We start from the raw sequence: 230,686 nt of genomic DNA, 5'->3' as shown, positions 1-230,686 counted from the left end.
TATCGGTATGCGTTTCAGTCCACTGGGCCTGAGAAAACATAAATATTGATTGTTCTACTTTATCTGCAATGTAACGGACAAGCTCTCTACCATTATCTGGACCAATAAAAGCAAGAATCGAGTCTGCAATAAATGGAGCAATTGTCCCTGGTGTAAGTAGGTGCTGCTTGTTATTAGCTCGAACCTTCGAGAACTCAATTAATGCGACAATAAATGATATCGCGAGCATAGCTTGATAACCGTTACCTGCGGCTGCGCGTTTACCTTCTTTATCCACTATTGCCCATGTGAAACTTCCGCTCGATTCTTTAGAATCTTTTTGAACCGTATAACCGTTAAAAGCGACTTGGTTAAACAAAGACTGCATCTTGCTTAATAAAATTTTCTCAACACCATGTTGTGAGGAGTTTATAGCTTCATCGTATAATTCGATTATCTTTTCTGTCGCTATGATCAAGTCACGAACTTTATGAGCCTTAGGTTGAGTTGATGACAAGCTGATTACACGGCGGTCAATCTCTTTAATATCGATCTCTTTTTTACGGATGCTCTGCTCCAACTGCGGAATCTGACCATTTAGTTGGCTACATTTATATTTTGCAGAATCTTTTGCTCGTTCGATAATCTTAATGTCATCAATATCGGATTCAATTATGGTATGACTTAGGTCTTTTATGCTGTGTTCAAGCTCCTGCATCTGATCTTCATGACTATCAATATCCGCTAATAACTTTTCCATACTAGCTTTAGGGAGTAACTGATTACTCATTTTTTCTTGCAACTTGACCGCTAACCCCCAACGACGCTTGAGGTCGGGGTCAACAGCATGCCTGCCAAGCTCTTCTAAAAGTAATGCTGCCGAGCTGTCTTTACCGATGTGAGCGCCACAGATGCATTCGTTACTCTTTATAATCTCACTTAATAATTGCTTATCTACGGTATAACGTAGTGACTTATTAAGTTCTTCAGTATTGATGGCTGAAAGATCGACTGCAGCAAGCTGTTTGCTAAATGTAGTCAGCGCCCAAGTCGGCGTTTTTGTGTTTTTTTCTGACAATAACTGCTTCCGCTGTCGTTCATAGCCATTAAGTAACTCTGATTTTTCTTGACGAAGCTTTAGTTTGTCTTCAATTGTTGTTTTATCAAAACGAGTGAGTTTACGTATTTGATTTTCATATTCTTTTTCCGCAAGCTCCAATTCGGCTTGTTTTTGTGCTAATAGTGATTTCTCGCGTTCTAAACTTGCAACTAAGTTATCTTTGTTTAATAAAAAAGTTTCAATTTCACTATTTGTATCATACTGCTTGAGATCTTTTTGATAAATTGTTTTTACACTATATAGGTGCCTAAGTGTGTTTTTAGCAACAGTCAATCCCAAAACTTTTTCTATAGCATCTTTAATGTGAGAGAAATCATTTTGACTACTTAACGTGCCCGTCCCTTCTCCTTGATAGAAAAAGTATTGAGACATCTCTTTTGGTAAAAAAGTATTGATTAATGTATTTGGGTTTTCTTCAGCCTTTTCAGCATAACAACCATCTTCAATCTCATAAACATGCAAGTTACTGCTAGCGCTATTTTTTTCCTGAATTCGTCGAACCTCAAGCAAGCGGTTTTCATGCTCTAGTTGAATGGATACACTGAAAATATGCGTATTTTGTGCTTCAGCATGCTTATTAAGAAGATTTTTAGGATCTAGTAAATTTTCAGTGGTTTCCTCGTAGAGACACCAGCGAAGAGCATTAAGCAACGCTGTCTTACCTCCATTGTTTTCTCCATGAATTAGCGTAACTCCGCGCTCAGGATCCACAGCAAATTCGATAGTCTGCTTACCATAAAATTGGCGAAAGTTATTTATCTCAACTTTTATTAATTTCATTTACGATATCTTCCGCATTAATTTCAATAATATCTTTTATCTTCTGAAGATGACGACCTTGCACCAAATCGCCATAATACAGCTCTTTCTCAAATTGCATGATCTGTAAAGCCGCTTTGTGAATAGCTGACTTTTTGGAGTAATTCTCATGAGCAAGCTGTGTATCCTTATCAACTTCTTTTAGTAAGGCTTTAAATGCACTAAGATCCATTAATAAATTCCTAATTCAATGATTCTTTTGTCAATTTCTTCGGGGTTTATGGCTGTCAACCTGAAGTCATTTATTCTTTCTAACTCAGCACGACGTAAATTCTGACTGAATTGATTTACTATGCCTGGTAAAGGAAGAACAACAAAATCCACAATTAAGGCTTCATTTTTATCTGCTGCTTTTCGAAGAACGCGGCCTCTTCTCTGTATATATTGTCTTGGGTTACGAGTACTTGCCAAGATAAATGCACTTCTGCACACCGGCACATCGATCCCTTCATCCAATACCTTCATGGCAACTAAAGAATCTATATGCTGTTCTTTGAAACTGTCCATAATCCTGCGTCGTTCTGACGAATTTTCTTGCGAAGTAAACTTGGCAACCTTACAACCGTGCTCATGCAGACAGTTGGTGACCTTCGTTATATATGGAATTTTATCTCCTGGAGCCGAACCTTCTCCTACATAGAATAACGAGTGTGTTAATGACAATGCAGGATGGCTCTGCAAATAGGAGAGCAATGCCGGCAACTTTCCTGAACTCGTGGCCAGTATTCTTGCTCTCGCACCACACAGATTGGTCAATATTGACTGTTCATCACTTGTTAACTTTGTTGACTTTGCTCTTAGCATAAGCTTCTGAATCTTTGCTGAATAATCTTCGTAGGCTTCTTGCTCTTGCTCATCAAGATAGACCGGAACAAGGTCATAACGGTAAGGAGATAGTATTCCGTCTTTAATGGCATCACTTAGTGAATATTCACTTACAATACCTTTGAAATATGAAATTAAATTCTGTCTGATTGTATCAGGAAAAGGTGTTCCTTCGACCTCATCATCTTCTGTTCGGAAAGGTGTTGCAGATAACCCAATTCGATAACGAGCAGAAGGTAAAGACTCGAAATAGCCTTGGCCACCAAGGTGGTGGCACTCATCACCAATTAACAGCATATCTTCAAATGATACTTTGGCAATCTTTGACTGAAATAATTCCGATGCCATAGTCTTATTGACTGCAATAACACAGATAAAATCCAAAGTTCCTGTTCGAAAACGCAACAGTTTTGTATCCAATGCAGCAGCCCAATTATCAGAGCTATCGTAACATTGAACTGGGATGACGTTGAAAGGGGCTAACTCTTTTACCCATTGATTGGCTAATTCGATATAAGGGACACTGATAATCACAAAAGTAGCGTTTCCATTCTTATGACGCTCTTCGTATAACTCAACCATCGCAGAAATTGATGTGAATGTCTTACCTGAACCGGTGGCTAATTTAAACAAACCATTGTAATCAGCCTTTCGCCAGCTATCTATCGCTTCGATTTGGTGTGGAAATAACTCAAACGATCTACCTTTCACCTTCAGAGGTTTACGAGGCGTTTTTGTTTCAATATTTAATTTTGTTAGCTCTTGTTCCGATTTTGGGAAGCTGTACGAAAAAAACGGTTTGATTATCTTTGGTGGAAGGAGTTCTGGGAATAATTCATTCCTTAACACTTCAGGATCAACACTGTTCTGTATTTTTTGGTAAGCTTCTGAATCAATAGTAAAAACTTTAGAACGCTTCTTGTTATTGTTCCAAAGGTTATTGAAATTATCGATTTCTACTTGGCCATAATCATCAAAAGATTGAAGCCAACTGAAAAATAAAGAAACCTCCTCAGAGTTGTACTTGGATAATCCCGCAATAGTTTCATTCGCTGAGCCACTGAAGACAATGGTTTCGCTATTCTGATAAAAGATCCCTATCTTTTTATGGAACATGCCTTTATGAGTAAAAGCAAACTTAATCTCAAGCAGCCCTTTTGCCACCAAATAGGTTAACAGCTTCAGGTTTCTTTCTTTACTATCAAGCAACAAATCTGCAAATTGAAGTGATTGAGCCTTAATAGGGTTGGATATCCCCATCATCACCGCCTCATACTCATCATCAGATAATGGATTTCCAATGATAAGTCGCATTTTTCCTCCAGAATAAACAAATTTATCAAGCCCTTGCGCTGCTGAAACTAAAACATCAGACGAAAAGTAACCCACTGCTCTGTCATAGCGACGTGAGTGAGCAAGCAATGGAATATGTACACATTCCAGTATACTTTCTTCATCAGAGTCATACTTAGCTTTGAGTCCAAGGGCTGAAAACTGCATGATTACTCCCAATCAAGCCATTGTGTAAGGTTGCGCCATGCATTAGTCAGTAGTAATGAACTTCGTTCATCAATCTGCTGTTTTTCCCATTTATCTGCAAACGTAATATCACCAAATTTTTTCTCCAGCATCAAGACTGAAGCATGGCGTTTCGCCTGCTCAGAAAGATGGCAATCTGCTGTTAAGATATCTTCAATATCATTAATCGACTCATTTGCTAAAGCCTGAAGTAAATGTTGCTTGAGATTATACCAAGACGGTGGGGGGGAGTCGGAAACACCGTCTCGTGCATCAATTAATACGTTACCGATCTTGTTGTAAACTTCTGGGTTAGCGATTTCCTCATCACTCCATCCTTCTGTAAAACGAGGCTTGCTAGAATTACCCTTTGTAAAACCACCCTCGAAAACCTTCTTAATGGCGTTTTTTCCAGAAATTAATTCCCACATCGTGGTAGTTAGGTAGTTAGTGCTCGGTTTATTTGAAATCAGGTGATCAACACCTTTAAGCTCTACACCATGTAAACCTGCTAAGAGCAACATCTTGATACTCTTAGGATTTGTTAGAGTCTGTAGTTTCGAACAAATATCAAGCCATTGTTCATCTACAGTCTCTTTGGGAGAACCTTTTGAAAAAATTTTGTCTGTAAGTTCTGCTCTGAAAAATTTGTTAATGGCATCAGAGTTAAATCGATCCGATGTCAGAGAACCATCCTTCAGCTGATACCCATTAGTATCAGTGCTTATTCCACGTTCATATAATTTTTTGTAAACTGTATCGATTCCATCAGCTCCGCCACTCATTGCTCGCCACAGAACGCTAAATGCTGTAACAGATTTGAGCACTTTTGCAAAATCTGAATATTCCGTACCCGTTACTTCATATTTCTCATCAATCAGTATAAACTGAACTAATAGGCTTTGAACGATATCATGCTTCATATCTACAAGGTAGCGAAGGCACAGATTAGAAATTTCCTGAGAGTTGGACTCCACTAAGCCCTTAACATCTGGCAATGCTATTTGCCAGTGGTCGAACAAAAAGTTCGCAGTGGTTGCTAGTTGAGATAAGTATTCATTTTTAAGGTCATATCTGCAGTTTTCATAACTCTTGAGCATAGCATTACGCTGGTCTCTTAAACTAGTGACTTTTACTTTACCCTCATAAGCACGAACAAATGCTAGAATTAATGCTTTAGTTTTTAGATTTTTTTCTTTACTTTCAATTATGTCTTCAAAGCGTCCCGTGATCGAGTTAAGAATCTCCATTGATACTTCAAGCTCTTCTTCGGGAGTTCCGTTCCTGCGTTGATAGCCGATGAATTCAACTACTTTTGGTACAAATGTTTCAATGGCGGTAAGGGGTTCCCCAGTAGTATTCAAAGCTTCAAACATATCGAATGCATAAGATTCATTGTTTACTTCGACGTATGTAAGGCAAACTCGGTGAAGCAAAAACTTCGCAAACACGACAATGTAAATTACTTCCGCAACTTTAGAGTGCGATTCAGAAGCTTGCGCTAAATCTTGGTCGATAGGAAAATCCAGACATACTTCTAATGTTTCACGATCAATTAAATCGCTAATATTGATTCTTTCTTCAATTTCACCGTCGGGGGATTTAAATTGAAAACCTTTTTGTACGCAGTCAAGCTGCTTCCTAATTTCCTTAACGTTGTTTACTACACGTTTCGAAGAAGCACTCATAAATGATAAATCTAAAGGCTTAAATACAGAATTATCGCGTTGTTCAACAATATGACGTTGATAGAAATATAACAATTCAGCTACAGGACTAGCATATTGTGCCTTCTTCTCACTTCTTCCCCAGCAATCGACTTGTGAACGAATAATTTTAGGCAGGTATTTGTATGCTTCATGGTCTGCTGTTGTCTCTATAACCGTATTTGATGTATCAATCTCCAATTGCGATACTACCTGACGTAGTTCTTCAAGAACCTCTTTGGTATCTTCGCATTGTTCTGAATGAATTGCTTTCTTTAAACTCGGCATAAGAATTCTCAATCTTTCATTGAGACAGAGAATTATCAACATCAAAGTAGAAAGACGCTGTTGACCATCAATGATAAGTTTGATTTCTGTAGGCTTATCTTTTTTTATTAATGGATGTATCGTCAGCGCAGAACTATCATCAACACTCAATATGGAACCGAGGAAAATAATCGCGTCTTGCGAGTCAAGAAGATTTCTAAACACATTTTCACAATCAGAAAATAAATCTCTAATATGACTTTCTTCCCATGAGTACGGTCTCTGATAAGCTGGCATATAAAAGCCTGTAGTTTTACGCGTGCAGATGACATCAAAAACTGATTGAGGCTCTGCTTTAAAAATTTCCAGAGACTTTTGCATCGATACTTTTCCTAGATGACTGATATGTCGATTAAATGTTCAGTTTATAGCATTAAACATATGTGATTTCCATGATCTTGAGCTGCTATTTCAGAACAGATTCTGCAGTTTAGGTTAACGATGGTTATTGATAACAGCATCCTTACTAATGTTTACCGGTAATCATAGGGTAAGCTTAAAGAGATTAACCCCTCAGACTTAGCTAACTCAGATAGTCAATCCCTTAAAATCAGTAGGGGAAAGTGGAGGGTCAGTGTAAGCAACATATCTGAATTTCGTGAAGAAGGTGTTAAGCCTTCCTTGCATCTCTGCGTGTCTACTGCTGACGTTGATCTCACTCTTTCTAAATATCTAGCGAGCAGATAATTTTGCTTGGTCGCATACTCTGGGTGAGAGTGAATAGGATGTTAAGGATCCTTTATCACAAATGCTAGCGAATAGGCGCAGGAGCTGTATTTTCTAATGTAATTCTTAAGTTACTTCGCTATTTATCTGAAATGGCTGTTTTTTTAGACATAAATGTCAGTCAGTGTTCAGTCTTAAGTCCATACGCTGGTCGAGATACAACGAGTTCATACCATGCGAGTAATGGATACAGCTTTTCAAATAAGACATTGGAAGAGTGTTTGGTGGCTCATTGGTCAGAGTGCGTTATTTTATAGGTTTTCAGCTTTAACATACTGTTTTTTATATGTTTGTTGTTATGTTGCATCTTAACGGTAAGAACTGAAAGATACAATGACCTTCTAGATACAATGACCTTCTGCTACAATGCAGTTTTCGTTTGGATAAAATCTCCAATTCAGCAGCAGGGTAATTACATTGAGTATCGAATCTACGACACTGAAATTCTCCGGGCATCAAACTTTTCCTATCCGTTACGGATGGATTTATAAAATTATTCAAGAAATCGTGAAAGGTGAATCCCTCTCAAGCAAGTCGAATATAGAGAAACAGATGCAGTCAATGGGAATGGGGAAAAACATGGTGCTTTCCGTTCGGCATTGGATTCGTGCGTTAAACTTAGTGACATGTGTTGATAATAAAGAACAAATTTATAAACTAACACCGCTCGCAGAACAACTATTTACTCATAAAAATGGCCGTGCAGCTTATGACGAATATCTCGATAAAATAGGGACAACTTGGTTACTACATTGGTTATTACAATCCATCGATACAAGTCGCGCAGAATTAAATGCATCTCGTTTTTTATTTAATTATTTTAATGGAATACGGGTACGGAAAGATTTTTTATTAACTGAAATAAAAGATGCCCTAATTAACCACGAAAAAGAGCTAACGGAAGAAACGTTAAGCAAAGATATCGATTGTTTATTGCAAATGTATGCGCATAAATCATTACAGTCAAAAAAGATAAATGAGGACAGCTTTGCTTCACCTTTTACAGAACTTGGCTTGCTGAAACAAGAAGATGCTAAAGGATATTTCGCAGAATTATCTCGACGTCCCTCATTACCTGTTGAGATATTTACCTATGCACTCGTTGACTACATGCAGAGAAAGCATAGGGAAAGTAAGGTCAATACTTTGTCTTTTGATGCATTATTAAATGATGTGGGCTCCCCTGGTAGGGTATTCCGTTTATCCTCCTCTGGGCTCAGTGACAAACTGGATCAAGTCGAAACACTCACCGAAGGTAAAATTGCATGGACAGATACTCAAGGTTTAAGACAAGTGCAACACTGTTTCGAAAACCTCGATCATATCGAAGCTAGTCAGTACCTTAAAAACTACTACCAACCAGAGGGAAAATAAGAGTGACTCTCAGTAAACAATACTCTATCGCTACCCGCCATCAACGTTCTACTCGTATCGATAGTGATTTGAGCACCGACTTCTTTCCAAGTTTAGTTTACCATGGAACCGCACAAGCCTCCTTAGAAACGCTTTTTCGGCAGTACGGACAGACCGGCCAAAGCGCCTACACGCTTACTGGTGCCTATGGCTCGGGTAAGTCGACAGTTGCACTGCTAATTGCAGGCTTACTACATTCCGACCCTAGTATCCGTAGTTCAGCACTTCTTGCTATTAATGATGAATCTAAAACATTATTAGAAGAAAGTGCTACTTATCAAGAGGGATGGCTGCAAATACGCTCTGTTGGTGGAGTCAGAGGTCCAGTTGAATCCTTTTGGGGGGCGACACTTAGAGCTCTCGAAGAGCATCCAAAAACATGCAAAGTTAAAGCGCTGGACAAGTATAGAAAAACGACTGTAGTGACTGACAACGAGCTTCTTCGCACATGGAACGCGCTGTTTGAAGATATTGCTTCATATGTTGATGGCGTACTCATCATCGCAGATGAGATGGGAAAAAGTTTAGAGTACATTAATCGAAGCGGCGGTGATTTACACTTATTCCAGGATATTGCAGAAGAGCTATCTCGAATTAATCTACCGGTAATTTTCCTGGGTTTATTGCACCAGGCATTTAGTGAATACGCTAAAGAACGCGGCACAAGACTCCAGGATGAATGGGCCAAAATACAAGGACGCTATAGCGACATTCTTTATAACGTATCAACCGATGAAACGGTTGCCTTGATTAGTAACTCAATAAAAACATCATTGCCACAAAATAAAGGCGATAAGTTAGTTGCACGTGTACTTAGCGCTCTTGAAGATAAGCAACAGCGTAAAGCACTTTTACTTACTCGTTTGGAGCAATGTATTCCGCTTCATCCATTAACAGCTTTGCTATTAGGACCTATTGCCAAGAGACGGTTCAGTCAAAACGAACGCAGTACGTTTAGTTTCTTAAATTCTCACGAGCAGTTTAGTTTTCAACTTTTCTTACAACAAACAAGCAATCAAAATGCTCGATATGATCTTGGTCACCTTTGGGATTATCTAGAAGCTAATATGGAGCACGCTATTCTGGGTTCTCCTGATGGTCATGGTTGGGCGACCGCAACTGATGCGATCAGAAAAGCTCTAAAACAAGACTTTTCACCACAATGTATCCAGCTACTAAAAGCTATCGCTTTGATTACACTATTTGGGAAGCCTGCCAATCTTACCGCAACGGAGAAGGTGCTGTTTACTACAACTGAGATAACAGAACAAAAACAGCTCAATTTGTGTTTGCAACAACTAAAAGAAGCTTCGTGTATTGTATTTAGAAAATACTTATCTTCTTGGGTGATTTTTGAAGGTTCTGATCTCGATATTGCTGGTTTGGTTGAAGAAAAAATTGATCAACTTCATAACAGCAATGAAGCAATTGAACGTATTAGCTTTAACTCCCAAGTTATTGCTAAAGGCCATTACCATGAATTTGGTACCTTACGTTGGGCCGCTCAAACGGTAGCAATGCAACTAAACTATGTCGATATTAATACACTAATCACCTCGCGAAATGGTGAATTCGCGAATTTTTTACTGTTACTAAAAGAAGAGCCGGAAGATCTACTGAAGGAACTGACAAGAAAAAATAAATCGCTGATGCTTGCTTATGCCCCCAATGCTAATGAAATCATTGGGCTGGCAAATGAGAAGTATGCCTTGGATCTTATCCAAAGTGACAAAATATCTGGATCCGCTCTTACACACGACAAAGTCGCTCGTGAAGAACACCGGGCTCGTACATTTAACGCCCAATCAGCCTTAGAAGCCGCTTTAACTTATGCGTTCGATAACGCTATATGGATTCACAATGGCGAAGCTTATGGCAATGAGACCATTAGTGAAATCGCCACTTTTGCTGCTGACAATATTTTTTATCAAACACCTAAAATTCTTAATGAACTCGTTAATCGTAATAAGCTATCTGGTACTGCAGTTTCAGCCTTGAAGAAGCTTTTAGAAGCCATGCTTGATGCAGAGGACCGTGAAGATTTAGGTATTGAAGGGTTTCCTCCTGAAAAATCAATGTATATCAGTTGTTTGAAGAATACGAGTATTCACTTGGCTGAAGGTACAGAAGGGCAGCATTGGTTCAGAGATTATTTGGATACAAAACTTAATGCTGTATTCGCTGCTGCAGAACAACGACTCAAAGATAGCAAGGGCAATGAGGTCGATCTGTCTGAAATTGCTGAATTGTGGGCTAGCGCTCCCTTTGGTTTAACTAAAGGTGTAATTCCGATTTTCCTACTCGCCTTTTTGAAATCGATGGGCGAACAAATAGCATATTATGAAAAAGATATGTCTGGCGAGTTTGCATTTATTGCAGTGCCTGATAGCGATTATGTCCATAAGTTGATTAAGAATCCGAGCGATCTTGCTGCGAAATATATCGTATTGGCAGTTGAAGAAAAAGAGTGGCTGCAAAATCTTGCAGTTTTTGCTGCGACGGAAACCAACCGAAATATTTCGAATAATGTTTTATCTGTCGCAACACCGTTGGTGACGACCATACATAATCTGCCTCAGTGGGTAAAAAATGCACATCATATAGTGACAGGTAATGAGGAACGCAATAAAACTTATTTGCGGGTCCGAGATCTTTTTCTACAAGCTAATGATCCGCATACCCTTCTTATCAAAGATTTGCGGAGAGAATTGATAGCTTTTGGCGCGAATGATTTTTCGAGTCAAATCGATCTTTTGGAAGATTGTTTTAAGACCCTCAGGCACAAACATGAGCAAATGTTGGTTGCAATAAAGGCGAAGGTGAAAACCATTTTTCCTGAAAATGGTGAAGAGTTAGCCCAAATGTGTCTGTACGTTGAGCAAAACTCAGGCGATTTACGTTTAAAAGCTTTCGCTAGAGAACTTGCTAAAAGTGATACTGGATTACTACAGTGGCTAGAGAGCATGATTCAAATAGTCATCGGACGTGGAAAACAGAACTGGAATGAAGGCATTCTGCAAACAGCTTCAAATAAAATCAGTGACTACGCACAAGATTTTTTGAGTGTGGTGAAGTCGCAGCATAGCGCCGGAACAGTTTCTAACTCTGGTAAGACAAAGCTGGTCTCTCTAGTTTTAGAAGGTGATGATGGCAAACTGACTTCATTTAAACGAGAAATCAGAGCCGTAGAACTGGATGAATTGCAAAGCACAATGAGCACTATTGAAAACCATCTCGCTGACTTAGATGATTTTCATAAAATCAATGTGTTACAGCAGTTGTTAAGAAAGTCGCTTGAAGCGAAAAATTAAATAATACAGGTAATGCTCATGAATGATGAACGCAAGGTGAAACATGTCCTTGGCTTGTCAGGAGGTAAGGACAGTGCTGCTCTTTCAGTGTACATGGCTAGGAACTATCCTGAACTTGATATCGAGTATTTCTTCACTGATACGGGCAAGGAATTGCCTGAGGTCTATGAGTACCTAGAACAACTTGAAATTGTGCTAGGTAAACCGATTTTGCACATCAATGATAAAAAGGGCTTCGATTATTGGCTTGAGCAGCACAATAACTTTCTTCCTGCTGGGCAACAGCGGTGGTGCACTATTCGTATGAAACTTGAACCATTTGAGAAATGGATTCGACCTTTCCTCAATGATGGCTACGAGGTTATTTCTTATGTTGGTATTCGTGCAGATGAACCTTGGCGTGACGGTTATCGCCCTAATGAGAATCAAAAATATCTCACGGTGAAAATGCCGTTTGCTGAAGATGGCATAAAAAAACAAGGGGTTCTCGACATACTCGAGAGTGCTGGGTTGGGTTTACCTAAATACTACGAATGGCGTTCCCGTTCTGGCTGTACATTCTGTTTTTTCCAGCGAAAAATCGAATGGGTACGTCTACGCGAAGAACATCCTGAAGCCTTTGAAGAAGCGAAATCCTATGAAAAAAGAGCTGAAACAAGTGCTAATGGAGAAACTTTTTTCTGGATGGGGCCTAATGAACCATTAGAGACGCTGGAAGATCCAGAGCGCGTCAAGCAAATTAAAGAAAATCACGAGAAGGTCAAAGCTCGTTTCGAAAAGAAAAAACAACGTGAGAGAAATCGTCGATTAGGCATGCATGCGATGGTGGATGAAAGCATGCTTATTGACACGTTAGATATGGATGCTATGTATGATCTAGAAGAGGGAGGCGGCGCTTGTATTACATGTTATAAGTAGATTCGCAAATTGCCGCAGGCTAAACAGACACCTCTGAGTCATTTTAAATGGTTTAAAGAGAGGTGTCTATGAGCTTAAGTGTCACCTTAAAGCGGTCAACGAAAACTGGCAACGGTTTTAGAGTATGCCAGAATAATCGTTCTGATTCATTTGACCTCAAACCACCATTATATTCATAAGGCTTGACCTGCTATCTTTTGATTAATACACCACGATGCTAGTAATGTCTTCATCAGTAACGTGAGAGCTTACCCACGTAGAAGTCTATCATCAGTGTCCTCCATGAGGCTATAGCGTGGGTTTCTGCCCTAGAGCTCTGCCGCAAACATGTTTTTCAGGCTCGCCCTTCTTCACCTGACGCAAAAAGTTGGGTGGCATTGAAGTGGTTGAAGTGAAGCCGCTTAAGTCACTTAAAGAGGACAACGTACGTATCAAGAGCTGCTTGCCGAAGCCATGTTATATAAGGTGGTTGTTCTGACGTCAGACTAGAAGCGGGAAGTCGTCGGCGTCATGTTTGAGGCAATGGTCTCTCTGGCTGGCAAAGTTATCTCTGTTTACCGGCATTTTGGGGCGTGTAGTTCATTGCGTTAATTACAAGCGGGTTTACTGCCTTCTCTCACCCCCTCCTCACCACCCGCTTCCCCCGCATCAACCCCTTCCTTTCCATCATCACCCCATCCTGATAATACCGGCTCGGCCATATCACTGACGGATGCACACCCAGCGCATCGGCAATCAAATATTCTCCTTTCGGCCACGGTCGTAGCAGGGCATTAGCGAGTGTTGGCGAACTCAAGCCCGCACTGCGTGATAGCGCAGCGAGCGAGGTGCCTTTCTTGTGCAGGCCCGCGATGATGTCGGCTTTATGCCAGTCTTTAGTCATGATTCCTTCCTGACGGTTTCTGTAATGTGATGAGCTAATAGTGAAATACTACGTTATTCGTAGCTATATTTGCACTCTTAAAACTACGTATTACGTAGTTTTGCGATCGTCACCATGCAATCCTGTAAAACGATGCAATAAGTCATTCGTGGAATAGCGATGTGCTAACTACGTTTCTCGTAGTATCGGAAGCGGTAAAAAGCTACGACTATCGTAGCTATGAACGACTCCGCAAATTACCAACAGATCTTTTGTGAACGCCTGAAATCAGCGCGTCTGGCAAAGAAACTCTCGCAGAAACAGCTCGGCATCCTGGCCGGGATAGACGAATTCGTCGCCAGCACGCGAATCAATAGATATGAGAAGGGCGTTCATCAGGCGAGCATAGAAGTGGTACATCAGCTTGCGCAGGCGCTGGATGTACCACTGGCGTATTTCTATAGCGAAGAGGATGAGCTTGCCGCCTTGTTACTGCGTTGGCAGCAGCTCACCAAAGAGAGCAAAGCGGCAGTGGCGGCGCTGGTTAACGAGCAATAACCTTAAGCCTCGCCACCGCCTAAACCCGCCTCCCCACCAGCTCAATCATATTAAAAAACGCCCCCGCGCCGGCATCCATAATCGGCACCATCATTTCCTGCGCCATCGGGCATTCCATAAACTCATCCCAGGCTTTGGTGCAGCAATCCATCTCACGCGCCTCGCTCAGCGCCATGCCGGGTGCTTTCTCCCACAACGCCTTCCACCAGGCACGGGAGAAAAAGTACCACTCCGGCGTCCAGAAGGGCTTCACCACCTCCGGCAGGTTGCCCTCGGAGTAATCGCCAGTGAACCCTGGCACGGCCACGGCGATGTGCCCGCCGGGTTTCAGGTAGGGCAGCAGCTCAGGCAGCATGGTGTCGTTGCTGCCAAAGTACTGATACGCATCCACGCTGATGATGGCGTCGAAGTAATCGTGCGCGAACGGGATATCCTTCGTGGCATCGAGGCGCAGGGGGAAGATGCGGTCATCCAGCCCCAGTGCGGCAAAGCGCTGCGCGTTCTCGGTGGGGGAGATCCACAAATCCGCGGCGAAGACAGTCACATCGAACTTCTGAGTGAGCAGAATGGAGGAGATTCCCTTCCCGCAGCCGAGGTCCAGCACGCGCATGCCGGGCCGCAGGGGCAGTGAACTCGCCAGCTCCTCGGTAATGCGCATCGCGTTCGGGCCCATCATGGTCTCGCGCAGAAATGCGCGGTCATAGGCGTCGGTAAACGGTGTAGTGGTTGTCATGGTCATCACTGCTCCTTAGCGATTATCCAGCTGGGCGCGAACGTTGTTCAGCCCGGTGGTGTTGATGCGGTACGGCTGACCCTTCACGGACTTGATCAGCTTTTTGGTTTTGAGTTTTTTGAAGACGGCGAGCGTACAGTCGCTGAGCAGCAGCCCCTCGCGGGTAAAACACGCAACGGTGGTGACGCGGCCAGAGGCGTCGCGGGTGTGGACGATGCGTCCACCTTTGGCGAGTACGTGTAAGGTACGTTGTTCCTGACGGGATAAATTCATACTGAAACCTGTAAATCATCATGTGCAAAACGTGCAAACACCCGGCGGTGCCCGCATTCCATTTCAGCGCAGTGATAATCAGCCCGGCCTGAACAGGTCGGCTAACTGATTATCAGATGATTACATTCTCCAGCATCGAAGCCTCGGTATGAGTAGACAGATATTAACGCGGTGAATGTTAACACGTGAGGTTTGTGGGGGAATAATTTGGCTTAAGGCGTGTGATCGGGATCGGGAAAACGAACGTATTTTGTGATTGATTAGCCGATTTGCGGCCACCTTCCCAACTAAATCAGGTGGGGGCAGGAAGGGGTTTATTCACAAGATGAGGGCGTTATACTGCGTAAGTCCTCGTTTTGGAAAGGAATGGAGCATGAGCTATTACAATTCGAACGCCATCTATGACAGTCTCGTCGGTAACCGAAACTACTGCTGGACGGTGGGTAACGCCTGGATTCTGGTGTATGGCGATCAGGATGCGACGCCCAAAGTGATTGTCTTTGCCCACGATCATTCCTGGCAGCACGATAACCGCGTGCCTGCCGTTATTGCGGCGTTATCCCGGCGCACCGGACTGCCGAACTTACATATCGAATTCGACGTTAACGCGCCGGAAATTACTCAGGTTACCCATCATGTTGACGATCGCACGACGCAGGTGCTGAATTCTGAGCAATTAAAAGCATTATTCGCCGGGTGTGGGGTGCCGGTAAATAACCAGTCGTTTTCGAAGGCGATCAATGACAGAGAGAGCAGCGTTTACCATAAGTGGCAACGCGCAATGCTTGGCAATATCACGGTCAGCGACATTGACCTGATTCCTGTTCAGAACCAGCAAATGCAATGCATTATGGAACTGAAGCGGTCATATATTGATATTCAAAGCTGGAGACCTTTTGATAAAGATAAAGCCAATTTCAGGCTTCTGCATAATCTTTGCACTATGGCACGGCTGGGTTTTGTGATTGCCTATAACGTCCGGCATAAAGAGCCTAAATTTTTCGACGATCCTTCTCGCATTAAGCTTTTTTACTACGATGCGAATTTCAACATTTCGCAGGAGAAGATTGTGCCGCTCAGCGATTTCCTGTCGCTGAATTACTGAGAGAAAAACGGGCGCAGAACGCCCGTCTCAGTTACTCCACTTTGCTTTCCATCAACCCATTAATCTTCTCATACACCGCCTGCGCGCTGGTCGCCTCCGTAAACTCCACATTCACCGCCTGTTCTTTGAGCATATCGAAGAACTTACACTGCACCTCGACAATCGCCTGATCGCCAACGCGCATATTCTCCGCCTTGGTCTCCACCAGCAGGTAAACGTTGGTCGCGTCCTCGCGCTCAATCAGGTAAACGAAGTCAGGCGTGGTGGTGCCGCCGGTGTATTTCGGGACCTGAATCGCCCGCTTCGGCAGTTTGCCAAACACGGTGACCTTCGCCGGGTAGTTGTGCTTGAGCAGCGCCAGTTCCGGGTCGGCGCTGTCGTAGCGCAGCGGCGGCAGCTCATAGAGATAACGTGGGTCGTCGATAGCGCTATGATCGGTGGACTTGCCGAGGATCTCCGCCGTCACGTCCTCTTTAAACGCCTGGCGTGCGCTGTCGAAAACCGACGTAGAGGCCTGGAACGCCAGCGGTTCGTACACGTAATGCTGAGCAAAGCGTTCGTCGAAGCGCTGCTTAAACTCGCGCACCAGGTTGTCCAGCGTCGGCTGGCTCAGGTAGCGGGCATCGCCCTGGAAGGTATCGCGCAGCGTGGTGAGCAGCAGCGGATGAAGCATCTTCACCGGCAGGCTGGTGTGCAGCACCAGTTGCTTGAGAAACTGGCCGTACGGCAGGCCCGGCAGGAACTGGCGCGCGTCGTAGTCGCCTTCACGCTCTGCCACCACCATCTTATTGCCGTCGCCCATGCGCAGCGTCTGCTGCGTCTGGTTCGGCATCTGCCGGGTGTACAGGTCGGTGTTGCCCATCACCGCCTCAGCAATATCTGCGAGCGAGTCCGGGATGCGCTCGAACTGCAACATATAGCGGCGGGAGAAGTGCAGCCAGACGTCCTTTAGTTGCTCCCAGTTCTCTTTGCGCAGCTTCACGCGCAGTTTAGAGGCCGGTTTATTCTCCTGAATGCGGTCTGCGCGCACGCGCGCCTGATCCAGCTCGGAATAATAGTGCAGCAGCCAGGCAAAGCCGCTTTGGGTGACGCCATCAAGGGTTACTGCATCGTGGAAATCATTATTTCGTTTGATGAGACCTTTCTCATCCAGCTCGTTCAGCAAGGTCTCTTCGTTATACGCCGGGTTCACCTTCTGGCGTTCGGTGACGATTAGCTTGATCATCGCCTCATCGAGTTTGTGCTCGTTAAGCTGAATCTTACTGTCGCGGTTAATCTCATCGACCAGGGTGCGGGCAAAGGCTTTTTCGTCATAGCCGATCAGGAATGCCAGTCGGGAAGGCCACTCTTCCTGCTGCACGCGATGGCCGTTTTCATCCACCGGCAGGCGCAGGCCGCGGCCTACTTCCTGGATTTTGCTCGCCTCACTGCCGGAGGTGCGCAGTTTGGCGATCACAAAGACGTTCGGGTTATCCCAGCCTTCGCGCAGCGTCCATTTGGAGAACAGGAAACGGCGGGTCTCCCAGTTACCGTGCGAATCTTTAAAGCTGAGCAGCTTCTCTTTATTTTTGAGAATGTCGTCAACTTCTGCCTGAATGGCTTCGTCGCCGCTGCCCCGGTCCTCACCAAAATACCCGGCGTGCACGTTCTGCTCATCCGAATTAAGGCTCGCGAGAGTCGCGCGCAGGAAGGACAAATATTCCACTTCACGCGGCAACGTCTTGGGCTCGTATTCGCTGATAAGCGCCGTCAGCTTGTTACGCAGTAGCCGCTCGAAGGTCAGCTTTAACCAGCCTTCGCCGTCACGGTAGCTCTTAATACTGTCGATAAAGAACAGGCTGAGGGATTTAATGCGCGGCGCGTTGTTGTCGCGTTCGTTACCGCGCAGGAAGTTGGCCTGCTCGGTGGCGAAATGTTTGTCGATGGCATCCTGAATAATCAGCGCCTGGTAGCTGGCGTTAAAGGTGCCAGGCACCAGCGCCATGCCGGTTTCCAGCTCCAGATCGTTGGAGAGCATTTTGCTGCCGGCATATTCAATATTGCCTTCAAATCCGGCGTCCACGTCGGCCAGATTATCCCCCACGCCCACCTCGAAATAGCGGCTGCCCTGTTTGAGGGTCAGCTTTTTGGCGCTGAGGCTGTCGACGATGTAGCGGTTCTGCGCCTGCGCTTCGCTGAGGTTCGGGTAATAAATATCGATGCCTTTCACCAGCCCGCCGTTGAAGCTGTCCACCGCGTTAAGGTCGAACTGCGGCTGGCGGCGGTAATAGTCTTTACGCACCACTTTATTTTTGCCTTTCCCTTCTTCGATTTCCGGGAAGGTGGCGCCAAAACGCACGATCATCTGCGGCTTAATCGACTCGACGGCTTTGTAGAATTTGTTATCACGGGCGAAGCGGTGTGGCTCATCCATAATCACCACCGGGCGGGTCATTTGCAGGCCTTCGATGGGCGAGGTCAGCCCGCCAATTAAGGTCTGATCATAATCGCTGCGGGTCATGCTGGCGGAGTTCAGCATCTGGGCGTTAATCAGCAGCACCTGAATGGTGTGGCTGTTGCTGCGGCTGGCATCAGTGAAATTGAGCAACTGCACCGGGAAGTTTTTGCGGCCCGATTTGGCTTTGAAATCCCCGGCGTTAATAGTGGAAAGCTCAATGCGCGTGTTTTCATAAAACTGCGAAAAGTGCTGACGGGCATAGTCGCTGGTAATAAAGTTGCGCGCCCCTTCCTTGATGGCCGGCGTCGGCACAACGAGCACGAATTTAAACAGGCCATAGCGGCGATGCAGTTCATACATCAGGCGGGTATAAACGTAGGTTTTCCCGGTGCCGGTTTCCATTTTCACGTCGATATGGGTGCTATCTTCATAGCGGCCGTTGATCAGCGGATTGGCGAAATTATCGTGGTCCGCTACCGAGCCATCAATACCGGAAAAGTGGTTGAGTATCGCCTCAAGCGCCTGTTCCTGGTGCGGAAGTTCTTCTAATAAAATTTTCATCTCGCCCGCCTCAGTAACGCTTCACCAGGTTCACTTTCTGGTCGAGCTGTTTTAAGCCCAGTTCCAGTTCGCGCAGGGATTCGAGGTCAAACGAATAGCCGTAAACCACCACCGTCTGCACCGCCAGTTGATGGGTGCCAATCTGGTTCAGCAGCGCGCGGGTTTGCGCCGCGCGCCATTTCTCTTCGATTAAATAGAGGCGCGTGCCGTCCACATACGTGGCGGTGTAGTCCGCGAACGCTAGCTTTTGCGCATCGACGTCCAGCTTGTAGCCGTCGGCGACCAGCCAGGTGGTGAGGATCGTCTCTTCCCCGGCGGTGTTGCCGGAAAGCCCCAGCGCGCTTGCTGAAAACGGCGTAATCATATTGTCGAAGCCGGACTCACTAAAGGCCGTCAACTGGCCGCTGGTGGTCATGAAATTGCCGGTGGCGATATCGAAGCTGTCCAGATCATCCAGCGTCTGCTGCACCGGGGTGACGAAACGATAATGTTTAAAGCCAAGATCCGTCTCGGTATCCGGTATTTCTGCACGGATTTTGCGGGCCGCGCGTTTAATACGTTCACGGCTCATCTGGTCAATGGAGGTGAAGCCCAGCGCGCGGGCGGCATTATCTTCGCGGATAGGCTCCGCCAGTTGCACGGTAATAAAGCTGTGCGTGCTGCCGGTCTCGGCATTCAGCTCCAGCACCGCATGTGCCGTGGTGCCGGAACCGGCGAAGAAGTCCAGCACCACGCCGTTCTCAATGCCCTGAATCGAGTTGAGCATCCGTTTTACCAGGCTCACCGGTTTCGGGTTATCGAAGTGAATATCCAGTGCGGAGAGCAGGGTGTCGTCGCTGCCGCCAAAATAGAACAGTGACGGCACGTTCTCGTACATATTCTCTTTGAGAATGTACTTACGGTTCGGCTGCGTGGTGTCATCTTTGCCAAACAGAATCAGCCCTTTTTCCTGCAGCTCTTTCATGGTGGCGGACGGGTTACGCCAGCCGCGTTCCGGCAACGGGCAGGGCTTGCCGGTTACCGGGTGGATCAGCGGAATGAAATAATCATCCGGCGCTTTTTTCTTATTCGGCCACGCCATCGAAACCGGACGGAAAATATCGCCGTTATCGTCAATCTGGTTATAGGCCTTTTCGCCGCCGCTGAAGTTTTGCTGGGCGATCCACTCTTTATATTCTTTGCGCACCGCGTCGGTGATGCCGTTGTGTTTTTTAATTAAAGAGTCGACTTTCTCCAGCATGCGGGCGGCATTCTCTTTCGGCCGCTTCAGGCTGTTGACCGCTTTAAAGGCTTCACTGTTTTTACAGTACGCCAGAATCACTTCGTGCTGCTGAGAAATGCCGGTGGCATCGCCTTTGGGATTGCGTTTATCCCAGACGATTTCGCCCAAATCATTGGCCTCGCCAAAAATCTCATTGCACAGCAGCTTGAGGTTGGCGTGCTCGTTCTCGTCAATGTGAATAAAGATGACGCCGGACTCACGCAGCACCCGTTTTGCCAGCCACAGGCGCGGGTACATAAAGGTCAGCCAGGCGGCGTGGGTCGCTTTACCCTGAATGGATTTCAGCCGGGTCAGCTCCTGATCGTTCAAGCCGAACATCGCCTGCAGCGCCTGGTCGCTGTACTCAAAGGTGTCCGGGTAGACAAAGCCGTCGGAGCCGGTGTTGTACGGCGGGTCGATATAGATGATGTCGACGGCGTTGTGGTAGTTGTTCTGCAGGTGGCGCAACACCTCAAGGTTGTCGCCGGTGAGGAACAGGTTCTGGCTGGCGCTGTTTTCTGGCTGCGCGTTGTGTTCGCTGTCCGGCACAATCACGGTAGCGGATTTCTCACCGGCCTGTTTTTTTGCGTAATCTTTGCCAATGAAATCAAGCTGGTAACCGCTGCTTAACTCCTCAATGTTGCGTTCTCTGAGCGCGTACTGAAACTTCGCCAGGTCAAAGGTGCCTTTGGCTAGCAGGTTGCCATTCTCATCGTATTCGTCCGGGGTGAAAAACTCAGGCAGCTTCGCGTGCAGTTCATTCAGAAAGGCGCTGTTGGGCGTAATGGATTCATTCTGTTTCAGTAAATCTTTAAGCATTCACGGTGACTCCGAAGCGACGTTCCATTGAGGGTCAAAAAGGCAGGGGCGATGATACAAAAAAAAGGCCGGGCCGCCTACCTTGCGGGGCAGGGTAAGAAGGGGGAATCCCTTATCGAGGGGCATTAAAAGGAGCCCATGATGTGGGCTCCAGGCGAAACGGGGTGAAGAGGGGAGTCAGATCAGTTGTGGCTGGATCTCATCGATAAACTGGTTCCACTTAACCGCCCAGGCCGCCAGTTTTTTCGCCTTCTCGGTCTCGTTCATGGCGCTGAAACGATAGGAGTTTTCAATCAGTTGCTTGATATCGCGCAGGTCGATCATCGCACCGTGATACACCTCCCACAGATCCCAGGTCAGCCCGGCGGTTTCAAAGATCTGCGGATCGTCAGAGCAAATCGTGCACTGCACGTCCTGCTGCATAAATTGCGCGATGGGATGGATGCGTAAATCTTTGGTGTAGCGCAGCATCTGGTTGCTGATTGGGCAGATTTCCAGGCAGATTTTCTCGTCGCGGATCTTTTTCATCAGCGTGGGAAAGTTGTACAGGTTAATGCCATGACCGATGCGTTTAGTACCCAGTGCCCAGGCCGAATGGACGTTGTCGTTATCCGCCCAGTTGCTTTCACCATCGTGGAAATAGAAATCCACGCCGCTGTTGGCTTCGATAATGGCTTTCGCGTAATCGTCGGTTTTGTGGTTGGTATCCTCCTCACTGACCAGATCAAAGCCGATCACAAACTCACTGCCATCCTCGTTTCTTAACGCCGCTTGCCAGGCTGGGATATTTTTCAGGATCTCAACGGCTTCTTTGATATCTGCGTCGTGACTAATACCTGTACGCCGACTGGGGGCAACAATGGCTTTGACGGTTAAATCCGGGCAGCCTTCGTTTCTGGCAATAAGCCAGGCTTCTTTTAACAGCGTCAGTGCCTCCGGCGGCGTGGCGTTGTACGGTATTTTAGGTGGCGCAACCCTGGCAATCTCGCCATCGTTGTTGTCCACTAATTCGGGAACCCCTGCCCGAATTTCAATATAATCATTGCCCGCGTGGTACTGATGCTTAAAGGCGGCAACGTAGTATTTCTTGTAGACAGCGCGAACTTTAAGGATCGACGATACGGCTATAAAGTAATCGTTAAAGCCATCCCAGATATACTCAATATCATCAACGCGGCGGTCAATGAAGGTGAGCATCCGTTTTGATTCAACAAAAGGCGTGGAGTCGAATTCAGCAATGTCGTGGTAATTGTAGAATTTTTTGTGCGCCGGTTTTTGAGTTAAATAAAAGAGCTTACCGTTGGGCCAGTCGGGGCGAATACCGGCATCCGGGTCCCAAAAAACATACACATTCGGGTCGATGGCGAGCATATCGGTAAACGCCTCGGTGTTCCAGGCGGCTCCGGTATGAATATGCAAATTTCCGCCTTGCGGCATCTTTTTGAAAATATCAAACAGGTGATTATGCTCAATATCCTGCTTAGCCAAATGAAACATTAAAGAAGGTGAATAGGCATCGTAAATGTATTTACGCTCGCCGATTAATTCCTGGCGTTTTGCCTGCATGTAGTCATTTAATTTCTTCTCTTTGGGCGTTAATACAGCCTGATCCCGGCTGAACCATGTCTTACGATCCTGCGTTTTTATCTCCGCAATAGCGGCCTGATATTCAGCCCATGACGTCGCGCATTTCATTTCAGAACCCCCCGTCGTTTTGATTGTTCATGTCGCCGACAAGGATGCCATTCGCGTAAAAGCCGTCAGGATTATCAAGTGACAGGTTATAAACGATGTCGTTGTATGGCGTAACATAGACAAACCTGGCGCCTGTCCACTCGCTGACGGTCAGGTGGGTGCAATAGAGGCGATCGCCTGGCAGCAGTGATTGCGCGCGTTTGTAGCCCATTCCACTCTCTTTGCGGACGATCACCGGGTGTTCGCCCGTCGCTTTAAGGGTCATGCCATTCTCTGTTTCGATACAGATGAGATTCTCTTCCACGCCCCGCCAGATGTTTTCCACCGTGGCGGCTTTACTCTCTTTGCCGCTGAGCACCTTGTCGCCAATGCGTATGTCAGCGATGCGTTTTGTCTGACCATCAGCCATCGTCACCCGCGTATCTGCCGCTAAACAGCCCCACATAATTTTCAGCGGCAGCATCGGTTCCTGAATGCGTTCTCCGCTTCTGATGCGTTCCATCGCCTTACTGGAGAGGGTAAATTTGAGCGTCTGCGGCTTCCCGGCGGGGAGCTGGTAATCGACCTCAAAACTGAGCGTGAAGTTATAGCTCTGGGGCACTAATTGCCCGGTCTGTTTTAACAGCGTTTCCCAGTTGGTTTGCAGCTCAAATTGCAGCGTCCCTTTATCAATAATGTCACTGACAAATTTCTGTGCCGTAATGGGGGCGACACCGCCGCTGCTGATCTTTTCGAGATGGGCCATGCGGTTACGCACGGCAGTAATTTGCACACTGCGGCCTAACTGAATAACGCCCTTCGCGGGAATAGCAAGATACGGATAGTAATCACGGCTGTTGTAGTTGCAAACGTAGTCACTGTCACCGGATTGCTCTGGCGCCCGGCGAAGAGAGATAACGATGTTATTCATGTCGTGGTGATAGGTGGCAGGCAGCTTCCCGGTAATAGCATCACCAAAGACGACGGTAATCTGTTCTTTTTTCGGATAGATATGGGTGTAGAGGGGGGAAAGCTCAACGTTATTCGCAGCGAACAGCACCTCTGAAATATCAAGCTTTTTCAGCATCAGCAAATGGGTCGTACGGCCCAGGAAATCGAGAATTTTGCATTCAACGATGACCGCGACGTTATCCATTTCAACACTGCCTAAGGTGTCGGCAAGCGAAATATTATTGCGGGAGGTAAATACCGAGGCGTGAGTGGCGGCATTTAATTCAACGTCTGCATAGTGTTTCTGCGTATGCTGGTCGAGGAAGTGTGCGATAAATCGCATCTCGCATTGTTCTATATTAAATGAAGCATAAACATCGAGTTGCAGCGTATCAGCGCCTCTCTGCCAGGAAAATATGTCAATGTCGACGTAGTCATAGAAGTGAAAAGGGGCGGGCGTTTCAATTTCATTAAGCGTTAATTCCGTTTTATCCATTGAAAACAGATTATTAACAGCGTCAGTGCAGGGGCCTTCTTTGGGTTTGACTCTCAATGTATTATTAAGACAGTTTTGCAAAGTATGAATATTTATGTCCATTTCTTCCATCATGTTTTTTAATGACGACATGGCAACCACCTTGTTTTTGCGTGTGTAATATCCGCTGAATTAAATCAGCAAAAAACGTTATTATTCTGACGGGGAATAAATGAATGGTTACGGTAACAAACTAAAGGAATAATATGATGACATACATCACATTAATATTTATTTATATGGTGAATGAAATTGGTTTAATTATTCATATGCCTGAGTTCTATAACTCTCGTGAATAAATCAAACCATCGGTTGCATGACATTCACCACGGTAGCCCGGCTTAGCTCAAATCGTGCAGATCCTTTTCGAGCGGCGGCGTGAGCGACATATCAAGGAAGGTCACTTCCAGACCCTGGCGCTCCGGCGTGCAGCACATGACGCCCACCTGTACCGCCCCTTCAGGGAACGGGCAGAGGCGAAGCAGCGGCCACTGTTTGCCATCGGCGGAATATTGCAGACGTAAGGCATCCCCTTTGCGCGTCAGCCGCAGCCAGAACTCGCGGGCATTACCCTGAAAGAGGCCCGTCGCCCAGTCTGAATGAGAGAGAGTGAGCACGCTGCCGATAGCCGGCGCGCCATCATTAAATTCAATCCCCGCTTTCAGCCAGTGCTGGTCGTCCTTCACCAGCATAATGCCTGCCTGGTCGTACAGGGTGCTAAAATCTGCGCACACCTTGACCTGAAAAGTAAAATCGTCGGCGATCTCCGTGGCGTAGATATGGCCGGAAAAACGTTCGAAGCCGTACCAGGTTTTACGCCAGAAATCGGTGCGCGCGTCCGTCACCACCGAGAGTGCACCGTTTTCAGAATGCCAGTGGGCGGGTTCGTTGATCCATTTAAAAGCAGGCTGCATTGATCTTCTCCTTATCCGTTACGCTGAACGTGTTGGATAGAGTGTAGCGCACGCCCCTCCCTTGACCCCCGACAAAGTAACCTCTGCCGATCCCTCGCATAATCACCGCCGCTTATCTTTCCACGGGTGTGACCACATGGCTTACCAACTAAACCTTAACTGGCCTGAATTTTTAGAGAAATACTGGCAGAAAAAGCCGGTTGTATTGAAAAACGCGTTCGCGAACTTTGTCGATCCTATTACGCCAGATGAACTGGCGGGACTGGCGATGGAGCCGGAAGTCGACAGCCGCCTCGTCAGCCGTTTCAATGGCGAATGGCAGGCCAGTAACGGCCCGTTCGAGCATTTTGACGGGCTGGGCGAAACCGGCTGGTCACTGCTGGCGCAGGCGGTTAATCACTGGCATGTCCCCTCTGCTGAGCTGGTGAAACCGTTCCGTGCGATCCCGGAATGGCGCTTTGATGACCTGATGATCTCTTTCTCCGTGCCGGGCGGCGGGGTGGGGCCACATATTGACTGGTATGATGTATTCATCATTCAGGGGATGGGCAGCCGCCGCTGGCGCGTGGGCGATAAACTGCCGCTGAAGGAGTTCTGCCCGCATCCGGCGCTGCTGCACGTTGAGCCGTTTACGCCGATCATTGATGAGGATCTTGAACCGGGCGACATTCTCTATATCCCACCAGGATTCCCACACGACGGCATCACTCATGAAACCGCCTTTAATTACTCCATCGGCTTCCGTGGGCCCAACGGTCGTGACCTGATCAGCAGCTTTGCCGACTATGTGGTCGATAACGATCTCGGCGGCGATCACTACACCGACCCGGACCTCGTCAGCCGCGAAAACCCGGGCCGGATAGAAGATTACGAGCTGGAACGCGTGCGCGGCATGATGATCGAAATGATCAATCAGCCGGAAGCGTTCAAACAGTGGTTTGGCCGCTTTATTACCACACCACGCCACGAGCTGGACATTGCCCCGGCAGAGCCGCCGTATGAGCCGCAGGAAGTGCGGGACGCGCTAATGGACGGCGAGGTGCTGACCCGTCTCGGTGGCCTGCGCGTGCTGCAGGTCGGCGACGGCTTCTTCGTCAACAGCGATCGTTTTGAGACCGTCGCACCACAGGCCGCCGAAGCACTGTGCCGTCATCTGCTCATTGGCAAAGACGAATTGGGCGAGGCGTTAAACAACCCGACCTTCATCGCCGAGCTGACCGGGCTGGTGAACCAGGGCTACTGGTATTTCGACGAGTAAGAACAGGTGCCCGATCGATCTCTTCGGCCCTAAGAGGCGGAGACATCCCCACAAAAATGCCAGCACGGACGATCCCCTCTCCCTCACGGATAGGGGGAGCCAGGGATATCAGGTTTTACAGCGATAACACCGCGCCATGAGAACACAACAGTTAAAGCGATGATTGGGTCCGGCTGAAAATCGACGAAGCGTATCCGTAAGGCCGGGGCGACGCGCAGGGATGCGCGGCGAGGGCGACTTTACACGGATGTTTCCTTCGCCCGTCCCCGATAAGCCTGAAGGAATACGCTGAGTGGACCGCGCCAGCGGCGATTTTCCTGGCCGGGAGCCCGGGTCGCCAGGGTGGTGGCGGTGAACCACCCTGGCACGTTCACGGGTTCTGTCGCTATAGAAAAGCAAGGAACATAAGGTGAACGGAATGACCCCCAGAGCCGCATGCTTCCCCTCACCCTAGCCCTCTCCCCAGTGGGGCGAGGGGACCGCTCGTGCACGCATTTTTTTGTGAAGATACCTCGACACCGAGAGGTCAGGGTGAGAGGCACTACCGGTAAACCGGCAGCAGATTAAAACTCGACAGCACGTGAATCAGCGCATTGCCTGCCCCGAAACACAGAATCAAAATGATCATCGCCTTACCACCCCACACCCGATAGTGCGGGCTGCCAAAGCGCTGACGTGACGCACTCGCCAGCAGCGCGGGCACAATCGCCGCCCACACGGTGGCGGCCAGACCCGCAAAACCAATCGCATAGATAAAGCCATTCGGCCACACAAGCCCGCCGATCATCGGTGGCAGGAAGGTCACCAGCGCGGTCTTAAAGCGACCTTTCGGACTGTCGTCAAACTTGAACAGATCCGCCAGATAGTCAAACAGCCCCAGCGTCACGCCAAGGAACGAACTGGCGACCGCAAAGTTCGAGAACACCGTCAGCAGCAGATCCAGACCACGGCTGTTCAGCACGCCGCTGAGCGCCTGCACCAGCACGTCAATATTGCCGCCTTTCTCAGCGATATCGATAAACGCCGGGCGTGGGATATTGCCCATCGTTCCGACCAGCCAGAAGATGTAAAGGATCAGCGCCATCAGGGTGCCGAGCAGCAGACAGCGGCGAATGGTCAGCGGATCTTTGCCGTAATATTTCATCAGGCTTGGCACGTTACCGTGATAACCAAAAGAGGCCAGGCAGAAGGGCAGCGTCATGATGATATAAGGGAAGTAGCTGGGGTTCACTTCGGAGGTGTTAAACAGCACCGCAGGCTGCACGTGCCAGATCAAGCCGCCAAAGCTCATAAAGAAGGTGAGGATTTTGGCACCGAGCACAATCGTGGTCATCCGGCTGACCGCCCGAGTGCTCAACCAGACAATAAACGCGACCACTAACGCAAATAACCCCCCGCCTATGCGTGCCGGGAAGTTAATATTCATTTGCGAGAAGGTATGATGAATAACGGAACCGCTGGCGGAAATATATGCGTAAGTCAAAATATAAAGAACGAAGGCCACCGTCAGGCCATTAATGATATTCCAGCGGTTGCCAAGTAAATCTTTGGTAGTGGTATCGAAACTGGCACCAATATGATAATTCAGGTTAGCTTCCAGAATCATTAACCCTGAATGCAGCATACAAAACCAGGTGAAAACTAAGGCGAGCAGTGACCAAAAAAACCAGGAGCCAGACATTACAACCGGTAATGAAAACATGCCTGCGCCAATAATAGTACCACCAATAATCATCGCGCCGCCGACGAGCGATGGGGCTTTATTTGTTACTGATAGGGTAGCCATAATGCGTTTTCCTCGCGTGGCTTACACTTCATTCTTCAAACTGCCTCTTTGTTGGCTACGCGACGAAATCCCAGTCACATAGTTCACTATGCTCCTGGCATGTCATCGCTTGCCGCCTCGATGCAACTCGAATAATTTTGTGTTTCAGCACATCATAATTAACGCTGCGGTTAAAATGCAGCGTTAATAGATTCACATTTCATGATGATCAATATTGGAAAGACGCGCCCATTGCAGGCGCGTCAGAAGGGACGTTATTCCACCGGTTTCAGACGAGCCACAAAGTGGCGCAGCACCGGCGGTTCATAGGTAAAGGTCAGCCCTTTAATGGACGAGGCACGCTTCTTCACGGCAATCAGCGAGTCAGCGATATAGTCCATATGGTCGTTGGTGTAGACGCGGCGCGGAATGGTCAGGCGCAGCAGCTCCATCGGTGACGGTTTTTGCAGCCCGGTGGTCGGGTCACGACCCAGCAGCAGAGAGCCAATCTCCACGCTACGAATCCCCGCTTCCAGATAGAGTTCGTTGTTAAGAGCGTGCGCCGGGAACTGCTCGGCCGGAATGTGTGGCAGCAGCAGTTTCGCATCGACAAATACCGCGTGCCCCCCGGTCGGGTACTGAATCGGAATGCCGCCTTCACGCAGACGCTCGCCAAGATACTCCACCTGCGCAATACGGTAGGTGAGGTAATCTTCATTCGTGCCTTCTTCCAGACCAATAGCCATCGCTTCCATATCGCGCCCCGCCAGGCCGCCATAGGTCACGAAGCCTTCCATTGGCACGCAGCGGATGCGCACTTCGTTAAACAAGTCTTCATCGTCGCGGAAGCAGCACAGCCCGCCAATGTTCACCAGCGGATCTTTCTTCGCCGACATGGTGAGCATGTCGCCGTAGGTGTACATCTCGCGGATGATCTCTTTGATGGAGCGATCCGCGCAGCCCTCTTCACGCTGCTTGATAAACCAGGCGTTTTCACAGAAACGGGCAGAATCGATAACCACTGGAATCTTATGACTTTTCGCGATCTGGTAAACCTCACGCATGTTCGCCAGCGAAATCGGCTGGCCGCCTGAACTGTTGCAGGTCACGGTGGTGACGATGGCCGCCACGTTCTCAGCGCCATGCTCGGCAATGGTCGCTTTTAGCTGGTCGATATCAAAGTTGCCTTTCCAGTCGTACCACGAGGTGGTGTCGAACGCTTTTGGCGTCACCACGTTGATGGCCTTCGCCCCGTTCAGTTCGACGTGGGCGGCGGTGGTATCGAAGTGGAAGTTAGAGATAAATACCGGCTTTTTCGATTTGCAGCGGGCAATCAGCGACGGGAAAAGGATCTGTTCAGCGCCGCGCCCCTGGTGGGTAGGAATAGTGAACGGGTACCCGATAATCTCCTTCACTTTTGCGCATAAATTCTGGTAGTTACGTGAACCTGCGTAGGCTTCATCGCCCATCATCAGCCCCGCCCACTGGCGGTCGCTCATCGCCCCGGTGCCGGAGTCGGTCAGCAGGTCGATATAAACATCTTCGCTGTTGAGCAGGAACGGGTTATATCCGGCCTCGGCCAGCGCTTTGACACGATCGTCCCAGGTGGTCATGCGGATATTCTCAACCATCTTAATGCGGAAAGGTTCAGGGATACGTTTCATCTTTATTTCTCCAATAGCATGCCGTGCGACGTCACGATATTTCCGGCGGTATAAAGCGCGCAAAAAATATCGCTCAACGTCGTGTTGAGTTTGATTTTTTTAATGAATAACGGGCAGCGGAGAATTAACGAGGAAAGTCGTCAGTGATGCGAGGGTCGAGATTATACCAGGCGTTGAGACCGCCCTGAGCAATGAGGCGGTAAATCAATCTGTATTTCATTACATCGTCCTCAGACGTTACGGGTGTAATAAAAATAGTGTGAATTGAAATAATATCCGCGATTAACCTCACAAATAGTTTACTCACGACGATGTGGGGCATGAAAGTTTGAAGACGAACACGCTTTATGGGAAAAAGGCTTAAGCTTTCCGGCGGGCGAGGACGTAAACCACCAGCGCCGCGCCGTAGGCCATCACAATGGCAAGGGTCATTTTCCACATGGCTTCACCGCCGAGGCCTGACAGTGGGGCGGCTATACCACCAAACACAAACATCAGCATGCCAAGCAGAGCGGATGCGGTGCCTGAGCAACGCGCTTCTACACTGTTCATTGCCGCCGAGCCTGACAGTGTGCACACGCCGCTGCTGAAGGCGACGGTGAAGAACAGCCCCACCAGCGCGAGCCAGTCAGCCCCCGCCAGGGCAAAACCCAGGGTTGTGAGCGCCGTCAACAGCGCCAGGATCAGACCGCGCTTAAGTAGCGTCTCCTGAGCAACCCGATGGGCAAGGGAGGAGAAGATCAGCGCAGAGATAATCAGTCCAGTGCCGTTAATGCCGAACAGCAGGCTGAACTGCATCGGACTCATGCCGTATTCGTTCTGCAACACGTACGACGATGCGCCGATGTAAGCGAACAGTCCCGCCAGCATAAACGCCTGCACGAAACAGAATCCCAGGAATGCCCGATTTTTCAGTACCGCACGGGTCGTGATGAGCAGACTCTGCGGCGTGCTTTGCGGCTGACGCGTCTCTTTAATCAGCGTCAGGCTGAGCAGGAATAAGATGCCTCCCGCCAGCGCCATCGTCCAGAACAGCGCGCGCCAGTGGAAGGTCTGAGCGATGTAGCCGCCGAGTACGGGAGAGACAACCGGGGCGATGCCGTTGACCGTCATTAACAGGGCAAAAAAACGCGTGAGCTGGGTGCCGGAGTATTTATCCCTGGCGATAGAACGCGACAGCACCGAGCCGCCCGCCCCGGCAAAGCCCTGCATAAAGCGCCATAAAATCAGCAGATAGATATCGTTGGTGGTGGCGCAGAGCACCGAAGAGACGATAAACAGCACCAGTGACAGCAGCAGTGGCCGCTTACGGCCGAATTTGTCGCTGAGGGGGCCGAAGAACAACTGCCCGAGACCGAGGCCGATTAACGATGCGGTCAGGGAGAGCTGGGTCAGCGAGGTGGTGGTGCTCATCTGTCGGGTCATGTCAGGCAGCGCCGGCAGGTAAAGATCGGTACAGAGGGGGCCCGTTGCTGTGAGGAGCCCGAGTACCAGTACGTAAGAAATGGGTAATCTTTGCATGATGTTTCTCGTTGTTATGAGTGACGAATTTAGCGTTGGTGCAGGCTGCTTCCCCCCACCCTCAAGGGCTGAGTGATCCCCAGTAATATTATGTTTTACAGCGATAACACTGCGCCATGAGAACACAGCAGTCACCGCGATGACTGGGTCCGGCTGAAAATCGACGAAGCGTATCCGCAAGGCCGGGGCGACGCGCAGGGATGCGCGGCGAGGGCGATTTTACACGGACGTTACCTTCGCCCGTCCCCGATAAGCCTGAAGGAGAAGCTGCGTGGACCGCGTCAGCGGCGATTTTCCCGGCCGGGAGCCCGGGTCGCCAGGGTGGTGGCGGTGAACCACCCTGGCACGTTCACGGGTTCTTGCGTTATAGAAAAGCAAGGAACATAAGGTGAACGGAATGGCCATCAGAGCTGCATTTTCCCCCTCACCCTAACCCTCTCCCTCAAGGGAGAGGGGACCGCTCGTGCACGCATTTTTTGTGGGGATCCCTCAGCCCTCAAGGGAGGGGCATTATCCCACGCCACCGCCCAGCGACTGCCACAGGGTCACGCGGTTTTCCAGGTCCGTCTGTTGCAACGCAATCAGCCCCTCCTGTGCGGACCACAGCGAGCGCTGCGCGGTCAGCACCGACAGATAATCCCCGGTGCCGGCCTGGTACTGGCGCTGAGCGATATCCAGCGTTTTCTGCTCGGCAGCAACGTACTCGCGCTGGGCGTCCAGTTGCTCATCCAGCGTCTGGCGGCGGGCCAGCGCATCGGCTACGTCCTTAAAGGCGCTCTGAATGGTCTTCTCGTAGGTCGCAATCAGCCCCTTTTTCTGCTCCTCGGCATAACGCAACTGCGCCAGATTACTGCCCCCGGTAAACAGCGGCAGGGAAATAGACGGTGCAAATGACCAGACCTTCATGCCGTGGTCAAACAGCGAGGAGAGCGCGCTGCTGCCGACGCCTGCACTGGTGGTCAGCGAAATCGACGGGAAGAAGTTGGCCCGTGCTGCGCCAATATTGGCGTTCGCGCTCAGCAGATTGTGTTCCGCTTCCTGGATATCCGGGCGGCGTAGCAGCACCGAGGAGGAGACCCCGGCAGGCGTCAGCCTGATGCTGTTGCTACCGAGGCTCTCCAGCGTACCGGGCAGCAGGTTTTGCGCCACGGTGTCGCCTGCCAGCAGATTCAGTGCGTTGATATCCTGCGCTACCTGAGTCTGGTAACTGGCGACGCTGGCGCGGGCCTGCTGATACACCGCCATCGCTTCGCTGACGTCCGTTGCCGCCGCCACGCCAATCTCTTGACGGCGCTGCACAATCTTCAGCGAGTTTTGCGCGCTGGTCTGGGTTTGCCGGGCCAGCGCCAGATTGCTGTTATCTGCGGCGAGGGTCAGCCACGCGGTGGTGATCTCCCCGACCAGCGTCAGCCGGGTGTTCTGCGCGGTAAATTCACTGGCAAGCCAGGTTTCCCGCTCGGCGCGGGTCAGGCTCTGGTTACGACCAAACAGATCCAGCTCGAAGCTTGATACGGCCCCGCTGGCCTCGGCGCTTGAGGTAATGCCACCGGCGACCGTCCGGCTGCGGGTGCTGCCGAGCTCGGCATTCAGCGTCGGGAACAGTGCGGCGCGCTGCTCACCGTAAAGCGCACGGGCAGAATCGATATCCGCAATCGCCTTTTGCACATCGCGGTTCTGTTTGAGCGACAGACTCACTACCTGCTGCAGGCGGCTGTCGTTGACCACCTGCTTCCAGTCGGTTGCCACCGCCTGCGCCTGGCTGCTGCTGCCGGGCAGGGTGGCAGGAACCGGCGATGCGGGACGTTGATACGTCGGGTCGAGAGACACACAGCCCGCACTCAGGAGAGCAAGCACTAACACACTAATACGAAACATAATTACCCCTGGCGTTGGCGTTTACCGGCGAAGAGACGTTTCACCAGCACGAAGAAAAGTGGCACAAAGAAGATGGCGAGCAGCGTCGCGGACAGCGTCCCGCCGATGATGCCGGTACCGATGGCGACGCGGCTGTTGGCCCCCGCCCCGGTCGCAATTGCCAGCGGCAGTACCCCGGCGATAAACGCCAGCGAGGTCATCATGATCGGGCGCAGGCGGGTGCGGGCGGCACGCAGGGCAGCGCGGCCCAGCGAGTGGCCCTCTTGCACGGCGGCCTCGGCAAATTCAACGATCAGGATGGCGTTTTTCGACGACAGCCCGATGGTAGTCAACAGTGCCACCTGGAAGTAGACGTCGTTATTAAGGTCTCGCATCCAGGCCGCCAGCGCGGCACCGAGCAGGCCCAGCGGGATAACCAGAATCACCGACAGCGGCACCGACCAGCTCTCATAGAGCGCCGCCAGGCAGAGGAACACCACCATAATCGACAGGGCATACAGACTCATGGCCTGACCGCTGGCGAGTTTTTCCTGCAGTGACAGACCGCTCCACGCCCATGTGCTGCCGGCGGGTAGGCTATCGGCGAGGCTTTCCATTTTGCTCATTGCGGCGCCGGAGCTGAAGCCGCTGGCGTTTTCTCCCTGAATTTCATAGGCGGCGGAACCGTTGTAACGCACCAGGCTTTCCGGGCCATACTCCCAATGGGTCGTCGCAAAGGCGGAGAACGGCGTCATGCTGTCGTCGCTGCCGCGCACGTACCATTTTTTCAGATCCGACGGGGCCGCGCGGAATTCGCTGTCGCCCTGGATGTAGACCTTTTTCACACGACCTCTGTCGATAAAGTCGTTGACGTAGGTGCCGCCCCAGGCGCTGGAGAGGGTATTGCTGACCTCGCTTAGCGACAGGCCGAGCGCCACGGCTTTATTGCTGTCGATATCCACCTGCAACTGTGGCATTTGCGGCAGGTCGTTGGCACGCACGGCCTGCAACGCATCGCTTTTGCTGGCCTCACCAATCAGCTGATTACGCAGCTTAAGCAGGGCATCGCGATCGGTGCCGCCGCTTGCCAACAGCTCGAAGGTAAAGCCATTACTCTGCCCCAGCCCGTCCACCGACGGTGGCGTCATGGCAAAAATGCTGGCGTCGCGAATGCTACCGAGCTGCTGGCTTGCCCGAAGCGCAATCGCCTGCGCGGTGTTTTCATCCCCCTTACGCTCGGACCAGTTTTTCAGGGAGACGAAGGCCATTCCGGCGTTCTGCCCGCTGCCGCTGAAGCTAAAACCGGTGACGGTGAAAATCGCGTCGGTATTGGCTTTTTCTTCATTGAGGAACCAGTCGGTCACTTTGCTGGCAACCGCTTCGGTACGTGGTGCGGTCGCCCCGGCGGGCAGGGTGAACTGCACCATGATCGAACCCTGGTCTTCGGTCGGCAGGAAACTGCCGGGCAGTCGCCACATGACAAAGGCCATCGCCGCACAGAGCACCCCCCAGGTCGCCATCATCGTAAAGGCGCGACGCAATACGTGCAGAACCCGGTGTTCGTATTGTTTTTCCGTACGGTTGTAAAAGCGGTTGAACGCGCCGAAGAAGCCTTTCTTATGCGGCGTGCTGTGCCGCATCACCGTGCCACAAAGCGCAGGGGTCAGCGTCAGGGCGACCACGACGGAGAGCGTCATGGCGGAGATGATGGTGACCGAGAACTGACGGTAAATCACCCCGGTCGAACCGCCGAAGAAAGCCATTGGCAGGAACACGGCGGAGAGCACCAGCGCAATCGCCACCAGTGCGCCGGAGATTTCTCCCATTGATTTCTCGGTGGCTTCGCGGGCGGGGAGCCCTTCGTCGCGCATAATACGCTCGACGTTTTCCACCACCACGATGGCGTCATCCACCAGCAGGCCGATGGCCAGCACCATTGCAAACAGCGTCAGCGTGTTGATGGAGTAGCCAAACAGCGCCAGCACGCCAAAGGTTCCGAGCAACACCACCGGAACCGCCATCGCCGGAATCAGGGTCGCACGCACGTTTTGCAGGAACAGATACATCACGCAGACCACCAGCACGATGGCCTCAATCAGCGTTTGCACTACATCTTCAATGGAAATCTTGATGAAGTCGGTGCTGTCCTTCGGGTAAGCGATGTCATAACCCTGCGGCATGCTGTGGCGGAACTCGGCGATTTTGTCTTTCACCAGGGTGGCGGTATCCAGCGCGTTCGCACCGGGGGCCAGCATCACCGCCAGACCGGCAGCCGGGTGGCCGTTCAGCTTCGCCATCGCCGAATAGTCTTCACTGCCCATTTCTACACGGGCGACGTCACCCACACGTACCACGGCACCGTTGGTTTCGCTTTTAATGATGATATTGCGGAACTGCTCGACGGTTTGCAGGCGCGACTGAGCGCGCACCGTGGCGGTTAACTGCTGGCTGTTGGACGCGGGCAGCGCACCGATTTTACCGGCAGAGACCTGTACATTCTGCGCTTCAATCGCCGACTGCACGTCCGAGGGCATCAACGAGAACGAGGCCAGCTTGTCCGGGTCCATCCAGATGCGCATCGCGTATTCGGCACCGAACACCTGCAGGCTTCCCACGCCGCTCACGCGGGCGAGCGGGTCCTGCACGTTACTGACCAGCCAGTCGGCGATGTCAGAGCTGCTGGCGCGATCGGTGGTGTCATACAGCGCCATGATCAACAGGAAGCTGCTCTGGGATTTCACCACCGTCACGCCGGACTGCGTCACTTCGGAGGGCAGGCGGGATTCTGCCTGCTGCACTTTGTTCTGCACCTGAACCTGGGCGGTGTCCGGGTCGGTGCCCTGGGCGAAGGTCACGGTGATGCTCACCTGGCCGTCGGAGCTGCTGGTGGAGGTGAAGTAGAGCAGGTTATCAAGACCGGTAAGCTGTTGCTCAATCACCTGGGTCACGCTGTTTTCCAGGGTTTGGGCCGACGCACCGGTGTAGGTGGCGCTGATTTTGACCGACGGCGGCGCCACATCCGGGTACTGGGCGATGGGCAGCGTGCGGATAGCCAGCACGCCTGCCATCATAATCAGAATGGCGATCACCCAGGCAAAGACTGGGCGACGCACGAAGAAGCTGGAGAACATCAGGCGTTGCCTCCCGCTTTCTGCATTTCCACGGCCTTAACCTGTGTGCCCGGCGCGACTTTGTCGGTGCCTTCCACAATCAGCTTGTCACCGCTTTGCAGGCCTTTGAGCACCAGCCATTTATCCCCGTAGGTGTCGCTGGTTTCCACGCTGCGCTGCTCAACTTTGTTCTCTTTGGTGACCACGAGTGCTGTGGCGTTGCCTTTGTTGTCGCGGGTGATGCCCTGCTGCGGCGCGAGAATGGCATCATCCATCACGCCTTCATTGACGCGGGCGCGGACAAACATGCCCGGAAGCAGTTGCTGATGCGGGTTAGGGAAGACGGCGCGTAGGGTGACGGAACCGGTCGCTTCATCCACGGCGACTTCGGTGAGAGCCAGTTTGCCGGTTTCGCTGTAGGTGCTGCCATCTTCCAGCGTTAAGGTGACGCTCAGGGTACTGTCGTTACTGGCGAGTGCCTGTTTACGCAGACGCAGCAGGTCGGCGCTGGTGCGGGTCAGGTCGACATACATGGTGTCGAGGCCGCGCACGGTCGCCAGCGCGGTGGTTTGTTCGGCAGTGACCAGTGCGCCGGGAGTGACGGATGAAATGCCAATGCGTCCGGCGATCGGCGAGGTCACGGTGGTCCAGTTGAGGTTGATGCGGGCGCTTTCGCGCGCGGCCTGTTTGGCGCTGACACTGGCGCGGTCCTGTGCACAGGTGGATTTCGCATCGTCAGCATCCTGTTGCGACACGCCGTTGTCCTTCACCAGAAGCGCGTAACGGCGCGCTTTCTGACAATCGGATTCCACCAGCGATTGTGCCTGCTTCAGTGAGGCGTCGGCTTCATCGAAGGTGGCACGGTAGCTGGCAGGATCAATCTGGTAGAGCGCCTGTCCGGCTTTTACCGTGTCGCCTTCGGTAAACAGGCGCTTTTGGATGATGCCGCCGACCTGAGGGCGAACTTCAGCCGTGAGGGACGCGGCGGTGCGCCCGGTCAGGGTACTGACGATGGAAAGCGGTTGGCTCTGGAGCGTGACGACGCCGACTTCCGCAGCCGTAGGTTGTTGTGCAGGTGGTGTGGCATTGTCGCAGCCGGTTAGCGCGAATAAGGCCACAACGGTGGTTGTTATTAACTTCATTATATTTTTCCCGGCGTGTAAAAGGCCTGCCCGTTGATAAATCAAAGGCGGATGACGTTTTATTTTGGCAATAGCATGCCGCCACTTCCGCATGAGCGGAAATGATGACGGGCGGTGTTAAGCACCGCCTGTAATTTATTTAATTAAGGTTATTTTTCAGCAAACAGCATTTGCATTATGTCCTGATACATCTGGTGTAGTTGTGTCGGATCGCATTTTTGCGGCGTCAGACTGCGAAACATGGTGCCTTCCATCAGGGTTGCCATGATCTCCACGCCGCAACGTACGCGGTCATCATCAAGGTGTGGGTGCGTTTTTTTCAGATGGGCGCAGGCGGTTTCATACATTCGGGTGTCTGCTTCTTCCATCATCGCCGCGACACGGGGATTACGCGTCGCTTCGGCGGCCACTTCCAGCATCAGTGCATCGTCGTCCTGGCTCAGCGTTTGCCGCCATGCCAGCACCTGTGCCAGGTGCTGCGTCTGGGTTTTACCTTCCATCTCAGCGATGCGAGAGTCGATGATGCGGCGGATCATCTCTTCGATGATGGCGTCTTTGCTGGTGAAGTAGCGATAGATTTGCCCGACGCTGAGCTGCGCTTCAAGCGCGATTTGCGACATGCTGGCCGCATGGAAGCCGCTGGCGCGAAAGCAGTGCCGGGCGGCAGTGATGATTTCGTCCTGACGGATCTGGTGGCGTTCTTGCTGTGTGGCTTTGGGTTGCATGTCGGCTCCGGGCGAATAAGTTTTGAGAGTGATCATTCTCATTGACCGTAAGAATATATGAATTTTGCCGGAAGGGGGAATCTTTTTCTGAGGAGATAATATGGATTTACAAAAGTCCATATTGTGGAGAAATAATGAAGAGGGTTACGCGGGAATAAAGGAAATATATTTCTGGTCGTGTGAGGGACATTATTGGGGGCGGTATTAATATCCACACTTTTATTATTTATTTTCTGGAGTGGCAAATCAAAGAGAGATTCCCACAAAATAATACGAGCACGGACAGTCCCCTCTCCTCTTTGGGGAGAGGGCAAGGGTGAGGGGAAACATGCGGCTCTGTTGGTCATTCCGTTCACCTTATGTTCCTTGCTTTTCTATAACGCCAGAACCTGTGAACGTGCCAGGGTGGTTCACCGCCACCACCCTGGCGACCCGGGCTCCCGGCCAGGAAAATCGCCGCTGGCGCGGTCCACTACGCATATTCCTTCAGGCTTATCGGGGACGTGCGCAGGTAACGTCCGTGTAAAGTCGCCCTCGCCGCGCATCCCTGCGCGTCGCCCCGGCCTTACGGATACGCTTCGTCGATTTTCAGCCGGACCCAGTCATCGCGATGACGGTTTTATTCTTACTTAAGCAAAGTTATTGCTGCGAATCGTGAGGGAGCAAGGTACTGATAAACTGCACTAAACGATTCCCTCGCCCCTCGGGAGAGGGTTAGGGTGAGGGGGAAATGTAGCTTAAAGGGGCATTCCGTTCACTTTGTTCCCATTGCGCGATGTTACCGCTGTAAAACCTAACATGATTGGATCGCGCCCGCCAACGTGGCGAGGGGAACGATCGCGTTGTTTTTGGAGGTGAGAATAGTTCTCAATATTATTGCCGCGCTTTCGCGCCAATGGTAAGGTGTAACGCGCGTTACAGTGCGTTCCTGCCGGGACGCAGAACAGGATCGTCACGGTTGCCCGCTATGCAAAAAAAACACTTTTCCGTAGAAGACTTTATTGTGTTTGGCGAACGCTACGGCATCGATTATCGCTTCCCTTCGCTGCCCCTGACCCGTGATGTCAGCAAAGAAAAACACATTGTCATTCAGGGCGAGGTGGAGGAGATCGCGCTCTCTTCTGGCCTTAATCTGACCTGCTCAGACATTCGCGTACTGCAACCTTATGAAACCACATCACTGCACAGCTGCCCGCTCTATATGCTGGTGGTGCTCGAAGGTAGCGTGATGCTGCGCGTGGGCGGGCAGGAGTTTGTGGTGCGTTCCGGTATGGCGTTTACCTCCCGGCTTGGCGAGCAACAGGTGATGAACGCCAGCCATCTCGCTGACCACCATTTGCGTACGTTCTCCCTGGGCGTAGATCCGCAAAATTGCTGGCAGTCCCCGCTTCTGACGGCGCTGTTGCAACAGTGGGAAAACGGCGGCGCACCCACGTTTTTGTGGCAGGTGCCAGGCTTTTTGCTGTCAGGTTTACAGCATACTCAGCAGTCTGGCGTGCCTGGGCTGTCACGGCAGTTGATGATCGAGGGCGTGATGCTGCAACTGCTGGGCCACGGCCTTGCGCACCGTCTGGAAAACCACGTCGCCCGCCATACTTCTCCCGTCAGCGAACATCGTCGGCTGGAGACGGTGCGTCGTATGCTGGAACAGCAGCCCGAAAAAGAGTACACCCTCACCGAACTTGCCCAACTGGCGGCGATGAGCAGTAGCAGTCTGCGGGTGAAGTTCCGCCAGGCCTACGGCCATTCGGTGTTTGATTACCTGCGCGATTGCCGGCTTGAGCAGGCGCGGCGCTACCTCGCGCAGGGTTACAGCGTGCAGCAGGCGGCCTGGATGTCGGGTTATCAGCACGCGACCAACTTCTCCACGGCATTTCGCCGCCGTTACGGCATGGCCCCCAGCGATGTCCGGCAGGCCAGTTAACCCGGCACTTTATCGGGTATTTCGCCGCTTTTACCCGCCTTGTAGACCAAAGTTCCCCTGTTGTGATGCACTTTGGCATCACGCATACGCGTCCTGGCATTGCGCATAGCTATTGCCGCGTTCAAAAGGGTAATAATTCTTATTTACAATAATAACGGCTTCTGGAGATTTACATGTTCGCAAAAACGCGGCTGGCGCTGATGATAGGTTGTGTGACCGGGGGAATGAGCCTGATGGCTTACGCTGAGGAGACCTCAACCGCTTCGCCAAAAAACGACACGCTGGTAGTGACCTCGCAAATGCAGAGTGGCGCAACCAAGCTGGAAACGCCGGATATCGAAACGCCGCAGTCTGTTTCCATCGTGACGCGCCAGCAGTTTGAAGAGCAGGGCGCGACCAGCGTCCGCCAGGCCGTGACCTACACGCCGGGTGTTTATGCTAACCAGATTGGCGCATCTAACCGCTTTGATTACATTGTGATGCGTGGTTTCTCCGATGGCAGCCTGGATAACATCTATCTTGACGGCCTGAAAATGATGGGCGACACCAACTCCCACAGTTCGCTGGTGGTTGACCCCTGGTTCCTCGACAGCGTGGAAGTGGTGCGTGGCCCGGCCTCGGTGCTGTACGGTCGCTCATCTCCCGGCGGCATTGTGGCGCTGAACTCGCGCAAACCGTCTTTTGACCCAGGCGGTCAGGTCAAACTGTTTGCTGGCAACAATAACCAGCGCGGCGCCGCGTTTGATGTAACCGGCCCGGTTGATGATGATGATCGCGTTGCGGTGCGCCTGAGCGGGATGACCCGCTATGCGGACTCCCAGTTTGACCATCTTAAAGAAGAACGTTATGCGATCATGCCGAGCCTCACCTGGCGCATTACCGACAGGACGCGCCTCGATGTGATGGCCTATCTGCATCGTGATCCAGAGGGCGGCAGCCACTCCGGCCTGCCATATGAAGGCACCGTGGTCCCGCACGCGGGTAAAAAAATCTCTAACACCTTCTTTGAAGGCGAAGACGATTACGACAACTACGATCGCCGTGAAAACATGGTGGGCTACAACTTTGAGCACGCCTTTGAAAGCGGCTGGTCGGTGCGTCAGAAGCTGCGCTATCTGCAGACCAAAGTTAACCTGAATCAGGTGTATGCGGCGGGCTGGTTGAACGACACTGAGCTGAACCGCGGCTACTCCGGTTCCGATGAGAAGATGAATGCGCTGACCCTGGACAACCAGGTCGACGGCAACATCGAAACCGGGATTGTGAACCACCGTGTGCTGCTGGGCGTGGATTACCAACGTCGCAGCAACAACACCACCGGTTACTACGGCGGCTTCCCGGCGATTGATGCCTTCCATCCTGTCTACGGCGCTGACCCGGACTACATCACCATGTACAGCCGCGAGAAGCACAAGCTGGAGCAGACCGGTATCTATGTGCAGGATCAGATGTCACTCGACAACTGGCGCTTAACCCTCGGCGGTCGCCATGACCAGGTGAAAGTCACCAACGTCAACAAGCTGAACGACACCAGCGACACGCTGGACAAAGGCCACTTCAGCAGCCGTGCGGCACTGCTGTACCTGTTCGACAACGGGATTGCCCCGTATGTGAGCTACTCCACCGCCTTCACGCCGACCAGTTTTACCGATGAGTACGGCAAAATCCTCCAGCCGATGAAGGGCAAGCAGTGGGAAGCCGGACTGAAGTATGAGCCGGAAGGCATGCAGGCGATGTACAGCGCGTCCGTGTTCCGCATCAATCAGGAAAATATTGCCACCAAAGAAGAGCCGACCGACCCGTACCGCTCGATTGGTGAAATTGAGTCTGAGGGTGTGGAACTGGAAGCCGTGGGTCAATTGACGGAGAACGTCCGTCTGCAGGCGGCTTATACCTATACCGATATTCGCTACAAAAAGAGCAGCCCGGAAGAGCAGGGCAAGCGTGCCGTCTATGCACCGCGTAATCAGGCCAGCGCCTGGCTGAGCTACGATGTGAAGAGCGGTCCGCTGAACGGTCTGACCGTGGGTTCCGGCGTGCGCTATGTGAACGGCATTACTTCCGATCGTCAGAACACCCATACGCTGCCGTCTTATACGCTGATGGATATGGTGGTGGGCTACGACCTGAGCAATGTGGGTCTGAAAGGGCTGAGCGCGCAGGTTAACGTGAATAACGTGACCGATAAGAGCTATGTAGCAGCCTGTAACTCGTTGTCTTATTGCTACTTTGGCGCTGAGCGCAGCATTGTAGGTAGTGTGTCTTACTCATTCTGATGAAGATGCCCGGCGGTGTGCCGGGCATGTTTTCTCCCTCACACCTCACCCCTCCTCCATGGCAATATGCACCGCTTCCCCAACCTTTTGAATCGACTCACGGTTCTTATCGCTCAGCGGCATCGCGCAGTTAATGCGCAGGCAGTTGCGGTACTTACCGGACGCGGAAAACAGCGAGCCGGGGGCAATTTGCAGCTTCAGGCGGCATAGCTGGCGCGACACACAAAGCATATCCACCGTCTCCGGCAGTTCTATCCATAACATAAAGCCCCCCTGTGGGCGCGTAACGCAGATCTCACAAGGAAAATACTGGCGCACCCAACAGGTGTAAGTTTCCAGATGCTGCTGATAAATCTGGCGCATGCGCCTGACATGGCGGTGATAATGACCATCGCGGATAAAGGCCGCCATGGCCAGCTGCGTGGAGGGAACGTTGGTGCCGATGGCGGCATATTTCATATGCAGTACGCGGTCACGATAGCGCCCTGGAATGATCCAGCCAACCCGCAGACCCGGTGCGACTGATTTGGTAAATGAGCTGCACAGCAGCACCCGGCCATCAATGTCGAAAGATTTAATGGTGCGCGGACGAGGGTATTCCGTCGCCAGTTCGCCATAGATATCGTCTTCAAAAATCACAATATCGTGACGCTGGGCGAGGGCCAGCACCGCCTTCTTGCGCGCTTCCGGCATGATAAAACCCAGCGGGTTATTACAGTTGGGGACCAGGATCACCCCCTTGATTGGCCACTGTTCCAGCGCCATTTCCAGCGCTTCAACGCTGATCCCGGTTTCCGGATCGGTTGGGATCTCAATGGCTTTAATATCGAACCCGCGTAGCAACTGCATGGTGCCGTAAAATGACGGCGATTCGACGGCGACAATATCGCCCGGTTTACAGACCGCCAGTAGCGCCAGGGCCAGCGCGCCATGGCAACCATTGGTAATCACGATGTCGTCGGGTTCGACTGACGATCCGCTGTCGAGCATCAGACGGGAAATTTGGGTTCGCAGCTCGCGTTGCCCGGCCAGCGGGTCGTAGCTCAGCACATCGTGAACATGATGTTGCGCCAGGCGGCTCATCTCGCGCCAGAGGGGTTTTAAAGTCGGTTGGGTGACATCCGGCGACCCGCCGCCAAAGTTCACGATCTCACGATCGCTACGGGCATCCAGCAGCGTCAGCACTTCGTCCCACTGGGTCACTTCTACCGGGCGCTGCACCGGGCGCGACATGGCGGGCACGGGCGGCTGCGCTTTGCGTGGGGCAACAAAATAGCCGGAACGCGGTTGGGGGCGAATAAGCTGAAGGTTTTCCAGTACCTGATAGGCCTGTTGCACGGTGCTGATGCTCACGCCATGCTCCTGGCTGAGATTGCGCACCGAGGGAAGCTTCTCACCGTGGCGATACAACCCTTGTTCAATACGCTCGGCCAAAAGCGTCGCCAGATTCTCATAACGCGTCATGCTGTATCCCCAATACCCACCATACAGATTTCAAAACCAGTACAGAATCGCCCTGATCTTGCCTTTCAGATAACGTTTTAGCGGATCTGTATGTTAAAGAAAAGTGATTTCTGAATCTGTATTGTTTTAGCGAATTCCGGCGAAAATAAGGCTCTGCGAGAGTGAGGAGAGACGCGATGGAATTCCATGAAAACCAGTCAAAACGACCGTTTTTGCTGTTTACCCATACCTGGAACTGGCTGGTAAAAAAATGGCAACGGCGACATACCCGAAAAGTGCTGCACAGGTTAAGTGATGAACAATTGAAAGACTTAGGTTTGAAGCGCAGCGACCTTGGTTATTGATCCCCCCAAAGGGCGGAGATAACATCTTGTTAATTTCCGCCTTTTCTGGCGTAGACTATGCTTAATGCCATCACCATTACGGGGGACACAACATGCATTTTATGGGCGGTAAGGACGACGAGAAAAAAGAGAGCGAAGGCGGCAATGTGACGCAACTGATGCAGCAGAAGCTGCTGGATTCGCGCTCGATCATTATTTCCGGTGAAATCAACCAGACGCTGACCGAAAAAGTGGTCACCCAACTGCTGCTGTTGCAGGGCATTAGCGATGCGCCGATTAAGATCTACATCAACAGCCAGGGGGGGCATGTTGAAGCGGCGGATACCATCCACGACATCATCAAATTCATCAAGCCGGAAGTGCACGTGATTGGCACTGGCTGGGTTGCCAGCGCCGGCATTACCATTTTCCTCGCGGCGAAAAAAGAGCACCGTTATGCGCTGCCGAACACCCGCTTTATGATTCATCAGCCGCTGGGCGGCGTGCGTGGTCAGGCAAGCGACATTGAAATCGAAGCCAAAGAGATCATTCGCATGTTGGATCGTGTGAACCGTCTTATCGCTGATGCTACCGGTCAGACGGAGGAAAAAGTGAAGCACGATACGGACCGCAACTACTGGATGAACCCGCAGGAAGCCATTGATTACGGGATTGTTTCCCGCGTGGTGAAGAGTTATGAAGAGCTGAATCTCGACTGATTTATCTCATCAATGCCCCTGTCGGCATGGCGGGGGCAAAAATCAATCTTTTTTCCTCTGCCTGATAGCAAAAATTCACTTCTCCGAACGCCTGAATTTCTTCACACTGTCCGCGATTCTGATTACGGAGAAACGGCATGAATAACAGTTATAAAGCCGCATTTGTGATGATGGCGACGCTCAGTGCGCCTGTCCTGGCGGACAACAACGGCACCTCATTCAACCATAAAGACTGGGAAGTGGTGTGCGACAACACCTTGACCTGCCGCGCGGCGGGTTACAGCAAGGAAGAGGAAGTGGCCGATGGCTCCGTGGGCTCCGTGCTGCTGACGCGCAAAGCGGGTGCTGATACGCCCGTGACGGTGGACGTGGTGCTGGCGGAAATGGATGCTGACGAAACCGTTGCGCAGCCTGCGTTAACCTTGTGGATTGATGGAAAAACGTTGGGTGGCGTGGAGGCTCAGGACAGTGACACCTGGCGTCTCTCGGATGCGCAAGCCACCGCGCTGATTAATGCGGCAAAACTCAGCGGCAAGGTGGAATTTAAAGGCGGAGCGCAACCCTTTATTCTCTCCGGTGACGGCGCCACCGCGGTGATGCTGAAAATGGACGATGTGCAGGGGCGTGTTGGCACCCCCGGCGCATTAATCAAAAAAGGCGACAAGCCTGAAAGCAGTGTGACCGCCCCGGTAGCGGCACCGGTTATCCAGGCGGTGAAAGTGAGTGCGACACCGGAACGGACGCTGACTGAAGCGGAAGTGGCGTCCCTGACACCTAAGCTCCTCGCCACGCTGAGCAACGACAGCGGGTGCGATCGTCTGCAAACCCCGAATGAATATGCAGATGAGGGCGATAGCGACATCACTCTGACACCGTTAAATGATACCCAGGTCCTTATTTCGACGCTGTGCTGGCGTGCGGCATATAACGAAGGTTATGGCTTCTGGGTTACTGACAGCAAAATGCAGGGCGCGCCGGTACTGATAACCGACTCCGCCTCCGACTACAGTGATGGCATGATTTCTCAGGGCCAGCGTGGCCGCGGTATTGGCGATTGCTGGTCCTCATCTGAGTGGGTGTGGGAGGGCAAAACCTTTGTCCAGAGCAGCCAGTCCACGACCGGCATGTGTCGCGCCATCCGCGCAGGCGGCACCTGGGACCTTCCTTCATTGGTGACGCAGGTAAAAGAACCGAAATAGGTTTTGCATTGCCCGCGGGCCACTCTGCTTACTTTTTTCCGTTTCTGGTAAGTGGAGTGGCCATTTTGCCTTATCGACGTCTACCTCTTCTCCTGCCTCACTTCACATGCACGCCAAAGCCCGTCTCCCCTGGGGCAATGTCGGGGCGCAGAGTCAGCGCCGGGATCGTGTAATCACCTGCGTTTTGCTGGCGGAAGGGCACCGGCTCCGTCTGCCACAGGCTGTCCAGGCGCCCGGCAAGCTCCTCGCAGTAAGCGGCAAATTTTTGCTCGTTCATTTTGCTGGTGTGGTAAATCACCATCGGCGGAAGCACGGTAAAGCCGGGGTAAAACAACATGCCGTGCTGGATGGGAAACAGGACGTCATCGATAGGACCATTGATGCCGCGCGGGCTGTAGTGCGACGCCCAGCCACCGGTTGTGACTAACAGCATCGCCCGTTTCCCTGCGAGGGTTCCTTCGCCGTAACGATCGCCCCAGTGGGTCTCGCTATGTTCACCGACACCGTAGGCAAATCCGTAGGCGTAAACCCGGTCAAACCAGCCTTTCATGATGGCGGGCATGGAGAACCACCAGAGCGGGAACTGGAAAATAACGGCATCTGCCCAGCGGAGTTTTTCCTGCTCCTGCGCGATATCCTCCCGCTGAAGCCCCTGTTCAAACGCATGTTTTGAATCCAGTGAAGGGTGGTAAAACTCGCCAACGGGGGGGACCAGGCTGTCGTCGGCATCCAGTTGTGACTTCCATTTCATGGCATACAGAGAGGATACCTGGACCTGATGGCCCGCCTGTTGCAAATGCCCGACGGCAAAGTGGTTAAGCGCCCCGTTCAGGGAGTGCGCTTCAGGGTATGCAGCAACAATTAAAATATTCATCGTCTTACTCGTGTCAGGAAAGTCACTCCACGGTAGGGAATTCTTCGGTATAGTAGAAATGAATTGCATGTATCATAGGTATAGTCATGGTTAATTTCAGGCAGATTGATTTAAACCTGCTGGCAACCCTGGATGTGCTGCTAAGCGAGCTTAATGTGACGCGTGCAGCGCAGCGGCTCAATCTGTCGCAACCTTCAGTCAGCGTGCAGCTTGCTCGCCTGCGCGAGGTGTTTGGCGATCCGCTGCTGCTACCGGGTCCGCGTGGCATGCTCCCTACCGCGCGGGCGATCGAACTGCGCGAACCGCTGCGCCAGGCGCTGGAGGCACTTGAAAGCGCGGTGTCGACGAGCAGCACGTTTGAGCCAATGCTTGCCGACAATACATGGCGTATCGCGGCGACCGATTACACCGAAACCGCCGTGGTGCTGCCGATTCTGAACCGCCTGCGCTCGGCAGCACCGGGAACAAGGCTGGCTATACTCGAACTCAATCCTTCCCGGATTTTACGCCAGGCGGAGCAGGGGGATGTCGACCTGATCTTCCATCTTCGTGAAGGATCGCCCCCCTCTTTACATCAACGGCTGTTATTCACCGAACGCTATGTGCTGGCGGGCAGGCTGAATCATCCGGCCTTAACCCGCCCCCTGACGCTGGCACAATTTTGCAAGCTGGAGCATGTTATTGTCTCCCCGGAGGGTGGGGGTTTTCACGCGATCAGCGATGAGGTTCTGGCAAAGCGGGGGCTGAGGCGAAAGGTGGTGCTCTCCGTGCCGCACTTTCTGTTTATGCTGGATGCGCTGGCAAACAGCGACCTGGTGGCCGTATTGCCGGAACGGCTCGTGAAAAATATCGCCACATTACAGGTCATTGCCCCGCCGATTGCCCTGCCGGGCTTTGATATGCTGATGCTCTGGCATGAGCGTCAGCACCGTGACCCCGCACATCAGTGGTTGCGAGAGCAACTGGTGGAAGGGGTATCTTGACTTAGATTCATGCAACAGGCATCTGCATGCCGAACGGATAGATATCTCGTAGAGGGTCGCTGTTCCTTTTACAAACAGTGGGGATAAAATCGCCAGTAATGGTCGTAATGATGGACAACGGAGGCAGTATGGATGATGCACTGGCGCTCGCTTCGGCGCAGCTTTCTCACCAGGCTTTTCACGGAGAGTGGGAGGCGGTATTCACCCTCCTCGAACAGTTTCCGACACTGATTAACCATGCGTCACCGGGCAAAGGGTATACCGTGCTGCATCAGGCAGCCTGGCACGGTGCAGATCTGCACATCCTGGGCCGTTTACTGCAGTGTGGCGCAGATACACAACGCAAGACCAAAGATACTCTTCAGACGGCGTGTGACATCGCGCGAAAGCAGCATAAACAGCGCCCGGAGCTGGAATTTGCTCTCTTTCCAGGAGGCCGCACGCTCGGCCAACTGATGCGCAAAATTTTCGCCCAGCGACTGCCAGACACGCTGGCTTACCCTGACCTGCTGTTAATGGATAATCTGCTGACGCTCTGTTGCGATGAAGAGTGCGTTAGCCCTGATGCGCCTGCGGCAGAACGGTTTAGCGCGGCCTTTTTAGCGCTGACGGGCACGCCGCTTTCAACGCCCTATACACCTCATGTTTCTATCCCGCCGCACTGGTGGGTGAATACCGATTACTGGCGCGAAACCTTTTTGCCTGCGCTACTGGCGCTTGAGAAACAAAAATCGTCTATTGCGCTTGAAGACAGTTGGGCCACCATCGGCGATCTGCTGGTGCCGGAAAAAGAGAGTTGGGGGCTACGCGGTGACCCCTGGCTGTGGAGAGAGCTGCGTAAATCCACGTCGCGCATTCCATTACCCGATACCCAAACAGAGCTGACAGCCCTGCTGCATAATCTGGTGCTGGCACATACCAATACCACCCGACTGGACGGTGATGCCATCTATATTGCCCGCTTCAGTCGTGGCGGCATGAGCAGCGGCCATCTCTCGCTGCGTTTCTGGGAGCAGGAGGGCATTCCGACGATCGTCGAACGGGCTGGGTGGCAAAGGGAGATGTGGGGGAGGGGGGGACCGTAACAAATTTAAGCTTTCCTGAATCTACCTTCCTGTTTTAGACAATCAAAACGCCATTTTCGGGTGTACATAACACGGATTGTATATTCTTTTTTGTATATACAATCAGGGAGGGTACACTATGCCAATGGAGTTTGAATGGCACTCGGACAAGGCTGATCGTAAGGAGAGAAATCGATATGAGCATGATTAAACATAAACGTGGCGACACGCTTGTTCTGAGTGCTGAGCATCAGGCTGAACTGAAGACGCTATCGAATAAAGCAGATGATGTCATTGATTATATTGATATTCCTCCGACAGACGATGCGCAGTGGGCTGAAGCAGCACGCGGCAAATTTTATCGCCCGCTAAAAACTCAGGCCTCCGTCAGAATTGATGCTGATGTTATGGAATGGCTGAAGCGGCCCGGTAAAGGCTATCAGACCCGCCTGAATGCTATTCTGCGTGACGCCATGCTGCGCGACCTGAACAAGAAATAAAAATAACCAATACACTATTGCGTTAGCCCTGCCACTTGCAGGATCTTCTCATTACCCGTTACGCGAGATCGAAAAATGGCAACTGAACTGGTGGGAATAAGCTGGGACGCGACTGTCATCCCGAATGTCAAAAACGTGGGCACACGCGTAGCGCTTTTCACGTTCAAAACGCATATGGCAGGCTTTGTATGGGACGCCGCCCAACTTGAGAACAACCCTTATACCTATGTTGAAGTTAAAACCTTGCTCGACGGTGTGACGGTAGGGGGACACAAAGTCAGCGATACTGAGCAGGTACTCAATCTGGCTGACAGCAGCAAAAAGCTCATTGAACTGGTGAATACGGGACGATTTGATCTTGATAAAAAAACGTTCACACTTTTGCACAGCATTATTGCTCGCAATGAAGCATTAGAGTGGGGCGTCTTTCGAGGCGAGGGCGACGAAGTGCACTACAACGCACGCGTCCATCTCGGTGAGCTCGGCACGCATTTTCCTCCTGCGACAGAAGCCGGCGCGCCAGAGTTGAATCGTATTTTCGTCGAAGGAGTGAGCAAGATTAAAACGCTTCCCCCCTTTGAAGGTTCGCTCATCATGTTTCTGTTTGGGGCTTATTTTCAGTTTTTCTTCGATGGTAATAAGCGTACCAGCCGCCTGATGATGAATGGCTGGCTAATGAAACATGGGTATAACCCGATTAGCATTCCAGCCGCACGTGCGCTGGAGTTCAACAGCAAAATGGTGAAGTTTTATCACAGCCAGGATGCCACCGACATGCTCGATTTTCTGGTGTCGTGCTATCAAGAATAGTGTCTGCACGGCCCGGCACGCCTTTATCAGGTAGCAAACGTTCAGCAAGGCCACGTTTATGTGGCCTTTCGCATTCCATGCTGTTTCTCCCCCAGGTTTCTTGATAGTTACCCTGGTAACTATTATCCTCCTCAGCGTTAAATGAGGAGCCTCCCGTGACTGAAGATGAACGCTTTGCCCGCCGACCGTTAGGCATGCGTATGGCGATGATTGTGCGCCAGTGGCGTGCGACTATCGATCACGCGCTGGCAGATACCGGGCTGACGCAGTCCGGTTGGACGGTGCTGATGCAGCTTCGTCAGTTAGGGAACAATGTCTCGGTCAGCGAACTGGCGGAAGTGCAGGGCATCGAACTGCCGCCGCTGATGCGCACCCTCTCGCACCTTGAGACTCAGGGGTTGATTGCCCGTACGATATCGCCGTACGACAAGCGCATCCGCCTGCTCACTCTGACGACTGCGGGTACGCTCATGCTGGAAAAGATTACCTGCGTGATTGAGGCCTGCCAGCAACGGGCAGCACAAAACATTCCGGCTGAGAATCTTGAGATCCTCAGCGCCACCCTGAATCAAATCGCCTGCAATTTACGCGTAATGCGTAATGAAGATAACAAGACTCAATAAATCATGATGACGCCAGAACAAAAATTTGCCCGCTGGGTAAGGGTCAGTATTGCCTCTTTCCTGCTGATGTTTATCTATTTTATCGTTGCTGATATCTGGATCCCGCTGACGCCGGACTCTACGGTAATGCGCGTGGTGACGCCGGTTTCCTCGCGCGTGGCGGGCTATGTCGCCCAGGTACACGTGCAAAATAACAGCCTGGTGAAAAAGGGCGACCTGCTGTTCGAGCTGGATGCGACGCCGTTTATTAATCAGGTCGAAGCCGCAAAAATTGCGCTGGCGCAGGCCAGGCTGACCAACCAGCAACTGGATGCACAGATTGCGGCGGCCCAGGCGAACCTGAAAACAGCGCAGCTTACCGCGCAGAACGACAAAGTGACCTATGACCGTTACCAGCGTTTAGGCACCATGCAGAACGTCTCTCAGTCCGATCTCGATAAAGTGCGTACCACCTGGCAGAGCAGCGTGCAGTCGGTTAACAACCTGAATGCCAGCATCCACGCGCTGGCTATTGAGCGTGGCGAGCGGGACGATAGTCGCAATGTGACGCTACAGAAATACCAGAACAGCCTCGAACAGGCACAGCTGAACCTCGGCTGGACGAAGGTCCGTGCAGAGATGGATGGCAAGGTCAGCAACCTGCAACTCAGCCCCGGCTTTTATGCTGCCGCAGGCAGTGCCGCACTGGCGCTGGTGCATGACGATGCCGATATCGTGGCCGATTTCCGCGAGAAGAGTTTGCGTCATACCCATCCGGGGACCGATGCGGCGGTGGTGTTTGATGCCCTGCCGGGGCAGGTATTCCGCGCCCATGTGACCAGCAGCGATGCTGGCGTACTGGCAGGCCAACAGGCGGTAAACGGCTCGTTGTCTGAACCGGAAACCTCCAACCGCTGGGTGCGTGATGCCCAGCGCATGCGTATTCACGTCGCGCTTAATGACCCGCTGCCCGACAACCTGCCAACCGGCGCGCGTGCGACCGTGCAGCTTTATAACAGCGAAGGCGTTTTTGCCCGCTTCTTCTCCGGGCTGCAAATCCATCTGGTGAGCTGGTTGCACTATGTCTATTAATACCCTGGCGCGGGTTTTCACGCCGCACGGCAACATCGTCTACACGGCGAATGATTTTCGCCAGACCCTGCGTATCGTGTTCGCCGGGATGATTGCGCTGAGCATTTCAAGTTTCTACAACACCAGCTATGGCGTGTTCTACGTCGTCTATCCGGTCATGCTGCTTTCGCTGGTGCCGGTGTTTAACCGCCACGTAGCGAAGCAGTTCATCTTTAGCGCGGTGATCAACTGCGTAGAGATGGTGCTGATCATTGGCTTCCTGGCGAAGTGGCCAGTGATAATGACGCTGGTGGTGTTCGGTCTCTACGTGATGCGCTTTCGCTTTATGAGCAAAGGGCCGCTGTTTCTGTTCGGCTCTGCCGGGGTGGTGTGCCAGAGCACGATGCTCAACTTTATGAGCTACCCGACCAGCGACTGGCATACGCTGATTTTCTCTAATATTGAAGCCAGCGTGATGGCGGTGATGCTCAGTGCGCTGATGAACTACCTGATCCCGGATGTGGCCCCGCGTAATCCCCCTCCGAGGATCGAGAAAAGCGATGCCCGGGTGCGCCATGAATCGCTGCTTTCCGGCACGGTGGCGACGATGATCTTCGTGGTCTTCCAGCTCAGCGATCTCAGCGACTCCTTGTCGGCACTCATGGCGGGGGTGCTGATCCTCTTCCCGATGCATTATCGCGGGGCGGTGATGAGTTCCATCTGGCGCGTGGTGGGGGTGATGCTCGCCTGTCTCTATATTCTGCTGGTGCAACTGGTGCTCTATAACCACAGTAGCCATATGTTGCTGATGATGCCGCTGATAGGCCTTGGGCTGGCGTTTAGCGCGCGGCTGCACGTGATGGAAAAGGTTGGTGCTGGCGTGGGGTTTGCCAGCGTCACGACCATCGGCATTATGTTTGGGCAGAATCTGCACCCCGACACGGATCTGGTGTTCAGCGATCTCTACCGTATTGTCTCGGTCACGGTCGCTTTACTGGGCACGCTGACGATGGTCTTCCTGGTGCACCTGATCCTGAACCGCTTCGAGGCGACGCGATTCGTGATTGAGGATCAATAGATTTTCTTCAGATCCATCTCTTCCTGAATATGTTCGCTGTAGGCCACGTGGGTGCGGATCGCTTCGTCGATCCCGGCGTTAAACAGCACCGGGCCAAGATTCTCGATAACGAAATCCACGAAAAACTCGGCGTCGAATTGCTCCAGTTCGAGGTCGAAATGTTCGGTGCAGTAGTGCTGAAGTTTTTCGCGTAGCAGATCGCGTTCGCCGTGGCTGAGATCAATTTTGCTCATGAGAATGCCTTAAAAAAGAAAAGGGCATCATAGCAGAGATGGGGGAGCAGGCGACGACAGCGCCACCCGCCCAACGTCCTCACCCACTGCGCTCACTGCGGCAGTGCCGTGGCGGGGGATTAGCGATCAGCAGGCAGAGATGACGGGCCGTCAGCGGCGTTTTCGTATTGCTTCACCCGGCGTATCAGGCTTAACAGGCACATGACCGCCAGCCCGCCTGCTACCAGCGCCAGCATATGGAACGGGATCCGCCCGCCGGCAGAAAACCACAACCAGCGTGCCCCCTCAATGGCGAGGGCAACGGTGCTCAGCACCACAATGTTAAGGGAGGCGGAGACGGTGCCTTTTGGCAGATCGTTGGAAAAAAGGGTGAAGCGGTAAAGCGTGGAAAAAATCAGCCCGATGCCAAAAGCATAAAAACTGGTGCCTGCCACCGACCACAGCCAGAGGTGCGGAAAGAGCAGGTTTCCGGCAATCAGCATCACCAGCCCGGCAAGCTGGAACGGTATCGAACGGCGAATATAACGCGGATCGGTGGGATCCTCGACAAAACGCATCATGACGATATTGGCCGCGATCAGCGCGCCAAAAACCGGGATCTGCGCCCAGGCAAACTCCGCCGTGGTCATGCCGCCTGTATCAATGAGGATAACCGGCGAGACGGCGACCCAGGTCATCAGCGGGATGTAATAGAGTGCGAGCGTGGCCGCGCCATTGAGGAATACGCGGTTACGAAACACGGCATAAAAGTCCTGCGCCACCGCTTTCGCCCGCAGGGGCGCGTTCTGCTTTTTAACGGTTTCTGGCATTGCCAGTACAAGGCTAAGCCAGGCGATAAAACCGAACGCGGCGATCACACCGAAGATCACCTTCCAGTGCACGAAGTGCATTAAGGCCGCGCCGCTTAGGGGGCCTATAACCGGGGCGAGCAGGACGACCGAGGTGATCATCGACATCAGTTTGATCGCTTTCGTCGGCTCAAAGGCTTCCTGAATGGTGACGTAACCCACGGTGGAGATAAAACAGATGCTGGTGCCCTGGACAAAGCGCGCCACCAGGAATTGCTCAAAGCTGGTGGTGAACAGGGTGGCGATGCAGGCCAGGGTAAAAACCAGCGCGCCGGTCAGGAGAACCGGGCGGCGGCCAATTCTGTCCGAGAGTGGCCCGAGCAGCCATTGCAGCGCCATGCCGCCCGCCATATACAGGCTCACCGAGAGCGGGGCCAGGCTGACGTCACCGTCAAAGTCGCGCACCACCTGAATGATCCCCGGCTGGATCATATCGGTAGTCAGATAGGCGGCAAAGTCATACAACACCAGCGCCATCGGGAAAATAAAGGCCCCGCCGTAGCGAGCGAAAAAAGCAGACTTCCATGGCATAACCGACTCCTTTTAGGGCTTAAAAACAGATCCAGTGTGCTGGCAGACAATTTTTATGTCGAGGATAATAGGCTGTTTTTTATCCACCTGAGAGCGCGAGTAGCGAAGGGACCTGCGACAGCAGATAAAGCACCAGACCAATACTACCGCCGACCAGGGTGCCATTAATGCGGATAAACTGCAGGTCTTTACCGATATTCAGCTCAACCTGATGTGACATATCCCGTGCATCCCAGCTTTTTACCGTATCGCTGATGTGGCGGGTCAGGAAGCGGGCGAAATCAGGCGCGACGCTGTGCGCCGCCTGCTCCAGGTGCTCGTTCAGCGAGGTGCGCAGGGCGTTATCCGCCAGCAGGGTTTCACCAAACCACAGGCCTGCTTCGGTGATACGCAGCCTGATGCGGGAATCGTCGGACTGCATGTCGGTTTTAATCCATGCCCGCAGATCGCCCCACATCTCCCCCAGATAGCGGTTAAAGGCCTCGTCTTCTTTCAGATACTGCTTGATGTTGTCGGCGCGGGCCGCCATCTCCGGGTCGTGTTTCAGGTTGTCGATAAGCTTCAGCGCGGCGCGGTCAAAGGCGCGACGGATCTGGTGCGCGCTATCATGGGTGACATCATCCAGCAGGGTGTTTACCGCGCGGGTCACCATCTCGGCACTTTGCTCGCCGAGCCATTCGGTGGGAAGGATTTTGGCCTTACGGGGGTGTTCGGTCTTCAGCCAGCGCACAACCTGAGTGGCGATGAACTCGCGGCTACTCTCTTTTTGCAGCAGTTGCATCATCTGGCCGATCAATGCATCAAGCAGGACCTGGTGGCGCTGGTTTTTGGTCATGCTCTCCAGCATCGAGGCGCTGGTCTGGGTTAAATCCACCTTATCGATGGCGCGATGAACGGCTCGCTTGAGCAAGTTTTTGATCCGCGTATCGTCGGCCAGTTCCATAAACCCGCTCATCACCTGAAGCAGATGCTGGCCCACGCGGCGGGCGTTATCCGGCTGGCTGAACCAGGCACCAATCATCTGCGCGGGCTGGTGGCGATGAATCAGCTCTACCAGCGATTGGGTATCAAGGAATTTTTCCTGCACGAACTGGCCGAGATTGTCGCCAATCCGGTCTTTGTTGCGCGGAATGATCGCCGTGTGACGCGAGATGAACGGAATGGGTACGCGACGAAACAGCGCCACCACCGCAAACCAGTCCGCCAGGGCGCCGACCATCGCCGCTTCGGCAATCGCTTTCACTCCGCTTACCCAGAAATTAGGTTGCAGAAAGAGGGTGGTAGCAAAGACCGCTGCGGCAATCAGCAGTAATGAAAGCGCCAGCCGTTTGGCGCGTTTGAGTTCGGTAATTTTATCCATGGTGTTAAGCATAGAGCCAGGCGGTGAATTTCGCAGAGTTTTCAAGGTGCAACAGAAAGCGGATTATTTCCCCTCACCCTCACCCTCACCCTCACCCTCACCCTCACCCTCGCCCCACCGGAGAGAGGGTGAGGGGAATATGCGGCTCTGATGGTCGTTCCGTTCACCTTATGTTCCTTGCTTTTCTGTAGCAACAGAACCCGTGAACGTGCCAGGGTGGTTCACCGTGCACTGAACCCAGGATCCTGGACACCAGATTTCTCAGTCTGGAGGTTCAGTACGATGAAATATCCTTTTCACATCCGGCTTGCTGCTGTTCAGCATTACATGGCCGGGCATTCCTCTATCAAGGAAACGGCCCGCCTGTTCAGTGTTGGCAGGACACCGCTGACCCGCTGGCTGCGGGCCTTCAGACGCCTGGGTAAAGCCGGGCTGGAGGACCGTCCTGCCCGTGCCTATACTGCAAAATTCAGGCTCCGCGTTGTCCGCTACGTCATTGAAAACAGGTGCAGCTACGCGGAGGCTTCCGTGCGCTTCGCTATCCCCAATGAATCCCTTATTCTCGACTGGATGAGGCGTTACCGGAAAGGGGGTAAAAAGGCGCTTCACTCTGCCAGACCCGGACCCGCTATGTCACAGAAAAAGTACATTCCTGGCGCGAAGCCATTCAGTGAAATGACCCCGAGAGAGCTTCAGAGGGAACTGGAATATCTGCGTGCGGAAAATGCTTATTTAAAAAAGCTGAAAGCCCTGAGGGAGGAAAGCGCGCTCAGGGAGCAGCAAAAAAAACCAGAATAGTGCAGTCATTACTGGCGGCACACAGGCTGCCCTGCCTGCTGTATGCCGCGCGACTGTCACGCAGCACGTATTATTATCATGTCTCGCATCCAGCACATGATACTGAACGTTATGCGGAGGCCGTCAGCGCGATGAAGGCCATCAGCCAGCGGCATGCTCAGCGTTATGGCTACCGCAGAATGACAAAAGCGCTGCGTGATCAGGGCTTCATGCTCAATCACAAAACCGTGCGCAGGCTGATGAAAGAACACGGCCTGACCTGTCAGCTGCGCCGGAAAAGATATCGCTCGTACATGCCGGATGCCGGGCTGGCATCCTCTAATCTTCTTGCCCGGGACTTCAGCGCTGAACGAAGTGGGATGAAGTGGTGTACGGATGTGACGGAGTTCCGGGCCGCGGGGCAGAAACTGTATCTGTCTGCCCTGCAGGATCTGTTCAACAATGAAATCGTGGCCTGGAATATGTCGACCAGCCCGTCACAGCCTCTGGTCTGCAGGATGCTGCAAAGGGCAGTGAAAGCCGGCAGACACAAAGAAGGTCTGATATTACACAGCGACCAGGGCTGGGCTTACCGGACACCGGCATGGCGGTTAATGCTGGAGAAAGCCGGGATAACCCAGAGCATGTCGCGTAAAGGGAACTGTCTTGATAACGCAGTGATAGAAAACTTCTTCAGCCATCTGAAGGTGGAGATGTACTACCGTAAGAAATACGGTTCCGTGAAAGAACTGGAGCGCGATATCAGGGTGTATATCCGCTACTACAATAACGAACGGATCAGCCTGAAAACGGGCGGGATGAGCCCGGTGGCATACCGGGCTCAGGCAGAAAGACACGAATAAAAAAGTGTCCAGGAACTGGGGTTCAGTGCAACCGCCACCACCCTGGCGACCCGGGCTCCCGGCCAGGAAAATCGCCGCTGGCGCGGTCCACTCAGCTTCTCCTTCAGGCTAATCGGGGACGGGCGAAGGTAACGTCCCTGTAAAGTCGCCCTCGCCGCGCATCCCTGCGCGGCGCCCCGGCCTTACGGATACGCTTCGTCGATTTTCAGCCGGACCCAGTCATCGCGGTGACTGTTTTATTCCCAGGCGCAATGTTATCGCTGTAAAACGTAATATTACCGGGGATTCCTCAGCCCCAAAGGGGCGAGAGAGAAAAGCTGAGCAGGCCGCATAAGCAATGATTGCATCCTGATGTGCCACGGGTATGGTAGTCGCAGAAACAAGGGAGAAAGGAATGACTGACATGACACTCACGATAATGGCTGCCGTGCTGGCTGCGCTGGCAGGGGGCGTTTTTGGCTGGCTGCTGACAAAGATAACCTTCGCGCAAAAAATTGCCGCCCTTGAACACGACAACGACCAGGCCGAAGACGAACTGGCAGCAACGAAAAAAATGCTGCGTGAGCAGGAAGGGAAAGCCGAAGCGCTACGCAATGAAAAGCACCAACTGGACGTAGAGACCAGCGTGCTTCGCCAGCAGATAAACGACCTCAAATCGCGAACGGCAGAACTACTCCAGCGTCTGGGAAAAACAGAGGATCAATTAACGGATGAACGTCGTCTGTCAGCACAGCTTGACCACGACTATACCGAGCTGAAAACGACCCTGACGCAGCGCGAGCAGCATTTTCAGGCACAGTTAGCGAATCTGGATGAGACCAAAAAGTCTCTGTCGCGCGAGTTTGAAAACATCGCCAACAAGATTTTCGAAGAGAAGGGCAAAACCTTTACCACCACCAGTAAAACCAGCCTGGACGACATGCTCAAGCCGTTCCGCGAACAGATTGAAGGGTTCCAGAAACGGGTCAACGAGGTGCATGACGCCTCAATTCGCGGTAACGCCGACCTCAATGCCGAGATCAAAAAGGTGCTGGAGATTGGCCTGCAGATGAGCGCCGAGGCGACCAACCTGACCTCCGCCCTGAAGGGGGATTCTCAACAGCGCGGGGCCTGGGGGGAGGCGCAGCTACGACGCACTCTTGAGATGAGTGGGCTGGTAGAAGAAGAGCATTACGAAGTGCAGAGCGCCTTCCGGGACGAAGAGGGTAAGCGCAAACAGACGGATTACCTGATTCGTTTGCCGGGCAACAAACACATCATCATCGACAGCAAAGTCTCTCTCAATGCCTACGACCGCGCCTGTTCTGCTGAGACGCCGGACGAACAAACGCGGGCGATGGACGACCATATTATGGCGGTGCGCCGTCACATTGACGATCTTGCCTCGAAGGATTACACCAACCTGGCGGGCATTCGCAGCCCCAGTTTTGTGCTGATGTTTATGCCTATCGAAGCAGCCTACATCGAGGCGCTGAAAACCAACAAAGGGCTGTTTGAATATGGCTATCGTAAAGGCATTGTGCTGGTCTCTCACACGACGCTTATCCCTATTCTGCGTACCGTTTCCAATTTGTGGATGATTGAGCGCAGCAACAGTGAAGCACGGGAAATCAGCGAACGCGCTGGGGAAATCTTCAATAACGTCTGTCTGGTGGCAGACCGATTAGGCAAGCTCGGCGGCACGCTCTCTACTGCCAGCAATCAGTATAACGCTACCATCACTGCACTGGTGGGCAACCAGGGGCTGTACGGCAAAGTGGAACGTTTTGGCAAACTCTCCGAGAAGGTCAATAAAGAGCTACCGAAGCTGGAGCTGTCGCATCGGGACTTTGAACATGAGCGCCTGACGCTGATTGCCGAGGCGCTGACGGAACCTGAGAGTGATATTGTGCCGAACGGGAGTGAGAGCCAATCCAGCGATATCACCCTAAATGGGCCAGTTAGCGCGTAACTTTTTCAGATTTTATTATCTTCATCTTGTAGCTACAATGTGGCTACAAATGAGGAGGATCTATGGACTCTGTTATTCGATCGCGGATCGACAAAGGGCTTAAAGAGCGTGCCGGTTCGGTGCTTGAAGGCTGTGGCCTGAGCTGGAGCGTGGCTATCCGTTTGTTCGCTGAGCAAATAGTGAAAAATGACGGGCTGCCATTCGAAGTTACCCGCAAACCTAATGCCCGTTTGCTAACAGCAATGCGCGAAGCAGATGAGATTATCACGCACCAGCATGGACGCTTTGAGAGTGCGCAGCAGCTTATGGACAGCCTGAATGATGGTAAAAAGCAAACGGACTAGCTTGCCCTTTCGATCGGACTATACGCGATCTTTTATCAAAGCCTGGGAGCGCTATAACAAAGCCGGGCGCAGAGACATGCATGAAACTGCCGCTGTAATGACGATGGTTCTTTCAGGCAATCCACTGCCAGCGCACTACAATGACCACGCCTTAACAGGGAATATGCAAGGTTTCAGAGAGTTGCATTTGGGCGGGGATTATTTGCTGATCTATAAAGTTGAATACGGCAAACACCTGGTGGTGTTTACCGATTTAGGCACGCATGCAGAATTGTTTGATTAAATGATTCAGGTTTATCTGTCTCTAATCATACACTTGAGTGATTATCAGGGTTTCCATCTGCGAAGCGGCGTTTCCTGCTCATAGGGCATAGGCGACGGGGTCGAGATAAATTCAATGATCGTGCCCCAGGGCGTGCGGCCATAGCAGAACACGTTGCCGTCTCCCACTTCGGTGGGAAAGCCCAGCGGCTGAGGCTGAGTGAACACCTCGCCGCCTGCGTCAGAGAAACGCGCCAGAGCGGCGTCTACGTCATCGCTGTAAACCGCAAAATGCTGTAAGCCGAAATCATTCGGACGCAGCGGCTCACGCTGCGATGGCCCCTGCATCTGAAACAGCTCAATACCCGGCCCATGATGTAGCTTGAGCATTCTGACGGCTTTCACCACCGTGCCAGGGACCAGATTCAGCGTTTTTTGCTGCGCCTGTTCATCCGGGCTTTCATCCTCCAGCCCCACCGATTCATAAATCAATTCCGCCCCGAGAGCGGCAGATAAAAACGCCGTTGCAGCCTGAATGTCCGGGACTGTTATGCCGATATGATCGATTCCACGAATGCTGTGCTTCATTGAGCCTCCTGTTGATGCATCTCTGAAAAGCATAGCATTTCGTGTATACGGGCTATTTTTGAGGACGCATCAACCCTGCAAAAGCATCGCGGATCTCTTGTTCAGGAAGCTGAATGCCGATAAACACCAGCGTACTGTGTGGGGTTTCCTCACCCCAGGGGCGATCCCAGTCGGCGCTATAAAGTCGTTGCACGCCCTGGAACAGCAGGCGGTTGGGTTCGCCATCGATCCACAGCATGCCTTTGTAGCGCAGCAGCTTATCGGCAAAGGAGAGCAGCAGATTTTCCATTACTCGCGAAACGTCGCTGATATCCACCGGGTAGTCCAGCTCCACCACAATCGATGAGACATCGTTTTGCTTGTCGGCGATAAAGTGAAAACGCGGTTTGCCGGGCAGGACGTTCTCTTCCAGCATAAAACCGCTGGTGTTGAACAGGGCGGCCAGGTTGATATCCCCGTGAGTCACGGTATACACCGGGGCGCGGGCGTTGATGCGGCCGAGGCGTTCACGCAGCTTTTCGCTCTCACCGGCGACATCGGTTTTGGTCAACAGAATGCGGTCGGCGTAGCCCACCTGGGACTGAGCGATGGTGAACTCGTCCATCTGCTTGTCGGCATGTACCGCGTCTACCAGCGCAATCACGCCGTCCAGCAGGTAGCGTTGGCAGAGAATTTCATGGGAGAAAAAGGTCTGAATGATCGGGCCGGGATCGGCCATGCCGGTGCACTCAATCACCAGGCGGTCAAAGGCGATGTCGCCTCGGTCGAGGCTATCGAGCAGGTCTAACAGTGCATCTTCGAGTTCGTTTGAACGGGTACAACAGATGCAGCCGTTGGTCAGGGTTTTAATTTGCGTCGCCCGGTCGCCAATCAGCTGATCGTCAACAGAGACTTCGCCGAACTCGTTTTCAATGACGGCGATTTTAAAACCGTGTTGTTCATTGAGAATGTGGCGCAGCAGGGTGGTTTTGCCCGCGCCGAGAAAACCGGTGAGTAGAGTGACTGCAATCGGTGTCATTTTGCCTCCATTAGCAACAGCGCACGCCGCCTTCGCCACTTCCGCCGTAGCGCGCTTCCTGGCGTTCACGGAAGAATTCGTTGTAGGTCATATACGGCTTATCCGGATGGTTGGTCTTCATATGTTCAACGTAGTTGTCATAGTCCGGAATGCCAATCAGCATTTTCGCCGCCTGACCGAGGTATTTTTTTGCCTGACCTAAGTTACCAAACATTATAGGTTCCAGATAACGAATAAAGCCCGGGGATGTGAATCCACCGGGCGTTGTTCCCCTCACCCCGGCCCTCTCCCCAAAAGGAGAGGGGGAAAGACGGGTTTAGTGGTGTGAAGAGGTCTTCACGCCGCCTTCAGGTACCGGCACGTACGGCGTTTCTTTATCGGTACGCACGGTGTTGTTACGCACCTGCAGCCAGGTCTTAATGCCGTAGAAGATGATGCTGTAGACCACCACCAGGAACAGAATGCTTAAGCCCGCGTTGGTGTAGTTGTTCACCACGATATGGTTCATATTCGCAATCTGCTGGGCAGTCAGGTCAGCGCCGCCTGCGGCAATTTTCTCTTTGTACTGGTTAGCCATGAAGAAGAAGCCTTCCAGCTGCGGGTTGGTGCTGAACAGTTTCAGACCCAGCGCCCAGGTGGTGCACAGCAGCAGCCACAGAGCCGGAACCACGGTGACCCAAATGTATTTGGTGCGCTGCATTTTGATCAGTACAACGGTACCCAGTACCAGCGCCACGGCGGCCAGCATCTGGTTAGAGATACCGAACAGCGGCCACAGGCTCTTCACGCCGCCCAGCGGATCGACCACGCCCTGATACAGCAGATAGCCCCAGAGACCAACGCAACCTGCGGTACCGATAATGCCGGCAACCAGAGAGTCGGTTTTCTTCAGGAACGGCACGAAGTTACCCAGAAGATCCTGCAGCATAAAGCGGCCCGCACGGGTACCCGCATCCAGTGCGGTCAGGATAAACAGCGCTTCAAACAGGATACCGAAGTGGTACCAGAAGCCCATGTCTGCCATCGGCATGATTTTATGGAAGACGTGAGCGATACCTACCGCCAGGGTCGGTGCGCCACCGGCACGGTTCAGAACAGAGGGTTCGCCGATGTCTTTCGCGGTCTGCATGATCTGCTCAGGAGAGATGACAAAGCCCCATGAGCTGACGGTCGCTGCCGCGTGTGTGCTGACGTCCTTAAGCTGCGCCATGATCATGGCGGCGTTGTCGCCACCCATTTCATGCAGGTTCGGCATGGTGATGCCGAGGCCCGCAGGCGGGGTGTTCATCGCGAAGTAGAGGCCCGGTTCGATGATAGACGCGGCAACCAGCGCCATCACTGCCACGAAAGATTCCATCAGCATGGCGCCGTAACCGATAAAGCGGGCATCGGTTTCGTTGGCCAGCAGTTTCGGTGTGGTACCGGAAGCAATCAGCGCATGGAAGCCTGAAACGGCGCCACAGGCGATGGTGATGAACAGGAACGGGAACATGGCCCCTTTCCACAGTGGACCGGTACCGTCAATGTACTGCGTAACCGCAGGCATTTTCAGTTCCGGGTTCAGGATAACAATACCCAGCGCCAGACCAACGATCACACCGATTTTCAGGAAGGTGGCCAGGTAGTCACGTGGTGCAAGAATCAGCCAGACCGGCAGCAGCGCGGAGATAAAGGCATAGCCAATCAGCGCGAAGGTGATGGTGGTGTCTTTGAAGGTCAGCGCCGGGCCCCAGTACGGGTCATGGGCAATGATGCCGCCGAAGTAAATGGAGGCCACCAGCAGCACGATACCAATTACAGAAACTTCGCCCACACGACCGGGGCGCAGGAAGCGCATGTAGATACCCATAAACAGGGCAATCGGTACGGTGGAACAAACGGTGAACACACCCCATGGGCTTTCGGCCAGTGCTTTCACCACGATCAGTGCCAGTACGGCAAGGATAATGATCATGATTAAGAAACAACCGAACAGTGCGATGGTGCCTGGAACGCGGCCCATCTCTTCTTTAATCATCTCACCCAGAGACGCGCCGTTACGGCGAGAAGAGATAAACAGCACCATGAAGTCCTGCACCGCACCGGCCAGCACCACGCCTGCCAGTAGCCACAGCGTGCCAGGCAGATAACCCATTTGCGCCGCGAGAACCGGCCCAACCAGCGGACCTGCGCCAGCGATAGCCGCAAAGTGGTGACCAAACAGCACGTAGCGGTTGGTTGGCACGTAGTTCAGACCGTCGTTGTTGATGACTGCCGGAGTGGAGCGCGTCGGGTCCAGCTTCATCACTTTTTGTGCGATGTAGAGGCTGTAGTAGCGGTAGGCCACGAGGTAAACAGAAACAGAGGCAACCACAATCCACAGCGCGCTGACGTGCTCACCGCGGCGTAACGCCACCACGGATAAACAGAAGGCGCCGAGGATGCCGAGAATCACCCAGGGTATATGTTTGAATAGCTTTTTAGTATCCATATCAGACCTGATTATCAGAAAAATGGAATGAGAGTTGATGTGTTGAAAGTCGATTTTTGCTGGTGGCGATCATGACAAATTACAAGCGTAAAAAGGGGGCGATTTGACTGAGTGGTGGGAAAGCGGGGGTAAGCGGTCAGCCATGCAAGTAAGCGGTTTTATACGGCGTTAAGCGGTTGAGATTGTGTGATGACGATCACGCCCCGTTGGGCAGTTACCCTGATTTTATTCTGCGGTTATAAAACAACATGTTGCAAAATTGTTAGTGTAAACAATCGGTTTTTAGCAGATCTGACTATAAAGTTTTCGCTTTCCAGGCCGAAAATTTGATATCTGGAAAAGGGATGAAAAAACATGTTAAACCGTATGAAACTTGTCACCAGTTTACTCTTGGTACTGGGACTTTTTGGCCTATTGCAACTCACCTCTGGCGGCTTGTTCTTTAATGCACTCAAGCACGACAAAGAAAACTTCACCGTTTTACAAACCATTCGTCAACAGCAGTCGACGCTGAATGCCAGCTGGGTTTCCCTGCTGCAAACGCGTAACACATTGAACCGCGCCGGGATCCGCTACATGATGGATCAGAATCAGATTGGCAGCGGCGCCACGGTTAACGAGCTGATGCAGATCGCCAGCACCTCGCTGAAACAAGCGGAGGTGAACTGGAAGGCGTATCAATCTACCCCGCGCGATCCACGTCAGAGCGAGGCTGCGGCAGCGGAAATCAATCGTACTTACGACATTTACCACAATGCACTGGCTGAGCTGATTCAGCTGCTGGGCGCAGGCAAAATCAATGAGTTCTTCGATCAGCCGACCCAGGGTTACCAGGATGCCTTCGAAAAGCCGTATGTTGATTACCTGCAACAAAACGATCGTCTCTACGCGATTGCGGTAGAAGAGAGCAATAGCTCTTACTCGACGGCCGTATGGATCATTATCAGTGTCTTGCTGGTTGTGCTGTTGGTTATCCTTGCAGCATGGGTCGGCATCAAACGTGGCATGATTGCTCCGATGAACCACCTGATCGAAAATATCCGTCATATTGCGGGTGGCGATCTGGAGCAGAAGATCAACGTTCATGGCACTAACGAAATGGGACAACTGGCAGAAAGCCTGCGTCATATGCAGAGCGAGCTGGTGCGTACCGTGGGTGATGTGCGTAACGGCGCCGATGCGATTTACAGCGGTGCGAGCGAAATCTCTGCGGGCAATAACGATCTCTCCTCCCGTACTGAGCAGCAGGCCGCGTCCCTGGAAGAGACTGCAGCCAGCATGGAAGAGCTGACGGCGACGGTGAAACAGAACGCCGAAAACGCCCGTCAGGCAAGCCACCTGGCTCTGAGTGCCTCTGGCACGGCCCAGAAAGGCGGCAAGGTGGTGGATAACGTCGTGCAGACCATGCGTGATATTACCGCCAGTTCGCAGAAAATTGCTGACATCATCAGCGTGATTGACGGTATTGCCTTCCAGACCAACATTCTGGCGCTGAACGCTGCGGTTGAAGCCGCACGTGCCGGTGAGCAGGGGCGTGGTTTTGCGGTGGTAGCCGGCGAAGTCCGTAACCTGGCCCAGCGCAGTGCGCAGGCTGCCCGTGAAATCAAAGGGCTGATTGAAGATTCCGTGAGCCGCGTTGAACTGGGGTCCACCCTGGTGGAAAGCGCCGGTGAAACCATGGACGAAATCGTCAGTGCGGTGACCCGTGTGACCGACATTATGGGCGAAATCGCTTCGGCCTCTGATGAGCAGAGCCGCGGCATCGATCAGGTCGGTCTGGCAGTGGCAGAGATGGACCGTGTGACCCAGCAGAACGCCTCACTGGTGGAAGAGTCTGCGGCTGCAGCGGCGGCTCTGGAAGAACAGGCCAGCCGTCTGACGCAGGCCGTTGCCGTGTTCCGTACGCGTCGTGTGACGCGCGAAACCGCAGCGGCTCCGGTGCTTCTCAAACCTAACTTGTCTAAACCACTGGCGGCGAAAGCCAGCGGTGGCGAAGAGAACTGGGAAACGTTCTAAGCCCCATGCGCCCTGCTGATGCGGGGCGCGTTTTACGCCTCTCCCTCATGCTATCCTTGTTTTAAACATGGAGACGCATTATGAACCTTACCCCCCTTTCCGCCCTTCACTACAGTAGCGAGCAGCTTGCCTGCTTTTTAGGCGCGTGTTTCGAAGGCTACAGCGTACCCGTTTCTCTCACCCCAGAACGTTTTGCCCTGCGTTTCGGCGCGGAAGGTATCAGCCTGACCGACTCTTGCGTCTGGTGGGAAGGGGAGACGCTGGTGGCGATAGCGATTATCACACGCCGTGCCGACACCGCGCGGCTGGCGGCGTATGCCCTGCGCCCTGCATACAGGGGGAAGGGCATCAGTAAGCGGCTACTGGCACCTCTGTTCGAGAGACTAAGAGAAAAGGGCGTCAGACAACTGCGGCTTGAAGTGATTGCAGATAACTCTGCCGGTATCGGTCTTTATCGAGCGCTGGGTTTTGAACAACATCGGGTGCTGCGAGGCTACCAGGGCGCGACCTCTTCCGCCTCCGGGGAAAACGTACTCCGCGATGTGAATCCGCTTGAGCTGGTCTGGCGAGCGGCGGGTGAAGTGAAAGACACGCTCCCCTGGCAACTCGATCCGCTTTCGCTCCTCACCCTGCCTTTTCAGGTGTATGAGTACCGTAAGCATGCGTATGCAGCCGTTTCAACGTTGATGGATACACCCTCGCTGCGTTTTATTTATGTTGAGCCGGAATATCGAGGTAACGGGTTTGCGCGCGAGATGTTGACGGTTCTTCATCACCGTTTTGCCGGGCTGAGTACACCGGTGGCGGTACCGGAGTCGTTTACCCCGCTGTTTACGCAAGCGGGGTATTCGATGATGGATATCAGGCAGTTGGAGATGCGGGCAGTGCTGTGATGCCCGCCGGATTTTTTAACCGTTGGTATTCACGACTTTGATTTCCACCATCCCAATCCCGAGGCTACGCGGGGAGTGGCCGAGAATATTGCCTTCATTCGTCGAGACCGGATCCGGCGGGACAATCACCAATGTATTACTGCGGCTCGGGTTGGAGAAACGGAGTGTAGTGGTAGACACGTCGTTGCCAAGCGTAAGCACCTGTTCCTCTTTGCCTACGCGCACCGGGATTGGCTTATTGGCATTCGGTCCAAACGCTTTTGCGGTGATCACCAGGTCAAAATTCGCCGGGAGCGGGTCGTTGAATTCAATGGAGACCTCATTCCCTAACTGGGCATTGGACCAGCGTCCCCAGCTTTCCGGGCGAGAGATCCCAGTAAACTTTTTCACCTCTTCCGGCGCGCCGGCAACGTTGAAGACGAAGCTATCTGCCTTGTAGCGAATATCATCATCGACGATTTTTAGCCTGTCGATGTTTTGCTTATAGCGATCGGTGCTGATCACCGTTTCTTTTATCGCGGTCTTGCCATTCCACTGCGCCTTATCGACCCGCTGTACACTTTGCTGCCCACCGAGCTGCCCCTGAGAGACGCACCAGTCGGTTGAGAGTGCGAGTTCCGGCGCCCACAGACGCGCCATTTTGTAGCACTGGTCAACCCAGACAAACTTATCCCGCGGCGCAAAATCAGCAAGCTGATAGCGCAACGGTGCCGAATACTCACTTTCCGGCAGGGGCTCGACCCGCTTGTCGGAAACTCGCACCAGCAGCGGCAGACGGAATTTGCTCCCGGAGAACGCGATCATCTGCTTATCCCGGTCGACAGTGAAGGCTTCCATCTTTTTCGGGAAATTCCACAGGCGGATGATGTCGGGTTTCCAGGCCAGGGCCTTTTCTTTCATGTTCAGGAAGATGCCTGAGAGTGACTGCCCGGAAAGGCTGCTACGCCCAAGGCCGATAAAGTTGTCACCGCCAAGGATATCAAGCACGGTGGCACCGTTATCCATGGTGTTGCGCTTCATGGACAGGGTATCTTGCTGCTCTTCATCGCCGCGGATAACGAAGAAGAGATTTTTACGATCCTCTTTATTCAGGTATTTCCACGCGGTGTTGTTCATGGCCAGATGATCGGAAGAGACGACGATCACCGTATCTTTAAACCAGGGTGAGGCTTTGATCTTATTGATAAGCGCAGCAATATGCTGCTGGCTACAGGTTACAGCGCTGAAGGATTGATTCGGTTTACCGTCAAATGCATAGCTCTTACGTTCACAGGTGCGGGAAATAAAACCATCAGGATGGTGGGTGTCAACGGTCAGGGCAAACAGGGAGAAGCGTTTGCCGGAGCGGGACAGCTCCTCGTATTTTTGCCACACCTCATCCAGCACGGTATCGTCGTAGAACCCCCAGTCATTACGGTAAGCCGGGTCTTTTACCTGCGTTTTTAGCTCTTCCGCGCCGATCAAATTATCGAAACCGTGGGATTTCAGAAAGACATCTTTCCCGGCGAAGCGCAGGTTAGCTCCCTGGATGAAATAGTTTTCATAGCCAGAATTCTTCAGGATATCGCCCAGGCACAGGTTCTGCGGAAAGAAGCTGGATACGGACGCGGATGCGTTACCTTCAAATGGGGCAAAAAGCGGAATACCGCACTGGGAAGCGACCATACCGGCAATGGTATAATCCGTTCCAGGCAGTTGTTCTGTTTGGGAAAAGTCCATCCCCTGGTCTTTCAGCGTGCCCAATTCTGGCGCAAGATCGGGGAAGGCGTCGTTATTGAAATAGGTCCGTTCAAGGCTCTCGCCGTAGATATAAACCAGATTGAGTTTTGGCTGAGGAATTTTTTTCGCTGGTTCTTTGTAGTAGGCAGCAAAGTCGGGATCGCCTTCCCGAGACTGAGATTTCACCAGTTCGGTTATCTGACGAAATGCCGGGCTGGCATCAACGGAGCCGAGCGCCAGCGCAAGTGCCAGCAGGCTATAGCCAAAGTGGTAAGGACGATGGCGACGGCGGCGCAGGACCCACCCCAGTGCACAAAAAACAGCTATCAGAGCCAACACGATGCCTGCACCAGGCAGAATGTATTTGCCAATACCGGCGCCTGTCAGGCTGCTGGTCAGCGTGTAAATAACCGCGTCAGTGATCCCCTCGCCAGTGAAGTAGTCGCTGGCGTACAGCGTGATGTTTAACACGACAAAGAAGCCCAGTACCAGCAAGGTGACAGTGAACCACCAGGTATTACGGCCCGCTTTCCATGCGTAAATCACCACAGATGCGAGAAACAGGGCAATTGAAAGTAACTCGGACAACCGGCTTTCCTCAATATGACCAGCTCACTGCTGGTGCTCGATCATTAACAAAGTGAAACAATTTAATGGCGATGTAACACAGCTGCAATTGTAGTGTCACGTTATTTGCAAGTTATTAGGAATCGGTTTAGATAAGCGGAAGTTTGATCGCGGTCGCTTCTGGATAAAAAGGCGGGCCGCATTGCGGGAACAGCACAAAGGGGGAACCGCGTTTGCCCGACGGTGGGCAAACGCGAGAAGATAATCTTATGACAGGAAGTTAACGCCCTGTTTTAACACGATGTCGCAGGCTTTGGTTTTCACTTTTTCCGCCAGCGGCGTGTTGCCAATATTACTCAGGTTAAGTTGTTCACCGTTTTTGGTGTTCAGCAAACCCTGCAGGCCTTCAAGATAGTTGGTGTCCTGCTTCTGCTCCGTGGTGCCCAGGCCGAGCTTATCCATCACCTGGTTTTTAATGTTTTCGGTGTTGGTCAGCGAAGCCAGCTTGTTTTTGGCGCAGTACGACATAATACCTGCCGCATTGTTCATGGTATCAGCGCTTAAAGACTGGCTGCCGCCGTTGAGCAAACCGGTGAGCGACGACAGGGATAATCCACCCTGCTGCGCGCCGTTATTTTGACTCAGCTGACTGGCAGCGCTGGAAAGGCTGTCTTGCCATGAGGCGGCAAAGGTCGTGCTGGAGAAGAGAGCGCCGCTGATAACGATGGCGCTTAAAAGGCGAGTGGTACATGACATAATCTGGAACCCTGGATGTGACGGCAAAGTCGACAGTATACACCCCGTGCGACCCGCTTTAATCAGAGGACAATTCTCAATACTCTTTTCCGGTCACGCGGCTACGGTAGCTGTCCCAGTTGAAGTTAACCCATAAACTGTTACCCAGCCGCATCCTGTCCATCACGCGTTCGCCAAGCAGTTTGTTCATCTCATCCATGGTGCTGTTGGTCAGCATGCCGGTGGGGCGCTTCGAGGAAGATCGTCGGTCAACAATCTGATTGATAATGACTTTTTCATAACGCGATTCGGTTTGCATACCGATCTCATCAATCACCAGCAGATCGACGCTGCTGAGATCGTTAAGCAACTGCTCTTCGCTACTCTCACGATTACCAAACGTCTCTTTCATGGCAGACATAATATCGGCCACCGTAATGATTAGAACCGATTTCCCGCGCAGCAGCAGCTCGTTACAAATGGCGGCAGCCAGATGATTTTTCCCGGTGCCGGGTTTGCCTGCAAAAATGAAGCTGGCGATATTACCGTCAAATTCAGCGACATACTGGCGAGCCTGGCCCAGCGCGCGCATCTGCCCGTCACACTCGACTTTATAATTTTCGAACGAGCAGTTCTGGTGCAGAGGACGAATGCCGGAACGGTTAAAGGTGCGTTGCATTTTCATTGCCCGGTTTTCACGCGCCAGCGCAGCCGCACGAATTTCACCTTGCTCTTTTTGCCAGGCCATCAGCTCTTCGCCCGTTTTAAAGGCGGGCTGAGTATTTGCAGGCATCATCTTTTGCAGACGTTTCATCAATTCGCCGACGTTTTTCATCGTTAACCTCTGAATCCCGGTGGAATATGATTATCAGGTTGGGAAATAGCGTTCACATCGCGCTTCGCTGAACCGCCCTGACTGCTGCGGTTTATCTGTACGCTACGTGCCAGTTTCTGCTGCCACTGAACGTGGTGAAAGACTTTTCCTTCGGCCTGCCAGTAAGCGACAAAAGCAGCCAGTTCTTCAGGCGTAACGGGCTGGGCCAGGGCTATGCCCCAGAGTGCCGCCATGCGCTGAAAGTCCGCATCGGGTTGCCAGTCGGCGTACATGGGAAATTTGCCCATCGGTATGCGCGTGGGGGCAGTAGAAGGTTCGTCAAAAAATTGGGTATCCAGTGCGACATCAATGGCCGGGCGTGCCAGACGCGCTTCCAGGGCCAGCAATTGTTCCAGACGTGCAGGCGTGACGGCATAAAACGCCGGCGCGTTATTCGCAAAGACAGCTACGGCGCCCTCATTCGTTCGCGCCAGAGCGCTTGCGTGATCGCGTATAAATTCATCAACACCAATAACAGTGGACGTCAGGATTCTGGAAGACATAACGCATTCTCAAAACATGAAAGACAGTACGGGCGCACCGCGTGGCGGATTCGCAGGCATAATGACACATAGTAACACAGAGCGGAGGAAGGAGATGGAGACGAAAAAGCCGGGTTGCCCCGGCTGTGTATTTCCCAATGGTGTTGGCTACCGGATCGATGGCGTGAGCCTGCCCGGTTTCGTATTACGCGATGATCGTTAAGGTCACATCAACGTTGCCACGAGTGGCGTTGGAATAAGGGCAAACGATATGCGCGGCATCGACCAGTTTTTTCGCTTCGGCTGGATCCATACCTTCAAGGTGGATTTTCAGTTCAACTTCAATCCCAAAACCTGTTGGCAACGGACCGATCCCGACGTTTGCTTCAGTAAAGGCATCTTTCGGCATGGTGAATTTGTCACGGCCAGCAACGAATTTCATCGCGCCCAGGAAGCAGGCAGAATAGCCAGCGGCAAACAGTTGCTCCGGGTTGGTGACTTCACCGCCCATGCCGCCCATCTCTTTAGGGACGCCGAGTTTAACATCCAGCACGCCGTCGGAAGAGGTTGCACGGCCATCACGGCCACCGGTCGCTTTGGCGTTTGCGGTGTAAACCACTTTTTCTAAAGACATAACAGGTTCCTTATCGTATTTGTCGGTTGCTATATTATAGTGCGCTATTTATCTATCAGCATAGCACCCCGGTTAAGAGGGCGTTATGCGCGTTGAAATTGTTGGCGAAGCACTTCAAGTTGCTGCTTCAGTACCATTAACTGGGCGTGGTCACAATCAAACGAACACATAACGGCATTCGGTATAGATTGCGCCTGCTGCTGTAAATCTCGTCCGGCATCGCTCAGGGTAATGACCACCTGGCGTTCATCCTGACGGGAGCGCTGGCGACGAATAAGCCCCGCGCTTTCCAGACGTTTGAGCAAGGGCGTCAGTGTCGCCGAGTCGAGAAAAAGGCGTTCGCCGATGTCCGACACCGTGACATCATCCTTCTCCCAGAGCACCAGCATCACCAGATACTGCGGGTAGGTCAGATTTAACGGCGCTAATAACTGCCGATACAGTTTATGCAGCGCCAGGTTTGTTGAGTAGAGTGCAAAACAAAACTGGTTATCAAGTTCAAGCTGCGCGTTCGGGGTGTGTTTTGTTTTCATGTTTATGAATATAGATAGTGCACGATTTAATTGCAAGTTATTTATGGGCAAATATAACGCAGTACCACCTGAACAGCCATTTGACGGTAGTGCTGACGCTGCTGCTGGTCTTCATCAGCCTCAAACAGCATGGAGAAGGAGTAACTGTTAGCGACATAGTGGAAACTAAAGCTGCTGATCACCCGGTGGAGGTCACGCGCACATACGCTCTGGTTAAACAGATGCTTCTTCTGCCCGCGCACTAAAATATCTTCCAGCAAGGTCAGGGCGCTCCGGTTGACATCGCGTAGCCAGGTCGACTGCTGGATATACCGCCCACGTTGCATGTTCTCCATACAGATAATACGAATAAAATCCGGGTGATCGGCGTGATAGTCGAAGGTGTTTTCAACCAGATGTACCAGGGCTTCTACGGGGGGGAGGGTAGTCAGGTTTAGCGCTTTCTCGCTGGCGCGAATCGCGGCATAAACATACTCCAAAACCTGTAAGTAGAGGTTTTCTTTAGTCTTATAGTGGTAGACCACCATGCGTTTGGTGGTCCCCGCTTTTTCAGCGATCTGCTCCATGCGCGCGCCATTGAGGCCATATTCTGCGAACAGCGCAATCGCGCTAAGGAAGATTTTGTCTTTCACCCGAGATTCATCAAAATCGTCGGGTGCATATAAACCCTGCTGTTCCACATCTTTTCCTTATCAACCACCTTAGGGATAAGGATTTTTTACCACGCTGGCGCAATAACTCAAAATTCACACCCGTGGGCGTTTGCGGTAAATCCACAATCCCGGAATCGACAGGCCAATCGACAGCGCGCCTACAATCGATGACGCTTTGAGGAAGTTGGTGAGCAGCAAAATCATCAGTTCTTCGCTGTAGCCAAGATGGCCAATTTTCACGGCAGAGATCATTGCGGTATACGCTGAAATGCCGGGGAACATCGGGATGACCGCCGCAACGGTAAAGACTTTAGGATGAGCCAGATACCAACGCGACCAGTGAATCCCGATGCTACCGACCAGCATCGAGGCGACAAACGTTGACCATTCAATGTTGAACCCCCAGTAAACCATAGCGAAGCGGGTGCCGTGGCCAATGGCACCCAGCAGCGCACACCAGGGCAGCGCGCGGTGTGGCACGTTAAAGACCATCGCAAAACCCACGGCCGGAATGGCTGCAAGCAACATATCCTGAATAAGCGCCAGTAAAAACCAGATTACATCCATCCGCGCAGCCCCCATAAAGTCATTGCCATGACCACGCCGATACAGGTAGCCAGCGTGAGCAAGCTGGCGATTGCCCAGCGGGCGAGGCCGGTGTTGATGTGACCTTTGAACATGTCTGCGACGGCATTAATTAGCGGAAAACCCGGAACGAGTAGCAGAACGCTTGCCGCCATGGCGACGGTAGGGGTATGTATAAAAACAGGTAGCGTCAGCATCAGGCCAGAAACGGTAGTGGCAACGAAGGCGGTGATGCAAAAGTTAATTTGTGGATGCATATGCCGGTTCGCCAGCACCAGGCGGACATACATTGCCACGCTGCTGGCGCAAAAGGTGATAAAGGCGCCATCCCAGCCGCCGTTATTCAACCGGCAAAAACAGGCGCAGGAAAGACCGACCATGACCGTGACCAGCCAGCGTGGGTAACGCAATGGCTTAACCTGAGCGAAACGTTTTTCAACATCGCGCGCATCGAGCAATTTGTGCTCTGTCATGATGACGATGTGTTGCACCTCAGTCACTACATGCATATTAATGCCGCGATCGCTGTTTTTTCGTGTCGATGTCAGGCACCGCCCGTCTTTAATGGTGGTGAGCACAATGGCATTTGAGGAGATTGAACTCTCAACGCTGTCCATTCCCAACGCCAGGCCGAGGCGCGTAGAGAGCTCTTCAACAAGTGCGCTTTCGGCACCGTGTTGCAATAAAAATAGGCCGCACTGAATACACAGACGTGTGATGGCCCGTTGTGATGACTGGTCTTCTTGCATCTGCATGATAGCCCTGGTGACGTTGCTCAAGTCCCACAAGATGTGGCACGAATCGCTAATTTTTAGCACAGGTTGTGCCCATGATGGCGCGGGAGCAGATCAAGATTCGTGCAATAAATCACAAAATACTGCCAGGACGCGGGAGGGCGTGACGCTCTGTCGCAACGGAAATATTCAGGCGCCGGAAGGCGTGTGTGCCTGTATAAATGTCTAATTTCTGGTTCTATATATAATAGAGATGAATTAATTATCAGGAACTAATAGCTATTTAAATTAGTATTTATCAGGTATCGCCTTTTGTCCTGTTTCAGTACGCGGCTATTTGTTGACACTATTAATTGCGGTTTTTATAATCACAAATTGTTGCAACTTTATATTTGATATGACTCAGGTCAGCACCCTCGCTATCGATGTCATTAGTGTTTTTTGCTAACAAGGTCGTTGGCGTTATTTAAATTATTCACGTTGTTTATCTTATAAGACTCGCGAATGGATGCGGAGGTTATATGTTATCAAAACTATGTAAGTATGGAATAGTCATTAGTAGAGTCCCGGTGTTAAAAGTTGGGCTAAGTGACATTATGGAACGTCACTTTCCCGATTATGAAATGACTTTTTTCAGGTCACTGGAAGAAGTCACTTTATTGCAATTGCGCCGTGCCGATTTAATCATTGCCGATCTCTCTGGCGATCAGCGGCATACAAGAAATGTATGTGAGCAGTATTTTTCAATTATCAATCAACATGCTGATATTCACTGGGTGTTTTTTGTTTCCCGCTTTTTCTATCCTACCGCGGTTGAATTACTCATGCGCCCGGGCAGTACGCTCCTTTCAGATATGGAGCCTGTCGAAGGCATTATTGCTGCCATTCGCCACGGTAACGGGCAGGCAGAAAAAATCAGCCAGACGCTATTGTCGTCTGATTATCTCGAGAATGATGAATCCCGGGAAAAGACGGAGCGGCTGACGCTTTCTGAACGTAAGGTGATGCGATTGCTGGGAAAAGGATGGGGTATTAATCAAATCGCGATGCTGCTTAAAAAGAGTAATAAAACCGTGAGCGCGCAAAAGAATAGTGCGATGCGACGTTTATCACTGCGCAGCAACGCAGAATTGTATGCATGGATAAATAGTTCAGAAGGCATGAAAGAGCTGAACCTAATTTCAGCCTATGGAGAACGCTCAGAATGGAACGCACCTCAGTCAAAAAACACGTGGCCATCATCGAGAAGTGCATGATGAGCGAGGCGGGCCTTCGCCATCTTTTATCTTCGCCCGCCACCCAAAAATACCGTTTTCATTTTTTCAGAAATTCTCAGATTTTCATTGAAGCCATGAGTAAGACGGATTTTTTCTCCGTCATCTATTCACTTTCGGGTTTGCGTGAACCCCGGCGAGAGTGTCTGATGTGCTTAAATATGCTTTCGGTTTCCCATCCGGGCATTCAGCGGATTGTGTTGGCAGAAGACGATCGTGAAGCACGGCTGGTTAGCCGGCTTTATCCAAAGGAGCTGCACGGTATTTTAAGTAAATCAGATACATTATCTGCACTGCTCAGCCAGCTTGTGACCTTGTTGGGAGAGACCCGGCGGGTAAATGACAATGTCATTAATCATTGGTATGTCAGCCGCAGCCGCATGCTCAGCCCGACTGAACATGAAATTTTAGGCTACATGACGCGTGGGATGTCGATCCCTGAGATAGCGCATATGCTGGATCGAAATATCAAAACGGTTCGGGCACACAAGTTCAATGCGATGGCAAAGCTGGGGATTAACTCTGAAGTCGCTCTGCTCCATGCCGCAGATATTATTACCTGTGTTCCCATGTCTACCTTTGTGCAGAACACCGATTCTGCCGTGGCGTGATAACACGCTGAGCGACGCCAGGGTCATTACCCTGGCTTTTTTTTACAGGCAGACATCAATCCATTTTGCTTGCGTCAGTTCAGCCATTCGCTGGGGTGAAATACGTACCGCGCTGTGGATAGCTCCGGCGGCAGGCAGCACTTCCTCGTAATGCCTCAGTGAAATATCACAAAACACGGCTAATGGATTTTCCAGACCAAAAGGACAGACACCGCCAACAGGGTGCCCCGTCAGGGTGACCACTTCATCACTGCTGAGCATCCGCGCTTTTGCACCAAAGGTTGATTTGAGCTTTTTGTTGTCCAGACGGGCATCGCCCCTGGCAACGACGAGCACGACTTCATCTTTAATTTTCAATGACAGGGTTTTGGCTATCTGACCCGGTTCGACGCTGTGTGCAGCGGCGGCAAGGGCGACCGTCGCCGTACTTTGATTTAGCTCGATGATGTCAATATCGGGGGCATTGTCGGCAAAGAATTGCCGCACTGACTGCAAACTCATTTTCTTCTCCTGAACATAACCTTCAATAATCTGTCACAAGCCTGTGATCCCTGTAAATATTTTGTCATAACAAACTCGTTACGGCGCATTTCTGGATCGCCTTCACAATCGCGGAAACCGGTTACAGTAACCGGTTGCAGTGTTTCAAAGCGGGGTTAATACTGACTCCGTCACTTCCTCTGTTCTGATAATTAATAAGAGCCGTCTATGAAACGTATCCTGCTTCGTTGTAATGCTGGTTCGTTAGCCAGCATGGTCTTAAACCCAAAAAATGGATTGCTGCACGGCAAAGTAATCGCTGTTGCGCTGAATTATTTAGACTGACAGGAGAGCCGCTATGTCTGCCAACCATGCTGTGTTTAACGTGATTTTTCGCTTTATCGAAAACTACGTCAGCCCGATAGCCGGGCGGATTTCTTCCCAGCGTCATATCATGGCCATTCGTGATGGTTTTATCTCAGCCATGCCATTTATGATTGTCGGTTCATTCTTATTGGTCTTTGCCTATCCCCCTTTCTCCCCTGATACCACCTGGGGTTTTGCTCGTGCCTGGCTTGACCTGGCGAAGCAGTATGAGGGGCGCATTCTCACGCCGTTTGATATGACGATGGGGATTATGTCCATCTATGTCTGCGCGGCGATTGCCTACAACCTCGGCAAACATTATGCGAAATCGCATCAGCTCGATCCCTTTATGTGCGCCATGCTTGCCCTGATGGCCTTCCTGCTGGTTGCTGCGCCGAAAACCAATGGTACGCTGCCCGTAGACAGCCTGGGCGGCGTCGGCATTTTCACCGCTATTCTGGTGGCACTCTATTGTGTTGAAATGATGCGCCTTTTGAAGGTCTGGAATATAGGTATCCGCTTGCCCGAGCAGGTGCCACCGATGATTAAAAACTCGTTTGATTTACTGATCCCAGTGCTGGTGGTGGTGCTGACGCTTTATCCGCTGAGCCTGTTTATTCAAACCCAATTTGATATGTTGATTCCGCAAGCCATTATGGCGGTGTTTAAACCTCTGGTTTCCGCGGCGGACTCACTGCCGGCGATCTTGCTGGCCGTACTGATTGGTCATTTGCTCTGGTTTGCGGGGATCCACGGGGCGGCTATCGTCTCCGGGATGCTGCAAATGTTCTGGCTGACCAACCTCGGTCTTAACCAGACGGCACTGGCGCAAAGTGCCCCTCTGCCACACATCTTTATGGAGGCGTTCTGGACCTTCTTCATTGTGATCGGCGGTTCGGGTGCAACCATGGGGCTGGTGCTGTGCTATCTGCGCAGTAAATCCGTGCACTTACGCTCAATCGGACGGCTGAGCGTGGTACCCAGCATGTTCAATATCAACGAGCCAGTGATCTTTGGTACGCCGATCGTCATGAACCCGGTGTTCTTTATTCCATTCCTGCTGGCACCGATGATAAATGCGATTGTTGCCTGGGCGGCGATGAAAATGGATCTGATTGGTCGTGTGATTTCTGTTGTACCCTGGACAGCACCGGCACCTATCGGTGGTGCGTGGGCATTAGGCTGGGATTTCCGCGCGGCGATTCTGGTGGTTATTCTGGCGGTGATCTCTGCCATCATTTACTACCCGTTCTTTAAGGTTTACGAGAAGCAGCTGTTGGAACAGGAAGCCGAAGAAGCACAACGCAGGGAAGAAGAGAAACAGCAGGTGGCCTGAGCCGTGTGTAGGAGATAAAAGCAAAAAGGCAACGCAAGTTGCCTTTTTTAGCGTTTGTTTAGTGTTTGCTCCCTCTCCCAGTGGGCTGAGGAATCCCCAGTAATCTTAGGTTTTGCAGCGATATCACGGCGCAATGAGAATACAACAGTCACCACGATGACAGGGTCCGGCTGAAAATCGACGAAGCGTATCCGCAAGGCCGGGGCGACGCGCAGGGATGCGCGGCGGTGAACCACCCTGGCACGTTCACGGGTTCTGGCGTGACAGAGAAGCAAGGAACATAAGGTGAACGGAACGACCATCAGAGCCGCATTTTTCCCCTCACCCTGGCCCTCTCCCCGGTGGGGCGAGGGGACCGATCGTGCTCGTATTATTTTGTGGGGATCCCTTAGCCCTGTGGGAGAGGGTAGGGGTGAGGCCATCAGGCCGCACAAGGTTACTTCAGCGTGCAGTCGCCGCACTGCTGGACATCCGGCAGGCGGTAACGCTGGCAGCAGGTACGTCTGACCAGTGCGCCTTCTCGGGTCACAACGGTCCGCCAGAGGGGATTATCGTTGCCATCAGAAAGGTGTTTCTCAAAGAAACAGAACTGACGCAGGGCTGCCACTCGCGTTTCACCCAACAGCGGAATCATCTCCCCCAGGCACCAGTTAATCAGGTAACCGGTATTACTCCAGATAAGCTTACCGTTTATCTCACCCGTCGCCTCCAGTGCCTCGACAACAGGCTGCATGGCTTCACGAATCAGGGCTTCAATACGTGGGATATCGCCTTGTGCAGTCAGCCTGTCGTCCTCCCACACATCCATCCAGAAGCAGGCCGCGCGACCCGTTTCGTGAAACTCAACGTGAAGATGTTCCGGCGACAGATCCAGCGCCTGCTTCTGGGTTAAGAGTGCCAGCAAAAGCGGGGGCACCATCAGCCCGAGATACCACTGCGCCCAGAGCGAAAGAAGGGGTTTACCTTCGTAGGGCAATGTTGGTTGTTTTTGATAGATATGCCTGGCATAAATTTCTTTTAATTCATCCAGCCAGGCTGGACGCCGCCACTCGGTCAGCGTGACCGCCTTGCGGGGCGCAAGTTCGTTGAGCTTGATGAAATCTAAAAGATGCGGCCGCAGGCGGGTTAGCGTGTCGCGCACAGCGCTCGCCAACGCGTCAGTGTTTGAAACATGCCTGACGCGTCGAATAACGAATTCATTTAACGGTGCGCAACGATAAGCCATAGTGACCGGATAGATGGAAATCTAAATGATAATGATTGCCAATCCTAGCCAGAGGTAAAACCGATAGCAAGATGTTTATGGTAAAGAAAGCATCATGCGTTGTCAGGCGAGCTGTAAATCATCACTCACCAGAATATTATTGCGTCCCTGATGCTTAGCTTCATAGAGCGCTTTATCCGCTTTACTCAACGCTTCTTCAATATCACCGTCTTCGAGCGGAGCGATACCGATACTCACCGTCACATTCGTGGCCACACTTTCGTTAAACATATGGGGAATATCGAGATCATAGACCTGCTGGCGAATACGCTCCGCTGCGGCGCGGGCGCGCTCGATATCGATGCTGTTGAGCAAAATCATAAATTCTTCACCGCCGTAGCGAGCCACGATGTCACGAGAGCGAACGGCATTTCGAATGGCCGCTGAAACCCGAATCAGCGCCTGATCGCCCATCATATGACCGTAGTGATCGTTGTAGGCTTTAAAATGATCGATATCCAGTAACAGGACAAAGCGCGTGCCATCATCCAGCGCCAGCAGATTATCAAGTTTGTGCTGTAAGCCACGGCGATTGTACAGGCCAGTAAGGGGATCGAGCATGCTTAGGTCATTGAGCGTTTTTCGCTCTTGCATCAGGCGATACATCAACGCCTGTGAGAAATTATCGTTACGCTTCTGAATTACATGCTGTATGGAGATGGCGATCAGCGGTAGCGCAAAGGCATAACACAGCCGTATCGACATTTCACCACTGCTTAACCAAAGGCAGGTAGCGAAGGCCGGGAAAGAGTGCAGCACAAACGCGATAATATTATTTGAAAAGGCGAGGGCGCCAATAAACAAAACACTTAATAGGGCAATTAGCAGATAAGTAGAATCATTATTTTCCAATGCCCTGGCTTTAATAATGACATGCCAGGCCCACAGGCCGCCAAATAAAAATGAACTCAGAGTGATATTTAATTTCTTCTTGGGGTAATGCCATTGCCAGAGTAATGCAAGCCCACTTGAGCCCAGGATCAGGCACAAAGGCAGGGTGAGCGCGCGCAGGTTGCTGAGCGGCAGAGCGATAGAAAACAGGGCTGAAATGACATTGAGTAACAAGAAAAGTCGAAGTGATAAGCGATATTTCTTTTTACAGAGCGATTGCCAGGATTGAGCTGTCATATATTTAAAAAGTCGTTATTAATCTGCAATGTATAATTTAATGGGTTGCCAAAGTGATAAATAACGCGAAGAAAAGTGACCGCGAAAAGACGAAATTGTTTAGATTTAATTAAGTGGCGCTTAATTTATCACCTTCATGAATGTCTGTCACCTGAAGATGAGTAAAGTTCATACTGCTTTTTGCCGCTTTTTGTCGGTATGCTGACAAATGAGAAAACATATCATATGATATTGGTTATCATTATCAGTGTGAGAGTCAAAACCATGTTGCAACGTACGTTGGGAAGCCGGTGGGCCCTTCTGTTACCAGGTATTGTCGTCGCAGTGATGGCGTTTGCCGACCTTCCTCTGAATGCCTGGCGTGCAGTCATCGTGATAGGTTTATTGCTGACACCGGCCATGCTCTACCATAAACGTTTACGCCACTTTATCTTGCTGCCATCAGGCGTTGCATTGGTGGGCGGAATTATCATGGCCATGCTGAATGTAAAAACGATGATGTAAGCGGAAATCGAGCTGAGAAGTGCTGCGGGAGAGGTCATAAGATATTTGGTGCGAGGGGGGGGACTCGAACCCCCACATCCTAAGGACACTAACACCTGAAGCTAGCGCGTCTACCAATTCCGCCACCTTCGCACAACTATCTTACTTTGGGTCTTACGTTGATATCGCCTCGTTGGTGCGAGGGGGGGGACTCGAACCCCCACATCCTAAGGACACTAACACCTGAAGCTAGCGCGTCTACCAATTCCGCCACCTTCGCCCAGTGCGAGCAATATCATTGTGGATTATGGTGCGAGGGGGGGGACTCGAACCCCCACATCCAAAGGACACTAACACCTGAAGCTAGCGCGTCTACCAATTCCGCCACCTTCGCATACCATCGATACAATAAGTATCGTTACCACGGAGGCGCATTCTAGATGTTTTCTGGTATTCGTCAACAGTTAATTGCAGGCCACTTTTGCAACTGATGTAAAAAAACGCAGCGGAAATGGGCAGTTAAAAACCCGGTAAACAAACCGTTACCGGGCAAGAGAGTATTAACGCTTAGCCTGGCGGGTCATCACCGTACGGTAGACCTTGAAACGCCCGGTTTGTGCGAGCACTTCATGGAAGCCGAAGATCTCATCAAGCACGGCGGGGTAGGGCAGGAAGGCGTTGGCGACAATGCGCAACTCGCCACCGCTGTTCAGATGACGAACCGCGCCACGGATCAAGACTTGCGTTGCTTCAAGACTGGTCTGCAGGCCATCGTGGAACGGTGGGTTGGAGATAATCATATCGAAACGACCGGTTACGTCAGAGAAGACGTTACTGGCGAATACGTCACCTTCCAGGCCGTTGGCGGCAAGGGTGGCTTTACTGGCTTCGATCGCCGGAGCAGAAACATCGCACAGCGTCAGACGCACCTTCGGCGAATGACTGGCGAGCACGGTGGAAAGCACACCAGCTCCGCAACCGACATCCAGCACTTTACCTTTAGTGTGCGGTGTAAAGGTGGATAACAGCAACTGGCTGCCCACGTCCAGGCCATCACGACTGAAGACGCCCGGCAGGGTTTTGATCGTCAGGCCATCCAGCGCATACTCGTTCCAGAAACCCTGAGCATCAAAGGTCGGCTGTTTTTCCAGGCGACCATGGTAAAGCCCGCAACGACGCGCACTGTCGACTTTATTCAACGGTGCGTAGTCGGCCAGCATCTGCTCAGCACTGCGCACGCCGCTACGGTTTTCGCCGACCACGAAAATGTCCGTCCCAACCGGCAGGAGGGAGAGCAGGTTCATGAGCTGGTACAGCGCTTCAGGTTTGTTTTTCGGCCAGTAGTAGATAAGCGTATCGCTATCGCCAACCGCGCCTTGTTCAAGGCTCAGTGCGAAGACCGCGTCATCGCCCATCTGGCGGTTGAGCGTTTGCCACTGATGATATTGTTGGGTCCAGGCACGGCTATACGCCGTGTCCAGCCTGGCAGGCAGGTCATCCTGCAAGTCACCGGCAAAAAGAATACGGCTTAGTTCGAAATCATCACTGTGGCGCAGCAAGACTTCACTTGCCGGGGTTAAAGCAGACATGGAGGGTTCCTCATTAAACTCAGCCCGGGATTATACACGTTATCCTTCATGCTGCCTCTTTGTTGACGGCGTCTTCGCACCCCGGTCACTTACTTGAGTAAGCTCCCGGGGATACTCATCCTTGTCGCCGCGATGCAACATGAATGATTTTGTGTATACACGTTATCCAATACGCAGACTCTTTGTTGACGGCGTCTTCGCACCCCGGTCACATACTTGAGTAAGCTCCCGGGGATACTCATCCTTGTCGCCGCGATGCAATATGAATGATTTTGTGTATACACGTTATCCTTCATGCTGCCTCTTTGTTGACGGCGTCTTCGCACCCCAACACACAACCTCTTTGCGATTGGGCGCATCATACCCCGGTCACTTATTTGCTTGATGGCGCATAATCGACGAGTTTGGTATATTTGCGCGCCTGACAAACAGGAGTGATTCACGATGACGACCCGACGCGACTGGCAATTACAGCAACTGGGCATCACCCAGTGGTCCCTGCGCCGCCCGACGGCGTTACAGGGCGAAATCGCTATCTCGCTTCCGGCTCATATTCGTCTGGTGATGGTATCTCCTGAACTTCCCGCACTGGCGGAGCCGCTTATCGGCGATGTATTACGTGCGCTGGCCGTGAGTGCCGATCAGGTTTTGCAACTGACACCGGACCGCGTGGTCATGCTACCTGAAGGCTCTGCCTGTAATAGCTGGCGACTCGGGGTTGCAACGCCCCTGATGCTGGCAGGCGCACAAGTGGCATCACCCGCTTTAGACGAACTTCGGGGAAACCCGGCGGCACGTGCCGCGTTATGGCAACAAATCTGCGACTATGAACACGATTTCTTCCCTCACCACGACTGATTTAACCCGCGCTTACGAGATTGAAACCCGGGCACATGCGTTTCCCTGGAGTGAGAAAACGTTTGCCACCAACCAGGGCGAACGGTATCTCAATTTTCGCCTGATGGCCGGTGAGGTGATGGCTGCGTTTGCCATCACTCAGGTCGTGGTGGATGAGGCAACGCTGTTTAATATCGCCGTCGACCCGGACTGGCAACGTCAGGGGCTGGGGCGGCAGTTGCTGGAGCACCTGATCGTTGAGCTGGAAAAGCGCGATGTGCTAACGCTCTGGCTTGAGGTCCGGGCGTCAAACCATGCCGCTATCGCGTTGTACGAAAGTTTGGGCTTTAACGAGGCGACAATCCGTCGTAACTACTACCCCACGGCGAGCGGACGCGAAGACGCCATTATCATGGCGCTGCCGATTTAATAAATGAAAGGTGATGATGTAATGAGATGGGACTGGATATTCTTTGATGCTGACGAAACCTTGTTTACGTTTGATGCGTTCGGCGGCTTACAGCGGATGTTTCTTGACTATAGCGTCACATTCACTAGCGAAGATTTTCAGGATTATCAGGCGATTAACAAGCCGTTGTGGGTGGATTACCAGAACGGCGCCATCACCGCATTGCAGCTTCAGCACCAACGCTTTCAGGGCTGGGCCGAGCGCCTTTGCGTTGCACCCGGCGATTTAAACAACGCCTTTCTCAATGCGATGGCGGAAATTTGCGCGCCGCTGCCGGGGGCTGAATCTCTGCTCAAATCGTTAAAAGGCAAAGTGAAGCTGGGTATCATTACCAACGGCTTTACCGCCCTGCAGCAAATTCGTCTGGAACGCACCGGTTTTCGTGACTACTTTGATTTACTGGTGATTTCCGAGCAGGTCGGTGTCGCAAAACCCGACCCCCGTATTTTCGATTTCGCGCTGGGACAGGCGCAAAATCCGGATCGCGCCCGTGTGCTGATGGTCGGTGATACCGCCGAGTCAGACATTTTGGGCGGCATAAACTCTGGGCTGTCTACCTGCTGGCTCAACGCGCACTCGCGCGTCCTGCCTGAGGGCATCAACCCGACGTGGACCGTGACTTCGCTAACCGAACTGGAGCAACTCCTGTGTAAACATTGATTGTCTGCACTCAGTCGTTGAGTACAATAGCCGCATTTTTCGTATCTCCTGGCGTGGCTGTAGCCGTGCCTTTACACAGAAGAAATTCATTATGACGTTGTCTCCTTATTTACAAGAGGTAGCGAAGCGCCGTACGTTCGCCATTATCTCTCACCCGGATGCCGGTAAAACCACCATCACCGAGAAGGTGCTGCTGTTCGGACAGGCTATCCAGACCGCCGGTACGGTAAAAGGCCGTGGTTCCAACCAGCATGCAAAATCTGACTGGATGGAGATGGAAAAGCAGCGTGGTATCTCCATTACCACCTCCGTGATGCAGTTTCCGTATCAGGATTGCCTGGTTAACCTGCTGGATACCCCCGGCCACGAAGACTTCTCCGAAGATACTTACCGTACGCTGACGGCGGTAGACTGCTGCCTGATGGTCATCGACGCCGCAAAAGGCGTAGAAGACCGTACCCGTAAGCTGATGGAAGTTACCCGCCTGCGCGATACGCCGATCATCACCTTTATGAACAAACTCGACCGTGACATCCGTGACCCAATGGAGTTGCTGGATGAAGTCGAGAACGAGCTGAAAATTGGCTGCGCGCCGATTACCTGGCCGATTGGCTGCGGTAAGTTGTTCAAGGGCGTCTACCACCTCTATAAAGATGAAACCTATCTGTACCAGACCGGTAAGGGTCACACGATCCAGGAAGTCCGCATTGTTAAAGGGCTGAATAACCCGGATCTGGACGCTGCCGTCGGCGACGATCTGGCACAACAGCTGCGTGATGAACTTGAACTGGTACAGGGCGCATCAAACGAGTTTGATGAAGAGCTGTTCCTCGCTGGTGAAATCACCCCGGTCTTCTTTGGTACCGCGCTGGGTAACTTTGGTGTGGATCACATGCTGGACGGCCTGGTGGAGTGGGCGCCTGCGCCGATGCCACGTAAAACCGATACTCGTGAGGTCGTCGCCGCTGAAGAGAAGTTTTCCGGTTTCGTCTTTAAAATTCAGGCCAACATGGACCCGAAACACCGCGACCGCGTAGCTTTCCTGCGCGTAGTGTCGGGCAAATATGAAAAGGGCATGAAGCTGCGCCAGGTGCGCCTGGGTAAAGACGTCGTGATTTCTGATGCGCTGACCTTTATGGCCGGTGACCGTTCACACGTTGAAGAAGCCTTCCCCGGCGACATCATTGGTCTGCATAACCATGGCACTATCCAAATCGGCGACACCTTCACGCAGGGTGAGATGATGAAGTTCACCGGGATTCCGAACTTCGCACCGGAACTGTTCCGTCGTATCCGCCTGAAAGATCCGCTGAAGCAGAAACAGCTGCTTAAAGGCCTGGTCCAGCTCTCTGAAGAGGGTGCGGTTCAGGTCTTCCGTCCGATTGCTAACAACGATCTGATTGTGGGTGCGGTGGGTGTGCTGCAGTTTGATGTGGTGGTTTCACGCCTCAAAAGCGAATACAACGTTGAAGCGGTTTATGAATCGGTCAACGTCGCCACCGCGCGTTGGGTAGAATGTAACGACGTGAAGAAATTCGAAGAGTTCAAACGCAAGAATGAAATCCAACTTGCGCTGGATGGCGGCGATAACCTGACCTACATTGCCCCTACCATGGTTAACCTGAACCTGGCGCGTGAGCGTTACCCTGAGGTTCAGTTCCACCAGACCCGCGAACACTAATCCCCCCTACGGAGCGCGGCAGACACCGTGCTCCGTCACTTTACCTGTCTTATTAGCCTCTTGCGGAAAGTTCTTAAATAGCCACTATTTCGCTTTCATTGCTCGCTTTTTAATCTCCCCAACAAGCGTTTTTACGATTGTGATCTATATTTAACAATGTAATGACATTTTGGTTGGGTGTTAATCCTGTTCAATGCATGTTCAATGGTTATTAATTCATCCAAAATGTCATTACTTAATATTAATGACTGGAAAAGGGCCGTGTGCAAAGGGTGAAAACGGTAAAAGCCGTGAGTGTGACCTGAGCCATTGACTCAATATTAGGTGATTTCACCAGAGCAATAACGGCTTGATTGCCGTGGACAGCCCAAATTGTGGGCAAACTACAGGAATAGATCGATGACTACGACAAGACTGAAGATTTCTAAAACTCTGCTGGCAGTAATGTTGGGTGCAACGCTTGCAAGTGGTTCTGCGTTTGCAGAAACCTCCACTTCAGACAAAGCGGAAAACGCAGCTGACAATGCAGGGCAGAAAATCGATAGCTCTATGAATAAAGTCGGTAATTTCATGGATGACAGTGCCATTACGGCAAAAGTTAAAGCCGCGCTGGTTGATCATGAAGATATCAAAAGCACTGATATCTCCGTGAAAACTGAGAAAAAAGTGGTGACCCTGAGTGGTTTTGTTGAAAGCCAGGCTCAGGCTGAACTGGCAGTAAACGCAGCGAAAGGTGTTGAAGGTGTGGATTCCGTGAGTGACAAACTGCACGTTCGCGACGGTAAATCATCGTCTGCGAAAGGTTATGCAGGCGACACGGCAACCACAAGTGAGATCAAAGCTAAACTGCTGGCCGATGACATCGTCCCTTCCCGTAAGGTGAAAGTGGAAACCACTGATGGTGTTGTCCAGCTGTCCGGTACGGTTGATTCTCAGGCACAAATTGACCGTGCAGAAAGCGTCGCCAAAGCAGTTGATGGCGTGAAAAGTGTGAAAAACGATCTTAAAGCAAAGTAATAAACCCTGAAAATGTGCGAACCCGATGAATTCGGGAGAAGTCAGTAAGCACCTGGGAAATATCGCAGTGAGCACCTGAGCGCTCACTTTAAGCGGTCGACATTAACTATGGGTAAGGAGAGTCTTATGTTTCGTTGGGGCATTATATTTCTGGTCATCGCGTTAATTGCCGCCGCTCTGGGCTTTGGTGGTCTGGCGGGTACGGCAGCTGGCGCTGCGAAAATCGTCTTCATCGTCGGTATTATTCTGTTCCTGGTCAGCCTGTTCATGGGACGTCGACGTCCGTAGCGATGTAACGTTTAACTAAACGAATCATAAAGCCAGTCCATGTGACTGGCTTTCATTGTTTCTATGGTCAATAAAATGCGTTACTTTGGCTTAACGATAATCAATAAGAATTGAAGGAAGGCAGGGTGGGGCAGCATATTCCTGTAACGCCTGGCAATATCGCGCCATTAGCGTTAAAACCATTTCGTCCTGGCCGGGTCGCGCTGGTATGTGAAGGCGGCGGTCAGCGCGGTATTTTCACCGCCGGGGTGCTGGACGAGTTTATGCGCGCCGAATTTGACCCTTTCGATCTCTATCTTGGCACCTCTGCGGGTGCGCAGAACCTTTCCGCTTTTGTCTGTAACCAGCCGGGTTATGCCCGCAAAGTGATCATGCGTTACACTACCAGCCGTGAGTTCTTTGACCCTGTACGCTTTGTGCGTGGCGGCAATCTGGTTGATCTTGACTGGCTGGTGGAAGCGACCGCCAGCAAAATGCCACTGGCCATGGATTACGCCGCACGTGGATTTGATGCCGGGAAATCGTTCCTGATGACCGCCTGCCGCCAGGATGACTATACCGCGGAATACTTTGCGCCTCAGCACGATACCTGGTTGGATCTGATTCGCGCCTCCAGTGCGATTCCGGGTTTTTATCGACCGGGGGTAATGCTGAATGGCATTAACTACCTGGATGGTGGCGTGAGCGATGCCATTCCGGTACAGGAAGCGGCGAAACGCGGCGCAAACACGATAGTGGTCATCCGCACGGTTCCTTCACAAATGTATTACACGCCACAATGGTTTAAGCGCATGGAACGCTGGCTGGGGGAGAGCAGTCTGCAACCGTTGATTAACCTGGTGCAGCATCATGAGAAGACCTATTCGGCTACGCAGAAATTTATCGAGGCACCGCCCGGTCAACTGCGCATAATCGAAATTTACCCGCCAAAACTGCTGAACAGCATGGCGCTGGGCAGCCGATTACCTGCGCTGCGTGAAGACTACAAGCTGGGCAGGCTCTGTGGTCGCTACTTCCTTGCAACCGTGGGCAAACTGCTGGTGGCTACGCCCCCGTTGCTCCGTCACCCTCCGGTGGTCACCCCCGCGGCCACGGTCGTGGTGCCGCCGGCGGCCGTGGCGAACGACGCGCTCGACACACCGTTAGTTAACGCTGAACAAGCCAATGATCTCCCTTTCAATAGCGAGGACACGGCGTGAGCTGGCATTTTATTGATACCCACTGTCATTTCGATTTTCCTCCCTTTCAGAACGATGAAGCGCACAGCATTGATTTGGCGTCAGAGGCGGGTATTGAACGCATTATTGTGCCGGCGATTGGCTCACACTATTTCGACCGGGTGATGGCACTTGCCCGCACCTGGCCTGCGCTGTACAGCGCACTGGGGTTGCATCCCATCGTTATCGAAGAACACACGCCGGACTGCCTCGACAAGCTGGAGCAATGGCTCGCCTCGCGGCCGGAAAAACTGGTCGCCATCGGTGAGATTGGCCTCGATTTGTATCGCGAAAATCCCCAGTTTGACAGGCAGGAAGCGGTGCTTGACGCTCAGCTAAAGCTGGCCAAACGCTTTGATTTACCGGTGATTCTGCATTCACGTCGCACGCACGATAAACTCGCCATGCATCTCAAGCGCCACAACCTCCCACGCACCGGTGTGGTACACGGTTTCGCCGGGAGTGTGCAGCAGGCGGAGCGTTTTATCAGTCTCGGATACTGCATTGGGGTGGGCGGCACCATTACCTATCCCCGTGCCAGCAAAACGCGCGAGGTGATGACGCAATTGCCGCTTGATGCGCTGTTGCTGGAAACCGACGCCCCGGATATGCCGTTGAACGGTTTTCAAGGGCAGCCCAACCGACCCGAACAGGCCGCACGCGTCTTCGAAACCCTTTGCGAACTGCGCCCGGAGGCACCGGATGTAATAGCCCAGGCGCTGTTCGACAATACGCAGCGCCTGTTCAGGTTTGCATAATAATCGCTACAGGTAGAGCGCGGGCAGGATCACCTTTTCAACGCCTCGCGCCTCCAGCGCCTGCGCCAGAGGGGCGATATCCTCCCTTGTCGCACTGCGCCACTTTTTTGCCTCGCCATACACCCCGTGGGCATGAAAGGCATTAAGCCTCACGGGCACATCGCCCAGCGTGCGAATAAAGGCAGCCAGCGCATCGATATGTTGCTGATAGTCGCAATGGTCGGGAATCACCAGCAGGCGAAGCTCCGTCAGCTTTTTGTGCGCAGCCAGTAAGCGCAGGCTGGTGAATACCTGTGTGTTATCGCGTCCCGTCAGAAAGCGGTGCAGGCCGCCGCTCCAGGCCTTTAGATCGATCATGGCGCCGTCACACATAGGCATAAGTTTGTGCCAGCCGGTCTCACTCAACATGCCATTGCTGTCTACCAGACAGGTAAGATGCCCCAGAGACGTGCTGCTCTTCAGGGCGCTGAACAACGCCACTAAAAAGGGCAATTGCGTGGTCGCCTCGCCACCGCTTACGGTAATGCCCTCAATAAACATCGCCGCTTTTTGAATCTGTGCCAGCACCTCGCTCACGCTGAGCGTTAACGCCATCGGCGTTGATTGCTGCGGGCATATCGTCAGGCAGGTATCGCACTGCCTGCATGCGGCGGAATCCCAACTGACCCGCCCCTCCGACAGCGTTAAAGCGCCGTGTGGGCAGGTCGGTACGCACGCTGCGCAATGATCACAACGCCCTATGGTCCACGGGTTATGGCAGTTTTTACAGTTAAGATTGCAGCCCTGTAAAAACAGGGCCAGGCGACTGCCAGGCCCATCTACGCAGGAGAACGGGATGATTTTACTGACTAAAGCGCATCTGCTGTTCATGGCTGACCACGCGAGACTGTCGTTCAAGGATGTGGGTATTGCGGGCCGCTTCTTCACCCAGCCAGGTGGTATTGGTTCGTGATCCTTCGGCACGGAATTTCTCAAGATCCGAGAGGCGCACCATGTAGCCGGTGACGCGAACTAAATCGTTACCGCTGACGTTAGCGGTGAATTCACGCATCCCGGCCTTAAAAGCCCCAAGACAGAGCTGTACCACCGCCTGCGGATTACGTTTCACCGTTTCATCCAGCGTCAGAATGTCACTGATGCCCGAGGTGTACCAGGCGTGATGTGGTGCGACCGTTAGCAGGTGAGTGATGGGGTCGGGCTCATCACCATAAGGCAAACGCGCGCCCGGCGTGGTGTCGGTATCCGAGCTGATCCCCGACTGGGCATGCAGCATGGCCCTGTTGTTCCAGCCCTGTTTTACCGGATTTCTTTCTACAAATTCAGCGAGTTGTTCGCTAATTGTGTAGGCCAGCGCGTTGGCTTCCATATCTTTACCATAGCGCAGGTTAAGACCAGATCGATCGCAGAGAATATTGACCGCTTCTGCCAGCCCGTACATGCCAAACATCGGCGCAAAACGTTGCGGATCAATTAACCCTTCTTTGACCAGAAAGCTCTGCTCAAAGAAACCGGATTGTTGATACAGAAAGTCGCAGCGCGCATCAATAATGGCCATTTGCTGGCGGCAGTAGTGAGGAAGCACATTATTGATAAAGTCTTCCGCGTCACGACTACGTTCGGCAATGGCCTTAAGATTCAGTCGCACCAGGGTGCTGCCACCCCCTGCCAGCGGCAGTGAGTTGTAACAACTGACGATGCCATAACCACCTTTTGTGAAAATTTTATCATTTTCGGGGCCGTTGGCGATATGCGGCTTACTGCATTCACAAATATTTTTCGCCACTTCAAGCAGTAAGTCATTTGGCGTAATCTCGGGGTCATAAATAAAGGTCAGATTAGGCGCAACCTGCTTAAGTTCGGCGTCTGCGCGGAGAATGGCACGGGTGATGGGGGTGTCCGCAGGGCCAATGTTGGCATGCATAAAGGCATCGGGCAGGGTTCTGTCGAGATAACGCCAGAAACGTTTTATTCGAATATCGACGTCCTCTTGTGTTAGAATTCTAACATACGGTTGCAGGATAGCGTCGAGTTGCCCCAAATAGACGGGCATGGATGTGACGGAAGGAACATGGTGGTAGAGGATTGTCAGCATCGACAGCGCGTCGTCGAGGTCGGTTGCCCCTTCCAGTTCAAGCCACTGCGACCCATTAGCGAGGAATTTTGCGTAGTCCGGCAGCACATAGCGCGGTTTATAAGGGGCATGGCCTTCAAACATGTCGCAAATTGTCCCTTCTTCCAGCGCGGCGCGGGCCTCTTCAGGCAAAGCGGGATAGGGAAGCGTGTTCTCCGCTTCCAGCGCCAGAAAATGGCGTTTTTGCGCCGGTGTCAGCGTACGGCTGGTGACAATATCCCGGCACCGCGACTGGTGGTATGAATCATTGGATGTGGACATATTCGCTCCTCTTATTCCTTAAGTGGTGAGCGAAGTGTAGGTAATCGGGCGTTTACCTCTTTTGATCCACATGCGCTAAACCACCGGTAAAGCGCCTCGCTCAGTACTGAAGTTTGATGAATGTCTCATTATGGTTTTGCAAAAATGAATGTCGTTTTCATTAACTGTGATGAGTGTCGAAGTGTGATGATGGGTAAATGTTAGAATAATAACAGACCCGACTAAATCGGCAGTTGCCGACGGAGAAAGCTATGACTGATTTAACTGCAAGCAGCCTGCGTGCATTGAAATTGATGGACCTGACCACCCTGAACGACGATGACACCAATGAAAAAGTCATTGCCCTGTGCCATCAGGCAAAAACAGCGGTGGGTAACACGGCGGCCATCTGCATCTACCCACGCTTTATCCCCATTGCACGTAAGACGCTGAATGCGCAGGGCACCCCGGATGTGCGTATCGCTACGGTAACCAACTTCCCGCATGGCAACGACGACATCGAGATCGCGCTGGCGGAAACCCGTGCCGCTATCGCCTACGGTGCAGACGAAGTGGATGTGGTGTTCCCCTATCGCGCGCTGATCGCGGGCAATGAGCAGGTCGGTTTTGACCTGGTGAAAGCCTGCAAAGAGGCCTGCGCTGCGGCAAACGTGCTGTTGAAAGTGATCATCGAAACCGGGGAACTGAAAGAAGAAGCGTTGATCCGTAAGGCCTCTGAAATCTCGATCAAAGCCGGTGCGGACTTCATTAAAACCTCTACCGGTAAAGTGCCGGTCAACGCCACCCCGGAAAGCGCCCGCATCATGATGGAAGTGATCCGTGATATGGGTGTTGAGAAAACCGTGGGTTTCAAACCCGCTGGTGGTGTACGTACCGCTGAAGACGCGCAACAGTTCCTGGCGATTGCCGATGAACTGTTTGGCGCCGACTGGGCTGATGCTCGCCACTATCGCTTCGGTGCATCCAGCCTGCTGGCCAGCCTGCTCAAGGCACTGGGCCATGGCGATGGTAAGAGCGCAAGCAGCTACTGATTACTCGTCAATGCCGGATGGCGCTTCGCTTATCCGGCCTACAGGATCGTAGGGCGGGTAAGCGTAGCGTCACCCGCCACAATTCACCCGATTCCGCATGGGGGTTACCGTGTTTCTCGCACAAGAAATTATTCGTAAAAAACGTGATGGTCACGCCTTAAGCGACGAAGAGATTCGCTTCTTTATCAATGGCATTCGCGATAACACCATCTCCGAAGGGCAGATTGCTGCGCTGGCGATGACCATTTTCTTCCACGATATGTCGATGCCTGAGCGTGTTTCGCTGACCATGGCAATGCGAGATTCAGGAACCGTTCTGGACTGGAAAAGCCTCAATCTCAATGGCCCGATTGTTGACAAACACTCCACCGGCGGTGTGGGCGATGTAACCTCGCTGATGCTCGGCCCAATGGTGGCGGCATGCGGTGGCTACATTCCGATGATCTCCGGACGTGGGCTGGGTCATACCGGTGGTACGCTGGACAAACTGGAAGCCATTCCGGGGTTTGATATCTTCCCGAATGACCAACGCTTCCGCGACATTATTAAAGATGTGGGTGTGGCGATTATTGGCCAGACCAACTCTCTCGCTCCTGCGGATAAGCGCTTTTATGCGACCCGCGACATCACCGCGACCGTCGACTCCATTCCACTCATCACCGCCTCAATCCTCGCCAAAAAACTGGCGGAAGGGCTGGATGCGCTGGTGATGGACGTGAAAGTGGGCAGCGGTGCCTTTATGCCAACGCCGGAACTCTCCGCTGAACTGGCGCAGGCCATCGTTGGCGTGGCGAATGGCGCAGGCGTCCGCACCACCGCGCTGCTGACCGATATGAATCAGGTGCTCGCTTCCAGCGCGGGTAACGCAGTGGAAGTGCGAGAAGCCGTGCGCTTCCTGACCGGTGATTACCGTAACCCGCGTCTGCTGGAGGTCACCATGGCACTGTGCGTGGAGATGCTGATTTCCGGCAAACTGGCGAAGGACGACGCCGAAGCGCGTGCCAAACTGCAGGCGGTGCTGGATAACGGCAAAGCGGCTGAAATCTTTGGCCGCATGGTCGCTGCACAAAGTGGCCCGACCGATTTCATCGAAAATTACGATAAGTATTTACCGACGGCGATGCTGACCAAAGCGGTCTATGCAGACCGTGAAGGCTTCGTCGGACAGATGGACACCCGTGCCCTCGGTATGGCGGTTGTCTCCATGGGCGGTGGTCGCCGTCAGGCCTCGGACGCCATTGATTACAGCGTGGGCTTCACCGACATGGCGCGTCTGGGCGATGCGGTAGACGGCCAACGTCCGCTTGCCATCGTTCATGCGAAAGATGAAGCAAGCTGGCAGGATGCGGCAAATGCGATAAAAGCGGCGATCGTTATTGCAGATAATGCGCCGAAAGAAACGCCAACGGTCTGGCGGCGCATTACCGATTAACGATATACTGATCTGATCGCTATTTTTTGAAGCACTACGTACGGAGAACAATATGAAACGTGCATTTATTATGGTGCTGGACTCTTTCGGCATCGGCGCAACAGAAGATGCAGAACGTTTTGGTGACGTGGGTTCCGATACCATGGGTCACATCGCAGAAGCCTGTGCTAAAGGCGAAGCGGATAACGGACGTAAAGGCCCGTTGAATCTGCCAAACCTGACTCGCCTGGGCCTGGTGAAAGCGCACGAAGGTTCAACCGGTAAAGTTGCTGCTGGCATGGATGGCAACGCGGAAGTGGTGGGCGCATACGCCTGGGCGCATGAGCTCTCTTCCGGCAAAGACACGCCATCCGGCCACTGGGAAATCGCCGGTGTACCGGTCCTGTTTGACTGGGGTTACTTCTCCGATCACGAGAACAGCTTCCCGCAGGAACTGCTGGATAAACTGGTTAAGCGTGCCAACCTGCCGGGTTACCTCGGTAACTGCCACTCTTCCGGTACCGTCATCCTCGACCAGCTTGGCGAAGAGCACATGAAAACCGGCAAGCCGATTTTCTACACCTCCGCTGACTCGGTGTTCCAGATTGCGTGTCACGAAGAGACCTACGGCCTGGATAAGCTTTACGAGCTGTGTGAAATTGCCCGCGAAGAGCTGACCGAAGGCGGTTACAACATTGGTCGCGTTATCGCCCGTCCATTTGTAGGCGACAAAGCCGGTAACTTCCAGCGCACCGGTAACCGTCATGACCTGGCTGTCGAGCCACCATCAGCGACCGTGCTGCAGAAGTTTGTCGATGAGAAAGACGGCCAGGTCGTCTCCGTGGGTAAAATCGCCGACATCTACGCCAACTGCGGCATCACCAAAAAAGTGAAAGCCACCGGTCTGGACGCGCTGTTTGACGCTACCATTGAAGAAATGAAAATCGCGGGTGATAAGACCATTGTCTTTACCAATTTCGTTGATTTTGACTCATCCTGGGGCCATCGCCGCGATGTCGCGGGCTATGCGGGTGGTCTGGAACTCTTTGACCGCCGACTGCCGGAGCTGATGGAGTTGGTGGGTGAGGATGACATCCTGATCCTGACCGCTGACCACGGCTGCGATCCGACCTGGCAGGGCACCGATCATACCCGTGAGCACATTCCGGTTCTGATCTACGGCCCGAAAGTGAAACCAGGGTCGCTTGGCCACCGTGACACCTTCGCGGATATCGGCCAGACCGTCGCGAAATACTTTGGTACGTCTGACATGGAATATGGCAAAGCCATGTTCTGAGGCCATTGCCGGGTGGCGGCTGCGCCTTACCCGGCCTACAAAACTACATGAAACACGGGTGCGGCTTGATGCCCTCACCCCAGCCCTCCCCCACGGGGGGAGGGAGAACTTAAAATGAAAAGGAACTGAAGATGGCAACGCCTCACATTAATGCAGAAATGGGTGATTTCGCTGATGTTGTTCTGATGCCGGGCGATCCGCTGCGCGCTAAACACATCGCTGAAACGTTCTTTGAAGATATCCGTGAAGTGAACAACGTACGCGGCATGCTGGGTTACACCGGTACCTACAAAGGTCGCAAAATTTCCGTAATGGGTCACGGCATGGGTATCCCGTCCTGCTCTATTTATGCGAAAGAGCTGATCACCGATTTCGGCGTGAAGAAAATCATCCGTGTGGGCTCCTGCGGCGCTGTACGCATGGACGTAAAACTGCGTGATATCGTTATCGGCATGGGTGCCTGTACCGATTCTAAAGTTAACCGTATGCGTTTTAAGGATCATGACTTTGCGGCGATTGCCGACTTTGACATGGTGCGTAACGCGGTTGATGCAGCCAAAGCGCTGGGCGTTGATGCCCGCGTCGGTAACATCTTCTCTGCGGATCTGTTCTACGCACCGGACGGCGGCGAGATGTTCGACGTAATGGAAAAATACGGCATCCTGGGCGTCGAAATGGAAGCAGCAGGTATCTATGGCGTGGCGGCAGAGTTCGGTGCGAAAGCGCTGACCATCTGTACCGTTTCTGACCATATCCGTACCCACGAGCAGACCACTTCAGCTGAGCGTCAGACCACGTTCAACGACATGATCAAAATCGCGCTGGAATCCGTTCTGCTGGGCGACAAAGAGTAAGTATTGTGTCGCCCGGTAGCGCTGCATTTACCGGGCCTGGGCAAAAACCTGTAGGCCGGATAAGGCGTAGCCGCCATCCGGCTTATTTTTTATCGAAGTATTTATTCATAAATCTTCTCATTCTTAATATTTATCCATATTTTTCATTGTGATGTGATTTTAATCTATTCAGATATCTATCCAGGTATCTATTCATGCAGTACGAACTTGCATCCATGTTGGCCATACAAGCAGGGCTTCCGAACATCCATAAATTTCAGCCATGCGGCTTCTCATAGGAGTGCTTATTTGTTCTTTTTTTTCAATACGAGCAAGCGATTCCGGGGTGATGTTCAACATTTTTGCAGCATCAGTACGAGATAAGTGTTTACAGATACGTACCGCAGCAAGCCAGGATACTTTTTGCTGAGCCATGGTTAGCGCAATGGCCTGCTCTTGTTTTATCACGTCAAACATGCAGCCATTCCATTAAGTGGGAGAGCCCATGAGCTGACAAGAAATGACGGAGCCATGACTGGAAGAGTCATTATCTCACGGCCCCTGCAATCCACGCCGACAGCTCCCGCAGCTCTTTCTCTTGCTCCGGGAAATCTCCCAGCAGTGCATCACACTCTTGCGCCAGTGCATCCGCGCGATACAAGCAGCCCTGCAGACGAGCAGCCAGTGCCTCCAGCGGCGCGGGATTCAGGCTGTCGGTGAACACCTGCGTGCGGGTGATATGCCCCTTTTCAACATCGAAGTGCAGTTCCACGCCGCCCCAGGTGAAACGCTCATCCAGTAAATGACTGAATGCCGGGGCCTGGCCAAAATTCCACTCCCAACTGCTCTGGCGGGCAAAGGTTTCGGCGAAGTTTGGCAGGTCCGGGGTTTTATCCGGCGAAATGATCTCGGCTTCCACACGCTCACCATAATGCGCGAAAAAGGCTTCCGTCACCGCTTCACAAATGCGTTCATGGCTGACGCCGGGCAGCAAATCGACGAGGTTCGCGACCCGTCCACGCACCGACGTAATGCCTTTGGCCTGTAGCTTTTTCTTATCGGGATTGAGGTAGTTCGCCAGACGGCTGAGGTCTGCATTCAGCAGCAACGTGCCATGATGGAAACCACGATCCTGGGTTTCGCGATAGGCCGAACCGGAAACCTTGCGATCGCCCTCATCGGTTTTAACCACCAGGTCATTTCGCCCGGAGGCTTCTGCGGTGACGCCAAGGGCGTTTAGCGCGTTGAGCACAATCGAGGTGGAGATGGTTTTGTCATACTCTGGCTTACCCGCCATAAAGGTAAAGCAGGTGTTACCGAGATCGTGGAATACCGCGCCACCGCCGCTGCTGCGTCGCGCCAGCCGGACGTTATCTTCTTCCATCCGCCGCGTATTACACTCTTTCCACGGGTTCTGCGCCCGGCCAATGACGACCGTATCGGCATTGCGCCACAAAAAAAGCACGCGCTGAGTGGCAGGCATCTGGCGGAAAATACACTCTTCAACCGCCAGATTGAACCAGGGATCGTAAGAATCAGAGATAAGCAGGCGCAGCGTAGACATGGCAGATTTCCTTTTCCATTTTGAGGCGCCCACTGTACCACTAATCTTTCTTTTCGCTCTCTTCCTCTTCCACGACGGGCTTGTTGGCCGTCAGCAGGAAAGGTGACTGTTGCCAGCGGGTACGCTTACCCTGCAGCAGGGTGCGGGTCAGCACCACACCAATTGCCAGTGAGAGCAGCAGCATCAGGCGCAAAATATTGGTGGTGTTATCCACCTGTTTGGATTCTGTCGCCAGAGTATGAGTATCGAGCGTTAAGCGCAGATAGCCCAGCGGTCCGCTTTTCCCCTGAATCGGCTCGACGATCTGCTGATTAAAGTAGCCGCCCGCTTTTTTACCGTCCAGCGCCAGTCTGTCGCGCACGTCAATGCTTTCACCAGAGCGAGCGATAAGATCTCCGCCCTCATCGTAGACGCCAGCATCCAGGATGCGGCTCTCATCGGTTAATTGCCGGAGTACAACACTGATTCGCTTATCGTCAGGGGTTTCAGTCCGCATCAGCGGGGCGAGGTTCAACGTCACCTGTTTTGCCAGCGTGCGGGCAAGCTCCTCGAACTGCGGATTTCGCTGGCGCTGGTGATTCTGACTGAACCATGAGGCCCCCTGCATCAGAGCAACCAGCAAGGCCAGACAGAAAAGCACGATCACGGCGCGATGAAGCCTGAATTTAAGTTTTGCGCGAGCCATATTCCACCTGTTGAAAATTTGCGGCTTAATGTTGCCAGAAGCGCTGGTTACAAGGTAGCCTCATGCGTTATTTTTACCTCAGCACATATCCCTACAGGAGCTGTAATGCCGAATAATTTGACCTGGTGCGACCTGCCCAACGACGTTTCACAGTGGCCTGGGTTGCCGCTCTCATTAAGTGGCGATGAGGTCATGCCCCTGGATTATCACGCAGGACGCAGCGGTTGGCTTCTGTATGGACGCAAGCTGGATAAAGCACATCTGACCGCCTGGCAGCGTAAACTGGGGGCTGCCATGGTGATTGTGGCGGCCTGGCGGGTGGATGATTATCAGGTCATTCGCCTGGCCGGCTCGCTGACGCCGCGTGCCACGCGTCTGGCGCATGATAGTGGGCTGGATGTGGCTCCGCTAGGAAAAATCCCGTCGCTGCGCATGCCGGGCGTGATGGTGATGGACATGGACTCCACCGCCATTCAAATCGAATGTATTGATGAAATTGCCAAACTGGCGGGAACCGGCGAGCAGGTGGCTGAAGTCACGGAACGCGCGATGCGCGGCGAGCTGGACTTTACCGCCAGCCTGCGCAGCCGGGTGGCCACGCTCAAAGGTGCGGATGCCAATATTCTGCATCAGGTACGTGAAACGCTGCCATTAATGCCTGGTCTCACGCAGATGGTGCTGAAGATGCAAACCCTGGGCTGGAAAGTGGCCATCGCCTCCGGCGGCTTCACCTTCTTCGCCGACCATCTGCGGGAAAAATTGAGCCTGTCCGATGCGGTGGCTAATCAACTGGAAACCTTTGACGGCAAGTTTACCGGCAATGTGTTGGGCGATATCGTAGACGCGCAGTACAAAGCGAAAACCCTTACCGAGCTGGCGGAAAAATATGAAATTCCGCTGACGCAGACCATTGCGATTGGTGACGGCGCAAACGATCTGCCGATGATTAAAGCTGCTGGTCTGGGCATTGCCTACCATGCAAAACCCAAAGTTAACGAAAAGGCGGAAGTCACGATCCGTCACGCTGACCTGATGGGCGTGTTCTGCATTCTCTCAGCCAGCATCAGTAAAAAATAAACGAGGTCTCTGTGGCGAAAGCTCCAAAACGCGCATTTGTCTGTAATGAATGTGGTGCCGATTACCCCCGCTGGCAGGGGCAGTGCAGTGCCTGCCATGCCTGGAATACCATTACCGAAGTGCGCGTGGCGGCATCGCCTACCGTGGCCCGCAATGAGCGTCTGAGCGGCTATGCGGGCAACGCGGGCGTCTCAAAGGTGCAGAAATTATCTGATATCAGCCTTGAGGCATTACCGCGCTTCTCCACCGGGTTTAAAGAGTTCGATCGTGTACTTGGCGGCGGCGTGGTGCCGGGCAGCGCCATTCTGATTGGTGGTAACCCGGGTGCCGGGAAATCCACGCTGCTGTTGCAGACCCTGTGCAAACTTGCCGAACACATGAAAACGCTGTACGTCACCGGGGAAGAGTCATTGCAGCAGGTGGCGATGCGCGCGCACCGGCTGGGTCTTCCAACCACCAATTTGAATATGCTTTCTGAAACCAGCATCGAGCAAATCTGCCTGATTGCGGATGAAGAACAGCCGAAGCTCATGGTCATCGACTCCATTCAGGTGATGCATATGGCGGATATCCAGTCTTCGCCGGGCAGCGTGGCGCAGGTGCGAGAAACCGCTGCTTATCTGACGCGCTTTGCCAAGACGCGTGGCGTGGCAATTGTGATGGTGGGGCATGTCACTAAAGACGGCTCGCTGGCCGGGCCGAAAGTCCTGGAGCACTGTATTGACTGCTCGGTACTGCTGGATGGCGATGCTGATTCCCGTTTTCGTACGCTGCGCAGCCACAAGAACCGCTTTGGCGCGGTGAATGAGCTGGGCGTGTTTGCCATGACCGAGCAGGGGCTGCGCGAGGTCAGTAATCCATCTGCCATCTTCCTGAGCCGCGGTGATGAAGTCACTTCTGGCAGCTCGGTGATGGTGGTGTGGGAAGGTACGCGACCGCTGTTGGTGGAGATTCAGGCGCTGGTCGATCACTCCATGATGGGCAACCCACGCCGTGTCGCGGTGGGGCTGGAGCAAAACCGTCTGGCCATTTTACTGGCGGTGCTGCACCGCCACGGAGGTCTGCAAATGGCCGACCAGGATGTTTTCGTCAACGTGGTGGGCGGCGTGAAGGTGACAGAGACCAGCGCCGATTTAGCACTGCTTCTGGCGATGGTCTCCAGCCTGCGCGACAGGCCGCTGCCGCAGGATCTGGTGGTCTTCGGCGAAGTGGGGCTGGCGGGCGAGATTCGCCCCGTACCGAGCGGGCAGGAGCGAATCTCTGAAGCCGCGAAACATGGCTTCCGCCGGGCTATCGTGCCCGCAGCCAACGTGCCGAAAAAAGTGCCGGAAGGCATGCAGATTTTTGGCGTGAAGAAACTCTCAGATGCGCTAAGTGTCTTTGACGACTTATAATTAAATGTATGCACCGATGTTGTAGGCCTGATAAGCGAAGCGCCATCAGGCACTGCGATTTACTGCATTGCGTTAATTTGCCGGATGGCGGCGATGCCTTATCCGGCCTACGATTTTTTTCAGCAGGAGGCTCCAGTGTCGTCATTCGACTATCTCAAAACCGCGATTCGTCAAAAGGGCTGTACGCTTCAGCAGGTTGCGGACGCCAGCGGTATGACCAAAGGCTATCTGAGCCAGTTGCTGAATGCCAAAATCAAAAGTCCCAGTGCGCAAAAACTGGAGGCCTTACACCGCTTTCTCGGCCTTGAATTCCCTCGTCAGCAGAAAAACATTGGCGTGGTGTTCGGCAAATTCTACCCCTTGCACACCGGGCATATTTACCTGATTCAGCGCGCCTGTAGCCAGGTGGATGAGCTGCATATCGTGATGGGTTACGACGAAAAACGCGACCGCGAGCTCTTTGAGAACAGCGCCATGTCGCAGCAGCCGACCATCAGCGACCGTTTGCGCTGGCTGCTTCAGACTTTTAAGTATCAGAAAAATATCCGTATTCATGCCTTCAACGAAGAGGGGATGGAGCCGTATCCGCACGGTTGGGATGTCTGGAGTAAAGGCATTAACGCCTTTATGGATGAGAAAGGCATTCAGCCCAACTGGATCTACACCTCAGAAGAGGCGGATGCTGAGCAATATCTTGAACATCTTGGCGTGCAGACGGTGTTGATCGACCCCAAACGCACCTTTATGAACATCAGCGGCGGGCAGATTCGTGCCAATCCCTTCCGTTACTGGGATTATATTCCCACCGAAGTAAAACCCTTTTTCGTGCGTACGGTGGCGATACTGGGAGGGGAGTCCAGCGGAAAATCAACGCTGGTGAATAAACTTGCCAATATTTTTAATACCACCAGTGCCTGGGAATATGGGCGGGATTATGTGTTCTCTCATCTGGGCGGCGATGAGATGGCGCTGCAGTATTCTGACTATGACAAAATCGCCTTGGGTCAGGCACAGTACATTGATTTTGCAGTTAAATATGCCAATAAAATCGCGTTTATTGATACCGATTTTGTTACCACACAGGCGTTTTGTCTCAAGTACGAAGGGCGCGAACATCCCTTTGTGCAGGCGATGATCGACGAGTACCGCTTTGACCTGGTGATCCTGCTGGAAAACAACGTTCCCTGGGTTGCCGATGGGTTAAGAAGTCTGGGCAGTTCAGTCGACCGCCGGGAGTTCCAGAACATGCTGGTGGATATGCTCAAAGAGAACAATATCACCTGGCGGCACGTTGAAGAGCCGGATTACGATTCGCGGTTTCTGCACTGCGTTGAGTTGGTCAGAGAGTTGATGGGTGAAAAGGGGGAGTCCTCTGCGGTCTGATGCCCTCACCCCGGCCCTCTCCCACGGGGAGAGGGAGCAAACACTAAAAAAGGCAACTTGCGTTGCCTTTTTGCTTTGAATTTGTGCGGTCTGATGCCCTCACCCCGGCCCTCTCCCACGGGGAGAGGGAGAAAACACTAAAAAAGGCAACTTGCGTTGCCTTTTTGCTTTTACCTCTATGGGGAGAGGGAGCAAACACTAAAAAAGGCAGCTAACGCTGCCTTTTTGCTGTTTATTTTGAAATACGTTTGTACTTGATGCGCTTTGGTTCCAGCGCGTCAGCGCCGAGGGTGCGTTTCTTGTACTCTTCGTACTCGGTAAAGTTACCTTCAAAGAATTCCACTTTACCTTCATCCTGGTAGTCCAGAATGTGGGTGGCGATACGGTCAAGGAACCAACGGTCATGCGAGATAACCATCGCGCAGCCCGGGAACTCCAGCAGAGCGTTTTCTAACGCGCGCAGGGTTTCGATATCCAGGTCGTTGGTCGGTTCATCGAGCAGCAGCACGTTGCCGCCAACCTGCAGCAGTTTTGCCAGGTGCAGACGACCGCGCTCACCACCGGACAGCTCGCCGACGCGTTTGCCCTGATCAACCCCTTTGAAGTTGAAGCGGCCAACGTAGGCGCGGCTTGGCATCTCGGTATTGCCGATGCGCATAATATCCTGCCCACCTGAGACTTCTTCCCACACGGTCTTGCTGTTGTCCATTGCGTCACGGAACTGGTCAACGGAGGCCAGCTTGACGGTATCACCCAGGGTGATAGTGCCGCTGTCAGGTGATTCCTGACCGGACATCATGCGGAACAGGGTGGATTTACCCGCGCCGTTTGGACCGATGATGCCGACAATCGCCCCTTTAGGCACGGCAAAGCTCAGGTCGTCAATCAGCAGGCGATCGCCGTAGGATTTACGCAGGTTGCTGACTTCCACCACTTTGTCACCCAGGCGGGCTCCTGGTGGAATAAACAGCTCGTTGGTTTCGTTACGCTTCTGGTATTCAGCGTTGTTCAGCTCTTCAAAGCGTGCCAGACGGGCCTTGCCCTTAGACTGACGGCCTTTCGCGCCCTGACGAACCCACTCCAGCTCTTTCTCAATCGATTTACGACGCGCTGCTTCCTGAGAAGCTTCCTGTGCCAGGCGCTGATCTTTCTGCTCCAGCCAGGAGGAGTAGTTACCTTCCCACGGAATACCTTCACCGCGGTCAAGCTCAAGGATCCAGCCAGCAACGTTATCAAGGAAATAACGGTCGTGGGTAATTGCCACCACGGTGCCTTCGAAGTCGTGCAGGAAACGTTCCAGCCACGCCACGGATTCCGCATCCAGGTGGTTAGTCGGTTCGTCGAGCAGCAGCATATCGGGTTTTTCGAGCAGCAGGCGGCAAAGCGCCACACGGCGGCGTTCACCACCGGACAGGGTTGCGATTTTCGCATCCCAGTCAGGCAGACGCAGGGCATCCGCCGCACGTTCCAACTGGACGTTCAGGTTATGACCGTCGTGCGCCTGAATGATCTCTTCAAATTTGCCCTGTTGAGCCGCCAGCTTATCGAAGTCGGCATCCGGTTCCGCGTACTTAGCATACACTTCATCCAGGCCTTTCAGCGCGTTAACGACCTCGGCAACCGCTTCTTCAACGGATTCACGCACGGTCTGCTCAGGATTTAACTGCGGTTCCTGCGGCAGGTAACCAATTTTGAGACCCGGCTGAGGGCGGGCTTCACCTTCGATATCGGTGTCGATGCCAGCCATAATACGCAGCAGGGTGGACTTACCGGCGCCGTTAAGGCCCAGTACGCCGATTTTTGCGCCAGGGAAGAAACTCAGCGAGATGTTTTTCAGAATATGACGTTTCGGCGGAACCACCTTGCCGACACGGTGCATGGTATATACGAATTGAGCCACGTTGGACTTCGCCTCTTTTATGTAATATCAACAGCGGAGTGTAGCCGTTTTCTTTGCCCAATCCCAGCCAGCCCTGTCAGGTGTGTTAAAACGGGCGAGAAAGGTAAAAAAGTGTCCATTACGTGGCGCGTTGCGTCAGGCACGGTTAGCATTAATAAATTGTGCGGCATGAGGCTGCAATGACCGTTTTATAAGAGGAATGCGCAGTGCAGAGAGCGAAACAAGCCGCCTGGCGTTACATGGTGGCCAGTATGTGTTTACTGTCCCTCAGCAATGCAGCTCGAGCGGACTCACTGGATGAACAACGTAGTCGCTACGCCCAAATCAAGCAGGCGTGGGACTTGAAGCAGATGGATGTGGTGTCGCAACTGATGCCGACGCTGAAAAATTACCCCCTCTATCCGTACCTGGAATATCGCCAGATTACCGACGATCTGATGAACCAGCCCACGGTCACCGTCAGCAATTTTATTCAGGCTAACCCTACGCTACCGCCCGCTCGTACCCTGAAGACGCGCTTTGTGAATGAACTGGCGCGCCGACAGGACTGGCGTGGCCTGCTGGCTTTTAGCCCGGAAAAACCGGCAGCGACCGAGGCGCAATGTAATTACTACTATGCGAAGTGGAATACGGGGCAGGCCGAAGAGGCCTGGCAGGGGGCAAAAGAACTCTGGCTGACCGGCAACAGCCAACCGAATGCCTGTGACCAGCTGTTTGGCGCATGGCGTGCGTCTGGTCAACAGGATCCGCTGGCGTTTCTGGAACGTATCCGTCTGGCGATGAAAGCGGGGAATACCCGACTGGTGACGGTGCTGGCAGGCCAAATGCCCTCGGAGTATCAAACCATCTCTACGGCGATCATTGCGCTGGCAAACGATCCAAACAGCGTCATGAATTTTGCCCGCACCACCGGAGCCACCGACTTCACCCGTCAGATGGCGGCTGAAGCGTTTGAAAGCGTGGCGCGTCAGGATGTGGAAAATGCGCGGCTGATGATTCCATCCCTGGTGCAGGCGCAGCAACTGAACGAAGATCAAACCCAGATCCTCAGAGATACCGTGGCCTGGCGGCTGATGGGCAACGACGTGACTGAGGAGCAAGCGCGCTGGCGCGATGATGCCATCATGCGCTCGCAATCGACGTCCATTGTGGAACGCCGGGTGCGTATGGCAATCGGCACCGGCGACCGGGCCGGATTAAATACCTGGCTGGCGCGTCTGCCGATGGACGCGAAAGAAAAAGATGAATGGCGCTACTGGCAGGCCGATCTGCTGCTTGAGCGTGGCCGCGAGACTGAGGCAAAAGAGATCCTGCATACGCTGATGCAGCAGCGCGGATTCTACCCGATGGCGGCCGCCCAGCGGCTGGGGGAAGATTACACGATGAAAATCGATAAAGCCCCCGGCAATATTGATCCCGCACTGGCGCAAGGGCCAGAAATGGCACGCGTGCGCGAATTAATGTTCTGGAATCAGGACAATACCGCGCGCAGTGAATGGGCCAATTTGATCACCAGCCGCACTGTCTCCGAGCAGGCTCAACTGGCACGCTATGCGTTTAATCAACACTGGTGGGATCTGAGCGTTCAGGCAACGATCGCCGGTAAGCTTTGGGATCAGTTGGAAGAGCGTTTCCCGCTGGCATATAACGATCTTTATGCGCGTTATACCCAGGGGAAAGACATTCCGCAAAGCTATGCGATGGCAATTTCGCGTCAGGAGAGTGCCTGGAACCCTAAAGTTCGTTCACCGGTGGGAGCAAGCGGCTTGATGCAAATTATGCCGGGAACGGCAACGCACACGGTGAAGATGTTTAATATTCCGGGCTACAGCAACGCGGCGCAGCTGCTCGACCCGGAAACCAACATCAATATTGGTACCAGCTACCTGCAGTACGTCTATCAGCAGTTTGGCAACAACCGTATCTTCTCCTCGGCGGCGTACAACGCCGGGCCCGGGCGCGTGCGTACCTGGTTGAATAACAGCGCAGGGCGTATTGATGCGGTCGCATTTATTGAAAGCATTCCGTTTTCTGAAACGCGCAGTTATGTGAAAAACGTACTGGCCTATGATGCTTATTACCGCTTCTTTATGAACGGAACCAAGCCAACCGTGCTGACTGACGCGGAATGGCAGCGTCGTTACTGATCGCCGTTGTTTATGCTATGCTGCGTACTCATTAACGAGTACGCAGCAAAATGGCGGAATATTATGACTCAACAATCACCCTATTCAGCGGCCATGGCCGAACAACGCAACCAGGAATGGCTGCGCTTCGTTGAACTCGTCAGACAATCGTATGAACAGGATCTGCATCTCCCCCTGCTCAATCTGATGCTTACGCCGGATGAACGTGAAGCACTGGGCACTCGCGTGCGGATCATCGAAGAGCTTTTGCGCGGCGAGATGAGTCAGCGCGAGCTGAAAACGGAGCTGGGTGCCGGTATTGCCACTATTACCCGTGGCTCCAACAGTTTAAAGTCAGCACCGGCCGACTTACGCGTATGGCTGGAAGCGATCTTACTCAACGCTCAGCGATAAACCGCATTGTGGAACGGGCTTAAGGCCAGAATCACCGCCTGGTGATAGACGCTGGCGCGGGTGAGTTTACCGGCGGTAAATACCCCAATGGCCCCCTCTTTACGGCCAATTTCATCGATGCCGGTGTAACTCGACATCGCCGGTCCCAGGGCTTCACCTTCACGGATTTTTTTCAGAATCACTTCAGGCAGGGGCAGGGTGGCGGAACGCGATTCTCCGCGCTGCTCACTATTCTCAATCACCACCCAGCTAAAGGTGCTGCCTTCATCAATTCCTGCTTCTATGGCGACCCAGAAATCCGCATTCGGTCTGGCAAGACGGGCGTTGTTTACCCGGTTGCGGGCGCCTGCGCGAGTTTCTTCATTGCCGAGGGGTTGTTCCGGCACGCCGCTTGCGACGTCAACGGATTCGATTTCGCAGCAACCTTCGCCGTAGATCTCATGAAAAGCGTGCAGAATCGCCCGAATTTTGGCGGGATTGGTGGTAGCAACGACAACATGGTGCATAATCTATACTTGGCAGCCCGAAATGAGATGCGTTTTCCATGCCGGGTAAAGCCGTCCTCAAATAATAAATTTCATCGCAGTATAATGGATAAAAAAGCATGTTACAGGTATACCTTGTCCGCCACGGTGAAACGCAGTGGAACGCCGAGCGTCGTATTCAAGGCCATTCAGACAGTCCGTTAACGGAGAAAGGGGAACAGCAGGCATGGCAGGTTGCTGAGCGCGCAAAAGCGCTGGGCATCACCCATATTATTGCCAGCGACCTCGGACGGACGCGCCGCACGGCTGAAATCATCGCAGAATTATGTGGATGTGACATTACCCTTGATTCACGTCTGCGCGAGCTGGATATGGGCGTGCTGGAAAAGCGCCGTATCGAATCCCTTACCGACGAAGAAGAAGGCTGGCGTCGTACCCTGGTTAATGGGACGGCGGGCGGGCGTATTCCTGAGGGCGAGTCAATGCAGGAGCTGGCTGACCGTATGCATGCGGCGCTGGCGGATTGCCTGACGTTACCGCAAGGGAGTCGCCCGATGATCGTCAGTCATGGTATGGCGCTGGGCTGCCTGGTCAGTACCATCCTCGGCCTGCCTGCGTATGCTGAGCGTCGTCTGCGCCTGCGTAACTGTTCCATCTCGCGTATCGATTATCAGGACAGCGCGTGGCTGGCATCCGGCTGGGTTGTAGAGACCGCAGGGGACGTATCGCATCTGGACGCCCCTGCGTTGGATGAACTGCAGCGTTAACGGCGGATAGGGACGAGATATTCGCAGCGAATCTGGTGCGGTGGCTCTTGCGTCCGCGCATCATCCTGCGGGTAAAAACGTTCAATATCCTGGCCTTTGCGGCGTGTCAGATTGAGCATTGGCATGCAGGTGCCGTAGACGGTCAGGATAAATTCCTGCACGCCGCTGCCCAGTCCGTCGTAGGAGAACATCACGTAATCGCCGCCTTCCAGCACCACCGGATGGGCGTTATGCATGTGCCCGTTCGCCATCTCAGGCGTCAGCGCGGTGGTGTAAAAGACTTCCTGCTCATCATCTTTCTCAAGGCTTGGGCGCGGCTCATGCAAGCCATACATTTCAGCCGGAACAGAAGGCGCGTTACCCAGAAACTCCCGCCAGAACTGAATGCGCATCTGATGGCGGAAATCAGAAATCTCTTCCAGAGAACAGGTATAGCTTTGGGTAATCCCCACCAGCTGCGTTTCAGGCAGGGTAACGAACTCGTGCTTCGGCATCGTGAATTCACCTAAGCGCATGGGCGGGCGAATGCCAAATGCGCTCCAGTCAGGCGAGCGACGGTACAATGCAGGCGTTTGCGAAAATTGCTTTTTGAAAGCGCGGGTAAAGGTTTGCTGCGAATCAAAACGGTATTGCAGGGCAATATCCAGAATCGGACGTGAGGTCAAACGCAGCGCAACGGCGGATTTTGACAGGCGGCGGGCGCGAATGTAGGCACCAATCGCATGGCCCGTCACGTCTTTAAACATCCTTTGCAGGTGCCACTTGGAATAGCCTGCTTTCGCCGCCACATTGTCCAGCGATAACGGCTGATCGAGATGGCCTTCCAGCCACGCAAGCAGATCGCGAATAATCCCGGCCTGATCCATACAATATCCTCTTCCATAAAACGGCGAACGCCTGATACAAGGATGGGATAATATCACCGTTTGTTGTTTTAGCATTCAGTGTTTTTTTTGTTCATAAATGCGCATTGTGACTGATTTTCATGATGATTTTTGTAAATTAGTGATCTATAAACGTTTTCGCCTACAGCTAAGAATAGTTGCTCAACGTTATATTCAAAAATGGTAACAATATGAAATATACAAGCCTCATCCTTTCATCAGTACTGCTGTTATGTAGCGCTGCAAAGGCAGAACAGATTGGCTCCGTGGACACCGTTTTTAAAATGTTTGGTCCGGACCATAAAATCGTTGTTGAAGCGTTTGACGACCCGGATGTGCAAAACGTGACCTGCTACATCAGCCGGGCGAAAACCGGCGGCATTAAAGGCGGTCTGGGTCTGGCGGAGGATACGTCTGATGCCGCCATCTCCTGCCAGCAGGTAGGGCCAATTGAAGTCAGCGATAAGATTAAAAATGGCAAAGCGCAGGGAGATGTTGTTTTCCAGAAACGCACATCGCTGGTCTTTAAGAAACTGCAGGTTGTCCGTTTTTACGATGCTAAGCGCAATGCACTTATCTACCTGACGTATTCCGACAAAGTGGTGGAAGGGTCACCGAAGAATGCGTTGAGTGCCGTGCCGATTATGCCCTGGGGCAAATAAAAGGAGTGGGCATGCCACAACCGCAAATCTGGCTGGTGGAAGATGAGATAAGTATCGCCGATACGCTGATCTACATGCTGCAACAGGATGGTTTCAATGTTCGCGCCTTCGAGCGTGGGCTGCCCGTTCTGGATGCGGCAACCCGGCAGTTGCCCGATCTGGCTATTCTGGATGTGGGTCTGCCGGACATCAGCGGTTTTGAGCTTTGCCGCCGTTTACTGGCCGTTGCGCCTGGGCTGCCCGTGCTGTTTCTCACGGCCCGCAGCGATGAGATCGATAAGCTGCTGGGGCTGGAGATGGGGGCAGATGATTACATCGCTAAACCCTTCTCACCCCGGGAGGTGTGTGCCAGGGTAAGGACCGTTTTACGGCGTTTTCAGAAAGCGGCGAGCCCGTCTACCACAGTCCGTGTTGGTCAGTTTGAGCTGGACGAACCCGCGGCGCTGATACGCTGGTGCGGTGAAACCCTGCCCCTGACGCGCTATGAATTTTTATTGCTCAAAACCCTGCTGCATGCGCCGGGCCGGGTTTTCTCACGGCAGCAACTGATGGATATTGTCTGGGTGGATGCAGAAGAGAGTTTTGACCGTACCGTCGACACGCACATTAAAACCCTGCGCGCCAAATTACGGGCGATCAACACGGAGGCTTCACCCATTAATACTCATCGTGGTATGGGCTACAGCCTGGGGATCCGCTAATGCGCATTGGCATGCGGCTGTTGCTGGGCTATTTCCTGATTGTGGCGGTGGCAGCATGGTTTGTGTTGTCGATCTTCGTGCAGGAGATCAAACCTGGCGTCAGGCGAGCAACCGAAGGGACGCTGATTGATACCGCCACGCTGCTGGCTGAGATCGGCCGTGGCGACTTGCTTTCCGGCGAGGCGCAAAACGGGCAACTGGCGCAGGCATTCTCCTCACTGTCACAGCGGGCTTTCAGGGCCAACATCAGTGGTATCCGTAAAGTTCGCAATGAATATCATGTCTACATGACCGATGCCGTTGGCAAGGTGGTCTTTGACTCGGCGGGAAAAGCGCTGGGGGAAGACTATTCTCGCTGGAATGATGTCTGGTTGACGCTGCGGGGGAAATACGGTGCACGTAGTACTCTGTCCGATCCGAACGATCCCGAAAGCACCGTAATGTACGTGGCGGCTCCGATAACCGAACAGGGAAAAATCATCGGTGTGATAAGCGTGGGCAAGCCCAACAGTGCTATCGCGCCGGTGATTAAACGCAGCGAGCGCCGGATCCTTTGGGCCAGTACCGCTTTGCTCGGGATCGCCCTGCTGATTGGCTTTGGCATGGCGCTTTGGATCAACCGCTCTATTGGCAAACTGACGCGTTATGCTGATGCGGTGACGGAGAAGACCCCGCTGCCGCTGCCCTCGCTCGGTAGTAGCGAACTGCGCAAACTCGCTCAGGCTCTGGAGAGCATGCGCCAGAAACTCGAGGGGAAAAATTACATTGAGCGCTATGTTCATGCGCTGACGCATGAGTTGAAAAGCCCTCTGGCTGCGATTCGCGGTGCGGCTGAAATCCTTCGGGAAAATCCACCCCCCGCTGTCGCTGCCCATTTCACGGGCAATATTCTTGCGCAAAATGCCCGTATGCAGGCGCTGGTGGAAAAGCTTCTCTCACAGGCGAAACTGGAAAACCGCCAGGAGATTGCCCTGTCCCAGGTCAGGCTCAGTGAGATTTTCTCTCAGCTCGCGGATGAACGTAGCGTCGTGCTGGCAGGTAAACATCTTACCCTCGAACACCATGCGGCAGAGGTGATTGCCACGGCTGATGCCGAATTGTTAACCCAGGCGCTCGGAAACTTGCTGGATAACGCCATCGACTTCACCCCGGAGAACGGGGTGATTTGTTTACACGCCAGCGAAGACGGTGACGTCACCACCATCGGCGTTTGCGACAGCGGGCAGGGCATCCCGGATTACGCACTGGATCGCATATTCGAACGTTTTTATTCTCTCCCTCGTGAAGATGGTCACAAGAGCAGTGGCCTGGGCCTGGCGTTTGTGCAGGAAGTCGCGCGTTTACATCAGGGAAGCATTCACATTGCTAATCGTCCCGAAGGAGGCGTCGAGGCGCGTCTGACACTTCACCGTCACTTCACATAGCTTCAACGTCTCCCCACATAGCCCCTTTATTCTGCGTGCAATACAAAGGAGGGGCTATGTTGAAATCACCGTTATTCTGGAAAGTATTTACCCTGGTTGGGTGCATCGTTTTACTGTTGGTACCGCTGATGTTCGTCAGCAATCTGATTAAAGAGCGTAGTGACTATCGGGATGAGGTTTCTGACGCGTTGCGGCAAAGCAGTGCGGGGTCGCAAAAACTGATCGGGCCACTGATTGCCGTGCCGGTGACAGAAGTGACAACGGTTCTGGAATCTACCAACGATGAGGCGCCAAAAGAGGTTCGGCGAAGCAAAAGCTATATCCGTTTCTGGCTGCCAGAATCGCTGATGGTTAAAGGTGAGCAGCAGGTTGAATCACGGCAAATCGGTATTTATAACGGCCAGGTCTGGCATGGCGATATCTCCATTCAGGCGGAATTCGATCCGAAACGCATTGGCCTGGAAGCCAATGAAAACCGACAGATTGGCGAGCCCTTTGTGGTGTTAGCGCTAAGCGACGCCCGTGGCATTGGGCAGGTTCAGACCCTGAAAATCAACGGTGAAGCGCTTACCGTTGAGCCTGGTTCTGGTCTGCAAAGCGATATGCAGGGGATGCATGTGCCGCTGGGATCGGCAGATATGACCCGCAAGGCGCTTAAACTCGATATGTCCTTTAGCCTTAACGGCACGGGGACGTTCTCAGTAGTGCCCGTCGGGCGTAACAGTGAAATGACGCTGATCAGCGATTGGCCCCATCCGGGGTTCAAAGGGGATTTCCTACCCGCAAAGCGTGAAATTAGCCCCAGCGGTTTTCAGGCGCAGTGGCAGAGTACCTGGTTTGCTAACAATCTGGACAGTAAAATCCGTGACATGCTGCTCCTGACCGAGCAAAACGAATGGCGGTTGCCTGCGTTCAGCGTCAACATCACCACTCCGGCGGATCAGTATCAACTTACTGATCGTGCTATTAAGTATGCCATTTTGCTGATTGCGCTTATTTTTGCCGCCTTCTTTGTGTTTGAAAGCCTGACCGCACGGCAGATGCACCCGATGGAGTATTTGCTGGTGGGACTCTCTTTGGTGATGTTTTACCTGGTTCTACTGGCGCTTTCTGAACGAATTGGTTTCACCCCCGCGTGGGTCACGGCCAGCCTACTGAGCGGCGTGATTAACGGGCTTTATTTGCAGGGCGTGATGAAAACCTGGCGTGCCAGCCTGCCGTTTACGGGCGCGCTGCTGGTGCTGTATGGCGTGATGTGGAGTCTGCTGCATTCGGAAGACAGCGCGTTACTCCTGGGAACAGGGGTTCTGTTTGCGGCACTGAGTACAGTAATGATGCTCACGCGGCGGTTTAACTGGTATTCCATCTCCGCCACACGAAAAGTGCAGACAGAGAAAGCGGAGCCAGTAGATGACGCCTTGCGGTTGTGGAAGTAATGTTTGAACAATGAGGCAATAAAAAAAGCGGCGCCTGGCGCCGCTTTTCGTCTGGAACGACGACCGTTATTCCTGCAAATCACCGCAGAAACGGTAACCTTCACCGTGAATTGTCGCGATAATTTCAGGGGTGTCCGGCGTAGATTCGAAATGTTTACGAATGCGGCGGATGGTCACGTCGACGGTACGGTCATGCGGCTTAAGCTCGCGGCCGGTCATTTTTTTCAGCAGTTCTGCGCGAGACTGAATTTTGCCCGGGTTTTCGCAGAAGTGCAGCATGGCGCGGAATTCACTGCGCGGCAGTTTATACTGTTCACCATTCGGGCTGACCAGAGAGCGGCTGTTAATATCCAGCTCCCAACCGTTGAATTTGTAGCTTTCAACGCTACGGCGTTCTTCACTGATCGTGCCGAGGTTCATGGTACGAGACAGCAGGTTGCGGGCACGGATAGTCAGTTCACGCGGGTTGAACGGCTTGGTGATATAGTCATCTGCACCGATTTCAAGACCGAGGATTTTATCGACTTCATTATCACGGCCGGTCAGGAACATCAGCGCGACATTGGCCTGCTCACGTAATTCACGGGCCAGCAACAGGCCGTTTTTCCCCGGCAGGTTGATATCCATGATCACCAGGTTGATGTCATTTTCAGACAGGATCTGATGCATTTCCGCGCCATCGGTCGCTTCGAATACATCGTAACCTTCTGCTTCGAAAATACTTTTTAACGTGTTGCGTGTTACCAACTCGTCTTCAACGATAAGAATGTGCGGGGTCTGCATGTTTGCTACCTAAATTGCCAACTAAATCGAAACAGGAAGTACAAAAGTCCCTGACCTGCCTGATGCATGTCGAAAATTAACATGATCGGCGTAACATGACTAAAGTACGTAATTGCGTTCTTGATGCACTTTCCATCAACGTCAACAACATCATTAGCTTGGTCGTGGGTACTTTCCCTCTGGACCCGACAGCGTCAAAAACGGCTGTCATCCTAACCATTTTAACAGCAACATAACAGGCTAAGACGTAAGGGACGCCCAATAAAACTACGCTTCGTTGACATATATCAAGTTCAATTGTAGCACGTTAACAGTTTGGTGAAATATCCGTATCTTAATGTTAGCGAATTTCACAATATTTCAATAAACCAACAAGTTGCGAATATTAATTGATAAACATAGTGAATCCAATAGTAGATTTAGATTCTTCATCAAAATACCATGCATAAACATAGGGATAAGCATGTTCTGTTAACATTCTGGCCTGCAGTTTCATCATCCAACAGTTTAGCTTCTTTTAACCGTTGCCAGAGTGAAATACAGTGATTCCTGTTACATAATTGTAAATTCGCGCCGCGTAATATGCGGGCGGCGACGACACTTCATCCGTTAAATGATCAAAAAGAGAGCAAAAAATGCACCTGGCTGTTGTCCTTGTTTCCCCCGCCAGAGCGGAAAATATCGGTGCGGCTGCGCGCGCGATGAAAACCATGGGGTTTACGGATTTGCGCATTGTTGACAGCGTGGCTCACCTTGAAGAGGGCGCGCGCCGTGTTGCCCACGGTGCTGGCGATGTGCTTGATAATATTACAACTTATACCACTCTTGCTGACGCGCTTGCGGATGTGCAGTTTACGGTTGCGACTACGGCACGCAGCCGGGCGAAGTTTCACTACTACGCGACACCTGAAGAGCTGGTTCCGTTGTTGCGAGAGAAAAGCGAGTGGCTACAGACCGGCGCACTGGTTTTTGGGCGGGAAGATTCCGGGCTAACGAACGATGAACTGGCGCTGGCGGATATCTTAACGGGCGTGCCGATGGTGGCGGATTATCCCTCCCTCAATCTTGGGCAGGCGGTAATGGTTTACTGTTATCAGTTAGCAACTTTAATACAAAACGGGGCTGAACCTATCGCCGCGCGTGATGATAATCCGCTTCATGCATTACGTATGCGCGCCCACGCCTTACTCGACCAGTTGGGAGTGGCGGATGACATTAAAATGGCTGACTGGCTCGATCAGCGTATTGGCGTTTTAGGACAGCGAGACACCGCAATGTTGCACAGATTGCTCCACGACATCGAAAAAAAACTCACCGAGTAATATCTGGTGATAAGTTTATTTTATAGTTGAAGGCCCCGCTATATGACTTATCTTGTGGTCTTTACGGATCGTTAATGCGGCATAAACTGGCGTAGACGAACAAGCGAGAAAATAGTCAAAAACCAAAAATTCATTGACTTAAGACGGCGGATACTTTAACCAATATAGGTAACGCGACAGACAGATAAAAATTACAGAGCACACAACATCCATGAAACGCATCAGCATCGTCACCACCATTATTACCACCACCACAATTACCACAGGTAATGGTGCGGGCTGACGCGTACAGGAAAAACAGAAAAAAGCCCGCACCGAACAGTGCGGGCTTTTTTTTCGACCAAAGATCAAGGGGTATAACATGCGAGTGTTGAAGTTTGGCGGTACATCAGTGGCAAATGCGGAACGGTTTCTGCGTGTTGCCGATATCCTGGAGAGTAATGCCAGGCAGGGGCAGGTGGCGACAGTGTTATCTGCCCCGGCGAAAATCACCAACCATCTGGTCGCCATGATTGAAAAAACCATTGGTGGTCAGGACGCCGTACCGAACATCAGTGATGCAGAACGGATTTTTGCTGAGCTTCTCTCTGGACTCGCAGACGCCCAACCCGGTTTTCCTCTGGCTCAACTTAAAATTTTCGTCGAACAAGAATTTGCGCAAATTAAGCATGTTTTGCACGGTATCAGCCTGCTTGGCCAATGCCCTGACAGCATCAATGCGGCGTTGATCTGCCGCGGTGAAAAACTCTCTATCGCCATTATGGCCGGACTGCTGGAAGCACGTGGTCATAACGTCTCTGTCATTGATCCGGTCGAAAAGCTGCTCGCTGTTGGTCACTATCTCGAATCTACTGTCGATATTACTGAATCTACCCGCCGTATCGCCGCCAGCCGTATCCCTGCGGATCATATGATCCTGATGGCCGGTTTTACCGCCGGTAATGAGAAGGGCGAACTGGTGGTGCTCGGACGCAACGGTTCCGATTACTCTGCCGCCGTTCTGGCCGCCTGTCTGCGCGCGGATTGTTGTGAAATCTGGACCGACGTCGATGGCGTCTACACCTGTGATCCCCGCCAGGTGCCGGATGCTCGCCTGCTAAAATCTATGTCGTATCAGGAAGCCATGGAGCTTTCCTACTTTGGCGCGAAGGTGCTTCACCCGCGCACTATCACCCCTATCGCCCAGTTCCAGATTCCCTGCTTAATCAAAAACACCGGTAATCCCCAGGCTCCGGGTACGTTGATTGGTGCCACTTCTGATGAAGATGGCCTGCCGGTAAAAGGGATTTCGAACCTGAACAACATGGCAATGTTCAGCGTGTCAGGTCCTGGCATGAAAGGCATGGTGGGCATGGCGGCGCGCGTGTTTGCTGCTATGTCACGCGCGGGGATCTCCGTGGTGTTGATTACCCAATCTTCTTCGGAATACAGCATCAGCTTCTGCGTGCCGCAGTCCGATTGTGCCTGCGCCCAACGTGCAATGAACGATGAATTCTACCTTGAGCTGAAAGAAGGTCTGCTGGAACCGCTTGCGGTGATGGAACGCCTGGCCGTGATTTCCGTGGTGGGTGACGGCATGCGCACGATGCGCGGCATCTCAGCGAAATTCTTTGCTGCGCTGGCCCGGGCGAATATCAACATCGTGGCTATCGCCCAGGGCTCGTCTGAGCGCTCTATTTCCGTAGTGGTGAGTAACGATGACGCGACGACCGGCGTGCGCGTCACCCACCAGATGCTGTTCAACACCGATCAGGTTATCGAAGTCTTTGTTATCGGAGTGGGCGGTGTAGGCGGTGCGTTGCTGGAGCAGCTTAAGCGTCAGCAGGCGTGGCTGAAGAACAAACATATCGATTTACGCGTGTGTGGTGTGGCGAACTCCAAAGCGCTGCTGACCAACGTGCATGGCCTGGACCTGGAAAACTGGCAGGCTGAGCTGGCGGAAGCGAAAGAGCCGTTCAACCTGGGGCGCCTGATCCGTCTGGTGAAAGAGTATCATCTGCTGAATCCGGTGATTGTTGACTGTACCTCTAATCAATCCGTTGCGGATCAGTACGCCGATTTCCTGCGTGAAGGTTTCCATGTGGTCACGCCGAACAAAAAGGCCAATACGTCGTCGATGGATTACTACCATCAACTGCGCCATGCTGCGGCAAAATCACGGCGTAAATTCCTCTACGATACTAACGTCGGTGCGGGGTTGCCGGTCATTGAGAACCTGCAAAATCTGCTCAACGCGGGCGATGAGTTACAGCGTTTTTCCGGTGTGCTGTCGGGTTCACTTTCATTCATCTTCGGTAAGCTGGATGAAGGGATGAGCCTGTCGGAAGCGACGAAGGCGGCACGTGATATTGGCTTTACCGAGCCGGATCCACGAGACGACCTTTCCGGCATGGACGTTGCGCGTAAGCTGTTGATTCTGGCGCGTGAAACCGGCCGCGAGCTTGAGCTATCCGATATCGTCATCGAGCCAGTCTTACCTGACTCATTTGAGGCCAATGGCGATGTCGCTGACTTTATGGATCGCCTGCCGCAACTGGACGATGCCTTTGCCGCACGCGTGGCGAAAGCGCGGGATGAAGGTAAAGTGTTGCGCTATGTCGGTAACATTGAAGAAGATGGCACCTGTCGGGTAAAAATCGCCGAAGTTGATGGCAACGATCCGCTTTATAAAGTGAAAAATGGCGAAAATGCCCTCGCATTCTACAGCCATTATTACCAGCCGATTCCGCTGGTGCTGCGTGGCTATGGTGCAGGCAATGACGTAACGGCGGCGGGTGTGTTTGCCGATCTGTTACGCACTCTTTCCTGGAAGTTGGGAGTTTAAGATGGTGAAAGTATATGCTCCGGCCTCCAGTGCCAATATGAGCGTAGGTTTTGATGTACTGGGCGCTGCGGTAACGCCTGTGGATGGCACGTTACTGGGGGACAACGTTTCTGTTGAGGCGGCTGACAGTTTTAGCCTTCAGAATCTGGGGCGTTTTGCCAATAAACTGCCCACTAACCCGAAAGAGAATATCGTTTATCAGTGCTGGGAGCGTTTCTGTCAGGAGATCGGTAAAACCGTTCCGGTGGCGATGACGCTTGAAAAAAACATGCCGATTGGATCAGGCCTGGGTTCCAGCGCCTGTTCCGTTGTTGCCGCATTGGTCGCCATGAATGAATACTGCGGTAAGCCGCTGAACGATAGCAAAATGCTGGCGATCATGGGCGAGCTGGAAGGACGCATCTCTGGCAGCATTCATTACGACAACGTCGCGCCTTGCTTCCTCGGCGGCATGCAATTGATGATCGAGGAAAACGACATTATTAGCCAGCAGGTGCCATGCTTTGATGAGTGGTTATGGGTGCTTGCTTATCCAGGGATTAAAGTCTCGACGGCGGAAGCGCGCGCTATTCTGCCGGCGCAGTATCGTCGTCAGGACTGTATCGCCCACGGGCGGCATCTGGCCGGCTTTATTCACGCCTGCTATTCACGCCAGCCTGCGCTTGCCGCTAAGTTGATGAAAGATGTCATTGCAGAGCCATACCGCACCAAACTGCTGCCGGGCTTTAATGAAGCACGCCAGGCGGTGGCGGATATCGGGGCCATCTCCTGCGGGATTTCCGGATCGGGTCCGACGCTGTTTGCGTTATGTGATAAAACCGAAACGGCGCAGCGTGTGGCAGACTGGCTGAGCAAACACTATTTGCAAAATCAGGAAGGCTTTGTTCATATTTGCCGTCTGGATACGACGGGTGCACGAGTAGTGGGATAACCAATGAAACTCTATAACTTAAAAGATCACAACGAACAGGTCAGCTTCGCACAGGCCATCACGCAAGGCCTGGGCAAGAATCAGGGGCTCTTTTTTCCGCACGATCTGCCGGAATTTAGCCTGACAGAAATTGATGAAATGCTGGATCAGGATTTCATCACCCGTAGTGCAAAGATCCTCGGTGCCTTTATCGGCGATGAACTGCCGCAGGAGATCCTGGAAGCGCGCGTCCGTGACGCCTTCGCTTTCCCGGCTCCGGTGAAGGCGGTCGAAAGCGACATTGGCTGCCTGGAGCTGTTCCACGGCCCAACGCTGGCCTTCAAAGACTTCGGCGGGCGCTTTATGGCGCAGATGCTGACCACCATCAGCGGCGACAAGCCGGTGACCATTCTCACCGCGACCTCAGGTGATACCGGTGCGGCGGTTGCCCATGCGTTTTACGGTCTGAAAAACGTGCGCGTGGTTATTCTCTACCCGAACGGCAAAATCAGCCCACTGCAGGAAAAACTGTTCTGTACGCTGGGTGGCAACATCGAAACGGTCGCCATTGATGCTGACTTTGATGCCTGCCAGGCGCTGGTCAAACAGGCCTTTGATGATGAAGAACTGAAAGTTGCGCTGGGACTGAACTCCGCCAACTCCATTAACATCAGCCGCCTGCTGGCGCAGATTTGCTACTACTTTGAAGCGGTGGCGCAGCTTCCGCAGGAAGCCCGTAACCAGCTGGTCGTCTCTGTTCCAAGCGGCAACTTCGGCGATCTGACCGCCGGTCTGCTGGCGAAATCTCTGGGGCTGCCAATCAAGCGCTTTATCGCTGCCACCAACGCCAATGACACCGTGCCGCGCTTCCTGCAGGAAGGGGAGTGGAAGCCGAAAGCAACGCAGGCGACGCTGTCAAACGCAATGGACGTCAGCCAGCCGAATAACTGGCCACGTGTTGAAGAGCTGTTCCGCCGCAAAATCTGGCGTCTGAACGAACTGGGCTATGCGGCCATTAGCGACGAAACCACCAAAGAAACCATGCGTGAGTTGAAGGGTAAGGGCTATCTCTCCGAGCCCCATGCAGCCATCGCGTACCGTGCGCTGCGCGATCAGCTGCACCCTGGTGAATACGGTTTGTTCCTCGGCACCGCGCATCCGGCAAAATTCAAAGAGAGCGTGGAAGAGATTCTGGGTGAGCCGCTGGTGCTGCCGAAAGAGCTGGCAGAGCGTGCAGACCTTGAGCTTTTGTCTCACCATCTGCCTGCCGACTTTGCACAATTACGTAAGCTGATGATGAGCAAAGCGTAAGCATTAGACGACCTTTCTACAGGCCGGGTATGCATCATTGCAACCCGGCTTTTTTTTCGCGCAAATACGGAGAAATTGCGGAGGCATTGCGCAGGAAAAATGTAGAAATTCCCAATAAATGCGGGTACTTAAAGATTAGGATTGCAGAGAATAACAAGCGGACATCACTTTGCTTAAGCTCCTTTCATCGGCCCATAACGGGCAAGATGAACCAAGGAGTAACCCATGTTAAAACCTGTATTCTTAGCGCTTTCGTTGGTGATGGTGGCTCCGCTGGCGGCACAGGCTGCAGAAATTACCCTCGTGCCGGCAGTCAAACTGCAAATTGGCGACAGTGACAATCACGGAAATCGTTGGGACGGCGGGCGCTGGCGTGACCATGACTGGTGGAACCGTCACTATGAGATGCGGGACAACCACTGGCGGCCACATCGTGAAGCGTTTCGTGACCACCATGACGATCGCCATGATGACCGACACGACGATCGCGATCCGGGCTGGCGTCGCTAATGCTACTGATTCCCCTCTCCGGGCGGAGAGGGGAAACGTCATTACTGCTCGTGACGTTTAAACACCAGCTCACCTTTCCCCGACTGCTCTTCGTCAAAGAAATAGCCTTCACTGTTAAACCCGGTTAACTGTTCAGGCTTCGTCAGACGTTTTTCAATAATGTAACGGCTCATCAGCCCACGCGCTTTCTTGGCATAGAAGCTAATGACTTTGAACTTGCCGTTTTTCTCATCGAGAAAGACCGGTTTGATGATTTGCGCATTCAGACTCTTTGGCTTCACTGATTTAAAGTATTCATCTGAAGCCAGGTTGACCACCACGTCGTCGTCCTGTGCCTTGATAGCCTCATTCAGTTTCTGAGTAATGGTATCGCCCCAGAACTGGTAGAGATCTTTGCCTTTCGCGTTTTCCAGTCGAATCCCCATCTCCAGGCGATAAGGTTGCATTAAATCCAGCGGACGTAACACGCCATAGAGACCAGACAGCATACGCAAATGCTGTTGAGCGAAGTCGAAATCAGCCTCGGAGAAGGTCTCTGCCTGTAAGCCGGTATAAACGTCGCCCTTGAAGGCCAGAATAGCCTGGCGGGCATTTTTCAACGTGAAGTCCGGTTGCCAGTCGTGGAAGCGGGTGGCGTTCAGATCGGCTAACTTATCGCTAATCCCCATTAAAGATTTGATTTGCGGCGCAGTCAGTTGGCGAGCAACATCAATGAGCTGCTGAGAATGGTCCAGCAGCTCAGGCTGAGTGAAGCGCGTCGTGGCCAGCTCGCTCTGATAATCCAGCGTTTTGGCGGGTGAAATGAGAATCAGCATATTCAGTCCTTGCAGGGAATTTGTTGCAGATTTTAACAAAAAAGCAGGGGGTATTGATCAATAGTTGCGATTGTCCGGACGTTGCTCAACCTTACTATGCCAGGTATCGAGTGCTAACTGGCGCTGAATTTCAGGGTAACGACTGGCGTCGAAAACCGGCAAGATTCCCAGTTTGCGTTGGCGTAAATAATCGCCCGCAATAATGCTAACAACGGGGGACAGCAACAAAATGGCGATCAGGTTCGTGATAGCCATAAACGCCATCAGCACATCGGCAAGATGCCAGAGCAGGGGAACGCGAAGTTGTGAGCCGACGAGAATCATCAATACAATCCCACAACGTAAAAGCCAGCGATTTCGCGCATTGTTTAATTTCAGGAAGATAAGATTATTTTCTGCATAAACGTAGTTTGTCGCGATGGAATTAAAGGCGAACATAAAAATAATAACGGCGACAAAACTGGCTCCCCATTCGCCGGTTAACGCGACCATCGCTTCTTGCACTTGTTGTACGCCACTTACGGCATTATCCGTGGGGCTGAGATCTGCCAGCATGAGAATGAATGCGCTGGCGGTACATACCATAAAAGTATCGACCACGACCCCAATCATCTGAACGAATCCCTGTGCTGCGGGGTGTGAAGCAGACGCGGCGGCGGCGGCATTGGGCGTCGATCCCATGCCCGCTTCATTGGAATACATACTTCGCTGAAAGCCGCTGGTCAGCGCCTGGCTCAGGGTGTATCCCATTGCGCCTGCCGCCGCTTCCTGCCAGCCAAATGCACTTTGTAAAATGGTGGCCATCACGCCGGGCAAACGGGTGATGTTATCGATACCAATACCGATACTCGTGACCACCCAAACGAAAGCCATGATGGGCACCACCCACTGCATAAAACGGGCAATGTCACGCAGACCCTTAGTTAGCAAAATCAGAAGCATACAGGCCAGGAGCCCGCCTGTATAAAGTTCAGGGATATGCCAGGCATAGTGGACCGCGCGCACCACCGAATTGGCCTGAATGGTGTTAAACAACAGTCCATAAGTGAGGAGCAGAATAATGGAGAAAAGCACGCCCATCCAGCGCATGCCAAGACCGCGAGACATATACCAGGCCGGGCCTCCCCTGAACTCCTGATTCGCACCGCGCTCTTTATAAAGTTGCGCCAGCGTCGATTCGGCAAAGCAGGTTGTCATACTAATAAGCGCTGACACCCACATCCAGAATATAGCGCCAGGACCGCCAGCACTGATAGCCAGCGCGACACCGGCTAAATTACCCGTGCCCATTCTGCCTGCGAGGCTCAGGAATAAAGCCTGATAAGATGTTAAGCCACCGGCGTGTGCGCCGCCCTGGCTTTTGAGATTTTGCAAAAAATCACTTCGCAATCTGAAGGGAATAAATTTGCTACGAAATGCGAACCAGATGCCCACCGCAAGCAGCAGATAAAGCATCAATGAACCCCACAGTATTTCACTGATAAAAGAAAAAAATTCAGGCATTAACATCCCTCTTGTCTATGCCGGGTCGCAGGATAAAAAGCGGCGCTATGGTCAATAGCACACTACTTCGCAGGCAATTAATCAATCGAGTTTACCATAATTACGCAACTTCACTGCGCGGTTGCGCTGCCAGTGCGTCGTGTTATCATCAGGGAAGACCGGTTACATCCCCCTAACAAGTTCAAAGAGAAACACTATCATGACGGATAAATTGACTTCTCTGCGTCAATACACGACAGTCGTGGCTGACACCGGAGATATCGCGGCAATGAAGCTGTATCAGCCGCAGGACGCTACCACCAACCCTTCTCTGATTCTTGGCGCTGCCCAAATTCCTGAATACCGTAAACTGATTGATGACGCCATTGCCTGGGCAAAAAGCCAGAGCAGCGATCGCGCTCAGCAGGTTATTGATGCATCAGACAAACTGGCAGTGAATATCGGTCTGGAAATCCTGAAGCTGATCCCGGGTCGTATCTCTACTGAAGTGGATGCCCGTCTGTCCTACGACACCGAAGCCTCTATCGCTAAAGCCAAACACCTGATCAAACTGTACAACGATGCAGGCATCAGCAACGATCGTATCCTGATCAAACTGGCTTCAACCTGGCAGGGTATCCGTGCTGCAGAACAGCTGGAAAAAGAAGGCATCAACTGTAACCTGACGCTGCTGTTCTCCTTCGCGCAGGCGCGCGCATGTGCAGAAGCGGGCGTTTACCTGATCTCTCCTTTCGTGGGCCGTATCCTCGACTGGTACAAATCTAACACGGATAAGAAAGAGTACGCGCCGGCTGAAGATCCAGGCGTGGTTTCCGTGACAGAAATCTACCAGTACTACAAACAGCACGGTTACGAAACCGTGGTGATGGGCGCAAGCTTCCGTAACCTCGGCGAAATCCTTGAACTGGCTGGCTGCGACCGTCTGACCATCGCGCCAGGCCTGCTGAAAGAGCTGGCGGAGAGCGAAGGCGCTATCGAGCGTAAACTGTCTTACACTGGCGAAGTAAAAGCGCGTCCGGAACGTATTACCGAAGCGCAGTTCTTCTGGCAGCACAACCAGGATCCTATGGCCGTAGATAAACTCGCGGACGGTATCCGTAAGTTTGCTGTTGACCAGGAAAAACTGGAAAAAATGATCGGCGACCTGCTGTAATCATTCTGCGTGACCGGGCCTCCGGTCACGCTTCCCCTCTGTCTGCATCCCCCTTCAGCGTGTATCATTTCCGTAAGTCATACTTTTTTATACGGAATGAATATGGACACATTACGCATTGGTTTAGTTTCTGTTTCTGACCGCGCCTCCAGCGGTGTTTATCAGGACAAAGGCATCCCGGCACTCGAAGAGTGGCTCGCCGCTACCCTTACCACCCCTTTTACGATTGAAACGCGTCTGATCCCGGATGAGCAACTTATCATTGAGCAGACGCTGTGCGAGCTGGTGGATGAAATGAGCTGCCATCTGGTACTGACCACCGGCGGAACCGGGCCTGCTCGTCGCGATGTGACCCCGGATGCCACGCTGGCGGTTGCCGATCGCGAAATGCCCGGTTTTGGTGAGCAGATGCGGCAGATTAGCCTTAACTTTGTGCCGACCGCCATTCTCTCGCGCCAGGTGGGGGTGATTCGTAAGCAGGCGCTGATCCTTAATCTGCCAGGCCAGCCTAAATCCATCAAAGAGACGCTGGAAGGGCTAAAAGATGATAAGGGTAACGTAAAAGTGACGGGGATTTTCGCAAGTGTACCGTATTGTGTACAGTTACTTGACGGTCCTTATGTCGAAACCAATCCGGCAAGGGTAGTGTCTTTCCGTCCAAAGAGTGCGAGACGCGAAATAATCTCCTAAAAGTGGTGGTTTTTGGATTTAAATAAGACGGATACTGGCGTGTTGATTTATTTACGGTATAGTAATTTTTAATTTACAGTTAGCGTAAATACTCAATCAACATCTCCTCTTTACAAATGGTCCGTTATGTCAAAACACACACGCCCTCTGAACAAACAGGATTATAAAACGCTTACGCTCGCCGCATTAGGCGGTGCGCTGGAGTTTTATGATTTCATCATCTTCGTGTTCTTTGCCGCCGTCGTGGGAGAGCTTTTCTTCCCGGCGGATATTCCTGAGTGGCTACGTCAGGTGCAAACCTTCGGTATTTTTGCCGCAGGCTATCTGGCACGTCCGTTAGGTGGCATTGTGATGGCGCATTTTGGCGATCTGGTTGGGCGTAAGAAGATGTTTACCCTCAGTATTTTACTGATGGCGGTGCCGACTCTGGCAATTGGTTTGCTGCCGACCTACGCGTCAACTGGCATTGTCGCGCCGTTACTGCTGCTGTTGATGCGTGTCCTCCAGGGGGCGGCAATCGGCGGTGAAGTGCCGGGGGCATGGGTGTTTGTGGCTGAGCATGTGCCGGAGCGCCGTATTGGCATCGCCTGCGGCACCTTAACGGCAGGGCTGACCGTCGGTATTTTGCTGGGTTCGGTGGTGGCTACGCTGATCAACACCAGCATGACCCAGCAGGCGATTCATGATGGTGGCTGGCGTGTGCCGTTCCTGCTTGGCGGCGCATTTGGTCTGGTGGCGATGTACCTGCGTCGTTGGTTACAGGAAACCCCTGTGTTCCTCGAAATGCAGCAACGTAAAGCGCTGGCGCAAGAGTTACCGGTTAAATCGGTGGTGCAGAACCATAAAAAAGCGGTGGTGGTCTCCATGCTGCTGACCTGGTTGCTTTCGGCTGGGATCGTGGTGGTGATTCTGATGTCGCCCGTCTGGCTACAGAAACAGTATGGCTTTGCTCCGGCGCTGACGCTGCAGGCAAATAGCATCGCTATTATCATGCTCTGCTTTGGTTGCCTGATTGCCGGCCTGGTGGTCGACAGGGTGGGTCCGAGTAAAACATTCATTGTGGGCGGTATCCTGCTCGCCTGCTCCAGCTGGCTCTTCTACCATCAGGTCGGCGCGCATCCGGAACAGCTGTTTGTTTTATACGGCCTGGTCGGTCTTTGTGTTGGTGTCGTCGGTGCAGTGCCCTATGTGATGGTGCGTGCCTTCCCGGCGGAAGTACGTTTTACCGGGATCTCGTTCTCTTACAACGTCTCTTATGCCATTTTCGGTGGCCTGACGCCGATCGCGGTGACCATGCTGATGGGCGTCTCGCCGATGGCACCCGCCTGGTATGTGCTGGCGCTGGCGCTGATGGGGTTGGGCTTAGGTATCTGGTTACGCCAGGATTGGGCCGCCGCGCCGAGCCCGACGCTGGCGGAAGAGATTCAGTCTTAGTGTTATTCAGCGCCGTCGGATGACGGCGCGTGTAGCGATCAGTGCGAAGGGGTGTAGCTCAGGATAATACTGTCATCCGGAATATGCGTGAAGTCCTTGATGATAGTGTGGTAATCCGCCAGCGGATCAATATCTTTTAAGTGGTCCGGGTAGAAGATTTTACTCAAGGTTTCAATGGCGACAATATTGTACGGGTTGTTGTAGAAGTGATGATACAGCGCCCCGGTGTGTCCCTGAACGACCGCAGGAATACTGCTCACGCCCTGGCGAGCCATCAGCGCATTAAAGGCCGTTTCAACCTCCTTCCTGTCGACGTTGTATCCAAATGGAACGACCGCCGTGCCTTTGCCCGGACGCTTTGAACCGCTCATCAGGTAGTAGTCAGGATTCAGGGAGATGATTTTCTCTACCGACACGGTGCCGGTCGCCCCTGGCAGCAGCTGTGAACCGATATTCACGCCGCCCGCCGCTTCTACCAGCCCGCCCCAGCCGTTGTGCGCGTGGGTAAAGCAACAGCCGTTGTCCAGACCGGCGACACCCGCGATAGGCTCAATAAAGACCAGCGGTTTTTTGGTCACGGTTGCCAGGCGTTGATGCAGGGTGTCCAGGCGCTGTTGATAGAAATCGGTATAGGCTTTTGCGCGTTCATTTTGCCCCATTACTTTGCCAAGCAGGGTAATGCTCGGCAGCGTGTTTTCGACCGGGTGCAGTTCATAATCGACAAACACGACCGGCACATGCAGCGCTTCCAGTTTCGCCAACACACCGCTCTGCACCAGCGACGGCTTCGCACGCAGCTGGGCAATCATCAGGTCAGGATGACGGGAGATAATGGTTTCCAGATCCACATTTCCCTGATCGGAAAATTGCATGTCGAGGATCTTTTCCGCTTCCGGCCACTGACGTTTCAGTACGTCCCAGGTCTGGGTATCTTGCTTTTTAGGCAGGTTGTTCCAGGCGACAACTTTGGCAAACGGGTTATCGCGTTCCAGCAGCGCGAGCGCAAAAATATCACGACCGTCCTGCAAAATGATGCGCTGCGGCGCCTGTGGAATGGTCACCGTGCGGTTATCCATATCCTTCACCGTGACCGGCCAGTCAGCAGCCTGGGCCAGTAATGGCGAGAGCAACAGAACCGCCCCACCGGCGGCGGCAATGAGTGCCTTCTTCAGATTCATTATTTCCCCGTCTTCTTTTTTATGTGGTTAAACCGTCGACCACCACGTGTGGCAGTCCTTGTGAACAACATTCAACTCTTCCTTTTACGCCGTAAACGGTGGCCAGATTGGCGGGCGTAACCACTTCGACCGGTACGCCGCTGGCGACCAGTGCGCCATTTTTTAGCATCACTGCATATTCGGCATGACGCAGTGCAATATTGATGTCATGAATGACCACCACGGTGACGATGTGGCGCAGGCGCGTTTCGCGAGCGACGATGTCCATCACATGAAATTGATAGTTAAGATCGAGGGCGCTGAGCGGTTCATCCAGTAACAGCAGGTCAGGCTTGCGGATCAGCGACTGTGCCAGGCCTATCAACTGTTTCTGCCCGCCAGAGAGCTGGTCGAGGTAGCTCATCGCCAGATGCGAGATCCCCAGCTTATGCAGAATGTCATAAGCCTCTTTTTCGACATCGCCTCGTGCGTCAAAACCGCTGGCCCGGCGTGCCACAATCACTGATTCAAGCGCATGCAAATGCACGCCCTGCGGCAGCGATTGCGGCAGGTAAACCACTTTCTGTGCCCGCGTCGCTGACGGCAACCTCATCAGGTCTTCGCCATTGAGTGCAAGCTGCCCCTGCGCCGGGTTAAGGTCGGCCAGCGCGCGCAACAGAGTGGATTTGCCGGAACCGTTCGGGCCGAGCAGGGCGGTGATTTTGCCGCGCGGCAGGATGGGCGTATTCAGCCCATCAATAATTTTCTTTTTGCGGTAGCCGGTGTGCAGGTCGCTGATTTTCAGGCCGTCGGTCATAACGTTCCCCGGTGGCGAATGATGATGCTGAGGAAGAAGGGCACGCCCACCAGGGAAGTGACGATACCCACAGGAATGATGACGCCGGCGACAATATTTTTCGATAACACTGACGCGAGCGAGAGTACCAGTGCGCCAATCAACATGCTGCCGGGCAGATAAAAGCGGTGATCTTCACCAAATATCATGCGTGAAATGTGCGGAGCCACAAGGCCGATAAAACCAATCGGGCCGACGAACGCGACGGTGAGGGCGGAGATAATGCTGATGCGCAGAAGGGTAGCCAGACGCAGCTTACGTACGTTGATACCGAAGCTAACGGCGCGATCCTCCCCCAGACGCAGCGCGGTCAGTTTCCAGGCGTTTCGCATCGACAGCGGCACTACCAATAGCAGCGCCACGGCCAGGATAGCGAGTTTGTCCCAGGAGGCGCGCGCCAGGCTGCCCATTGTCCAGAAGACCAGCCCTTGCAGCGTGTCCTCGCTGGCAACAAATTGCAGGATGGAGATCAACGCATTGAAGGTAAACACCAATGCAATACCAAACAGCACCACGCCTGAGGTGGCGACGCGTGTCCAGCGACTGATGCCGTCGAGCACAAAACAGGCCATCAGCGCAAAGACGAAGGCGTTGACCGAGATGAACCATTGATCGGGAATACCGGGAATACCAATACCCAGAATGATCGCCAGCGCTGCGCCAAATGAGGCGGCAGAGGAGACGCCGAGGGTAAAGGGGCTGGCCAGCGGGTTATTAAGGATGGTTTGCATTTCGGCACCAGCAAGCCCCAGCCCCATGCCGACCAGCACCGCCATCAGGGCGAAAGGCAGGCGTAATTCCCAGACGATAACGCGGGTGCCTGCATCCGCAGATGCCGCGTCGAACAGCGTTCGCCAGAGCGTGGAAATGGAGAGGCCGGAAGGGCCGAGGGTGAAATCAAGGACCAGCGATAGCAGAATGAATAGCAGGATCACACCCGCTAAGATAAAACGCCGCAGCAGGATTTTTTTGTAATGCGACGCCACGGCTGACTCGTCAGACTTCACGCTGGCGGTAAGGGTGGAACTCATTGTCTGACCTTATGCAACACAACTGAATGGTTTTATCCCACCCGACGTACCTGTCAGGTTCGTTGCATGAATTCCGTTCTCCGGGATGCTCCCGGCGAACATAATAGAAATGATAATGCTTATCAATTAAGCGGTGAGGTTATCAACGCTTCGTTTAAGAACCGTTATTGTTCTGCTTAAATAATAGACTTACAAACGGGCTTCCAGCGCACGGCAACTGGCATAAGCGCCTGCAATACACAAGGCGACCGGCGCCAGAAAACTATGGTCCATGCGGGTCGATTCCATGATTAACGCTAATGTAGTCACCGGCATATGCGCCGAGGCTGCTAAAAATCCGGCGGCACCCAGTAGCGCAAAGCTTTCCATATCGCTGCCAGGGAAGAGATGTCCGACAAGTAAAAACAGCAATGAACCTAACAGTCCGCCTACCGCAAGACCAGGCGTCAGGAGCCCCCCGGCTGCGCCACCGCGTATCACCGCGCATATCAGAGTGACCTTTAGCACCAGCAATATGGCTGCAAGCGCTGCTGTCATCTCACCACTGAGAGCCAGTTGCGCCGCGCCTTTGCCGTTGCCAGGCAATTGTGGAAACCAGATTGCGCCAATGCCCAGCAGCGTAAAGGCGAGGAGGCTTATTACCGGCATTTGCCAGTTATCACGCACGTTACTGCTGGCATATTGGGTAAGCCGACGAAAAAGATACGCGGCAGCCCCCAACAACGGGCCACACGCTAGTCCCCAGAAAACCAGCGACGTCGCGGCGAACTCCGCTGTAAAACGGTACTGGTGCTCGTCCCCCAGCCCCAGTGAGGCAATCCAGGCGGCAAGGGCGGATGTCGCCAGGGCAGCAATGGCCGTATCCCAGTTAAAGCGCACCAGCAGGACTTCAAGAGTAAAGATAGCGCCAGCCAGAGGGACATTGTAAACGGCGGCAAGGCCAGCGCCCGCACCGCAGGCCGTCATGAGTTGAATATCCGCCGAAGTCAGATGCAAGCGACGGGCAACGCCGCCCGCAAACAGGGCGCCGGCTTCGCGTGGCGCAACCTCACGCCCAAGCGGTGACCCCATGGCTACCGTGATGATTTGCAAAAGAATATGGGCAAGCGTAGTGAGAGGAGGCATCGGTTTAGTGGCGTCAGCGACAGCCGCGCTGATGCTGACCCGTTTTTTGCCATAACGCGCCAGTAGCCACCATCCACAGCCAGCAATGACGCCGGCTGCCATCAGCACAATAACGCGCCGCTGCGCGGTGGCATCGCTCACGCCTTCTAAAAACGTTTGCGGGCTGATTAACAGGTTCTGGCTGTAGCCATAAGCAAGATGCTGGATCTCGTGTAGCAGCATGGCAAGCAGCATGCCGCCAAGGCCAGCCAGAATGCCGGTGAGAAGCAGCGCCATCCAACGTTGGAGTCCGTAAGTTCTGCCCTGAAATGAGGTCATCATCCGCGTCTTTATCTTGAGGAAGAGCGTCATCATCCCATAAAGCGGGTTAACAGGTAATCAATCGAAACGTAGCGGGGAGAAAGAAGTTCGTGCCCGCGATGCAGGCACGAAGGGGGGAGATTAGTGCTGTTCGCCAATCGGCAGGACGGTACGACCGTATTGCTCGTTCAGGACTTCACCCATCGCCAGGTAAATCGCGCTTGCGCCGCACACCAGGCCAATCCAGCCAGCAATGTGAACGATGCTTTCGTTGTCTGCCAGGTGACCGACGGCCAGCAGTGCGAACAGCACGGTCAGGCTCAGGAACACAAACTGCAGCATACGTGCGCCTTTCAGCGTACCGAAGAACATAAACAGGGTGAACACGCCCCAGATACCCAGATAGACACCCAGGAAGTGGCCGTTCGCCGCCTCAGCCAGACCCATTTTTGGCAGCAGCAGGATAGCAACCAGCGTCAACCAGAAAGAACCATAAGAGGTAAACGCGGTTAAACCGAAGGTGTTGCCTTTTTTATATTCCAGCAGGCCAGCAAAAATCTGTGCGATACCACCGTAGAAAATACCCATAGCCAGGATAATGCCATCCAGCGGGAACATACCAATATTGTGCAGGTTAAGCAGAATAGTGGTCATGCCGAAACCCATTAAGCCCAGCGGAGCCGGATTAGCCAACTTAGTGTTGCCCATAATTCCTCAAAATAAATCAATATGAATGATGAAAGGTGACCCGGCATCCGTATTGAGGAAGCGGGGCGGCGGCATCATAAATAGCGCTATGCCCTGTGTCTATGATCTGAACAGGTGGAAATTAAAAAATTTTTTAATCCTTCCCCTTGATGCCTGCCGTTACGACCCCATCTTGTAGTCAACCGCAGTGTGTGGGCCTGAAAAAAAGCGAAGGGGAGCAGTTGAAACTCCATAATTCGCCCTTATTACAGGTTCACAACCACATGTTGACTGAATTTTTAGTGGAGACGTTTAGATGGGTAAAATTATTGGCATCGACCTGGGTACTACCAACTCTTGTGTAGCGATTATGGATGGCACTACTGCACGTGTGCTTGAGAACGCCGAAGGCGATCGCACCACGCCTTCTATCATTGCGTATACCCAGGATGGTGAAACTCTGGTAGGTCAGCCGGCTAAACGTCAGGCAGTGACAAACCCGCAAAACACCCTGTTTGCGATTAAACGCCTGATTGGCCGCCGCTTCCAGGACGAAGAAGTTCAGCGTGACGTTTCTATCATGCCGTACAAAATTGTTGCCGCAGACAATGGCGACGCATGGCTTGATGTGAAAGGCACCAAAACGGCACCGCCGCAGATCTCTGCTGAAGTGCTGAAGAAAATGAAAAAAACGGCTGAAGATTACCTGGGTGAACCGGTAACTGAAGCGGTTATCACCGTACCGGCTTACTTTAACGATGCTCAGCGTCAGGCAACCAAAGACGCTGGCCGTATTGCTGGTCTGGAAGTCAAACGTATCATCAACGAACCGACTGCCGCTGCGCTGGCTTACGGTCTGGATAAAGAAGTCGGTAACCGTACTATCGCGGTATACGACCTCGGTGGTGGTACTTTCGATATCTCTATTATCGAAATCGACGAAGTTGATGGCGAAAAAACCTTTGAAGTTCTGGCGACCAACGGTGATACCCACCTGGGTGGTGAAGACTTCGATAGCCGTCTGATCAACTACCTCGTTGAAGAATTCAAGAAAGATCAGGGCATTGACCTGCGTAATGACCCGCTGGCGATGCAGCGCCTGAAAGAAGCCGCTGAGAAAGCGAAGATTGAACTCTCTTCCGCTCAGCAGACCGACGTGAATCTGCCGTACATCACCGCAGATGCCACCGGTCCGAAACACATGAACATCAAAGTGACCCGTGCGAAACTGGAAAGCCTGGTAGAAGATCTGGTGAACCGTTCTATCGAGCCGCTGAAAGTTGCGCTTCAGGATGCTGGCCTGTCTGTTTCTGACGTTCAGGACGTTATCCTGGTCGGTGGTCAGACGCGTATGCCAATGGTTCAGAAGAAAGTGGCTGAGTTCTTTGGTAAAGAGCCGCGTAAAGACGTTAACCCGGACGAAGCTGTTGCTATCGGTGCAGCGGTTCAGGGCGGCGTGTTGACCGGTGAAGTGAAAGACGTACTGCTGCTGGACGTGACCCCGCTGTCTCTGGGTATCGAAACCATGGGCGGTGTGATGACTGCGCTCATCACCAAAAACACCACCATCCCGACCAAGCACAGCCAGGTGTTCTCTACCGCTGAAGACAATCAGTCTGCGGTAACCATCCATGTGCTGCAGGGTGAACGTAAACGTGCGGGTGATAACAAGTCTCTCGGCCAGTTCAACCTGGACGGTATCAATGCAGCACCGCGCGGCATGCCGCAGATCGAAGTGACCTTCGATATCGATGCTGACGGTATCCTGCACGTTTCCGCGAAGGACAAAAACAGCGGTAAAGAGCAGAAGATCACCATCAAGGCCTCTTCTGGTCTGAACGAAGAAGAAATTCAGAAAATGGTTCGCGAAGCAGAAGCGAACGCAGAATCTGACCGTAAGTTCGAAGAGCTGGTTCAGACCCGTAACCAGGGCGACCATCTGCTGCACAGCACCCGTAAGCAGGTTGAAGAAGCCGGCGACAAACTGCCAGCCGATGACAAAACCGCTATCGAGTCTGCTCTGAGTGCGCTGGAAGTGTCTCTGAAAGGCGAAGATAAAGACGATATCGAAGCGAAAATGCAGGCACTGGCGCAGGTTTCCCAGAAACTGATGGAAATCGCTCAGCAGCAGCACGCACAGCAGCAGGCAGGTTCTGCTGATGCTTCTGCGAACAATGCGAAAGACGACGATGTTGTTGACGCTGAGTTCGAAGAAGTAAAAGACAAAAAATAATCGCCCTGATGCAGGGTAAGTAATCAGCACGGGCGTAGGAGTTTTCTCCACGCCCGTGCTCGCATGTTAAGGGGCTGAAAAAAACAATGGCAAAACAAGATTATTACGAGATTTTAGGCGTTTCCAAAACAGCGGAAGAGCGTGAAATCAAAAAGGCGTATAAGCGCCTGGCCATGAAATATCACCCGGACCGCAACCAGGGTGATAAAGAGGCCGAAGCCAAATTTAAAGAGATCAAAGAAGCCTACGAAATCCTGACCGATGCCCAAAAACGCGCTGCTTACGATCAATACGGGCACGCAGCCTTTGAACAAGGCGGTATGGGCGGCGGCGGTGGCGGCTTTGGCGGCGGCGCAGACTTCAGCGACATCTTTGGTGACGTGTTTGGCGATATCTTTGGCGGTGGCCGGGGGCGTCAACGCGCAGCACGTGGTGCTGACTTACGTTACACCATGGAACTGACGCTGGAAGAAGCGGTACGCGGCGTGAGCAAAGAGATTCGCATCCCGACGCTCGAAGAGTGTGACGTTTGCCACGGTAGCGGTGCCAAAGCGGGTACGCAGCCGCAGACCTGCCCTACCTGTCATGGTGCAGGCCAGGTGCAGATGCGCCAGGGCTTCTTTGCCGTACAGCAGACCTGTCCACACTGTCAGGGCCGCGGTACGCTGATTAAAGATCCGTGCAATAAATGCCACGGTCATGGTCGCGTCGAGAAAACCAAAACCCTGTCCGTTAAGATCCCGGCCGGTGTCGATACAGGCGATCGCATCCGTCTGGCGGGTGAAGGCGAAGCGGGTGAACACGGCGCACCAGCAGGCGATCTGTACGTTCAGGTACAGGTGAAGCAGCACGCCATTTTTGAGCGTGAAGGCAACAACCTGTACTGCGAAGTGCCTATCAACTTTGCGATGGCTGCGCTCGGCGGCGAAATCGAAGTGCCAACGCTCGATGGGCGTGTGAATCTGAAAGTGCCTGGTGAAACCCAGACCGGTAAGCTGTTCCGCATGCGCGGTAAAGGTGTGAAGTCCGTACGCGGCGGTGCGCAGGGCGATTTGCTGTGTCGCGTGGTCGTTGAAACGCCAGTGGGTCTGAATGACAAGCAGAAACAGCTGCTGAAAGAGCTGCAGGAAAGCTTTGGCGGCCCTACCGGTGAGCATAACAGCCCGCGTTCGAAAAGCTTCTTCGATGGCGTGAAGAAGTTTTTTGATGATTTGACCAAATAAACGCTGCATTAAAAAGCCTGAATCTATGATTCAGGCTTTTTCGGATGAATATACGCAGGGAACAGTGCGGAGTTATTTACTTATATCATCGACACGTAAAGTGTGATCCGGCGCGATATCCTTCATTTTTTTAATGTAATCAATAATAGCCTGTGACGTTTGTAAACCCGGAACAAACTTCACATTCTTACCATTTTTAAAGGCCAAGAATGCGCCGCCGCCATTTGCAATGAACGAGTCGAGAGCAACCGTATAAACATCACTGTCTTTTACTGGTTTCCCTTTGATGGTGAATTCAACAATTCGCTGACCCTGCGGTTTGGTACTGTCATATTTCATCGATACTTCTTTTGACACTTGCAGGATGCCGTTTTTGAGGTCGGCTGCATGGGACATAACCGACCGCAAATCTTTACCGGTGAGTTCCATGCTCATGACATCGTTGGTAAACGGATACATATTAATCACATCGCCGATGGTGATATTACCTTTAGGCAGATCCGCGCGAATCCCCCCTGCGTTGTAGAAGGCGATATCTGCTTCTGGCACTTTATACATCAGTGCTTCGGTAATTAAGGCGCCAGTCGGTGATGACTCGCCATAAGAGCGAGTTAACACTTCGGGAGAATGCCCAATAACCTGTTGCGTGATTTTTAATAGCTTTTCATTCCACTCATCAACTTTCTGTTGCGTGACAGGATCGGCTTTATACGTATCGGTATAAAGGGTAATGAGTTTACCGTTATAACCATCAACTTTTTTGGTCGTGGGGTTATAATCCAGCACCAGCTTACCCATATCAATGGTATAGGCATCAGTGGAGACAACCAGGGTATCATTCACTTTTATGGGCTCCGGTGTGCCGACGTGGGCGTGCCCTGTTATCAGCACATCAACGCCATCAAGCTTACCTGCCATATCAATATCTTCCTGGAGTCGGCGTGCAACATCGCTACTACCGAAGCTGGACTGACGTGCAGGAACGCCTTCATGAATAAGCAATACCACCAGGTCAACTTTGCCTTTCAGTTCAGCAATTGCCTCTTTGATGTATGGTACCGGGTCGCGAGCTTCAATGCCTTCACGTACGCCAGCGGCTACGGCCTCATAGAATGCTGACACACCATGTGCACCAATAACACCAATTTTTGTTCCGTCTCTTTCCACAATGGTATAAGGCGTTTTAATCAGTGGGGTATTGGTTTTGGAGTAAAAAATGTTATTTAATAATACCGGGAATTTGAGCTTACTTAGCTGTGTAACAAGATTATCATGTCCGTGATCGAACTCATGATTACCCACCAACACAGCATCGTAGGGCATAGTGTTCATAATATCGATGATGGCTTCGCCTTTAGTCAAGGTACTAATGGCTGGACCCGTGAAGTAATCGCCAGCATCAAAGAAAAAAACATTATTTTCGCTTTTTTTTGCCTCATTAACGACGCCCGCTATCGTCGCAAATCCACCAATCGGGCGTTTTTTATCGACATAGGGAACAATTTCTGGCGAAACATGCCCATGCATATCGTTGGTGTAATAAATGGTCACGTCTTTCGCATGTAAAGTGAAAGGTGCCATTGCGGTGGTTAATCCAATGCAAACAGCTAAATAAGAAAGCGTAATTTTTTTCTTCATCATTGTCATTCCATTTATATATTCTTTGAAAGATAGAACTGTATATAATTAATTAAAATTCAAAGCCAATCAGATAGTTTATACGATCACCATATTCTTTATATCCGAGCTTGTTATTAAAATAACGATATGACACAGAGGCCTTCCATTGCGGCATGAAACGCCAGGTAAGCGTTACCGCACCACTCAGACCTGTATGACCGCCCTGTTGCTCGGCATAAGCGTCATTACGGTCAAATTCAATTTCATTCCAATCCGAAATAGTAAATTTTTCGCCGAAAAGGTTGAAGTGATAGGCGGCCACCCAGCCAAGTACATAACCATTCCATCCATTGGCCATGCCATATTTTTTAGAATTATAATCGTTTGAAAGGTTATGAACGGCAATATAGGGCTTGATAAACCCTGATTTACCCGTCAGGCCCAGATAACCTAAACCATATAACATATTAAGCTCATCGCCGAATTTGTTTTCCATGGACATATAGAGTTTGCCCATCAGCGTAACATCAGACTCAAATAAGCGATAATGTCCTAAAAACTGAGTGGTATGGTTACGGCCATCTACAGGATGGTTCAGTACGTTCATTTCATAAAAAGAAGAAAATTCGCCTTTATCAAAAACAGCGCCAAAATCCGCAACGGCTTTCCATACTTCCCCACGGCCAACATTTACAAAACCTTTGTTCCAGTCGCCATAACCCGCACTTACCGAGCCATAAACACGTTTCAGTTCAGTTGCTTGTGTATTAAAAGACGCCATTGAAATAAAGAAACCCAATGAACATAAGGCACACTTTTTTATTCTTATTTTTTTCATACTCTTCCCCAGAGATATAAGATGTTAGTTTTGAAACATTAGGAAGGAGTAGTTTATTGAGGGATTTATAATTGACTAGTGACAGCGTTCTCAAAAAAAAGCCAAAAAAAATGGGTGGCTGTATAGTGTCTCGTTGTGTTGTTTTTTTATCTCTAACATCATGTTTTATAGATGCGATGGAGGAAAAGAGATTGTTTTTTTATAAGCCAAATCATATGTTGAGGTTATATAAAATCTTTATATATAGTGTGTGTCTATAAAATTAAAAAATGACACGTTTCCACGATGATCAAATTCTAACACAATCAATAATAACGCACTGGGAAAACAACATAATCTGACATCTGGTAGTGAATATATTAATGAGCAACCTAGATGTGATCTCCATCACTTAACTTTACACAAGTATTGTATACTTTGTGGCACTAATTCAGGCGGCACTCCGGTGCACAAGAGATTTTTTCATCCATTATGTAGTCGATGCACCACATTATAATTTAAGACAAACCCTGTAATTGAGTTCACTCTAAACCGCTTCCTTAATTTATTGACGAGGCATCTGGCTTCGTTAAGGGTATTTTTCTATTTACTGAAGGGAATATCAAAGGATCTGAAATGAAAAAGACATTTATTGCCAGCATGATTGGTCTGGCGTTATGTGCAGGCGGTACGTTATCTGGCGCACAGGCAGCAGAAGTGAAACGCCCTAATCTGGTTATTATTCTTACGGATGACTTAGGCTACGGTGATTTGGGGGCTTATGGGCATCAAATTGTTAAGACGCCAAATATCGATAAATTAGCCCAGGAAGGGGTCAGGTTTACCGATTATTACGCTCCCGCGCCGCTCTGTTCACCTTCCCGCGCGGGGCTACTGACGGGGCGAATGCCTTTCCGCACCGGCATTCGTTCCTGGATCCCCGAAGGCAAAGATGTCTCCATCGGGCGCAATGAACTCACTATTGCCAATCTATTAAAAGAGCAGGGCTATGACACCGCATTAATGGGAAAATTGCACCTTAACGCCGGGGCAAACCGTACCGATCAGCCACAGGCCAAAGATATTGGCTTCGATTACTCACTGGTTCATGCGGGGGGATTCATCACCAATGAACGGTTGGCAAAGGCAAAAGAGCGCCCACGTTATGGTCTTGTTTACCCGGACGCCTTTATCCGCAACGGTAAGCCCCTCGGTGAGGCAAAACAACTCAGCGGCGAACTGGTCAGTACCGAAGTGGTGAACTGGCTGGGTGAGCGTGAGAAGAAGAAAGAAGATAAACCTTTCTTCCTGTACGTTGCCTTTACCGAAGTGCATACCCCCGTTGCTTCATCGAAAAAGTATCTTGATATGTATTCGCAATACATGAGCGATTTTCAGAAGCAGCATCCTGATATGTTCTATGGTGATTGGGCCGATAAACCCTGGCGTGGTCCGGGTGAGTACTACGCTAACATCAGCTACATGGATGAGCAGGTGGGGAAAGTCGTTGAAAAAATTAAGGCAATGGGCGAAGAAGACAATACCATCATTATTTTCACCAGCGATAACGGCCCAGTAACACGTGAAGTTCGCAAAGTTTATGAACTCAATATGGCCGGGGAGACCGATGGGCTAAGGGGACGCAAAGATAATCTGTGGGAAGGGGGGATTCGCGTACCGGCGATTATCAAATATGGTAAACATCTGCCACAGGGGATGGTCACTGATACACCGGCTTCCGGGCTGGACTGGATGCCGACGCTTGCGCAGATGATGAAGTTTGAGCTGCCTAAAGATCGTACGCTTGACGGCCAGTCTCTTACTCCTGTATTTCAGAAAGCGGAGCTGAAGCGGCACAAACCATTGATTTTTGGCATTGATATGCCGTTCCAGGACGATCCCACCGATCAATGGGCGCTACGCGATGGTGATTGGAAAATGATCATCGACAGGGAAGGGAAAGCAAAATATCTCTACAACCTGAAAAACGATCGAGCGGAAACCATGAATCAAATCGGGAAAAACCCGACGGTTGAAAAACGTATGTACGATCAGTTCCTGAAATATAAGCAAGATATTGATAATGACTCACTCATGAAAGCCCGTGGCGACAAACCCACACCCGTGACCTGGGTTAACACGTTCTAATAATAAAAAAATCATTATGCCACTTAGGGCACTGCCCGCCCGATCTCTCCATCAGAGGGATCGGGTCCTTTTTGTTTTAACGAGTAAAAACGATGCGCAGAAAAAGTTGCCAGGTCATGATCAAACCTACCGGTTCAGTTTGTAATTTAGACTGCCAATATTGTTTCTATCTGGAAAAGGAAAAATTATACCCGGACAGAAATAACAATTTCAGGATGAGCGAAAGTACATTAGAAAATTTGGTCCAGCAACATATTGCAGCACAGGAAATTGATGAAGTCATCTTCGCCTGGCAGGGCGGCGAACCTACGCTGATGGGAATAGATTTTTATCGTAAAGCCGTAGCGTTACAAAAACGTTATGCTAATGGAAAAAGAGTTATTAACACCTTCCAGACAAATGGTGTCCTGGTTGACGACCGATGGTGCGCTTTTTTTAAGGAACATGCGTTTCTGGTCGGCATTTCCATTGATGGTGATGCAGTAATGCATGATAAATGGCGAGTCACTCGGTCAGGTAAACCTACCCATAAAAAAGTTGAACAGGCCATCTATTCGCTGAGACGTCATGGGGTTGAATTCAACACCCTGACCGTTGTCAGTCAGGCTAATGCCTCTCAGGCGCTGGACGTCTACCGTTACCTCAAAAATGCTGGAAGTCAATATATGCAGTTCATCCCATTGGTCGAACGAGGAAATATAACGGGCGATGGGAAGCAGTTAGCGCATCCAAAAGAATCTCAAACGCAGGTGATGCCGTGGTCGGTAGGTTCAATGCAGTTTGGTAAATTTCTTAGCGCCATTTTTGATGTCTGGATTCGCGAGGACATTGGTAATATTTCTGTTCAACTATTTGAGCAGACACTTGCGGCATGGTGTGATCTCCCCCCTCAGGTATGCATTTTTGCGCCACGTTGTGGTAGTGCATTTGCGTTGGAAATGAATGGGGATGTTTACAACTGCGATCATTATGTCTATGCCGATTATAAATTAGGCAATATAAATCAAACTTCGCTAAAAGAAATGAATAATGGTGCGCAAAATCTCGATTTTGCAGAAAATAAATATCGTAACCTGTCCGGTGAGTGTCACTCCTGCCCATGGCTTTTTGCCTGTTATGGAGGCTGCCCCAAGCACCGCTTTTTGCCTTCACTCTCTGGCGACACGAAGCAAAACTACCTGTGCGAGGGCTATCGGTATTTCTTTGACCACACGGCAGAAATAATGGGGGCCATGAAAACATTATTCCAACATGGTCATTCACCTGCCGATATCAAAACCATCTTCCGCTAAGCCCCTCAACATTCAGAAGGAACTGCAATGTTTAATCATCTCAATGTGAATTGTTGTAAAACGATAGGTTGTAAGAATGTAGGGGTGCTGCAAAGCCCTGATTATCAGCCGCACGGGGACAATATTCTCTGTCGCGAATGCGGGTTTTTATTTCCCCTCATTTCTGAAAATGCACTCAATTCTTTTCGCATACTGGTGAATAAACAGTGGAAAGGTCTGGTCCGACAGTGTCCGGATTGTGGTGGGACATCGCTTAAACGCCATGGATACGCGTACAGCGGTAAGGTCAGACTTTTATGTCGACATTGCAACAGAACATTTTTGTATGTCGCGGATCGGGCAGAGACAAAACGGCCGGGTCCTTTATCGGAGGCAATAACCGCCGGCATGAGTCTGGCTGAACTACGCATGGCACTCAGGTTAGACAATACTGCGCTTGCCAGGCAATTAGCTCGATTAGCATTACACGTGAATCGGGAGATGTCTCAGATACGTTTTCCCTCGCTTGATATCGCACTGAGCACGCGTGCTTTTACGCTCAAGTTTAATGGCTCAAATAATGCGCTTTACGCCCTTGTGACGGCTGAAGTAGAAAGTGGGAACATCGTCGCTGTCTCGACCAACTACTCTCCCTTTCCTGTTGAAAATGAATATCAGTATTTCTCAAGTTTTGCAGAACGGCCTGGTCCAGGCACAATCGTCCACCTTGTTCAGCGAAAAGAGAGCATGACTGCAAGGCGCGGAATTCTCTTCGATATTGATTATGGCCCTGCACGGTTATGGAAAAATGATGCGGGGATGCTTGTAAAACCCGTTCTCCCTGCCTATCGCCATTTTGAGCTCGTCAAAAAAATGACAGATGAACGTTCTCTGAATGTGCAGCATTTTCTGGAGCACGAATGCTTTATCCTGGGTGGATGCCTGATGGCCAACTATCGCGATGTCAAAGACGGGCGATGCCATATCTCATTTGTTAAAGAACGCGGAATGCAGCGAACAGGGCAACAGCGTCCCCCTCGTTATTTTCTTGCTGGTGGGATCCGCAACAACGCCTGGCGCTACTTTTCCACGCAAGAGTATGCGATGGCGGTATCAAACCTGACAGGCAATAAAAAATTAAGCCAGGTTAGCCAGGCGACGCTTATCCCGGCGGCGCGGTTTATTCACTATGTCGAATCCCACCCTTTTTGCGCCCAGATGCAGCGATTATCCCCGGCAAATGTTGGAAGAGTGCTGGATTACCTCCGCTACGAGTACAACCAAAAACAGCTGTCATGACAGTCCGTCGCGTCAAGGCTGAACCTCATGTGAGCAAATTAGAACTCTTCCCAGGCGCCATGATTTTAAAAGCTCGACTAAACCGAGTTTACCCTCAACAATTATCTGATTTTATCGAGCTTTTGGACGCGGTAATATGGCCACCCTTCAGGGAGCCGTTTATCGGGAGAAAATCATGAAATTTTTACAACGCTTCTTTGGTAGCGATGTTTCGGGAGGCATTGTCCTCATTATTGCCGCTGCGCTGGCGATGCTTTGCGCAAATCTTTCTTTTACTCAAGCAGGTTACCAGGCCTTTCTGGACACGCCCGTTGCGTTCAAATTTGGTGCGCTGGATATTGATAAAAATATGCTGCTCTTCATTAACGACGCGTTAATGGCAGTGTTTTTCCTGATGGTGGGTCTGGAAGTGAAATATGAGCTGGTGCAGGGCGCACTGGCCACGCGTCAGCAGGCAATTTTTCCGGTGATCGCGGCGATCGGTGGCATGGTGGCACCGGCGTTGATTTATCTGGCATTCAATTTTCACGACCCGGTGGTCAGTCATGGCTGGGCGATTCCAACGGCTACCGATATTGCGTTTGCCCTCGGCGTGCTCGCTCTGCTGGGCGATCGTGTTCCCGTTGTATTGAAAGTGTTCCTGATGGCGTTGGCCATTATTGACGATCTGGGCGCTATCATCATTATTGCCCTGTTTTATACCAGCGACCTTTCGATGGCAGCGCTCGGCGTTGCCGCGGCGGCTATTGTCGCGCTGGCGCTGCTGAACATCTTTAATGCCCGGCGCACCGGTATCTATATCCTGGTGGGGTTGGTGCTGTGGACGGCGGTGCTTAAATCGGGGATTCACGCTACGCTGGCGGGTGTTATCCTGGGCTTCTTTATTCCGTTGAAGGAGAAGGACGGTGTGTCTCCTGCCCGGCAGTTGATCAATGCCATTCATCCCTGGGTGTCCTGGCTCATTCTGCCGCTGTTTGCTTTTGCCAACGCCGGTGTGTCACTGGAGGGTGTCTCGCTGAGCGGCCTGACCTCAGCGTTGCCGCTGGGTGTCATCGCCGGTCTGTTGATTGGCAAACCCGTCGGTATCTCCCTCTTCTGCTGGCTGGCATTGCGTCTGGGAGTGGCAACACTCCCCAAAGGCGCAGCCTTTAAGCAAATCATGGCGGTAGGCGTGTTGTGCGGCATCGGTTTTACCATGTCCATTTTTATCGCGACGCTGGCCTTTGGTGATGTCGATCCGCATAGCGTCGGTTGGGCGAAACTGGGGATCCTGACGGGCTCTGTTCTGTCTGCAATTATAGGTTACTGTCTGCTGCGCACGCGGATCGTCCGTTAACCTCTGATGGGAAGGCGAGTGACCGCCTTCCCGTTATCTCACTCAGGGAGCGAAGAGGCGATGTCGAATATTAATTACAATCACTTGTACTACTTCTGGCAGGTCTACCGTGAAGGTTCGGTTGTCGGGGCAGCAGAAGTATTATTTCTGACGCCGCAAACCATTACCGGGCAGATCAAATCCCTGGAGGAGCGGTTGCAGGGCAAGCTCTTTAAGCGCAGGGGAAGAGGGCTGGAACCCACTGAACTTGGCGAGCTGGTGTTTCGCTATGCGGACAAGATGTTCACGCTGAGTCAGGAAATGCTTGATATCGTTAACTACCGCAAAGAGTCACATCTGCTTTTCGATGTGGGCGTCGCGGATGCATTATCAAAAACGCTGGTCAGTGGCATTCTCGATGCCGCCGTGCAGGAAGGAGAGCCTATTCACCTTCGCTGCTTTGAATCCACTCATGAAATGCTGCTGGAGCAGCTCAGCCAGCATAAACTCGACATGATTATTTCGGACTGCCCGATCGATTCGACGCATCAGGAAGGGCTGTTTTCGGTGAAGATCGGCGAGTGCAGCGTCAGTTTCTGGTGTCAGAAGCCGGCGTTAAATAAGCCGTTCCCGGCCTGTCTGGAAGAGCGTCGTCTGTTGATTCCCGGGCGCCGCTCTATGCTCGGCAGAAAGCTGTTGAACTGGTTTAATTCGCAGGGGCTCAACGTTGAGATTCTCGGTGAGTTTGATGACGCCGCACTGATGAAATCTTTTGGCGCAGCGCACAACGCCATATTTGTTGCCCCCACGCTGTATGCGCGGGACTTTTATTCTGACGACAGCATGCTGGAAATTGGGCGTGTGGAGAATGTGATGGAGGAGTATCACGCCATCTTCGCCGAACGTATGATTCAGCATCCCGCGGTGCAGCGCATCTGCAACCGTGATTACGCCTCCCTGTTTCGCGGCCTCTGACGTTTTACTCCACGTTTCGCTGAGCGACGAAGCATTCCGATCCCCATGCCGTAAATTTATCACCGTTAATTCATAGAGGTGATAAATCATGATAGCGGTACTTTTTGAAGCAGATGCAGTTGTTGAAAAACAGGCTCGATACCTCGAACTGGCAGCGCAGCTCAAGCCACTCCTGAGTGGGATTGATGGTTTTATTGATATAGAGCGTTTTCAGAGTCTGACCACGCCTGGCAAAATCCTCTCATTATCCTGGTGGCGTGACGAAGCCTCTATTCTTGAATGGAAGAAAAACCACTTTCATCATGCTGCTCAGATTGAAGGCCGGGAAGCCATTTTTGCGTATTATCGAATTCGTATCGCCCGCCTTGAGCGCGAATACTCATCGGAAAGTCGGGGGTAAGACGATGTACGATATTCACGTTATTCTGAAGAACGCACCGGGTGAACTGGAGAAATTGGGTAAGACACTGGGCAGCAATGGCATTGGCCTTGAAGGTGGTGGTGTTTTTACCACGGGAAACGAAGCCCATGCCCACTTTCTGGTTGCAGAGGGGGTAAGGGCGCAGGGGGTGCTCGAAACGGCGGGCTTTACGGTACGTAATGTGTCGCATCCGCTGATCCGTAAACTGAAACAGGAAAGGCCGGGCGAGTTAGGGGAAATTGCAGCCGCACTGGCGTTACGCGGAGTAAATATCCTGGTACAGTATAGCGATCATGCTAATCAGCTCATTCTGGTGACCGACAACCAGGCGGCTGCCAGTGAGGCCACTGAACCCTGGGAGGTCACCGTTGACCGTGAATCATCCTGAGCCGCTTGCCGAAGACGATGCGCTTGAACGCTCCATCGCGGCGGTCGCTGCCGCGATGGCAGATCCTTCGCGGGTAAAAATGCTCTGTGCGCTCATGGACGGGCGCGCATGGACCGCCACTGAACTCAGCACCGTTGCCGATATCTCTGCCTCCACCGCCAGCGCCCATCTTAATAAGCTGCTGGCCCGGCAATTAGTTAGCTGCCTGAGCCAGGGGCGGCATCGCTATTTTCGTCTTGCCGGGCAGGACATTGCTCAGCTCATCGAACAAATGATGGGCGTCTCCTGGCGGCGGGTAAACCCTCCTGCAACCCGAACGCCTTTCGCCTTAAGGCGCGCACGAACCTGCTACGATCATCTTGCCGGTGAACTGGCGGTAAAAATCTTTGAGGCTTTGCGGAATAAAGGGTGGGTAACGGAAGAGGGGGATGCGCTGACTGAAGAGGGCACGGCTTTCTTTACCGGCATCGGCTTGGCGGTGTCAGGAAAAACGACGAGGAAACGATGCTGCGCATGTCTCGACTGGAGTGAAAGACGTTTTCATCTTGGCGGGCAGGCGGGTGCGCTTTTGCTGCTGCACTTTGAACACAAAGGATGGATTCATCGAACGCCGGGCTTTCGGGAAGTGACGTTTACGGAAGAAGGGATGAGGGGACTACAGGTGTTATTCGCTATCAACCGCGAATAACAGACATAAAAAAACCCGCATTAAGCGGGTTCTTTTCACAAAGTACAGCAAGCGGGCGATTAAGCCAGTTTGCTGATCTGTGCAGTCAGGTTAGCTTTATGACGTGCAGCTTTGTTTTTGTGGATCAGACCCTTAGCGGCCTGGCGATCCACGATCGGTTGCATATCGTCAAATGCTTTCTGTGCAGCAGCTTTGTCGCCAGCTTCAATCGCAGCGTACACTTTCTTGATGAAAGTACGCATCATAGAGCGACGGCTTGCGTTGTGTTTGCGAGCCTTTTCAGACTGAACGGCGCGCTTCTTAGCTGATTTGATATTAGCCAAGGTCCAACTCCCAAATATGATCTATATGGACAATTCAAAGGCCGAGGAATATGCCCTCTTAGCCTTCTTTTGTCAATGGATTTGTGCAAATAAGCGCCGTTAAAATACAACGCTCGTTACGTAGTGATGGCGCAGGATTCTACCAGCTTGCTGACCATGAATACAGCTTTTCCACGATAAAAATCGCTAACCTGGGCAGTTTTTCGTACCAATGGAGGCCAGCTTAATGAAATCCTTCCCCTTTCTGGCGGCTTCTGGCAATCGTCGGTTAACGTAGCACGCTGTACAAGGTATAATCCGACGATTTTCACTGTTTTGAGCCAGACATGAAGCTGATACGTGGCATACATAATCTCAGCCAGGCACCGAAAAAGTGTGTGCTGACTATTGGTAATTTTGACGGCGTGCATCGTGGTCATCAGGCGCTATTACAAGGGCTTAGCGAAGAAGGTCGCCAGCGCGGCTTGCCCGTCGTTGTCATGATCTTCGAACCGCAGCCGCTTGAGCTTTTTGCTGGTGACAAAGCCCCTGCGCGCCTGACCCGTTTGCGTGAAAAGCTACACCTGCTGGCAAAATCAGATGTGGACTACGTGCTATGCATCCGTTTTGATCGCCGTTTTGCGGCCTTAACGGCGCAAAATTTCGTCAGTGACCTGCTGGTTGACAAACTCGGCGTGCAATTTCTTGCCGTGGGGGATGACTTCCGCTTTGGCGCTGGTCGGCAAGGTGATTTCTTGTTATTACAGAAAGCCGGGCAAAAATACGGCTTCGACGTCACCAGTACCCAAACCTTTTGCAGCGGTGGTTCGCGCGTAAGCAGTACCGCGGTCCGCCAGGCGCTGGCTGACGATAATCTCCCGCTCGCTGAAGCATTATTGGGCCACCCGTTCAGTATTTCCGGGCGTGTCGTTCACGGCGATGCACTGGGGCGCACCATAGGTTTTCCGACGGCGAATTTACCGCTGCGTCGTCAGGTCTCCCCTGTTAAAGGGGTGTATGCGGTAGAAGTGGTGGGTTTAGGCGAAACATTGCTGCCTGGCGTGGCCAATATTGGTACGCGCCCAACGGTTGCAGGCGTACGCCAGCAGCTGGAAGTTCATATTCTGGACGTTGCAATGGACCTTTACGGACGCCATATAGATGTAATACTGCGTAAGAAAATACGCAACGAGCAGCGATTTGGCTCGCTGGATGAACTGAAAGCGCAAATCGCACGTGATGAGTCAACGGCCCGCGAGTTCTTTGGGCTATCAAAACCGGCTTAACTGCCTGACACGTAATAAATACGGAACCGAGAATCTGATGAGTGACTATAAATCTACCCTGAATTTGCCGGAAACAGGGTTCCCGATGCGTGGCGATCTCGCCAAACGCGAACCGGGAATGCTGGCGCGTTGGACCGATGATGACCTGTACGGCATCATTCGTGCAGCCAAAAAAGGCAAAAAAACCTTCATTCTGCATGATGGCCCTCCCTATGCGAATGGCAGCATTCATATTGGTCACTCTGTTAACAAGATTCTGAAAGACATTATTGTGAAGTCCAAAGGACTCGCAGGATATGACTCGCCTTACGTTCCCGGCTGGGACTGCCACGGTCTGCCGATTGAACTGAAAGTTGAGCAAGAATTTGGTAAACCGGGCGAGAAATTTACCGCTGCCGAATTCCGCGCTAAATGCCGCGAATACGCAGCGACCCAGGTTGATGGCCAGCGTACGGACTTTATCCGTCTGGGCGTGCTGGGTGACTGGTCACGTCCGTACCTGACCATGGATTTCAAAACGGAAGCCAACATTATTCGTGCGCTGGGTAAAATCATCGGCAACGGTCACCTGCATAAAGGTGCGAAGCCGGTTCACTGGTGCGTAGACTGCCGTTCTGCACTGGCAGAAGCGGAAGTCGAGTATTACGACAAAACCTCCCCGTCTATCGATGTGGCGTTTAACGCCGTCGATCAGGATGCGGTAAAAGCCAAATTTGGCGCCTCCAGCGTGAATGGCCCGATTGCGCTGGTCATCTGGACGACGACCCCATGGACGCTGCCAGCTAACCGTGCGATCTCCCTTTCTCCGGAGTTTGAATACGCGCTGGTACAGGTAGAGGGTCAGGCCGTTATCCTGGCGAAAGATCTGGTCGAAAGCGTTCTGAAACGCGCCAACATCAGCGAATACAGCGTACTGGGTACCGTAAAAGGCGCTGAGCTTGAGCTGATGCGCTTCAAGCACCCGTTCCTGGACTTTGACGTGCCTGCAATCCTTGGCGATCACGTCACCCTGGAAGCCGGTACCGGTGCGGTACATACCGCCGGTGGTCATGGCCCGGACGACTACACGATCAGCCAGAAATACGGTCTGGAAATTGCTAACCCGGTTGGCCCGGATGGCGCGTATCTGCCGGGGACTTTCCCGATTCTGGATGGTGTCAACGTCTTCAAAGCAAACGACATTATCGTCAACCTGCTGCGTGACAATGGTTCGCTGCTGCACGTTGAGAAAATGCAGCACAGCTACCCATGCTGCTGGCGTCACAAGTCACCGATCATCTTCCGCGCTACGCCGCAGTGGTTCGTGAGCATGGATCAGAAAGGCCTGCGCGCGCAGTCGCTGTCTGAGATCAAAGGCGTGCAGTGGATCCCGGACTGGGGTCAGGCACGTATCGAATCCATGGTGGCTAACCGTCCTGACTGGTGCATCTCCCGTCAGCGCACCTGGGGCGTTCCAATGTCTCTGTTCGTGCATAAAGAGACCCAGGAACTGCACCCGAACACCCTGGAGCTGATGGAAGCCGTGGCCAAACGTGTCGAAGTTGACGGCATTCAGGCCTGGTGGGATCTGGATTCCCGCGACATCCTTGGTGACGATGCCGATAACTATGAGAAGGTGCCGGACACGCTGGACGTCTGGTTCGACTCCGGCTCCACGCACTCTTCCGTCGTGGATGTGCGCCCGGAATTCGCCGGCCACGCGGCTGATATGTATCTGGAAGGCTCCGACCAGCATCGTGGCTGGTTTATGTCCTCCCTGATGATTTCAACCGCAATGAAAGGCAAAGCGCCGTACCGCCAGGTGCTGACGCACGGCTTTACCGTTGATGGTCAGGGCCGCAAAATGTCCAAATCCATCGGCAACACCGTGTCGCCGCAGGAAGTGATGAACAAACTGGGCGCGGATATTCTGCGTCTGTGGGTGGCCTCTACCGACTACACCGGCGAAATGGCGGTCTCTGATGAGATCCTCAAACGTGCAGCCGACAGCTATCGTCGTATCCGTAACACCGCGCGCTTCCTGCTGGCGAACCTGAATGGCTTCGATCCGGTAAAAGACATGGTGAAACCGGAAGAGATGGTTGTGCTGGATCGCTGGGCGGTGGGTTGCGCGCAAGCCGCGCAGGAAGACATCGTTAAAGCCTATGAGTCTTACGATTTCCACGAAGTGGTGCAGCGCCTGATGCGTTTCTGCTCCATCGAAATGGGCTCGTTCTATCTCGACATCATCAAAGACCGTCAGTACACCGCGAAAGCAGACAGCGTTGCGCGTCGTAGCTGCCAGACTGCCCTGTTCCACATTGCAGAAGCGCTGGTTCGCTGGATGGCGCCGATCATGTCCTTCACCGCTGATGAAATCTGGGGCTACCTGCCGGGTGAGCGTGAGCAGTATGTCTTCACCGGCGAGTGGTACGAAGGTCTGTTCGGTCTTGCCGATACCGAAGCCATGAACGATGCATTCTGGGACGAGCTGCTGAAAGTGCGCGGCGAAGTGAACAAGGTTATTGAGCAGGCACGTGCTGACAAGAAAGTGGGTGGCTCTCTGGAAGCGGCGGTCACGCTGTTTGCAGAACCCGAACTGGCTGCCAAACTGACCGCACTGGGCGACGAATTACGATTTGTCCTGTTGACCTCGGGTGCAAAAGTTGAAGATTATGCGGGTGCTTCCGCTGATGCCCAACAGAGCGAATTGCTCAAAGGACTGAAAGTGGCGTTAAGCAAAGCCGAAGGGGATAAGTGCCCGCGCTGCTGGCACTACACTCAGGACGTCGGCAAGGTGGCGGAACACGCAGAGATCTGCGGACGCTGTGTCAGCAACGTTGCCGGTGACGGCGAAAAACGTAAGTTTGCCTGATGAGTAAATCTGTCGGTTCAACAGGGCTGCGCTGGCTATGGCTGGTCGTGGCCGTGCTGATTATTGATCTCGGAAGTAAGTACCTGATCCTCCAGAATTTTGCTCTGGGGGACACGGTTTCTTTATTCCCGTCACTTAATCTGCACTATGCGCGTAATTATGGTGCGGCGTTCAGTTTCCTCGCCGATAGTGGTGGCTGGCAGCGTTGGTTCTTTGCCGGTATCGCTATCGGTATCTGTGTTGTGCTGGCGGTGCTGATGTACCGTTCAAAGGCGACGCAGAAGCTGAATAACATCGCGTATGCGCTGATCATTGGTGGGGCGTTGGGCAACTTGTTCGATCGCCTCTGGCATGGCTTTGTCGTCGATATGATCGATTTCTATATGGGCGACTGGCACTTTGCTACCTTTAATCTGGCTGATACTGCCATCTGCATTGGTGCCGCGCTGATCGTGCTGGAAGGGTTCTTACCTTCCAGAGAGAAGAAAGTCGCATAAAAAATGGCCGGGTGATGGCGTCATTGCCTCATCCGGCCAACCGTTTATCGACCTTTGCGTAAAACAAGTGAGCAAACCTGCATGTCAAAATCCATACAGAGTAATAGCGCGGTGCTGGTTCACTTCACGCTCAAGCTCGAAGATGGCTCCACCGCTGAGTCAACCCGCAATAACGGTAAACCGGCCCTGTTTCGCCTCGGAGACGGTTCGCTGTCTGAAGGGCTGGAGCAGCACCTGCTGGGGCTAAAAGAGGGCGAGAAAAAAGCGTTTTCGCTTGAGCCGGATGCCGCTTTTGGCACCCCGATGCCCGATCTTATTCAATATTTTTCCCGCCGCGATTTCATGGACGCAGGTGAGCCAGAAATCGGCGCGATTATGCTCTTTACCTCCATGGATGGCAGTGAAATGCCTGGCGTGATCCGCGAAGTGAACGGCGACTCGATCACCGTTGACTTTAACCATCCGCTGGCAGGTCAAACCGTTCATTTTGATGTCGATGTGCTGGAGATTGAACCGGTACTGGAGGGGTTGAATGCAGATCCTGTTGGCTAACCCGCGTGGTTTTTGCGCTGGGGTTGACCGTGCTATCAGCATTGTTGAAAACGCACTGGAGATCTACGGTGCGCCTATTTATGTTCGTCATGAAGTGGTACATAACCGCTATGTGGTCGACAGCCTGCGCGAACGCGGGGCTATTTTTATTGAGCAAATCAGCGAAGTGCCCGACGGTGCTATTCTGATTTTCTCTGCGCACGGCGTCTCTCAGGCGGTGCGCAATGAAGCCAAAAGCCGCGATCTCACGGTCTTTGATGCGACCTGTCCGCTGGTAACAAAAGTGCATATGGAAGTGGCGCGCGCCAGCCGTCGTGGTGAAGAAGCCATTCTGATCGGTCACGCCGGGCATCCGGAAGTGGAAGGCACGATGGGGCAGTACAGCAACGAGAAGGGCGGCATGTATCTGGTGGAGTCACCAGAAGATGTATCGACGCTTACCATCAAAGATGTCGGCAAACTCTCGTTCATGACCCAGACCACGCTATCGGTGGATGATACTTCTGATGTGATTGATGCGCTGCGTAACCGCTTCCCGAAAATTGTCGGCCCGCGCAAAGATGACATTTGCTATGCCACCACGAATCGTCAGGAGGCCGTCCGTGCGCTGGCATCACAGGCTGAAGTGGTGCTGGTGGTCGGATCAAAAAACTCCTCCAACTCAAATCGCCTGGCCGAACTGGCTCAGCGGATGGGCAAATCCGCCTATCTGATAGATGACGCATCCGATATCCAGGAAGCCTGGGTCAAAGAGATACAATGTGTGGGCGTGACCGCGGGTGCCTCTGCGCCAGACATTCTGGTGCAGAACGTGATTGCGCGTTTGCAGGAGTTGGGCGGCGGCGAAGCCATTCCGCTTGAAGGGCGTGAAGAGAACATTGTTTTCGAAGTGCCGAAAGAGCTACGCGTGGATGTTCGCGAAGTCGAATAACGTTTTCGCCCTGCCGATATGAGAAGATGCCAGACTGATGTCTGGCATTTTTTATGGAGGATTTATGCGCCTGCCGATTATTCTCGACACCGATCCCGGTATTGACGACGCCGCTGCCATCGCCGCCGCGCTTTTTGCCCCAGAGCTTGACCTCAAGCTGATGACCACGGTCGCGGGTAACGTCTCACTGGAAAAAACCACCCGCAACGCATTGCAATTGCTGCATTTCTGGAATGCCGATATTCCCCTCGCTCGGGGAGCTGCAACACCTCTGCTACGCGTGCTCCGTGATGCGGCAAGTGTGCACGGCGAATCGGGTATGGAAGGGTATGCGTTTGTTGAACATCAGCGCCAGCCGTTAGCGAAACCGGCGTTTGAAGCCATTCGCGATGTGCTGATGGCTTCGCCAGAACCAGTGACGTTAGTTGCTATTGGTCCCTTAACCAACATTGCGCTGCTGCTGACGCACTATCCTGAGTGCCAGTTCAACATCCGTCGTCTGGTCATGATGGGAGGCTCAGCCGGGCGTGGCAACTTCACACCCAATGCAGAATTCAATATTGCTGTCGACCCGGAAGCCGCCGCACGGGTGTTCAATAGTGGGCTTGAGATTGTGATGTGCGGTCTGGATGTGACCAATCATGCCACGCTGACACCTGAATATCTGGCCTCATTGCCGCAGCTGAATGAGACGGGAAAAATGCTGCATGCCGTGTTCAGTCACTACCGCAGCGGCAGCATGACAACCGGTCTGCGGATGCATGATCTGTGCGCCATTGCCTGGCTGGTGCGTCCCTCATTGTTTACCCTGAAGCCCTGCTTTGTGGCGGTCGAAACGCAAGGTACCTGGACTGCAGGCACCACCGTGGTGGATATCGAAGGCAAGCTCGGTCAACCGGCTAATGCGCAGGTGGCGCTGGGGATTGATATTGATGCGTTTCGTGAATGGGTCGCCGACGTCATTGGTCTGGCACCTTAACGGGCATTTTCTCACTGAGATAATCGATCATGACCCGCATTCGTGCGGGCATATGTTTTCCTGACGACCACAGCAGCCACAGCTCCCCTGAATACGTACTGGTAAACTCCCATTCCGGCAGTACCTGAATCACCTCACCGCTCGCCAGTTTCTCTTGTGCGGTAAACAGAGGGAGGCTGCCAATACCCAGATGATTCAACACCGCATCCAGCCGTACACCCGTGTGGTTCGCCGCATAGCGCCCACGGGTCTGCACGCTTTCGGCATGACCATTTTTGCGAAATTTCCAACGTGCATCTGCGGGGTTTTCTCCAAGGCTAATGCAACTGTGATAACGAAGATCCTGCGGCCGCTCTGGCAGGCCATGCTGCTTAAGATATTCCGGCGTTGCACAAATAAGATGGCTGATGGGCATTAAGGGCCTGCCATACAGGCCGGGCGACGGGGAGTGGGTAATGCGCAACGCGAGATCGATACTCTCGTCAATTAAATCCATATAACGATCTTCCAGGCGAAGCCGCACGTTGACCTGCGGATAGCGTTCCAGAAACTCCCTCATCAATGGATGAATAACACTCCGTCCTACGGCTTTCGGCACGCTGAGCGTCAGTGTTCCCTGGGCGATATCCTGCACGCTGCTGCCGGAATTCAACGCCTGCTTTGCCGCTTCCAGCATAGACAGCGCGTGAAGATAGACGCTATGCCCGGATTCACTTAGCCGCAGTTTACGCGTTGTACGGTGCAGGAGTTTGTTGCCTAGCGCCGCTTCCAGTCGCGATACACAGCGACTCATGGCGGAGGGTGTCGCGCCCGTCATGCGGGCCGCAGCAGAAAAACTGCCCTGATCAACGATCAGAACGAAGGTCGCAAGATCCGGGAGCAACGTGAGGTTCATTTGTGTCTGCCAGGCAAAAGTGCATTGAATTCGTCACGGATTATCGTGTTCAGGAAAAATAATATACTGACGGTAACGAGAGGAGAAAGCCAGTGACGAAACGAGATTACTACACCCGCGATGATACCTATGGTGAGGCACATATCCTGCGATGTATCGCCACCCATGACGGTTATTTTGATAGTGAACTGGATGCAACGCTGTTTCATCCTCAGGGGGGCGGGCAGCCTGCTGATAAGGGTTGGATTGGCAATGTGCCGGTGCTGAGCGTATTCAACGACGGGGAGACCGTATGGCACCGGACGTCCGAACCCGTGGCGACGGGGCCCGTTGCTATTCGTGTGGACAGCGAGTTACGCGCATTACATGCCCGCTGGCACTCCGCCGGGCATTTGATTGGTTATGCAGGAGAACTGCATGGTTGGCAACCAGTAAAAGCCCATCACTGGCCGGGAGAAGGGCGCATTACTTTTACCGGAAACAGCGTGGGCGCTGCCCCTGACGCCAGCCTGATCGAGGCGCAAATTTCGGCATGGATCGCAGACTCATTACCAAGAAAAATTGAATTTATTGACGGCAAACGCGAGGTGCGTTTTGGCGAATTACCCGCGTATGGCTGCGGCGGCACCCATTCGCAGACTACGGGCGAAATAGGGCATGTCACCCTCACCAGTGTAAAAATGAAAAAAGGACAGCTTGTGGTGAGCTACACCCTGAGCTAACGCTGCCCGTTTTCAGGCTTAAAACGCAACATGCGCACTCATGCCTTTTACTGATACTCCATGCTGTTTATCATTTAATTCTAATTATCGGTGTTTTCGGCTGGCAGGCCCAACGCGGGCTGGTTAATCTGGAAGCGATTTTCAGCATTTTATTAACAAAAGAGTACAACTATGCATGATGCACAAATCCGCGTAGCGATCGCGGGTGCCGGCGGTCGTATGGGCCGTCAGTTAATCCAGGCCACGCTGCAAATGGATGGCGTTCAACTTGGCGCAGCGCTGGAGCGCGACGGTTCTTCCCTGCTGGGTAGCGATGCGGGAGAACTGGCCGGCGTCGGTAAAACGGGTGTCACCGTGAGCAGTGACCTGCAGGCCGTAAAAGATGATTTTGATGTTTTTATCGATTTTACCCGTCCGGAAGGCACGCTGGCGCATCTGGATTTCTGCCGTAAGCATCAAAAAGGGATGGTGATTGGCACCACCGGCTTTGATGACGCAGGCAAGCAGGCTATCAGTGATGCCTCGAAAGAGATCGGCATTGTCTTTGCTGCCAACTTCAGCGTGGGCGTCAACGTCATGCTCAAGCTGCTGGAGAAAGCAGCCAAAGTGATGGGCAACTATACCGATATTGAAATCGTTGAAGCTCACCACCGTCATAAAGTGGATGCGCCTTCTGGCACGGCGCTGGCGATGGGCGAAGCGATTGCGCATGCGTTGGATAAAGATTTGAAAGAGTGCGCCGTGTATAGCCGCGAAGGTTATACCGGCGAACGCGTCCCTGGCACCATCGGTTTTGCGACCGTACGTGCAGGCGACATCATTGGTGAGCATACCGCGATGTTCGCCGACATAGGTGAGCGCGTAGAGATTAGCCATAAGGCTTCAAGCCGCATGACATTTGCAAACGGCGCCGTTAGATCGGCATTGTGGCTAAAATCAAAGCAAAATGGTCTTTTTGATATGCGAGATGTGCTCGATCTTAACAATTTATAGCATTTTTTACCCATCGTGATGTGGTTATTGCAGTCTTAATCTATTGATTGCATAGGGCAATATTTTATTGCCCTTTTATTTTAACTTTCTCATGTCTATTTAAATGTAAGTGCTTTGTTTATTTCTGTTATCCCCCTATTTTTTGTTGGTTAAACGTTAATTTTGACCAAATGGTCCACTTTTTCTGGTTCCAGGCCTTGGCAAATCATTTATGCCGCTGCGCAAGCGTTTACGTAGGTGAGATAAACCGATCTTTTTCCGCTTAAAACCATGCTATTCTTTCCAGGGGCGCAAAAAGACATGAAAAATATGCGCGATAAGTTGACTTTTACCCTGCATGTCTCCAGAATGCCGCCGTTTGCAAAAAATTCGCGGCTACGCAGATTTGCATTGATTCAAGGTCCATATTTGAATTAATATGCAAATAAAGTGAGTGAATATTCTCTGGAGGGTGTTTTGATTAAGTCAGCGCTATTGGTTCTGGAAGACGGAACCCAGTTTTACGGTCGGGCCATAGGGGCAACAGGTTCGGCGGTTGGGGAAGTCGTTTTCAATACTTCAATGACCGGTTATCAAGAAATCCTCACTGATCCTTCCTATTCCCGCCAAATCGTCACTCTTACTTATCCCCATATTGGTAATGTCGGCACTAACGCCGCTGATGAAGAATCTTCTCAAGTTCATGCGCAAGGCCTGATTATTCGTGACCTGCCGCTGATTGCCAGTAACTACCGTAATACGGAAGACCTCTCTTCTTACCTGAAACGTCATAACATCGTGGCGATTGCCGATATCGATACCCGTAAGTTGACGCGTCTGCTGCGTGAGAAAGGCGCGCAGAACGGCTGCATCATCGCGGGTGATAACCTGGACGCGGCCCTGGCGCAGGAAAAGGCGAAAGCCTTCCCGGGCCTGAACGGCATGGATCTGGCGAAAGAAGTGACCACGGCTGAAACCTACAGCTGGACGCAGGGAAGCTGGACCCTTGCGGGCGACCTGCCGGAAGCCCAAAAAGAGAGCGAATTGCCATTCCACGTGGTGGCTTATGACTACGGCGCAAAACGTAACATCCTGCGCATGTTGGTTGACCGCGGTTGCCGTCTGACCGTTGTGCCGGCAAAAACCCCGGCAGACGAAGTGCTGAAGATGAATCCTGATGGGATCTTCCTCTCCAACGGCCCGGGCGATCCGGCACCGTGCGACTACGCCATTTCTGCTATCAAAACGTTCCTTGAGACGGATATTCCGGTCTTCGGCATCTGCCTCGGCCATCAGCTGCTGGCGCTGGCGAGCGGTGCGAAGACCGTGAAGATGAAGTTTGGTCACCACGGTGGTAACCACCCGGTGAAAGATATCGACAACAACACGGTGATGATCACCGCGCAGAACCACGGTTTTGCGGTGGATGAAGCGTCTATGCCGGCAACGCTGCGCGTCACGCACAAGTCGCTGTTCGATGGCACCCTGCAGGGGATTCATCGTACCGACAAACCGGCATTCAGCTTCCAGGGGCACCCGGAAGCGAGCCCGGGCCCGCACGATGCCGCGCCGCTGTTCGACCACTTTATCGAATTGATTAAGCACTACCGTTCTTCAGCAAAATAATCAGGAGCAAACAAAATGCCAAAACGTACAGACATAAAAAGCATCCTGATTCTTGGCGCTGGCCCGATCGTTATCGGCCAGGCTTGTGAATTTGACTACTCCGGCGCGCAGGCGTGTAAAGCGCTGCGCGAAGAGGGTTACCGCGTCATTCTGGTGAACTCCAACCCGGCGACCATCATGACCGACCCGGAAATGGCCGATGCGACCTACATCGAGCCGATTCACTGGGAAGTGGTACGCAAGATTATCGAAAAAGAGCGCCCGGATGCGGTGCTGCCGACCATGGGCGGCCAGACAGCGCTGAACTGCGCGCTGGAGCTTGAGCGTCAGGGCGTACTCGAAGAGTTTGGTGTGACCATGATTGGTGCGACCGCCGATGCGATTGATAAAGCGGAAGACCGTCGTCGTTTCGACGTGGCGATGAAGAAAATCGGCCTCGACACCGCACGTTCCGGTATCGCGCATACCATGGAAGAAGCGCTGGCGGTGGCCGCTGACGTGGGTTATCCGTGCATCATCCGCCCATCCTTCACCATGGGCGGCACCGGCGGCGGTATTGCTTATAACCGCGAAGAGTTTGAAGAAATCTGCGAACGCGGTCTGGATCTTTCCCCCACTAAAGAGCTGCTGATTGATGAGTCGCTGATTGGCTGGAAAGAGTACGAGATGGAAGTGGTGCGTGATAAGAATGACAACTGCATCATCGTCTGCTCTATCGAAAACTTTGATGCGATGGGCATCCACACCGGTGACTCCATCACCGTGGCGCCAGCCCAGACGCTGACCGACAAAGAGTACCAAATCATGCGTAACGCCTCGATGGCGGTACTGCGTGAAATCGGCGTAGAGACCGGCGGTTCTAACGTGCAGTTCTCGGTGAACCCGAAAGACGGTCGCCTGATTGTTATCGAAATGAACCCGCGCGTCTCCCGCTCCTCGGCGCTGGCCTCGAAAGCCACCGGCTTCCCGATCGCTAAAGTCGCCGCGAAGCTGGCGGTCGGTTACACCCTGGATGAGCTGATGAACGACATCACCGGCGGCCGTACCCCGGCGTCGTTTGAGCCGTCCATCGACTACGTTGTGACCAAAATCCCACGCTTTAACTTCGAGAAATTCGTCGGCGCCAACGACCGTCTCACCACCCAGATGAAGTCAGTGGGCGAAGTGATGGCGATTGGCCGCACCCAGCAGGAGTCCCTGCAGAAAGCGCTGCGCGGCCTGGAAGTCGGCGCGACCGGCTTCGACCCGAAAGTGAGCCTCGACGACCCGGAAGCGCTGACCAAGATTCGCCGCGAGCTGAAAGATGCGGGCGCAGAGCGTATCTGGTACATCGCGGACGCTTTCCGCGCCGGTCTGTCCGTGGATGGCGTGTTCAACCTGACCAACATCGACCGCTGGTTCCTCGTGCAGATTGAAGAGCTGGTACGTCTGGAAGAGAAAGTAGCGGAAGTCGGTATTACCGGCCTCGATGCTGACTTCCTGCGTCACCTGAAACGTAAAGGCTTTGCCGATGCGCGTCTGGCGACCCTGGCGGGCGTGCGCGAAGCGGAAATCCGCAAGCTGCGCGACCAGTACGACCTGCATCCGGTATACAAGCGCGTGGACACCTGCGCGGCGGAATTTGCGACAGACACCGCTTACATGTACTCCACCTATGAAGATGAGTGCGAAGCGAACCCGTCCGTTGACCGTGACAAAATCATGGTCCTCGGCGGCGGCCCGAACCGTATCGGTCAGGGTATCGAATTCGACTACTGCTGCGTTCACGCCTCCCTGGCGCTGCGCGAAGACGGTTTTGAGACCATCATGGTCAACTGTAACCCGGAAACCGTGTCGACTGACTATGACACCTCCGACCGTCTCTACTTCGAACCGGTGACGCTGGAAGACGTCCTGGAAATCGTGCGCATCGAGAAGCCGAAAGGCGTTATCGTGCAGTACGGCGGCCAGACTCCGCTGAAGCTGGCGCGTGCGCTTGAAGCCGCAGGCGTACCGGTTATTGGTACCAGCCCGGACGCAATTGACCGTGCTGAAGACCGCGAGCGTTTCCAGCAGGCGGTTGACCGTCTGAAGCTGAAACAGCCGGCGAATGCCACCGTGACCGCGATTGAAATGGCAGTCGAAAAAGCGAAAGAGATTGGTTACCCGCTGGTGGTGCGCCCATCCTACGTGCTGGGCGGTCGTGCGATGGAAATCGTTTACGACGAAATCGACCTGCGCCGTTACTTCCAGACCGCCGTCAGCGTCTCTAACGACGCGCCGGTGCTGCTGGACCGCTTCCTTGACGACGCGGTGGAAGTGGACGTTGATGCCATCTGCGACGGCGAAAGGGTGCTGATTGGCGGCATCATGGAGCACATCGAGCAGGCAGGCGTACACTCCGGCGACTCCGCCTGTTCGCTGCCAGCCTACACCCTGAGCAAAGAGATTCAGGACGTAATGCGCGAGCAGGTGCAAAAACTGGCTTTCGAGCTGCAGGTGCGCGGCCTGATGAACGTGCAGTTTGCGGTGAAAGACAATGAAGTCTACCTGATTGAAGTCAACCCGCGTGCCGCGCGTACCGTGCCGTTCGTCTCCAAAGCGACCGGCGTGCCGCTGGCGAAAGTCGCCGCGCGCGTGATGGCAGGCCAGACCCTGGCCCAGCAGGGTGTCACCAAAGAGATCATTCCACCGTACTACTCGGTGAAAGAGGTGGTGCTGCCGTTCAACAAATTCCCGGGCGTTGACCCGCTGTTAGGGCCGGAAATGCGTTCTACCGGTGAAGTCATGGGCGTCGGCCGCACCTTCGCGGAAGCGTTCGCCAAGGCACAGCTCGGCAGCAACTCGACGATGAAGAAACAGGGCCGTGCGCTGCTCTCCGTACGCGAAGGCGACAAAGAGCGCGTGGTTGATCTGGCGGCAAAACTGCTGAAGTTTGGTTTCGAGCTGGATGCGACCCACGGTACCGCGATTGTGCTGGGCGAAGCCGGTATTAACCCGCGTCTGGTTAACAAGGTGCATGAAGGTCGTCCGCACATTCAGGACCGCATCAAGAATGGCGAATATACCTACATCATCAACACCACCGCAGGTCGCCAGGCGATTGAAGACTCCAAGCTGATTCGCCGCAGCGCCCTGCAGTACAAAGTGCACTACGACACCACGCTGAACGGCGGTTTCGCAACGGCCATGGCGCTGAACGCGGATGCCACCGAGAAGGTGATTTCAGTGCAGGAAATGCATGCGCAGATCGCCAAATAAGGCATTGTGAATAAGCCAAAAGCCAGCGTAAGCTGGCTTTTTTTATCGCCCGCCCCCCCTAAATTTAATAGCCAATTTCTTTTTCACTCCCGGGTGACCATCCTTTACCCTTAAACCGTGTCGTTTAATGAGTCCGTCTTTCACGTTCAAGGAGAAACACGTGTTAAAAAGAATTATGCTTTTGGGTGCCTGCATGGCGTTGACCGCCTGCTTTGGCGACAGCAAAGAGTTCCTTATTGATAACCCAACCGGGCAACCCTTAGCCATTTCGATCGACGATCAAAAAATAACGATTCCGGCACAGGAATCGCAAAATATTAAACTCGATGCCGGTCAACATACGCTGACGCTGGCAAACGGTGAAACGGTCAAATTCAGCGTGTTTGATGCCTGGCCTCGCTCGGGCGAAAGCGGTCTCATTAACCCTACCCGCACCCGTTATATTTACGTGGTACAGAAGTACCTGGCGGAAGGGGTACAGCCAGCCGGTGAAAACAGTGACGTGCATACGCTGACGATTGATGGACAGACCGTTACCGGTCCGTTCAACGATCTGGGTAGCGAGCTGTTTATTGATAAATTCGCGAATAGCTGGGAATTGAACCCGACAGAGGCTCTCCCGCAATCGATGTCATCGACATCGAAGGACAATTACAAAACCAAAATTTTCCGCCTTCAGGACTTTAAGCATTATTATAATAATGAGTTTTCCCCATCAGCCGACTACAGCCAAAATATGCGTATCACTGAGTCGCGCTATCAGCCGCCTGAAATAACCGCCAAATTTAATTCTCCGGAACTGCAGCAAAACCTGAATGACGCCACCAAAATTTATACCGCCTTTATTCATGCAGAGTCGGCAGGTGAGCAAAAAGATTTGCTGGATGAGTTTGAAAAACAGAACCGTGAGAAATGGCGTAAACCTACAACGGGTGGCGAAGAAACAACCCGCTACTATGAAGTTATGAGCAACATGAATCACATAATGATGAGCTCCATTCTTGAGCTTAAGCCGTAACTTCTCTCTGCCGGGCATCGACTTGCCGCGATGCCCGGTCTCAGAACCTTCCGTATTTCCATAAATTTTCAGTGAGTTAAACTAAAATAACGAGGTAAGTAATTAAATCCATCTGAAAGCAGGGGAGAACACCATGCGATCGAAACTACTGATAACGTCTATCTTTGCTGCAGCCACGCTCTTTACCGTTGCCGGTTGTTCATCCAATCAGGCCGTAAAAACCACCGACGGCAAAACCATTGTGACGGACGGTAAACCCGAAGTGGATAGCGATACCGGGCTGGTTTCCTATGAAAATGCCGAAACCGGTAAAACCGAACAGATTAACCGCGATCAGGTGAAAAACATGAGCGAGCTGGATAACTGATCCCAGCCGTACAGAGAGAGGTCCTGCCAATGAGCGGGACTTTTTTATTTGGTGATTATATTTAATTCCCTACAGATTATGACTGTTTGCGGGGCGATTAACTGTCTACACTCAAACAAAAAAGTGTGCATACCCGGCATACTTCAAGTCGCAGGCTCGCTGCATTGCCGCCTTTCTGCAACTCGAATTATTCAGGGATGAGTGAAAACAGGTTAATCAATGATTCTTATTATTTATGCGCATCCCTATCCGCAGCATTCGCATGCCAATAAGCGGATGCTTGAACACATAGGGACGCTGGAAGGGATTGAAGTTCGCTCTTTGTATGAGCTCTACCCCGACTTTACTATCGACATTGCGGCTGAACAGGCCGCGCTCGAACGCGCCGACCTGGTGGTCTGGCAACATCCTATGCAGTGGTACAGCACCCCTCCGTTGATGAAACTCTGGATCGATAAGGTTCTTGCCCATGGCTGGGCTTATGGTCATGGCGCGCACGCGCTGAAAGGGAAAAGTTTACTGTGGGCGGTCACCACTGGCGGCGGCGATCGGCATTTTGATATTGGCTCCCACCCCGGTTTTGACGTTCTGGCTCAGCCCTTACAAGCGACCGCCCTCTACTGCGGCATGAAATGGCTGCCGCCGTTTGCGATGCACTGCACCTTTATCTGTGATGATGAAACCCTGCAGGCGCAGGCGCGACACTACAGACAACGTCTTCTCGACTGGCAGGAGGCGTCACATGGATAGCCATAGCTTAATTCAGGCGCTGATTTACTTAGGTGCCGCCGCACTGATCGTCCCTATCGCCGTCAGGCTTGGGCTGGGGTCGGTGCTCGGGTATCTGATCGCGGGCTGTATTATCGGCCCGTGGGGATTGCGCCTGGTGACGGATGCCGAGTCAATTCTGCACTTTGCGGAAATCGGCGTGGTGCTGATGCTGTTTGTCATCGGCCTTGAGCTGGACCCGCGGCGTTTATGGAAGCTGCGCGTTTCGGTGTTTGGCGGAGGTGCGTTACAAATGGCCGCCTGTGGATTGTTACTCGGCGGCTTTTGCATTGCGTTGGGGCTTGCCTGGCCGGTGGCGCTGTTGATTGGCCTGACGCTGGGTCTCTCCTCCACCGCCATTGCGATGCAGGCAATGAACGAGCGTAATCTCACGGTTTCGCAAATGGGGCGCAGCGCCTTCTCGGTGCTGCTGTTCCAGGATATTGCGGCGATTCCGCTGGTGGCAATGATCCCGCTGCTGGCCAGCAGCGGCGCATCCACCACCTTCGGGGCATTCGCATTGTCGGCGCTGAAAGTGATTGGTGCGCTGGCGCTGGTGGTACTGATTGGCCGCTATGTCGCGCGTCCGGCGCTGCGCTTTGTTGCGCGCTCAGGCTTGCGCGAAGTCTTCAGTGCGGTGGCCCTGTTTCTGGTGTTTGGCTTCGGTCTGTTGCTGGAAGAGGCCGGGCTGTCAATGGCGATGGGGGCATTTCTGGCCGGCGTACTGCTGGCAAGCTCTGAATATCGTCATGCGCTGGAAAGCGATATCGAACCGTTCAAAGGGCTGCTGCTGGGGCTGTTTTTCATCGGCGTTGGCATGTCGATTGATTTCGGGACGCTGGTCACGCACCCGCTGCGGATCCTCATCCTGCTGGTGGGATTCCTGGTCATCAAAGCCGTCGTTTTGTGGCTGATTGGTCGACCGTTGGGCGTGCCCGCTAAGCAGCGTCGATGGTTTGCGGCGTTGCTGGGGCAGGGCAGTGAATTTGCCTTTGTAGTCTTCGGTGCCGCCCAGATGGCAGGCGTGCTGGATCCGGAATGGGTTAAAGCACTGACGTTAACGGTGGCGCTCTCGATGGCGGCCACGCCGATCCTGCTGGTGCTGCTTACTCGTCTGGACAAGGCCGATAGCACTCAGACCCGCGAAGCTGATGAAATTGATGAAGATGAACCCCGGGTCATTATTGCCGGGTTCGGCCGCTTCGGCCAGATTGCCGGACGTTTGTTGCTCTCCAGCGGCGTGAAGATGGTGGTTCTCGACCATGACCCGGACCACATTGAAACGCTGCGCAAATTTGGTATGAAGGTGTTTTACGGTGATGCGACCCGCGCCGATCTGCTGGAGTCCGCGGGGGCGGGGAAGGCGGAAGTACTCATTAATGCCATTGACGATCCCGAGGCCAGTTTGCAGCTCACTGAGCTGGTGCAGACGCATTTCCCTGAACTACGAATCATTGCCCGTGCCCGCGACGTCGATCACTACATTCGGCTTCGTCAGGCCGGCGTTGAGACCCCGGAGCGTGAAACATTCGAGGCCGCGTTAAAAGTGGGGCGTATGGCGCTGGAAGGTCTGGGGCTGGGGCGTTATGAAGCCCGTGAACGTGCTGACCTGTTCCGCCAGTTCAACACCCAGATGGTGGAAGAGATGGCGGAAGTAGAAAACGACCCGCAATCCAGAGCCGCAGTCTTCAAACGCACCAGTGCTATGCTGACCGAAATTATTACCGAGGATCAGGCGCATTTGTCAGTGATTCAACGCCATGGCTGGCAGGGAACGGAAGAGGGGCGTCATAGTGGCGATCCTCGTGATGAACCTGAGGTTAAACCTGAGGCATAGCGGGTTGAGTGCTGTAATCGCCGATAGACAGCTAAGATTTTGATTAAGTGGGTGTGGAAAGCCAGGTGTCCGATTTTGCGGCGTGGGTTGGCTTGCAGAATGCGAAAATTTTCGCATTCTTTACCGCGCCGCCAGTCGACGAAAGATTGTGCTTTCCGTATAGTGGCGACAATTTTTTTGCATCCAGGAAATTATCAATGATCAGTCTGATTGCGGCGTTAGCGGTAGATCGCGTCATCGGTATGGAAAATGCCATGCCATGGAACTTACCCGCCGATCTCGCCTGGTTTAAGCGCAATACCTTAAACAAACCTGTCGTGATGGGCCGCCTGACATGGGAGTCTATCGGACGCCCGCTGCCAGGCCGCAAGAATATCGTCATTAGCAGCAAGCCCGGCACTGATGAGCGCGTACAATGGGTCTCCTCTGTTGATGATGCGATTGCCGCCTGCGGCGACGTGGAAGAAATTATGGTGATTGGCGGGGGGCGTGTTTACGAGCAGTTCCTGCCAAAAGCGCAGAAACTTTATCTGACGCACATTGATGCGGAAGTGGAAGGCGACACCCATTTCCCTGATTACGATCCCGACGATTGGGAGTCCGTGTTCAGTGAGTTTAACGATGCTGATGAGCAGAACTCTCACAGCTACTGCTTTGAGATTCTGGAACGTCGCTAATTTGTCAAACCCCGGTGTCGTCATTGCACCGGGAAAATGTACGCAGACCTCTGGAGAATGGAATGAATACATTTTATCAACTCAAAATTACCCTTAAAGATATCGAGCCCGTTATTTGGCGTCGATTTACCGTTCCTTCCCACATAACGCTCGACCGTTTGCATGACGTGGTGCAAATTGTTATGGGTTGGCAAGATAGCCATCTCCATCAGTTTGTTTTCAAAAAACAAATTTTCAATGAACATCCCGAAACGATCAGCGATAACGATGAATCCACGGTTCGCCTGAATACATTGCTCAAGCGTAACGGTAATAAATTAACCTATATTTACGATTTTGGTGACAGTTGGGAACATGAAATTGTTCTCGAAGGTAAAGGTCCTCTCTCAGAAGCTATTCAGCCAGAGATCGAATGTTCGGAAGGGTTGATGGCTTGTCCGCCGGAAGATTGTGGTGGCGCATACGCCTATATGTCTCTTCTTCGTGCCGTATTCGATCCGCAAAACCATGAAGAAGATTATGAGGAATTTCTGAGTATCATCGGGCTGGCTGATATTGAGGTCAGCGATGTTCAGAGCTTTGTGTTCCATTATGACGTTGACTCCGTCAACATGCTGTTAGCTATGTACTCCCGTTGGTCGCGAGACCGTACGCTACCGATGGTGGAAGGCGTCTGATAGAAAAGTTCAGCGCGGTTGATTTGTTCCGCGCTGCTTTCGATGGGTTCTTATCGCTGTGGCAAAGATTTCAGCATTAATGCTAAAGCAACCCCTATGAAGCAACCGCTTCGTCTTCGCCTAAATCCATCTGGCGGTTCGAGGGCTGCACGAACCAGGTTTTATCTTCCCAGCGCAGGCAGGTCAGGTCCCCCCCCCAGCAACAGCCGGTATCCAGCGCATAAATCCCTTCCGGTGTTCCTTTACCTTCCAGCGATGCCCAGTGACCAAACACGATGCTATATTCTTGAGAAACCGGGCCCGGTATGGTGAACCAGGGCTTTAACGGGGCGGGAGCATGCTCAGGAATGTCTTTGCAGTACATATCCAGTTCGCCGTTCGGGAAACAGTAGCGCATGCGTGTGAAGGCGTTACTGATAAAACGCAGGCGCGCCATGCCGCTCAGTTCATTGGACCAGCTGTTAGGATAATCGCCGTACATGCCATCAAGGAAGAACGGATAAGAGTCGCTGGCAAGGATCGCTTCTACGTCCCGTGCACACTGCTGGGCCGTGTCCAGCGCCCACTGCGGTGTTACCCCGGCGTGCGCCATGACCAGTTTTTTCTCTTCATCGACCTGTAACAACGGCTGGCGACGCAACCAGTTAATCAGCTCATCGGCATCCGGTGCTTCAAGTAAAGGCGTGAGTCGATCCTTTGGCTTATTGCGACTGATCCCCGCATACACCGCCAGCAGATGCAGGTCGTGATTGCCGAGCACCAAACGCACGCTGTCGCCTAAGGATTTCACGTAGCGCAAGACGTCCAGTGAGCCCGGCCCACGCGCGACGAGATCACCCGTCAGCCACAACGTGTCCTGGCCTGGTACAAACTGCACCTGATTTAATAATGCGATCAGTTCATCGTAGCAACCGTGAACGTCGCCAATAAGATAAGTAGACATGGATTAATGGATCAGTGTTTGGACGGCAAGCCGGAAGACAGGGATTGCGACGCGGAACGCCTTCCCTTGCGCATCGATCATCTCGTAATGGCCCTGCATGGTGCCCATCGGTGTTTCGATGACGGCGCCACTGGTGTACTGATATTCTCCGCCTGGCTCGATATGTGGCTGGACGCCAACGACACCTTCGCCCTGAACCTCAGTTTCACGGCCATTCCCGTTGGTGATAAGCCAATAACGCTTCAGCAACTGGACAGGGGTTCGCCCCAAATTCCGAAGGGTGACGGTGTAGGCGAATACATAACGTTCATCATTGGGTGAAGACTGAGACTCAATGTAGACACTTTGCACCTGGACACTGATTCGGGGCGAATTGATCATGAGTTAACTCTCCTTCGGTGGCGCGTTATCAGAAACATAATTCGCCAGTTGGCAATATTGCGCAACAGAGATATTTTCCGCACGTTTGGCCGGATCGATTCCCAGCTCAGTCAGCACCTCAACCGTAAACAGGTTACCGAGGCTATTGCGGATGGTTTTACGGCGCTGATTAAAGGCTTCCGTGGTGATTCTGCTCAGCACACGGATATCTTTCACCGGGTACGGCATAGTGGTATGCGGCACCAGGCGGACTACCGCAGAATCGACTTTCGGCGCTGGCGTGAAGGCCGTTGGCGGCACTTCGAGCACCGGAATAACCTGGCAGTAATACTGCGCCATTACGCTTAGTCGACCATACGCTTTACTGTTCGGCCCTGCAACCAGCCGATTCACCACCTCTTTCTGCAACATAAAATGCATGTCTGCAATGGCATCAGTATAGCTAAACAGATGGAACATCAGCGGCGTGGAAATATTGTAGGGCAAGTTGCCGAACACGCGCAGCGGTTGACCCATTTTCTCCGCCAGTTCGCCGAAGTTCATGGTCATCGCATCCTGCTGATAGATAGTCAGCTTTGGCCCGAGGAACGGGTGCGTTTGCAGGCGTGCAGCCAGATCGCGATCCAGCTCGATAACGGTCAGTTCATCCAGACGCTCACCAACCGGTTCTGTCAGTGCTGCCAGACCCGGGCCGATTTCGACCACCGCCTGACCTTTACGTGGATTGATCGCCGAGACGATGCTATCGATCACAAACTGATCGTTGAGGAAGTTTTGCCCGAAGCGTTTACGGGCTAAGTGGCCCTGGTGGACTCTATTATTCATTGAGTATTAACAATCATGGTAATGGCGAGATTAAGCGCCGTAATAAAACTGCCGACATCTGCTTTCCCCTGACCCGCCAGTTCAAGCGCGGTGCCGTGGTCCACAGAGGTACGAATAAAGGGTAAACCGAGGGTGATATTCACGCCACGGCCAAAGCCCTGGTATTTTAGCACGGGCAACCCCTGATCGTGGTACATGGCGAGTACCGCGTCGGCGTTGTCCAGATACTTAGGTTGAAACAGCGTGTCTGCAGGCAGAGGTCCGCGAAGGTCCATGCCCATTGCACGCATTTCGTCGAGAACAGGGATGATAGTGTCTATCTCTTCCGTTCCCATGTGACCGCCTTCACCCGCGTGCGGATTGAGACCACACACGAGAATACGTGGCTGACGAATACCGAACTTCTGTACTAAATCGTTGTGAAGAATGGTAATGACATCGCGCAACAGAGCGGGCGTAATCGCCTCCGACACGGCTTTAATAGGCAGATGTGTCGTTGCCAGTGCGACACGAAGCTCTTCCGTTGCCAGCATCATCACGACCTTATTGACGTGAGAACGCTCTTCGAAAAATTCCGTGTGCCCGGTAAACGGCGTGCCTGAATCGTTGATGACCCCTTTGTGCACCGGACCGGTTATCAGAGCAGCAAACTCATCGTTCAGACTACCGTCGCAAGCACGGGCCAGAGTATCAACGACATACGGGCCATTTTCGACGTTCAGTTGGCCCGGAACGACCGCCGCTTTCAAGGCGACAGGCAATAACGTCAAACTGCCCGCTTGCTGAGCAATGGCGGGCAGGGAGGGGGCATAGTCGCGCAGAGTGAGTGGGAGACCGAGCTGACGGGCTCGCTCGGTCAGTAGCCCGGCATCGGCGCAGACCACCAGTTCAACCGGCCAGTCACGCTGGGCGAGCTGGACGACTAAATCGGGGCCAATCCCGGCGGGTTCGCCGGGAGTGATAACAACGCGTTGTACCGGCATTAATTGCTCAACACTTTAACATACGCGCTGGCGCGCTGTTCCTGCATCCAGGTGGCTGCTTCTTCGGAGAATTTACGGTTCATCAGCATACGGTATGCACGATCTTTTTGCGCCGCGTCGGTTTTGTCGACGTTGCGGGTGTCCATCAGTTCAATTAAGTGCCAGCCGAATGAAGAGTGGACCGGTGCGCTCATCTGACCGCGGCTCAGTTTCATCAACGCATCGCGGAATGCAGGATCGTAGATATCCGACGCTGCCCAGCCGAGATCGCCGCCCTGGTTTGCAGAGCCAGGATCCTGAGAAAACTCTTTCGCTGCGGCTGCAAAGGTGGTTTTGCCGCTCTTAATATCCGCCGCGATTTGTTCCAGTTTCACACGAGCCTGGTCATCATTCATGATCGGCGACGGCTTCAGCAGGATGTGACGAGCATGTACTTCCGTAACGGAAATATTTTTGCTCTGACCACGCAGGTCATTCACTTTCAGAATATGGAAGCCAACGCCGGAGCGGATTGGGCCAATAACATCGCCTTTTTTAGCCGTACTCAGCGCCTGCGCGAAAATAGACGGCAGTTCCTGAATGCGTCCCCAGCCCATCTGGCCGCCTTTCAGCGCCTGCTGGTCTGCGGAGTAGGTGATAGCCAGCTTGCCGAAGTCACCGCCGTTACGCGCTTCTTCAACAATGGATGTCGCCTGGCGTCCTGCTTCATTGACCTGCTCAGAACTTGGGTTTTCCGGCAGTGGAATCAGAATGTGGCTCAGGTTCAGCTCAGTGCTGGCATCGTTCTGATTACCGACCTGCTGAGCGAGTGCATCCACTTCCTGCGGCAGAACGGTAATACGACGGCGCACTTCGTTATTGCGCACTTCAGAAATGGTCATCTCTTTACGAATCTGAGCGCGATAGGTGCTGTAGTTCACACCGTCGTAGGCCAGGCGGCTACGCATTTGATCGAGGGACATATTGTTCTGTTTAGCGATGTTACCGATAGCCTGATCGAGCTGCTCATCGGTGACTTTGACGCCCATTTTGGTCGCCATTTGCAGAATGATTTGATCCGTAATCAGACGTTCCAGAATCTGATGGCGCAGCGTTGCGTCATCAGGTAACTGCTGACCCGCCTGACCTGCGTTGAGTTTCACGGATTGCATCAGACCATCAACGTCGCTTTCGAGCACCACGCCGTTATTGACGACGGCGGCGACTTTATCAACAACCTGTGGTGCAGCGAAACTGGTATTCGCAACCATAGCGATACCGAGAAGCAGCGTTTTCCAGTTCTTCATACCTTTTCCATTTCAATTAACCGCAATGCGGATTACGTTGCAAATCAACTACATCATAAAGAGCTACGGTACGGCAGAATGTTAGACCGCAGCATCTGCTGCGTGCCCAAACCGTAATTCGAGCTCAAACCGCGCAACTCAATGTTGAAACCGATGACGTTGTCATACTTGCTTTGGTTGTTTTCCCAGCCGTTGATCTTGCGTTCATACCCAACGCGAAGGGCATAACAGCAGGAGTTATACTGCAGACCCAACATCTGGTCGGCAGGTTTGCTTGTGTTGGTGTCGTAATAATAAGCGCCGACGACAGACCAGCGGTCGACGACCGGCCAGCTTGCAACCACACCCACTTGCGAGATCCCATCTTTATACTGTTCTGTTGTCGCATAGTTTGGCAGCGTGGCCTGAATGTATTCCGGGCTGGCGTAGCGGTAGCTAAACTGCACCAGACGGTCTTCATCACGGCGATACTCAACGGCAGCGGTACTGTTGGCAATGTTGTCCAGGCGTGTGTCGTACTGCACGCCGCCACGTAAGCCCCAGCTATCGGAAATACGCCAATAGGTATCACCTGCCCACACCAACGAACCTGTTTTGCTGTCTTTCTCCCAATTTATATTGTCATCGCCGGTGCGTGACTCAGTGAAATAGTAGATTTGACCAACAGAAACGTTAAAACGTTCAACAGAAGCGTCATCATAAACGCGAGATGTGACGCCGGAGGTAACCTGGTTCGCTGACGCGATACGATCCAGACCGCCATAAACGCGATCGCGGAACAGGCCGCTATAGTCCGACTGGAGCAATGACGAGTCGTAGTTGTTGATGTGGCTCTGGTCGCGATACGGTACGTAAAGGTACTGCGCGCGCGGCTCCAGCGTCTGGGTATAGCCGCTGGCAAAGGACATGTCGCGTTCGAAAATCAGTTTGCCATCGACTTTAAACTGCGGCATGACGCGGTTAACAGACTCTTTATAATCCGTGCCGTTAGCGGTGTTGTAATCATCAACATTGGTTTGCTGATAGTGGGTCGCCATTAACTTGGCTTCCGTATTCAGGCTGCTCCATGCATTCGACAACGGCAGATCGAGCGTTGGTTCCAGATGAACACGCGTCGCTTCCGGACGGCTGGAGTTCGTATTCACAAAATTAACGGCTTGCCCGTAAATACGCGCATCGAACGGACCGAGATCGTTTTTATAGTAGTTCACATCCAGCTGCGGTTGAGCGGAGTAGGAGTTACTGTTGGTACGATCAAAAACCTGGAACTGTTTGGTCGATACGGTGGCGTCAAAGTTATCAATCGCATAGCCAAGGCTGAATTTTTGCGTGGCGTAACCATCGGTACTGGAACCGTATTTCGATGAAAAATCATTGAAGTAGCTTGGGTCACTGACTTTGGTGTAATCGACATTGAAACGCCAAACTTGATCCATCACGCCGAAGTGATTCCAGTAGAACAACCAACGATGGCGGTCGCCTTCCGTAGGGTGTTCATCCTGATAGACATCATCTGAAGGCAGATAATCAAATTCAACCAGACCGCTGCCCGCCTGGGTTAAGTAACGGAACTCGTTCTGCCACTGAATGTTGCCACGTTTTTGGATGTAATGCGGCGTAATGGTGGCATCGAAGTTAGGCGCGATGTTCCAGTAATACGGCAGGTAAAACTCAAACGAGTTGTTGGTGCTGTATTTAGCATTGGGGATCAGGAAACCTGAACGGCGTTTATCGCCAACCGGCAACTGCAGGTACGGGCTATAGAAAATAGGTACCGGGCCGAGCTTAAAGCGCGCGTTCCAGATCTCTGCCACCTGCTCTTCACGGTCATGGATCACTTCGCTACCCACCACGCTCCAGGTATCTGAACCCGGCAGGCAGGAAGTAAAGGTGCCGTTATCCAGAATGGTATAGCGATTGGCGCCACGCTGTTTCATCAGGTCAGCGGTACCGCGGCCCTGACGACCCACCATCTGGTAGTCACCTTCCCAGACGTTGGTATCTTTGGTATTCAAATTCGCCCAGGCTTTAGGACCTTTCAGGATGACCTGGTTATCGTCGTAGTGCACATTACCCAGTGCATCCACCGTACGAACCGGGGCAGTCTGGCCATCAGCCTGCTGCTGATGAAGTTGCACCTCATCAGAACGCAGTCGACTATTACCCTGATTAATATCTACATTGCCGCTGAACACAGCATCGTCAGGGTAATTGCCTTTCGCATGATCGGCATTAATGGTAACAGGCAGATTGTTAGTATCGCCTTCAACCAAAGGACGGTTATAGCTGGGTACGCCAAGCATACATTGCGAGGCGAGATCGGCTGCCAACCCTTGTTGAGTGTAGAGGGCAGTACCAATCATTGTGGCCAGGAGGGTGGGAATACGTTTTTTCATACGTTGTATTTGTTGTTCCGTCATCTGTGGCTTTACGCTGGCAAACGGTCAGAGACTAACGTACTCATCTTCGCTGCGCTAGTTTTAATCCTGCCCGTTTTCGAGCCAGGTGAGAGAAGACTGTACCTGTGCACGGCATAGAATGACGGGTATGATAAAGCAAATTTTAGCCGACGGCATGACGATTTGGGGAGTATATGCAGTATTGGGGTAAAGTGGCGGGTTTGGTCATCGCTCTGATCATGGGCGGAGGCTTTTGGGGCGCGGTCCTCGGGCTATTAATTGGCCATATGTTTGATAAGGCTCGCAGCCGCAAAATGGCGTGGTTTGCCAATCAGCGTGAACGCCAGTCGCTTTTTTTCGCCACCACCTTTGAGGTGATGGGGCATCTGACCAAATCGAAAGGGCATGTCACTCAGGCAGATATCCAGGTCGCCAGCTTATTCATGGACAGAATGAATTTGCACGGGGATTCGCGTACGGCGGCGCAACAGGCCTTTCGAGTCGGTAAAGCGGATAACTACCCGCTACGCGAGAAAATGCGCCAGTTCCGCAGCGTCTGCTTTGGGCGTTTCGACTTAATTAGGATGTTTCTGGAAATCCAGATTCAGGCGGCGTTTGCCGATGGTTCACTGCACCCGAACGAACGTGAAGTGCTGTATGTCATCGCCGAAGAGTTAGGCATTTCCCGCACCCAGTTCGATCAGTTCCTGCGCATGATGCAGGGTGGCGCGCAGTTTGGTGGCGGGTATCAGCAGCAGCAAGGCGCTGGTGGCTGGCAACAGGCACAACGCGGCCCGACGCTTGAAGATGCGTGTAACGTGCTCGGTGTGAAGCCAACCGACGACGCAACGACGATCAAACGCGCGTACCGTAAGCAAATGAGCGAACACCACCCAGACAAACTGGTGGCGAAAGGGCTGCCACCAGAGATGATGGAGATGGCGAAGCAAAAAGCGCAGGAAATTCAGAAGGCCTACGAGCTGATTAAAGAGCAAAAAGGCTTTAAGTAGATTAACGGGCTATTTTACTTGCCATTTTGAACCTGGGCAGTGCTCACCGCAGTCACGTACTACGTGTACGCTCCTGCGTTTGCGCGCTGTCCGAGTCCAAACTGGCTGCGACAATGACGCCCTCAGCATTTATTTCTTGCTGACCACTTCATCCGTTTGCTAAAAATCCACCGGGGCTTTAAACGTCATGCTATTGCCAAATGTCGGGTGGGTGATGGTCAGGATCTCTGCATGCAGCAGCAATCGCGGGGCCAGCGCCAGCGCTTCTGGCGTCGCGTAGAAGCGGTCACCCAGAATCGGGTGACCCAGTGCCAGCATGTGCACGCGCAGCTGATGGGAGCGCCCGGTAATCGGCTTGAGCCGGACCCGCGTCGTATTGTCAGAGGCAAACTCCAGCACCTCATACTCCGTTTGCGCCGCCTTACCGGTCTCAAAACAGACTTTCTGCTTTGGACGATTCGGCCAGTCGCAAATTAACGGCAAATCTACCAACCCTTCTTCCTTTTCCAGGTGCCCCCAGACGCGAGCCACGTACTGTTTCCTGGGCTCGCGCTCGCGGAACTGCCGCTTAAGCTCACGCTCAGCGGCTTTGGTCAGCGCCACTACAATCACGCCACTGGTCGCCATATCCAGACGATGCACCGACTCCGCCTGCGGAAAATCACGCTGCACGCGCGTCATTACGCTGTCTTTGTGCTCGTCCAGACGGCCCGGCACGGACAGCAGGCCGCTCGGCTTGTTGACCACCATGATATGTTCATCCTGATACAGAATGACCAGCCAGGGATCCTGAGGCGGATGGTAGGGCTCCATTAACATAACCTGCTCCGTTACTGATGCGTCACGACGATGAGACGCAGCGCATCAAGACGCCAGCCTGCCTGCGACAGGCTTTCCAGCACCTGCTGACGATTGCTCTCAATAGCCGAAAGTTCGTCATCACGGATGTTGGGGTTCACCGCTCGCAGGGCTTCAAGGCGAGAGAGCTCGGCAGACAGCTTCTCATCGGCTTCGGTTTTCGCCGCTTCGATAAGCGCCAGTGCGGCTTTCTCCACCTGAGCTTCGCCTTTCTGCAGGATGGTATGCACATCCTGATGCACTGCATTCACCAGTTTGCTGCCGGTGTGACGGTTGACCGCACTGAGCTGGCGGTTAAAGCTTTCAAACTCCACCTGGCCTGCGAGGTTCGTCCCGTTTTTATCGACCAGCAGACGGATTGGCGTCGGCGGCAGGAAGCGGGTTAACTGCAGCTGTTTCGGTGCCTGCGCTTCAACCACGTAAATCAGCTCAAGCAGCAGAGTGCCGACGGGCAGCGCTTTGTTCTTCAGCAGCGAAATGGTGCTGCTGCCCGTGTCGCCGGAGAGGATCAGGTCCAGACCGTTACGGATCAGCGGATGTTCCCAGGTAATAAACTGCGCATCTTCGCGAGACAGCGCCACATCACGTTCAAAGGTGATGGTGCAGCCATCTTCCGGCAGACCGGGGAAATCCGGCACCAGCATGTGATCTGACGGGGTCAGAACAATCATGTTCTCGCCACGATCGTCCTGGTTGATGCCGACGATATCGAAGAGGTTCATGGCAAAGTTAATCAGGCCGGTGTCGTCGTCCTGTTCCTCAATGCTGTCTGCCAGCGCTTGCGCTTTTTCGCCGCCGTTAGAATGAATCTCAAGCAGGCGGTCGCGGCCTTGTTCAAGCTGCGCCTTCAGCGCGTCGTGCTGCTCACGACAGCTTTTGATCAGCTCATCAAAACCTGCGGTCTCTTCCGGAGAAGCCAGGTAGCCGATCAGGCTGGCGTGAACCTGGTCATAAATTGCGCGGCCGGTCGGACAGGTGTGCTCAAACGCATCCAGCCCTTCGTGATACCAGCGTACCAGCACCGACTGGGCGGTTTTTTCGAGGTAAGGCACGTGGATCTGAATGTCGTGTGCCTGGCCAATACGGTCCAGGCGGCCAATACGTTGTTCCAGCAGATCCGGGTTGAACGGCAGGTCGAACATCACCAGATGGCTGGCGAACTGGAAGTTACGTCCTTCAGAGCCGATTTCCGAGCACAGCAGTACCTGCGCACCGCTGTCTTCTTCACCGAACCAGGCCGCCGCGCGGTCGCGTTCGATGATGGACATACCTTCGTGGAAGACGGCGGCACGAATACCTTCGCGCTCACGCAATACCTGCTCCAGTTGCAGCGCGGTGGCCGCTTTTGCGCAGATCACCAGCACTTTTTGCGAGCGATGGCTGGTCAGGTAACCCATCAGCCACTCAACGCGGGGGTCGAAGTTCCACCAGGTGCCGGTGTCGCCTTCGAACTCCTGGTAAATCTGCTCCGGGTAGAGCATGTCGCGTGCGCGGTCTTCCTGACTTTTGCGGGCACCCATGATGCCAGAGACTTTAATCGCGGTCTGGTACTGCGTCGGCAGCGGCAGCTTGATGGTGTGCAGTTCGCGTTTCGGGAAGCCCTTCACACCATTACGGGTGTTACGGAACAGCACGCGGCTGGTGCCGTGGCGGTCCATCAGCATCGCAATCAGCTCCTGACGTGCGGCGTCGGCGCCGTCACGGTCGCTGTTGGCGGTTTGCAGCAGTGGCTCGATGTCCTGCTCGCCAATCAAGTCGCTCAACATATTCAGATCGGCATCGCTGAGGCGTTTGCCTTCCAGCAACATGGCGACCGCATCCGCAACCGGGCGGTAATTCTGTTGCTCATCAACGAACTGGGCGAAATCGTGGAAACGGTTTGGATCCAGCAGACGCAGGCGAGCAAAGTGGCTCTCCAGCCCGAGCTGTTCCGGTGTGGCGGTCAGCAGCAACATCCCCGGCACGCGTTCGGCCAGTTGCTCAATCGCCAGATATTCGCGGCTTGGCGCATCTTCGCTCCAGACAAGATGGTGCGCTTCATCGACCACCATCAGATCCCACTCTGCATCGCAGAGGTGCTCCAGGCGCTGCTTGTTACGACGTACAAAGTCGAGAGAGCAGATGACCAGTTGTTCAGTTTCAAACGGGTTGTCCGCATCGTGCTGGGCTTCGGCATAACGCTCATCGTCAAACAGCGCAAAGCGCAGGTTGAAGCGACGCAGCATTTCCACCAGCCACTGATGCTGCAGGGTTTCCGGCAGCACGATAAGGACACGTTCAGCGGCCCCGGACAGCAACTGCTGGTGCAGGATCATCCCGGCTTCAATGGTTTTCCCTAAGCCGACTTCATCAGCCAGCAGCACACGCGGCGCGTAACGGCGTCCGACATCATGGGCGATGTGCAACTGATGGGGAATCAGGCTGGTACGCTGACCACGCAGACCGCTCCACGGCATGCGGTACTGCTCGCTCTGGTATTTACGTGCGCGATAACGCAGCGAGAAGCGGTCCATACGGTCGATTTGACCGGCAAAGAGTCGATCCTGCGGTTTGCTGAACACCAGTTTGCTGTCGAGCATCACCTCGCGCAGCATAATGCCCGCTTCTTCTGTATCCAGACGCGTTCCGATATAGGCGAGCAGGCCGTTTTCTTCTAATACTTCTTCGATGCTCATCTGCCAGCCTTCGTGGCTGGTCACCGTATCGCCCGGATTAAACATGACACGCGTGACGGGGGAGTCGCTGCGTGCGTAAAGACGGTTTTCTCCGGTCGCAGGGAAAAGCAGAGTAACCGTTCGCGCATCCATCGCAACGACGGTACCAAGTCCAAGTTCGCTTTCCGTGTCGCTGATCCAGCGTTGACCAAGTTTAAAAGGCATAAATGAACTCTATATCTCAAATTGCAGGCAATAGTTCGTCACCGTCTGAGGAGCAGGCGGGCGTCTAATGTTGGGGGCCAGGAATAGAAAGGGCGCTATGGTACTGGATGGCAATGATTTCGTCATCATGCATTGCGTCAAAACAGTCCCATTTGCCCTGTCAGTAGTGTAGCAAAATCATCGTCGGTGAAGGGTAAGATTCCATCGGCAACCGGCATAAGTTGTTTCGTTAAATAGTGATCGTAGTCCAGCGGCGAGTGCTGATAGTCGACCGGTTCAGGCCCTTGCGTGGTCCAGACATATTTGATGGTTCCGCGATTTTGATACTGCGCAGGTCGCCCTCGCTTCAGGTTCTCTTCATCCGCCAGACGTGCGGCGCGCACATGGGGCGGAACATTGCGCTCATACTCTGCAAGCGGCCTGCGCAGGCGCTTACGGTAAATCAACTGATTGTCTAACTCACCGTCCATCAATTGCTTAATCGTCTCGCGTACATAGTCCTGATAGGGCTCATTGCGAAAGATGCGCAGGTAAAGTGCTTTCTGAAACTGCTGCGCCAGCGGCGTCCAGTCGGTACGCACGGTTTCCAGCCCTTTGAACACCATGCGCTGCGTGTCACCTTCCTGAATCAGCCCCGCATAGCGCTTTTTACTTCCCTGCTCAGTGCCGCGTATGGTGGGCATGAGAAAGCGGCAGAAATGCGTTTCAAATTCCAGCTCCATGGCGCTGTTCAGGTTCTGAGCCTGCAGATGGGTCGTCCACCAACTGTTCACATGTGCAACCAGTTCACGGCCAATGCGTGCGGCGTCTTCCTCGCTATGGGCCTTTTTCAGCCAGACGAAGGTCGAGTCAGTATCGCCATAAATCACGTCGTAGCCCTGTTGCTCAATCAGCGCTTTGGTCTGGCGCATGATCTCATGCCCGCGCATGGTGATCGAGGACGCAAGGCGAGGATCGAAAAAGCGGCATGCGCTGGTGCCGAGTACGCCATAAAAGGCATTCATAATGATCTTCAGCGCCTGCGAGAGCGGCTTATTGCCGGTGCGTTTTGCTTCGTCGCGCCCGTGCCAGATCTGACCGACGATGTCGGGCAGGCAGTGGGTCTGCCGGGAGAACCAGGCACCAAGGAAGCCCTCGGTGCTATGTTCAATATCGGGTTTCGCCATCCCTTCAACCAGCCCAACGGGATCGATAAGAAAAGTGCGAATGATTGAGGGATAGAGGCTTTTATAGTCGAGCACCAGCACTGAGTCATACAGACCGGGGCGGGAGTCCATCACGTAGCCGCCGGGGCTGGCCTGCGGTGGCACATCGCCGAGGTTAGGCGCCACGTAGCCTGCGCGGTGCATACGCGGGAAATAGAGATGGCTGAACGCCGCAACGGATCCACCGTGCCTGTCGATCGCCAGGCCATTGACCGTGGCGCGCTCGAGCAAAAATGGCATGATCTCCGTTTTGTGGAAAATGCGTGTCACCAGCTCGCAATCCTTCAGATTGTAGGTGGCGAGCGCCGGTTTGTTCTCGGCGAAACGACGATCGATCTCATCCATACGATCCCACGGGTTATCAATGGCTTTGCCTTCTCCCAGCAGCTCTTGCGAAACCGATTCGAGAGAGAATGACGAGAACGACCAAAATGCCGATTTCAGGGCATCAATCCCATCAACAATCACCCGGCCGGTCGCCTGAGCGAAAAAGACGCCGTTTTTAAAGCCGTGTTCGCGCCATTCCAGTGCGGTATTGCCGCGCCCAAGCAGCAAGGGGATGCGGTAGCGTTCGGCGCTTTTTTGCAGCACCCGCAGGTCGAACTGCACCACGTTCCAGCCGATGAGCACATCCGGATCGTGCTCGGCGAACCATGCGTTGAGCTTTTCCAGCAGTTGCGGGCGGCTGTTAACATACTCAAGATGGAAATCGAGCCCGCTGGCATCGCCGTTCGCCGGGCCGAGCATATAAACCGTGCGCTGCCCACAGCCTTCGAGCCCAATGCAATAGAGTTCGCCGTGGCGGGTGGTTTCGATGTCCAGTGAGACCCATTTCAGCGCGGGGCGGTAATCCGGGTGCGGTTTTAGCCGGGCATTGACGAAGCGCCCGTTTTGCTCCTCGCCATCGACCCAGACGGGGGCGGTAATATAGCGTTCCATCAGAAAACGTTCAGGAGGGCGTATGTCGGCTTCATACACCGTCACGCCGCCCTCGCGCAGTAGCTTTTCATAGCGCATCAACTGGCGGTGTGCCCGGCAATACAGGCCGTGTACCGGCTGACGGTGGAAGTCCAGAAGTTGCAGAGGCGAAAGGCGAAAATGCGTTTCACCGCTGAGCAGGCGTTGGGCCTGCGTAACCTGGGAAGAGGGAATAAAGGCGACCGACTCCTGCGGCGGCAAAATGACCTGCAGTGGCCCGTTGTCCGTTGCCAGCCAGAATTCCACCTCGGTGCCCTGCGGCGTGTCTCGCCAGTGCCGGGTCAGTAAAAAGCCTTCTCGCGCTTGCGCCACACCATTCTCTCATCCAGTTCGTATCGGCGAGATTATAGCCTGGATTATTCGTGAGTACTGATTTTTTGTACAGGTATCACCGGGACGTAGCGCAGGATGCGGTAACCCGTGTAATAAAAGGCTTCACGCAGTAAAAAGGGAAATTGGGTCGACCAGGTTTGATAACGGCTGGCGGTGACCGGAGAAGACCAGCTCTCAATGCGGTTATCCCAGGCGATCATTTGCATGCGCAGCATATGCAACGGATCGCTCACCAGCAGGGCGGTTTTCAAACCATGCTGATGCATGAGCTCTGCGGCATTGCGCAGATTCTCCCGCGTGATGGTCGACCGCTCTTCAATAAGAATCGCCGCTTCCGGAACCTCTTTCGCCATCACGTACTCTTTTGCCACCGCCGCGTCAGAATGCGTCGCACCGCGGCTCAGGCCGCCGGTCAGAATCAGCGAACCGACAACGCCCTCGTGGTATAGCCAGACGGCATGATCCAGCCGCGCTTTGAAAACAGCACTTGGTTGGTCACCGTTAATACCTGCGCCTGCAACAATGGCGCAATCGGCATGGCGCGTTTGATCCTGTTTGCTGAACCGCCAGATTGCCGTCGCGTTGTAGGCGATAACAATGAACGCAGTGAGAGCAGCTAATAGCGTGAGTTTGAGTATGCCTTTACGCATCGCGTTGAATCCTTCGAGACCCGTCAGCCGACAACGTTACCCTTTATCACTACAGATTCAACATTCGCGAAGACAACAGGTGAAAATTCGGAATAGGCAAAGAGATAAGCGAAGCATAACGCTTCGCTTATAAAGGAAGATTACTGCCCGTAATAGGCTTTTGCGCCGTGTTTACGCAGGTAGTGTTTGTCGAGCAGGGTCTGTTGCATAGCGGGCAGTTCTGGCGTGAGCTGACGGCAGAAGATACCCATATAGGCCACTTCTTCCAGCACGATGGCGTTATGGACGGCATCGTCGGCATTTTTACCCCAGGCGAACGGCCCGTGGGAATGCACCAGTACTCCCGGCATCTGTGCCGGATCGATTCCCTGAGTTTTGAAGGCCTCCACAATGACGTTGCCGGTTTCCCACTCGTACTCGCCGTTGATTTCTGCATCGGTCATCTTGCGCGTACAGGGAACGGCACCGTAGAAATAGTCCGCATGGGTGGTGCCGGTTGCGGGGATGGACTGCCCGGCCTGCGCCCAGATGGTGGCGTGGCGCGAGTGCGTGTGGACAATCCCGCCAATACTCGGGAAGGCCTGGTAGAGCAGGCGATGAGTAGGGGTGTCGGAAGAGGGTTTTTTGTTCCCTTCCACCACGTCGCCGGTTTCCAGACTCACCACCACCATATCCTCAGCGGTCATCACGCTGTAGTCGACCCCTGAGGGCTTGATGACCAGCACGCCGTGCTCGCGGTCCACCGCACTGACGTTGCCCCAGGTCAGCGTCACCAGATTGTGTTTTGGCAGGGCGAGGTTGGCCTCCAGTACCTGCTGTTTGAGATTCTCTAACATGCTTTCCTCCAGGAAAAAGCGGCCTGCCGGAGCAGGCCAGGTGTTCCCCTGTTAACGTTTGGAGCCGTAATACACTTCGTTCCAGCGCAGCGCGTCTTTGAAAGCGGGCAGGCGGGTGTCGTTGTCGATAACAGCAAGCTCGATACCGTGCAGTTCGCTGAACTGACGCATATCGTCCAGGGTCAGAGAGTGGCTAAAGACGGTGTGGTGCGCGCCACCGGCGAGGATCCAGGCCTCAGAGGCGGTTTGCAGATCCGGCTGCGCTCTCCACAAGGCGTTGGCCACCGGCAGCTTCGGCAGGGCGTGCGGCGTTTCAACGGCATCGACGCAGTTCACCAGCAGACGGAAACGATCGCCGAGATCGATAAGGCTCGCATTAATGGCCGGCCCGGTTTTGGTGGAGAAGATCAAGCGCGCCGGATCGGCTTTGCCGCCAATGCCGAGGTATTGCACGTCGAGGATCGGTTTTTCATCCAGCGCAATGGTCGGGCAGACTTCGAGCATATGCGAGCCAAGCGCCAGATCGTTGTTCTCTTCGAAGTGGTAGGTGTAATCCTCCATGAAGGAGGTGCCGCCCTGCAGACCGGTCGACATCACCTTCATGATGCGAAGCAGAGCGGCAGTTTTCCAGTCGCCTTCGCCCGCAAAGCCGTAGCCCTGCTGCATCAGGCGTTGAACCGCCAGACCCGGAAGCTGTTTCAGGCCGTGTAAATCTTCAAAGGTGGTGGTGAATGCATGGAATCCACCCTGTTCGAGGAAGCGTTTCATCCCCAGTTCTATGCGTGCGGCATCAATCACGTTCTGGCGTTTGTCGCCGTTTACCTGAGCGGCGGCGGTCAGGCGGTAGCTGCTTTCATACTCGTCCACCAGCGCGCTAATATCCCCCTCGCTGATGTCATTCACCACCTGCACCAGGTCGCCAACGGCCCAGGTATTGACGGAGAAACCGAATTTGATTTGTGCCGCCACTTTATCGCCGTCGGTCACCGCCACTTCACGCATGTTGTCGCCGAAACGACACACTTTCAGGTGACGAGTATCCTGTTTAGAGACGGCCTGACGCATCCAGGCACCAATGCGTTGATGGGCTTTTTTATCCTGCCAGTGACCGGTGACGACGCCGTGCTGCTGACGCATACGCGCACCGATAAAACCGAACTCGCGGCCACCGTGCGCGGTCTGGTTGAGGTTCATAAAGTCCATATCAATGCTGTCCCACGGCAGGGCGGCATTGAACTGAGTGTGGAATTGCAGCAACGGTTTATTGAGGATGGTCAGGCCGTTAATCCACATTTTGGCCGGCGAGAAGGTGTGCAGCCATACCACCATTCCGGCGCATTTGTCGTCATAGTTGGCGTCACGACAGATGTTGGTGATCTCATCCGGCGTGGTGCCAAGTGGCTTGAGCACCAGTTTGCAGGGCAGTTTGGCTTCGGCGTTCAGCGCGTTAACCACTTGCTCGCCATGCTGTGTCACCTGACGCAGCGCTTCAGGTCCGTACAGGTGTTGGCTGCCAATCACAAACCAAATTTCATAATTATCAAAAATCGTCATTACCGTGTCCTTAGTGAGTGAGCGCTGCCTGGGTTGCTGGCGCGGCTACCGGGAGATAGTGAAGCTCTGCGCTTTTCGCCCATTGCTGGTAGCGGCGATAGAGCTGTTCAAAGCGTTGGGCCTGCGCGGATGCGGGCTGTAGCGTATTTTCAATCTGGCTGGCCATCTGCTGTTGCGCGCTCGGGATATCAGCGTGAACGCCAGCGGCGACGGCGGCAAAAATGGCTGCACCCAGGGCACAGCACTGGTCGGAGGCGACAATTTGCAGTGGGCGGTTAAGCACGTCGCAGCAGGCTTGCATAATGACCGGGTTTTTGCGGGCAATGCCGCCCAGCGCCATGACGTTGTCAACGGCGATTCCCTGCTCGGTGAAACACTCCATAATGGCGCGGGCACCAAAAGCGGTGGCGGCAATCAGCCCACCAAAGAGGGCCGGAGCGTCGGTGGCAAGGTTTAGATCGGTGATGACCCCCTTCAGCCGCTGATTCGCATTCGGCGTACGGCGGCCATTGAACCAGTCCAGCACGACCGGCAAATGTTCCAGCGACGGGTTTTTCGCCCACGCGGCGGTCAGTGCGGGCAGAAGGTGTTTCTGACTCTCTTTAATCTGAGTTTTCAGTTCCGGGTGCTGCGCTGCCAGTTGCTCCAGCGGCCAGCCGAGCACGCGGCCAAACCAGGCGTAGATGTCACCGAAGGCGGATTGTCCGGCTTCGAGACCAATAAAGTCCGGCACCACGCTGCCGTCTACCTGCCCGCAGATGCCTTTCACCGCGCGGTCGCCCACGCTGGGTTTATCCGCAATCAGGATGTCGCAGGTCGAGGTACCAATCACTTTCACCAGCGTATTCGGCTGCGCCCCGGCGCCGACAGCGCCCATATGGCAGTCAAAGGCACCGCCCGAAATCACTACCGCTTCAGACAAGCCCAGCCGCTGCGCCCACTCCGCCGTCAATGTACCCACCGGTAAATCGGCGGTGAACGTCTCGGTAAAGAGCGGGGTCGGCAGATGCTTGTTGAGCAGCGGGTCCAGGTCGTCAAAGAAGCTTGCCGGTGGCAGGCCGCCCCAGCTTTCATGCCACAGGGATTTATGCCCGGCGCTGCAGCGTCCACGGCGGATATCCTGGGGGCGCGTGGTGCCAGAGAGCAGGGCTGGCACCCAATCGCACAGCTCAATCCACGAAGCGGCTGCCTGGGCGACGTCTTTATCCGCACGGGTGACGTGCAGAATTTTGGCCCAGAACCATTCGCTGGAATAAATACCACCGATATAGCGTGAGTAGTCCGTCTTGCCTGGCGCGTGGCACAGGGCGGTGATCGCCTCTGCCTCTTCGACTGCGGTATGGTCTTTCCACAGCACGAACATGGCGTTGGGGTTGTCGGCGAACTCCGGACGCAGGGCCAGCACGCGGCCCTCGGCGTCAATGGGGGCAGGGGTTGAACCGGTGCTGTCAACGCCAATGCCTTTTACATCCTGACGTTGGGTGTCGGTGAGTTGCGCCAGCACGGCTTTGATAGCCGCTTCCATCGACTCAATGTAGTCACGGGGGTGGTGGCGAAAGCGGTTGTGGGCGGCGTCGCAGTAGCGACCTTCCTGCCAGCGGGGATACCACTCAACGCTGGTGGCGATTTCCTCTCCTGACTCGCAGTCTACGGCCAGTGCACGTACTGAATCGCTACCAAAATCGAGGCCAATTGCAATTGCCATCGTGTTGCTCCATGAAGAATTACCTTATGGAGAAACATAGTGATCGGCTGAAAAAAGCGTCAGGCTGTATTCGCTAATCTTATGGACTAAAATGCTATGTAAGTGCAAAGTGTGACGCCGTGCAAAAATTCGATGTGGACATTACTGCCGCCTTTATAGACACTTTGGTTGGCCCATTCCATGCGAATAACATGCGCTAAACTGGCATAACTGCTTTTATCTGGCGGGGTTAAAAGTGACGATGAATTCCTTGTGCCCGGTCAAAATGCGTGGGGAATGAAGCGCGTATCAATATGGACAATTGGTTTCCTGACCGATAACCGGAGTATTGCGTTTATGGCTGAATCTCAAAACGATCCACTGCTGCCTGGCTACTCATTTAACGCCCATCTGGTGGCGGGATTAACCCCCATTGAGTCGGAAGGTTACCTCGATTTTTTTATCGATCGCCCGCTGGGCATGAAGGGCTACATTCTGAACTTTACTATCCGCGGTGAAGGGGTCATTGATAATCACGGCAAGCAGTACGTCTGCCGCCCGGGCGATATGCTGCTCTTTCCACCCGGTGAAGTTCACCACTATGGTCGCCACCCCGATGCCAGCGAATGGTATCACCAGTGGGTCTATTTCCGCCCCCGCGCCTACTGGCATGAATGGCTAAGCTGGCCGACTATCTTCGCGCAAACCGGATTCTACCGCCCGGATGAACAACATCTGGCCCAGTTTAGCGAGCTGTTCGGGCAGATTATCGACGCCGGGCAGAGCGCGGGGCGCTACGCGGAACTGCTGGCTATTAATCTGCTGGAGCAACTACTGCTGCGGCGTATGGATGCCATTAACGAATCCCTGCACCCGCCGCTGGATAACCGCGTGCGCGATGCCTGTCAGTACATCAGCGACCACCTGGCCGATAACCATTTTGATATTGCAGGTGTCGCACAGCATGTCTGTCTTTCGCCCTCGCGCTTATCGCATCTGTTCCGCCAGCAATTGGGCGTTAGCGTGCTGAGCTGGCGTGAAGATCAGCGCATCAGCCAGGCGAAATTACTGCTCAGTACGACGCGCATGCCCATTGCCAGCGTCGGGCGCAACGTGGGGTTTGAGGACCAGCTCTATTTCTCGCGGGTGTTTAAAAAATGCACGGGGGCCAGCCCCAGTGAATTTCGTGCAGGATGTGAATAAACGGTAAAGAAGCGCAATGAATTGCGCGGGTGAATAACACACTCGCTAAACTATTCGGATAATGGAAGATTGACCCTTATGGTTCGGCTCTGGACAATCCCGGCGTCGTTACTCAACCGGATAGACTATGCAAGCATTGCTGGAACACTTTATTACGCAGTCAGCCACCTATTCGCTGATTGCGATTGCGCTGGTCGCTTTTCTCGAATCGCTGGCGCTGGTGGGGCTGATCCTTCCCGGCACGGTGATGATGGCTGCACTGGGCGCGTTGATTGGCAGCGGCGAAGTGAATTTCTGGCACGCCTGGCTGGCGGGTATCGTCGGGTGTTTGCTGGGCGATTGGATCTCTTTCTGGCTCGGCTGGCGTTTCAAGCGGCCGCTGCACCGTCTCTCTTTTCTCCAGAAAAACAAAGCATTGCTGGATAAAACGGAACATGCGTTACACCAGCACAGCATGTTTACCATTCTGATTGGGCGCTTCGTTGGCCCAACCCGCCCGCTGATCCCGATGGTCGCCGGTATGCTTGACCTGCCGGTCTCCAAATTCGTGGTGCCCAATATCATCGGTTGTCTGCTCTGGCCGCCGTTTTACTTCCTGCCGGGGATTCTGGCGGGCGCAGCCATTGATATTCCGGCGGGAGAACAAAGCGGCGGTTTTAAATGGCTGCTGGTGCTGGCGGCGGTTCTGGTCTGGCTGGCGGGCTGGATGTGCTGGCGACTGTGGCGTAGCCAAAAAAGTGGCCGGGATAAGCTCTCTGCTTATCTGCCCCGCCAGCGCTTATTCTGGCTCACACCTCTGCTGCTTTGTGCTGCGGCCATTGCGGTTACCCTGCTGGTGCGCCACCCGCTGATGCCGGTTTATGCTGAAATTCTGGGAAAAGTGGTTACCTGATCCCCAGCAGGGCCGAAACAGGCGCATTACCGCTCAGTAACGCGTCGGTATCTCCATCCCAGGCGATGCGTCCATCCGCCACGACTATCGATCTTGAGGCGATTCTGGCGGCATCCTCGACGCTATGCGACACCATCAGCAGCGTGAGCTGCTGGCGGCGGCACACCTCTTCAACCAGAGTGAGCATCTCCTGGCGTAGCGCCGGGTCGAGAGCGGAAAAAGGCTCATCGAGCAGCAACACGGGCTGTTCACGTACCAGGCAACGGGCGAGCGCGACACGCTGGCGTTGACCGCCCGAAAGCTCGCCGGGCAGCCGGTTTAACAGCGTCTCCAGCCCCATGGTGGTGGCGATGGTCTCAAGCTTGCTGACCTGTGCGCCGGAGAGCTTCAGGCCAGGATTCAACCCCAGACCGATATTCTGCCGTACCGTCAGATGAGTAAAAAGATTGTTTTCCTGAAACAGCATCGACACCGGTCGCCTGGCGGGCGGAGTGTGGGTGTGCTCGCTATTCTCAATCATGATGATGCCGCTCGCCGGGGTTAAAAACCCCGCCACCAGGCTTAGCAGGGTGCTTTTCCCCGCCCCGCTTGGGCCGAGCACGGCGACCCGTTCACCCTGTTTAACCGACAGAGAAAAACGCATAGGGAGATGCTGATACAGCCAGGTTACATCAATCAGTCTTAGCATGGCGGCCCGGAAGTTTTTCGATAAGTGTGAACAGTAAGAAGCACAGCACTAACAGAATGAGCGCCGTCACTGCCCCGTCCTGGGTGCGATATGAGCCTATCTGTTGATAAAGATAGAAGGGCAGCGTGCGAAAGTCGTCATTGCCAAAGAGCGCAACCACGCCAAAATCGCCAATCGACAGCACGCAGGCAAACGCCATCGCCTGCGCCAGCGGAACCCTTAGCGCCCGCAGTTCCACAATGCGCAAACGGCGAAAGCCCGTCATCCCCAGCGACTGGCACAACAGACCGTAGCGTGCGGTGACGTCGCGCATCGGGTTTTCCAGTACTTTCAGGGCATAGGGAATCGCCATTAGCGCATTGGTAAAAATCACAATGCCGTCTGCCGACGTTGGCAACCCGATACTGTCGTTGAGCAGCAGGAAGAAGCCGGTCGCCAGCACAATACCGGGCATCGCCAGGATTAACATCCCGCTCATCTCCAGGGCCTGGCCCGCAAGCGTATGCTGACGGGCGCGCAGTTCACGGCTGCTCCAGAGCAACATCATGGTGAAAATAACGCAGAGTAGCCCGGCGCAGAGAGCAATGCGTACCGACGTCCAGATAGCCTGCCAGAGTACCGGTTGAGAGAGCATATTCAGCAGGCTGAGATTGAGTCCATCAATCATTACCGCCAGCAGCGGGGGCAAAAGCAACACCAGCGCCAGCGCAATCAAGGTGTAGTCGCAAAGACGACTAAAGAGTCTGTCCTGCGGATCGCGCCAGCCGTGAATCTGATGACTCCCGACGGCAAAAGCTTTGCTGAGACGCTGACTGAGCAGCACCAGTCCCAGGCAACAGACCATCTGAATTAACGCCAGCAATGCCGCGCGGCCGGGGTCGAAGTCATAACTGAGCGCCTGATAAATGGCCAGTTCAATGGTGGTCGCTTGCGGCCCACCGCCCAGCGACAGCACGGTGGCAAAGCTTGCAAAGCAGAGCATAAAAATCAGTGCGGCAACCGGAGGGATCTGCCGACGCAGCCACGGCCACTCAACATAGCGGAAGAACGACCAACCACGCATACCCAACTGGGCCGCAATCTGCCGTTGTTCACCAGGGATCTGCTCCAGCGTTTGTAAGAGTAAACGTGAGGCCATTGGCAGGTTAAAAAAGACGTGTGCCAGCAAAATGCCCTGTAGCCCGTAAGGCGAAAAGGACCACTTAAACCCCATTGCCGTGAAAACAGAGGCCAGCCAGCCACGATGACCGTAGACGCTGAGAATACCAAATACCCCCACCAGCACTGGCAGGATTAACGTCATGGCGCACAAGCGGAGCAGGGCGAGTCGTCCGGGGAACCGACGTCGGTAAAAAGCGCGCGCAAGGAAAATGGCGGGCACCACCGAGAACAGAGCCGAAAGAAACGCCTGCCAGAAGGAGAAACGCACCACATGCCACAGGTAACTGTCGTGCAAGACCTCCGCCAGCTCCGTCGTGGGTGCGTGTGCCCACAGGGCCAGAAACGCGGCTAATGCTACCGCTACCATCAGGGTAGCGGCGGTCAGGCCGGGGGCAAGCCAGCCGGCAATCAGCGGCTGACGGCGCGTTGCCATGCACTGATCCAGTCGGCGCGCTGGGAGGCGACCTCTTGTGGCGTATATTGCAGAGAGGTTTGCGGTTTCACCAGCGTATCAAAGCCTACTGGCAGCGACACGTGGGTTACCGGGTACATCCAGTTGCCCGTTGGGATAGCATTCTGGAACGCCGGGGAGACCATAAATTTCAGGAACTTCTCTGCCAGTTCCGGCTGTTTACTGGCCGCAGTGCGCGCCGCCACTTCAACCTGCAGGTAGTGGCCTTCGCTAAAGTTTGCGGCGGCGTACTGCTCTTTTTTCTCTTCAATGATGTGGTAGGCAGGAGAGGTGGTGTAGCTCAGAACCAGATCGCCTTCCCCTTTCAGGAACAGACCGTAGGCTTCGCTCCAGCCTTTGGTGACGGTCACGGTTTTTGTTGCCAGCTGCTTCCAGGCCTCCGGGGTCTTGTCGCCATATACTTTCTGCATCCACAGCAACAGGCCCAGGCCCGGCGTACTGGTTCGTGGATCTTCATAAATCACACGCCATTTTTGTGGGCTTTCAACCAGCTCTTTCAGGCTTTTCGGTGGGTTTTGCAGTTTGGTTTTATCGTAGACGAAGGCAAACCAGCCGTAATCGAAGGGAACAAAGGTGTCATTGTTCCAGCCGCCCGGTACGTTAACCGCATCAGTGGCGACGCCGCTTTTCGCAAACAGATGGGTCTGTGAGGCCGCCTCAATCAGGTTGTTATCCAGCCCCAGCACCACATCCGCTTTGCTGTTTTTGCCTTCCATGCGCAGACGGTTAAGCAGTGAGACGCCATCTTCCAACGCCACCAGTTTCAGCTCGCAGTTGCAGTCCGCTTCGAAGGCTTTTTTAACTACCGGGCCAGGGCCCCAGTCAGCGGCAAAAGAGTCGTAGGTGTAAACGGTGAGCGTCGGTTTAGCAAAAACAGGAGCAGCAACCAACAGCATGACGGGCAGAACTTTTTTAAGCACTTTGCACCTCAAAAAATGTAGGTGGCAAAGGATTTTGAGCGAGAGCCTCAAATCCCTTCGCCGGCGTTATCCGGATCAGGTTCGACGGGTATTTTCTCAGCACACGCATGACGCGCAGCACCCCGTTGAGCACCGCAACAGTGTAATGATTTTGTCAGTTTTCGGAAAGCGTTATGGATCCGGCGGGGCAAACCATGCGGATTTAAAGTCAAACCAGCCGAGCGTATTCATCCGCAGCCCGCGCATGCTTCGCTGGCCCTGAATCATCAGCCAGTGATGGATCAACGGCACCATGGCTTTACTTTCCAGCAACTGCTGGCACCAGACGGCAAGATTCATCTCTCCTGCGCGCCATTTTTCGGCATCGCCCTGCCAGTCCAGCGGCACGCAGTGCTGGATGAGCGGCACTTCGTAGAGGTGGGTAAAAAGAGAAAAGTCGAGCGGCAGCGTAAAGTTGGCGCTGTTGAGCCAGATATCGCTGACGATCTCCCCCGCATGCCACTCGGCATAGTCCACCTCCTGAATATCGAGGTGCACACCCTGGCTGGCAAGCAGGGCACTCATGGTGTTAGCAATGGCTTTATGTTCATTATGATCGCGATAGAAGGTGAGCGTCAGTGACTCCAGCCCGGCAGGTTTTTCGCCGCTGCCGGGGCGGGCATGATGCCAGCGAGGCAAAAGCCCGTAAGCCGGGAACCAGTAGCGCTGATAATGCTCTTCCGCGTGGTAGAGCAGATTGGAGGGGGACAGGATCTGGCTTACCCAGTCGCGCACCGCCTGGTTTGCGCCACGATGGGAACGGGCATCGAAGAGCAAATAGTAACACCCCTCCTCAAGTCGGCTTTCGATGGCTTTTTCGCTATCGGTAGGGCCATCTATTGTCAGGCCGCCGTTGGGTTCGTCGCCAATTTCCGGCAGCACCCAAACGTTGACCTCATCTATCAGGGCGCGAAAGCCAAAGTAGTCATCAAAGGCGTGAATTTTAAGTTGGTTGGTGTTATTGCGCGTGACGGCATAGGGGCCGGTTCCCACCGGGTGACTTGAAAAGTTGGCCATGGTGCTCCACTCCTGCGGCAGGATCATCGCCGGGATATGCCCGACCAGCCACGGCAGCCATTGATCCGGCTGGCTCAGATGAATATCCAGCGTCCAGGGCGTAGGGGAGACGATGTCGGTAATGTGTGAATAGAGCGGCAAGGTACTGACGCGCTGAAGTGAAGCGATCACATCGCTCATTTCCAGCTCACGGCCATGGTGAAAATGAATGCCAGGACGCAAATAAAATCGCCAGTGCAAAGGGGTAATTTCTTTCCAGTGGTGAGCAATATCGGCTTCCAGTTCCCCATTTGCCTCATTTATGCGCGTCAGGGCATTGAAGATTTGCCGAGCCATATGGGTCTCGGAGCGGCGCAGCGCGGTGCCGGGCAGCAGGTTACGCAGCGGGCGGTAGTAGAGGACGCGCAGAATATGCCGCCCCTGGCGGAAGCTGCGGCCCAGATGCGACACCAGCATCTGCCGCACCGCGCTTTTGTCGCCCACCAGTTGCACCAGTTGATCGATGCGATCCTGTTCCAGTAAGTCCTCGGCGCGCTGCTGCTGCAAAGCCAGGCCAGTGTAAAGGAAAGTGAGGCGCGAGCGCTTGCCACGCCCGGCTTCCGCGTCCCAGGTCAGCCAGCCTCGTGCCTGCATGGTGTTGAGCAGGGTGCGCATATGGCGACGTGAACAGCTCAACAACTCCGCCAGCTCATTGAGGGTGGTCTCTTGCGACTTCCCGTCACAGCATTGCCACAGGCGGATGAACTGTTGTTGCAGGCGACCAGAAGACATAAAAGGGGAACTCCTGAGAAAAAGTCAGCAATTTATTAATCCCTATATTAAGCCAATAATTCTCTTCGATGAAAGCGAGGAGGGTGAGTATGAAGAGATTAACCCGGCAATTTTACTTAGCGTATTTTCGTGCGACCCAGGGTGCATCATGGCTTTCATGCCCTGACGCGGCTCAACGGCTGAAAATGCTCGAAGAATTAATGCAGTGGGAAGTGACATCCCCTGGTCTCATACCCTGACTTACCCTTAATCGCAGCCATCATGTGTGACTGAGTATTGGTGCGAATCACCACGCCAGCAGGTATCATCTGCTGGCTTTTTTCGTTTTTCTGCATGCAAGGATCTTTATGCTCTGGTTGATGACGATGGGACGCCGCCTTAACGGTATTTACCTCGCTTTTATGATGGTCGCGTTTATGATCGGGGTGGCGGGGGCACTACAGGCACCCACGCTCAGTCTGTTTCTCAGCCGTGAAGTGGGCGTTGCACCTTTCTGGGTTGGGCTGTTCTATACGGTGAATGCCATCGCCGGGATTGGGGTAAGCCTTGCGTTGGCAAAGCGCTCTGACCGCCAGGGCGATCGGCGCAAATTGATTATGTTCTGCTGCCTGATGGCGGTGGGGAATGCGCTGCTGTTTGCCTTTAACCGCCATTATCTCACGCTCATTACCTGCGGCGTCTTCCTCGCCTCGCTTGCCAGCACCGCTATGCCGCAACTCTTCGCGCTGGCCCGTGAATATGCGGATAGCTCCGCCCGTGAAGTGGTGATGTTCAGCTCCATTATGCGTGCGCAGATTTCCGTGGCCTGGGTGATTGGCCCTCCGCTGGCGTTTATGCTGGCCCTCAATTATGGCTTCACCACCATGTACGCCATCGCCGCAGGCATTTTTGTCATTAGCCTGGTGATGATTGCCTTCTGGCTGCCTTCCGTGGCCCGTGTCGCGCAACCGGCTGATGTGCCGGTGACGCAGGTCAGTGGATGGAGTGACAAAAATGTGCGCATGTTGTTTATCGCCTCCACATTGATGTGGACCTGCAACACCATGTACATCATCGACATGCCGCTGTGGATCAGCAGCGAACTGGGGCTACCGGATAGCCTGGCCGGTGTGCTAATGGGGACGGCCGCAGGGCTTGAGATCCCGGCAATGATCCTGGCGGGTTACTATGTTAAACGCTTTGGTAAACGCAGAATGATGGTAAGCGCCGTGATGGCTGGCGTGTTGTTCTATGCAGGGTTACTGATGTTCCATAGCCGCGAAGCGCTGTTGGGTTTGCAAATCTTTAACGCTATCTTCATCGGGATTATCGCCGGGATTGGCATGCTGTGGTTCCAGGACTTGATGCCGGGTCGTGCAGGCTCCGCGACAACGCTTTTCACCAACAGTATCTCGACGGGGGTGATCCTGGCGGGGGTGATTCAGGGCGCGCTGGCGCAAAGCTACGGGCATGCAGCGGTATACTGGGTGATTGCTGCCCTGTCGCTGGTGACATTGTTCCTGACCAGCCGGGTGAAGGATATCTAGCCTGCGGACTCCCGGCGAGCGAAGCGCCGGGAGCCATCGGTTAATCGAACTCGATACGCTTAATGTCGCCAATGATGAAGATGTACGCCACCAGCCCTATCAGCGCCGTTAAGCCAATATAGATCAGCGCATAGAAGAAATTCCCCGTGCCGGCGATGATAAAGCCGATAATGAGTGGCGTAATGATAGATGCCATATTGGCGCAGAAATTAAATATTCCGCCGGTCAGGCCTGCCATATTTTTCGGCGCGATATCTGAAATAAGTGTCCAGCCCAGACCCACCATTCCCTGACCAAAGAAAGCAATGGACATTATCACAATCACCATTGTGTTATTTGACATCCAGTTAGCGGCAATAATACAGCTTGAGAGCAATAATCCGGTGATTATCGGTAATTTTCTGCTGACGTTTACCGAGGCCGTTTTCTTTAATAATTTATCGGAAACCCAGCCGCCAAAAATGATGCCTATCGCGGCGGCAAGAAAGGGCCAGGTCGCGAAAAATCCAACGTGAAGCCATGGGAGCTGGCGCTCCTGGGCAAGATAGGTCGGGAACCAGGTCAGGAAAAAAACCAGCGTTGTATTGCCTGCAAACTGCCCAAGACTGGCACCAATCACCTGGCGGCAGCAAAGAAGGCGCTTGGCATCAGCCCAGTTGAAAGGCACATTGTCATTGGCGTTTTCCTTATTTTTAACGCCGATGTATTCCAGCTCTTCTGTATTAGCAGTCGTGGATTCATGTGGCTCTTTATAAAACTTCCACCATATAAAGGTGAAGACAATGCCTAATCCACCGGTGATGAAAAATAATGTTCTCCAGCCATGGTGCTCAAGGATTAAAAATAAAAGCGGCGAGAATGCTGCCAGCCCAATATATTCCCCCACCGTGTAAGTTGCCGTGGCGCGAGCTCGTTCGTGCTGCGGAAACCAGGTACCGACAACGCGGCTGTTAACCGGAAAGCAGGGTGCTTCACTGATGCCGAGCCCCAGGCGAAAGAGCAGCAAGGACTTCAGGCCCAGAGAAAAACTTTGTAAAAGCGTAAAAGTGGACCAGAAAAAGATAGAAAGTGCGTAAGTGAGCTTGTTACCGAAGCGATCTAAAAACATGCCACCGGGGATCTGTGCCAGCGCATAGGTCCAGGCAAATGCTGAGAAAACGATACCCATCATCGCGGGGTCGATATGCAATTCACGCGTCAGGGCGGGGGCGACAACGCCGAGGATGGTGCGGTCCAGATAATTAATCATGGTACCAACGGATAACAACAATAAAATTACAATTCGCGCCCGGCTTCTTTTACGGGTTCCCGCCAATGGCACGGCGCTCTCCTGATTTGCGATCGTCCTCATATAAATGCCCTTTAAAGTTTAAAATATTTTTGCATGTTTCTCTGCATGCAGAAATATTTTAATAAGGTTCGGTTTTACCATCTTGTAAACCGTTTTTTTACATGCCGATTACAGTGTCAGATAATATTTGATGTGATACCGGTGTTTGCGCTTTTAAGGCCGTTTGATACTCCCTTTGTGTTATATTTATCGCAGTGATTTTATCTTATATTATACGGTCAAAAATAATGAACCTAAAGCAACTTTATTATTTTAAACGGCTCTCGGAAACGGAACACTACACTGAAGCTGCCTCCAGCCTTTTCATCACGCAACCGTCGCTAAGCCATGCTATTTCTGAACTGGAGAAAGAGCTGGGTGTGTCACTGTTTGCCCGCAAGGGCCGCAATGTAGAGATCACGCAAAACGGGAAACGTTTTCTCCCCTATGTTGAGGATGCACTGGCCTCGTTAGAAAACGGTCGGTTGACGCTGCAAAAGAGCAGCATGGATACGAAGGAAAATATTCGCATCGCATTTATTTACACGATGGGCGAATATGTTGTTCCGCAACTCATTCATAATTATTCTGCTACGCCAGGTCGACATAACGTAACCTTTTCTTTTACCCAGGGCACATCGCTGACGCTGTTACAGGAGTTAAAGTCAGGCCGCACCGATCTTGCGATATGTTCCTATATTGCGGATGAGTCAGATATTGATTTTATTCCGATCATTCAGCAGGAGTTAGTGGTTGTAACCGCGAAGGATCATCCACTGGCAAGGTTATATCGCGACGAAGTGGATCTTGTGGAAACGATCCATTATCCCTATATCTATTTTTCTGAGAATAGTGGGCTGCGACCGTTTATTGATAATGTGTTTATTCAGCAAAAACTGGTGCCAGACATTGCCTGCTATGTTGAGGAGGACACCGCAATGGCGGGGCTGGTAAGTATTGATTACGGGATTGCCATCATGCCGCGCATTTCCGCACTCGAAAATTACAATGTGCATATTCTGGCGATCAAAAACAAAATCCCCCCACGCTTTATCTATCTGGCAACCATGAAAGACAGGGTGCTTTCTCCTGCGATTCAGTCGTTTAAAAACTTCATCATCGATGACAGCCAGAAAAAACGTTAGCGGTATGCCCGGAGTGTTGCTCCGGGCGATACCATTTTAAGGCTGAAATCAGGACAACATGCCCATCATTTCACGCAACTGGGCAATGGCGATCTGGCCTGGCGCGGAAGCCTGACCCACGGTACCGAACGTCATGGCCGAGCCAAACAGACGCCCGGTTACGCGGCTTACGCCACCCATTTTTGCCATCGACATGGTGATAATCGGGCGCGTTGCATACTGCTCTTTCATTTCAAGTGTGGCGGAAAGAAGCGTCAGCACATCTTTTGGCGTCTGCGGCATCACGGCAATTTTCGGCAAATCAGCACCCAGATCCTGCATGCGGCGCAGGCGAGAGATAATCTCTTCCTGTGCGGGCGTTTTGTGGAAATCATGGCTGCTCATGATAACTTTGACACCCGCCGCATGTGCGGCATCAATCACCGCACGAAGCTGCGTTTCATCGTTGAACAGTTCGAGATCAACAAGATCGACCAGCCCACTCACCGCTGCCTGACGGTTCAGTTCAAAGTAAGCGTCATCGGCGATCTCCGTTTCACCACCTTCGCGTTTACTGCGGAAAGTAAACAGCAGAGGAATGTCCGCCAGCAGTTTGCGAATTTCAACGAGTGCCTGGTGTACCTGCTCTGCGTCTGTTACCTGAGTAAAATGATCCACACGCCATTCAATCAGATCGGCACCTGCGGTTGCCAGTGTGAGGGCACCGGCTTTGACATCATCGAGTGTTTTGCCGATCAGCGGCACGCAAATCAGCGTTTCCCCTTCCTGGAAGGTGATGTTTTTAACCTTTACAGCTTGAGTCATGTTGGTATCCATTATTCTTTTTCGCTGAACGTTCAGGCCGTCGCCGCAACGCGAGCGGTTCGCTGGGCCGAATGAACCTGAAACTGACGATAACCGATGTACAGTGCAATCACAAAGCCGATGATGGCGATAATTAAATCAAACCACATGATGCTGGCGATACTGATTTTCGACAGTTTTGCCGTGATGAGCGGGATGGTGAAACTGGCAATGCTACCTGCGGTATAGAAGATGCCCGTGGCTTTGCCTTTTCCACTTGGGAAACTCATGGCCATGATGGTCGCACCCAGTTGCAGTACTCCGCCAGCTGCTGAAAAACCGATCACAAAGGCAAAAACGGTGACAATAAACGGCGTGGGGAACAGACAGACAACGAGTAACGAAATGGCTGAAATGGCTGTGTAAAGCACCATTGCCACGGCGGAGTTGATCACGTTTTTCACAAAAGTGGCCGTGACAAACACGCAGGTCAACGAACCCGCTGTGTAGATACTCAGTAATTTGATCGCCGATTCGTAGGGTATCCCGGCAACAAACTGACCGTACTGCGCTAGCCACTGGCTCACCAGATAAAAGGTCGCCATACCAATATAGCCATACAGCGTGAAGATGATCATGTCCATCATGCTGGCATCAGGCTGTGGTGTGGCAGTCACAGAGGATTGCTCCACAACCTCTTTTTTCGCCCGGTGATCGGGAAAGGGCATTTTGATCAGGTAGATACCGCTGAGCACTATCAATATGGCTGCGATGATAAATGACCAGCCAAACCACATGTTCGCCCAGAGAAGCAGGCTAATAATGAATGGCAACAGGAACTGCCCGGCAGAGACAAAGGCTTTGATCAGCACATTAGCGCGGCTGGCGGAGTTCGGGAAAGATTCCATCAGCGCCGGATAGGTACCGGAGTCGAGGAAGCTGTTCGCCATCCCGGCAAGAATGCCAAAGAAGTAGGCCATGTAGATATTTTTGGTCAGCAAAATACCGAAGAAAAAAATCAGGTAGCTCAGGATGCCAAGGTAGATAAAGGGTTTACGTCCGTAACGATCGGACAAAAAGCCCGTCACGATAGTGGCGAGCTTACCGATACCTAAGGACGAAATGACGATAGAAACGCCAGCCCGGTCTGTTCCCCACTGTTCCTGTAAATTCGCCATATTGAGGGTAATCAGCAGGACCCCCATACCGTGAATCAGGTAGTTGAGATACAGCCCGGCCGCGGTCGGGACATATTTATTTTTCATCATGCCGACCCTTAGAAAAGGACATTCTTGACGTAATCCACCGGCATCTCTTTGCCCGTCCAGATTTCAAAGGCTTTTGCGCCCTGCCAGAGCATCATGCCCAGGCCGTTCAGGGTGCGGCAGCCTTTTTTCTCCGCCACTTGCAACAGATGGGTTTTGCGCGGGTTGTAGATAACATCAGATACGATCAGATCCGGACGCAGGAAGCTGTCGTTTGGCAGCAGCATCTGGCCTTCAAACGGTTTCATGCCAACACCGGTGGCGTTGGTGAGGATAGTGCTGCTGTCGATCTCCTGGCGCAGCTTGTCATGGTCGGCAAGGTCAAACAGGTGGATTTCGCAGTTCGTGTTGTTGCGGATCTTGGCAACCGTTTTTTCCGCGTTGGCGAAAAATGCGTCTTTCTGATTGAAGATGGAAATCTCTTTCACACCGTCCAGCGCTGCCTGTACGCAGAGCGCCGTTGCGGCACCACCGGCCCCCAGTACGGTCATTTTCTTGCCAATGATGTCGATACCCTCTTCGGCGAGGGCGCGCATATAACCTGTACCATCAGTAATGTGGCCTGTAAGAACGCCGTTGTCGTTCACCACGGTGTTGACCGCGCCGACCAGCTCTGCAGCCGGAGACAGCTTATCAAGATACTGGCAAATGGCGGTTTTGTTGGGCATCGAGACATTGAAGCCGCGCAGCTTCAGCGCGCGGAAACCCTGCACGACATCTTTCAGCTCCTGATTATCGACTTCGAAGGCCAGATAAACATAATCCAGACCCAGATGAGCAAAAGCTTCGTTATGCATGGTCGGAGACATGCTATGACGGATGGGGGTAGCAATCAGGCCAATAAGTTCAGTGTGACCCGTTATACGTTCTGCCATGATAAAGTCCTCAAGTATTGAAAATAGAATTCTTTTTTGACTGCCGTTAGCTCAGCACACCCATATCTTCGAGGGCATCCAGCACGTTGCGACCTTCGCGCACGCCATCAATAATGCGGCGCGCCATTACGCTATCGCCGATGTTCATGACGGGGATTTTCTGGGTGCTGGCCCAGCGTTCAACTTCATCAAGGCCGCTTCTGTTAGCGCGCATTCCCAGGCACACAAAGCCGTAATCAAAGGGAATGTCATACGTATGGTCGGCTTTCCTGACGCTGAAATGGTGAGGATGAACGGCGATAAGTTGTGTCTGCATATGCTGTTCCACGTGATGTTCATCGAGCATGGTCAACATGGCGTTCTTGGTGATGATATCGAGGTCGCGACCGGGGCCATCCTGCATTTCAATAAGCACCGTGCGGGCGCCGCGGGCAGAGAAGTATTCAATCACGTCGAGGCCTACGGCGCCGCCGCCGACCACCGCAATGCATTTACCTTCGGCGTCGGCAAATCTGTCCAGGTGGTGAATCATGCCGGTGATGGAAAAGAGATCACCGCCTTCAACATCAATGCACTCCTTCAGCCCGGTAATCGGGGGGAGCAGCGGCGTGGAGCCAGTGGCATTAATGATCAGGTTTGGCTGAAGTTCGGCGATAGCATTGACGTTAGCTTCGCGACCGACCTGGAGCATCAGGTTATGCAAACCGGACATGCGGTTTTTCATAAATTGCGGGAAGTCAGCGATTCGCTTTTTCTCGGGCAGCAGCGAGATTTCGCTGGCCAGCCCCCCCAGGCTGTTTTTCTTTTCCAGCAGCCAGGTATGGCAACCCACTTCGGCTGCGGTACAGGCGGCTTCCATTCCTGCCGTGCCTGCGCCAATCACAACGACACGGGTGTCGCGGTTTACCCCTCGCTGTTTGTAAGCATCACCGTGAATAATGTCCGGGTTGATGGAGCAACGCAGCGGACGCGAACGCGCAATGCGATGGTCCGCGCAGCCGATATTGCAGGAGATGCATTTACGCATCAGGCGCTCATTGCCCTGTTGCACTTTTTGCACCCATTCCGGCTCGGCAATCAGACCGCGACCAATGGCAATCAGACTCGCATCACCACTCGCGAGAATGTCTTCGGCAACTGCCGGCGTGCGGATGTTACCGGCGATAACGGTCGGTTTATTAAACCTCTCGCGAACGGCGCGGGAAAGGTAGCGTTTCCAGCCATCCTCCAGCGACATCTGGTCAATTTGCAGATTGAGATTGTCGTTCTGCGCGGCAGAGACATTGAGGATATCGACTTTGTCCTGGCAGAGTTCAAGCATGCGCAGCGTGTCATCCAGCGTGTTGCCGCCCTTCAGGAAATCATCAGCGCTAAACCGCAGACTGACAGGGAAGCGAGGACCCACACTCGCGCGAACCTTGTCGACGACCAGGCACAATATCCTGGCTCGATTCTCCAGGTCGCCGCCGAATTCATCGGTACGCTTATTAAATAATGGCGATAAAAACTGGCTGATTAAATATGAGTGCCCTGCGTGAATCTCAACGCAGTCAAAACCGGCGCGTTTTACACGTTCAGCGGCTTCACCAAACTTGTCCACCGCGTGATAAATCTCCTCACGCGTCATGGCGCGTGGAATATTACCGTTCTTTTTCGAGGGCGTTGTTGACGATGAAAGTGGCTGCTCGCCGTTCAGACGATAAGCATAGGCAGAAGCGCCCGCATGATTGAGCTGGATAGAGACGCAGGCACCGTGTTTATGCAATGTTTCCGTTAACTTAAACAGGCCGGGAATATATTGATCGTTATCGATACGCAGCTGCGTAGTGCCATTGGAGGCAAACGGAAAATCGATACAGATATTCTCGATGGTAATTAAGCCCGTTCCCCCTTTCGCCCGCAGTTCGTAGTATTCAAGCTGTTCGCCAGAGACCTCGCCGTTGAGGGACGCAAGGTTGGTGCCCATTGGCGGCATGATGATACGGTTTTTAATCGTCATTCCGTTGACGGTCAGCGGACTAAAAAGGTGTGGGTAGTGGCCCATGCGATCGCTCCACAGGAAAACCAGAATGCCGATTAACGGGATGCTTGATATTTCCAAAGTTAATATTTTTCTGTGGGCAAGATAACGAGGGGGGCGCAGGAAAAATAATGCTTTTTTTTGCATGGAATCATAGGGGGTTTCTATGCAATTAACCGTTTTTTCACATGTTGGTATTTATATATTAAATAAATGAGCGGTAATTTTACTTGTGATGGTGAGTTTATACATTTTGGCGGGCAGAGTGAGCGGTAATGAGGAGGCGGTGAGTGAACAACAATTTTTCGAGATGAAAATATCCTTACTTATTCAACGGATGAATGTCGGTATTTGTGATGCATGTCACTTTATTGTATGGGTAATAAAATAATGCCCGACGCCATGGCCGGGCATAAGTGAAGCATCGCCTGACTCAGTTCATGAAAGCAGGTTGTTTGTTTTCGTAAGCTGCGATGGCGTCTTCGTGCTGCAGCGTCAGGCCAATGCTGTCCAGACCGTTAAGCATGCAGTGACGACGGAACGGGTCAATGGTAAAGCTGTAGGACTTGTCGCCCGCTTTCACCACCTGGGCTTCCAAATCCACCTCAAAGGAGATACCCGGGTTTGCCTGTACCAGTTTGAACAGTTCATCGACTTCTTCATCGCTCAGTTTTATCGGCAGCAGCTGGTTATTAAAACTGTTGCCGTAAAAGATGTCCGCGAAGCTCGGGGCAATCACGGTTTTAAAGCCGTAATCGGTTAATGCCCAGGGCGCATGCTCACGTGATGAGCCGCAACCGAAGTTTTCCCGCGCTAACAGAATCGACGCCCCTTTATATTCCGGGAAGTTCAGGACGAATTCCGGGTTAGGCACTTCGCCTTTATCATCAAGGAAACGCCAGTCGTTGAACAGATGCGCGCCGAAACCCGTGCGCGTCACTTTCTGCAAAAACTGTTTTGGAATGATAGCGTCAGTATCGACGTTGGCGGCATCCAAAGGGACAACCAGGCCAGTATGCTGGGTATATTTCTCTGCCATGATTATCTCCTTTTACAAGCTACGAACGTCAGCGAAATGACCACTTACCGCGGCGGCGGCAGCCATTGCCGGGCTCACCAGATGCGTGCGACCACCACGGCCCTGGCGGCCTTCAAAGTTACGGTTACTGGTTGATGCACAGCGCTCACCCGGATTCAGGCGGTCGTTGTTCATCGCCAGACACATAGAGCAACCGGGCAGGCGCCATTCAAAGCCCGCTTCAATGAAAATCTTATCCAGACCTTCCGCTTCCGCCTGCGCTTTCACCGGGCCGGAGCCAGGCACCACCAGCGCCTGAACGCCGGGTGCCACTTTACGGCCTTTGGCCACTTCTGCTGCGGCGCGTAAATCTTCTATACGCGAGTTAGTGCAGGAACCAATGAAGACTTTATCAATAGCCACTGAGGTCAGCGGGACGCCAGGCTGCAGGCCCATATAGGCCAACGCTTTTTCTGCGGAGGCTCGTTCAACCGGATCGGCAAACGAGGCGGGATCCGGGATATTGTCATTCACGGAAATAACCTGGCCTGGATTGGTGCCCCAGGTCACCTGAGGTGCAATATCTTCAGCCTTCAGGGTGACAACGGTGTCGAAGGTTGCGCCGTCGTCGGTCTTCAGGGTTTTCCAGTACTCAACCGCATCGTCAAAATCTTTGCCTTTCGGTGCATGCAGACGCCCTTTCACATAGTTGAAGGTGGTGTCATCCGGGGCAACCAGACCCGCTTTCGCACCCATTTCGATAGCCATGTTGCACAGGGTCATACGGCCTTCCATGCTCAGTGCCTGAATGGCATCGCCGCAGAACTCCACAACATGACCTGTACCACCCGCGCTGCCGGTGGTGCCGATGATCGCCAGCACAATGTCTTTGGCTGTAATACCCGCAGCCGCTTTGCCCTGGACTTCAATTTTCATGGTTCTGGCGCGACCCTGTTTCAGGGTCTGGGTCGCCAGGACGTGTTCAACTTCTGAGGTGCCGATACCAAATGCCAGCGCACCAAACGCACCGTGCGTTGCTGTGTGGGAGTCGCCGCAGACGATGGTCATGCCCGGCAGGGTGACGCCCTGTTCTGGCCCCATCACGTGTACGATGCCTTGATACGGGTGGTTCAGGTCATACAGCTCCACGCCAAACTCGTTGCAGTTTTTAATCAACTCCTGCATCTGAATGCGGGCCATCTCGCCGGACGCGTTGATGTCTTTTGTCTGGGTGGAGACGTTGTGATCCATGGTAGCGAAGGTTTTGCCAGGCTGGCGCACCGGACGATTGTGCGCTCGCAGGCCATCGAACGCCTGAGGTGATGTCACTTCATGCACCAGGTGGCGGTCGATATATAACAGTGGGGTTTCGTTTGGCGCTTCATGAACAACGTGCGCATCAAACAATTTTTCGTATAACGTTTTAGCCATGATTACACCCCTTCGGCGACATAACGGGCAATGATGTCACCCATTTCATCGGTACTGACTGCGGCGTCACCACGGGCTAAATCGCCGGTGCGTACGCCTTCTTCTAATGCGCGGTTAATGGCGCTTTCAATCGCGGTAGCTGCATCGTCTGCATTCAGGCTGTAGCGCAGCAGCAGCGCCAGAGAGAGGATCTGGGCGATGGGGTTAGCAATGTTTTTGCCTGCGATATCCGGTGCGGAGCCGCCGGCCGGTTCATACAGGCCAAAACCTTGTTCATTCAAACTGGCAGACGGCAGCATGCCCATGGAACCGGTGATCATGGCGCACTCGTCAGAGAGAATATCGCCGAACAGGTTGGAGCAGAGCAGCACGTCAAACTGGGACGGATCTTTAATCAATTGCATGGTGGCGTTATCGATATACATATGTGCCAGTTCAACGTCCGGGTATTCTTGCGCTACTTCATTAACGATTTCGCGCCACAGCAGGGAGGTCTGCAGGACGTTGGCTTTGTCAATGGAATGGACTTTCTTACGGCGTTTACGTGCGGACTCGAAGGCGATACGTGCGATGCGTTCAATTTCAAAACGGTGATACACCTCGGTATCAAACGCTTTCTCATGCTGACCGCTGCCTTCGCGACCTTTCGGCTGGCCGAAATAGATGCCGCCAGTCAGTTCGCGCACACATAAAATGTCAAAGCCGTTTGCAGCGATATCAGCACGCAGCGGGCAGAAGCCTTCCAGACCCTGATACAGTTTTGCAGGACGCAGGTTACTGAACAATTTGAAATGCTTACGCAGGGGCAGCAGGGCGCCACGCTCCGGCTGCTGTGCCGGCGGCAGGTTTTCCCATTTTGGGCCGCCCACTGAGCCAAACAGGATGGCATCTGCCTGTTCACAACCTTCAACGGTAGCCTGCGGCAACGGATTACCGTGGCGATCGATGGCAATGCCACCCACATCGTAGTGGCTGGTGGTGATACGCATATCGAAACGGTTACGAACAGCTTCCAGGACTTTCAGGGCTTGCGCCATCACTTCCGGGCCAATGCCATCACCCGGCAAAACAGCAATATGAGCGTTCTTCGACATCACACAGTTTCCTTGTTGTTTTCTTTATTTTGAGCTTTGCGTTGCAATTCTTTTTCGACTTCGGCGGCACGCCAGATGTTATTCAGGACGTGGACCATGGCTTTCGCGGAGGACTCCACGATATCCGTTGCCAGACCCACGCCATGGAAACGACGACCGTTGTAATTGACGACGATGTCGACCTGGCCCAATGCATCTTTGCCCTGGCCTTTCGCATTGAGATCGTATTTGACCAGCTCAATGTCATAGCCCGTGATGCGATTTATCGCCTGATAGATGGCGTCTACCGGACCGTTGCCGTTGGCGGCTTCTGCTTTCGTTTCTTCGCCACAAGCCAGTTTCACCGAGGCGGTCGCTATATCGCTGGAACCAGACTGCACGCTGAAGTAATCCAGACGGAAATGTTCTGGCTCTTCCTGTTGTTTGTTGATGAACGCCAGTGCTTCCAGGTCGTAATCGAAGACCTGGCCTTTTTTATCCGCCAGTTTCAGGAACGCGTCATACAGGTGATCCATGTTGTAGTCGCTGTCCTGATAACCCATCTCTTCCATGCGGTGTTTCACTGCTGCACGGCCAGAACGTGAAGTCAGGTTCAACTGGACCTGATTCAGGCCAATCGACTCCGGGGTCATAATTTCGTAGTTTTCGCGATTTTTCAGCACCCCATCCTGGTGAATACCGGAGGAGTGGGCGAAGGCGCCAGTACCGACAATGGCTTTGTTCGCCGGAACCGGCATGTTGCAGATCTGGCTGACGGTCTGGCTGGTACGCCAGATTTCGTGATGATTGATACGGGTGTGCACGTTCATAATGTCTTTGCGCACCTTAATGGCCATGATGACCTCTTCCAGTGAGCAGTTACCGGCACGCTCACCGATACCGTTCATTGCACCTTCAACCTGACGAGCACCCGCATGGACGGCGGCGATAGCGTTACCGACCGCCAGACCTAAGTCATCGTGGGTATGAACAGAAATAATGGCCTTATCGATGTTAGGCACCCGCTCGTACAGGCCGGTAATGATATTCGCGAACTCGAAAGGCATGGTGTAGCCGACGGTATCAGGGATATTGATGGTCTTCGCGCCCGCATTAATTGCCGCTTCAACCACGCGTGACAGGTCGTCAATTGGGGTGCGGCCTGCGTCTTCGCAGGAGAATTCGACGTCGTCGGTGTAATTACGCGCGCGCTTAACCATATAGACGGCGCGCTCAATCACCTCGTCCAGCGTGCTGCGCAATTTGGTAGCAATATGCATGGGGGAGGTGGCGATAAAGGTATGAATACGGAACGCCTCGGCGACTTTCAGCGACTCGGCAGCGACATCAATATCTTTCTCAACACAACGCGCCAGTGCGCAAACGCGGCTGTTTTTAACCTGGCGCGCGATGGTCTGAACGGATTCGAAGTCGCCAGGAGAGGAGACCGGGAAACCGACCTCCATCACGTCCACGCCCATACGCTCAAGTGCCAACGCAATTTGCAATTTCTCTTTCACGCTCAGGCTTGCCTGTAACGCCTGCTCACCATCACGTAAGGTTGTATCAAAGATAATGACTTGTTGTTGCTGGCTCATGGATTGGTCCTTGTCTCTTCAGGTCGCCTTGCTACGAGCATAAAAAAACCCGCGCCAAGGCGCGGGTTCTTAGTGTTAACTGGAGGATGATTAACGCTGAGCGTCGTCCACCGGTCTACCGCGCACATGGGATGCGTTTAGTAGTAGTAGACCGAGGAAACGAACATTGCGAATCATGACCATGCTCCAGATGAATGCGTAATGCTAATAGTGGTACTGGATAAGGAATTCAAAGTCAACACTTTGGCTTATAAATGGTTGCAAAAGCCAGACGAGTGCGTCGAGCTGTTTTAGTTAATCGTGCTGGATTTAACGCTGAAATCAAAATAAGGTATTTGTGCTTTTTCATACTTTCTGATGATTGTTCCTCGAAGGCACAATTTCTTGCAACTTGATATATTCCTACACGTTTTAAGTCATTTGGCTATCCCAATGAATTCATATGAATAATAACCGAGGCTTATTGTTTTAATCGAATATCCGGTGTAAATGATAAAATTAAGTTAAATTATATTATTCATGTCGTTTGAAATACTTTAGTAAACTCACACTTATTGGGTGTCCTGAGCATATTGTACATTCATACCATTTATGTTTTGATTCGTCCCCATCGTTTCAGACAACTAATAGAGTTTGATTCAATGCTGTTTGGTTGCATGCGCTCCTTATTGCATTGGGAGCCTTTATATATTCCTATTTTTATAGAATCCTCTTTTCCAAATCCTATATGCATGGTAAATGATATTTCTAGCGGTTATTACTACCGGAAAAGGGATGTAGTTTGACACTGGAGATGAATATGTCAGAAGACCACGTTAAAGACTCAACGCAAATTGAGGTAATAAAACCCCAATTGCGTAAAGTTGATCTCAATTTGTTAACAATTTTTGATGCGGTGATGCAGGAACAAAACATTACTCGCGCAGCGCACTCATTAGGCATGTCACAACCTGCCGTCAGCAATGCGCTGGCACGATTAAAAGTGATGTTTAATGATGAACTTTTTGTTCGCTATGGGAGAGGCATTCAGCCAACCGCGAGGGCCCACCAGCTTTTCGGTTCTGTTCGTCAGGCGCTGCAACTTGTGCAGAATGAGTTGCCCGGTTCCGGTTTTGAGCCGATCACCAGTGAGCGTATTTTTAATCTTTGTGTATGTAGCCCAATCGATAACTTTCTTACGTCTGTTATTTACAATAACGTGGAAAAGATTGCACCCAATATCCATCTGGTCTTCAAATCCTCCCTCAATCAGAATACGGAGCATCAACTTCGTTATCAGGAATTAGAATTTGTTATTGGCTATGATGAGTTTCATCGTCCTGAATTTAGCTGTGTTCCCCTGTTTAAAGATGAAATGGTCATGGTCGCCAGCAAATCACATCCACGCATTATGGGGCCATTACGCGAAAGTGATATTTACGGTGAGCAACATGCAGTGGTGTCGCTTGAACGTTATGCCTCATTTAGCCTGCCCTGGTATGACACACCGGATAAACAAGCCAGTGTGGCCTATCAGGGAATGGCGTTAACCAGTGTTTTAAATGTGGTCTCACAAACGCATTTGATTGCCATTGCGCCGCGCTGGTTGGCTGAAGAGTTTGCGGAAAAATTACAACTGCAGATATTACCGTTGCCCTTAAAATTGAATAGCCGAACCTGTTACTTGTCCTGGCACGAAGCTGCCGGGCGTGATAAAGGCCATCAATGGATGGAAGAGCTGTTAGTCTCTGTTTGCTCTCGGTAATGCAAGCACTGAAAGCATGGGGCTAACGCTTTAGGTTTAATCTGCTCAGATATGTCGTAGCAAAATTTTATGCTGAAGCTGTTTTCACACGCGGCTTTCTGCGTCGTAAAAATGCATGATTTACTGAGCAGCAAGCAATTTGAGCGATGATTTATCATCGACTTTACTTATCTCAGACTATTTCACCATTTCTTGCTAACTAACGTCGTTTTTTCACTTTTAACGAGGCATGAGGTAAACCGTTTGCTCATTGCCTGCCAGATTTTGAGCGGTTATGGTAACTGCCATTCATAATCAGAATGCAGGGTTTTCCTGTCTGAGCAGAGCGACTTAGCGGAAATGAATTCTGCTGTCAGTCGACAAACAATAGCCTGGAGGCAAACCATGGAGATGTTGTCTGGAGCCGAGATGGTCGTCCGGTCGCTGATCGATCAGGGCGTAAAGCAAGTGTTCGGCTATCCTGGGGGCGCTGTCCTCGATATTTACGATGCGCTACATACCGTCGGTGGCATCGACCATGTGCTGGTGCGTCATGAGCAAGCGGCCGTACACATGGCGGATGGCCTTGCCAGGGCAACGGGTGACGTTGGGGTTGTGCTGGTGACATCGGGTCCCGGTGCCACTAATGCGATTACTGGCATAGCGACTGCTTATATGGACTCTATTCCGCTAGTGGTGATTTCAGGACAGGTCGCGACCTCGTTAATTGGATACGATGCCTTCCAGGAGTGCGACATGGTGGGTATTTCCCGCCCGGTTGTGAAGCACAGCTTCCTCGTAAAGCAAACGGAAGATATCCCTGGCGTGCTGAAAAAAGCGTTCTGGCTGGCAGCCAGCGGTCGTCCGGGGCCGGTGGTCGTTGATCTGCCTAAAGATATTCTCAGCCCGGCAAATAAGCTTCCTTATGTTTGGCCCGAAACGGTAAGCATGCGTTCTTACAACCCAACGACGCACGGGCATAAAGGTCAAATCAAACGTGCTCTCCAGACGCTGATTGCGGCGAAAAAACCGGTGGTTTATGTCGGCGGCGGCGCGATTACTTCCGGTTGTGAAGCACAACTACGCACGCTGGTTGAAAAGCTGAATATTCCGGTTGCGTCTTCCTTAATGGGGCTAGGTGCATTCCCGGCCACGCATCGCCAGGCGCTGGGGATGTTGGGGATGCACGGCACCTATGAAGCCAACATGACCATGCATCACTCCGATGTGATTTTTGCCGTCGGCGTGCGCTTTGATGACCGCACAACCAACAATCTGGCGAAATATTGCCCGAACGCCACCGTGCTGCATATTGATATCGATCCGACCTCTATTTCGAAAACTGTCCAGGCGGATGTGCCGATTGTAGGCGATGCGCGTCTCGTACTGGAGTTGATGCTTGAGCAGTTAGCCCAGGAAGAGACACAACAACCTCTGGACGATCTGCGGGACTGGTGGCTGAGCATTGAGCAGTGGCGTGCACGTCAGTGCCTGAAATACGATAGCCAAAGCGAAAGCATTAAGCCGCAGGCGGTGATTGAAACTATCTGGCGTCTGACAAACGGCGAAGCTTATGTCACCTCTGATGTGGGTCAGCACCAGATGTTCGCGGCTCTTTATTACCCCTTTGATAAATCCCGCCGTTGGATCAACTCCGGTGGCCTGGGAACGATGGGCTTTGGCCTGCCTGCTGCATTGGGCGTAAAAATGGCGTTTCCGGATGATATTGTCATTTGTGTCACCGGTGATGGCAGTATTCAGATGAATATTCAGGAGCTCTCCACCGCCCTGCAGTATGAACTGCCGGTGCTGGTGTTGAACCTGAACAATGGCTATCTGGGCATGGTCAAACAGTGGCAGGACATGATTTATTCAGGCCGCCATTCTCAGTCTTACATGACCTCGTTACCGGATTTTGTTCGCCTGGCGGAAGCTTATGGGCATGTCGGTATGCGCATCACTCAACCGGCTGAGCTGGAAAGTAAGCTGGCGGAAGCGATCGAGCAGGTCCGCAATAACCGTCTGGTGTTTGTCGATGTCTGCGTTGATGGTGGCGAGCACGTTTATCCGATGCATATCCGTGGCGGCGGTATGGACGAGATGTGGCTTAGCAAAACGGAGAGGACTTGATTATGCGCCGGATATTGTCTGTTTTACTGGAAAACGAATCAGGTGCACTTTCGCGCGTGATCGGTCTGTTCTCCCAGCGTGGTTATAACATCGAGAGTCTGACCGTTGCACCGACCGACGATCCCACGTTATCGCGTATGACGATTCAGACGGTGGGTGATGCGAAGGTACTAGAGCAGATCGAAAAACAATTGCATAAGCTGGTCGATGTGCTTCGCGTAAACGAGTTAGGGCAGGGCGCTTACGTTGAACGTGAAATCATGCTGGTCAAAGTTCAGGCCAGTGGCTACGGTCGTGAAGAGGTCAAACGCAGTGCGGAGATCTTCCGTGGGCAGATTATCGACGTGACGCCGTCTATTTATACGGTTCAGTTAGCAGGGACCAGCGATAAGCTTGATGCATTTTTAGCGACCATTCGTGATGTAGCGAAAATCGTTGAAGTCGCACGCTCGGGTGTAGTGGGTTTATCACGCGGTGACAAAATCATGCGTTAAGCGAGATGTTTACACCGAATTCCTGGCCCGGCATCCTCTGCCGGGCTTTTTTTTTGCGAAATCCGCTTGAAGCAAACATAAAAGCGGTTGCCGCAGTGACTATTCTGCGCTTAGATGTTATGGAATTTAACCTATATCCCTAAAAAGGTTATGGAGTATCTTTTATTTTTTGAGGGGCAATTGTGAAACTGGATGAAATCGCCCGGCTAGCCGGCGTCTCACGCACCACGGCAAGCTATGTCATTAATGGAAAGGCAAAGCAATATCGTGTGAGTGATAAAACCGTCGAGAAAGTGATGGCGGTTGTGCGTGAGCATAACTACCACCCGAATGCGGTGGCGGCTGGGTTGCGAGCGGGACGTACTCGCTCCATTGGGCTGGTTATTCCGGATCTGGAAAACACCAGTTATACACGGATTGCAAATTATCTGGAGCGTCAGGCGCGTCAACGTGGCTATCAGCTATTGATTGCCTGCTCTGAGGATCAGCCAGATAATGAAATGCGCTGTATTGAGCATCTCCTGCAGCGCCAGGTTGATGCGATTATCGTCTCTACCTCTCTCCCCCCTGAACACCCGTTTTATCAGCGTTGGGCGAACGATGCATTTCCCATTGTCGCGTTGGACAGGGCGCTGGATCGCGAACATTTCACCAGCGTCGTCGGTGCCGACCAGGATGATTCAGAAATGCTGGCGGCAGAGTTGCGTACGTTCCCGGCAAAAAATGTCCTTTATTTAGGCGCACTGCCTGAGCTCTCGGTGAGTTTTTTACGTGAGCAGGGTTTCCGCACGGCGTGGAAAGACGATCCGCGCGAAGTCCAGTATCTCTACGCGAACAGTTACGAACGTGAGGCTGCGGCTCAGCTGTTTGAGAAATGGCTGGAGACGCATGAGATGCCGCAGGCGCTCTTCGTCACCTCTTTCGCTTTATTACAGGGTGTGCTGGACGTGACGTTACGTCGGGATGGCAAACTTCCTTCCGATTTGGCGATTGCGACTTTCGGCGATCACGAATTGCTGGATTTCTTGCAGTGCCCGGTGCTGGCTGTCGCGCAACGCCATCGTGATGTGGCTGAGAGGGTACTGGAGATCGTGCTCGCCAGCCTTGATGAACCCCGCAAACCAAAAGCGGGCTTAAGCCGTATTCGTCGAAATCTCTATCGCCGCGGTATCTTAAGCCGCGTCTGATGCTTTTCCCAGGCAGCTCCGGCTGCCTTATAGTTGTAAAAATACGCCCTGTAATTAGTAAATTCTTAATTCAGATAAATCCTTATTTTTTCTGTCCTCTTTCTCATTAATTTGCTTCCTGACATTTAAAGATTTTCTCTAAGACAAATAAGACGTAACTAAACATTATTGTTGAATCGTTTTGTTACATCTCCATTCGTAAGCATTGTATTAGCTTCCTTTCTCCATTAAGCATCGGCCGTCTCCTCCAGCTTGCGGCATCTGCTGTGTGGGCATGCATCAGGGGCTGTTATCTGGCTGCAATATGCCTTAAAATGCCGCCCGCGTCGCAAACTGACATTTTATATTTTCTGAATGTTCATTCGGTACGTTTTAACGCTCCACTGAATAGGGCTTTTTTTTCTTACAAATATTCATGACGTTAATTTGTTCTATCAGGTGAGCGGTATTTCACCAATATGGAATGTAAACGCGAATAAGAGATCTTTTGCTCCGGTTAGTCTTTGCACTGGCTTGACAAGGTTTTCCTCCGCTCCGTAAACTCCTTTGGTGGGGATTTGTGGGTTAAAGTGGTGAAAAAGGTCATTCAGGGGTGGAGCGTGTATGTTCCGTGGGGCAACATTAGTTAATCTTGATAGCAAAGGGCGCTTAGCCGTGCCGACCCGCTATCGTGATTCGCTGCTTGAAACTGCTTCCGGTCAAATGGTGTGCACCATTGACATTCATCACTCCTGCCTGCTGCTTTACCCCTTGCCTGAATGGGAAATTATTGAGCAAAAATTGTCGCGTCTATCAAGCATGAATCCGCTGGAGCGCCGCGTACAACGCTTGTTGTTGGGGCATGCCAGCGAATGCCAGATGGACAATGCAGGGCGCTTATTAATCGCGCCGGTTTTACGGCAACATGCCGGGCTGACGAAAGAAGTGATGCTGGTTGGGCAGTTCAATAAGTTTGAGCTGTGGGATGAAACGACCTGGTATCAACAGGTCAGGGAAGATATCGACGCTGAGCAATCGGGTTCTGAGGCGCTATCGGATCGATTGCAGGATTTGTCACTTTAATGATGATGGAAAATTTTAAACACACAACGGTGCTGCTTGACGAGGCCGTTAATGGCCTGAATATTCGTCCTGACGGCATCTATATTGATGGCACTTTTGGCCGCGGTGGTCACTCACGCCTGATCCTTTCTCAACTGGGACCAGAAGGACGCCTGCTGGCTATTGACCGCGATCCCGAAGCGATTGCTGTCGCGAAGACAATTGACGATCCCCGCTTTTCCATCGTTCATGGTCCTTTCTCTGCACTTGCTGACTACGCGTCTGAACTTGGACTCACCGGTAAGATCGACGGCATTCTGCTCGATCTGGGGGTCTCCTCGCCGCAGCTTGATGACGCCGAGCGCGGTTTCTCCTTCATGCGTGATGGCCCGCTGGATATGCGTATGGATCCCACGCGCGGTCAATCTGCCGCCGAGTGGCTGCAGACAGCCGATGAAGCGGACATCGCATGGGTGATTAAAACCTTTGGTGAAGAGCGCTTCGGTAAACGTATTGCCCGCGCCATCGTTGAGCGTAACCGTATTGAACCGATGACCAGAACGAAAGAGCTGGCGACGGTGGTTGCTGCGGCGATGCCGGTGAAAGACAAATTCAAACATCCCGCGACCCGTACCTTCCAGGCGGTGCGCATTTGGGTGAACAGTGAACTGGAGGAGATAGAGCAGGCGCTAAAAAGCTCAATTGGCGTGTTGGCACCGGAAGGCCGACTTTCCGTTATCAGTTTCCACTCTCTTGAAGACCGTATTGTAAAACGCTTTATGCGTGAGCAGAGTCGCGGTCCTCAGGTGCCGGCTGGATTACCGATGACCGAAGCGCAACTCAGAAAGCTGGGTGGCCGTCAACTGAGAGCATTAGGCAAGTTGATGCCGGGTGAAGAAGAGGTGGCAGAGAATCCACGTGCCCGTAGTTCAGTTCTGCGTATTGCAGAGAGGACGAACGCATGATCGGTAGAGTGTCAGAGACCCTCAGCAAAGTTAAAGAGTCGTTAGGAAGCAACGAGCGCCATGCGTTGCCTGGCGTGATCGGTGACGATCTTTTGCGTTTTGGGAAACTGCCACTCTGCCTGTTCATTTGCATCATTATGACCGCCGTCACCGTGGTGACGACCGCGCATCACACCCGTCTGTTGACGGCTCAACGCGAACAGCTCGTGCTGGAGCGTGATGCTCTGGATATCGAATGGCGCAACCTGATTCTTGAAGAAAATGCCCTCGGCGATCATAGCCGGGTTGAGAGGATCGCCACGGAAAAGCTGCAAATGCAGCATGTCGATCCATCCCAGGAGAATATCGTTGTACAGAAATAAGGAACCACGCAACGCATGAAAGCCGCTGCGGTAAAAACGCCAAAACCGAAACGCCAGGAAGAACAGGCCAGCTTTGTGAGCTGGCGTTTTGCCTTGCTGTGCGGCTGTATTTTACTGGCGCTGTGTTTCCTGTTGGGCCGCGTTGCCTGGCTGCAAATTATCGCCCCTGACATGCTGGTCCGTGAAGGCGATATGCGCTCCCTGCGCGTTCAGGAGGTGGCCACCTCGCGCGGAATGATTACCGATCGCTCCGGTCGTCCGCTGGCGGTGAGTGTGCCAGTTAAAGCGATTTGGGCTGACCCGAAAGAGCTTAAAGATGCAGGTGGCGTTACGCTGGATAATCGCTGGAAAGCCCTGTCTGATGCGCTCAACATGCCGCTCGACCAGCTCGCTGCCCGTATCAATGCTAACCCCAAGGGCCGGTTTATCTATCTGGCGCGTCAGGTCAATCCCGATCTCGGGGATTACATCAAAAAACTGAAGCTGCCAGGGATTCACCTTCGTGAAGAGTCCCGCCGCTACTACCCTTCGGGCGAAGTTACTGCTCACCTCATTGGTTTTACTAACGTGGATAGCCAGGGGATTGAAGGCGTCGAAAAGAGTTTCGACAAATGGCTAACCGGGCAGCCAGGCGAGCGTGTGGTGCGTAAAGATCGCTATGGTCGCGTAATTGAAGATATCTCTTCCACTGACAGCCAGGCGGCACATAACCTGGCGTTAAGCATTGATGAACGTCTGCAGGCGCTGGTTTATCGCGAACTGAATAATGCAGTGGCGTTTAACAAAGCCGAATCCGGCAGCGCCGTACTGGTTGATGTGAATACCGGTGAAGTGCTGGCCATGGCCAACAGCCCGTCCTACAACCCAAACAACCTCGCCGGTACGCAGAAAGATATCATGCGTAACCGTACCATCACCGATGTGTTTGAACCGGGTTCTACGGTGAAACCGATGGTAGTGATGACCGCCTTGCAGCGTGGCGTGGTCACACCGAATACCGTTCTGAATACCGTTCCTTATCGTATTAACGGCCATGAAATCAAAGACGTGGCGCGCTACAGCGAATTAACCCTTACCGGGGTGCTACAGAAGTCGAGTAACGTCGGTGTATCTAAGCTGGCGTTAGCGATGCCGTCCTCAGCGTTAGTAGATACTTACTCACGTTTTGGGCTGGGAAAGGCGACCAATTTGGGGTTGGTCGGAGAACGCAGTGGCTTATATCCTCAAAAACAACGGTGGTCTGACATAGAGAGGGCCACCTTCTCTTTCGGCTACGGGCTAATGGTAACCCCGTTACAGTTAGCGCGAGTCTACGCAACGATTGGCAGCTATGGCGTCTATCGTCCGCTGTCGATTACTAAAGTCGATCCTCCGGTTCCGGGTGAACGCATCTTCACTGAATCCATCGTGCGTAACGTTGTACACATGATGGAAAGCGTCGCGCTACCGGGCGGCGGCGGTGTGAAAGCCGCGATTAAAGGCTATCGCATTGCGATCAAAACCGGTACGGCAAAAAAAGTCGGCCCTGACGGTCGCTACATTAATAAATACATTGCTTATACCGCAGGCGTTGCGCCCGCGAGTAATCCGCGCTTTGCGCTGGTGGTGGTCATCAACGATCCGCAAGCGGGTAAATATTACGGCGGTGCCGTCTCAGCACCGGTGTTTGGTGCCATCATGGGCGGTGTACTGCGCACCATGAACATCGAGCCGGATGCGCTGGCGACGGGCGATAAAAGTGAATTTGTAATTAATCAAGGTGAGGGATCAGGTGGCAGATCGTAATTTGCGCGACCTTCTTGCTCCGTGGGTGCCAAATGCGCCGGAGCGAGCACTGCGGGAAATGACACTCGATAGCCGTATCGCGGCTTCGGGCGATCTTTTTGTGGCAGTCGTGGGTCATCAGGCGGACGGGCGTCGATATATCCCGCAGGCGATTGCGCAAGGTGTGGCTGCCATTATTGCTGAAGCGAAGGATGAAGCCCGCGATGGTGAAATTCGCGAAATGCACGGTGTGCCGGTTATCTACCTGAGCCAGCTTAATGAACGCCTCTCTGCTCTGGCGGGGCGCTTCTACGGTGAACCTTCTGAGCGCCTGCGTTTGATCGGCGTCACCGGGACCAACGGGAAAACTACCACAACGCAGCTTCTCGCGCAGTGGAGTCAGTTGTTAGGCGAAACCAGTGCGGTGATGGGGACTGTCGGTAACGGCCTGTTAGGGAAAGTGATTCCCTCAGAAAATACCACTGGCTCCGCCGTCGATGTGCAGCATGTCATTGCCTCTCTGGCGCAGCAGGGCGCAACCTTTGCCGGGATGGAAGTTTCGTCCCATGGCCTGGTCCAGCACCGCGTAGCGGCACTGACCTTTGCGGCTTCAGTGTTCACCAATTTGAGCCGAGATCATCTCGATTACCACGGCGACATGACCCACTACGAAGCCGCAAAATGGCTGCTTTTCTCCGCACATCACTACGGTCAGGCCATCGTCAATGCCGATGATGAGGTGGGACGCCGTTGGCTGGCAAATCTGCCTGATGCGGTCGCAGTCTCCATGGAAGACCACATTAACCCGAACTGTCATGGTCGCTGGCTGAAGGCCATTGCGGTTGATTATCACGACAGCGGCGCGTCCATTCGCTTCTCCTCAAGCTGGGGCGAGGGCGAAATTGAAAGTCGTCTGATGGGCGCCTTTAACGTAAGCAACCTCTTACTGGCGCTGGCAACATTGCTGGCGCTCGGCTATCCGCTTGCTGATTTGCTGAAAACCGCAGCGCGTCTGCAGCCCGTCTGCGGTCGAATGGAAGTCTTTAGCGCACCGGGCAAGCCAACGGTGGTGGTGGATTATGCCCACACGCCAGACGCACTGGAAAAAGCGTTACAGGCCGCAAGGCTGCACTGCACCGGTAAGTTGTGGTGTGTGTTTGGCTGCGGTGGCGATCGCGATAAAGGCAAGCGTCCGTTAATGGGAGCAATTGCCGAAGAATTTGCTGATATACCGGTCGTGACCGACGACAATCCGCGCACTGAAGAGCCGCGCGCCATTATCAACGACATTCTGGCTGGCATGGTCGACGCCGGTCATGCTCACGTCGTGGAAGGCCGTGCAGAGGCTGTCACTAACGCCATTATGCAGGCTAAAGAGAATGACGTCGTTCTGCTGGCCGGTAAAGGTCATGAAGATTATCAGATTGTTGGCAAAAACCGACTGGACTACTCTGACCGCGTTACTGCGGCACGTTTACTGGGGGTTGTCGCATGATTAGCGTAACGCTGAGCCAACTGGTCGATATTCTGCACGGGGAGTTGCACGGCGCAGATGTAACGCTTGATACCGTGACCTCTGATACGCGTAAAGTCACGCCGGGCTGTTTGTTTGTGGCCCTGAAAGGCGAACGCTTCGATGCCCATGACTTTGTCGACAAGGCGAAAGACGGTGGCGCAGGCGCGCTGCTGGTTAGCCGCAAACTGAATATCGACCTGCCGCAAGTGGTGGTAAAAGATACGCGCCTCGCCTTCGGTGAGCTGGGTGCGTGGGTGCGTCAGCAGGTGCCTGCCCGCGTTGTCGCGCTGACCGGATCTTCTGGCAAAACGTCCGTAAAAGAGATGACCGCAGCGATTCTAAGCCAATGCGGTAATACGCTCTACACAGCGGGCAACCTGAATAACGATATTGGCGTGCCGATGACGCTGCTGCGACTGACAAACGAGCATCAGTTCGCGGTGATTGAGCTGGGGGCGAACCATCAGGGTGAAATAGCCTGGACCGTTGGGTTGACCCGTCCGGAAGCGGCCCTGGTCAATAACCTGGCTGCGGCGCACCTGGAAGGATTTGGATCGCTGGCGGGTGTGGCGAAAGCCAAAGGCGAAATTTATACCGGGCTGCCTGTCAACGGCATTGCCATTATGAATGCCGACAACAACGACTGGCTGAACTGGCAGAACACCATCGGAGCACGTAAAGTCTGGCGCTTTTCACCGAATGCCGCCAACAGCGATTTCACTGCCACTCACATTCATGTGACTTCACACGGTACCGAATTCACCCTGCAGACGCCGACGGGCGGCATTGATGTCATTCTGCCGCTGCCGGGCCGTCACAATATTGCCAATGCGCTGGCAGCCACGGCGCTGGCGATGGCCGTTGGCGCGACGCATGAGGCGGTGAGAACCGGTCTTGCCAATCTTAAGGCGGTTCCTGGCCGCCTGTTCCCGGTTCAGCTTGGTGAAAACCAGCTACTGCTTGATGACACCTATAACGCTAACGTTGGTTCGATGACGGCGGCAGCCCACGTGCTGTCAGAAATGCCCGGCTTCCGGGTGATGGTCGTCGGCGATATGGCGGAACTGGGTGATGAGAGTGAGGCCTGCCACCGCCAGGTGGGTGAGACAGCAAAAGCCGTCGGCATCGATCGCGTTATTAGCGTGGGTAAACTGAGCAAAGCCATTAGCGATGCCAGCGGTGTTGGCGAACATTATGACGATAAGCCGTCAGCGATTGCGCGTTTAAAAGCGTTAATTGCTGAGAAGCAGATTATTACCCTTTTAATTAAAGGTTCACGTAGTGCAGCCATGGATGAGGTTGCACGCGCATTACAGGAGAATAGGGCATGTTAGTTTGGCTGGCCGAACATTTGGTCAAATATTATTCCGGCTTTAACGTCTTTTCGTATCTGACGTTTCGCGCCATTGTCAGCCTGCTGACTGCGCTCTTCATCTCATTGTGGATGGGGCCGCGCATGATTGCCCGCCTGCAAAAATTATCCTTTGGTCAGGTTGTTCGTAACGATGGCCCGGAGTCGCACTTCAGTAAGCGTGGCACCCCGACCATGGGGGGGATCATGATCCTGACCGCCATCGTGGTTTCCGTGCTGCTCTGGGCTTACCCGTCCAACCCTTACGTCTGGTGCGTGCTGGTCGTGTTAGTGGGCTACGGCATTATCGGTTTCGTTGATGACTACCGCAAAGTCGTGCGCAAGGATACCAAAGGGCTTATTGCGCGCTGGAAGTACTTCTGGATGTCGGTTATTGCGCTGGGCGTGGCCTTTGCTCTTTACCTGGCCGGCAACGATACCCCGGCAACCCAACTGGTTGTGCCGTTCTTTAAAGACGTGATGCCGCAGTTAGGCATTTTCTACATTCTGCTGGCCTATTTCGTCATCGTCGGTACGGGTAATGCCGTGAACCTGACGGATGGCCTTGATGGGCTGGCGATTATGCCAACCGTCTTCGTTGCGGGCGGTTTTGCGCTGGTGGCCTGGGCGACCGGTAACATGAATTTTGCCAACTATCTGCACATTCCCTATCTGCGCCACGCCGGTGAACTGGTGATTGTCTGTACGGCTATCGTGGGAGCGGGTCTGGGCTTCCTGTGGTTCAACACCTACCCGGCGCAGGTCTTTATGGGCGATGTCGGTTCGCTGGCGCTGGGCGGGGCATTAGGCATTATTGCGGTGCTGCTGCGTCAGGAGTTTCTGCTGGTCATTATGGGCGGGGTGTTTGTTGTCGAAACGCTGTCGGTCATTCTGCAGGTAGGCTCGTTCAAGCTGCGCGGTCAGCGCATCTTCCGCATGGCGCCTATTCATCATCACTATGAACTGAAAGGTTGGCCGGAGCCGCGCGTCATTGTGCGCTTCTGGATTATTTCGCTGATGCTGGTCCTGATTGGACTGGCAACGCTCAAGGTACGTTAATCATGGCAGATTACCAGGGTAAAAAAGTCGTCATTATTGGTCTTGGTCTGACGGGGCTCTCGTGCGTGGATTTCTTCCTCGCGCGCGGCGTCACGCCGAAAGTGATGGACACGCGTACCTCTCCGCCGGGGCTGGATAAACTGCCGGAAGAGGTTGAGCGTCACCTTGGTAGTCTGAATGATGGCTGGCTGCTGAACGCCGATCTGATTGTCGCAAGCCCGGGTATTGCCCTGGCACACCCCTCGCTGAGTGCGGCGGCAGAGGCCGGGGTCGAGATAGTCGGTGACATTGAACTGTTTTGTCGCGAAGCCGAGGCTCCGATAGTCGCGATTACCGGCTCAAACGGTAAAAGCACCGTCACCACCCTGGTGGGTGAAATGGCGACCTCCGCGGGTGTTAACGTCGGCGTCGGCGGCAATATTGGCCTGCCTGCGTTGATGCTCCTTGATGAGTCGCGTGAGCTGTATGTCCTTGAGCTTTCGAGCTTCCAACTGGAAACCACCTCCAGTCTTGAAGCGGTGGCGGCGACTATCCTCAACGTCACCGAAGATCATATGGACCGATATCCGTTTGGTCTACAGCAGTACCGGGCGGCAAAGCTGCGGGTTTATGAAAACGCTAAAGTTTGTGTGGTCAATGCAGATGATGCGTTAACCATGCCGGTGCGCGGTGCCGATGAACGTTGCATTAGCTTTGGGGTTGATGTGGGTGACTATCATCTGAATCGTCAGCAGGGGGAAACCTGGCTGCGCGTGAAAGGTGAAAAAGTGCTTAACGTTAAAGAGATGAAACTCAGCGGCCAGCATAACTACACCAACGCGTTGGCGGCTCTCGCACTGGCAGACGCTGCGGGTCTACCGCGCGCCACTAGCCTTAAGGCCCTGACCACATTCACCGGGCTGGCGCACCGCTTCCAGCTTGCCCTTGAACACAATGGTGTGCGCTGGATTAATGATTCTAAAGCGACCAACGTCGGCAGTACTGAGGCGGCCCTTAATGGTCTGCAGGTGGATGGTACGCTCCATCTTCTTCTGGGCGGTGATGGGAAGTCAGCCGATTTCACCCCGCTGAAACGCTATCTTGAGGGCGACAGGGTGCGGCTTTACTGCTTTGGCCGTGATGGCGCAGCGCTTGCCGCGTTGCGCCCGGACATTGCCGAGCAAACTGCCGATATGGAACAGGCGATGCGCCTCATAGCGACCCGTGTTCATTCCGGCGATATGGTTCTGCTTTCTCCGGCCTGTGCCAGCCTCGATCAATTCAAAAACTTTGAACAGCGTGGCGACCTCTTTACTCGCCTTGCAGAGGAGTTAGGTTGATGCGCTTAACGCTCCCGCGTCCGAGAATGCCGCGCCTGCCAGGATTTGGAATCCTGGCATGGGTGTTTGGCGCATTGAAGGGCTGGGTGATGGGGTCACGTGTAAAAGACGATGACAGCCTTGTCATGTATGACCGCACGATGCTGTGGCTGACGTTAGGTCTGGCGGCAATCGGCTTCATTATGGTGACCTCAGCGTCAATGCCGGTAGGCCAGCGATTGACCGATGATCCGTTTTTCTTTGCCAAGCGTCATGCGCTCTATCTCTTTCTGGCGTTCTGTTTTGCCATGGTGACGCTCCGCTTGCCAATGGAGTTCTGGCAACGCTGGAGTTCAGCCATGTTGATCGCCGCGATCGTCATGTTGCTTGTGGTTCTGCTGGTGGGAAGTTCCATCAACGGTGCATCACGTTGGATCGATTTAGGGATCATGCGTTTCCAGCCTGCGGAATTTACCAAACTGTCGCTGTTTTGCTACCTGGCGAACTACCTGGTACGTAAGGTTGATGAGGTGCGTAATAACCTGCGCGGATTCCTGAAACCGATGGGCGTGATCATGGTGCTGGCCGTGTTACTGCTGGCACAGCCCGACCTCGGTACGGTCGTTGTGCTGTTCATTACCACTCTTGCGATGCTGTTTCTGGCAGGGGCGAAGCTTTGGCAGTTTATTGCCATCATCGGGTCCGGTATTGCTGCAGTAGTGCTGCTGATCCTCGCCGAACCCTATCGTATTCGCCGTGTGACCTCGTTCTGGAACCCATGGGATGATCCTTTTGGTAGCGGTTACCAGTTAACCCAATCTTTGATGGCCTTTGGACGCGGAGAGTTGTGGGGACAAGGACTTGGGAACTCGGTGCAAAAACTGGAGTATTTACCCGAAGCGCATACGGACTTCATCTTCGCCATTATCGGGGAAGAACTGGGTTATATCGGTGTGGTACTGGCGCTTTTAATGGTATTCTTCGTCGCTTTCCGCGCCATGTCCATTGGCCGTAAAGCGCTGGAAATTAATCAACGATTCTCAGGTTTTCTGGCCTGCTCTATTGGCATCTGGTTCAGCTTCCAGGCGTTAGTTAACGTGGGTGCGGCGGCTGGTATGCTGCCGACCAAGGGTCTGACACTGCCGCTGATCAGCTACGGTGGTTCCAGTTTGTTGATTATGTCGACGGCCATCATGCTGTTGTTGCGTATTGATTATGAAACGCGTCTGGAGAAAGCCCAGGCGTTTACACGAGGTTCACGATGAGCGGTCAAGGGAAGCGGTTGATGGTGATGGCGGGGGGAACCGGAGGACATGTCTTCCCGGGACTGGCCGTTGCCCATCATTTGATGGATCAGGGCTGGCAAGTGCGCTGGCTTGGAACCGCCGATCGCATGGAAGCCGATCTGGTACCCAAACACGGTATCGAGATCGACTTTATCCGCATCTCAGGTTTACGCGGTAAAGGTGTAAAAGCCTTACTGCTCGCGCCGTTACGAATTTTTAATGCCTGGCGTCAGGCGCGCGCGATCATGAAGCGCTATAAGCCGGATGTAGTTCTGGGCATGGGCGGTTATGTTTCTGGTCCAGGTGGTCTGGCGGCCTGGTCGCTGGGCATTCCCGTTGTGCTCCATGAGCAGAACGGCATCGCCGGGCTCACCAATAAATGGCTGGCGAAAATCGCCACCAAAGTGATGCAGGCTTTTCCAGGCGCATTTCCAAAGGCGGAAGTGGTTGGCAATCCTGTTCGTGTTGATGTGCTCGCGCTGCCATTACCACAAGAACGCTTGTCTGGCCGCGAAGGGCCGGTACGGGTGCTGGTAGTGGGTGGTTCGCAGGGGGCGCGGGTACTGAACCAGACGATGCCACAAGTGGCAGCGAAACTGGGTGAGACGGTCACTTTCTGGCATCAGAGCGGAAAAGGCGCGCAGCAAACCGTTGAGCAGGCCTATGCCGACGCGGGGCAGCCACAGCACAAGGTGACTGAGTTTATTGATGATATGGCGCAGGCCTACGCCTGGGCTGATGTCGTGGTCTGTCGTTCCGGTGCATTGACGGTCAGCGAAATTGCCGCAGCAGGTTTGCCCGCGCTCTTTGTCCCGTTCCAGCATAAAGACCGGCAGCAATACTGGAATGCATTACCGCTGGAAAAAGCGGGGGCAGCCAGGATCCTGGAGCAGCCGCAGTTTACGGTGGATGCCGTTGCCCAGACCCTGGCGAGCTGGAACCGTAGTGAATTACTGGCGATGGCTGAGCGCGCTCGTGCCGCCGCTATCCCGGACGCCACCCAACGAGTGGCAAACGAAGTGAGTCTGGCAGCTCAGGCTTAAATACTGGCGATGCCTTTTGCGTCGCGCGAATTTGAAGTGGTAGATGGCATAGATAATGAATACACAACAACTGGCAAAACTGCGCTTAATCGTGCCCGAGATGCGTCGCGTTCGGCACATTCACTTTGTTGGCATCGGTGGTGCTGGCATGGGCGGTATTGCCGAAGTTTTGGCTAACGAAGGCTATCAGATTAGCGGTTCCGACCTGGCGCCGAACCCCGTCACGCAGCAACTGAGCGCGCTGGGGGCAACGATTTATTTTAATCATCGTCCTGAAAACGTCAGTGAGGCCAGCGTGGTGGTGGTGTCGAGCGCAATCTCTGAGGATAACCCGGAGATTGTGGCGGCTAACGAAGCGCGTATTCCTGTTATCCGTCGCGCTGAAATGCTTGCTGAGTTGATGCGTTTTCGTCATGGCATTGCCATTGCCGGTACGCACGGTAAAACAACGACCACCGCGATGGTCTCCAGCATTTATGCTGAAGGCGGTCTGGATCCGACTTTTGTGAACGGTGGCCTCGTAAAAGCGGCGGGTGTCCACGCGCGTCTCGGTCATAGTCGTTACCTGATTGCGGAAGCGGATGAGAGTGACGCTTCTTTCCTCCATCTGCAGCCAATGGTGGCTATTGTCACCAATATCGAAGCTGACCATATGGATACCTATCAGGGTGACTTCGAAAATCTGAAAACGACCTTCATTAACTTCCTGCATAACCTGCCGTTCTATGGCCGTGCAGTGATGTGTGTGGACGATCCGGTTATTCGTGAACTGCTGCCACGCGTGGGCCGCCAGACAACGACTTATGGTTTTAGCGATGATGCCGACGTCCGCGTACAGGACTACCAGCAAAAGGGCGCTCAGGGTCACTTCACGTTGATTCGTCAGGATAAGCCGGATCTACAGGTTTTATTGAATGCGCCTGGACGCCATAACGCGTTGAATGCGGCGGCGGCAGTCGCGGTAGCGACCGAAGAAGGCATTGAAGACGAAGATATCCTGCGTGCACTGGAGAATTTCCAGGGCACTGGCCGTCGTTTCGATTTCCTCGGCGAATTTCCGCTGGAAAACGTTAACGGCAAAACCGGTACCGCGATGCTGGTGGACGATTATGGCCATCATCCGACGGAAGTGGATGCCACGATCAAGGCCGCACGCGCGGGCTGGCCGGACAAAAACCTGGTGATGCTGTTCCAGCCACACCGCTTTACCCGAACGCGCGATCTGTACGACGACTTTGCGAATGTGCTGACGCAGGTTGATGCGCTGCTGATGCTGGATGTCTATTCCGCGGGTGAAACGGCAATCCCGGGTGCGGACAGTCGCTCCTTGTGCCGCACCATCCGTGGTCGCGGTAAAGTGGATCCGATTCTGGTTTCCGATCCGGCACAGGTGGCGGCTATGCTGGCTCCTGTTCTTACCGGCAACGATCTGATTCTCATTCAGGGCGCCGGTAACATCGGCAAAATCGCACGCCATCTGGCGGAAGTGAAGCTGAAGCCGCAGGAGGAAGAGCATCATGGCTGAGAAAGTTGCTGTCCTGCTGGGCGGCTCTTCTGCGGAACGTGAGGTTTCGTTGAATTCTGGTGCAGCGGTGCTGAAGGGCCTGCTCGAAGGTGGGGTTGACGCGCATCCTATTGATCCACGTGATGTCGATGTCACCACGCTTAAAACAATGGGCTTCGACAAAGTATTTATCGCCCTTCACGGCCGCGGCGGTGAAGATGGCACATTGCAAGGACTGCTCGAATTTATCGATTTGCCCTATACCGGCAGTGGTGTGATGGCATCAGCTATCTCCATGGATAAAATGCGTAGCAAATTGCTCTGGCAAGGTGCAGGGTTACCTGTCGCCTCTGGCGTTGCCTTAACGCGACAAGAATTTGAAATTGGACTTAAGAACAGCGCTATTCAGCGTATTGAGGCCCTGGGGTTACCCGTTATTGTCAAGCCCAGCCGTGAAGGGTCCAGTGTCGGCATGTCTAAAGTGGATGAATCTGGTGCATTGCATGCCGCTTTAGCCCTTGCCTTTCAACATGATGATGAAGTTTTAATCGAAAAATGGCTAAGTGGACCAGAATTCACGGTTGCGATACTCGGTGAAGAAATTTTACCGTCAATTCGCATCCAGCCTGCTGGAACCTTCTATGATTATGAGGCGAAGTATCTCTCTGATGAGACGAAATATTTCTGCCCTGCAGGTCTGGAAGCGGAAGATGAAGCGAAATTACAGTCCCTGGTGCTGAAAGCCTGGCAAGCGCTGGGTTGTCGCGGATGGGGGCGTATTGACGCCATGAAAGACAGCGATGGTCAGTTTTATTTGCTGGAAGCGAACACTTCGCCGGGTATGACCAGCCATAGTCTGGTTCCGATGGCAGCGCGTCAGGCAGGGTTGAGTTTCTCCCAGCTTGTCGTGCGTATTTTGAATCTGGCGGAGTGATATGTCTCAGGCTGCGCTGAACACGAGAAATCGCGATGTCGAAGAGGCTCCATCTTCCCGTCGCAGCAATGGAACGCGTCTTGCAGGCATTATCTTCCTGCTGGCGGTGCTGTGTACCGTGTTGGCGAGCAGTTGGGTGGTTCTGGGCTGGATGGAAGATGCGCAACGATTGCCGTTGTCGAAGCTAGTGTTGACGGGCGATCGCCATTACACGCGCAACGATGATATTCGTCAGTCCATACTGGCGTTAGGCGCCCCCGGCACCTTTATGACGCAGGACGTCAACATTATCCAGAGCCAGATTGAACGGCTACCCTGGATAAAGCAGGCGAGTGTCAGAAAGCAATGGCCAGATGAATTGAAGATTCATCTGGTTGAATTTGTGCCGATAGCACGTTGGAATGATCAGCACATGATGGATACCGACGGTAATGCGTTCAGTGTCCCAGCCGATCGTACCAGCAAGCAGGTTTTACCCATGCTGTATGGCCCGGAAGGGAGTGAAAGTGAAGTGTTACAGGGCTTCCGTGACATGGGGCAAGTGCTGGCAAAGGATAAATTCACGTTAAAAGAAGCGGCAATGACGGCACGACGTTCGTGGCAATTGACGCTCAATAACGATATCAAGCTCAATCTGGGCCGAGGCGATACGATGAAACGCCTGGCACGTTTTGTTGAACTGTATCCCGTGTTACAGCAGCAAGCGCAGGTTGATGGCAAAGAGATAAGCTACGTGGATTTACGCTATGACTCTGGCGCGGCGGTAGGTTGGAAACCGGCCCCGGCACAGGACCCTAATCAGCAACAGAATCAGGCACAGGCAGAGCAATAATGATCAAGGCGACGGACAGAAAACTGGTGGTTGGACTGGAGATTGGCACCGCAAAGGTAGCCGCTTTAGTAGGGGAAGTTCTGCCCGACGGTATGGTCAATATCATTGGTGTGGGAAGCTGCCCGTCCCGCGGTATGGATAAAGGCGGCGTGAATGATCTTGAGTCGGTGGTAAAATGCGTTCAGCGCGCCATCGACCAGGCTGAATTAATGGCTGATTGCCAGATTTCTTCAGTCTATCTTGCGCTGTCAGGCAAGCATATTAGCTGCCAGAATGAGATTGGTATGGTACCTATCTCTGAAGAGGAAGTGACGCAGGAAGACGTCGAGAACGTGGTGCATACTGCGAAATCCGTACGTGTACGCGATGAACATCGCGTGCTGCATGTCATTCCTCAGGAATATGCCATTGATTACCAGGAAGGTATCAAGAACCCGGTTGGCCTTTCCGGCGTGCGTATGCAGGCAAAAGTCCATTTGATTACCTGCCACAACGACATGGCGAAAAACATTGTTAAAGCTGTGGAACGATGTGGGCTGAAAGTTGACCAACTTATCTTCGCTGGTCTTGCGTCCAGTTATTCCGTGTTGACGGAAGATGAACGTGAACTCGGTGTCTGCGTGGTAGACATCGGTGGTGGTACAATGGATATGGCGGTCTATACAGGCGGAGCGCTGCGTCATACCAAGGTTATTCCCTATGCAGGGAACGTGGTAACCAGCGATATTGCCTATGCGTTTGGCACGCCGCCAAGTGATGCTGAAGCAATCAAAGTACGCCATGGCTGCGCGCTGGGATCGCTGGTAGGGAAAGACGAAAGCGTCGAAGTACCGAGCGTGGGTGGACGTCCGCCGCGCAGTCTGCAGCGACAAACGCTGGCAGATGTGATTGAGCCGCGCTATACCGAGCTTCTCAATCTGGTTAACGATGAGATTTTGCAATTGCAGGAACAGCTGCGTCAGCAAGGGGTGAAACACCATCTTGCAGCGGGGATTGTTCTGACCGGCGGTGCGGCGCAAATTGAGGGCTTAGCAGCCTGCGCGCAACGTGTGTTTCATACACAGGTGCGTATTGGTGCACCGCTGAATATTACTGGCTTAACAGATTATGCCCAGGAACCGTATTACTCGACGGCGGTGGGCCTGCTGCACTACGGAAAAGAGACCCATTTAAGTGGTGAAGCAGAAGTGGAAAAACGCGTATCAGTCGGCTCATGGTTTAAGCGAATCAACAGCTGGCTGCGTAAAGAATTTTAATTTTTCAGAGACCGGGGCACATTAACGGTCTCAGGCGACAGGCACAAAACGGAGAGAAATTATGTTTGAACCTATGGAACTGACCAACGACGCGGTGATTAAAGTCATCGGCGTCGGTGGCGGCGGCGGTAATGCCGTTGAACACATGGTGCGCGAGCGCATCGAGGGTGTTGAATTCTTCGCAGTGAATACCGATGCTCAGGCATTGCGTAAAACTGCGGTGGGTCAGACCATTCAGATCGGTGGTGGTATCACCAAAGGTCTGGGCGCTGGGGCAAACCCAGAGGTCGGTCGCAACGCAGCGGAAGAAGACCGTGAAGCGCTGCGCGCGGCATTAGATGGCGCCGATATGGTCTTCATCGCAGCGGGAATGGGTGGTGGTACCGGTACGGGTGCGGCACCCGTGGTCGCTGAAGTCGCAAAAGATTTAGGTATTCTGACCGTCGCTGTCGTGACCAAGCCTTTCAACTTCGAAGGCAAGAAGCGTATGGCATTTGCGGAGCAGGGTATCGCTGAGCTGTCCAAACATGTGGACTCGCTGATCACGATTCCGAACGACAAACTGCTGAAAGTTTTGGGCCGCGGTATCTCACTGCTGGATGCCTTTGGTGCGGCGAATGACGTACTGAAAGGCGCGGTACAGGGTATTGCCGAACTGATTACGCGTCCGGGTCTGATGAACGTCGACTTTGCTGACGTGCGTACCGTGATGTCTGAAATGGGTTATGCCATGATGGGCTCCGGTGTCGCGAAGGGCGAAGACCGTGCGGAAGAAGCTGCGGAAATGGCGATCTCTTCTCCGCTGCTGGAAGATATCGATCTGTCTGGTGCTCGTGGCGTGTTGGTCAACATCACGGCTGGCTTTGACCTGCGTCTGGATGAGTTCGAAACCGTCGGTAACACTATCCGTGCATTTGCTTCGGATAACGCGACTGTGGTTATCGGTACCTCTCTGGATCCAGATATGAACGATGAGCTGCGCGTAACGGTAGTAGCGACCGGTATCGGCATGGACAAACGTCCGGAAATCACCCTGGTTACCAATAAACAGCAGCAGCAACCGGTGATGGACCGTTATCAACAGCACGGTATCCCGGCCATGCAACAAGAGCAGAAGCCTGCATCTAAAGTGGTTAACGACAATACGCCGCAGACCACGAAAGAGCCGGATTATCTGGATATCCCAGCCTTTTTGCGTAAGCAAGCTGATTAAGAATTGGCTGGAAGTTGGGCATCTCCGCTCTTTGTGCTAAACTGGCCCACCGATTGTGTAGTACACTTCGGTTGGATAGGTAATTAGGCGAGATAATACGATGATCAAACAAAGGACACTTAAACGTATCGTTCAGGCGACTGGCGTCGGTTTACATACCGGCAAAAAAGTCACCCTGACGTTGCGCCCTGCGCCGGCCAATACCGGGGTCATCTATCGTCGCACTGACTTGAATCCTCCGGTAGATTTCCCGGCTGATGCTAAATCTGTGCGTGATACCATGCTCTGTACGTGTCTGGTTAACGAGCATGACGTGCGGATTTCAACCGTTGAGCATCTTAATGCTGCTCTGGCTGGTCTGGGTATCGACAACATTATTGTTGAAGTTGATGCGCCAGAAATCCCGATTATGGATGGCAGTGCT

201 protein-coding genes, 3 tRNA genes, 1 pseudogene, 1 riboswitch and 1 other annotated feature (2 of these 207 only partly in view) are annotated in these 230,686 nt (G+C 52.9%); of the genes and pseudogenes, 113 read left to right on the top strand and 92 right to left on the bottom strand.

The window, feature by feature from the left end:
• The 4 genes in view from ACUY4Q_RS21195 to ACUY4Q_RS21180 are tightly spaced (at most 2 nt apart) and all read right to left on the bottom strand, a layout consistent with a single transcriptional unit that may run on beyond the window.
• Window positions 1–1,879 carry the 5' portion of an AAA family ATPase gene (locus ACUY4Q_RS21195; RefSeq protein WP_458044644.1) on the bottom strand. It extends 182 nt beyond the left edge of the window, so 1,879 of the gene's 2,061 nt are visible here — the first part of the coding sequence; it begins with the start codon at window positions 1,877–1,879; its stop codon lies beyond the left edge, outside the window.
• Window positions 1,860–2,090: a CxC ATPase DNA modification system associated small protein gene (locus tag ACUY4Q_RS21190; RefSeq protein ID WP_458044643.1), complete on the bottom strand. Its 231-nt coding sequence runs from the start codon at window positions 2,088–2,090 to the stop codon at window positions 1,860–1,862. The genes ACUY4Q_RS21195 and ACUY4Q_RS21190 overlap by 20 nt, the downstream gene beginning before the upstream one ends.
• Window positions 2,090–4,243, bottom strand: coding sequence for a DEAD/DEAH box helicase family protein (locus ACUY4Q_RS21185; protein ID WP_458044642.1), 2,154 nt, complete (start codon window positions 4,241–4,243; stop codon window positions 2,090–2,092). Before ACUY4Q_RS21185 ends, ACUY4Q_RS21190 begins: the two co-directional genes overlap by 1 nt.
• A 2-nt stretch (window positions 4,244–4,245) precedes the next feature.
• On the bottom strand, window positions 4,246–6,615 hold the full coding sequence (locus ACUY4Q_RS21180) for a DUF262 domain-containing protein (RefSeq protein ID WP_458044641.1): 2,370 nt from the start codon (window positions 6,613–6,615) through the stop codon (window positions 4,246–4,248).
• An 822-nt stretch (window positions 6,616–7,437) separates the two neighbouring features.
• On the opposite strand from ACUY4Q_RS21180, the gene ACUY4Q_RS21175 reads away from it, so the two are divergent.
• From ACUY4Q_RS21175 to ACUY4Q_RS21165, 3 genes are read left to right on the top strand one after another with little or no spacing between them, the layout of a single operon-like run.
• Window positions 7,438–8,394: a DUF4007 family protein gene (locus ACUY4Q_RS21175; protein WP_458044640.1), complete on the top strand. Its 957-nt coding sequence runs from the start codon at window positions 7,438–7,440 to the stop codon at window positions 8,392–8,394.
• 2 nt (window positions 8,395–8,396) lie between these two features.
• Complete coding sequence (locus ACUY4Q_RS21170) at window positions 8,397–11,744, top strand: hypothetical protein (RefSeq protein WP_458044639.1); 3,348 nt, start codon at window positions 8,397–8,399, stop codon at window positions 11,742–11,744.
• Window positions 11,745–11,762: 18 nt separating this feature from the next.
• A complete protein-coding gene (locus ACUY4Q_RS21165; protein ID WP_458044638.1) occupies window positions 11,763–12,662 on the top strand; it encodes a phosphoadenosine phosphosulfate reductase domain-containing protein in 900 nt (299 codons plus the stop codon).
• A 616-nt stretch (window positions 12,663–13,278) separates the two neighbouring features.
• Here the strand turns inward: ACUY4Q_RS21165 and ACUY4Q_RS21160 are convergent.
• Complete coding sequence (locus tag ACUY4Q_RS21160; protein WP_458044637.1) at window positions 13,279–13,545, bottom strand: helix-turn-helix domain-containing protein; 267 nt, start codon at window positions 13,543–13,545, stop codon at window positions 13,279–13,281.
• Window positions 13,546–13,764: 219 nt separating this feature from the next.
• On the opposite strand from ACUY4Q_RS21160, the gene ACUY4Q_RS21155 reads away from it, so the two are divergent.
• Window positions 13,765–14,082 (top strand): helix-turn-helix domain-containing protein, encoded by a 318-nt coding sequence (locus ACUY4Q_RS21155; RefSeq protein ID WP_458044636.1) that lies wholly within the window; start codon window positions 13,765–13,767, stop codon window positions 14,080–14,082.
• A gap of 19 nt (window positions 14,083–14,101) precedes the next feature.
• On the opposite strand, the gene ACUY4Q_RS21150 is transcribed toward ACUY4Q_RS21155, so the two are convergent.
• Together ACUY4Q_RS21150 and ACUY4Q_RS21145 are read right to left on the bottom strand one after the other, a co-directional pair.
• Complete coding sequence (locus ACUY4Q_RS21150) at window positions 14,102–14,821, bottom strand: SAM-dependent methyltransferase (RefSeq protein WP_458044635.1); 720 nt, start codon at window positions 14,819–14,821, stop codon at window positions 14,102–14,104.
• 9 nt (window positions 14,822–14,830) lie between these two features.
• Entirely contained in the window at window positions 14,831–15,088 is a 258-nt protein-coding gene (locus ACUY4Q_RS21145) for a YjhX family toxin (protein ID WP_458044634.1), read from the bottom strand.
• Between the two features lie 373 nt (window positions 15,089–15,461).
• On the opposite strand from ACUY4Q_RS21145, the gene ACUY4Q_RS21140 reads away from it, so the two are divergent.
• Window positions 15,462–16,193 carry a hypothetical protein gene (locus ACUY4Q_RS21140; protein WP_458044633.1) on the top strand — a complete coding sequence of 244 codons (732 nt, stop codon included), beginning with the start codon at window positions 15,462–15,464 and terminating at the stop codon, window positions 16,191–16,193.
• A 31-nt stretch (window positions 16,194–16,224) separates the two neighbouring features.
• On the opposite strand, the gene ACUY4Q_RS21135 is transcribed toward ACUY4Q_RS21140, so the two are convergent.
• The 5 genes from ACUY4Q_RS21135 to ACUY4Q_RS21115 all read right to left on the bottom strand — a co-directional run bounded on the left by ACUY4Q_RS21135 (window position 16,225) and on the right by ACUY4Q_RS21115 (window position 25,345).
• A complete protein-coding gene (locus tag ACUY4Q_RS21135; RefSeq protein WP_458044632.1) occupies window positions 16,225–19,191 on the bottom strand; it encodes a type III restriction-modification system endonuclease in 2,967 nt (988 codons plus the stop codon).
• 10 nt (window positions 19,192–19,201) lie between these two features.
• The gene (locus ACUY4Q_RS21130; protein WP_458044631.1) at window positions 19,202–21,271 is read right to left on the bottom strand and encodes a site-specific DNA-methyltransferase; all 2,070 of its coding nucleotides are present in this window, start codon (window positions 21,269–21,271) and stop codon (window positions 19,202–19,204) included.
• Window positions 21,272–21,448: 177 nt separating this feature from the next.
• Entirely contained in the window at window positions 21,449–22,966 is a 1,518-nt protein-coding gene (locus tag ACUY4Q_RS21125) for a hypothetical protein (protein WP_458044630.1), read from the bottom strand.
• A 1-nt stretch (window position 22,967) separates the two neighbouring features.
• Window positions 22,968–24,524, bottom strand: a complete 1,557-nt coding sequence (locus ACUY4Q_RS21120; RefSeq protein ID WP_458044629.1) for a Hint domain-containing protein — start codon at window positions 24,522–24,524, stop codon at window positions 22,968–22,970.
• Between the two features lie 248 nt (window positions 24,525–24,772).
• Window positions 24,773–25,345: a DUF1349 domain-containing protein gene (locus ACUY4Q_RS21115; protein ID WP_458044628.1), complete on the bottom strand. Its 573-nt coding sequence runs from the start codon at window positions 25,343–25,345 to the stop codon at window positions 24,773–24,775.
• A gap of 136 nt (window positions 25,346–25,481) precedes the next feature.
• Here ACUY4Q_RS21115 and ACUY4Q_RS21110 point away from each other — a divergent pair, with 136 nt between their 5' ends.
• Window positions 25,482–26,603, top strand: a complete 1,122-nt coding sequence (locus ACUY4Q_RS21110; protein WP_458044627.1) for a ribosomal protein uL16 3-hydroxylase — start codon at window positions 25,482–25,484, stop codon at window positions 26,601–26,603.
• Between the two features lie 541 nt (window positions 26,604–27,144).
• Here ACUY4Q_RS21110 and mtr read toward each other — a convergent pair.
• From mtr to ACUY4Q_RS21070, 8 genes are all read right to left on the bottom strand, one after another.
• Window positions 27,145–28,389 carry a tryptophan permease gene (gene mtr, locus ACUY4Q_RS21105; RefSeq protein WP_458044626.1) on the bottom strand — a complete coding sequence of 415 codons (1,245 nt, stop codon included), beginning with the start codon at window positions 28,387–28,389 and terminating at the stop codon, window positions 27,145–27,147.
• Between the two features lie 254 nt (window positions 28,390–28,643).
• The gene (gene tnaA / locus ACUY4Q_RS21100; protein WP_458044625.1) at window positions 28,644–30,032 is read right to left on the bottom strand and encodes a tryptophanase; all 1,389 of its coding nucleotides are present in this window, start codon (window positions 30,030–30,032) and stop codon (window positions 28,644–28,646) included.
• Window positions 30,033–30,156: 124 nt separating this feature from the next.
• Window positions 30,157–30,252, bottom strand: coding sequence for a tryptophanase leader peptide (tnaC, locus tag ACUY4Q_RS21095; protein ID WP_458044624.1), 96 nt, complete (start codon window positions 30,250–30,252; stop codon window positions 30,157–30,159).
• A gap of 140 nt (window positions 30,253–30,392) precedes the next feature.
• Window positions 30,393–31,553 carry a multidrug effflux MFS transporter gene (locus tag ACUY4Q_RS21090; protein WP_458044623.1) on the bottom strand — a complete coding sequence of 387 codons (1,161 nt, stop codon included), beginning with the start codon at window positions 31,551–31,553 and terminating at the stop codon, window positions 30,393–30,395.
• 510 nt (window positions 31,554–32,063) lie between these two features.
• Window positions 32,064–33,428, bottom strand: a complete 1,365-nt coding sequence (locus ACUY4Q_RS21085) for an efflux transporter outer membrane subunit (RefSeq protein WP_458044622.1) — start codon at window positions 33,426–33,428, stop codon at window positions 32,064–32,066.
• Window positions 33,429–33,430: 2 nt separating this feature from the next.
• Window positions 33,431–36,538, bottom strand: a complete 3,108-nt coding sequence (locus ACUY4Q_RS21080) for an efflux RND transporter permease subunit (protein WP_458044621.1) — start codon at window positions 36,536–36,538, stop codon at window positions 33,431–33,433.
• The gene (locus ACUY4Q_RS21075; protein WP_458044620.1) at window positions 36,538–37,659 is read right to left on the bottom strand and encodes an efflux RND transporter periplasmic adaptor subunit; all 1,122 of its coding nucleotides are present in this window, start codon (window positions 37,657–37,659) and stop codon (window positions 36,538–36,540) included. Before ACUY4Q_RS21075 ends, ACUY4Q_RS21080 begins: the two co-directional genes overlap by 1 nt.
• A 149-nt stretch (window positions 37,660–37,808) precedes the next feature.
• Complete coding sequence (locus tag ACUY4Q_RS21070) at window positions 37,809–38,384, bottom strand: TetR/AcrR family transcriptional regulator (protein WP_458044619.1); 576 nt, start codon at window positions 38,382–38,384, stop codon at window positions 37,809–37,811.
• Window positions 38,385–39,351: 967 nt separating this feature from the next.
• Here ACUY4Q_RS21070 and ACUY4Q_RS21065 point away from each other — a divergent pair.
• A complete protein-coding gene (locus ACUY4Q_RS21065; RefSeq protein WP_458044618.1) occupies window positions 39,352–40,308 on the top strand; it encodes a helix-turn-helix transcriptional regulator in 957 nt (318 codons plus the stop codon).
• 173 nt (window positions 40,309–40,481) lie between these two features.
• Complete coding sequence (foxA, locus tag ACUY4Q_RS21060) at window positions 40,482–42,584, top strand: ferrioxamine B receptor FoxA (RefSeq protein ID WP_458044617.1); 2,103 nt, start codon at window positions 40,482–40,484, stop codon at window positions 42,582–42,584.
• A 45-nt stretch (window positions 42,585–42,629) separates the two neighbouring features.
• Here foxA and ACUY4Q_RS21055 read toward each other — a convergent pair whose 3' ends face one another.
• The gene (locus ACUY4Q_RS21055) at window positions 42,630–44,048 is read right to left on the bottom strand and encodes an aminotransferase-like domain-containing protein (protein WP_458044616.1); all 1,419 of its coding nucleotides are present in this window, start codon (window positions 44,046–44,048) and stop codon (window positions 42,630–42,632) included.
• Window positions 44,049–44,224: 176 nt separating this feature from the next.
• Between ACUY4Q_RS21055 and ACUY4Q_RS21050 the strand changes: the two genes are divergently transcribed.
• From ACUY4Q_RS21050 to ACUY4Q_RS21040, 3 genes are all read left to right on the top strand, one after another.
• Window positions 44,225–44,392, top strand: coding sequence for a DUF1127 domain-containing protein (locus ACUY4Q_RS21050; RefSeq protein WP_458044615.1), 168 nt, complete (start codon window positions 44,225–44,227; stop codon window positions 44,390–44,392).
• A gap of 92 nt (window positions 44,393–44,484) precedes the next feature.
• On the top strand, window positions 44,485–45,090 hold the full coding sequence (locus tag ACUY4Q_RS21045; RefSeq protein ID WP_458044614.1) for an ATP-dependent Clp protease proteolytic subunit: 606 nt from the start codon (window positions 44,485–44,487) through the stop codon (window positions 45,088–45,090).
• A 137-nt stretch (window positions 45,091–45,227) separates the two neighbouring features.
• Complete coding sequence (locus ACUY4Q_RS21040) at window positions 45,228–46,289, top strand: DUF1176 domain-containing protein (protein WP_458044613.1); 1,062 nt, start codon at window positions 45,228–45,230, stop codon at window positions 46,287–46,289.
• Window positions 46,290–46,386: 97 nt separating this feature from the next.
• On the opposite strand, the gene ACUY4Q_RS21035 is transcribed toward ACUY4Q_RS21040, so the two are convergent.
• The gene (locus ACUY4Q_RS21035) at window positions 46,387–47,163 is read right to left on the bottom strand and encodes an NAD(P)H-dependent oxidoreductase (RefSeq protein ID WP_458044612.1); all 777 of its coding nucleotides are present in this window, start codon (window positions 47,161–47,163) and stop codon (window positions 46,387–46,389) included.
• An 86-nt stretch (window positions 47,164–47,249) separates the two neighbouring features.
• Between ACUY4Q_RS21035 and ACUY4Q_RS21030 the strand changes: the two genes are divergently transcribed.
• The 7 genes from ACUY4Q_RS21030 (at window position 47,250) to ACUY4Q_RS21000 (ending at window position 53,271) form a co-directional block, all read left to right on the top strand.
• Entirely contained in the window at window positions 47,250–48,146 is an 897-nt protein-coding gene (locus ACUY4Q_RS21030) for a LysR family transcriptional regulator (RefSeq protein ID WP_458044611.1), read from the top strand.
• Between the two features lie 128 nt (window positions 48,147–48,274).
• Window positions 48,275–49,231 (top strand): ankyrin repeat domain-containing protein, encoded by a 957-nt coding sequence (locus ACUY4Q_RS21025; RefSeq protein WP_458044610.1) that lies wholly within the window; start codon window positions 48,275–48,277, stop codon window positions 49,229–49,231.
• A 176-nt stretch (window positions 49,232–49,407) separates the two neighbouring features.
• Window positions 49,408–49,710 (top strand): BrnA antitoxin family protein, encoded by a 303-nt coding sequence (locus ACUY4Q_RS21020; protein WP_458044609.1) that lies wholly within the window; start codon window positions 49,408–49,410, stop codon window positions 49,708–49,710.
• Between the two features lie 75 nt (window positions 49,711–49,785).
• Window positions 49,786–50,520, top strand: coding sequence for a Fic family protein (locus ACUY4Q_RS21015; protein ID WP_458044608.1), 735 nt, complete (start codon window positions 49,786–49,788; stop codon window positions 50,518–50,520).
• A 155-nt stretch (window positions 50,521–50,675) separates the two neighbouring features.
• A complete protein-coding gene (locus ACUY4Q_RS21010; protein ID WP_458044607.1) occupies window positions 50,676–51,143 on the top strand; it encodes a MarR family transcriptional regulator in 468 nt (155 codons plus the stop codon).
• A gap of 3 nt (window positions 51,144–51,146) precedes the next feature.
• Window positions 51,147–52,214, top strand: coding sequence for an HlyD family secretion protein (locus tag ACUY4Q_RS21005; RefSeq protein ID WP_458044606.1), 1,068 nt, complete (start codon window positions 51,147–51,149; stop codon window positions 52,212–52,214).
• Window positions 52,204–53,271: a DUF2955 domain-containing protein gene (locus ACUY4Q_RS21000; protein ID WP_458044605.1), complete on the top strand. Its 1,068-nt coding sequence runs from the start codon at window positions 52,204–52,206 to the stop codon at window positions 53,269–53,271. Before ACUY4Q_RS21005 ends, ACUY4Q_RS21000 begins: the two co-directional genes overlap by 11 nt.
• On the opposite strand, the gene ACUY4Q_RS20995 is transcribed toward ACUY4Q_RS21000, so the two are convergent.
• The 3 genes from ACUY4Q_RS20995 to ACUY4Q_RS20985 all read right to left on the bottom strand — a co-directional run bounded on the left by ACUY4Q_RS20995 (window position 53,265) and on the right by ACUY4Q_RS20985 (window position 56,243).
• Window positions 53,265–53,504, bottom strand: coding sequence for a DUF2164 domain-containing protein (locus ACUY4Q_RS20995; protein ID WP_458044604.1), 240 nt, complete (start codon window positions 53,502–53,504; stop codon window positions 53,265–53,267). The genes ACUY4Q_RS21000 and ACUY4Q_RS20995 overlap by 7 nt on opposite strands.
• A gap of 119 nt (window positions 53,505–53,623) precedes the next feature.
• Complete coding sequence (locus ACUY4Q_RS20990; protein ID WP_458044603.1) at window positions 53,624–54,883, bottom strand: MFS transporter; 1,260 nt, start codon at window positions 54,881–54,883, stop codon at window positions 53,624–53,626.
• A 79-nt stretch (window positions 54,884–54,962) separates the two neighbouring features.
• Window positions 54,963–56,243, bottom strand: a complete 1,281-nt coding sequence (locus ACUY4Q_RS20985) for a DUF445 domain-containing protein (RefSeq protein ID WP_458044602.1) — start codon at window positions 56,241–56,243, stop codon at window positions 54,963–54,965.
• Window positions 56,244–56,525: 282 nt separating this feature from the next.
• Between ACUY4Q_RS20985 and ACUY4Q_RS20980 the strand changes: the two genes are divergently transcribed.
• The 4 genes from ACUY4Q_RS20980 to ACUY4Q_RS20965 all read left to right on the top strand — a co-directional run bounded on the left by ACUY4Q_RS20980 (window position 56,526) and on the right by ACUY4Q_RS20965 (window position 60,461).
• Window positions 56,526–57,883, top strand: a protein-coding gene (locus ACUY4Q_RS20980) for an IS3 family transposase (RefSeq protein WP_458043069.1) whose coding sequence is annotated in 2 segments (ribosomal slippage) — window positions 56,526–56,976 and window positions 56,976–57,883 — 1,359 coding nt in all. Because the reading frame shifts where the segments join, the coding sequence is not laid out codon by codon here.
• Between the two features lie 403 nt (window positions 57,884–58,286).
• Window positions 58,287–59,834 (top strand): DNA recombination protein RmuC, encoded by a 1,548-nt coding sequence (locus ACUY4Q_RS20975; protein ID WP_458044601.1) that lies wholly within the window; start codon window positions 58,287–58,289, stop codon window positions 59,832–59,834.
• Window positions 59,835–59,896: 62 nt separating this feature from the next.
• A complete protein-coding gene (locus ACUY4Q_RS20970) occupies window positions 59,897–60,178 on the top strand; it encodes a type II toxin-antitoxin system RelB/DinJ family antitoxin (protein ID WP_458044600.1) in 282 nt (93 codons plus the stop codon).
• Complete coding sequence (locus tag ACUY4Q_RS20965) at window positions 60,153–60,461, top strand: type II toxin-antitoxin system RelE/ParE family toxin (protein ID WP_458044599.1); 309 nt, start codon at window positions 60,153–60,155, stop codon at window positions 60,459–60,461. Before ACUY4Q_RS20970 ends, ACUY4Q_RS20965 begins: the two co-directional genes overlap by 26 nt.
• A gap of 44 nt (window positions 60,462–60,505) precedes the next feature.
• Here the strand turns inward: ACUY4Q_RS20965 and ACUY4Q_RS20960 are convergent, their stop codons facing one another.
• The 4 genes from ACUY4Q_RS20960 to btsT form a co-directional block, all read right to left on the bottom strand.
• On the bottom strand, window positions 60,506–61,027 hold the full coding sequence (locus ACUY4Q_RS20960) for a VOC family protein (protein WP_458044598.1): 522 nt from the start codon (window positions 61,025–61,027) through the stop codon (window positions 60,506–60,508).
• Window positions 61,028–61,079: 52 nt separating this feature from the next.
• The gene (gene yjiA / locus ACUY4Q_RS20955; RefSeq protein WP_458044597.1) at window positions 61,080–62,045 is read right to left on the bottom strand and encodes a GTPase; all 966 of its coding nucleotides are present in this window, start codon (window positions 62,043–62,045) and stop codon (window positions 61,080–61,082) included.
• Window positions 62,046–62,055: 10 nt separating this feature from the next.
• Window positions 62,056–62,259, bottom strand: a complete 204-nt coding sequence (locus tag ACUY4Q_RS20950) for a YbdD/YjiX family protein (protein ID WP_097162536.1) — start codon at window positions 62,257–62,259, stop codon at window positions 62,056–62,058.
• A 102-nt stretch (window positions 62,260–62,361) separates the two neighbouring features.
• Window positions 62,362–64,515 (bottom strand): pyruvate/proton symporter BtsT, encoded by a 2,154-nt coding sequence (gene btsT, locus ACUY4Q_RS20945; protein WP_458044596.1) that lies wholly within the window; start codon window positions 64,513–64,515, stop codon window positions 62,362–62,364.
• Between the two features lie 354 nt (window positions 64,516–64,869).
• On the opposite strand from btsT, the gene tsr reads away from it, so the two are divergent.
• On the top strand, window positions 64,870–66,531 hold the full coding sequence (gene tsr / locus ACUY4Q_RS20940; protein ID WP_458044595.1) for a methyl-accepting chemotaxis protein: 1,662 nt from the start codon (window positions 64,870–64,872) through the stop codon (window positions 66,529–66,531).
• A gap of 80 nt (window positions 66,532–66,611) precedes the next feature.
• The gene (locus ACUY4Q_RS20935; protein WP_458044594.1) at window positions 66,612–67,424 is read left to right on the top strand and encodes a GNAT family N-acetyltransferase; all 813 of its coding nucleotides are present in this window, start codon (window positions 66,612–66,614) and stop codon (window positions 67,422–67,424) included.
• A gap of 15 nt (window positions 67,425–67,439) precedes the next feature.
• On the opposite strand, the gene opgB is transcribed toward ACUY4Q_RS20935, so the two are convergent.
• From opgB to ACUY4Q_RS20890, 9 genes are all read right to left on the bottom strand, one after another.
• Complete coding sequence (gene opgB / locus ACUY4Q_RS20930) at window positions 67,440–69,731, bottom strand: phosphatidylglycerol--membrane-oligosaccharide glycerophosphotransferase (protein ID WP_458044593.1); 2,292 nt, start codon at window positions 69,729–69,731, stop codon at window positions 67,440–67,442.
• Between the two features lie 246 nt (window positions 69,732–69,977).
• Entirely contained in the window at window positions 69,978–70,466 is a 489-nt protein-coding gene (locus tag ACUY4Q_RS20925; protein WP_458044592.1) for a YjjA family protein, read from the bottom strand.
• A 76-nt stretch (window positions 70,467–70,542) separates the two neighbouring features.
• Window positions 70,543–71,280 (bottom strand): replicative helicase loader DnaC, encoded by a 738-nt coding sequence (gene dnaC / locus ACUY4Q_RS20920; protein ID WP_458044591.1) that lies wholly within the window; start codon window positions 71,278–71,280, stop codon window positions 70,543–70,545.
• Between the two features lie 2 nt (window positions 71,281–71,282).
• A complete protein-coding gene (dnaT, locus tag ACUY4Q_RS20915) occupies window positions 71,283–71,822 on the bottom strand; it encodes a primosomal protein DnaT (RefSeq protein ID WP_458044590.1) in 540 nt (179 codons plus the stop codon).
• A gap of 184 nt (window positions 71,823–72,006) precedes the next feature.
• Window positions 72,007–72,435 carry an organic hydroperoxide resistance protein gene (locus ACUY4Q_RS20910; RefSeq protein ID WP_458044589.1) on the bottom strand — a complete coding sequence of 143 codons (429 nt, stop codon included), beginning with the start codon at window positions 72,433–72,435 and terminating at the stop codon, window positions 72,007–72,009.
• An 83-nt stretch (window positions 72,436–72,518) separates the two neighbouring features.
• Window positions 72,519–72,968, bottom strand: coding sequence for a MarR family winged helix-turn-helix transcriptional regulator (locus ACUY4Q_RS20905; RefSeq protein ID WP_458044588.1), 450 nt, complete (start codon window positions 72,966–72,968; stop codon window positions 72,519–72,521).
• Between the two features lie 41 nt (window positions 72,969–73,009).
• On the bottom strand, window positions 73,010–73,648 hold the full coding sequence (locus tag ACUY4Q_RS20900; RefSeq protein ID WP_458044587.1) for a TetR/AcrR family transcriptional regulator: 639 nt from the start codon (window positions 73,646–73,648) through the stop codon (window positions 73,010–73,012).
• Between the two features lie 66 nt (window positions 73,649–73,714).
• Window positions 73,715–74,188: a threonine/serine exporter gene (locus ACUY4Q_RS20895; protein ID WP_458044586.1), complete on the bottom strand. Its 474-nt coding sequence runs from the start codon at window positions 74,186–74,188 to the stop codon at window positions 73,715–73,717.
• The gene (locus ACUY4Q_RS20890; RefSeq protein WP_458047408.1) at window positions 74,179–74,955 is read right to left on the bottom strand and encodes a threonine/serine exporter family protein; all 777 of its coding nucleotides are present in this window, start codon (window positions 74,953–74,955) and stop codon (window positions 74,179–74,181) included. Before ACUY4Q_RS20890 ends, ACUY4Q_RS20895 begins: the two co-directional genes overlap by 10 nt.
• A gap of 506 nt (window positions 74,956–75,461) precedes the next feature.
• Here ACUY4Q_RS20890 and ACUY4Q_RS20885 point away from each other — a divergent pair.
• A complete protein-coding gene (locus ACUY4Q_RS20885) occupies window positions 75,462–76,196 on the top strand; it encodes a helix-turn-helix transcriptional regulator (protein ID WP_458044585.1) in 735 nt (244 codons plus the stop codon).
• On the top strand, window positions 76,145–76,825 hold the full coding sequence (bglJ, locus tag ACUY4Q_RS20880) for a DNA-binding transcriptional activator BglJ (protein WP_458044584.1): 681 nt from the start codon (window positions 76,145–76,147) through the stop codon (window positions 76,823–76,825). The genes ACUY4Q_RS20885 and bglJ overlap by 52 nt, the downstream gene beginning before the upstream one ends.
• 42 nt (window positions 76,826–76,867) lie before the next feature.
• On the opposite strand, the gene ACUY4Q_RS20875 is transcribed toward bglJ, so the two are convergent.
• Window positions 76,868–77,326: a YbaK/EbsC family protein gene (locus ACUY4Q_RS20875; RefSeq protein WP_458044583.1), complete on the bottom strand. Its 459-nt coding sequence runs from the start codon at window positions 77,324–77,326 to the stop codon at window positions 76,868–76,870.
• 337 nt (window positions 77,327–77,663) lie between these two features.
• Between ACUY4Q_RS20875 and ACUY4Q_RS20870 the strand changes: the two genes are divergently transcribed.
• Entirely contained in the window at window positions 77,664–79,007 is a 1,344-nt protein-coding gene (locus ACUY4Q_RS20870; protein ID WP_458044582.1) for a PTS sugar transporter subunit IIC, read from the top strand.
• A gap of 436 nt (window positions 79,008–79,443) precedes the next feature.
• On the opposite strand, the gene fhuF is transcribed toward ACUY4Q_RS20870, so the two are convergent.
• Window positions 79,444–80,232: a siderophore-iron reductase FhuF gene (gene fhuF / locus ACUY4Q_RS20865; protein WP_458044581.1), complete on the bottom strand. Its 789-nt coding sequence runs from the start codon at window positions 80,230–80,232 to the stop codon at window positions 79,444–79,446.
• Between the two features lie 102 nt (window positions 80,233–80,334).
• Window positions 80,335–81,399: a GGDEF domain-containing protein gene (locus tag ACUY4Q_RS20860; RefSeq protein ID WP_458044580.1), complete on the bottom strand. Its 1,065-nt coding sequence runs from the start codon at window positions 81,397–81,399 to the stop codon at window positions 80,335–80,337.
• Between the two features lie 225 nt (window positions 81,400–81,624).
• Here ACUY4Q_RS20860 and ACUY4Q_RS20855 point away from each other — a divergent pair, with 225 nt between their 5' ends.
• A complete protein-coding gene (locus ACUY4Q_RS20855; protein WP_458044579.1) occupies window positions 81,625–81,903 on the top strand; it encodes a DUF1435 domain-containing protein in 279 nt (92 codons plus the stop codon).
• A gap of 46 nt (window positions 81,904–81,949) precedes the next feature.
• Here ACUY4Q_RS20855 and ACUY4Q_RS20850 read toward each other — a convergent pair.
• The 4 genes from ACUY4Q_RS20850 to rsmC form a co-directional block, all read right to left on the bottom strand.
• Window positions 81,950–82,035, bottom strand: a tRNA-Leu gene (locus ACUY4Q_RS20850).
• Between the two features lie 41 nt (window positions 82,036–82,076).
• Window positions 82,077–82,162: transfer RNA gene (locus tag ACUY4Q_RS20845), tRNA-Leu, on the bottom strand.
• A 28-nt stretch (window positions 82,163–82,190) separates the two neighbouring features.
• Window positions 82,191–82,276: transfer RNA gene (locus ACUY4Q_RS20840), tRNA-Leu, on the bottom strand.
• A 166-nt stretch (window positions 82,277–82,442) separates the two neighbouring features.
• Window positions 82,443–83,471: a 16S rRNA (guanine(1207)-N(2))-methyltransferase RsmC gene (gene rsmC, locus ACUY4Q_RS20835; protein WP_458044578.1), complete on the bottom strand. Its 1,029-nt coding sequence runs from the start codon at window positions 83,469–83,471 to the stop codon at window positions 82,443–82,445.
• A 444-nt stretch (window positions 83,472–83,915) separates the two neighbouring features.
• Here rsmC and ACUY4Q_RS20830 point away from each other — a divergent pair, with 444 nt between their 5' ends.
• From ACUY4Q_RS20830 to ACUY4Q_RS20795, 8 genes are all read left to right on the top strand, one after another.
• A complete protein-coding gene (locus ACUY4Q_RS20830; protein WP_458044577.1) occupies window positions 83,916–84,329 on the top strand; it encodes a DNA polymerase III subunit psi in 414 nt (137 codons plus the stop codon).
• A complete protein-coding gene (gene rimI, locus ACUY4Q_RS20825; protein WP_458044576.1) occupies window positions 84,298–84,738 on the top strand; it encodes a ribosomal protein S18-alanine N-acetyltransferase in 441 nt (146 codons plus the stop codon). Before ACUY4Q_RS20830 ends, rimI begins: the two co-directional genes overlap by 32 nt.
• Before the next feature lie 21 nt (window positions 84,739–84,759).
• Entirely contained in the window at window positions 84,760–85,437 is a 678-nt protein-coding gene (gene yjjG, locus ACUY4Q_RS20820) for a pyrimidine 5'-nucleotidase (RefSeq protein ID WP_458044575.1), read from the top strand.
• A 91-nt stretch (window positions 85,438–85,528) separates the two neighbouring features.
• Window positions 85,529–87,118 (top strand): peptide chain release factor 3, encoded by a 1,590-nt coding sequence (gene prfC, locus ACUY4Q_RS20815; protein WP_458044574.1) that lies wholly within the window; start codon window positions 85,529–85,531, stop codon window positions 87,116–87,118.
• 399 nt (window positions 87,119–87,517) lie between these two features.
• Complete coding sequence (osmY, locus tag ACUY4Q_RS20810) at window positions 87,518–88,135, top strand: molecular chaperone OsmY (protein WP_458044573.1); 618 nt, start codon at window positions 87,518–87,520, stop codon at window positions 88,133–88,135.
• 126 nt (window positions 88,136–88,261) lie between these two features.
• Window positions 88,262–88,423 carry a DUF1328 domain-containing protein gene (locus ACUY4Q_RS20805; protein ID WP_007373037.1) on the top strand — a complete coding sequence of 54 codons (162 nt, stop codon included), beginning with the start codon at window positions 88,262–88,264 and terminating at the stop codon, window positions 88,421–88,423.
• Window positions 88,424–88,548: 125 nt separating this feature from the next.
• On the top strand, window positions 88,549–89,622 hold the full coding sequence (locus ACUY4Q_RS20800) for a patatin-like phospholipase family protein (RefSeq protein ID WP_458044572.1): 1,074 nt from the start codon (window positions 88,549–88,551) through the stop codon (window positions 89,620–89,622).
• Window positions 89,619–90,398, top strand: a complete 780-nt coding sequence (locus ACUY4Q_RS20795) for a TatD family hydrolase (RefSeq protein WP_458044571.1) — start codon at window positions 89,619–89,621, stop codon at window positions 90,396–90,398. The genes ACUY4Q_RS20800 and ACUY4Q_RS20795 overlap by 4 nt, the downstream gene beginning before the upstream one ends.
• A 6-nt stretch (window positions 90,399–90,404) precedes the next feature.
• Here the strand turns inward: ACUY4Q_RS20795 and ACUY4Q_RS20790 are convergent, their stop codons facing one another.
• Window positions 90,405–91,268, bottom strand: a complete 864-nt coding sequence (locus ACUY4Q_RS20790; RefSeq protein ID WP_458044570.1) for a YjjW family glycine radical enzyme activase — start codon at window positions 91,266–91,268, stop codon at window positions 90,405–90,407.
• A complete protein-coding gene (locus tag ACUY4Q_RS20785; RefSeq protein ID WP_458044569.1) occupies window positions 91,240–92,790 on the bottom strand; it encodes a YjjI family glycine radical enzyme in 1,551 nt (516 codons plus the stop codon). Before ACUY4Q_RS20785 ends, ACUY4Q_RS20790 begins: the two co-directional genes overlap by 29 nt.
• Window positions 92,791–93,041: 251 nt before the next feature.
• On the opposite strand from ACUY4Q_RS20785, the gene deoC reads away from it, so the two are divergent.
• From deoC to deoD, 4 genes are all read left to right on the top strand, one after another.
• The gene (gene deoC / locus ACUY4Q_RS20780) at window positions 93,042–93,821 is read left to right on the top strand and encodes a deoxyribose-phosphate aldolase (protein ID WP_458044568.1); all 780 of its coding nucleotides are present in this window, start codon (window positions 93,042–93,044) and stop codon (window positions 93,819–93,821) included.
• 109 nt (window positions 93,822–93,930) lie between these two features.
• The gene (gene deoA / locus ACUY4Q_RS20775; RefSeq protein ID WP_458044567.1) at window positions 93,931–95,253 is read left to right on the top strand and encodes a thymidine phosphorylase; all 1,323 of its coding nucleotides are present in this window, start codon (window positions 93,931–93,933) and stop codon (window positions 95,251–95,253) included.
• A gap of 52 nt (window positions 95,254–95,305) precedes the next feature.
• Window positions 95,306–96,529: a phosphopentomutase gene (gene deoB, locus ACUY4Q_RS20770; protein ID WP_458044566.1), complete on the top strand. Its 1,224-nt coding sequence runs from the start codon at window positions 95,306–95,308 to the stop codon at window positions 96,527–96,529.
• Window positions 96,530–96,660: 131 nt separating this feature from the next.
• A complete protein-coding gene (gene deoD / locus ACUY4Q_RS20765; protein ID WP_047371922.1) occupies window positions 96,661–97,383 on the top strand; it encodes a purine-nucleoside phosphorylase in 723 nt (240 codons plus the stop codon).
• Window positions 97,384–97,575: 192 nt separating this feature from the next.
• On the opposite strand, the gene ACUY4Q_RS20760 is transcribed toward deoD, so the two are convergent.
• The 3 genes from ACUY4Q_RS20760 to ACUY4Q_RS20750 form a co-directional block, all read right to left on the bottom strand.
• Window positions 97,576–97,839, bottom strand: a complete 264-nt coding sequence (locus ACUY4Q_RS20760; protein WP_458044565.1) for a helix-turn-helix domain-containing protein — start codon at window positions 97,837–97,839, stop codon at window positions 97,576–97,578.
• 70 nt (window positions 97,840–97,909) lie between these two features.
• The gene (lplA, locus tag ACUY4Q_RS20755) at window positions 97,910–98,926 is read right to left on the bottom strand and encodes a lipoate--protein ligase (protein WP_458044564.1); all 1,017 of its coding nucleotides are present in this window, start codon (window positions 98,924–98,926) and stop codon (window positions 97,910–97,912) included.
• A 40-nt stretch (window positions 98,927–98,966) separates the two neighbouring features.
• Window positions 98,967–99,611, bottom strand: a complete 645-nt coding sequence (locus ACUY4Q_RS20750) for a YtjB family periplasmic protein (RefSeq protein WP_458044563.1) — start codon at window positions 99,609–99,611, stop codon at window positions 98,967–98,969.
• Window positions 99,612–99,716: 105 nt separating this feature from the next.
• Here ACUY4Q_RS20750 and serB point away from each other — a divergent pair, with 105 nt between their 5' ends.
• From serB to nadR, 3 genes are all read left to right on the top strand, one after another.
• Window positions 99,717–100,688 (top strand): phosphoserine phosphatase, encoded by a 972-nt coding sequence (gene serB / locus ACUY4Q_RS20745; protein WP_458044562.1) that lies wholly within the window; start codon window positions 99,717–99,719, stop codon window positions 100,686–100,688.
• A gap of 11 nt (window positions 100,689–100,699) precedes the next feature.
• A complete protein-coding gene (radA, locus tag ACUY4Q_RS20740) occupies window positions 100,700–102,082 on the top strand; it encodes a DNA repair protein RadA (protein WP_458044561.1) in 1,383 nt (460 codons plus the stop codon).
• 135 nt (window positions 102,083–102,217) lie between these two features.
• Complete coding sequence (gene nadR / locus ACUY4Q_RS20735; RefSeq protein WP_458044560.1) at window positions 102,218–103,465, top strand: multifunctional transcriptional regulator/nicotinamide-nucleotide adenylyltransferase/ribosylnicotinamide kinase NadR; 1,248 nt, start codon at window positions 102,218–102,220, stop codon at window positions 103,463–103,465.
• A 232-nt stretch (window positions 103,466–103,697) separates the two neighbouring features.
• Here the strand turns inward: nadR and ettA are convergent, their stop codons facing one another.
• Window positions 103,698–105,365, bottom strand: a complete 1,668-nt coding sequence (gene ettA, locus ACUY4Q_RS20730; protein WP_458044559.1) for an energy-dependent translational throttle protein EttA — start codon at window positions 105,363–105,365, stop codon at window positions 103,698–103,700.
• A 206-nt stretch (window positions 105,366–105,571) separates the two neighbouring features.
• On the opposite strand from ettA, the gene sltY reads away from it, so the two are divergent.
• On the top strand, window positions 105,572–107,512 hold the full coding sequence (gene sltY / locus ACUY4Q_RS20725; RefSeq protein ID WP_458044558.1) for a murein transglycosylase: 1,941 nt from the start codon (window positions 105,572–105,574) through the stop codon (window positions 107,510–107,512).
• Window positions 107,513–107,575: 63 nt separating this feature from the next.
• Window positions 107,576–107,905, top strand: a complete 330-nt coding sequence (trpR, locus tag ACUY4Q_RS20720) for a trp operon repressor (protein ID WP_458044557.1) — start codon at window positions 107,576–107,578, stop codon at window positions 107,903–107,905.
• Here trpR and yjjX read toward each other — a convergent pair.
• Window positions 107,896–108,411, bottom strand: a complete 516-nt coding sequence (gene yjjX, locus ACUY4Q_RS20715) for an inosine/xanthosine triphosphatase (RefSeq protein WP_458044556.1) — start codon at window positions 108,409–108,411, stop codon at window positions 107,896–107,898. The genes trpR and yjjX overlap by 10 nt on opposite strands.
• Window positions 108,412–108,509: 98 nt before the next feature.
• Between yjjX and gpmB the strand changes: the two genes are divergently transcribed.
• Complete coding sequence (gpmB, locus tag ACUY4Q_RS20710) at window positions 108,510–109,157, top strand: 2,3-diphosphoglycerate-dependent phosphoglycerate mutase GpmB (RefSeq protein WP_458044555.1); 648 nt, start codon at window positions 108,510–108,512, stop codon at window positions 109,155–109,157.
• Here the strand turns inward: gpmB and robA are convergent.
• Window positions 109,154–110,023: an MDR efflux pump AcrAB transcriptional activator RobA gene (robA, locus tag ACUY4Q_RS20705; RefSeq protein WP_458044554.1), complete on the bottom strand. Its 870-nt coding sequence runs from the start codon at window positions 110,021–110,023 to the stop codon at window positions 109,154–109,156. The genes gpmB and robA overlap by 4 nt on opposite strands.
• 209 nt (window positions 110,024–110,232) lie before the next feature.
• Between robA and creA the strand changes: the two genes are divergently transcribed.
• The 4 genes from creA to creD are packed head-to-tail and all read left to right on the top strand — an operon-like array spanning window position 110,233 to window position 114,264.
• On the top strand, window positions 110,233–110,703 hold the full coding sequence (creA, locus tag ACUY4Q_RS20700; RefSeq protein ID WP_458044553.1) for a protein CreA: 471 nt from the start codon (window positions 110,233–110,235) through the stop codon (window positions 110,701–110,703).
• 11 nt (window positions 110,704–110,714) lie between these two features.
• Window positions 110,715–111,404, top strand: coding sequence for a two-component system response regulator CreB (gene creB / locus ACUY4Q_RS20695; RefSeq protein ID WP_458044552.1), 690 nt, complete (start codon window positions 110,715–110,717; stop codon window positions 111,402–111,404).
• Window positions 111,404–112,828, top strand: coding sequence for a two-component system sensor histidine kinase CreC (gene creC / locus ACUY4Q_RS20690; RefSeq protein ID WP_458044551.1), 1,425 nt, complete (start codon window positions 111,404–111,406; stop codon window positions 112,826–112,828). Before creB ends, creC begins: the two co-directional genes overlap by 1 nt.
• Window positions 112,829–112,884: 56 nt before the next feature.
• Entirely contained in the window at window positions 112,885–114,264 is a 1,380-nt protein-coding gene (gene creD / locus ACUY4Q_RS20685; RefSeq protein ID WP_458044550.1) for a cell envelope integrity protein CreD, read from the top strand.
• A 66-nt stretch (window positions 114,265–114,330) separates the two neighbouring features.
• On the opposite strand, the gene arcA is transcribed toward creD, so the two are convergent.
• Entirely contained in the window at window positions 114,331–115,047 is a 717-nt protein-coding gene (gene arcA / locus ACUY4Q_RS20680; RefSeq protein WP_458044549.1) for a two-component system response regulator ArcA, read from the bottom strand.
• 95 nt (window positions 115,048–115,142) lie between these two features.
• Between arcA and yjjY the strand changes: the two genes are divergently transcribed.
• The 7 genes from yjjY to ACUY4Q_RS20645 all read left to right on the top strand — a co-directional run bounded on the left by yjjY (window position 115,143) and on the right by ACUY4Q_RS20645 (window position 121,924).
• The gene (yjjY, locus tag ACUY4Q_RS20675; protein ID WP_121497538.1) at window positions 115,143–115,283 is read left to right on the top strand and encodes a YjjY family protein; all 141 of its coding nucleotides are present in this window, start codon (window positions 115,143–115,145) and stop codon (window positions 115,281–115,283) included.
• Window positions 115,284–115,682: 399 nt separating this feature from the next.
• The gene (locus ACUY4Q_RS20670; RefSeq protein WP_458044548.1) at window positions 115,683–116,369 is read left to right on the top strand and encodes a tRNA/rRNA methyltransferase; all 687 of its coding nucleotides are present in this window, start codon (window positions 115,683–115,685) and stop codon (window positions 116,367–116,369) included.
• A 211-nt stretch (window positions 116,370–116,580) separates the two neighbouring features.
• Complete coding sequence (gene thrL, locus ACUY4Q_RS20665) at window positions 116,581–116,652, top strand: thr operon leader peptide (RefSeq protein ID WP_072042696.1); 72 nt, start codon at window positions 116,581–116,583, stop codon at window positions 116,650–116,652.
• Window positions 116,588–116,707: a sequence feature (Thr leader region), on the top strand. (Overlaps the previous gene by 65 nt.)
• 23 nt (window positions 116,708–116,730) lie before the next feature.
• Window positions 116,731–119,193: a bifunctional aspartate kinase/homoserine dehydrogenase I gene (thrA, locus tag ACUY4Q_RS20660; RefSeq protein WP_458044547.1), complete on the top strand. Its 2,463-nt coding sequence runs from the start codon at window positions 116,731–116,733 to the stop codon at window positions 119,191–119,193.
• 1 nt (window position 119,194) lies between these two features.
• The gene (thrB, locus tag ACUY4Q_RS20655; RefSeq protein ID WP_458044546.1) at window positions 119,195–120,124 is read left to right on the top strand and encodes a homoserine kinase; all 930 of its coding nucleotides are present in this window, start codon (window positions 119,195–119,197) and stop codon (window positions 120,122–120,124) included.
• A gap of 3 nt (window positions 120,125–120,127) precedes the next feature.
• Window positions 120,128–121,414, top strand: coding sequence for a threonine synthase (thrC, locus tag ACUY4Q_RS20650; protein WP_458044545.1), 1,287 nt, complete (start codon window positions 120,128–120,130; stop codon window positions 121,412–121,414).
• A 225-nt stretch (window positions 121,415–121,639) separates the two neighbouring features.
• Window positions 121,640–121,924: a DUF2502 domain-containing protein gene (locus ACUY4Q_RS20645; protein ID WP_458044544.1), complete on the top strand. Its 285-nt coding sequence runs from the start codon at window positions 121,640–121,642 to the stop codon at window positions 121,922–121,924.
• Between the two features lie 41 nt (window positions 121,925–121,965).
• On the opposite strand, the gene yaaA is transcribed toward ACUY4Q_RS20645, so the two are convergent.
• Together yaaA and ACUY4Q_RS20635 are read right to left on the bottom strand one after the other, a co-directional pair.
• Window positions 121,966–122,739 (bottom strand): peroxide stress protein YaaA, encoded by a 774-nt coding sequence (gene yaaA / locus ACUY4Q_RS20640; protein ID WP_458044543.1) that lies wholly within the window; start codon window positions 122,737–122,739, stop codon window positions 121,966–121,968.
• A 57-nt stretch (window positions 122,740–122,796) separates the two neighbouring features.
• Window positions 122,797–124,242 carry an alanine/glycine:cation symporter family protein gene (locus ACUY4Q_RS20635; protein WP_458044542.1) on the bottom strand — a complete coding sequence of 482 codons (1,446 nt, stop codon included), beginning with the start codon at window positions 124,240–124,242 and terminating at the stop codon, window positions 122,797–122,799.
• Between the two features lie 199 nt (window positions 124,243–124,441).
• Between ACUY4Q_RS20635 and tal the strand changes: the two genes are divergently transcribed.
• From tal to ACUY4Q_RS20620, 3 genes are all read left to right on the top strand, one after another.
• Window positions 124,442–125,395: a transaldolase gene (tal, locus tag ACUY4Q_RS20630; protein WP_458044541.1), complete on the top strand. Its 954-nt coding sequence runs from the start codon at window positions 124,442–124,444 to the stop codon at window positions 125,393–125,395.
• Window positions 125,396–125,497: 102 nt separating this feature from the next.
• Window positions 125,498–126,085: a molybdopterin adenylyltransferase gene (gene mog / locus ACUY4Q_RS20625; protein WP_458044540.1), complete on the top strand. Its 588-nt coding sequence runs from the start codon at window positions 125,498–125,500 to the stop codon at window positions 126,083–126,085.
• Window positions 126,086–126,211: 126 nt separating this feature from the next.
• A complete protein-coding gene (locus ACUY4Q_RS20620; protein WP_458044539.1) occupies window positions 126,212–127,519 on the top strand; it encodes an MFS transporter in 1,308 nt (435 codons plus the stop codon).
• A gap of 38 nt (window positions 127,520–127,557) precedes the next feature.
• Here ACUY4Q_RS20620 and ACUY4Q_RS20615 read toward each other — a convergent pair whose 3' ends face one another.
• The 5 genes from ACUY4Q_RS20615 to satP form a co-directional block, all read right to left on the bottom strand.
• Window positions 127,558–128,697 (bottom strand): ABC transporter substrate-binding protein, encoded by a 1,140-nt coding sequence (locus ACUY4Q_RS20615; protein WP_458044538.1) that lies wholly within the window; start codon window positions 128,695–128,697, stop codon window positions 127,558–127,560.
• Window positions 128,698–128,716: 19 nt separating this feature from the next.
• Entirely contained in the window at window positions 128,717–129,493 is a 777-nt protein-coding gene (locus ACUY4Q_RS20610) for an ABC transporter ATP-binding protein (RefSeq protein ID WP_458044537.1), read from the bottom strand.
• Complete coding sequence (locus tag ACUY4Q_RS20605) at window positions 129,490–130,563, bottom strand: FecCD family ABC transporter permease (RefSeq protein ID WP_458044536.1); 1,074 nt, start codon at window positions 130,561–130,563, stop codon at window positions 129,490–129,492. The genes ACUY4Q_RS20610 and ACUY4Q_RS20605 overlap by 4 nt, the downstream gene beginning before the upstream one ends.
• 189 nt (window positions 130,564–130,752) lie before the next feature.
• A complete protein-coding gene (locus tag ACUY4Q_RS20600) occupies window positions 130,753–132,006 on the bottom strand; it encodes a chloride channel protein (RefSeq protein WP_458047407.1) in 1,254 nt (417 codons plus the stop codon).
• A gap of 123 nt (window positions 132,007–132,129) precedes the next feature.
• Window positions 132,130–132,696, bottom strand: a complete 567-nt coding sequence (gene satP, locus ACUY4Q_RS20595; RefSeq protein ID WP_458044535.1) for an acetate uptake transporter — start codon at window positions 132,694–132,696, stop codon at window positions 132,130–132,132.
• A 295-nt stretch (window positions 132,697–132,991) separates the two neighbouring features.
• Here satP and dnaK point away from each other — a divergent pair, with 295 nt between their 5' ends.
• Both dnaK and dnaJ read left to right on the top strand, forming a co-directional pair.
• The gene (gene dnaK / locus ACUY4Q_RS20590; RefSeq protein WP_458044534.1) at window positions 132,992–134,908 is read left to right on the top strand and encodes a molecular chaperone DnaK; all 1,917 of its coding nucleotides are present in this window, start codon (window positions 132,992–132,994) and stop codon (window positions 134,906–134,908) included.
• An 86-nt stretch (window positions 134,909–134,994) separates the two neighbouring features.
• Complete coding sequence (dnaJ, locus tag ACUY4Q_RS20585) at window positions 134,995–136,131, top strand: molecular chaperone DnaJ (protein ID WP_458044533.1); 1,137 nt, start codon at window positions 134,995–134,997, stop codon at window positions 136,129–136,131.
• A gap of 72 nt (window positions 136,132–136,203) precedes the next feature.
• Here the strand turns inward: dnaJ and ACUY4Q_RS20580 are convergent, their stop codons facing one another.
• On the bottom strand, window positions 136,204–137,778 hold the full coding sequence (locus tag ACUY4Q_RS20580; RefSeq protein ID WP_458044532.1) for a bifunctional metallophosphatase/5'-nucleotidase: 1,575 nt from the start codon (window positions 137,776–137,778) through the stop codon (window positions 136,204–136,206).
• A 43-nt stretch (window positions 137,779–137,821) separates the two neighbouring features.
• Window positions 137,822–138,532: an outer membrane protein OmpK gene (locus ACUY4Q_RS20575; protein ID WP_458047406.1), complete on the bottom strand. Its 711-nt coding sequence runs from the start codon at window positions 138,530–138,532 to the stop codon at window positions 137,822–137,824.
• 672 nt (window positions 138,533–139,204) lie between these two features.
• On the opposite strand from ACUY4Q_RS20575, the gene ACUY4Q_RS20570 reads away from it, so the two are divergent.
• The 8 genes from ACUY4Q_RS20570 (at window position 139,205) to ACUY4Q_RS20535 (ending at window position 147,073) form a co-directional block, all read left to right on the top strand.
• Complete coding sequence (locus ACUY4Q_RS20570) at window positions 139,205–140,716, top strand: sulfatase family protein (RefSeq protein WP_458044531.1); 1,512 nt, start codon at window positions 139,205–139,207, stop codon at window positions 140,714–140,716.
• A gap of 92 nt (window positions 140,717–140,808) precedes the next feature.
• The gene (locus tag ACUY4Q_RS20565; RefSeq protein WP_458044530.1) at window positions 140,809–142,008 is read left to right on the top strand and encodes an anaerobic sulfatase maturase; all 1,200 of its coding nucleotides are present in this window, start codon (window positions 140,809–140,811) and stop codon (window positions 142,006–142,008) included.
• Between the two features lie 27 nt (window positions 142,009–142,035).
• The gene (locus tag ACUY4Q_RS20560; RefSeq protein ID WP_458044529.1) at window positions 142,036–143,286 is read left to right on the top strand and encodes an IS1/IS1595 family N-terminal zinc-binding domain-containing protein; all 1,251 of its coding nucleotides are present in this window, start codon (window positions 142,036–142,038) and stop codon (window positions 143,284–143,286) included.
• A 175-nt stretch (window positions 143,287–143,461) separates the two neighbouring features.
• Window positions 143,462–144,622, top strand: coding sequence for a Na+/H+ antiporter NhaA (gene nhaA / locus ACUY4Q_RS20555; protein ID WP_458044528.1), 1,161 nt, complete (start codon window positions 143,462–143,464; stop codon window positions 144,620–144,622).
• 60 nt (window positions 144,623–144,682) lie between these two features.
• The gene (nhaR, locus tag ACUY4Q_RS20550) at window positions 144,683–145,576 is read left to right on the top strand and encodes a transcriptional activator NhaR (protein WP_458044527.1); all 894 of its coding nucleotides are present in this window, start codon (window positions 144,683–144,685) and stop codon (window positions 145,574–145,576) included.
• Window positions 145,577–145,664: 88 nt separating this feature from the next.
• Window positions 145,665–145,976, top strand: a complete 312-nt coding sequence (locus ACUY4Q_RS20545; protein ID WP_458044526.1) for an antibiotic biosynthesis monooxygenase family protein — start codon at window positions 145,665–145,667, stop codon at window positions 145,974–145,976.
• 4 nt (window positions 145,977–145,980) lie between these two features.
• Entirely contained in the window at window positions 145,981–146,385 is a 405-nt protein-coding gene (locus ACUY4Q_RS20540; RefSeq protein WP_458044525.1) for an amino acid-binding protein, read from the top strand.
• A gap of 55 nt (window positions 146,386–146,440) precedes the next feature.
• Complete coding sequence (locus ACUY4Q_RS20535) at window positions 146,441–147,073, top strand: ArsR/SmtB family transcription factor (protein WP_458047405.1); 633 nt, start codon at window positions 146,441–146,443, stop codon at window positions 147,071–147,073.
• A gap of 59 nt (window positions 147,074–147,132) precedes the next feature.
• On the opposite strand, the gene rpsT is transcribed toward ACUY4Q_RS20535, so the two are convergent.
• Entirely contained in the window at window positions 147,133–147,396 is a 264-nt protein-coding gene (gene rpsT, locus ACUY4Q_RS20530; protein ID WP_437431119.1) for a 30S ribosomal protein S20, read from the bottom strand.
• 104 nt (window positions 147,397–147,500) lie between these two features.
• On the opposite strand from rpsT, the pseudogene ACUY4Q_RS20525 reads away from it, so the two are divergent.
• The 7 genes and pseudogenes from ACUY4Q_RS20525 (at window position 147,501) to rihC (ending at window position 154,474) form a co-directional block, all read left to right on the top strand.
• Window positions 147,501–147,673, top strand: a pseudogene (locus ACUY4Q_RS20525) (DUF2575 domain-containing protein).
• Between the two features lie 49 nt (window positions 147,674–147,722).
• Window positions 147,723–148,661 (top strand): bifunctional riboflavin kinase/FAD synthetase, encoded by a 939-nt coding sequence (ribF, locus tag ACUY4Q_RS20520; protein WP_458044524.1) that lies wholly within the window; start codon window positions 147,723–147,725, stop codon window positions 148,659–148,661.
• Window positions 148,662–148,698: 37 nt separating this feature from the next.
• On the top strand, window positions 148,699–151,515 hold the full coding sequence (gene ileS, locus ACUY4Q_RS20515) for an isoleucine--tRNA ligase (protein ID WP_458044523.1): 2,817 nt from the start codon (window positions 148,699–148,701) through the stop codon (window positions 151,513–151,515).
• Complete coding sequence (lspA, locus tag ACUY4Q_RS20510; RefSeq protein ID WP_458044522.1) at window positions 151,515–152,012, top strand: signal peptidase II; 498 nt, start codon at window positions 151,515–151,517, stop codon at window positions 152,010–152,012. The genes ileS and lspA overlap by 1 nt, the downstream gene beginning before the upstream one ends.
• A gap of 81 nt (window positions 152,013–152,093) precedes the next feature.
• Window positions 152,094–152,564 carry an FKBP-type peptidyl-prolyl cis-trans isomerase gene (fkpB, locus tag ACUY4Q_RS20505; protein WP_458044521.1) on the top strand — a complete coding sequence of 157 codons (471 nt, stop codon included), beginning with the start codon at window positions 152,094–152,096 and terminating at the stop codon, window positions 152,562–152,564.
• Entirely contained in the window at window positions 152,545–153,495 is a 951-nt protein-coding gene (gene ispH / locus ACUY4Q_RS20500; RefSeq protein ID WP_458044520.1) for a 4-hydroxy-3-methylbut-2-enyl diphosphate reductase, read from the top strand. The genes fkpB and ispH overlap by 20 nt, the downstream gene beginning before the upstream one ends.
• Window positions 153,496–153,559: 64 nt before the next feature.
• Window positions 153,560–154,474 carry a ribonucleoside hydrolase RihC gene (rihC, locus tag ACUY4Q_RS20495; RefSeq protein WP_458044519.1) on the top strand — a complete coding sequence of 305 codons (915 nt, stop codon included), beginning with the start codon at window positions 153,560–153,562 and terminating at the stop codon, window positions 154,472–154,474.
• Here the strand turns inward: rihC and ACUY4Q_RS20490 are convergent.
• Entirely contained in the window at window positions 154,455–155,369 is a 915-nt protein-coding gene (locus ACUY4Q_RS20490) for a LysR family transcriptional regulator (RefSeq protein ID WP_458044518.1), read from the bottom strand. The two genes, rihC and ACUY4Q_RS20490, sit on opposite strands and share 20 nt — an antisense overlap.
• 92 nt (window positions 155,370–155,461) lie before the next feature.
• Between ACUY4Q_RS20490 and ACUY4Q_RS20485 the strand changes: the two genes are divergently transcribed.
• From ACUY4Q_RS20485 to ACUY4Q_RS20440, 10 genes are all read left to right on the top strand, one after another.
• Entirely contained in the window at window positions 155,462–156,091 is a 630-nt protein-coding gene (locus ACUY4Q_RS20485) for an alanyl-tRNA editing protein (RefSeq protein ID WP_458044517.1), read from the top strand.
• Between the two features lie 171 nt (window positions 156,092–156,262).
• Complete coding sequence (gene dapB / locus ACUY4Q_RS20480; RefSeq protein ID WP_458044516.1) at window positions 156,263–157,084, top strand: 4-hydroxy-tetrahydrodipicolinate reductase; 822 nt, start codon at window positions 156,263–156,265, stop codon at window positions 157,082–157,084.
• 456 nt (window positions 157,085–157,540) lie between these two features.
• Window positions 157,541–158,689 carry a glutamine-hydrolyzing carbamoyl-phosphate synthase small subunit gene (carA, locus tag ACUY4Q_RS20475; protein ID WP_458044515.1) on the top strand — a complete coding sequence of 383 codons (1,149 nt, stop codon included), beginning with the start codon at window positions 157,541–157,543 and terminating at the stop codon, window positions 158,687–158,689.
• Window positions 158,690–158,704: 15 nt separating this feature from the next.
• Window positions 158,705–161,929: a carbamoyl-phosphate synthase large subunit gene (gene carB, locus ACUY4Q_RS20470; protein WP_458044514.1), complete on the top strand. Its 3,225-nt coding sequence runs from the start codon at window positions 158,705–158,707 to the stop codon at window positions 161,927–161,929.
• 160 nt (window positions 161,930–162,089) lie between these two features.
• Entirely contained in the window at window positions 162,090–162,947 is an 858-nt protein-coding gene (locus ACUY4Q_RS20465) for a hypothetical protein (protein WP_458044513.1), read from the top strand.
• Window positions 162,948–163,080: 133 nt separating this feature from the next.
• Complete coding sequence (locus ACUY4Q_RS20460) at window positions 163,081–163,314, top strand: YgdI/YgdR family lipoprotein (protein WP_458044512.1); 234 nt, start codon at window positions 163,081–163,083, stop codon at window positions 163,312–163,314.
• A 219-nt stretch (window positions 163,315–163,533) separates the two neighbouring features.
• Entirely contained in the window at window positions 163,534–164,064 is a 531-nt protein-coding gene (gene kefF, locus ACUY4Q_RS20455) for a glutathione-regulated potassium-efflux system oxidoreductase KefF (RefSeq protein WP_458044511.1), read from the top strand.
• Complete coding sequence (gene kefC, locus ACUY4Q_RS20450; protein ID WP_458044510.1) at window positions 164,057–165,919, top strand: glutathione-regulated potassium-efflux system protein KefC; 1,863 nt, start codon at window positions 164,057–164,059, stop codon at window positions 165,917–165,919. The genes kefF and kefC overlap by 8 nt, the downstream gene beginning before the upstream one ends.
• A 197-nt stretch (window positions 165,920–166,116) precedes the next feature.
• Window positions 166,117–166,596, top strand: coding sequence for a type 3 dihydrofolate reductase (gene folA, locus ACUY4Q_RS20445; RefSeq protein WP_458044509.1), 480 nt, complete (start codon window positions 166,117–166,119; stop codon window positions 166,594–166,596).
• Between the two features lie 62 nt (window positions 166,597–166,658).
• Entirely contained in the window at window positions 166,659–167,273 is a 615-nt protein-coding gene (locus ACUY4Q_RS20440) for a plasmid pRiA4b ORF-3 family protein (protein ID WP_458044508.1), read from the top strand.
• Between the two features lie 94 nt (window positions 167,274–167,367).
• Here the strand turns inward: ACUY4Q_RS20440 and apaH are convergent, their stop codons facing one another.
• Genes apaH through lptD form a run of 6 tightly spaced genes read right to left on the bottom strand, consistent with a single transcriptional unit; the run spans window position 167,368 to window position 174,087 of the window.
• Complete coding sequence (apaH, locus tag ACUY4Q_RS20435) at window positions 167,368–168,216, bottom strand: bis(5'-nucleosyl)-tetraphosphatase (symmetrical) ApaH (protein WP_458044507.1); 849 nt, start codon at window positions 168,214–168,216, stop codon at window positions 167,368–167,370.
• A gap of 3 nt (window positions 168,217–168,219) precedes the next feature.
• Complete coding sequence (gene apaG, locus ACUY4Q_RS20430; protein WP_458044506.1) at window positions 168,220–168,597, bottom strand: Co2+/Mg2+ efflux facilitator ApaG/CorD; 378 nt, start codon at window positions 168,595–168,597, stop codon at window positions 168,220–168,222.
• Window positions 168,598–168,600: 3 nt separating this feature from the next.
• Entirely contained in the window at window positions 168,601–169,422 is an 822-nt protein-coding gene (gene rsmA, locus ACUY4Q_RS20425) for a 16S rRNA (adenine(1518)-N(6)/adenine(1519)-N(6))-dimethyltransferase RsmA (RefSeq protein WP_458044505.1), read from the bottom strand.
• Window positions 169,419–170,405 (bottom strand): 4-hydroxythreonine-4-phosphate dehydrogenase PdxA, encoded by a 987-nt coding sequence (gene pdxA / locus ACUY4Q_RS20420; RefSeq protein WP_458044504.1) that lies wholly within the window; start codon window positions 170,403–170,405, stop codon window positions 169,419–169,421. The genes rsmA and pdxA overlap by 4 nt, the downstream gene beginning before the upstream one ends.
• Window positions 170,405–171,691 carry a peptidylprolyl isomerase SurA gene (gene surA, locus ACUY4Q_RS20415; RefSeq protein ID WP_458044503.1) on the bottom strand — a complete coding sequence of 429 codons (1,287 nt, stop codon included), beginning with the start codon at window positions 171,689–171,691 and terminating at the stop codon, window positions 170,405–170,407. The genes pdxA and surA overlap by 1 nt, the downstream gene beginning before the upstream one ends.
• A gap of 53 nt (window positions 171,692–171,744) precedes the next feature.
• Window positions 171,745–174,087 carry an LPS assembly protein LptD gene (lptD, locus tag ACUY4Q_RS20410; protein ID WP_458044502.1) on the bottom strand — a complete coding sequence of 781 codons (2,343 nt, stop codon included), beginning with the start codon at window positions 174,085–174,087 and terminating at the stop codon, window positions 171,745–171,747.
• A gap of 197 nt (window positions 174,088–174,284) precedes the next feature.
• Here lptD and djlA point away from each other — a divergent pair, with 197 nt between their 5' ends.
• On the top strand, window positions 174,285–175,100 hold the full coding sequence (djlA, locus tag ACUY4Q_RS20405; protein WP_458044501.1) for a co-chaperone DjlA: 816 nt from the start codon (window positions 174,285–174,287) through the stop codon (window positions 175,098–175,100).
• Window positions 175,101–175,259: 159 nt separating this feature from the next.
• Here the strand turns inward: djlA and rluA are convergent, their stop codons facing one another.
• From rluA to araB, 7 genes are all read right to left on the bottom strand, one after another.
• Window positions 175,260–175,919: a bifunctional tRNA pseudouridine(32) synthase/23S rRNA pseudouridine(746) synthase RluA gene (gene rluA / locus ACUY4Q_RS20400; RefSeq protein WP_458044500.1), complete on the bottom strand. Its 660-nt coding sequence runs from the start codon at window positions 175,917–175,919 to the stop codon at window positions 175,260–175,262.
• Between the two features lie 11 nt (window positions 175,920–175,930).
• A complete protein-coding gene (gene rapA / locus ACUY4Q_RS20395) occupies window positions 175,931–178,837 on the bottom strand; it encodes an RNA polymerase-associated protein RapA (protein ID WP_458044499.1) in 2,907 nt (968 codons plus the stop codon).
• A 137-nt stretch (window positions 178,838–178,974) separates the two neighbouring features.
• Window positions 178,975–181,332 carry a DNA polymerase II gene (gene polB, locus ACUY4Q_RS20390; RefSeq protein WP_458044498.1) on the bottom strand — a complete coding sequence of 786 codons (2,358 nt, stop codon included), beginning with the start codon at window positions 181,330–181,332 and terminating at the stop codon, window positions 178,975–178,977.
• Window positions 181,333–181,376: 44 nt separating this feature from the next.
• A complete protein-coding gene (locus tag ACUY4Q_RS20385) occupies window positions 181,377–182,003 on the bottom strand; it encodes a YdcF family protein (protein WP_458044497.1) in 627 nt (208 codons plus the stop codon).
• Between the two features lie 140 nt (window positions 182,004–182,143).
• The gene (gene araD, locus ACUY4Q_RS20380; RefSeq protein ID WP_458044496.1) at window positions 182,144–182,839 is read right to left on the bottom strand and encodes an L-ribulose-5-phosphate 4-epimerase; all 696 of its coding nucleotides are present in this window, start codon (window positions 182,837–182,839) and stop codon (window positions 182,144–182,146) included.
• Window positions 182,840–182,890: 51 nt separating this feature from the next.
• The gene (gene araA, locus ACUY4Q_RS20375) at window positions 182,891–184,393 is read right to left on the bottom strand and encodes an L-arabinose isomerase (protein ID WP_458044495.1); all 1,503 of its coding nucleotides are present in this window, start codon (window positions 184,391–184,393) and stop codon (window positions 182,891–182,893) included.
• Between the two features lie 10 nt (window positions 184,394–184,403).
• Entirely contained in the window at window positions 184,404–186,098 is a 1,695-nt protein-coding gene (gene araB / locus ACUY4Q_RS20370) for a ribulokinase (RefSeq protein ID WP_458044494.1), read from the bottom strand.
• Window positions 186,099–186,434: 336 nt separating this feature from the next.
• On the opposite strand from araB, the gene araC reads away from it, so the two are divergent.
• Together araC and ACUY4Q_RS20360 are read left to right on the top strand one after the other, a co-directional pair.
• Complete coding sequence (gene araC / locus ACUY4Q_RS20365; RefSeq protein WP_458044493.1) at window positions 186,435–187,280, top strand: arabinose operon transcriptional regulator AraC; 846 nt, start codon at window positions 186,435–186,437, stop codon at window positions 187,278–187,280.
• A 127-nt stretch (window positions 187,281–187,407) separates the two neighbouring features.
• Window positions 187,408–188,172 carry a DedA family protein gene (locus ACUY4Q_RS20360; protein ID WP_458044492.1) on the top strand — a complete coding sequence of 255 codons (765 nt, stop codon included), beginning with the start codon at window positions 187,408–187,410 and terminating at the stop codon, window positions 188,170–188,172.
• Here ACUY4Q_RS20360 and thiQ read toward each other — a convergent pair.
• From thiQ to sgrR, 4 genes are all read right to left on the bottom strand, one after another.
• Window positions 188,165–188,860: a thiamine ABC transporter ATP-binding protein ThiQ gene (thiQ, locus tag ACUY4Q_RS20355; protein ID WP_458044491.1), complete on the bottom strand. Its 696-nt coding sequence runs from the start codon at window positions 188,858–188,860 to the stop codon at window positions 188,165–188,167. The genes ACUY4Q_RS20360 and thiQ overlap by 8 nt on opposite strands.
• Window positions 188,844–190,454, bottom strand: a complete 1,611-nt coding sequence (gene thiP, locus ACUY4Q_RS20350) for a thiamine/thiamine pyrophosphate ABC transporter permease ThiP (protein ID WP_458044490.1) — start codon at window positions 190,452–190,454, stop codon at window positions 188,844–188,846. The genes thiQ and thiP overlap by 17 nt, the downstream gene beginning before the upstream one ends.
• Window positions 190,430–191,413, bottom strand: a complete 984-nt coding sequence (gene thiB, locus ACUY4Q_RS20345; RefSeq protein ID WP_458044489.1) for a thiamine ABC transporter substrate binding subunit — start codon at window positions 191,411–191,413, stop codon at window positions 190,430–190,432. Before thiB ends, thiP begins: the two co-directional genes overlap by 25 nt.
• A gap of 34 nt (window positions 191,414–191,447) precedes the next feature.
• A riboswitch (TPP riboswitch) is annotated at window positions 191,448–191,548 on the bottom strand.
• Window positions 191,549–191,584: 36 nt separating this feature from the next.
• Complete coding sequence (gene sgrR / locus ACUY4Q_RS20340) at window positions 191,585–193,240, bottom strand: HTH-type transcriptional regulator SgrR (RefSeq protein ID WP_458044488.1); 1,656 nt, start codon at window positions 193,238–193,240, stop codon at window positions 191,585–191,587.
• Between the two features lie 89 nt (window positions 193,241–193,329).
• Between sgrR and sgrT the strand changes: the two genes are divergently transcribed.
• Window positions 193,330–193,479: a glucose uptake inhibitor SgrT gene (gene sgrT, locus ACUY4Q_RS20335; protein WP_458044487.1), complete on the top strand. Its 150-nt coding sequence runs from the start codon at window positions 193,330–193,332 to the stop codon at window positions 193,477–193,479.
• A 108-nt stretch (window positions 193,480–193,587) separates the two neighbouring features.
• Window positions 193,588–194,766 (top strand): sugar efflux transporter, encoded by a 1,179-nt coding sequence (locus tag ACUY4Q_RS20330; protein WP_458044486.1) that lies wholly within the window; start codon window positions 193,588–193,590, stop codon window positions 194,764–194,766.
• A 40-nt stretch (window positions 194,767–194,806) separates the two neighbouring features.
• Here the strand turns inward: ACUY4Q_RS20330 and ACUY4Q_RS20325 are convergent, their stop codons facing one another.
• Window positions 194,807–196,117 carry an MFS transporter gene (locus ACUY4Q_RS20325; protein WP_458044485.1) on the bottom strand — a complete coding sequence of 437 codons (1,311 nt, stop codon included), beginning with the start codon at window positions 196,115–196,117 and terminating at the stop codon, window positions 194,807–194,809.
• A 227-nt stretch (window positions 196,118–196,344) separates the two neighbouring features.
• Between ACUY4Q_RS20325 and ACUY4Q_RS20320 the strand changes: the two genes are divergently transcribed.
• Complete coding sequence (locus ACUY4Q_RS20320; RefSeq protein WP_458044484.1) at window positions 196,345–197,241, top strand: LysR family transcriptional regulator; 897 nt, start codon at window positions 196,345–196,347, stop codon at window positions 197,239–197,241.
• Between the two features lie 48 nt (window positions 197,242–197,289).
• Here the strand turns inward: ACUY4Q_RS20320 and aroD are convergent, their stop codons facing one another.
• From aroD to leuL, 9 genes are all read right to left on the bottom strand, one after another.
• Window positions 197,290–198,045: a type I 3-dehydroquinate dehydratase gene (aroD, locus tag ACUY4Q_RS20315; protein WP_458044483.1), complete on the bottom strand. Its 756-nt coding sequence runs from the start codon at window positions 198,043–198,045 to the stop codon at window positions 197,290–197,292.
• 32 nt (window positions 198,046–198,077) lie between these two features.
• The gene (locus tag ACUY4Q_RS20310) at window positions 198,078–199,289 is read right to left on the bottom strand and encodes an MFS transporter (RefSeq protein ID WP_458047404.1); all 1,212 of its coding nucleotides are present in this window, start codon (window positions 199,287–199,289) and stop codon (window positions 198,078–198,080) included.
• An 11-nt stretch (window positions 199,290–199,300) separates the two neighbouring features.
• The gene (locus tag ACUY4Q_RS20305) at window positions 199,301–200,164 is read right to left on the bottom strand and encodes a shikimate dehydrogenase (protein WP_458044482.1); all 864 of its coding nucleotides are present in this window, start codon (window positions 200,162–200,164) and stop codon (window positions 199,301–199,303) included.
• 46 nt (window positions 200,165–200,210) lie between these two features.
• Window positions 200,211–202,208, bottom strand: a complete 1,998-nt coding sequence (locus ACUY4Q_RS20300) for an oxidoreductase (protein WP_458047403.1) — start codon at window positions 202,206–202,208, stop codon at window positions 200,211–200,213.
• A gap of 409 nt (window positions 202,209–202,617) precedes the next feature.
• Complete coding sequence (gene leuD / locus ACUY4Q_RS20295; RefSeq protein ID WP_458044481.1) at window positions 202,618–203,223, bottom strand: 3-isopropylmalate dehydratase small subunit; 606 nt, start codon at window positions 203,221–203,223, stop codon at window positions 202,618–202,620.
• 12 nt (window positions 203,224–203,235) lie between these two features.
• Entirely contained in the window at window positions 203,236–204,633 is a 1,398-nt protein-coding gene (gene leuC / locus ACUY4Q_RS20290) for a 3-isopropylmalate dehydratase large subunit (RefSeq protein WP_458044480.1), read from the bottom strand.
• Between the two features lie 2 nt (window positions 204,634–204,635).
• Window positions 204,636–205,727 carry a 3-isopropylmalate dehydrogenase gene (gene leuB, locus ACUY4Q_RS20285; RefSeq protein WP_458044479.1) on the bottom strand — a complete coding sequence of 364 codons (1,092 nt, stop codon included), beginning with the start codon at window positions 205,725–205,727 and terminating at the stop codon, window positions 204,636–204,638.
• Complete coding sequence (gene leuA / locus ACUY4Q_RS20280; RefSeq protein ID WP_458044478.1) at window positions 205,727–207,304, bottom strand: 2-isopropylmalate synthase; 1,578 nt, start codon at window positions 207,302–207,304, stop codon at window positions 205,727–205,729. Before leuA ends, leuB begins: the two co-directional genes overlap by 1 nt.
• 90 nt (window positions 207,305–207,394) lie before the next feature.
• Window positions 207,395–207,481: a leu operon leader peptide gene (gene leuL, locus ACUY4Q_RS20275; RefSeq protein ID WP_103280481.1), complete on the bottom strand. Its 87-nt coding sequence runs from the start codon at window positions 207,479–207,481 to the stop codon at window positions 207,395–207,397.
• Between the two features lie 622 nt (window positions 207,482–208,103).
• On the opposite strand from leuL, the gene leuO reads away from it, so the two are divergent.
• The 20 genes from leuO to lpxC all read left to right on the top strand — a co-directional run.
• A complete protein-coding gene (gene leuO / locus ACUY4Q_RS20270; RefSeq protein WP_458047402.1) occupies window positions 208,104–209,048 on the top strand; it encodes a transcriptional regulator LeuO in 945 nt (314 codons plus the stop codon).
• A gap of 384 nt (window positions 209,049–209,432) precedes the next feature.
• Window positions 209,433–211,157, top strand: a complete 1,725-nt coding sequence (ilvI, locus tag ACUY4Q_RS20265; protein WP_458044477.1) for an acetolactate synthase 3 large subunit — start codon at window positions 209,433–209,435, stop codon at window positions 211,155–211,157.
• Between the two features lie 2 nt (window positions 211,158–211,159).
• A complete protein-coding gene (ilvN, locus tag ACUY4Q_RS20260; protein WP_437431170.1) occupies window positions 211,160–211,651 on the top strand; it encodes an acetolactate synthase small subunit in 492 nt (163 codons plus the stop codon).
• A gap of 182 nt (window positions 211,652–211,833) precedes the next feature.
• Window positions 211,834–212,838, top strand: coding sequence for a catabolite repressor/activator (cra, locus tag ACUY4Q_RS20255; protein WP_458044476.1), 1,005 nt, complete (start codon window positions 211,834–211,836; stop codon window positions 212,836–212,838).
• Window positions 212,839–213,441: 603 nt separating this feature from the next.
• On the top strand, window positions 213,442–213,900 hold the full coding sequence (mraZ, locus tag ACUY4Q_RS20250) for a division/cell wall cluster transcriptional repressor MraZ (RefSeq protein ID WP_458044475.1): 459 nt from the start codon (window positions 213,442–213,444) through the stop codon (window positions 213,898–213,900).
• Window positions 213,901–213,902: 2 nt separating this feature from the next.
• Window positions 213,903–214,844 (top strand): 16S rRNA (cytosine(1402)-N(4))-methyltransferase RsmH, encoded by a 942-nt coding sequence (rsmH, locus tag ACUY4Q_RS20245; RefSeq protein ID WP_458047401.1) that lies wholly within the window; start codon window positions 213,903–213,905, stop codon window positions 214,842–214,844.
• Window positions 214,841–215,206, top strand: coding sequence for a cell division protein FtsL (gene ftsL / locus ACUY4Q_RS20240; RefSeq protein WP_458044474.1), 366 nt, complete (start codon window positions 214,841–214,843; stop codon window positions 215,204–215,206). The genes rsmH and ftsL overlap by 4 nt, the downstream gene beginning before the upstream one ends.
• Before the next feature lie 15 nt (window positions 215,207–215,221).
• Window positions 215,222–216,991, top strand: a complete 1,770-nt coding sequence (gene ftsI / locus ACUY4Q_RS20235; RefSeq protein WP_458044473.1) for a peptidoglycan DD-transpeptidase PBP3 — start codon at window positions 215,222–215,224, stop codon at window positions 216,989–216,991.
• Window positions 216,978–218,465, top strand: coding sequence for a UDP-N-acetylmuramoyl-L-alanyl-D-glutamate--2,6-diaminopimelate ligase (gene murE / locus ACUY4Q_RS20230; protein ID WP_458044472.1), 1,488 nt, complete (start codon window positions 216,978–216,980; stop codon window positions 218,463–218,465). Before ftsI ends, murE begins: the two co-directional genes overlap by 14 nt.
• Window positions 218,462–219,820, top strand: coding sequence for a UDP-N-acetylmuramoyl-tripeptide--D-alanyl-D-alanine ligase (gene murF / locus ACUY4Q_RS20225; protein WP_458044471.1), 1,359 nt, complete (start codon window positions 218,462–218,464; stop codon window positions 219,818–219,820). The genes murE and murF overlap by 4 nt, the downstream gene beginning before the upstream one ends.
• Window positions 219,814–220,896, top strand: a complete 1,083-nt coding sequence (gene mraY / locus ACUY4Q_RS20220; RefSeq protein WP_458044470.1) for a phospho-N-acetylmuramoyl-pentapeptide-transferase — start codon at window positions 219,814–219,816, stop codon at window positions 220,894–220,896. Before murF ends, mraY begins: the two co-directional genes overlap by 7 nt.
• Window positions 220,897–220,898: 2 nt before the next feature.
• Window positions 220,899–222,215, top strand: coding sequence for a UDP-N-acetylmuramoyl-L-alanine--D-glutamate ligase (gene murD, locus ACUY4Q_RS20215; protein WP_458044469.1), 1,317 nt, complete (start codon window positions 220,899–220,901; stop codon window positions 222,213–222,215).
• Complete coding sequence (gene ftsW / locus ACUY4Q_RS20210) at window positions 222,215–223,459, top strand: cell division protein FtsW (protein ID WP_458044468.1); 1,245 nt, start codon at window positions 222,215–222,217, stop codon at window positions 223,457–223,459. Before murD ends, ftsW begins: the two co-directional genes overlap by 1 nt.
• Window positions 223,456–224,523 (top strand): undecaprenyldiphospho-muramoylpentapeptide beta-N-acetylglucosaminyltransferase, encoded by a 1,068-nt coding sequence (murG, locus tag ACUY4Q_RS20205; protein WP_458044467.1) that lies wholly within the window; start codon window positions 223,456–223,458, stop codon window positions 224,521–224,523. Before ftsW ends, murG begins: the two co-directional genes overlap by 4 nt.
• A 55-nt stretch (window positions 224,524–224,578) precedes the next feature.
• Window positions 224,579–226,048: a UDP-N-acetylmuramate--L-alanine ligase gene (gene murC, locus ACUY4Q_RS20200; RefSeq protein ID WP_458044466.1), complete on the top strand. Its 1,470-nt coding sequence runs from the start codon at window positions 224,579–224,581 to the stop codon at window positions 226,046–226,048.
• Window positions 226,041–226,961, top strand: a complete 921-nt coding sequence (locus tag ACUY4Q_RS20195) for a D-alanine--D-alanine ligase (protein WP_458044465.1) — start codon at window positions 226,041–226,043, stop codon at window positions 226,959–226,961. Before murC ends, ACUY4Q_RS20195 begins: the two co-directional genes overlap by 8 nt.
• Window position 226,962: 1 nt before the next feature.
• Window positions 226,963–227,793, top strand: coding sequence for a cell division protein FtsQ (gene ftsQ, locus ACUY4Q_RS20190; protein ID WP_458044464.1), 831 nt, complete (start codon window positions 226,963–226,965; stop codon window positions 227,791–227,793).
• The gene (ftsA, locus tag ACUY4Q_RS20185; RefSeq protein WP_458044463.1) at window positions 227,793–229,049 is read left to right on the top strand and encodes a cell division protein FtsA; all 1,257 of its coding nucleotides are present in this window, start codon (window positions 227,793–227,795) and stop codon (window positions 229,047–229,049) included. The genes ftsQ and ftsA overlap by 1 nt, the downstream gene beginning before the upstream one ends.
• A gap of 61 nt (window positions 229,050–229,110) precedes the next feature.
• Window positions 229,111–230,262 carry a cell division protein FtsZ gene (gene ftsZ, locus ACUY4Q_RS20180; RefSeq protein ID WP_458044462.1) on the top strand — a complete coding sequence of 384 codons (1,152 nt, stop codon included), beginning with the start codon at window positions 229,111–229,113 and terminating at the stop codon, window positions 230,260–230,262.
• 100 nt (window positions 230,263–230,362) lie between these two features.
• Window positions 230,363–230,686: the 5' portion of a UDP-3-O-acyl-N-acetylglucosamine deacetylase gene (gene lpxC, locus ACUY4Q_RS20175; protein ID WP_437431186.1), read on the top strand. It continues 594 nt past the right edge of the window; only the first 324 of its 918 coding nucleotides appear in the window; it begins with the start codon at window positions 230,363–230,365; its stop codon lies beyond the right edge, outside the window.

The organism is Phytobacter cepae (assembly GCF_054165735.1).
The sequence above is the reverse complement of the archived record's forward strand: the minus strand, read 5'-3'. Positions and strand labels throughout refer to the sequence as shown.

Excerpts from the sequence above, each read along its gene's own strand:
- ACUY4Q_RS21150 (WP_458044635.1), bottom strand. The coding sequence starts at position 14,821 with ATGACCATGACAACCACTACACCGTTTACCGACGCCTATGACCGCGCA.
- ACUY4Q_RS20310 (WP_458047404.1), bottom strand. The coding sequence starts at position 199,289 with ATGAAAAATAAATATGTCCCGACCGCGGCCGGGCTGTATCTCAACTAC.
- creD (WP_458044550.1), top strand. The coding sequence starts at position 112,885 with ATGTTGAAATCACCGTTATTCTGGAAAGTATTTACCCTGGTTGGGTGC.
- nhaA (WP_458044528.1), top strand. The coding sequence starts at position 143,462 with ATGAAATTTTTACAACGCTTCTTTGGTAGCGATGTTTCGGGAGGCATT.
- ACUY4Q_RS20960 (WP_458044598.1), bottom strand. The coding sequence starts at position 61,027 with ATGAAGCACAGCATTCGTGGAATCGATCATATCGGCATAACAGTCCCG.
- ACUY4Q_RS20325 (WP_458044485.1), bottom strand. The coding sequence starts at position 196,117 with ATGAGGACGATCGCAAATCAGGAGAGCGCCGTGCCATTGGCGGGAACC.
- ACUY4Q_RS20330 (WP_458044486.1), top strand. The coding sequence starts at position 193,588 with ATGCTCTGGTTGATGACGATGGGACGCCGCCTTAACGGTATTTACCTC.
- tsr (WP_458044595.1), top strand. The coding sequence starts at position 64,870 with ATGTTAAACCGTATGAAACTTGTCACCAGTTTACTCTTGGTACTGGGA.
- yjiA (WP_458044597.1), bottom strand. The coding sequence starts at position 62,045 with ATGACACCGATTGCAGTCACTCTACTCACCGGTTTTCTCGGCGCGGGC.
- ACUY4Q_RS21180 (WP_458044641.1), bottom strand. The coding sequence starts at position 6,615 with ATGCAAAAGTCTCTGGAAATTTTTAAAGCAGAGCCTCAATCAGTTTTT.
- ACUY4Q_RS20895 (WP_458044586.1), bottom strand. The coding sequence starts at position 74,188 with ATGGATGTAATCTGGTTTTTACTGGCGCTTATTCAGGATATGTTGCTT.
- rsmC (WP_458044578.1), bottom strand. The coding sequence starts at position 83,471 with ATGTCTGCTTTAACCCCGGCAAGTGAAGTCTTGCTGCGCCACAGTGAT.
- araB (WP_458044494.1), bottom strand. The coding sequence starts at position 186,098 with ATGGCAATTGCAATTGGCCTCGATTTTGGTAGCGATTCAGTACGTGCA.
- ACUY4Q_RS21045 (WP_458044614.1), top strand. The coding sequence starts at position 44,485 with ATGCATTTTATGGGCGGTAAGGACGACGAGAAAAAAGAGAGCGAAGGC.
- fkpB (WP_458044521.1), top strand. The coding sequence starts at position 152,094 with ATGTCAAAATCCATACAGAGTAATAGCGCGGTGCTGGTTCACTTCACG.
- ACUY4Q_RS20970 (WP_458044600.1), top strand. The coding sequence starts at position 59,897 with ATGGACTCTGTTATTCGATCGCGGATCGACAAAGGGCTTAAAGAGCGT.
- foxA (WP_458044617.1), top strand. The coding sequence starts at position 40,482 with ATGTTCGCAAAAACGCGGCTGGCGCTGATGATAGGTTGTGTGACCGGG.
- sgrR (WP_458044488.1), bottom strand. The coding sequence starts at position 193,240 with ATGTCTTCTGGTCGCCTGCAACAACAGTTCATCCGCCTGTGGCAATGC.
- ftsW (WP_458044468.1), top strand. The coding sequence starts at position 222,215 with ATGCGCTTAACGCTCCCGCGTCCGAGAATGCCGCGCCTGCCAGGATTT.
- ACUY4Q_RS20875 (WP_458044583.1), bottom strand. The coding sequence starts at position 77,326 with ATGAGTTTGCAGTCAGTGCGGCAATTCTTTGCCGACAATGCCCCCGAT.
- arcA (WP_458044549.1), bottom strand. The coding sequence starts at position 115,047 with ATGCAGACCCCGCACATTCTTATCGTTGAAGACGAGTTGGTAACACGC.
- apaH (WP_458044507.1), bottom strand. The coding sequence starts at position 168,216 with ATGTCTACTTATCTTATTGGCGACGTTCACGGTTGCTACGATGAACTG.
- thrA (WP_458044547.1), top strand. The coding sequence starts at position 116,731 with ATGCGAGTGTTGAAGTTTGGCGGTACATCAGTGGCAAATGCGGAACGG.
- ACUY4Q_RS20535 (WP_458047405.1), top strand. The coding sequence starts at position 146,441 with ATGGCAGATCCTTCGCGGGTAAAAATGCTCTGTGCGCTCATGGACGGG.
- ACUY4Q_RS20605 (WP_458044536.1), bottom strand. The coding sequence starts at position 130,563 with ATGAGTTCCACCCTTACCGCCAGCGTGAAGTCTGACGAGTCAGCCGTG.
- mraZ (WP_458044475.1), top strand. The coding sequence starts at position 213,442 with ATGTTCCGTGGGGCAACATTAGTTAATCTTGATAGCAAAGGGCGCTTA.
- ACUY4Q_RS21080 (WP_458044621.1), bottom strand. The coding sequence starts at position 36,538 with ATGTTCTCCAGCTTCTTCGTGCGTCGCCCAGTCTTTGCCTGGGTGATC.
- ACUY4Q_RS20615 (WP_458044538.1), bottom strand. The coding sequence starts at position 128,697 with ATGAATCTGAAGAAGGCACTCATTGCCGCCGCCGGTGGGGCGGTTCTG.
- serB (WP_458044562.1), top strand. The coding sequence starts at position 99,717 with ATGCCGAATAATTTGACCTGGTGCGACCTGCCCAACGACGTTTCACAG.
- ACUY4Q_RS21005 (WP_458044606.1), top strand. The coding sequence starts at position 51,147 with ATGATGACGCCAGAACAAAAATTTGCCCGCTGGGTAAGGGTCAGTATT.
- leuA (WP_458044478.1), bottom strand. The coding sequence starts at position 207,304 with ATGAGCCAGCAACAACAAGTCATTATCTTTGATACAACCTTACGTGAT.
- ACUY4Q_RS20785 (WP_458044569.1), bottom strand. The coding sequence starts at position 92,790 with ATGTCCACATCCAATGATTCATACCACCAGTCGCGGTGCCGGGATATT.
- thiQ (WP_458044491.1), bottom strand. The coding sequence starts at position 188,860 with ATGCTAAGACTGATTGATGTAACCTGGCTGTATCAGCATCTCCCTATG.
- ACUY4Q_RS20385 (WP_458044497.1), bottom strand. The coding sequence starts at position 182,003 with ATGCGTAAAGGCATACTCAAACTCACGCTATTAGCTGCTCTCACTGCG.
- deoC (WP_458044568.1), top strand. The coding sequence starts at position 93,042 with ATGACTGATTTAACTGCAAGCAGCCTGCGTGCATTGAAATTGATGGAC.
- ACUY4Q_RS20440 (WP_458044508.1), top strand. The coding sequence starts at position 166,659 with ATGAATACATTTTATCAACTCAAAATTACCCTTAAAGATATCGAGCCC.
- ACUY4Q_RS20860 (WP_458044580.1), bottom strand. The coding sequence starts at position 81,399 with ATGACAGCTCAATCCTGGCAATCGCTCTGTAAAAAGAAATATCGCTTA.
- ACUY4Q_RS21145 (WP_458044634.1), bottom strand. The coding sequence starts at position 15,088 with ATGAATTTATCCCGTCAGGAACAACGTACCTTACACGTACTCGCCAAA.
- ACUY4Q_RS20635 (WP_458044542.1), bottom strand. The coding sequence starts at position 124,242 with ATGCCTGAATTTTTTTCTTTTATCAGTGAAATACTGTGGGGTTCATTG.
- ACUY4Q_RS20195 (WP_458044465.1), top strand. The coding sequence starts at position 226,041 with ATGGCTGAGAAAGTTGCTGTCCTGCTGGGCGGCTCTTCTGCGGAACGT.
- ACUY4Q_RS20790 (WP_458044570.1), bottom strand. The coding sequence starts at position 91,268 with ATGAACAGCAGATGCGCTTTAGTCAGTAAAATCATCCCGTTCTCCTGC.
- yaaA (WP_458044543.1), bottom strand. The coding sequence starts at position 122,739 with ATGCTGATTCTCATTTCACCCGCCAAAACGCTGGATTATCAGAGCGAG.
- surA (WP_458044503.1), bottom strand. The coding sequence starts at position 171,691 with ATGAAGAACTGGAAAACGCTGCTTCTCGGTATCGCTATGGTTGCGAAT.
- gpmB (WP_458044555.1), top strand. The coding sequence starts at position 108,510 with ATGTTACAGGTATACCTTGTCCGCCACGGTGAAACGCAGTGGAACGCC.
- dnaC (WP_458044591.1), bottom strand. The coding sequence starts at position 71,280 with ATGAAAAACGTCGGCGAATTGATGAAACGTCTGCAAAAGATGATGCCT.
- btsT (WP_458044596.1), bottom strand. The coding sequence starts at position 64,515 with ATGGATACTAAAAAGCTATTCAAACATATACCCTGGGTGATTCTCGGC.
- dnaT (WP_458044590.1), bottom strand. The coding sequence starts at position 71,822 with ATGTCTTCCAGAATCCTGACGTCCACTGTTATTGGTGTTGATGAATTT.
- creA (WP_458044553.1), top strand. The coding sequence starts at position 110,233 with ATGAAATATACAAGCCTCATCCTTTCATCAGTACTGCTGTTATGTAGC.
- kefC (WP_458044510.1), top strand. The coding sequence starts at position 164,057 with ATGGATAGCCATAGCTTAATTCAGGCGCTGATTTACTTAGGTGCCGCC.
- trpR (WP_458044557.1), top strand. The coding sequence starts at position 107,576 with ATGACTCAACAATCACCCTATTCAGCGGCCATGGCCGAACAACGCAAC.
- ACUY4Q_RS20610 (WP_458044537.1), bottom strand. The coding sequence starts at position 129,493 with ATGACCGACGGCCTGAAAATCAGCGACCTGCACACCGGCTACCGCAAA.
- rimI (WP_458044576.1), top strand. The coding sequence starts at position 84,298 with ATGAACACGATTTCTTCCCTCACCACGACTGATTTAACCCGCGCTTAC.
- lptD (WP_458044502.1), bottom strand. The coding sequence starts at position 174,087 with ATGAAAAAACGTATTCCCACCCTCCTGGCCACAATGATTGGTACTGCC.
- mraY (WP_458044470.1), top strand. The coding sequence starts at position 219,814 with ATGTTAGTTTGGCTGGCCGAACATTTGGTCAAATATTATTCCGGCTTT.
- satP (WP_458044535.1), bottom strand. The coding sequence starts at position 132,696 with ATGGGCAACACTAAGTTGGCTAATCCGGCTCCGCTGGGCTTAATGGGT.
- ACUY4Q_RS21015 (WP_458044608.1), top strand. The coding sequence starts at position 49,786 with ATGGCAACTGAACTGGTGGGAATAAGCTGGGACGCGACTGTCATCCCG.
- ACUY4Q_RS20600 (WP_458047407.1), bottom strand. The coding sequence starts at position 132,006 with ATGACCTCATTTCAGGGCAGAACTTACGGACTCCAACGTTGGATGGCG.
- ACUY4Q_RS20965 (WP_458044599.1), top strand. The coding sequence starts at position 60,153 with ATGATGGTAAAAAGCAAACGGACTAGCTTGCCCTTTCGATCGGACTAT.
- ftsI (WP_458044473.1), top strand. The coding sequence starts at position 215,222 with ATGAAAGCCGCTGCGGTAAAAACGCCAAAACCGAAACGCCAGGAAGAA.
- ACUY4Q_RS21185 (WP_458044642.1), bottom strand. The coding sequence starts at position 4,243 with ATGCAGTTTTCAGCCCTTGGACTCAAAGCTAAGTATGACTCTGATGAA.
- ACUY4Q_RS20830 (WP_458044577.1), top strand. The coding sequence starts at position 83,916 with ATGACGACCCGACGCGACTGGCAATTACAGCAACTGGGCATCACCCAG.
- ACUY4Q_RS21160 (WP_458044637.1), bottom strand. The coding sequence starts at position 13,545 with ATGACTAAAGACTGGCATAAAGCCGACATCATCGCGGGCCTGCACAAG.
- osmY (WP_458044573.1), top strand. The coding sequence starts at position 87,518 with ATGACTACGACAAGACTGAAGATTTCTAAAACTCTGCTGGCAGTAATG.
- murG (WP_458044467.1), top strand. The coding sequence starts at position 223,456 with ATGAGCGGTCAAGGGAAGCGGTTGATGGTGATGGCGGGGGGAACCGGA.
- ftsL (WP_458044474.1), top strand. The coding sequence starts at position 214,841 with ATGATCGGTAGAGTGTCAGAGACCCTCAGCAAAGTTAAAGAGTCGTTA.
- ACUY4Q_RS21085 (WP_458044622.1), bottom strand. The coding sequence starts at position 33,428 with ATGTTTCGTATTAGTGTGTTAGTGCTTGCTCTCCTGAGTGCGGGCTGT.
- ispH (WP_458044520.1), top strand. The coding sequence starts at position 152,545 with ATGCAGATCCTGTTGGCTAACCCGCGTGGTTTTTGCGCTGGGGTTGAC.
- yjjX (WP_458044556.1), bottom strand. The coding sequence starts at position 108,411 with ATGCACCATGTTGTCGTTGCTACCACCAATCCCGCCAAAATTCGGGCG.
- araD (WP_458044496.1), bottom strand. The coding sequence starts at position 182,839 with ATGTTAGAGAATCTCAAACAGCAGGTACTGGAGGCCAACCTCGCCCTG.
- tnaA (WP_458044625.1), bottom strand. The coding sequence starts at position 30,032 with ATGAAACGTATCCCTGAACCTTTCCGCATTAAGATGGTTGAGAATATC.
- pdxA (WP_458044504.1), bottom strand. The coding sequence starts at position 170,405 with ATGCCGGTACAACGCGTTGTTATCACTCCCGGCGAACCCGCCGGGATT.
- ACUY4Q_RS21115 (WP_458044628.1), bottom strand. The coding sequence starts at position 25,345 with ATGCAGCCTGCTTTTAAATGGATCAACGAACCCGCCCACTGGCATTCT.
- rapA (WP_458044499.1), bottom strand. The coding sequence starts at position 178,837 with ATGCCTTTTAAACTTGGTCAACGCTGGATCAGCGACACGGAAAGCGAA.
- ACUY4Q_RS21025 (WP_458044610.1), top strand. The coding sequence starts at position 48,275 with ATGGATGATGCACTGGCGCTCGCTTCGGCGCAGCTTTCTCACCAGGCT.
- ACUY4Q_RS20670 (WP_458044548.1), top strand. The coding sequence starts at position 115,683 with ATGCACCTGGCTGTTGTCCTTGTTTCCCCCGCCAGAGCGGAAAATATC.
- yjjY (WP_121497538.1), top strand. The coding sequence starts at position 115,143 with ATGACTAAAGTACGTAATTGCGTTCTTGATGCACTTTCCATCAACGTC.
- ACUY4Q_RS20540 (WP_458044525.1), top strand. The coding sequence starts at position 145,981 with ATGTACGATATTCACGTTATTCTGAAGAACGCACCGGGTGAACTGGAG.
- aroD (WP_458044483.1), bottom strand. The coding sequence starts at position 198,045 with ATGACTCAAGCTGTAAAGGTTAAAAACATCACCTTCCAGGAAGGGGAA.
- ACUY4Q_RS20990 (WP_458044603.1), bottom strand. The coding sequence starts at position 54,883 with ATGCCATGGAAGTCTGCTTTTTTCGCTCGCTACGGCGGGGCCTTTATT.
- ACUY4Q_RS21110 (WP_458044627.1), top strand. The coding sequence starts at position 25,482 with ATGGCTTACCAACTAAACCTTAACTGGCCTGAATTTTTAGAGAAATAC.
- ACUY4Q_RS20870 (WP_458044582.1), top strand. The coding sequence starts at position 77,664 with ATGTCTGCCAACCATGCTGTGTTTAACGTGATTTTTCGCTTTATCGAA.
- ACUY4Q_RS21040 (WP_458044613.1), top strand. The coding sequence starts at position 45,228 with ATGAATAACAGTTATAAAGCCGCATTTGTGATGATGGCGACGCTCAGT.
- ACUY4Q_RS20950 (WP_097162536.1), bottom strand. The coding sequence starts at position 62,259 with ATGTTTGGTAACTTAGGTCAGGCAAAAAAATACCTCGGTCAGGCGGCG.
- ACUY4Q_RS21000 (WP_458044605.1), top strand. The coding sequence starts at position 52,204 with ATGTCTATTAATACCCTGGCGCGGGTTTTCACGCCGCACGGCAACATC.
- fhuF (WP_458044581.1), bottom strand. The coding sequence starts at position 80,232 with ATGGCTTATCGTTGCGCACCGTTAAATGAATTCGTTATTCGACGCGTC.
- ACUY4Q_RS21055 (WP_458044616.1), bottom strand. The coding sequence starts at position 44,048 with ATGACGCGTTATGAGAATCTGGCGACGCTTTTGGCCGAGCGTATTGAA.
- ACUY4Q_RS20320 (WP_458044484.1), top strand. The coding sequence starts at position 196,345 with ATGAACCTAAAGCAACTTTATTATTTTAAACGGCTCTCGGAAACGGAA.
- rsmH (WP_458047401.1), top strand. The coding sequence starts at position 213,903 with ATGATGGAAAATTTTAAACACACAACGGTGCTGCTTGACGAGGCCGTT.
- ftsA (WP_458044463.1), top strand. The coding sequence starts at position 227,793 with ATGATCAAGGCGACGGACAGAAAACTGGTGGTTGGACTGGAGATTGGC.
- ACUY4Q_RS20905 (WP_458044588.1), bottom strand. The coding sequence starts at position 72,968 with ATGAAAACAAAACACACCCCGAACGCGCAGCTTGAACTTGATAACCAG.
- nhaR (WP_458044527.1), top strand. The coding sequence starts at position 144,683 with ATGTCGAATATTAATTACAATCACTTGTACTACTTCTGGCAGGTCTAC.
- ACUY4Q_RS21090 (WP_458044623.1), bottom strand. The coding sequence starts at position 31,553 with ATGCAAAGATTACCCATTTCTTACGTACTGGTACTCGGGCTCCTCACA.
- ACUY4Q_RS20975 (WP_458044601.1), top strand. The coding sequence starts at position 58,287 with ATGACACTCACGATAATGGCTGCCGTGCTGGCTGCGCTGGCAGGGGGC.
- ACUY4Q_RS20890 (WP_458047408.1), bottom strand. The coding sequence starts at position 74,955 with ATGCAAGAAGACCAGTCATCACAACGGGCCATCACACGTCTGTGTATT.
- ACUY4Q_RS21030 (WP_458044611.1), top strand. The coding sequence starts at position 47,250 with ATGGTTAATTTCAGGCAGATTGATTTAAACCTGCTGGCAACCCTGGAT.
- ACUY4Q_RS21125 (WP_458044630.1), bottom strand. The coding sequence starts at position 22,966 with ATGAAATGCGCGACGTCATGGGCTGAATATCAGGCCGCTATTGCGGAG.
- ACUY4Q_RS20985 (WP_458044602.1), bottom strand. The coding sequence starts at position 56,243 with ATGGATAAAATTACCGAACTCAAACGCGCCAAACGGCTGGCGCTTTCA.
- ACUY4Q_RS21140 (WP_458044633.1), top strand. The coding sequence starts at position 15,462 with ATGAGCTATTACAATTCGAACGCCATCTATGACAGTCTCGTCGGTAAC.
- ftsQ (WP_458044464.1), top strand. The coding sequence starts at position 226,963 with ATGTCTCAGGCTGCGCTGAACACGAGAAATCGCGATGTCGAAGAGGCT.
- leuC (WP_458044480.1), bottom strand. The coding sequence starts at position 204,633 with ATGGCTAAAACGTTATACGAAAAATTGTTTGATGCGCACGTTGTTCAT.
- rihC (WP_458044519.1), top strand. The coding sequence starts at position 153,560 with ATGCGCCTGCCGATTATTCTCGACACCGATCCCGGTATTGACGACGCC.
- ACUY4Q_RS20855 (WP_458044579.1), top strand. The coding sequence starts at position 81,625 with ATGATATTGGTTATCATTATCAGTGTGAGAGTCAAAACCATGTTGCAA.
- ACUY4Q_RS20925 (WP_458044592.1), bottom strand. The coding sequence starts at position 70,466 with ATGTCATGTACCACTCGCCTTTTAAGCGCCATCGTTATCAGCGGCGCT.
- carB (WP_458044514.1), top strand. The coding sequence starts at position 158,705 with ATGCCAAAACGTACAGACATAAAAAGCATCCTGATTCTTGGCGCTGGC.
- mog (WP_458044540.1), top strand. The coding sequence starts at position 125,498 with ATGGACACATTACGCATTGGTTTAGTTTCTGTTTCTGACCGCGCCTCC.
- leuB (WP_458044479.1), bottom strand. The coding sequence starts at position 205,727 with ATGTCGAAGAACGCTCATATTGCTGTTTTGCCGGGTGATGGCATTGGC.
- ACUY4Q_RS20620 (WP_458044539.1), top strand. The coding sequence starts at position 126,212 with ATGTCAAAACACACACGCCCTCTGAACAAACAGGATTATAAAACGCTT.
- leuO (WP_458047402.1), top strand. The coding sequence starts at position 208,104 with ATGTCAGAAGACCACGTTAAAGACTCAACGCAAATTGAGGTAATAAAA.
- ACUY4Q_RS20885 (WP_458044585.1), top strand. The coding sequence starts at position 75,462 with ATGTTATCAAAACTATGTAAGTATGGAATAGTCATTAGTAGAGTCCCG.
- ACUY4Q_RS21065 (WP_458044618.1), top strand. The coding sequence starts at position 39,352 with ATGCAAAAAAAACACTTTTCCGTAGAAGACTTTATTGTGTTTGGCGAA.
- thrB (WP_458044546.1), top strand. The coding sequence starts at position 119,195 with ATGGTGAAAGTATATGCTCCGGCCTCCAGTGCCAATATGAGCGTAGGT.
- araC (WP_458044493.1), top strand. The coding sequence starts at position 186,435 with ATGGCTGAATCTCAAAACGATCCACTGCTGCCTGGCTACTCATTTAAC.
- ACUY4Q_RS20995 (WP_458044604.1), bottom strand. The coding sequence starts at position 53,504 with ATGAGCAAAATTGATCTCAGCCACGGCGAACGCGATCTGCTACGCGAA.
- ACUY4Q_RS20300 (WP_458047403.1), bottom strand. The coding sequence starts at position 202,208 with ATGGGCCACTACCCACACCTTTTTAGTCCGCTGACCGTCAACGGAATG.
- yjjG (WP_458044575.1), top strand. The coding sequence starts at position 84,760 with ATGAGATGGGACTGGATATTCTTTGATGCTGACGAAACCTTGTTTACG.
- ACUY4Q_RS20560 (WP_458044529.1), top strand. The coding sequence starts at position 142,036 with ATGTTTAATCATCTCAATGTGAATTGTTGTAAAACGATAGGTTGTAAG.
- ACUY4Q_RS21035 (WP_458044612.1), bottom strand. The coding sequence starts at position 47,163 with ATGAATATTTTAATTGTTGCTGCATACCCTGAAGCGCACTCCCTGAAC.
- murD (WP_458044469.1), top strand. The coding sequence starts at position 220,899 with ATGGCAGATTACCAGGGTAAAAAAGTCGTCATTATTGGTCTTGGTCTG.
- ilvN (WP_437431170.1), top strand. The coding sequence starts at position 211,160 with ATGCGCCGGATATTGTCTGTTTTACTGGAAAACGAATCAGGTGCACTT.
- ACUY4Q_RS20460 (WP_458044512.1), top strand. The coding sequence starts at position 163,081 with ATGCGATCGAAACTACTGATAACGTCTATCTTTGCTGCAGCCACGCTC.
- leuL (WP_103280481.1), bottom strand. The coding sequence starts at position 207,481 with ATGATTCGCAATGTTCGTTTCCTCGGTCTACTACTACTAAACGCATCC.
- tnaC (WP_458044624.1), bottom strand. The coding sequence starts at position 30,252 with ATGAAATACAGATTGATTTACCGCCTCATTGCTCAGGGCGGTCTCAAC.
- ACUY4Q_RS20645 (WP_458044544.1), top strand. The coding sequence starts at position 121,640 with ATGTTAAAACCTGTATTCTTAGCGCTTTCGTTGGTGATGGTGGCTCCG.
- prfC (WP_458044574.1), top strand. The coding sequence starts at position 85,529 with ATGACGTTGTCTCCTTATTTACAAGAGGTAGCGAAGCGCCGTACGTTC.
- murC (WP_458044466.1), top strand. The coding sequence starts at position 224,579 with ATGAATACACAACAACTGGCAAAACTGCGCTTAATCGTGCCCGAGATG.
- dapB (WP_458044516.1), top strand. The coding sequence starts at position 156,263 with ATGCATGATGCACAAATCCGCGTAGCGATCGCGGGTGCCGGCGGTCGT.
- ACUY4Q_RS20570 (WP_458044531.1), top strand. The coding sequence starts at position 139,205 with ATGAAAAAGACATTTATTGCCAGCATGATTGGTCTGGCGTTATGTGCA.
- ACUY4Q_RS20580 (WP_458044532.1), bottom strand. The coding sequence starts at position 137,778 with ATGACAATGATGAAGAAAAAAATTACGCTTTCTTATTTAGCTGTTTGC.
- lspA (WP_458044522.1), top strand. The coding sequence starts at position 151,515 with ATGAGTAAATCTGTCGGTTCAACAGGGCTGCGCTGGCTATGGCTGGTC.
- ACUY4Q_RS20935 (WP_458044594.1), top strand. The coding sequence starts at position 66,612 with ATGAACCTTACCCCCCTTTCCGCCCTTCACTACAGTAGCGAGCAGCTT.
- ACUY4Q_RS20805 (WP_007373037.1), top strand. The coding sequence starts at position 88,262 with ATGTTTCGTTGGGGCATTATATTTCTGGTCATCGCGTTAATTGCCGCC.
- ACUY4Q_RS20575 (WP_458047406.1), bottom strand. The coding sequence starts at position 138,532 with ATGGCGTCTTTTAATACACAAGCAACTGAACTGAAACGTGTTTATGGC.
- djlA (WP_458044501.1), top strand. The coding sequence starts at position 174,285 with ATGCAGTATTGGGGTAAAGTGGCGGGTTTGGTCATCGCTCTGATCATG.
- ACUY4Q_RS21120 (WP_458044629.1), bottom strand. The coding sequence starts at position 24,524 with ATGTCGTCATTAAAAAACATGATGGAAGAAATGGACATAAATATTCAT.
- ACUY4Q_RS20305 (WP_458044482.1), bottom strand. The coding sequence starts at position 200,164 with ATGGCAGAACGTATAACGGGTCACACTGAACTTATTGGCCTGATTGCT.
- ACUY4Q_RS20545 (WP_458044526.1), top strand. The coding sequence starts at position 145,665 with ATGATAGCGGTACTTTTTGAAGCAGATGCAGTTGTTGAAAAACAGGCT.
- apaG (WP_458044506.1), bottom strand. The coding sequence starts at position 168,597 with ATGATCAATTCGCCCCGAATCAGTGTCCAGGTGCAAAGTGTCTACATT.
- rluA (WP_458044500.1), bottom strand. The coding sequence starts at position 175,919 with ATGTTAATGGAGCCCTACCATCCGCCTCAGGATCCCTGGCTGGTCATT.
- ACUY4Q_RS21020 (WP_458044609.1), top strand. The coding sequence starts at position 49,408 with ATGAGCATGATTAAACATAAACGTGGCGACACGCTTGTTCTGAGTGCT.
- deoB (WP_458044566.1), top strand. The coding sequence starts at position 95,306 with ATGAAACGTGCATTTATTATGGTGCTGGACTCTTTCGGCATCGGCGCA.
- ACUY4Q_RS20360 (WP_458044492.1), top strand. The coding sequence starts at position 187,408 with ATGCAAGCATTGCTGGAACACTTTATTACGCAGTCAGCCACCTATTCG.
- ftsZ (WP_458044462.1), top strand. The coding sequence starts at position 229,111 with ATGTTTGAACCTATGGAACTGACCAACGACGCGGTGATTAAAGTCATC.
- thrC (WP_458044545.1), top strand. The coding sequence starts at position 120,128 with ATGAAACTCTATAACTTAAAAGATCACAACGAACAGGTCAGCTTCGCA.
- ilvI (WP_458044477.1), top strand. The coding sequence starts at position 209,433 with ATGGAGATGTTGTCTGGAGCCGAGATGGTCGTCCGGTCGCTGATCGAT.
- ACUY4Q_RS20910 (WP_458044589.1), bottom strand. The coding sequence starts at position 72,435 with ATGTCTTTAGAAAAAGTGGTTTACACCGCAAACGCCAAAGCGACCGGT.
- ACUY4Q_RS21155 (WP_458044636.1), top strand. The coding sequence starts at position 13,765 with ATGAACGACTCCGCAAATTACCAACAGATCTTTTGTGAACGCCTGAAA.
- bglJ (WP_458044584.1), top strand. The coding sequence starts at position 76,145 with ATGGAACGCACCTCAGTCAAAAAACACGTGGCCATCATCGAGAAGTGC.
- ACUY4Q_RS20565 (WP_458044530.1), top strand. The coding sequence starts at position 140,809 with ATGCGCAGAAAAAGTTGCCAGGTCATGATCAAACCTACCGGTTCAGTT.
- creB (WP_458044552.1), top strand. The coding sequence starts at position 110,715 with ATGCCACAACCGCAAATCTGGCTGGTGGAAGATGAGATAAGTATCGCC.
- ACUY4Q_RS21050 (WP_458044615.1), top strand. The coding sequence starts at position 44,225 with ATGGAATTCCATGAAAACCAGTCAAAACGACCGTTTTTGCTGTTTACC.
- araA (WP_458044495.1), bottom strand. The coding sequence starts at position 184,393 with ATGACGATTTTTGATAATTATGAAATTTGGTTTGTGATTGGCAGCCAA.
- ribF (WP_458044524.1), top strand. The coding sequence starts at position 147,723 with ATGAAGCTGATACGTGGCATACATAATCTCAGCCAGGCACCGAAAAAG.
- folA (WP_458044509.1), top strand. The coding sequence starts at position 166,117 with ATGATCAGTCTGATTGCGGCGTTAGCGGTAGATCGCGTCATCGGTATG.
- deoD (WP_047371922.1), top strand. The coding sequence starts at position 96,661 with ATGGCAACGCCTCACATTAATGCAGAAATGGGTGATTTCGCTGATGTT.
- dnaK (WP_458044534.1), top strand. The coding sequence starts at position 132,992 with ATGGGTAAAATTATTGGCATCGACCTGGGTACTACCAACTCTTGTGTA.
- robA (WP_458044554.1), bottom strand. The coding sequence starts at position 110,023 with ATGGATCAGGCCGGGATTATTCGCGATCTGCTTGCGTGGCTGGAAGGC.
- ACUY4Q_RS21130 (WP_458044631.1), bottom strand. The coding sequence starts at position 21,271 with ATGCTTAAAGATTTACTGAAACAGAATGAATCCATTACGCCCAACAGC.
- ileS (WP_458044523.1), top strand. The coding sequence starts at position 148,699 with ATGAGTGACTATAAATCTACCCTGAATTTGCCGGAAACAGGGTTCCCG.
- dnaJ (WP_458044533.1), top strand. The coding sequence starts at position 134,995 with ATGGCAAAACAAGATTATTACGAGATTTTAGGCGTTTCCAAAACAGCG.
- sgrT (WP_458044487.1), top strand. The coding sequence starts at position 193,330 with ATGAAGAGATTAACCCGGCAATTTTACTTAGCGTATTTTCGTGCGACC.
- thiP (WP_458044490.1), bottom strand. The coding sequence starts at position 190,454 with ATGGCAACGCGCCGTCAGCCGCTGATTGCCGGCTGGCTTGCCCCCGGC.
- ACUY4Q_RS21075 (WP_458044620.1), bottom strand. The coding sequence starts at position 37,659 with ATGAAGTTAATAACAACCACCGTTGTGGCCTTATTCGCGCTAACCGGC.
- murF (WP_458044471.1), top strand. The coding sequence starts at position 218,462 with ATGATTAGCGTAACGCTGAGCCAACTGGTCGATATTCTGCACGGGGAG.
- ACUY4Q_RS21165 (WP_458044638.1), top strand. The coding sequence starts at position 11,763 with ATGAATGATGAACGCAAGGTGAAACATGTCCTTGGCTTGTCAGGAGGT.
- ACUY4Q_RS20760 (WP_458044565.1), bottom strand. The coding sequence starts at position 97,839 with ATGTTTGACGTGATAAAACAAGAGCAGGCCATTGCGCTAACCATGGCT.
- lplA (WP_458044564.1), bottom strand. The coding sequence starts at position 98,926 with ATGTCTACGCTGCGCCTGCTTATCTCTGATTCTTACGATCCCTGGTTC.
- ACUY4Q_RS21190 (WP_458044643.1), bottom strand. The coding sequence starts at position 2,090 with ATGGATCTTAGTGCATTTAAAGCCTTACTAAAAGAAGTTGATAAGGAT.
- tal (WP_458044541.1), top strand. The coding sequence starts at position 124,442 with ATGACGGATAAATTGACTTCTCTGCGTCAATACACGACAGTCGTGGCT.
- mtr (WP_458044626.1), bottom strand. The coding sequence starts at position 28,389 with ATGGCTACCCTATCAGTAACAAATAAAGCCCCATCGCTCGTCGGCGGC.
- creC (WP_458044551.1), top strand. The coding sequence starts at position 111,404 with ATGCGCATTGGCATGCGGCTGTTGCTGGGCTATTTCCTGATTGTGGCG.
- leuD (WP_458044481.1), bottom strand. The coding sequence starts at position 203,223 with ATGGCAGAGAAATATACCCAGCATACTGGCCTGGTTGTCCCTTTGGAT.
- ACUY4Q_RS20750 (WP_458044563.1), bottom strand. The coding sequence starts at position 99,611 with ATGGCTCGCGCAAAACTTAAATTCAGGCTTCATCGCGCCGTGATCGTG.
- ACUY4Q_RS20490 (WP_458044518.1), bottom strand. The coding sequence starts at position 155,369 with ATGAACCTCACGTTGCTCCCGGATCTTGCGACCTTCGTTCTGATCGTT.
- kefF (WP_458044511.1), top strand. The coding sequence starts at position 163,534 with ATGATTCTTATTATTTATGCGCATCCCTATCCGCAGCATTCGCATGCC.
- ACUY4Q_RS21135 (WP_458044632.1), bottom strand. The coding sequence starts at position 19,191 with ATGAAAATTTTATTAGAAGAACTTCCGCACCAGGAACAGGCGCTTGAG.
- ACUY4Q_RS21070 (WP_458044619.1), bottom strand. The coding sequence starts at position 38,384 with ATGCAACCCAAAGCCACACAGCAAGAACGCCACCAGATCCGTCAGGAC.
- rsmA (WP_458044505.1), bottom strand. The coding sequence starts at position 169,422 with ATGAATAATAGAGTCCACCAGGGCCACTTAGCCCGTAAACGCTTCGGG.